Below are 230686 nucleotides of genomic sequence, written 5' to 3'. Positions count from 1 at the left end.
TGACATTAAGAGTGGGGAAGTTTCAATTCGCCTAGTGAAGCATTACCAAAAATATGATAGTGATCGATATGATTGGGATGAAAAATTAGACAACTTAAGAAAAGGTGCAATAATAGAAGTTCTAACATACAGTGAATCTTCGAAAATGACCTCGATAATAAAAGATCGGCTAGTAGTAATTGAATGTAACGGTGAAGAAATAGATACCAAAGTCACTTTATACATCAAGTTCGAAAAATTCTTCAGTGATCTATTAATGTTCTTTTGTAAAACAGGGATGTTGAAGTTAGGTTAAATGAGGCTATTAAAAATATAAATTACTTTGAAAGTTCACTTGCATTAACTTAATGCATATGGGCTTTTTTTAATAAATTTAGATGCTAGAATCAAAGATGTACATATTAAATAATTAATATGTACATCGATTTTTTATGTACATAGTGAATTATTTGATGATATATTTGGAAATAAAGGGTTTTGATAAAAATTTTAATTTTGTACACTTTTAATTATGTTGATATGATGGCGATACGATTCAGGCGACAATTAATGATGAGAAACGAAAAATTCGTCTATTAATGGTGGATACTCCTGAAATGAATTACAATAAAGGTGGCGCTCAGCCATATGCGGAAGAAGCAAAAGAGTATACGATCAATTTATTGGAAAAGGCTAAGAAAATTGAAGCGGTCTATGATGTTGGACCAGAAACAGACAATTATGATCGCCTTCTAGCCTACGTGTTTGTAGATAATGTCTTATTGCAGGAATCTTTATTAAACGAAGGGCTTGCAGTTGTACGTTATATTCATAAACCAAACAATACATTTGAAGATGCATTTAGAGCTATTCAACAAAAAGCTCAGGATGCAAAATTAAATATTTGGTCACATGAGGATTACTTCCAAAAAGATGGTTTTCACCCTGAAGTAGTTCAATAATCTATAAATCCATTACTATACGCTTTTAAGTTTAATTTTAGCTAGGAAGCTGCTTCCAGTATCTTACTGGTAGCAGCTTCCTATTTTAAATTCCCTTTGCAGAAGCTTTTGGCATGAGACGGTGTTTCCCTTTTCTAGGGTCGTCTCTCTGTATATAATGCACTCATGATATTGGTCGTAAAAATCTACTGTAGAGGTTCAGCACACGGTAGCGGAAAGCGATCGCACAAAGGAAAGCAAGATGCCAGCAACGTTTTGTTTTCCTAACAGTGGAAGACGGCTACTGATAAATGAAAAAATCATTTTTATTAATGTTGACAATCAATATGATAATGATTATCATTATCATATAAAGAATATTCCTTGTTCTACAATACAGTGTAGAGAGGATGAACTTTAGCTACTTTTCTCCAGAAGTTTGCTAGTTCATGATTACGCTCCTGAAACCCCCCTCATTTTTGGGAACGTTAAAAATTGTAGACGGCTCATTCTATTATAGAATGAGCCGTCTACAGTCTGAATCTATTTACTAATGAGTAGTAAATGGGTTCTCTTTTTATGCTTGTACATCTTTCGTCCATTCGGCTACTTTATCTTGATTATTGGCAATCCATTTTTTCGCAGCATCTGTGGCACTCATGCCTTCCATTATATCAAACATTACACTTTCTATATCTTCAGCACTCCAGTTGAAACGGTCAAGGACGCTATAGGCTTCAGGGGCATCCTCTTTTAAACCATTCCGCGCAAAAGTGCCAATATATTCTTCGTCTCCATATAAACCTTTGGGGTCATCTAAGTACTTTAAATCATAGGCATTAAAGATCCAGTGTGGTGACCAGCCTGTGATGATGATTTCTTCATTATTAGAGATAGCTTGACTGAGGGCTGCGGTCATTGCACCAGCAGACGAGGTCAATACATTCCAACCTTCCAGATTCTTATATTCCTTGTAGGCATTTTCTGTGGTAGCCATCATATTAGCTCCTGGTTCAATGCCTGTAATGGTTTGATTAGCTTGGTTTGTTAAATCTTCAATAGAATCGACATCCATATAACTTGGTACAACCAAACCAATCTTAGCACCAGATAGGTTTTCTCCTAAGTTCTCTATCTTATTGTTGTATTTTTCTACTTGTGGAGCATGTGTTTGTGGCAACCAAGCAGATACCATACCATCGACCTCTCCGTTTGCAAGTGCTTCCCACATGATCCCATTGTCTAAAGGTGTCAGTGTTACCTTATATCCTAAATCTTCTAGTACTTGTCCTACTACATGTGTAGATGCAACTTCAGTATCCCACTCAACATATGCTAAATTGATTTCACCTTTATCAGTATTCTTTGTGTCCTCATTTTCTGAACCACATGCAGTTAACACAATAATGCATATAAATGCTATTCCTATTTTCAATAACTTGATGAGTTTCATATGACATCTCCTTTCTATTATTTCTTACATAAAAATAAAAATATTAACAAGTAACAACTTAATTTTATAAACAAGTTGTTACTTTTGTCAAATTGATGGTTTAGTCACACCGTGCTAAAAAGATGAAACATAATCAACTAACTTCGTTGTGCCCATTTATTTTTTTATTGTTGACATACGATAGGTGAAAATGGAGACGGAGATTTGAGGATGCTTAGTATGCATTGGATTACAATTATTCTAATAGGAATTGCTGCGAATTTAGATAACTTGGGGATTGGTCTAGCCTATGGAGTTAAACAAGTTAAAATTCCAATTTTATCAAATGCTGTGATTGCTGTTATGTCGATGATTGTCACATATGTCGCAGTAACAGCTGGTAGCACAGTTGTTGAGTATATTTCACCGCATACTGCCAATTTACTAGGGAGTTTACTACTGTGTGTGATTGGTATATGGACTTTGATGTCCAATAATTTTTCTAATCAGCGGATAGCAGGAAATCCCGAATTATTTGATGAAGATAAAAATCTAGTAATCTCAACAAGAGAAGCAATGGCACTTGGCTTTGTCTTGTCAGCAAACTGTTTAGCAGGGGGGATTGCAATAGGCGCAAATGGCATCTCAGCCCTTTGGACAGTCATTTCCATCGGCGTATTTTCCTTTATCACAGTTGGAGTAGGAAGTAGATGTGGCTCTTTACTAGCAAAAACGTTTATTGGCAAGCATTCTACAGCAATCTCAGGATGGCTACTTATCATGATTGGTATTTTTGAGGTTTTTGCAAAATAATATATTGCTGCGGCTAAATATCACCAAATATTGGTGATATTCTTTTTATTACATAGAGAGGGATGTACCGATGACTCGACTTTTTTTATGTTCTAAAAATTTATTTTTAATTACTTGACGTAACTAAATTATTAATATATAGTAGGTTACAGAAAGTAATTAAAAACTTTTCATAAGCTAAGATGTAAACAAATAAGTAACTACAAATGTTTATCCTATCCAATTTTGGGTAACATAAAAGATGTAGTTGCTTCATATTTTAAAATATATCTCGAAATCGAGATAAAATCAACCAATTGGAGGAATTTATAATGGCAAAATGGAACATTGATTTAGGACACTCAGCAATTAACTTTCAAGTAAAACACATGATGGTATCAAAAGTTAAGGGTGTATTTGACAGTTACTCAGCTGATATTGAGGCAGCAGATCTTGCAGATTTAACAACTGCTAACATTAGTTTTACAATCGATCCAGCAAGTATTAATACACGTAGCGAAGATCGCGATAATCATTTAAAAGCAGCAGATTTCTTTGATGCCGAAAAATATCCAACGATTACGTTTAAATCTACAAATATTGCTAAAAAAGCAGGCGATGAATATGCAGTAACTGGTGATTTAACAATCAAAGACGTTACAAAATCAGTAACATTTGATACAGAATTTAATGGAAAAGGCACAAATCCATGGGGTCAAGAAGTATACGGCTTTGAAGCTGAAACAACAATTAATCGTGAAGACTTTGGTCTAACTTGGAATGCGGCATTAGAAACTGGTGGGGTCCTTGTTGGGAAAGATATTAAAGTAACGGTTGAATTAGAAATTAATCCAGCTTAAAAATAGATAGCTAGGGCATGTTTGAAGTAATCTTCAAACATGCTTTTTATATAGCTCAAAATAGATACTTGTGAATGAAGAAATCTAGTAAAAAGAATTTGAGAAAAATTTCCAGTAAATAAGTTTCTTGCATATTTTTAGTAATTACTGCATATAAATCATCATATTGTTTTTGGGGGCGATAGGATGAATGTATTAGTGACAGGTGGCTATGGTTTTATTGGCAGTGCAGTAGGTAGACGCTTTTTTGAAGAAGGCGCAACGGTTTATATTAATGATAATTTAAGTACGGGGCATTTACGGAATGTTGACTTCGAGCATAAATCCTATCTTTTAAATGTTGAGGATGAGGTTTGCGAGCATCTCTTTAAGGAAATAAACTTTGATGTGGTCGTCCATTGTGCAGCGCAAACGAGCGTGCAGCAATCTATCCAGGAGCCAGTAAAGGATATTTTGACAAATATAGTTGGGCTTAGCCAAATGCTTTTTTTATCATCCAAGTATAAGGTACAGCACTTTGTCTTTGCCTCCTCAGCAGCTGTTTACGGGGATAGTCACTATCCTCCATTAGAGGAATCAGATGTCTGTGAACCAATATCTATGTACGGATTAAACAAGAGCATTGGCGAAACCTACTGTGAGAAATGGCAAAAAGATTATCGTTTGCCCGTTCTTATCTATAGATTTGCCAATGTTTTCGGGCCAAGACAGCAAATGCAAGGTGAAGCAGCTGTGATTCCAAGTATGTTAAAAAGCAGTATGGCAGGTAAACCATTTACAATTTATGGTGATGGTGAACAAACACGTGATTTTATTTATGTAGACGATATTGCTGATGCTATTTACGCAGGTGTATCTGCACGTTTACAAGGCACGTATAATGTATCCACTAATGAGGCTTGGTCAATCCACCAGGTCATCTTACTGCTCCAACACTTAAACCATCCACTTGAAATTCAATATGCCCCAGCACGAGAAGGAGATATTGAGCATTCATTTTTAAATAATGATAAATTAGCCAATGCAATTGGTTGGAAGCCTAAAATTTCTTTTGCAGAAGGCATTGAACGTACATTGCATGCGCTACAAAATGAATCATTGGCAGAAATTCAACAAAAAAGTGGATAAAGTAAAAAGACATATTWCATTGAGTAATATGTCTTTTTCTATGTCTATAGTATAATAATTCATTAAAGAAATGGTTGTGGACGGAGGCTTACATATGCTTGTAGATTTTAGAGTAAAGAATTGTTTAAGTTATAAAGATGATACGTTGTTTTCAATGGTAGCTGGAAGTCGCCTACGAAAATGGAAGGATACCCATACAATTCAGTTTGATACACTTCGTCTTGTAAAAAGCGCATTTATTTTTGGTCCAAATGGAAGCGGAAAATCTAATCTGTTTACGGCTATTAAAGTATTACGTTCCTTGCTTTTTAATTTTRAAAAMTTAAATAATGTAAAGCAGTTACGTCTACCCTATCAACCGTTTAAGTTAGGAAGTCAGCAAGACAAACCAACAGAGTTTATGATATCGCTTTTTTTGGACGGAGCTTTATATGATTATGAAATTCAGTATAATGCTTCTCAAGTTCTCTATGAACGTCTTGTGAAAACGAACAAGTCACTGAAGGAAGAATTATTTGTCAGACAATGGGATGGTACAGAATATTCTTATGAGACATTTCAAACAGCTTCACAGGAATTGACAAAATATACACGTAATAATACAGCCTTTCTATCCGTATTACATGTTTTTAATGATCCAGACGCTTTAAAGATATTCGATTGGTTTTTACATAAAATTCTTTTCCTAGATGAAGCAAATCGGTTATCAAGTCATCCTCTTATTCGTAAACTTGAAGAGGAGCCCTTTAAAAAGGAAGTGATCAAACTGCTAAAAATTGCAGACCTCTCCATTCAAGATGTCACGGCTAGACGTGTGGAACGTAGAGAGAAAAATACAATTGGCTATGAGTTTGATTCGCCTGAGGTGATTCAAGAAGTAGATATTGATCTACATTATTTATCATTTGATGAAGCAGGTGCACCGATAGGGACAAAAACAATTAATTGGACAATGGATTCTAAGGGCACAGTGCGAATGCTACATTTAGCCTGTGTGATGGTGGATGCTTATAATAAAGGAAAAACCATTTTTATAGACGAATTCGACACAGCCTTCCATGTATCGATTTGTGAGTTTTTAATGGCTATTATGAATAGAAAACGCAATAGCAGTAATCAATTTGTCGTGACAAGTCATGAAATAGAATTACTTGATCAGCCACTACGCGCCGATCAAATTTGGTTTGTTAATAAAAGCTTTAAAAATGAATCGGAACTATACTCCTTATTTGATTTTGCAGATTTACAAAGGAAACGTGGAGATCTTTCTTATGCGAAACGCTATATGAAAGGGGAATTTGGTGCAACGCCTGTCATTAATGAGTATTTATCTGAACAATACTTAGAAGAAGCGGAGGTATCTGAGCAGTGAGAGTACGTCAACAAGGGAGCCGAACACTGCGTAAAACTATTTTAATTTATTGTGAAGGTGAAACAGAACGCATCTATTTTGAACAAATGCGTATTTTAAAGCGCTCTAAGATGGTTAGCGTCAAAATAAAAAACGTTAAACGTTCAGCGATTAAGCTTGCCCAACATGCTTATCGAGATTCCAGCTACCAATACTTTGATGAAGTTTGGATTGTTTTTGATAAGGATGATCTAACCGAAAAGCAACTAGAGGAAGTAAATCAATTTTGTGAGGAAAAAAATATTCATATTGCCTATACAAATGAAGCATTTGAATTGTGGTTACTCTTGCATTTTGAGGAAGTTGATAGTACAGAAAAGTACCCTCGTGCTGTCCTTAATGACAAAATGGAACAGCACCTTGGTGTGAGTCGTTATTTCCGGCATAAGGCTGATGAATCCCTCATAGCCCCCATTGCATTACGACATGAGTTAGCGATTAAAAATTGCACAGATATGATGGCACTTCGAGAGACAGAGAGCCGTGACAACCCATACTGTAACATACATGAAATGATACGATACATATTTTAAGAATTAGCAGGTTTTCTATTAACAAATAGAAGCCTGTTTTTTATCTTTGCATAATGCTTTGTCGGAATGAAGGTATGTTTCTTTTTCCGAAACATATAGTGTATATGGAGCGAAATTAGTACATGTATGAAAGGGGATTGTGTGGATAACTCAAAGTCGAATCAATCCAAAAATGGAGAAGGAAACCCAAAAGATCATCAATTAGAGCCGTTTCGTGTCGAGAATGAGGGTACGAAAATGACAACGAATCAGGGACTAAGGGTGTCCAATGATGAGGATTCGTTAAAGGCAGGTGTTCGTGGTCCGACAATTATGGAGGATTTTCATCTTAGAGAAAAAATTACCCATTTTGATCATGAACGTATTCCAGAGCGTGTTGTACATGCCAGAGGTTTTGCAGCACATGGCGAGTTTGAATTATATGAATCCATGTCGGAATATACGAAGGCAAAATTTTTGCAGGATCCGAAAAAGAAGACACCTGTTTTTGTCAGATTTTCGACAGTGGTAGGGAGCTTAGGTTCAATGGACACAGCTCGTGATGTACGTGGATTTGCAACAAAATTTTATACGGATGAGGGGAATTATGATTTAGTTGGTAATAATATCCCTGTCTTTTTTATTCAGGATGCTATTAAGTTTCCTGATTTAATTCATGCCGTAAAGCCTGAGCCTCATAATGAAATGCCACAAGCAGCCTCCGCACACGATACTTTTTGGGATTTTGTAGCCAGTAATCAGGAAATTGCACATATGGTAATGTGGGTAATGTCTGACCGTGCCATTCCGCGAAGCTTTCGTATGATGGAAGGTTTCGGTGTGCATACATTCCGTTTCGTCAATGACAAGGGAAGATCAAGATTTGTGAAATTCCACTGGAAGCCTGTGTTAGGAGTGCATTCTCTTGTTTGGGATGAAGCACAAATAATTGCAGGGAAGGATCCAGATTTTCAACGGAGAGATTTATGGGAAGCCATCGAAATTGGAGATTATCCAGAGTTTGAGTTAGGCATACAGATACTAGAACCTGAAGATGAATTTAAATTTGATTTTGATATTTTAGATGCGACAAAGCTTTGGCCAGAGGAATTAGTACCTGTGAAGAAAATTGGAAAGATGACCTTAAATCGCAATGTGGATAATGTCTTTGCTGAAACAGAGCAAGTTGCCTTTCATCCAGGTAATGTTGTACCTGGCATAGATTTTACGAATGATCCTCTACTACAAGGTCGATTGTTTTCCTATTTAGATACACAATTGATTCGATTAGGTGGACCAAATTTTGCAGAAATCCCTATTAATCGCCCGATTTGCCCAGTGCATAACAATCAACGTAATGGCTTTAGTCGACAGACCATTAATTTAGGCAGGGTAAGCTATCATAAAAATTCATTAGCAAATAATACACCAGCTACCTCTACTGCAAGAGAAGGTGGATATGTTCATTATGAAGAAAAGGTTGAAGGAAGAATCACGAGAGCGCGTAGTAAATCCTTTGACGATCACTTTTCACAAGCAAGGCTATTTTGGAACAGCATGTCTCCACCTGAAAAACAACACATTATCGATGCCTTTAGCTTTGAAGTAGGAAAAGTGAAAAGTAAATCTGTTCGACAGCAAGTAGTGGATATGTTTGTTCATGTGGATAAAGTAATGGCTACCACAGTGGCAGACAACGTTGGTGTTAATCGACCTAATGGCGAGCAGTCTAAAGTAACGGCCTCTTCACCTGCACTGAGTCAAGCCAATACCGTTAAATTACCTTATACGTTGAAAGTAGGCGTCTTAATTGGTGATGGCTTTGATGCAAATGAAGTAGGGGAAGTATTGAAATATTTAACAAGACAAGGTGTGCGCTATAGCATAATCTCTGATCGACTAGGTGTGGTAATAGGGAATAATGGTGTGCAATTAACGGCTACTGACACATTTATTACAACCGATGCTGTATTATTTGACTCATTATATGTTGTTGGAGTAAAGGCAAGTAATCAGGCGAAATTCAATACTTATATCGTCAATTATATAAATGAAGCATATCGTCACTTTAAGCCTATAGGATTTGCTGCAACTGGCACAACCTTCTTCAATATGTCGAATGCCAATGTAGGGCCAGGAATCGTTTTAGCTACAGGTAATAAAGATTTTCCGAAAAAGTTTGTAGCTGCCATTGCCCAGCAACGATTTTGGCAACGAAATATTTATTAAAAAGATCAATGAGCGTCGAATACTCATGAAAGAGAAGCAAATACCCGCGGAGAGAAAGCCTTATACCTGCGAAAGAGAAACGAATGCTCATAAACGTATATAAATAAGTCAAAAGGCCTTTCATTGTAATGAAAGGCTTTTACTATGTCTGTCATTGCATTCAAAATTTGCAAATGATATGGTGGTACATGAGGTGAAAATTATGGAAAATTTTGATATTGCTATTATTGGGGCGGGACCAGGTGGCTATGTGGCTGCCATACATGCAGCCAAGAATGGCAAAAAAGTAGCACTCATCGAACGAGATAAATTGGGAGGAGCCTGCTATAATGTTGGCTGCATTCCATCAAAGATTTTATTGGAGCATAGTAAACTTGTGCAGGAAATAAAAAGAGGGAATAGCTGGGGAATAGAAGTGCCTAAAGTGGAAATTAATTTTCCTCGACTAATGCAACGGAAAGATACAATTATTCATGAACTACTAACAAACATTGAGCAATATATTATCGATAATCATATAACTTTATATCGTGGTGAAGCTTCAATCGTAAAGGACTTAACGATAACTATCGGGAATGAGACGATAATGGCATCAGATATAATTTTAGCGACAGGTAGTAAACCCTTTGTTCCACGATTCGAAGGGTTAGAGACATCCACCTACTATACGACGGACACATTTTTTGAGATAGACAAGCTTCCAGCCCAGCTAACAATCATTGGCGGGGGCGTAATTGCCATTGAAATGGCGTTTAGTTTAGCACCACTTGGTACAAAGGTAACAGTGCTTAATCATAGCGAGGATATTTTACAAACGGAAGAGGCGGAAGCAAGACCGCTGATTCGAGAAAAGATGAAGAAATTTGGTATTGAACTTGTGACAGATTTTCATTTTGAAAAATTTGAAGGTAATATCATTCATACATCTAAAGGATCTTATACATATGAAAACCTTTTATTTGCTACTGGACGTCGTCCCAATATAGAAATTGCTGAGCAACTAGGATTAGCTTTTGATGGTCGATTAATCGCTGTTAATGAGCATTTTGAAACAAGCCTGCCGAATATTTATGCGATAGGTGACTTAGTGGGTGGTTATCAACTTGCACATTCTGCCAGTGCTGAAGGAATTTACGTTGTCGATTATATTGTAGGAAATCAACCAATACCAATTGATCAAACAAGCATTCCACGTTGTGTTTATACAAACCCTGAAATTGCTACATTTGGTTTACTAGAAGAGCAAGTCAAGGCACCGTACATTGTAACGAAAATGCCACTACAAACAAACCCAAAGGCATTAATGGAGGGGAATACTGAAGGCTTTGTCAAGCTAATTTCATCTAAGGATAATGGGCAAATTTTAGGGGCTTGTGTAGTAGCTGATGGTGCAACAGAAATACTTAATGCACTATTAGCAACAAAAAATGCTGGTGGTACAGCTCGAACACTTGCACATATGATTTTTCCACATCCTACTGTATCGGAGCATATTGGAGATGTGGCTAAAGCTGTGTTTGGGAAAGCAATACACCAATAAAAAGCTGTTGACATTCTAGAAATTTATGTTAAATTAATTTTATAAGAATACTAGGAATTTAAGTTAACTAGACATCTAGAGGCTTCTATTTTACAAAACGGTGTTTCATCGATTTGTAGAATAGGGGCCTTTTTTATAACATTGCTAAAAGGAGTGGGCAAGATGACAAAAGCAGTCATTATTAATGGAAGTAATTCGAAAAATTCTAGAGTTACCGCCATTCATGAAAAGGTGGAGAATCATTTTATTGCACAAGGAGTAGAGGTTCACTCAAATTATATACATGAGCTCCCAGCTACAGATTTATTAACAGCGAATTTTTCTAGTAAGCAAATACAGTCTGAAAATGAGCATGTTAAGGAAGCAGATTTTATTGTCATCCTTACACCAATTTATAAAGCATCCTATACAGGTATTTTGAAGACTTACTTGGATCTACTACCGCAAAAAGCCTTGCTCGATAAGGCTATACTCCCCATTGCTGTAGGAGGTTCGATTAGTCATCAGCTCTTATACCCATCTGCATTAAAGCCAGTATTAGCTGTACTAGGAGCCACTTCCATTACCAATTCTGTTTACATTGTAGATAAACAAATTATACGTTTGGAAGAGGGCGGCTTTGCGATAGAAGAAGAGGCTATCAGTAGACTTGAAGCACAATTAAATCAGTTGCAGCAAGCATTCATTGTTAATTAGAATAAATAAAAACGCATTATAGGGGCATCCTATAATGCGTTATTTTTTAATTTCCTTCTGGATTTTCTTCATTCTCCACAGGTATTGTAGAGAGATATAAGAAAGCCTCATCTTGCAATAGCAATATTTTTTCTTCACAAATTCCATGCGATAATGGTCCAGAAAAAATGGACTCCCACCATGTTCCTGTTGTTGTTGTCATTCATCTACGCCCCCGTTTCGGTTTTAATATGTAGTTGTATATTTCCCGAGATGAAAAAACTAAAACATTTCATTTCACATATTGCTATTTCACCCCCTCGATGTAGAAAGAGGATTTTTGCCTCTCGATGTTGTATCGTATAGACAAAGATAGTTTGTTTCAAAATGAAAAAACTATGTATGCCATTTTAAAAAAAGGGGTGCTTTCTTGATGAATTTTACGTAAAAAGATGTGGAAAATATGATTAAAGATCAAAGTCAATTTTATTTTTCACGTGCTACAAAAAGTGTGAAATTTAGAAAAGAGCAAGAGCCGATGTTAAAAAGGAGGGTGTCGTAATCGGAGATGGAAGTAGTAAAAGAAGGTTACTTAGACCTTCGTAAAAGTGAATTTGAAGCGTATGCAACAGAAATTGGCATTGTATTAGATAGTATTTCATATATGGTAAAACATGTAGAAGAATGGATGGAACCAGAAGCAGTCAAAACACCAATACAATATCAAATGGGCAAGAGCTTTATTGTTCGTGAGCCCTATGGCGTAACGTTAATTATTGGGCCATTTAATTATCCATTCCAACTTGTAATGGAGCCACTGATTGGCGCCATAGTTGGAGGAAACACAGCAATCGTCAAACCATCAGAAACCTCTGTACACACAGCAGTCATTGTGAAAAAAATCATTGAGGAAACATTCCCGTCTTCATATGTACGTGTCGTGGAAGGCGAAAAGGAAGAGGTTACGGCTCTTATTCATGCTTCCTTCGATTATATCTTTTTTACAGGTAGTGTAGCCGTTGGTAAAGTAGTAGCAAAAGCTGCTGCAGAACGTTTGACACCAGTTGCGTTAGAGCTTGGTGGCAAAAGTCCAGCAATTGTCGATCAAACAGCAAATCTAGAGGTAGCAGCAAAGCGGATTGTGTGGGGTAAATTTACTAATACTGGACAGACATGTGTGGCCCCTGATTATCTGCTTGTACACAAAGACGTTTATGACCGTTTTATGAAAATATTAAAAGAAACAATCCGTTCGTTTTATGGTAAAAATCCTTTAAAAAGCCCTGATTATGGACGTATCGTTAATTTAAAACAATTTGATCGTTTACAGCAAATAATTGTGGAGGAACGTGATGCCATTACATATGGTGGACGAATAGATCGGGATGATTTATATATTGAACCTACAATAGTTGAATATGTAAAATGGACAAGTCCATCCATGCAGGAAGAACTATTTGGTCCTATCTTACCTGTTATGATGTATAATGATTTGCCACTTGCCATTCATCAAATCCGGCAATTACCAAAGCCCTTAGCGGCATACTTCTTCTCAGAACATGAAAAAGCCATGCAATACTTTTTAGAAGAATTACCATTTGGTGGGGGATGTATTAACGACACCATCACACATGTTGGAAATTTACATTTACCATTTGGTGGTGTAGGTCCATCAGGTGTGAAAGCATACCATGGCAAAGCGAGCTTTGAAAACTTTACTCACCCGAAATCTATCTTGAAGAAATCTTCCAAGCTGGAGACAAATGTGTTGTTCCCGCCATATAAACAGAAAGTGAAAATTGTGCGCTCAATTATGAAATAGTTTAACAATGGAGGTATCTTCTTGATGCCTCCATTATAACTATAAGCTTACCATGCATAGACAAGTGTTCTCTAAATAACCTTTTCTCGTTATGTCGAAAAATGCCGATTGGTGATTATAAATGAAAATTTGAAGAAAACATGATTTTTTCCTCAAATGAAAGCGGTTTCGTTGAAAAAACACTAGAGAGGCATTTTATTTATCATGAAATAAGTAGTAAAATAAGTTCAATAGAACGTGGGGGATTTCATATTGTCGTTTTTTGTCGATTATTAAGAATGATGACATGAGTGTAGAGATTGATTGGAGGATTATGAAATGTATGCAGAGGAATTGTTAAGCGCATTACCTTTGAAAAAAATAATTGGCGTGCTGCCAGATCAGGTTAGCGATATCGTAGTAGATTCAAGAAGTGTGCAACCAAATAGCATGTTTGTTTGTATCAAAGGGTATACAGTAGATGGGCATGATTATGCGCAAAAGGCTGTAGATGGTGGCGCAACAATTGTTGTGACGGAGCGAGAATTACCGTTAGGAGAGACAATCGCACAAGTGATTGTGAAAGATACAGATCGTGCAGTAGGTTTACTAGCTGCAAAGTTCTTTGATTATCCTTCAAAGGACATAACGATGATTGGTGTAACGGGAACGAATGGTAAAACATCCGTAACAGGAATTATTCAAAATATAATGCATGGTATGGGCGAGAAATCGGCTTTATCAGGCACAATTGGCTTTAATTTAAATGGAATTTTATATGAATCAGCTAATACAACGAGTGATGCGTTATCGACACAACAAATGATTTTCCGTGCAAAAATGGAAGGCTGTCGATTAATGACAATGGAAGTTTCATCACACGGGTTAGCACTTGGACGTTTAGCAGGTGTTGATTATGATATCGCTATTTTTACGAATCTAACGCACGATCATCTTGATTTCCATGGTACGATGGAGGAATATGGCCATGCAAAAGGCTTATTATTTTCCCAACTTGGACAAGATTTAGAAAAAAATAAATTTGTTGTGTTGAATGCAGACGATGCTTGGTCAGAGAGATATGCTGCAATGACACCATTTCCAGTGTGGACATATGGTTTAAAAAATGAAAATGCTGATTTCCGCGCCATTAACTGTGAATATCACGACTATATGACATCATTTGACGTGGAAATGCCTGAAGGAATTTATCGTGTAAAAATGAATTTGCTTGGGGAATTTAATATTTATAATGTATTGGCAGCCATGATTGCGTTTTATGGTAGGGGCTATTCAATGGAGTCCATTATTGAACAAATCGAGCAACTACCGCCAGTCAAGGGTCGTATGGAGAAAGTATGTTCAGATCTACCTGTGCAAATTTTTATTGATTATGCCCATACTCCAGATGCAATTGAAAAGGCAATTCAAGCAGCGCAACCTTATAAAAAGGGCAAGTTGATTTTCTTAGTTGGAACAGGTGGCAATCGTGATAAATCAAAGCGTCCTGCCATGGCTGAAAAAGCGTCTGCTGCGGAATATGTTATTTTAACGACAGATGATCCACGCTATGAAGACTTCGATAGTATTACAGGCGATCTTGCTAAAGGTATGCTTCATGATAATTATGCTTGTATTGGAGATCGTGCAGAGGCAGTGCGCCATGCGATTGAAATTGCTGAACCGGGTGACATGATTATTTTTGCTGGTAAAGGCCATGAGGATTATCAAATTATCGAAAATACAAAATTTCCACATAGTGATGCAGAAATTGCGATAGAAGCAGGCCGATTAAAATTCGTGTGATGAAAGCTAAATTCTTAGGAAACCCTTTTAGTTGTAACTAAAGGGTTTTCTTTTTTGAGATTTCATGTAAAAAGGTTGTACGAAAGGCAAGTCTTCTTTTATTATTATTAAGTATGAAAAAAGGAGAATGACGAGATGAATTCAAATTTAGAACAAGATATACTATCGCGTCGTACTTTTGCCATTATCAGTCACCCTGATGCTGGGAAAACGACGATTACAGAAAAGCTTTTACTTTTTGGTGGTGCTATTCGTGATGCAGGTACAGTAAAAGGTAAAAAAACAGGTAAATTTGCAACATCGGACTGGATGGAGATCGAAAAACAACGTGGGATTTCGGTTACTTCATCTGTCATGCAATTCGATTATAACGGCTCTCGTGTGAATATCTTGGATACCCCTGGTCACCAAGATTTCTCGGAAGACACATATCGTACATTGATGGCTGTAGATAGTGCCGTCATGGTAGTGGATGCTGCCAAAGGGATCGAGGCACAGACTTTAAAGCTATTTAAGGTTTGTAAAATGCGTGGTATTCCTATTTTTACATTTATTAATAAGTTAGACCGTCAAGGGAAAGAGCCGCTTGAATTGATCGAAGAGCTTGAAGAGGTATTAGGTATCAATGCATATCCTATGAACTGGCCAATCGGTATGGGTAAAGAGTTCCTTGGTATTTATGATCGTTACAATAAACGCATTGAGCAATTCCGTACAGATGAAGCGGAACGTTTCTTACCAATTGACGACAATGGGGAGCTTGCTGTGGAGCATCCAATGAAGGTGACTTCTTATTATTCACAAGCAATGGACGATATTTTACTTTTAGATGAAGCGGGGAATGCGTATTCTGAGGAAAAAATTCGTCGTGGGGAATTAACACCTGTATTCTTTGGTTCAGCATTAACGAACTTTGGTGTTCAAACTTTCCTGGAAACCTATTTACAATTCGCACCGACGCCACAGCCAAGAATTACTGAAGATGAGCAGTTTATTGATCCTGTGGAGCATGATGAGTTTTCAGGTTTTATTTTCAAGATTCAGGCCAATATGAATCCAGCACACCGTGATCGTATTGCCTTTGTACGTATTGTTTCTGGTAAATTTGAACGTGGAATGAATATGACGTTATCTCGTACAGGGAAGTCATTTAAAGTCACACAATCTACACAGTTCCTTGCAGACGATCGTGAGACAGTAGATGAAGCAGTTGCTGGTGATATTATTGGTTTATACGATACAGGAACATACCAAATTGGAGACACTGTTGTAGGTGGCAAGAAAACATTCCAATTTGAAAAATTACCACAGTTTACACCAGAATTATTCGTCCGTGTAACGGCGAAGAACGTTATGAAATCAAAGCAATTCCATAAAGGGATTTTACAATTAGTGCAAGAGGGTGCTATTCAATACTATAAAACGCTGCATACAGAGGAAGTTATACTTGGAGCAGTTGGTCAATTACAATTTGAAGTATTTGAACATCGTATGAAAAATGAATACAATGTGGAAGTAAAAATGGAGCCAATTGGTTCGAAAATCGCACGCTGGATTGAAAATGAAGAGGATGTCAAAGAATCAATGTCATCAGGTCGATCAATGCTTGTAAAAGACCGTTTTGACAATCTTGTTTTCCTATTTGAAAATGAGTTCGCTATGCGTTGGTTTGCAGATAAAAACGAAAACATTAAACTTTATAGCCTTTTATAATTATAAAACACGAATCGACAATTTTGCGATTCGTGTTTTTTTGCAAGGAAAAATGACACTGTTTGTAGAATATATACATTATTAGGAAATATAAGTTTCCTTAGAGATAGTATCTCAATAACAGGAGCTTATTTATAAAATAATCTCCTTTTCGGCTATCATAGAAAGGAAGAGGTAGAAAAGGAGTTTGTTTATATGAATATTAGTCATTTTTCTATTAAAAGACCTGTCTTTACGATTGTTACTATGCTTTTTGTCATCATACTAGGCGGTGTATCTTTATTAAAAATACCGATTACGTTAATTCCAGAGTTAAATCCTCCTATTGGAGTGGTTGTCACCTCTTATCCTGGGGCAAGCCCGACGGAGGTAAATGAAAAGATAACGAAGCCATTAGAGGCTACACTTGCCACCTTACCTGGTATCAAAAAAATCCAGTCAACCTCACAGGAAGGCTCCAATTTAATTGTGCTTGAGTTCAACTGGTCCACAAATATGGATGTTGTCCAACTTGATATTTTACAGCGAATTGATATGACCCCATTGCCTAATGATGCTGGCAAGCCTAGTTTCCTAAAATTTGATCCGTCTCAATTTCCTATTATTCAGCTGTCTTTACGTGCGGAAAATAATCAAGTAGATGTACGTGTATTAGCAGAGCACTTAGAGAAGGAACTGCTACGGACAGAGGGTGTTGCCAGTGTGAATGTTTCTGGCAAATTGATTGATGAAATCCAAATAGTATTGGATGAAGCAAAGCTTGTTGAAAAAGGCTTGACTCAGACAGACGTGATGCAAATAGTTCAAGCGAATAATGTGTCTCTTCCTGGTGAGCCTGTTTCAACAGATGATGGCAAAATGCTAACAACACGTATAGTTAGCACATTATCTTCTCCGGAAAGCATTGCCAATTTAATTGTTTCGGTGGACCCTTTAACGGGCAAATCATTAACCATTGGTGATCTTGCAACCGTTGAGAGGACAGAACAACAATCTATTACCACAACACGAGCAAATGAGCATCCAGCAGTTCTTATGTCTGTATTACAGGAATCTGGTGCAAATACGGCAGAGGTTTCTAAGGATTTTCAGAAGGCCTTAGAGACATTACTAAAGAAAGATCAGTATAAAGGTATCACAGCAGATATTTTAATTGATCAAGGTAATTATGTGGATTTAGCGATTAGTAATATTGGCTCTTCCTTACTCTTAGGTGGATTATTTGCGATGTTCATCCTATTTGTTTTTTTACGTAGTGTAAAGAGTCCGATCATCATTGGTATTGCGATTCCTTACTCCGTTATTGTCACGTTTGTTTTGATGTTTTTTGCGGATTTTTCCCTCAATATTATGACATTAGGTGCTCTGGCACTTGGAATTGGTATGCTTGTGGATAATGCCATAGTCGTTATTGAGAATATAGAAAGACATCTAGGACTAGAAAAGGACCCGATAACTGCAGCAAAGGAAGGAACAAAGGAAGTAGCCCTTGCCATTACAGCTTCCACTTTAACCACAATAGCAGTATTCATTCCTGTTATGTTCATCGAAGGATTGATTGGTCAAATATTTACAGAGTTTGCCTTAACAATCTCATTCAGCTTAATTGCATCTTTAGTAGTTGCGCTTACAGTCGTTCCGATGCTAGCAAGTCGACTTTTAAAAATGAAAAACAATAATTTTTATGTACAACGCAGTAAATCACGTTTTTATAGGCATTACAAGGCATCAATTGTATGGGTACTAAAGCATCGAATGCTTATACTGCTTTTTACAGTGGTTTGCTTTAGTCTTTCTTTGTTTGGACTGACTAGAATAGGTACTGAATTTTTACCGCCTACAGATGAGGGATTCACCTCTATAAGTGTCAATCTTGAAAAAGGTGTCGCTGTATCAGAAACAGAAAAGATTGTTAAGCAAATTGAGGAACGTTTAAAGCAGGAAAAGGATGTAGATGTGTATGTTAGTTTAATTGGCGGTACACAACAATCCCAAGCACGTGGACAAACTAGCGCCAACCAAGCTGAGATATATGTAAAGCTTGTCCCATTAGCAGAAAGGCAACGTTCCATTTTTAAATTTGTAGAAGAGCTAGAACAAGATATACAGGGAGAGCTTGAAGAGCAAGCTGAAATTACATTTAATGTATCGACAGCTACAGGATCGTCACCACACACCTTAACATTCCGTTTAACAGATTCCGATGAACAGAGGCTACAGCAAACTGTTAAGAAAGTGCAGCAGGAACTACTAGCGATTCAGCAAGTGACAAATGTCTCTACGGATTTAGATAATACTGTTCAAGAGATTCAAATTGAGGTTAATCGTGAAAAAGCAAAAGACTATGGTTTTGCTCCAGCACAAATCGCTCAAACTGTAAATCAAATGACAAAAGGTCAATTAACGTCCCAATTGATTACTGATGACGGTGCAGTATTACCCGTTTATACAGGTTTTGGGCAGTCATTTAATACGAATATAGATGCTTTAAAAGCCATGCAGCTGCGTTCGCCAGCAGGATTATTTGTAAAATTAGAGGAAGTGGCTACCGTTTCTATACAAGAGGGGCCAGTATCCATTCGTCGTTCTGATCAAGCAGCAGCAGTGGCCTTTTTTGTAGATTATGAAACAAAGGAATCGTTGGGAGGAATCTCTGCAAAAGTAGATAAAGCATTAGAACAAGTTAATTTACCATCTACTACTCAAGTTGTGTTCAGTGGGGACAGAGAGCTCTATGATAGTGCAATTGATGATATGTTACTAGCTGTGATGCTAGCCATCGTGCTTGTATATATTGTGATGGCAGCTCAATTTGAGTCATTTAAATATCCGTTTGTTATCATGTTTACTGTTCCATTAATGATCATTGGTGTGGCGATAGCTATGTTCCTAACAAATACTTTAATTGGTGTAACCTCAGTTATCGGTATCCTAGTACTAGTAGGAATAGTCGTAAATAACGGTATTGTGCTGGTAGATTATATTAATCAGCAAAAGGCAATGGGCATGCCAGCTTATGAGGCAATTTTACTTGCTACCCAAGATCGGCTTCGTCCAATTTTAATGACAGCCTTAACAACTATTTTAGGGCTTTTACCACTCGCACTGGGCATTGGAGAAGGGACCGAGATGAATCAGCCAATGGGGATTGCTGTTATCGGAGGGCTTATGACCTCAACTTTACTGACGCTGTATATTGTACCGATCATTTACAGTTTAATGGATAAAGAAACAAGAAAGATGCACTAGGTTCAAGGGGGAATGGGAGATGAAGGTTCATTTTTTTACAGGTTTTCCTGGTTTCATTTCGAGTCAACTAATTCGAGCATTATTTCAAAAGAAACAAGCACAACAAGTAATTACCATCGTATTGGCAGGTGAAACCATAAAGGCACATAAAGAAAAAAACAAAATATTAGAGGATTTTCCTGACTGTTCGATTCGAATTGTAGAAGGCGATATTACACTACCAAACCTTGGATTAGAAAATCAAATCATCAAAGAAATTGTACCGCAAATTGAAGTGCTTTGGCATTTAGCTGCTATCTATGATTTAGCTGTACCACGTGATATTGCCTGGAAGGTAAATGTTCATGGTACAACAATGGTTAATGATTTTGTTCGCACCTTACCAAATTTACAGCGCTATATGTATTTCAGCACTGCCTATGTGGCTGGTACACGTGAGGGCATACTGCGTGAAAATGAATTAATTCGACCAAGAGCATTTAAAAACAACTATGAGGAAACAAAATATGAGGCTGAGCACCGAGTAGAAGATTTAAAATCGGAAATACCATTGACAATAATTAGACCTGGAATTGTTCGTGGTCATTCCCAAACTGGTGAAACCATTAAATTTGATGGTCCTTATTTCTTCTTAAACTTAGTTGAACGTTTAAAGGGTTTACCTTTTATTCCGTACATTGGTCAAACTTCATCGACAATTAATGTAGTGCCAGTTGATTATATTATAAATGCTTCTACTTTTCTGGTTAGTGAACAGAGTGCAGAAGGGAAGACACTTCATTTAACTGATCCTAATCCTCACCCTGTACAGGAGGTATACCGTACAATGGTGAAACTAGTTACAAATTCTTATCCAAAAGGACGTTTACCATTTACATTGGCTAAGCTTTCATTGCAGATTCCATTTATTCGAAAAAAATTAGGTGTCGAACAAGAAACATTAGATTATTTAACATGGAATGCTTCATTTGATACGACTGAAGCACATCATATCTTACAAAAAGGTGGTATTACATGTCCTGATTTTATACAGACGATGCCAAAAATGATTGAGTTTTATTTAGCACATAAGGAAGAGAAGAGCTATCAAATTCAGATTAAGTAACGAAAAAAACATATAGATATTTTTGTCAGTTGTAAATGATAGTGCTATAATATTTGAAAGAAGATACCTTCGACAATTTGTCAAAGGGGAGTAGCTAACAGGTAATTAACTTTCCCTGGTTTCACATTCGTCAAGACATGGTACAACCATCGGGTGTGATAGTGAATGGCTCTATACGTATGACGTGTAGATTGAAGTACCATAAATAGAAAGGGTACGAATTTACTTAGCGAGACCTTTGCCTGAATTAGGGCAGGGGTTTTTTTCTTTTATACTTGAATGACAGGGTCATTGAGGGTATAGAGAGCTTAGAGGAGGCACTAGAATGGAAGCGATTTTATTACAATATGGCTGGGTATTAATTGTCCTTGTTGTATTAGAGGGATTACTAGCAGCTGATAACGCGGTAGTAATGGCTGTTATGGTGAAGCATTTACCACAAGAGCAGCAAAAAAAGGCGTTATTTTATGGACTATTTGGAGCATTGATATTCCGATTCTCCGCATTATTTGTTATTACTGTTTTAGTGAATTATTGGCAAATACAAGCGGTCGGTGCAGCTTATCTATTATTTATGTCTGCGAAAAATATATATGATTTACGAAAACATAAAGATGAAGAAGAAGCAGCAACCGAAAATGGTGGAAAAAAGGGTTCGGGTTTCTGGTTAACAGTACTAAAAGTAGAGGCTGCCGATATAGCATTTGCTATTGATTCGATGCTAGCAGCCGTTGCAATTGCTGTAACTTTGCCACACTTAGGTGAATTTGATATTGGTGGCATCAATGGCGGTCAGTTCATTGTGATGCTCCTTGGTGGATTTATTGGTGTCATTATGATGCGGTTTGCTGCCCAATGGTTTGTAAAAATATTAAATGATTACCCTTCACTTGAAACAGCGGCATTTCTAATCGTTGGCTGGGTAGGTGTGAAGTTAGTTGTCTTAACATTGGCTCATGAGAAGGTGGGAATATTGCCTAAAGAATTTCCACATTCCACGGCATGGGAGTTAACATTCTGGATTGTCCTAATAGGTATTGCTTTTGTCGGCTATTTAGTCGGTGTAAGAAAGAAAAAATAAGTAGATGAACGTTGGAGGAATAGTTATCACTATTCCTCTTTCTTTTTTTATGTATTTTTTCTATACTATAATCTATCTAGTTGGGCATCATATGTGGGAGGAGTTGTTAAAGTGCCTTGGAAAAAATCATCAAATAAACTAGTCACACCATTTCAGGTACTTGTTTCTTATTATTTTATAGCGATAGCGATTTCCTTCCTGTTATTACGGCTTCCAGGCGTTCATCAAGAAGGTGTAAAAGTCTCTTTTTTAGATAGCTTGTTTACAGCAGTAAGTGCAGTAAGTGTTACTGGGTTAACAACCATTAATATTTCGGAAACCTATACTACCTTTGGGCTTGTAATGATTCTTGTTATTTTACAGTTAGGCGCCATTGGTATTATGTCACTTGGTACCTTTGTGTGGCTGCTTGTTGGGAAAAAAATAGGCATGCGTGAGCGACAGTTAATCATGATTGATCATAACCAGTACAGTGTCTCTGGTGTTGTTAAATTAATCCGCGAAATTTTAAAAATTTTATTTGGCATTGAATTAACGGGTACCATTATTTTAACGCTACATTTTACCAATTATTTTGATACATTAGAAGAAGCCTTTTTACATGGAATTTTTGCCTCTATTTCTGCTACGACAAATGGAGGATTCGATATAACGGGAATGAGCTTACTCCCATTCCATGATGATTATTTTGTACAGATGGTTACCATGGTACTGATTGTATTAGGTGCTATCGGATTTCCGGTATTAATTGAATTGAAGACTTTTTTGCTTAATCGACGCGAGAATTTCCGTTTTAGTTTATTTACTAAAATCACTACTTCAACATACGCTATTTTATTTATAGTTGGTGCACTTGTCATTTTACTCCTTGAATCATTCCATTCTTTTAAGGAAATGTCTTGGCATGAGGCATTATTTTCAGCAATGTTCCATTCTGTATCAACGAGATCAGCTGGACTGACTACTTACGATGTCACGACTTTTAGTGAAGCTACAGATATATTCATGAGCTTCCTGATGTTCATTGGCTCTTCCCCAAGCTCAGTTGGTGGAGGTATTCGCACCACAACTTTTGCCTTGGCCATTTTATTCTTAATTACCTTTGCTAGAGGAAGAGAGGATATCCAAGTATTTGGACGAGAAATTCATTTGATTGATGTCTTCCGATCATTTGTCGTAATTTTATTAGCCTTTTTCATGGTATTAGTTGCAACCCTTATCTTGCTTATAACAGAGCCACACGCATCTCTTATTCAAATTATTTTTGAAATTACTTCAGCGTTCGGTACATGTGGTATGTCGTTAGGCATAACATCTGATTTATCAGTGGTTGGTAAAATCATTATCATTATTTTAATGTTTATTGGTCGAGTTGGATTAATATCATTCCTTTATACTCTTGGGGGTGGCGGAAGAGGAAAGAAATCAGGCTTCCACTATCCGAAGGAACGAGTAATTATTGGTTAAATTTTTAAAGTATGTGAGGCATTAAGTAAGGAGTAATTCCATCGTAAACCTCATATAAAAGTAAAAAATATTATCTTGTCATAAAATATTCAAAAAATTTAAACTTTTATTTCCTGATTAGATAGATTGTTTTTTGGGCATTTTTTACAAAGTTTTATCAATCTTTATTTAAGGAATTTGACCTATATTGGTAAGGCTGGCTATGAGTACTTAACTAACCGAACAATGAAGCGCAGAAGGAATAAATTTAGCAGTCTTTATTGTTACTATGAGGATTTAAGAATCGTTTAAGTAATAAAAAAAGCTAGTCCTGATAGTTATGACAGGACTAGCGTTTCTTATTAGTTAGAGTAGATTGTTGCAAAGTAAGGTGCTTGACCATGTCGGAAATAGGTTAACAGATAGCCATTTTTTTGTACAATTTTGCCATTTGCAAACTCTTGGTAATCAAGAGCATGAGGGATAATCAAGGTATGCTTAAACAACTCTTTTTCAGTTAACTTAAAGTTAGCAAATTCCTCGCCTGCGATAGCTGGATCTTCTCGTAAAGCGTGATAAAGGGCTTTTTGTTGCTCTTCTGTAGGACGCTCATTCCACCATAGCTTCCGTGGTTGGAACTGCTGAGCCATTAAGTAATCAAACTGCATTAAACTCTGGACAATGTTTAAATTCACATCATCAATCGTTTCTAAAAACATTAATAAACGACGGAATAAATCCTCTAGCTGATGACCAATACGAGACCAACCTTTTGTTTCCCAATATGTTCCGAAGTTTTGGAAGAAATCAAATGGTGTATCAAAGACCTCTGTAACCAAGTATTCAATCGTATGATCCATACGGTGATCATTCCAATACTTTTCAAGAACATCCTCTGCATGCTTAATACGGACGATATCATCAAATGTTAGAACATTATTTGAAAAGATTTCGTAAGGAGATAGATCCACATAGGTATAGCCAAACTTCTCGGCTTCTAATCGAAGTCCTGTGCCGCGTAAAAGTTTCAAAAATCCAAGCTGTAATTCCTCTGGCCGCATTGCAAAGACATCATTAAATGTTTGACGAAAACTAGCGTAATCTTCCTCTGGTAAACCTGCAATTAAATCTAAATGTTGATCTATTTTTCCGCCATCTTTCACCATAGTAACTGTTCGCTTTAGTTTTTCAAAGTTTTGACGACGTTTTACAAGAGTATTTGTTAAATCGTTCGTAGATTGAACACCTATTTCGAATCGGAACAAACCTTTTGGTGCATTATCATTTAAGAATTGAATGACTTCAGGGCGCATTATATCAGCCGTGATTTCAAACTGGAATACAACACCTGGTTTGTGTTCATCAATTAAAAATTGGAACATTTCCATTGCGTAGCTACGACTGATGTTGAAGGTGCGATCTACAAATTTAATTGTTCGAGCTCCGTTATCCATTAAGAAACGAATATCCTCTTTTATTTTTTCACGGTTAAAGTATCGGACGCCAACTTCAATAGAAGATAAACAAAATTGGCAGCTAAATGGGCAGCCTCGGCTTGTTTCGATATATTGAATTCGCTTACCTAGATAGGGCAGATCCTCCTCAAAACGAAAAGGACTTGGTAATTCGCGCAAATCAATTTTAGGTGGCATAGCGTGAATCTTGACTTTCTCGTCCTCTAAATAACAAATACCAGGAACATCTTCTAACAATATTTCACCGTGGAAATAGCGCAGTAATTGTTTAAATGAAGTTTCTCCTTCACCCATCACAATGAAGTCTACCTCAGGTATTCGACGTAACCAATGGTGACAATCATAAGAAACCTCAGGTCCCCCGAGCAGAATTTTAACATTTGGACAGACAGTTTTTAACATCTTGATAACGTGAATTGTTTCTTCGATGTTCCAGATATAGCAACTAAATCCAACGATATCAGGTTTTTTTTGGAATAAATCTGATACAATATTAAAAGCAGGGTCTTTAATAGTATACTCTGCTATAATTGGATTAAACTCCGGTAAAGCTGCGCCTTTTAAATAGCGCAATGCTAAATTTGTGTGAATATACTTTGCATTCAAAGTAGTTAAAATAGTATTCATGCAATAATCTTCCTTTCAACATCCTATTGTATCAGTCAAGTATCTGACATACAATATAATTCTTTTTACCTATTTATTTTGTGAACGGTTCGTGAAATAATTTAAAATACTTAAATTTACTAAATTTTGTAATAATAGAATCGTGCTGTCATAAAGTATAGTAAAGGCTCAAAATTCGATTTTAGAGGTTTTTTACTCTTTTGAAAGGTTCGGTGAGAAAGTTGAAGCAAAATGATATTAATCAATGTTTTGGAAATCTTATGAAAAGTACTTCGTCACCAACACTTATACTCAATAAAGCAGGGAAAATTTTAAACGTCAATGAGGCTGCTATCAATCTTTTCAATCTTAATTTAACCTATATTGGCTATTTAGCTATGGACGAGCCATCTAATTTTAAATGGACTAAGTTCGTCAAACAGTTACAAAATGATTTACGTTCAGAGGAAATTTTCAATATTCGCACAGTTGGAAATGACTACGAAATGTTATCTTTCAAATGCTTTTATGATCCTAATACAGAGGAAATTGTTGCGCAAATTTCAACATTAAATGATGATGTTGCCCATAAATTATATGTTAGCCAAGCACATGAGAGAGCGCAATCTTTTAATGCCTACGATTACTTACCTTATGCTGTTATTGTTAGTGACGCTAGTGGTATTATTCTTGGGCTAAATAAATATGCGGAAATGTTTCTGAAAGTTGAAAATTCGCAGCTTCTTCATAAAGCGCATCAGCATATATTTGATTCATTTACATTGAAAAAAGGGCAAATTACAACCTACCTTTCTAAGTTAATGGGTGAAAAACATGCAAGCATTCATGTAGTCGATGAAACACAAGTAAGCAGAACTTGCTATTATGAAATTTCAAGTATTTTTGATGAATACAATAATATTATTGTCACTGTGATTAATGATGAAACAGAGAAAAAGCAACTTCAACATAAAGTTGAGCATCAGCAAGCATTAAACGTTGTGGGACAGATGGCAGCGAGTATTGCACATGAAATTCGTAACCCATTAACTTCTTTAAAGGGTTTTACTGAATTACTAAAATTAAATGCTGATGATGAATCACGCATGTATCTCTCTGTTATTGACAGTGAGCTTCAACGGATGGAACAAATCTTATCCGAATTATTAGTTTTGTCTAAGCCAACAACGATGAAAGTGGAATTATTAGAACTGGATCATATTGTAAAGCAAGTCATTGAGTTTATGCTACCAGATGCACTCATGAAAAATATTATGATTCAGTATATTTCAACCTCTAATCAAGTCTATATTGGCGGCAACGAGAATCGACTAAAGCAAGTGCTGATGAATTTAATTAAAAATGCAATGGAATCCATGAATAATGGTGGTACGATTACCGTCGAAATGGCAACAAATGACTGTGCGATTGTCGAACTTATGATAAAAGATGAAGGTGTTGGCATGGACAGCACGACACTTCAAAACCTATTCCAGCCTTTTTACACGACAAAATCAACAGGGACAGGACTGGGCCTTGCTTTCGTGAAAAAGGTGATTGAAGAACATGAAGGAGTAATTGGCGTTAGTAGTGAACTACAGAAGGGGACATGCTTCCATCTGCAGTTTCCAATTTACACATTCAATCAGATGGATACAATGGAAGTATCCACAAAAGATTCTGCTTATTTAGTAACATAAAGAAAGTAAAAATGGTTGCATAATGAACAACAAAACCTTCTAAATCATATATTGCTTTTGACAATGCTTTTCTAATGTCGCTATAATGTCATGTATAAAGAGCGAAGTGAGAGGAAAAGAATATGCCGTCAGAAGATCTAAAACAATCTTTAAAATTATATATTGTATTATCACGTGCACTAAAAGCAATTAATGAAACAACACATCAATTATTTCAGGATAATGGTTTAAACCCAACTGAATTTGCTGTTCTAGAACTTCTCTATCATAAAGGAAGACAGCCATTACAGCAAATTGGCAATAAAATTTTGTTAGCCAGTGGGTCTATTACGTATGTCATTGATAAGCTAGAGAAGAGAGGTTACTTATTACGAGTATCTTGTCCTGCTGATCGTCGTGTTACGTATGCAGAAATCACCCCTGAAGGTGAAGCTTTTATGGGAGAGCTGTTCCCAAAACACGAACAGCATTTGCATGAATTAATGAGTGTACTATCCCCAGAAGAAAAAGAACAAGCTATTACGTTATTGAAGAAAATTGGCCTTTCTATAAAGGACCTATCTTATTAAAAAAGTTGTCTCATTGATTTGAGACAACTTTTTTGTGATCAAATAGAAGGACGATAGACTATGTCTATCGTCCTTAGCATTTTATTATTTTTTAGATATAGTTGCTGCCATATTAAGCATAGCATCTGTTAAATCTTGTTCATCATTATCATGAATAGTTAATTTTGTAATGAGACCATCTTTCTCAAGGACAACCCCAATTACTTTCTCAGTGTCGAAGTCCACAACATAACCCTCGATATTTTGAACATCTTTAAATGCTGCTAATTCCTCAGCAGTTAGAGCTACTGTTTCACCAACTGCGTTCATATAATCTTGCATAGTTGTTTTTACTTCTTCAAAGCTCGATTGTGAAGCTTCAATTGTTTCAATACGCATAAACACTTCGTCATCATCATTGGACACTAACATGTCTTTACCAGGCTCTTCTTGTGTCAGTGTAAAACCAGGAAGCTGTTGTAGTTTATAGCTTTGATCAACACTTGCTGATTCAGTTGCCTTTTCAGTTTTATCTACACCATTTTGAACGTATTTTACATCTTGTTGAGGCTGTTTAGAAGCATCCTCTGTATTTGTATCATTTGATGCAGGTGTATCTTCTTCTTCCTCATTTGATTCACCTGCTGTATCATCTCCAGATGGTTTTTGATCGGCAGCAGTATTTGATGGCTCATTTTGTTGAGCATCTGAATCCCCTGTTTTATCAGATGTATTACAACCTACAACTAATACGGCTGTTAGTAATAATGCAAGAATAGAAACTAATTTTTTTTGCATAAAAAACCCTCCTTTTCTAAATTAAACGTTAGTAAAGATAAAATGTTTCCAAATATTAATGTTATGATGTTAACGGCAACACTAAAAATAATAATAGTACAAAAACGACATGAGCTACAATAACAAGTGGCATACTTTTACGCCATTCATATAAGAAGCCCCAAATAATGCTTGTTACCAATGCAGCAATGACACCAAGCATAAATCCGCTAAGGGCAATTGATACAGCACATAATACTGCGGTAACTATGACAGCCAGCGGTGGGCGCATAAAACGTTTTAACTGTTGTTGGATATAACCACGCCAAAATAATTCTTCACCTATGGCAACGATAAATACGAGTAAAACATAGTGCCAAATATTTTGTGGTCCGTAGCTTGCTAAAAATTTTTGAACGGATTGTACTAAGTTATTATTAATATATGGAGCGAGCCAGTAACCAAAGCGAATAATACCATATGTGATGGTACCGTATCCAATACCAAAGAGTAAAAATTGCCATGTAGGTAATTGATCTTCAATGGAGCCAGCTAAGATGGCAATGGCAATACATACTAGTAGAGTGAATGCATACATGTACCAAAATACAGCTTGGTTAGCAAAGGTAAAAGCAAGCATACCATAAACGAATAATAAAGAAAGGAGAAATAGTATTGTTTGTTTCGAATTTGTTAGCATATTCGACCTCCATACCTTAATCTTATCAAAAAAATAGTCCCTTATCATCTATTAAGACAAAAAGGGACTATTCAGACTATTAAGCTTCATTAGTATATAAAATTTTATATCGTTTATGATTGACGACCGTTTTTTCTTCAATTTCAAGGGAATCAAAATTCTCCATATATGTTAAATTAACGATCACCGAATTTTCATTTACCTTTTCTACAATACCTTGGAGACCATTTTTAAACTCGATAATATTTCCAACTTCAGCTATTTTCACAGACAGTCAGCTCCTTCATCGACTAATAATATACAGTTTGCATGAAAAATTGGTAAACGTAAAGCTTTTTTTAAATAATTCATAATTTATTACACAAATGAGGCAAAGAGAGGAATAAAGTTCATGGAAAAATACGAAAATATGCTTAAACAATTACAAAATGGGGAAAGAAAAAGTATTGAAATTCAAAAGGAAGAATTTTACGAATTTCGTGAAATTCTTGTAAAACACCCATTATTTAAACATTATAGAGGTGAGGCCAAGCAAAATGGGCGAATTATCTATACTTATACTGAAACACCTAGAAGTTAATTTGTCGAACATTGTCGTAAGTTAATGCTGTAAGAAATGAAATATAAATGTATAATAATGGTATGATTATTTGTGTGTGGAGGGTTGTATGAATGGTCAATCTACTCTTGAAACAAATGGAACAAACTCGTGAGATGATGATTCGCTCAGGTGTAGAAAACGGGTTACAAAATGCAAAAACCATTCAACTGAGTCGCAGATTAGATCAGTTAATGAATACTTATTATAGACAGATGGCATTTGAAGAAGAAAAAGATCAAGAAGACTAAAAAAGATTGTTCCAGTATTCAGAGTAAAAAACATTTTAACATATATGTTTAAAATGCATTTCAATGGGGAATAACTTACTATGAACACAGCAACATTCTCATTTCCCCCTTTAGAGCAGTGATCCCCCAATCACTTGCTCTCTTTTTTTTGCTTATTCGGTATATATGCCCTACATATAAATTTTAGTACAAGTTGTGGGAAGAGTTTGAATTATTTCATTCCTTCACCTAAACTGAAAAGATATAGAGTTGGACTCTCACGGAGAGTACAGAAATTCTAGAACAAAGGAGCATGTACATATGACAAAGAAACGTATTGCATTTATTGGAACTGGAGTAATGGGTGCTAGTATTATTAAGCATTTACTAAAAAATGGTCATGAAGTAACCGTCTATACCCGTACGCAAGAAAAAGCAGAGCCTCTTGTTGCCTTAGGGGCGTCATGGGCAAGCTCACCTGCTGAAGCATTTAAAAATCATGAAATTGCCTTTACAATGGTTGGCTATCCTTCAGATGTAGAGGAAGTATATTTTGGGGAAAATGGCCTCTTCCAAACAGCAGAACAAGGCAATATTGTCATTGATATGACGACTTCAGAGCCATCTTTAGCAAAGAAAATTTATATGTATTCTCAATCTATCGGTGTAGAGGCTTTAGATGCCCCTGTTTCAGGTGGGGATATTGGTGCTCAAAATGGCACTTTGTCTATCATGATTGGTGGCGATCAGGTCACATACGACAAGGTATTGCCAATTATGAAGCAATTTGGAGAAAATATAATTTATCAGGGTGAAGCAGGAGCTGGGCAGCATGCAAAGATGTGCAATCAAATTGTTATTGCCTCTGGTATGATTGGCGTGTGTGAATCACTAGCTTATGGACTAAAGGCAGGATTAGATTTACCTACCGTATTACAATCGATTTCTTCAGGTGCAGCAGGTTCATGGTCTTTAAGCAATTTAGCCCCACGTATGATAAAAGAAGATTTTGCACCAGGCTTTTATATTAAACATTTTGTAAAGGATATGAAAATAGCTTTAGACGAGTCAAACAAAATGGGCATAACATTACCAGGACTTGCATTAGCCTATGAAATGTATGAGAAATTAATCGCAGCAGGCTATGGTGATAATGGTACACAAGCACTCTTAAAGTATTATAAATAATTCGCGATGGGATTCTGAATAGGAAACCTGAAGGCTCCTTAAATGGGAGATCTTCAGGTTTTTTTGTTTTACTCTTTCCCGAAAAGTTGAGAATCCAGTGAGAAGCTGGATGCGCCTGCGAGAGTAAAGTAAAGAGCTATTGCACCTAAAGCTAAATCTAATTCATAACCAGCCAATCCATCTGCCCCGATAAAGCCGATGCTAAGTTTTGCTGTAAAGATCGCCACAATCATTGTAATGGTTAATAAAGCACCAAATATTCTTGTTGCTAAACCTAAAATAATTGCAATTCCACCAACTAATTCAATAATTGCCACGATATACGCCATAAATCCTGGTATACCTAGGCTATCAAAGAATTCAGCTGTATAGCTAATGCCACCTTGAAATTTTTGAAAACCATGCACTGCAAAAATAACGCCTAGAACGATACGTAAAATTGTTGAACCAATATTTTGCATAATAAAGTAACTCCTTATCTTTTTTTGCTTACAATTCGTAACTTAGTTTATTTTTAAAAACAACTTTTGTCAAGTAACTTAATGTATTTTTAGAACAAGTTTTTTTAAAAAGTGATATACTCTTAAATAGGAACTAATATACAAAGGGGGGAAGTCATTTGGATCAAAAAAATATTTGTCCGCGATTTGAAAAAGCACTCATGATATTAAATCATCGTTGGAATACGCTACTTATTTATCAGCTATTAGATGGTCCGCAAAGGTATTCGACCATTAAAAATCAGTTGAATATTAGTAGTCGTGTATTAACAGAACGTTTAAAGGAGTTAGAGACTGAGCAAATAGTGCTACGTACAGTAATTCCATCAACACCAGTTGTCATTGAGTATGAACTTACAGAAAAGGGTTATGCTATTGCACCTGTGCTAAAAGCGATTGAGCAATGGTCCTCTGAATGGGTAACCATAGATATAGAATGATAAAAAGGTATTCAAGCGAGGGGCTTGAATACCTTTTTTGGTTTTACACAGAAAATAAGCGTTCAATTATCGACCATTTGGCAGTTATTTTTCAGTGAATTTACTGTTATATTGTAAATAATATTAATTTTCTTTAAAAAAAGGTATTTTTTATTTCAGAGAGAAATTAATTGTTTATTATAGAGAATGGAGAGGAGGGTTTTATGAAGAAGAGTACAGCTATAGACGTACAACATCGAAGTCAATTAGCCATTTATTTATCATTACCGATACTTTCATGGGCATTTTATGATTTTGCGAATACAATTTTTTCTTCAAATATAAATACAATATTTTTTCCCTTTTACATGGATGAGGTTTTAGGAACAAATGAAGTCATGCAACAAGTTGCGAGCACCTTTATATCTTATGCAAATGCCATTGCAAGCTTGTTGCTCGTTATCTTTTCACCCCTTTTCGGTGTGTGGATTGATAACACAGGTTATAAAAAGAGATTTATTGTATGGTTTGCATCCATATCTATTCTATTTACATTTATGATGGGAATATTTGCTAATGTACAAACCACTGTCAATTACTCTGGTGTGCCTCTTAGTTTATTTTTGGTAGTTGCAAGTTTTGTCATAGCAAAATTTTTCTTTAATTCAAGTTTAGTATTTTACGATTCTATGATGGGTGATCTAGGGACAAAAGAAGAGATGCCACTCATTTCAGGGTATGGTGTTGCAATCGGGTATCTTGGTACACTTTTTGGATTACTTGTTTACTTGTATGTTGGTAACAGCGATTTTCATCGAGCGTTTATCCCAACAGCCATTCTGTATCTACTCTTTTCATTGCCATTATTCTTAATTAATAAAGATACACCGATCCCAAAGTCCCAACGAAAGTCCTTAAAGTTTTTAGATGGTTATAAAGAAATCATTCAAACATTTAAAGATATGAAGCAATATAAAGCAATCTTTACCTTTATGATTGCTTATTTCTTTCTAAATGATGCCATTGCTACAACGATTGCTATGATGGCTGTTTATGCGACAACGATTGTTGGCTTTAGTTCTGGACAATTTATCGTACTTTATTTGGTCTCTACTGTCTCAACAATCATTGGGTCACTTGCCTTTGGGTATATTACGAAATCAATAGGCGCTAAACGTGCCATTACAATTGTTGCACTTATTATGATTGTTGCTTTGGTATTCGCTGTTTTTGCTTCAGCACAATGGATGTTCTGGCTTGCTGGTAGTCTATTTGGTATATCACTTGGCTCAATGTGGGTGACATCTCGGACATATATTATTGAATTATCACCGAACGAAAAACGTGGACAATTTTTTGGGTTGTTTGCTTTTTCAGGTAAAGTATCCTCCATTATTGGTCCAGCTATATATGGAACTGTTACATTATGGATGAAGGATTATGGTACTATTGCTAGTCGTGTAGCATTATCAACGTTGATCGTTATGACTGTCGTTGGTCTATTGGTACATCTAAAAGTTAATGATAAAAATGGAAATAGCAAGTAGGAGAAATGTATTGCCTATGATACAATTGAATTATAAACAGATGTAGAGAAAGGAGCGGGGTTGCATTGGAACATAAAGGAATATTATTAGAAAGTGGCACAAATGAGCTAGAGATTGTTGAATTTGAAGTAGCAAACAATAAGTTTGGCATCAATGTTATTAAAGTAAAAGAAATTATTCAACCGATCCCAGTAACGTTTATCCCACACGCGCACCCGCATGTAGAAGGAATCATTCAATTAAGAGGTGAGGTATTACCTGTTGTAGATATGCTACGAGTATTAGGAATTCAAGGTGCTGAGCGTAATCCACAACAAAAATATATTGTCGCAGAATTTAATAAACAACGTGTCGTTTTCCATGTAGATAATGTAACACAAATTCATCGTATTTCTTGGAATCAAATCGAAAAGCCTTCAGATATGTATCAAGGGGGTACATCACAAGTAATTGGTGTGATTAAACAGAATGAGCAAATGATTCTATTACTAGATTTCGAAAGAATTATGGTGGATATCAATCCTGCATCAGGAATTAGTGTGGAATCTGTTAAAAAGCTCGGTAAACGTGAGCGATCTGGAAAGCGAATTTTAATTGCAGAAGATTCACCGTTATTACGTAAATTACTGTTTGATACTATGAGTGAAGCTGGTTATGACAATGTTGAATTCTTTGAAAATGGCCGCGATGCTTATGAATACTTAGAGGGAATTGCAAAGAGTGGTAGTGACATAGCAGAGCATATTCAATTGGTGGTAACGGATATTGAAATGCCACAAATGGATGGCCATCATTTAACACGAAAAATCAAAGAGCATCCCGATCTTCAAAAGCTTCCTGTTATCATTTTTTCAAGTCTAATTACAGATGACCTTCGTCATAAAGGTGATCAAGTAGGGGCTGAGGATCAAATAAGTAAGCCAGAAATTGCAGAGCTCATTTTACGTGTTGACCAACTTATTCTGTAATCACCATGGCTTACATGATACTTCTCAATTTTAATAATGGGTATCCTGCAAGTATAAATAAATGAAAGTAAAGTCGGATGCCTTAATTAAGAGGGTCCGATTTTTTTGTATATGTCCAAATATTATGAACAAAATAAATGGTAGATGCTTGAAGGATGTGATTATTTGAATGAATTAAAAACAGCTATTATTGATATCGGCTCCAATACTATACGATTAGTATTATATCAATATGATAATGAAGAGGGACTTCGTGAGCTTGGAAATATTAAGACGGTAGCACGTTTGCGTACATATTTACAGCCCTCAGGAGAGATGTCTGATGAAGGTATTCAAGTGTTATCAGAAACTTTATTAACATTTAAAGCCATGCTTGAGGATTTTGAAGTAACAGATGTAAAAGCTGCTGCGACTGCGGCTATTCGACAAGCCACTAATCGAGACAAAATTATAGAGGAAATGAAAGAACGGACTGGTATCCAAATAGAGCTTTTATCAGAAGAGGAAGAGGCCTATTTTGGCTACGTTGCTGTTGCTTATTCCATGGGTACGAAATCGGCCGTAACAATCGATATCGGTGGTGGTAGTACCGAAATTACGCTGTTTGAAAATAAAGAAATTCAGCAATCACATAGTTTCCCTTTTGGGACAGTTTCTTTAAAGCAACGTTTTGTTAAAGGTGACATTATCAATAGTAGTGAGAAAAAAGAGCTTCTTGCCTTTGTCAAAGAGCAGTTCCAAACACTCCCTTGGATAAAAAATGTTGCTCTACCTATTATCGCAATTGGTGGTAGTGCGCGTAATATTGCTCAAATACATCAACAAAAGCATGATTATCCTATTGCCAGCGTACATGGTTATGAAATGACAAAGGAAAATTTGGATGATTTAAGCTTATTTTTAGGGCAATTAAGCTTTCAGGAATTGAAACAATTGGATGGTCTCTCATCTGACCGTGCAGATATCATTGTACCTGCATTAGAGGTATTTAGAGTGTTGATGGAGGTAGTTGGTAGTGAGACCTTCCAACTGACAAAGCGAGGTTTACGTGAGGGACTCATTATTCAACGGATTTTGCAAACAGATACAAAGGCGTTTGATAAATATAATGTATTTGAAGGAAATGCTAGAAGATTAGCACGTCAGTATGGTCGGAGTGAAGTGGAAGTAGATTATTTAATGCATTTAGCAGACCAATTGTATCGTGAATGTTGTCATTTAGGCTACTTGCAATATCATCCAGAAGATTTGCATTTATTAGCAAAAGCGGCGAAGGTTTTTAATATAGGAGAGTATATCGAATTAAGCTCTTCAAGCCAACATACTTTTTATTTAATTGCGAATCAATCCATTGATGGTTTAAATCATTTAGAACGAGTAAAACTAGCACTTCTTGCCTCCTATAAAAATAAAGATTATTTCGAACGATTTGCTGCTCCATTTGCTACATGGATGAGTCGGGAGGAACATCGTAAAATAAGAGATTTCGGAGCGTTATTAAAATTTGTCTATGCATTAAATGTTTCAAAACGCAATATAGTACATGCTATTGAAATGCACACCGAAGAAGATCATGTTCAGCTTAATATTTATGTAAAAAAGAATGCTGCGGCTGAAAAGTATCAAGCCAATCGACATAGAAAGCATTTAGAACGTGCATTAAAAATCCCAATGAAGATCAATTTTATTGAAGAAGGGTGGAACAATGGATGACAACTGAAGTAACGAAAAACGAGCTACATGGGGAAGAGTTCTCCGAAAACTACAATCTATTGTTAGAGGAAATTGCAAAGCCTCAATATTATAATAATCGTGAGTTAAGCTGGCTTGCCTTTAATGAACGCGTGCTAGAGGAAGCAGAGGATATTAATAATCCTCTGCTCGAGCGTTTAAAATTTTTAGCTATATTTAGTTCCAATCTAGATGAATTTTTTATGGTTCGTGTTGCAGGCTTACAGGACCAGGTACGTGCTGGTTTTCATAAGCCCGAAAACAAATCTGGCTTAACGCCGAAGGAACAGTTGGCCAAAATAGCAGAACGCACACAAGCATTAGTGCGTCGACAAACTGAGGTGTATAGACATTTAATCTATGATTTACTACCTCAACATAATGTACATATTGCGGACATGAAAGATTTAAATAGCAAGCAAAAATCATTTATCAATGAAATGTTTGCAGAAACTATCTTCCCTGTTTTAACCCCTGTTGCAGTGGATGCATATCGTCCTTTCCCAACTTTGCTTGGTAAAACTTTGAATTTACTAGTGCTGTTAGAGCAGGATGAGTCAGATCTTGAAAGTCGTGAAAAAGTGGCGATTGTCCAAGTTCCATCTGTGTTAGATCGCTATATAAAAGTACCGTCCGAAGAAGGTAAGACAGTTGTAGTTTTATTGGAGGATGTGATAGTAGCGCATATTGAAAAGCTGTTTTATGGCTATAGCGTAAAATCAGCACAAGCCTTCCGCTTAACAAGAAATGCAGATTTAACTATCCATGAAGAAGGGGCTCGAGATCTTCTCGTGGAGATCGAAAAAGAGCTGAAAAAGCGAAAGTGGGGAGTAGGAAGCCGTTTAGAAGTTCGAGTTGGAGAAATGAACGAGGAAGTGCTGCAATACTTACTAGATGAATTCGAAATAGAAGAATCGGATGTATTCCATATTGATGGTCCTTTGGATTTAACGTTTATGTTCTCTTTTGTGAAAGGTATTTCAGTAGGTCGTGAGCATTTAGAATATGAAAGCTTTATCCCACAGCCACCTTTAGATTTACAGTCTGACGAAAATATTTTTGAAAAAGCACTTCAACAGGATATATTTTTCCATCATCCATATGAATCTTTTGCCCCTATTGTTGATTTTATTTCTGAGGCCGCTGTCAACCCAAATGTGTTGGCTATAAAACAGACATTATATCGAGTAAGCGGGAATTCACCGATTATTCAAGCGTTAAAGCTTGCCGCTGAAAACGGTAAACAAGTAACGGTATTAGTGGAGCTAAAGGCTCGCTTCGATGAAGAAAACAATGTGCACTGGGCAAAACAATTAGAACAAGCAGGTTGTCTTGTGATCTATGGGATGAATAATTTAAAAACGCACTCAAAAATCACGCTAGTCGTTAGTCGTCGTAACGGCAAAATTGAACGTTTTGTCCATTTGGGTACAGGAAATTATAATGATGCTACTGCAAAAATTTATACGGATATGGGCATAATAACGACAGATAAAGAGTTTGGCATTGATGCGACAAATTTCTTTAACTACTTAAGTGGCTATACAGAAAAGCCTACCTTTAATCATTTAGTCGTTGCACCATTTGATATACGCGATGAGTTTATTCGGTTAATGGATGAGGAAATTGCCTGTCATAAAAAATTTGGAAATGGTTTTATTCGTGCAAAAATGAATTCATTGACAGACAAAGATTTAATGATGAAGCTTTATGAGGCATCGATTGCGGGTGTAAAGGTCGAGCTTATTATTCGTGGTATATGCTGTATTAGACCAGGAATCCCAGGTATTAGTGAGAACATTACCGTAACAAGTATTGTTGGTCGTTTCCTTGAACATTCTCGTATTTATTGGTTCCATCATAATGGGGAAAATAAAGTATATTTATCCTCTGCAGATATGATGACACGCAATATGATTAAACGTGTGGAAATTTTATTCCCTGTATATGCAAGTGAAGCAAAAACTCGTATTATTGACATAATGAATGCACAATTAATGGATACTGCCAAAGCCCGTATTCAAGACTCTAATGGTAAGTATCATTATAAAGAGTTTGATCGTAGCGAAGATCCATTAAATAGCCAGGAAATTTTCTTGAAGGATGCATTAAAGCCTACGCTAGACGAAGAATAGAGCAAACACGCTACTTAGTGAGGGATAGAATGAAAAAATGTAGAGAAAATGTAGCGCCATTTGCAGAATATCAACAGCTCATGCAACTGAATCCATTTGATGCAATCATTTGTTTGAGACAAGTTGATAAGACAGTGTTTGAGGTCGTTGAATTTAATGAAAAGCTATCGTCAATGATTGAGCTGGAGGATATAACAGCCAAAAACGCTGAGAACTTTTTTACTAAGCAATGCTGGCTGCAATTGTCGGGATTTCTAATTGAAGAAATCAATAAACAGCATACTCTAAAATTAGGTAACGGTCATCAAGAGAAAACATTTATGCTTCATGTTCAGCACTTTTCTGAATCAATAGTTGCCATTATTCTTCGAGCGACACCATTTGAAGAAAATCCCTATTTACAGTTCATTGAACAACATATAAGTCCAGTGTTAACGACAGATTTACAAGGTCGAATAATTCATCAAAATATTGCTGCTACTGCTACACTATCGAGAGAGCAGCACAGTCTAATTGGACTAGATATTTTTTCATTACTCGAAAGTAAATATCTCAATGAGTTTAAACTATTATTTACCAAAACAATCGAAGGTTCAGCGTTTGGCATGCCTAAATGCTTATTGAAAGGTGATTTACTAAGCAAAGAGCCCTTTTATTTAAGAACGCATCCAACCTATTATAATGGTGAAGTTGTGGGTGTCCACCTATTTGTTAAAGATGCTAATTCATTTATGAATGATCATGAAGCATTCTATTACCTAGCACTAATGGATGAATTAACAGGTATTTGGAATCGAAAAGCTTTTAAGGAGCATTGGCTACAGCATTTAAATGATAAAAAGCAAGAGCATAAGCAAGCCGCTCTTATTTTAGTTGACATTGACCGTTTTAAAAAGTTTAATGAATCCCTTGGCGAGAGCAAGGGAGATGATTTGATGCGTATGTTTAGTCATAGGTTACGGGAGCTTTGCTACTCAAAGTGTTCGCTATATCGATATAATAGTGATGAGTTTATTTTTGTGCTAAAAGATGCAACCATCCAAAAAATTGAACGAACTGCAAACTTGATTATGGACGTATTAAAACAGCCATTTATGATAGATGGACAGGAATATTTTATTAGCGTATCGATTGGGATTTCACTTAGCCCAGCAGATGGTAAAGATATCGAGACACTTGTACGGAAAGCAGATAAAGCTTTATTTTCTGTTAAAGAACATGGTCGTTCACATTATCGCTACTACCGTGAAGATATGACGGCCATTTTTCCAAACGAAGCATTAATGGAGGCACATTTACGTCGAGCAATTGAATTTAATGAGCTAAGTCTTCATCTACAACCGCAAATGGATTTAGCAAATAATAGCATCAATAGCTTTGAAGCATTATTACGATGGAATAACCGTAAATTTGGTTTTGTATCACCAGCACAATTTATACCTATTGCGGAAGCCTCAGGGTTGATTATTGAAATTGGTGATTGGATTATTGATGAGGTATGTCGTTACCAAAAAGAATGGCAATCGAAAGGATATCGTCCTGTACGGATTGCAGTCAATATATCCCCAAAACAGTTTAGAAAAGAAAATTTTGCCCGAAAAATTAAAACAGCTTTAAAGAAATATGGTGTACCGCCTGAATTATTAGAAGTAGAAATTACTGAAAGTTCCATGACAAATGTACATGAAACATTTTCGATTCTTACAGAACTGAAGCAATTAGGTGTTTATGTGTCTGTGGATGACTTTGGGACAGGCTATTCCTCATTAAGTTATCTCAAGCGTTATCCGATTGATATTATTAAAATTGATCAGTCATTTATTGCAGATATAGCAAAGGATGACAAAAATGAAGCCATCATAAAAGCCATTATTTCGATGTCTCATAATTTAGGATTAGAGGTCATTGCTGAGGGAATTGAAGAACCAATACAAGTTGATTTTCTCAAACGCCATCGTTGTCAAAAAGGGCAAGGCTATTTGTATAATAAACCATTACCAGTTGAAACGATTGTACAACAATATTTTGTAAGCTAGAAAACGGGTAGCACTTTCATCACAAAATAGATGAAGTGCTACTTTTTTATTTGCCGTTTTTAAGACCGTTTAAGACAATTGCTGTGAATTGCGACATTTCAGAGGCTAGGTCAAAGTCTTCACTATGTATCAACCAATCATAGACATTCGCACGCATACAGCGCTGAATAAGTGTTTGTATGGTAGCAGCAGAAACATCTTGTCTAAATTCCCCATGTTGAATTCCTTCCTCGATATATGTATTCATTATCTGAAAAATCTTACGTTGTGGATTGATTAAATAATGATCCTGTTCTACTTGGTTTGTCATAGCAGCCGTATATACTGTACGTAATAAATCCTTTCCCACAATATTGGTTAAATATCTCATTTGCTCTTGATACACTAAGAGTATTTTTTCACTTGCTGGTAATGTGGGATCAATATTTTTTTCAACTGTACGATAAAAATTATCAAGCTCCTTAAATTTTTCTAAAATAACATCATATTTAGATGGGAAATGTGTATAAAATGTACCCTTTGAAACATTACATGCCTTTGTAATTTGTTCAACAGAAACATGTTCATAACCATGCTTGTTAAATAAATCTAAAGAAGTTTTCAATAATTTTTCACGTGTTTCTAATGCCTTTTTCTGTCTGCTTGTGAGTGTTTCCATTGGTAGCTAATACCTCCTATATTAAATATTGTAAAATATCTTTTGTAAAAAAGATTCTGAAAATATTAATTTTTTAATTGACGAGATGGATTTCGATTGATTATGATTTAAATGACCGAAGTCAATGACTGCGGTCAATGATGTTATCTCGTTACTAATGTTACTTTAAAAAATGAAAGTTGGCTAGTATATCATCAAGTTTTCTGTTGTATTTTCAAGGAATGGGGAGGTCACAATGAAGAAAAAATTGGGTTTTATTGGCTTAGGGAATATGGGTTTACCGATGGCTATTAACTTATTAAGAGCAGATTATCAGGTATATGGTTTCGATACGAATGCGGAAGCAATGGAACAATTCGCAGCAGCAGGTGGTTTCGGCCTTGAGACAGCTATGGATATTGCGAAAAAATGTGATGTTATTATGACAAGTTTGCCTACCCCTCAGGTTGTAGAATTGGTTTATCAATCAGAGCAAGGAATTTTACAACATGCAAAGAAAGGGTGCCTGCTGATTGATTTTAGTACTGTTAATCCCGAATTGAATGATACGTTACATACAGAAGCTATAGCTTTGGGATTACGTTATTTGGGAGCGCCTGTCAGTGGGGGTGTCATAGGGGCTATCAATGCTACATTAACTATTATGGTTGGTGGTGGCACAGATGATTATATAAGTGCTAGCAAAATATTCAGAATAGTCGGTAAAAATATTTATCATTTAGGCACATCTTCAAGTATAGGAACGCGAATTAAATTACTCAATAACTTAATGATTGGCTTTTACACAGAGGCAGTCGCTGAAACGATTGTACTTGGCGAAAAAATGGGTATTCAGGCAGACACGCTCTATGAAGTATTAAATAATAGTTATGGACAAAGCCGTATTTATGAACGTAATTATTTGGAATATATGAAAAATGATAATTATGAGCCGGGCTTTTCGACAAATCTACTATTAAAAGATTTGAAGTTAGCTAAGGAAATGGCGGATGAAGCAGGCGTATCGCTGCGAATCGGCGAAAAGTTAGTGGATCTTTATAGTGAAATTGCTCAGCAGGGCTATGGAGAAAAAGATATGTCTGCAGCTTATTTAAGTTTAAAAGAAAAATGTAAACTAGAACAATTTTAAGAGGAGGAAATGGATATGACAACGACACAAGAGGTTAAAACATTAACACATTTTATTGGTGGCAAATTGGTTGAAGGAAAAAGTGGCCGATTCGGTTCGGTATTTAACCCAACAACAGGTGAAGTCATTGCTAAGGTACCCCTTGCAACAGTAGAGGAAACACAAGATGCAATCGAGCAAGCTCAAGCAGCATTTCCGGCTTGGCGTGATACATCAGTGGCTAAGCGTGCAGAAATTGTATTAAAGTTCCGTAACCTTATCACTGAAAATATGGAAGAGCTATTACAAATCATTTGTACTGAAAGCGGTAAAACGATTGAAGATGCCAAAGGTGAGATTACACGAGGACTTGAATCTGTTGACTTAGCCATTGGTGCGCCACATTTAATGAAAGGAGAATACTCCGTAAATGTTGGAGGTCAAATAAATGCTTATTCTGCAAAATATCCATTAGGGGTTGTGGCAGCAATTTCTCCATTTAATTTCCCCATCATGGTGCCTCTAGCACAAACGAGTATGGCCATTGCTGTAGGAAATGCGGTTATTTTAAAGGCATCTGAGCGTGTGCCAATGACTTCATTATATGTTAGTGAGCTTTGGAAGAAGGCGGGATTGCCTGATGGTATTTGGACAGTAATCAATGGTGATAAAGATGCGGTCAATGAACTTTTAGAAAACCCAGCTGTGCAAGCGATTTCATTTGTTGGATCAACACCAGTAGCTAAATATATTTATGAAACAGGATCAAAGTACGGTAAACGTGTCACGGCTCTTGGTGGTGGTAAAAACAATATGGTCGTGATGCCAGATGCGGATCTTGAACAGGTTGCTAATGCCTTTATTGGTGCAGCTTATGGAGCAGCATCCCAACGTTGCATGGCAATATCTACTATCATGCCTGTAGGAAAGGATACTGCTGATCGCCTAGTGGATATTCTTAAGGAAAAAATTTCTAATCTGAAAGTAGGCCCATATACAAACCCTGATTCAGATTTTGGCCCTGTTATTTCTCAGCAATCAAAAGAAGCAATTCTTACTGCAATTAATCGAGGGGAAGCCGAAGGAGCTTCAGTAATTTGTGACGGACGAGAACTTGATATTGTCAAAGAGTCTAAAGGGTTCTATGTAGGGCCTACATTATTAGATCATGTAAAGCCAGGCATGGAAGTTTACGAGCAAGAAATATTTGGTCCAGCTCGCAATGTTGTTCGTGTAGATTCCTTAGAGGAAGCTATTACACTTATCAATAAGCATGAGCTAGGTAATGGTGTCACAATCTTTACGAATGATGGATTAGCAGCTCGAAAATTTACAACAGAAATTGATGTTGGCATGGTTGGTGTCAATGTACCAATTCCAATTCCTGTTGGCTACCATAACTTTGCAGGCTTTAAAGGATCTCGTTTTGGTGAGGGGCATATGTTTGGCCCAGATCAAGCACGATTCTTTACAAAAACTAAGACAATTTCAGAGCGTTGGATGGCTGGCAATGCCTCCTCAGCATCCACGTTTTCATTCCCAAGCAATAACGACTAATAAAACCTAGAGCTGTAGAGTTATACAGCTCTTTTTCTAAAAAAGGGGATGGGTGGGGTGTAAATGTTAGAGTATATTGGTCTTTTTGGTAGTTTAGCATTATTAGTTTATTTAACAATGAAGGGTGTAAATCTACTTATTTCAGCACCGTTAACTGCGCTGTTAGCAGCCTTAACAAACGGTCTTGCATTTTTTCCTCAAACAGCTGATAAAGATCAGGCCAACTTTCTAACGAGCTATATGGATGGATTCACCGGATTTGTTGGTTCATGGTATTTAATGTTCATGGCGGGCGCCATTTTCGGCAAAGTCATGGAGGACACAGGCGCTGCAGATAGTGTCTCTAAATGGATTGTAGAAAAAATAGGGGTGAAATATGCCACATATGCTGTAGTTTTAGCTGCAGCAGTACTCACATATGGTGGTGTTTCAGTTTTTATCGTAGCCTTTTCAGTTTATCCAATGGCTATTAGTTTATTTAAACAAGCAAACTTTCCACGACGTTTTATTCCTGCTGCACTGGGCCTAGGTTCTGTCACATTTACGATGACATCAGCAGGCTCACCTGAGATTCAAAATTGGATACCAATTCCATATCTTGGTACAACTCCATATGCAGGTTGGCAAGTTAGTATTGTCGTGGCTATTTTTATGGCCGTTGGTGGCTCGCTTTGGCTGAATTGGATGATTAAACGCGCTGTTAACAATGGGGAAATTTTCATTGAGCGCTCCACCGATCCAGTAGCTGATGAAACAAGAAAGCTTCCGAGTCCCCTTTTGAGTCTCATACCATTATTAGTTGTTTTAGTCATTTCTTATATTTTCCATGATTCACTTGGAACCTCTGCTTTAATTGTAGCCTTAACTAGTGGCTGTATCGTTGCTTATTTAGTGAGTTACAAATATGCAAAGTCAGTTGGCGCAACATTAGCAGCAGGTGCAATGGGTGCTATTATTGCCATTGCAAATACGGCGGCTGTTGTCGGCTTTGGCGGGGTAGTAAAAGCAACACCATCCTTTGTTGCAACTGTTGATGTAATGACCAATATCCCTGGCAGTCCGCTGATTGGAGGAGCCTTAGCAATTGCGGTTATTGCTGGTTTAACAGGTTCAGCATCAGGGGGACAAACAATTGCTATGCCCTTACTAGCACCGCATTATATCGAGATGGGTGTAGATACAGAGGCGTTGCATCGGACAATCGCTATAGCATCTGGTTCCCTAGATTCATTGCCGCACGGAGGATATGTTGTGACAACCATCAATTCAGTATGTAATGAAAAGCATAAGGATGCATATATGCCATTTGGAGCTTTGACGGTTATTATCCCTATCATAGGTACAATACTTGCAATCATATTATTCTCATTAGGGATGTAGGAGGGATGAAGTATGCAAGGAAAAACGGTTTTTATTACAGGGGCAGCTCGTGGTATTGGTCTTGCTATGGCACAAGCATTTGCTGAGCAAGGGGCTAATGTTGTGATATCAGATAAAAATGAACAGCTTCTTGAGGAAGCCGTCGCACAATACCCCTCTTTAACTTCCTATATATGTGATGTGACAGAAGAACAAGCCATAAGAGAAGCCATTGATTTTACGATTAATGAATTCTCAACATTAGATATTTTAATCAATAATGCAGGATTTCAACATGTGTCGCTTATTGAGGATTTTAAGACAGAAATTTTTGAGTCAATGCAAAAAGTGATGGTCGTTGCTCCCTTTGTGGCGATGAAGTATGCGTTACCACATATGAAGAAAAATCAATTTGGTCGTATTATCAATATGGCCTCCATCAATGGCGTCATTGGGTTTGCTGGGAAGGCGGGATATAATGCAGCAAAGCATGGTGTGATTGGGCTTACTAAGGTAACGGCACTAGAGGTGGCGACAGAGGGAATTACGGTAAATGCTATTTGTCCAGGGTATGTTGACACGGAATTAGTACGTAATCAGTTTATGGATTTAGCACAGACACGGGGTATTCAAGTGGAAGAAGTTCTTGAACAAGTGTTATATCCACTTGTACCGCAAAAACGTTTACTTGATGTCTCAGAAATTACAGGACTTGCATTATATTTAGCAAGTGATGTAGCAAAGGGGTTAACCGGCCAGGCCATACTATTAGATGGTGGCTATACAGCTCAATAGCTTAGGAGGGAAAATATGATTCAAACAAAAACCATCTTTACTGTTCATTCTCCAGGAACGATTGTATATGGTCGAGATTCATTTGAAGAAGTAGGAGAGTATGCGAAAAAACTAGGTTCAAAGGCATTAATTATTAGTGATCCAATTATGGACAGTTTAGGCTTTATCAAGAAATGCCATACACTGTTAAAGACCCAAGGGATAGACGTCGTTTCATATATAGGGGTGACAACTGAGCCAGATGATACGTATGTTGCAGAGGGATTGCAGCTTTTGCAGAAAGAAAACTGTGATGTCATTATTTCTGTTGGTGGTGGTAGCTGTATTGATACGGCGAAGGCGATTGCAGTAGTGGCTACAAATGGCGGCTACATAGGAGATTATATGAAAATGGCAAAGGTTGCAGCTGAAGCACCAATTCCACACATTGCGATACCAACAACAGCAGGTACAGGCTCTGAAGCAACAGATGCCACTGTTATTACCAATACAAAAAGTGATGTGAAAATGATGATTAAGCAACCAGCTTTTATGCCCACTATAGCGATTGTTGATCCTATTTTAACCATTACCTCACCTCCAGCAATTACCGCAGCAACTGGAATAGATGCATTGAGCCATGCCATTGAGAGCTATTTATCACGTTTAGCTCATCCTTATTCGAATGTGCTCGCCTTATCTGCTATGGAATTAATTGTGAATAACATCATAAGGGTTTATGAATATGGAGATGATGTTGATGCTAGGGAAGCGATGTCATTGGGTTCGATGCAGGCAGGGCTGTCATTTTCTAATGCTTCTGTTGCCCTTGTACATGGAATGTCTCGTCCGATTGGGGCACTTTTCCACGTACCGCATGGCATCTCCAATGCGATGCTTTTACCAGCTGTACTAGATTATTCAAAAGACGCTTGTATAAATCGATTGGCAGATTTAGGACAATTTTTTAATAAAACAAAAGAACGTCTATCGCAAGAGGAACTTGCTCAGCTTGCTATTACGTCCATTAAAGATATGTGTAAGTATATGAAAATTGGCAATTTAAAGCAGTGGGGAATCGAGGAGCATGCTTATTATCAGGCCATTCCTAAAATGGCTGAGGATGCACTTGCAAGTGGGAGTCCTGGTAACAATCCGAAGATACCAACTTTAGAAGAGTTAATGGAGCTATATAAAATTGCCTATACGTATGAGTTTTAATGATATTGGAGAGCTATTCATTGAATGAATGGCTCTTTTATATTTTTTCAGAAAATAAACTCGCATTCTATAGAATTAATATGACATATTCGAGAATATATAGTAAACTTTTAGTGAATCACCATTCATTTTTAACAAAGGGGGAAATGGAATGTTGCAAGGGAAAACGATTATTATTACGGGTGGATCAAGTGGTATGGGGCTGTATATGGCAAAGCAGTTCGTAACTGAGGGAGCTAATGTTGTCATAACAGGTCGTAACGAAGAACGATTAGCAGAGGCAAAGAAATTTATAGCTGAGGCTGGTCCCTCTATTGAGACATTCCAAATGGATGTACGTGTACCTGAGCATGCTGAGGCTATGCTCGCATTTGCTATTGAAAAATTTGGTCAAGTGGATGGGCTTGTGAATAATGCAGCAGGTAACTTTATTGTACGTGCAGAGGATTTATCACCGAATGGCTGGAAGGCTGTCGTAGATATTGTATTAAATGGTACATTCTATTGCTCTTCAGCAGTAGGCAAGTATTGGATTGAGAATAAGATCAAAGGGTCTATATTAAATATGGTAGCGACGTATGCTTGGAATGCAGGAGCAGGTGTGATCCATTCAGCTGCAGCAAAAGCAGGGGTACTATCATTGACGAGAACGCTAGCTGTTGAGTGGGGGAAACAGTATGGGATTCGGGTTAATGCTATTGCACCAGGTCCGATCGAGCGTACTGGTGGAGCCGATAAGCTTTGGGAATCAGAAGCAGCGGCAGCTCGTACACTAGATTCTGTTCCACTAGGCCGTATAGGAACACCAGAAGAAATTGCTGATTTAGCTACATTTATGATGTCTAATAAAGCAAGTTATATGAATGGAGAATGTGTAACTTTGGATGGTGGGCAGTGGCTCAATCAATATCCATTCTAAAAATCTTTGCATAACGAATAGCTGGGTTGACGCATACTAAGGGTAAAGAAAGGAGTTTTGCCGATGGGTATGTGGTTAATACCAGCAATTATTGCCATTGTGATCATTTCTGCTATTTCGTTTGTTTATACGTTAAAAATAGCTAAAATGACCTCTGAACGGAAATCTGAAAATGATACCCCTATTTCAGAAACAGTTGAAGAATATGCAACGATGTTGAACCCTATTGTTTGGGTCTATGCAATTTTTTTACTTTTTTTAGGGATCATGATTTTTTACTACTGGAGTAAGGCTGGCTATTAGTTAAGAACCATCTTCATTCGGTCACGAAAAACTTGACTGGATGAAGATATTCTAAGTTTTTGCTGTAAAGGCTAAAATAATTCATTGTTCATGAAAACTCTTCTCGGCCTGGTCATGGTCATACATAGAAAAGTTGTGATATGATGAAAGGGAAGGACTGTTCTACACAGTGAGGACAGAAAAGGAGAAGAAGTTCATGATTTCAACTAACAGCAAAGACTTATTAGCAATGCCAATTAGTGATTTTATCATTTCCTCTGAAAAAGTTGCGCATGTACAAAGTGGAAATAGTGCGGAACATGCACTCCTTGTACTAACACGTACAGGGTACTCGTCCATACCTGTATTAGATTTGAAATATCGACTTCAAGGTTTACTTAGCATGAAAATGATTACCGAATCGATTCTTGGACTTGAGCATATTGAATATGAAAAGCTACCTGATATTAAGGTTGACTCTATTATGGAAAAAGAGATCGCTGTATTGAAGCTGACGGATACTTTCCAGCGTGCTTTGGATTTAGTTATTAACCACGCCTTTTTATGTGTAGTGGACGAAGATGGTACATTCGCAGGGATATTAACAAGACGTGTTATTTTAAAGCAATTGAAAAAATATATTTATCAAAAAGAGTAGTAGCTTAAGAGGGAACTCAGATGAAAATCATGAGGCCCTCTTTGCTTGTATTGGAGGTTTACAGATTGATGGCAACAGAGGCAGAAATTTTAAAAATCTTAGCTGAAGAACGCAATATGCGGAAAGCAGCAGAACGTCTATTTTTATCCCAACCAGCCCTTTCACAACGATTGCAAACGATTGAGAAAGACTGGGGTGCACAATTATTTATTCGTTCACAAAAAGGTTTAACAGCAACACCTGCTGGTGAACAAGTTATTGCATATGCAAAGGAAATGCTAGCCAAAAAGGAAGAAATATTTGAAACGATTCAATCCTTAACGACAAAGGTAAACGGGACATTGAAAATAGCTTGTGCATCCATTGTTGGTCAGAACTGGCTACCAAAAATCTTGAAGGAGTTTGTGTCAAAATATCCAGAGGCTAAAATATCACTGATGACGGGCTGGAGTTCTGAAATTGTGAAGGCTCTTTACGAGGGCGAGGCCCATGTAGGCATTGTACGAGGCCAAGTTGACTGGAAAGGAGAAAAGATCCACCTTTTCAGAGATACTCTTTATTTAGTGGACAAAGAGGTTAAAACAATTGAAGATGTGTTAAAGACAGACCGTCCATTTATTCAATATAAGAGTGATTCCAACTATTATCAAGAAATTCAGCAATGGTGGCAGCAGCATTTTGCCTCGAATCCAAGAAAACAAATTTTAGTGGATCAAATTGAAATTTGCAAGCAAATGGCATTAAATGGTATCGGTTATGCGATCTTGCCTTCTATTACGTTAAATGACCACGATGCCATTCACAAAATCCCTCTATCAAATGATGAAAAAGAGTTTGGTCTTACACGCGATACTTGGTTAATTGGTTATGAATCCTCTTTTGAATTAAGACAAGTAGAGGCGTTTGTGGAAGTAGTGCAGGATCATGCACGGTGTTTGTTTGATTATACTAAATAGAAAATCAGGCAGCTCCAGGTTGTTTTGGAGTTGCCTTTTTGCATTGTAGAATTCTTAAGAGTTTATGAATATTAATGAAGATAACATAAGAAATGGAACAAAATGCAATATAAATCGTATAATTATGTAACCATCTATTTACATAAAAAGGGGTTGAGCTTTTGAAAAAGACAAAATGGACGGCACTGACCTTACTAGTCATGCTGGTAATGAGCTTTATCTTGCCTACAACTCAGGCAAGTGCTGCTGCTACGCTAGAGGTGAAAGCAACAGCGGGTGTTTCTGGTAAAGCGAAATATCAATCAGTAGTACCACTCCAAGTTACAGTGAAAAATAATGGAGCTGACTTCTCAGGAGATATGGCGATTAATTCATCAAATTCTTATGAGGCAGCTTCAGCACTTGTCGTTCAAATTGATATAGCAGCAGGAGAGGAAAAGACATTTACTTTCTATCTTGATGGTTTAGCTGACTATAGTTATTCGGACACCGATTTATTTGCTTTTTATGAGGGAAGCATTGAAAAAGGAAAAAAGATTGCCTATAAGGGAACTAAACGTCTGCAATCAAATTTTTTAGACCCCTCATCAACATTCATTTATACATTAACAGATAAAAGTGATCGTCTTTCTGCACTATTACGTTTATCAACATTTGTAGCTCAAAGTAATGTGGAAGTATTTAATATCAATCAATTAAAAGATTATACACTTCCAGAAGATTCGCAGGGACTTGCGATGGCCAATGTCATTGTTGTAGATGAAGTGGCTATTGCTGATTTAACACCGAAACAACAAGAAGCATTACTAAAATGGGTACAGGATGGTGGTACCTTACTTCTAGGTGCTGCTGACCAAATTAATGCTACAGCAGGGGTTTTTAAAGAGTATTTACCTTTGTCATTATCACAAGAAATGACTGCGATTTCTGCAGAAGCTTTAACTAAATTGTCAGGAGGCGGCATTTTTACACAGCCGATTTCAGTATACTCAGCTACTAGTAGTGAAGGAAGTTTACCTGTATTAACAGAAAATAATGAAGTGTTAGCAGCAAAGAAAAAAGTGGGTAGCGGGGAAGTGATTCAAACAACCTTCTCTTTAGGTGATCAACCACTTGCTTCTATGGACGGCTACGGAGCACTTTTAGCCAAAGTGATAAATATTCAAAGTATTTCACAGCAAGGAATGATGAGACAGGGACAATCTCCTCTCGATCAAATATCTTATGAACTTCGTAACATTAATGAACTATTTCCATCATTCGAAGTATCAGTGAGCTATATGCTAATTGTCATTATTCTTTATATTTTAATAATCGGGCCAATTCTTTATTTTGTCTTGAAAAAAGCGGACAAGCGTGAACATGCATGGTGGATAATACCGTCCATCTCTGTTGTTCTTTCCATTGTTCTCTTTATTGTCGGAGCGAAGGATCGTATTGTTCAGCCACAAGTTCAACAATCTGCATTCTATAAAGTAAATGAAGACAATAGTGTAAATGGCTATTATGTAGAGTCCATTCTAACGAATCGTAGTGGGGACTTTGTGGTCAATGCTGACCAAAATACAACTGCTGTTGCATTAAGAAATTATAATAACTTCACAGGCACGATGGGACCATTACATGAATCTTCTTATATAAAAGAAAATGCTAGCGGTTCAACACTAACATTACGTGATTTAAGCTACTGGTCTGTGCAATCCTTTGGTGGAAAAACATCAGCACAAAATATCGGGAAGATGGATATAGATATAACACTGAAAAATGAAAAACTAACAGGAACAGTTAAAAATAATTTCCCGTTTGCATTAAAAGATGTCACATTAATCTCTGGTGTGAAAGAAGTAAAACTAGGTGATATTGAAGCAAATGGAACATTACAGGTAAATAAGGAACTGAAAACAACGGTTCTTCAAAAACCATCTATTTTCAATAATTATAATTATAGTTACCCATCGAAAAAGGATGAGGTAAACCCAATGCGGATTGAACGAATGAAAACTTTAGCATTGCCGCTTGTCGAAAAGGATAACCAGCCAATACTTACAGCTTGGACAGATCAAGCTGTGGTAGGTGTTGAATTAGAAACAAGTGCCAATATGTCACCGATTACGATGCTTGTTCAACCATTTAAAGGAAAAGTTGAGCTAACAGGGCCATTTACAATGAAGCGTAATAACTTCTCGTATTCAGTAGAGCCACTATCAGCAAATGGCTATTATGAAAAGATCGAGGAAGAATTGAATAAATGGTACCTATCTGAAGGTTTGTACGAAGTAACGATGACCATGCCAGATCAATTCATGGATGCCGTTGAATCACTTAATGAGCTGACAATTTCTAATAAGGATGTCTCACGTATGCAGCTATCCATTTGGAATAATGAAACGAATATATATGAGCCTTTAGTCGATACAAAGCAAGTGTTTACAGACAAGATTTCCACATACTTTAATCAAGATGGAGAGCTTCGAATTGAAATCAAATATGGTCCCGATCCATCAGGAGAACAAACGAAGTTACCAGACATAGAGCTGAAAGGAGTGGCAAAATAATGATTGAAATTCGTGATTTAACAAAACGATACGGCTCCTTTACAGCATTAGATCATTTAAACTTATCTTTAGAAGAAGGCGTTGTATTTGGATTTGTTGGCGCAAATGGAGCAGGGAAATCAACGACATTCTCTATTTTAGCTACACTATTGTCACCGACTTCAGGAGATGCTCTGATAAATGGCAAAAGTGTTGTGAAGGAACCAAAAGAAGTTCGAAAGCAAATTGGTTATATGCCCGATTTCTTTGGTGTTTATGATCAGTTAAAAGTAGATGAATATTTAGATTTTTATGGAGCGAGCTACGGTATCCAATTAGCAGAGCGTCAAGTGTTAATTCCACAACTATTAGAACTAGTGAATTTAACAAGTAAACGCTATGAATATGTTGATTTATTATCACGTGGTATGAAGCAACGCTTATGTTTAGCTCGTGCACTCATCCATGATCCAAAGGTACTGATTCTAGATGAACCTGCATCAGGACTAGATCCGCGTGCTCGTGTGGAAATGCGAGATATTTTACGGAATTTAAAGTCTATGGGAAAAACAATTTTAATTTCGTCGCATATTTTACCTGAACTTGCTGAGATGTGTGATGAAATCGGTGTTATTGATAATGGTAAATTAATTGCACATGGAAATGTAGCCGCGATTCAGGCCCAGCTACAAGGAGAAAAGCGTATTGTGTTGAAAGTGACAGATCAATTGGATGCAGTACGAGCGTTTTTAGAGGAAGATCCTCATATTTCATCAATTGATGTCATTGAAAATCGTTTAGAAATAGCCTTTAACTATCGAGGAACAAATGCTGAGCAGGTGGCATTGCTAAAAAAAGCTATGCTTACAGATTTACCAATCTATGCATTAAGTGAAGAAGAGAAGGATTTAGAGGATGTCTTTATGGCGATTACGAAGGGAGCGGACAATCAATGATGGAAAGATTTGATAATCCAGTACTTGTTAAAGAATTGAAGTTACGCTTCCGTTCTTTTAAAAGCTTTTCAGGTTTAATGTTTTATTTAGCTGTACTGTGTATTTTCATTGCAGGGTTTTTATTGCTTACAACTGAATTTACTGGCAGAGGCTTCTTTAGACCAGAGACAAGCTTTATGATGTTTGCTGTGCTAACCATCTTGCAAATGGCATTAGTTCTTTTCATTACACCAAGTTTGACTGCTGGTGCTATCAGTAGTGAGCGCGAAAAGCAAACATTAAATATTTTATTAACAACGACACAAAGTTCTACACAAATTGTTATTGGAAAATTACTATCCTCCGTAGCATTTCTAGTATTGATGCTGGTAGCGGGATTACCACTTTACAGTCTAGTGTTTCTATTCGGTGGTGTGTCGCCTTCACAGCTTATTTCTATATTTTTATTTTATTTAGTCACTGTAGTAGCAATAGGTAGTATAGGCGTGATGTTTTCTACGATTACTAAGAGGACTATTGTTGCCATGATTGCCACATACGGCTCAATCATTTTCTTAGGAGGTATTACAGCATTCTTCTTCTTTTTAACAATGGCCTTTCATCAAATGGGCAATGCCATTGGAACAGGTGCCTCCTTTATGACCTATTTCTGGGCATCTATTAATCCAGGTGCCTTGATGCTGACACTTATTTCTCCAGAGATGGGGGATGCATTAGCAGAGCTTTCGGGTGTAGAACTACCTGTATGGATTACTTATTTAATTGCTTATGTATTCATCATTGTGCTTTGTTTAACGATTGCGATTAAAAAATTGCGTGCCAACATGAAAAGTAACCGATGAGGAGGAATTGGTATGGAGCGTCGTAAGCAATTACGAAAATATATTCAGCGTGCAAAATCGAGATTAACTCTTGAAAGGAGCATTCCCATTGCACAATACGGTTTGTTTTTGGCATTGCTTTCGAGTGCTTCTCTCGTACTTATTTCCCGACTATTTGTCTGGCCATATTATCGCCAAATAGCGTTAGGAGCCTTTATTACCGTTATTATTTCAACCATTGCTTATATTTGGTGGAAACGGGTCAAAGAGAAAGAGGCATTGCATAAACTGGATCATTATTTCTCACATAATGAATTAGTGACAGCTTTATCATTTAAAGATGATCAGGATCCTCTTGTTCAATCATTATTATCGAAAGCTATCCAAAATGCTGAAAAAGCTTTCGCAGACTTTAAGGCTCGAAAGAAAAATCTATTTCGTCCAAAGGCGTTTATCGGTTTATTTATTACAACAGTTGTACTAGCCATTCTTTATATGTTCCCAGCAGCTACGCAAATTGAAGCAATAGAGGTTGAAAAGGAGCAAGCAGTTATCGAAGATATGAAGAAGGAAGTTGCTGAATTAGAGAAGAAGGCGGAAACAAAAGAAGTAAAGGAGCAATTGCAAGAACTTCAAAATACTTTAAAAGAGGCTGAAACAGCAGAAGAAGCTTTACGAGAAGTTGTCAAAAAGCAAAAGGAGCTAGCATTAAAGGAGCAGCAATTAAAGGATAAACAAACGGCTAGTCAAGATGGCACAACAGAAGGCCAAGGATTATCGAAGGAAGAGGTTGAGCAGCTAAAAGAGCTTGCCCAAATGCAGCAAGGGCTCACAGAAAATGCAAATGCCACACAAACTGCTATGAGTAAACTTGGTAAACCAGCAAGTAACTCCTTACAAAATGCAATTGCGAGTGCCAATAATGCCAGCAGCCACAATCAAAACAGTCAACAGTCATCTGGTAATTCCCAACCTAGTAATCAACAAAGCCAGTCTAGTCAAAATAATGCTCAAAGTGGTTCTCAACAGCAAAATGGTAGTGGCCAGAGCAATGGTCAAGGACAAGGCCAAGGCCAGGGACAAGGCCAAGGCCAGGGACAAGGCCAGGGACAAGGACAAGGACAAGGACAGGGCCAAGGACAGGGACAAGGACAAGGACAGGGCCAAGGTCAAGGTCAGGGACAAGGTGGTCAAGGAGCAGGAAGTGGCCAAGGCGGTCGGAATTTGCTAACGACACCGAATCGAATAGGTGGGGCAAGTGAGACATCAGTAGATGGTGGCGCATTAGGAGATGGTTCCCATGTATCTGAGCAACAAGGAAATGGTCCGATAACAAAAGGTTCTATTCGACCTTATGAAGAAGTAATTGGCTCTTATAAAGACAGCTATTTAGAGAGTTCAGAGCGCTTACAATTACCGAAGGATTTACAAAATGTCGTGCAATCTTATTTCACGTCAATTGAGTCGCAGTAGGAGGAAAAGAAATGGCCTTTACAGAGCAACAGTATGTAGATATGAGTACGAAATTACAACAAGTTAAAGAAGAAATCCATCGCTTCATTGTTGGACAGGAAGAAGCAATTGATTATACCCTGTATGCAGTATTAGCGGATGGTCATGCATTGTTAGAAGGTTTACCTGGTTTAGGAAAAACGATGTTAATTCGTACCATTTCAGAGGTACTGGATCTGTCGTTTTCACGTATTCAATTTACACCAGATCTTATGCCAGCAGATATAACAGGTACGAGCATGATTGAACGTACACCCGATGGGAAGCAGCAATTTACCTTTCAACCTGGGCCAATCTTTAGTCAAATGGTATTGGCTGATGAGATAAATCGCGCAACACCCAAAACCCAAAGTGCCTTGTTGGAAGCAATGGGAGAAAAAACGGTAACCATATTAGGGGATACAAAAAAAATGGCGAGACCATTTTTCGTGCTGGCAACTCAAAACCCTATTGAAATGGAAGGAACATACCCATTACCAGAAGCACAGATGGACCGTTTCCTTTGTAAAATTCTTGTACCCTATCCAGAAAAAAGCGAACTTATGGAAATTATGAAGCGAACGACAGGTGCCCAGGAAATTGGTTTACAGAAACAGATGGATACGGATGCTCTCATTCAAGCTCAGCAAATGGTAAAGGAAGTGATGGTTGCTGATGAAATGCTAGAGTATGCAACTGATCTAGTAGTGGCTACGCATCCTGAGAGAACAGATGCGCTTGATGAGGTTAAACAATATGCAATGTATGGCAGTGGTCCACGTGGTTTGCAGAGCTTAATCAAATTGGCAAAGGCAAGAGCTTTAATGAATGGTCGTTTTCATGTTTCTGTAGCGGATATTAAATCTGTTGCTAAGCCTGTTTTACGTCATCGCATGCTGTTGAATTATGAAGGGGAGGCTTCAGGAAAAACAGCAGACGATGTGATTGATGTTATTTTAGAAAAAGTTCAGCAAGGTATTAGCAAGTGACAGCAAAATACTTATTGCCCGAAGACTGGTTAGCGAAAATCAGTCGCTTTCAAGTAGCGACGGCCTCCAAACTACGCGGGCAACATAAGGGCTCGCACCGTTCTCAACGCTTCGGGGCATCCCTTGATTTCTCGGATTTTCGAGAATACCATTTAGGAGATGATGTACGCCAAGTGGATTGGAACGTCTTTGCTCGTACAGATAAATACTTTATTAAAAGGTTTTTAGATGAGCAAGAGATGCGTGTACATATTCTACTAGATGCTACCAAATCAATGGGGCAACATGCTAAGTGGTTATTTGCTCGTCAAATTGTGGCCTCCCTCGGTCTGATGGTATTAGGTCGAGATGATCGTCTATCCTTTTCTTTTGTCCAAGATGAAGTGAAGCCACCATTTCGACGGAAGGGTACCATGTATCGCCGAGCTTTTTTACAGCTAGTAACAGATATAGAGGAAGCTAATTACTCTAATCGTTTTGCCAAGGATGCACTTAAAGCTTTACCTAAAGATAGTACCGTATTATTCATTGTTACAGATGGATTAGAGCCAATTGAGGAATGGGAACAGCTATTAAAAAGGATACCACGCTATGCTGGAGATGTTCGCATTTTGCAAATTGTAACGCAAGAAGAACTGTCACCAAATTATTCGGGTGATGTACGTCTCCTTGATCGTGAAACAGGTAATGATGTGAATGTGACGATGTCCTCTAAAGTATTAGAGTCCTACCATGCAAGACGCATACTACATGAAGAAGAATTTGAAGCCATTTGCCGTCGCTTTGGTGTTCGAAAATTACAATTGAAAGTGGAAGATGGATTGCAACATGCGATTTTCCAGCAATTATTAAAAGCACATTGGATTAGGTGAGGTGAGCCGTATTGGGCTTTAGTCAAATTATATTTAGCTGGACGGCCATCATCCCGGTCATTGTCCTACTTTATTATTTCTTTCGAAAAAAATATACAGATCAAACAGTTTCTTCGACGCTTTTTTGGTCGGAGATTATGCAGGAAACGCGAGTATCGCCTTATTTAAAGCATTTACAAAAAAATGCCCTACTATATTTACAGCTTCTTGCTTTACTGCTACTTGTTTTGGCATTGATGAATCCTTATATAAAAAAATCAACCATTGTTGGTGCACAAACCATATTTATTGTAGATACTTCAGCCACAATGCTGGCAGGTAAAGAGCAATCAACCTTTGACGCTCATAAACAGGAAATGCTGAACTTGATGAATGAATTGAATGGTCGACCTGTCACATTAATTACAACTGGTGCTGCACCAAAAGCTGTTTTACAGCAAGAAACAAACACGAGTGAAATAAAAAAAGCTATTCAAGATTTACAAGTAACCTATGAAACTGCTGAAATGAATAAGGCGCTGGATGTAGCACAGGCATTTGTGGGCGACACACCGACTTCTATCTATGTTTTTACAGATACACTTGATAAAAAGCAATTACCGATGGACAAGGATTCTGTGAAATGGCTAGTAAGAGGTGCTACAAAAGACTTAACAAATATCGCTATCACCCGCTTTGCTGCTACGACAGATGGGCAAGCTACGCTGGCACTTGTACAACTCCATAATGATACAAATACCGAGCAAAAGGTAACGCTCGCATTGAATAATGCAGAGGGTGAGGAGCTGGTAGCAGAAAGTGTCGTTGTGCCTCCAAATGAAGCCATTACGAAAACATTTAAAGATTTGCCTTTAGCAAAATCCATGACAGCTATTATTGATGCAAAAGATGATTATGACATAGACAATCAACAAACAGTTTTACTACAAACGACTACGTCAAAAATTATTGTTGATCAAGGCTTGCATCAACTGATACAAAAAGGTTTTCAAACAGTTAGTAGTGGCGTAAAAATCGTCCCTTCCTTGCAAGTCGCTGACAATCAAGATGCTACCATAATCACAAACCAATCAGCGTTATTGGAAAAGATGGACAATCCCCTCGTATTATTTGGTCGTGATGATGCAGAAAAAGTAGATGCGAATGGGACGGTAAGCACTAGCAGTGATGCATTATTTGCCTTTAGTGAACTAAAGGATGTTTATGTTAGTGCTGTTTATCCTGGTTTTGCGGACTATGAAACGATTGCTTCTGTTGGAGAAGAGCCGTTCATCCAACGCTCCCCAAAAGGAGATATCGTTGTTTTAGCCGATATTGCTGATACAGATTGGCCTTTACATCCATCATTCCCACTATTTCTATGGAGTACAGAGCAGCAGCTAACAGAATCAGTTGGGTCACTTGGGATTTTTTCACCCAATGAACAACGTGCAGTTGCTTTAGCGCAAGGAGACTGGAATGTTTATTCGCAAGAAGACGAGTTTCTTTCGTCTGTTACGAAGGGGATGCTAACTGCGCCCAAACAGCCAGGCATTTATATGGTACGCTCAAATAATGAGGAAAAACAATTGATTGTACAATTGCAAGCACAAGAACGTGTCATTGAACAAGGAACAAGTTTTACATTAGGTGATATTTCAGACAATGGAAAGGAAGAAGTGTCGATGACCTCTTTCGTGCCTTGGCTAATTGTAATTATTTTACTATTGCTTGTTTCAGAGTGGGAGGTGCAACGACGTCGTGGATTTACGAATTGATATGCCGTTAGTATTGTTGTTACTCCTTCCATTATTCTTGTATTTTGGATGGACATACTTTCATGAGCGGCAGCGACTTAAAAGAAGTCATATTGTTGTACTTACTATTCGCATAGCGGCAGCAGGCTGTTTAGTTTTTGCACTCGCAGGTCCATATCTATTATTACCAATAAAAGAAGAACAAATTGTTTATTTAGTAGACCGTTCTGCTTCTATGAATGGTACGGAAGATGAGATGGTTCAGTTTATACAGGAGAGCCTCCAATCAAAAAAAGAACCACAACTTGCGGGCATTTATTCATTTTCCTCTACTTTACAAACAGAAGCTATTTTATCTAAAACATTAAAGGAAGTACCGAAACTAACTGAAATTAAAGCTACCGATCAAACAAATATAGAACAAAGTCTACAGCTTGCTTCAGGGATTATAGATCCTAAAAAAGCAACTCGTCTTGTGCTACTAACAGATGGTAATGAGACAAAGGGCGATGCTTTAGAATTTGCTACGAAGTTGAAAGGCTCTAATATTAGTGTGGATATTAAGCCTTTTAGTCAACCAGTTGTCAATGATGTATCACTAAAAAGCTTTGTATCCCCTCAAGTTGCTTACGTTGGAGAGCAACAACAATTAGTGACAGACATACATGCAACATCAGCAGGTCAAGGCGAGCTATTACTATATGAAAATGATGAGCTTATTCATCGAGAGGCAGTTGAGCTGACTGAAGGCACGAATGTGTTTACCTATAAACATGCAGCAACAGCTGAAGGACTTGTAAAATATGAAGCCGTTGTTCAAGTTGGTCAGGATGCCATTTTTGAAAACAATAAGTTAACTAGTGTCACAATGGTTCAAAGTGAACCACATTTATTAATCGTTAATGGTTATGAAACAGCATCACCCATCGCAGCAGCACTTGGTAGTCAATCCATTGCCTATGATGTTGTAGCACCTAAAAGTTTACCAAATGAACTATCCAGCTATTTGCAATATAATGCTATCGTTTTCGACAATGTACCAGGTCATTTAGTGGGTGAAGCAAAAATGAGTGTTATTGAGCAAGCAGTCAAAAACTTTGGAGTTGGTTTTACAATGGTGGGTGGAGAAAATAGTTTTGGTCTAGGCGGCTATTTTAAAACACCGATTGAAACCTTATTGCCAGTGGAAATGGAAATTAAGGGCAAAGAGCAATTACCTTCCTTAGGATTAGTGATTGTACTTGACCGTTCTGGCAGTATGCAAGGCTCGAAGCTTGAGCTTGCTAAGGAAGCAGCGGCACGTTCTGTTGAGATGTTGCGAGATGAGGATACATTAGGATTCATCGCCTTTGATGATCGTCCTTGGGAGATTATAGAGACAGGGCCTCTTAACAGTAAAGAAGAGGCTGTGGATACTATTTTATCAGTAACACCTGGTGGGGGAACAGAAATCTATAGTTCATTAGCTAAAGCCTACGAGAACCTTGCTGATTTAAAGCTCCAACGTAAGCATATTATCCTCTTAACAGATGGGCAGTCACAGGCAGGGAACTATGAGGATTTAATTGGTGAAGGGAAAGAAGAGGGTATAACCTTATCGACAGTAGCGATTGGACAAGATGCCGATGCGAACTTATTAGAAGCGCTTAGTGACATGGGCAGTGGACGTTTCTATGATGTGATAGATGAGCAAACCATTCCTTCTATTTTATCTCGGGAAACAGCTATGATTTCCCGCACCTATATTGAGGACAATCCATTCTATCCGGCAATTTATAATGCAGCAGGATGGAACTCACTGTTTGCTAATGGTGTCCCACAAATGAATGCATATATTGGGACAACGGCAAAACAGGGGGCTACTGTTGTAGCAGAAAGCGAGAAAGAAGATCCTGTGTTAGCGCAGTGGCAATATGGTCTTGGTAAAACATTTGCCTTTACATCTGATTCAACGGGTAAATGGACTGGAGATTGGGCAAGATGGCAGAATTGGGGAGCATTTTGGCAAACACTTATTTCTCAAATGCTACCAAGCTACAATGATGTAGCCTATGATGTAAGATTGGAAGCAGATGGTTCCTTTATGATTACAGACCCTACAAATGAAGCCGCATTTTTAGATATTGTAGCGGTAAATGAAGCAGGGGAGGAGCTAGAAACACAACTTGAAACCATTTCCGCATCTCAAGTTCGAGCTGTAGTACAAGCTGAACCTGGATTAATTTTCTTCCGTATAGCAGATGAAAAGCAGGCCATTTATCAGGCAGGGCTAAGTGTTCCTTATAGTGCTGAATACGAACTACTCCCTGTAAATAACCAACTGATAGAAGAGTTAACTCAACGAACAGGAGGCACTGTTTTAAAGGAACCACAAGATGTCTTCCGTGACTTTACGACAAAAGGAGCAGATCGGCAAAATATTGCCACATGGCTACTCTTAGCGAGTATGCTTCTTTTCTTTATTGATATTACCATAAGACGTTTTGGTTGGAATTTCCTAACGAATGCGAAGAAAAAAGAGCCGCTGGTTGAGGAAAAAACTATAGCAGAAGACACAAATGTAGCACAGTTGTTAAAAGGCATGAAAAAACGATCTTAAAATAGAGGAAGCAGTGCAAACTCGAATAGTTTTGCACTGCTTTTTATATTGCATGAAATAAAGAGTTATCCCCTTTGTAAAGAGGGTAAATGAGAAGAAAAGCGATCCAAATTGGACTACCCCAGCTCAATGAATGCTCATAATTCAATCTCTCTCAATAAAGAGAAGAATTAAACCTCTTTACTAGCTCTGTTTTACGCAAGCTACTCGCAACCATTACACCTAAAATAGCACCGATCGTACTTGATGTTAAAAAGGCTGGTAGGAAGAAGAATGCTGCTACAGATGTTCCCATGAATAATTTTGCATAAGGGACGGCAATAAGTGAAGCCAGAATGCCCGTTCCGATAACTTCTCCGATACCAGCTAACCACATTTTATTGCTATATTTATAGGCAAGGGCAGCACAGAACGCACCGATGATACTACCAGGGATAGCTAGTAGAGAGCCTGTTCCAGTAAGGATACGAATGATGGCAGTGACAAAGGCAACTATAACTGTTGGTACGGGTCCAAGTATAATGGCTCCTATCACATTAATAGCATGCTGAACTGGGTAAGCACGTGCGATTCCTGTTGGGATGGATACGAAAGTAGAGCCTGCAACAGCAACGGCTACTAATAAAGCCATGACTGTTAATTTACGAATTGACATAAAGTTCACTCCTTTTGGTAAAGTTCGTGAGGAAAAATAAAAAGGCCACCCCCTTTAAACAATAGGAAGCGGCCTTGCGTGTATATAGTGACAACAGCAAGTAGCGCCACTTCCCTCCGCTAGTGTGAACTAGATCAGGTTCAAAGGGTCCGTATATTACCATATACGTCTCAGCCTTTTAAAGACTCCCCTAGTGGTTAAAATCATTCAATTTTGTGAATCAACAATAATGTAACATACTGCTAAAAATAGTCAATGATTTTTCAGACTATTTTGTATCGGGATGCATTAAATGAGGTGCTTTTTTCACTGTCCAGATGAGCGCAAGGAAGAAACAGGCTAATAATATGATAGAACCGAAAATATATGGGCTATTCATATTCCAGTCAAATAATAAACCTGCCAAAGCGGGTCCAATCATATTTCCGAGGCTCATATAGGCATTATTCAAGCCCGCAGCAAATCCCTGCTCTTTCTCTGCAAGCTTTGAGATGAGTGTATTAACAGCTGGACGAATTAATGTCGTTGCTGTAGAGAAAATTGTTGCTACAACTAAAATAAGGGCAAAGCCAGAAACAAATAATATTAAGAAAATAGCAACGGATGCAATAAATAAATTTACTAGTACTACTTTCATTTCACCATAACGATTGAACAGTGGTGTAATAATAAACATTTGTACTACTACTCCAAAAGCACCACCAACAACTAATATAATCGCTATATCTACAGGTGTGTAATTAAACTTTTCTGTCACAAATAATGACAATGTCGTTTGGAAATTTGCAATTCCAAACGAGAACACCAGCATAATTATGAGCATAACAAAATAAGGCATATGTATGGAACGAGCCATTTGCTTCGCCAGATTGTCTTGCTTTTGTTTCTGTTGAGCAGTGTTTGGTTTGGTAGAAGGTAATAAAAAGTAAGATAAAATAGATGCTACAATGGCTGCAGCTCCAGCTGTGAAAAATGGGAAATGTAAGCTTACCTTTGCTAAAAAGCCACCAATACCAGGTCCAATCATAAAGCCAAGAGACATAGCGGCACCCAACATCCCCATACCTTTCCCACGTTCTTCATAGGTTGTGACGTCAGCGACAAAAGCCATAATAGGAGGTGCAACAAATGCGGAACCTAGACCACCTAAAAATCGTGCTAAAAAGAGCATCCATACATCTGTAGCAAGGCCAAATCCGATTTGTGCAAGACCTGTTACGATAAGACCGAAAATAATTAAATTTTTTCGTCCGTACTGATCTGAAAGATTCCCAGCAATAGGAGAAAATACGAATTGAGCTAAGGCGAACGTTGCGATTAGCATACCTAGAACTTGTCCTGCTGCACCAAATATTTTTAAATACTCTGGCATGACAGGAATAATAATGCCAATACTCCCCATTGCGATAAACATATTAAACATTAAAATATACAAAGCCGCCTTATTGGACTTCTGCTGGGTCATCGAATGAACCCCCTTTTTGTAATCAAATATAGTACAGTCTATCATAAAGAATTATTGCTTGGCTAATAGTTAAGATTATAGTACTGGTTCTATATTTAGAATGGTTTTCCACAAAAGTTTTTATCCACGCACCTATGCATGATGAAATAATACATTTTAGTCATAAAAGTTGAGGGAAAAGAAGCTATGGGAGGATAAATTAGTAAAGCAACAACAATTGAGGGACTTCTCTTATAAAGGGAGAATTAAAAATTTGGAGAGTCTGTCTGTAATGGCATAAAGCATGGCTATAAATTGTAGCGATGTTGAGCGTTAGAAGTTATGGACTATCAAAAGTACACTAATGTGAGAATCTATTAAAATTTAGATAAAATATTTTATAAATATAATAATGCAAATAGTGATTGAAAATGTTCTTAGTTTAATAAACAGTTAGACAAGCAGAGAAAAAAACTAGCGAATTGGTGTGAAAACCAATTCGCTAGTTTAATTATCTGATACTCATTTTAAATTCTAAAAATAATTCGTTGTATTTCCCTAAATAATCAGGTCCTAAATTTTTGTAGACCTCTAATGTATCACGTTGTTCTTCAGAAGGATAGTAGCGTTCGTCAGAAACAACTTCTTCGTCCATTAAGTCCATAGCGGCAATATTAGGAGTAGAATAGCCTACAAAATCAGCATTTTGAGCACCTGATTCAGCACTTAGCATGAAGTTAATAAAGGTGTGGGCACCATCAATATTTTTCGATGTTTTTGGGATGACCATATTATCAAACCATAAGTTTGAGCCTTCCTCAGGTACAGCAAAGTCTAACTCTTCATTTTCATACATCATATCAGCTGCTTGGCCAGACCATGTAAGGGCAACAGTTGCCTCATTATTGATCATTAACGGTGTGATTTCATCTCCAATGATCGCTTTAACATTTGGTGCAAGTGTAATTAATTTGTCAGTAGCTTCACGAAGTTCCTGATCATCTAGTGAATTCAGAGAATAGCCAAGACTGTTTAAGCCCATCCCAATGACTTCACGCGCACCATCTACTAAAAAGACTTTTCGCTTTAAAGAAGGGTCCCATAAATCGTCCCAAGAGGAGAAGTCTAAGTCTCCAACAAGGCTTGGATTGTAGACAATACCTACTGTTCCCCAAAAATAAGGGACAGAATATTTATTGTTAGCATCGAATGGTAAATCTAAAAAGTAAGGGTCAATATTTTTTAAATTAGGGATTTTCGTTTTATCTAAAGGAATTAATAATTTTTCTTCCTTCATCTTCTCAATCATATATTCAGAAGGGACAGCAATATCGTAAGCTGTTCCGCCTTGCTGAATCTTTGTCATCATAGCTTCATTGGAATCGAATGTTTCATAGATGACATGAATGCCTGTTTCTTTTTCAAATTCTTTTAACAAATCAGGATCAATATATTCTCCCCAGTTAAAGATGGTTAACGTGTCTTTTCCACTTTTACCGCCTCCCGCACTTAAGGCATCAGCCGCATAGAATAAAAGGGCTGAAACGACAAGGATGGCGATGGTAGCTTGAATTAGTGACTTCATCGATGCCCCTCCATTCTTTTACTCGTACGACTTGTCATGAAATAATAACCAACAACAACTAAAACCGTAACAAAGAATACTAATCCAGAAATTGCATTCACCGTTAGAGAAATTCCTGCGCGGGCCATTGAATAAATTTCTACGGATAAAGTACTAAAGCCATTACCTGTTACAAAGAATGTCACGGCAAAATCATCTAATGAATACGTAAGGGCAAGGAAGAAGCCTGCAAAAATACCTGGCTGAATATAAGGAAGAATGACACGCATCATAACGTCCTTTTTCGTTGCCCCTAAATCTAATGCTGCATCGATTAATGAGTTATTCATTTCTAGTAGCTTTGGTAAAACCATTAATACAACAATCGGTACACTAAATGCAACATGGGCTAGTAAAACAGATGCAAAGCCCAGTTTAATGCCTACCATTGTAAATAAAATTAAGAAGCTAGCCCCGATAATTACGTCTGGGCTGACGATTAAGACATTGTTTAAGGATAATAAAGTATTACGCATTTTAGAATCCTTAACCGTCACAATTCCAATTGCTCCTAGCGTACCAATAATAGTAGAAATGAGAGCAGAAAGTAATGCCACGATGACCGTATTTATTAATATAACAAGAAGACGCGAATCTTCAAAAACAGCTTGATAATGCTCCAAAGTAAAGGATTCAAAATTATTCATGGAGCCGCCACTATTAAACGAGTAAAAGATTAAATAGAAAATTGGAGCATAGAGAACGATAAAAACAATTGTTAAATAGACTTTGGCTGAAGCAGATAGTTTGTTCATCGTACGCGACCTCCTTTATCCTTTTGTCCCGTAATTAGCATGATAATCACCATGAATAAAATTAAGAATACAGCAATAGTGGAACCCATACCCCAGTTTTGCGTCACAAGGAATTGCTGTTCAATCGCTGTGCCTAGAGTAATGACACGGTTCCCTGCAATTAAGCGAGTAATCATGAACAGGGATAGGGCAGGGATAAAGACAACTTGAATACCAGATTTAACGCCATCCATTGTCAATGGTAAAACAACACGACGGAAGGTTGTAAAAGCCGAAGCACCCAAATCCCGTGCTGCATAAATGAGCGTTGGGTTTAAACGATCTAAAGAATTGAAGATCGGTAAAATCATAAATGGAATAAAAATATAGACCGACACAAAGACAAAGCTAATATCGGTAAAGAGCATTTGCTTTGGATCGAAGCCAAATACTTCGATAAATGCATTAATAGGCCCGTATAACCCAAAGATGCCGATAAAGGCATATGTTTTTAACAAAAGATTAATCCATGAAGGAATAATAATAAGTAGAAGCCAAAGTTGTTTATGCTTAGTCTTCGTTAAAAAATAAGCAGTTGGGTATGAAATTAATAGTGTAAAGAATGTAATTAAAAATGCATACCAAAACGAGCTCAAAGTCATCTTTAAGTAAACAGAAGAAAAGAACGCTTTATAGTTATCGAGCGTAAAGTTGCCATGTAAATCAAGCAGGGAATAATAGACAACGAGTGCAATTGGCGCGATAACGAAAAAGGCAATCCATAACACATATGGAAATAACGCTGATTTTGATGTTTTAGTTTGCATCTTCATCGTCTCCATACGATTCTAATCGTTTATCAAACTCTTCCTCTGTTTCGTTTAAGCGCATTACGTGAATCGCCTCAGGATCAAAGTCTAAGCCAATCTCAGTCCCTACTTCTGCTTTCTTCAATGAATGGACTAGCCACTCATTACCATCTTTATCGTATGTGGATAATTCATAATGTACCCCTCGGAATAATTGTGTATCCACTTTTACCACAAGTTTGCCTTTATCGATCGTTGTCATTTCTAAATCTTCTGGTCGAATGACAATGTCTATTTTTTCATTTGGCTTCATCCCTTGGTCGACACATTCAAAAACTTTGCCAGCAAATTCAACCTTGAAATCCTCAATCATCACGCCGGGTACAATATTGGATTCACCAATAAAGTCAGCAACAAAGCGGTTAATCGGTTCATCATAAATATCCACTGGTGTACCTGACTGCTGAATTTGTCCTTCACTTAAGACAAAAATTTCATCACTCATGGCAAGTGCTTCTTCTTGATCATGTGTAACAAAGACAAATGTTTTACCAAGACGTTGCTGTAATTCACGTAGCTCATATTGCATTTCTGTACGTAGCTTTAAGTCTAAAGCTGAAAGTGGCTCATCCAGTAAAATTACTTCAGGGTCATTGACAATGGCACGTGCAATCGCGACTCGTTGTCGTTGTCCACCAGACATTTCAGATATTTCGCGGTTACCATAGCCTGCCAAATTGACAAACTTTAAGGCTTCAGCTACACGCTCTTTTATGTCCTTTTCAGGAAGCTTTTTAATACGTAGGCCAAATGCGACATTTTCAAACACATTTAAATGAGGGAACAGCGCATAATCCTGAAAAACAGTATTAACTTGACGTTCATTGGCAGGAACTGCATTAATCTTTTTATCATGGAAAAATATATTTCCTGTTGTAGGTTCCGTAAATCCTGCAATAATTCGTAAAATGGTTGTTTTACCACAACCTGATGGACCAAGCAGTGTATAAAATTTCCCTTTTTCAAGCTCCAAATTGATATTTTTTAAAACGACGGTACCGTCGCTATATGACTTTGAAACATTTTCAAAGCGGATAATTGAATTGGTTGTCATGGATGCGCCTCCTTAAGCTATAAATAAGAATCTGTTGCGACAAGTAAAATTTTTGTTTCATCATCATGTGCATTAAAAATCTGATGATGGTCTGTCGCGTCATAATAAAGTGCGTTACCTTCACTTGCGATATACTGTTCATTCCCTAAAACGAGACGAATACGCCCTTTAACAACATAAATAAATGTTTCAGAAAGCGAAGGCTCAAACTGTTTAAACTCGCCATCTGCTGCAAAGGTTAAGAAAATGGGTTCCATCTCTTTTTCATTCGAAGTAGGAATCAGCCATTGAATTTCATATTTTTTTTCTTCATCTGTATAGGTAGATTGGTCTTCCTCTGTATAAACAACCTTCTGTTCAGGTGATTCATCATCAAAAAAGTCTTTGGGTCTTGACCCTAATACTTCTAAGATTGAAAATAATGTTTCAATTGAAGGTGAGTTTAGATCACGTTCTAATTGGGAAATATAACCTTTGCTTAAATCTGTACGTTCTCCAAGTTCCTCTTGGGTAAGACCTTTTTTTAAACGAAGCGCTTTAATTTTTGCTCCTATTTGCATCTTTTCCCTCCTAAGAGAAGTTTAGCAATGATAAACTTTCGAAATATGAAGTTTACTTTAACGAAACTTTTAGTTTACTAAAACCATTACAATTATACATAATAATAAAAAATTTGCAATCGTTTTTCGTGAAAAAAATAGCTGTAAAAAGTTAAAAAATAGGGTATAAATGAAAGTGAGAAAAATTTTGAATAGAGTAGAATATTATTGTCAAAAATAGCTTGTAGATAGACAATAGCAATAATTCCAGTTATGGATTTGACGAATTTTTGTCAATCCATTTTAATCATCCAAACGGGCGGAGTTTACTTGTTTGAAAAACTGCGGTTACTCTGCTATCGTAGAAGACGAGTTCGCTAGTGCGAATGGAATATATAAACTACATATTTATTCGGAGGGATTTATTATGGCAGAACGCATGGTAGGTAAACAAGCACCTGACTTTACAATGGAAGCAGTACTTTCAGACAAATCGTTTGGTAAAGTATCATTAGAAGATATTAAAGCACAAGATAAATGGACAGTTCTTTTCTTCTATCCAATGGACTTTACATTTGTATGTCCAACTGAAATCACTGCAATGAGCGATCGTTATGACGAGTTCGAAGACTTAGATGCAGAAGTAATCGGTGTTTCTACTGACACAATCCACACACACTTAGCATGGATTAACACAGACCGTACGCAAAATGGTCTTGGTGAATTAAAATACCCATTAGCTGCTGATACAAACCATCAAGTATCTAAAGAATATGGTGTATTAATTGAAGAAGAAGGTATCGCATTACGTGGTTTATTCATCATCAACCCAGAAGGCGAATTAAAATACCAAACAGTGTTTGATAACAACATCGGCCGTGATGTTGATGAAACACTACGTGTACTTCAAGCACTACAAACTGGTGGTCTTTGCCCAGCTAACTGGCGTCCAGGCCAAGCAACTCTATAATCTAAATAGAGTCGAATCATTATGCGAAAAATTAAAAGTCCCCACGACAAGCTTGTGGGGACTTTTAACTGAATTTTTGTTTTGGAAAAGAGTTTTTATACCGTTATCTAAATATTTGAAGACAAACGATCTTTTAGAGGAGGATTTTTATGAAACTTCGTGAACAAATGCCTGAATTAGTTGGCGCAACGACTTGGTTAAATGGTGAAGTAACTAAAGCAGAATTAGTAGGCAAAAAACCAACATTAATCCACTTCTGGTCAGTAAGCTGTCATTTATGTAAAGAAGCAATGCCAGATGTGAACAATTTCCGCGATCAATATAAAGATGAATTAAACGTTGTAGCAGTACATATGCCACGTTCTGAGGCAGATACTGATTTAGACACAATTAAAGCAGTAGCAGCAGAGCATGATATTGTGCAACCAATCTTTGTAGATAGTGAAATGAAGCTAACAGATGCTTTTGAAAACCAATATGTTCCAGCATATTTTGTGTTCGATAAAGATGGTCAGCTGCGTCATATGCAAGCTGGTGGTAGTGGTATGAAAATGCTAGAAAAGCGTGTAAACCGCGTGCTAGATGAGATGCGTAACGCTGAATAATAACGATATGTTGAAGACGGGGATTAAGATCCTCGTCTTTTTTGTTGTCCACCATTGACGAATTGGCTCTTGTTTTGACAATACATATCGCAGAGAATAGGCTACAATGGTGGTATAGTAGTTTTCGGAGGGATTTTTATGATGAAAAAAGAGTTTGCAGTCATAGGGCTTGGACGTTTTGGAGGCAGTATTGTTCGTGAATTAATGAGTCAGGGCGCACAGGTAATGGCAATTGATCATTCTTCAGAGCGTGTAGATGAGTTTGCTTCCATTGCTACACAAGCTGTTATTGCAGATTCAACCGATGAATCGGTGTTGAATTCATTAGGTATTCGTAATTTTGAGCACGTGATTGTAGCAATTGGGGAAGATATTCAAGCAAGTATATTAACAACAATCATTTTAAAGGAAATTGGTGTTGAGCAAATTACAGTAAAAGCTCAAAACGATTACCATGAAAAGGTTTTACGTAAAATTGGCGCAGATTTTGTCGTCCATCCTGAGCGAGATATGGGTATTCGTATTGCTAATAATATGTTGTCGAATACTGTTCTAGATTATTTAGAGCTATCAGATGAACACTCCATTATGGAATTAAAGGCTAATGATGCGATTGCTGGCTATTCCATTATGGATTTAGATATTCGCGCTAAATATGGCATCAATATTGTAGGAATTAAGCGTGGGGCTGATATTATCGTATCTCCACAGGCGAGTGACAAGATTTTATTAGGAGATATTATGCTTGTTATAGGCGCTGATGTTGATATAAATCGCTTTGTTAAAAAGGCCTTGAATGGGTAAGAGCAAATGACGAAACGCAGATGGAGACTTGTTATATTCGCTGGTATTTTATTAGTCGGTGCTTTTATTATGCAAAACAGAGAAAAAAGTGAAGATGAAGCTATTTCTCTTGTTCTAGATCATGCCACAGAAATTGACGACATTGAATTATTCCAAGGAGATCAATCGCTATTTCATGCTACAGGCGATGAAGCACAAGACTTTATTGAGAAATATCCTTTAAGTCATGTAAGGAAGCTTTCCAAAAAGGAAAGAACTATTTTTGAAGAAAAGCCTGTATATCATATCGTTTATAAAATGAAGGATAAGCCTCTTTATGAGGTAGAAATATTAAAAGTGGCTATTAGTTCTGAACTTGATGAAGAGTTACAGCAAATGGTTTTTCGTGTGGATGATGCACAATATTTGGTTTATTGGGCAAAAGAGAAAAAGGTACTCGAACAATCGACCAACACGCAACGATTACTTGAACAATACGGGCAATAATGCAGGTAGTGATACAGCAATTCATGCTGGTCACTACTTTTTTATTCTATTTTTAAGAAAAAATTGGAAAAAATATTTGATTTCATCGAGAGAGTTAGATTAAACTTTGACATAAAGAAGGGGGCTAGATGTAATGAAAATCATGTCAACTAATTGTGTAATCGAACAATTACAACCAGAGCATTTTACAGATATACAAAAACTCTACTCTAATAAACAAGTTCGAACTTATCTCGGTGGTGTTCCATCAAACAGCTATATAGAAGCATCTTTTAAAGGCATGCTAGAAGCGCCATTCCCTAATACATATTTATATATTACTTTAAAGGAGACAGGTGAATTTATAGGTCTTGTCTCGATCGATGAATACCATGATCAGGAGTTATATGAGCTTTCCTATCAATTTTTACCTCAGTTTTGGGGGAAGGGGTTAGCTTTTGAAGTGCTAACGCAGGTAATTCAGGATGGTTTGAATTATCTGAATATAGAATCTATTGTGGCAGAAACACAAACAGCGAACAAGGCATCATGTCGCTTGCTCGAAAAATTAGGAATGAAGAATGTACAGATTTTAGAAAGATTTGGGCAGGAACAAGCTGTCTATGAATTAAGTAAAAATATTGAACCGATAAGACAAATCATCGCCCTATCAGGTGGTGGGTTTTCTCAGCAGAACCCTTCATTTATCGATGAGTACATTTTACGACAAACTCAGAAAAATGAACGAGTTAAAATTTGTTTTATTCCCACAGCAAGTAATGATGCACAAGGGTATATCGAGAAGTTTTATGCAGCATTCCATCATTGTGATGCAACCCATATCTTGCAAAAAGATATGCATGATAGAAGCATTCGAGAAAAAGTACTAGCGCAGCATATTATCTATGTGGGTGGAGGGAATACAGGTTATCTTCTTGAAAAGTGGCGAGAATATGGTTTTGATAAATTGTTAAAGGAAGCTTATCAAAAAGGGATTATATTAGCTGGCATCAGTGCTGGGGCAATGTGTTGGTTTGAAAAATGCTATAGTGAAAATACATATGATGATTTTGAGGAATGGAATGGCTTAGGACTATTATCAGGTACCTATTGTCCCCATTATAATGATCAAGAGAGAAGGAGGGCATTTGATCGCTGGATAGAAAATCATCCCACATTACAAGAATACACACTCATAGATACTGAGACACTCCATTTTAGGGATGAAAAGCTAGTAGCTAAAATTCAAACCTACTAGAAGGGACGAAGAAAAGTATGAGAATTCCAGCAAAACTAACACTGGGTGATGAGATACTTTGGTGGCAAGGTCCATATAAATACAAAAGAATTGAGGATTCAGGTGACTATATTTTAGAAGGAGAGCGTGTTTAACATGATCATACGAGAAGCAACCCGACATGACAGTGAACGAATTATAGCTGTTATGGCAAATGCAGAGGCATCAAATTTTATGTTATTTGGACCAGGTGAGCGCAATTTAGCACCTAAGCCATTTGGGGAGTATATAGATAAGCTATATCATAGTCACCACTCAGCTTTGTTCATTGCTGAAATGGATGAGCAGGTTGTGGCGTACTTAATTGTACAAGGCAATGAGCCGTCAAGAATTGCTCACCGTGCTTATCTTGTCATAGGCATACATAGTGACTATAGAGGAAGAAAAATTGGAACAGCTTTATTTCAACACGTAGAAAATTGGGCAATAGTGAATGGTGTACATCGTCTAGAATTAACCGTCATGGAAAATAATGAGGCTGGTGTTGCTTTGTATAAGAAAATGGGCTTTGATATCGAAGGAACGAAGCGGGCTTCGCTGTATGTAGATGGACAATATATTAATGAATACTACATGTCAAAACTATTGATTGGGAAAGGAACTACCTTATGACTTCAAAAATAAACATCGGCATTTATTCCCCGTCCTCCCCAGCAACGGTGACGGCTTTGGAACGATATGAACGTGCTAAAGCATTTCTCGAGAATAAAAATTTTCAAATCGTGACAGGTTCTCTAACTGGTAAAACTGATTATTATCGTTCAGGTTCGCCAAAAGAAAGAGCAGAAGAATTGAATGAGTTATTACGTAATCCAAATGTGGATATGATTATGTCTACGATAGGGGGCACCAATGCCAATAGTATGCTACCTTATATTGATTATGAGGCTTTTCGTCAACATCCCAAATTGGTCGTAGGTTATTCAGATGCAACGGCCGTTCTACTGGCACTTTATGCAAAGACGGGAATCTCAACTTTTTATGGTCCAGCCCTCGTACCTTCCTTTGGCGAGTTTGAACCATTGGTAAATGATACCTTCAAATTTTTTGAGCATTATTTCTTTAAGCCTCAAGCATTACCATACGAAATTCCAATGCCTTCTTATTGGTCGGATGAACCTGTTAATTGGCTAGAGAAGACAGTGGATAAAAAACTCAAGAAGAATGAATGGTTAGCGATTCAGGGTGGGGTTGTTGAAGGAAGGTTAATTGGCGGGAATGCCAATGCCATGTATGGATTTATTGGTACGCCGTATTTCCCTAAAATTGTGGAAGGTGATATTTTATTAGTGGAGGACTGCTTAAAAAATGCTGCTGTAGTTGAAAAGAATTTTGCAATGCTAAAATTGCATGGTGTCTTTAACAAAGTTAGTGGGATTATTTTGGGGAAACATGAATGCTACGATGATTTAGGAACGGGTCGACAGCCATATCATATTCTACTTGAACAGTTGGATGGAATAAAGATTCCTTTATTAGCAGAGGTGGATATTTGTCATACACATCCTATGCATCCAATTGCGATAGGCAAACGAGTAAGGATAGATGCCACAGCTAAGAAGATATACTGTTTGGAAAGATGGTTGTAATGATAAAGCCTTGCAAATCGTAGCAAGGCTTTATTTTCTAGAGGTTCCTATAATCATCATCAGTGATAGCGTACATTTTTACATTTTGGTATTGTCCCTTAACAAGCATACTTTTCCGTAATAACCCTTCAAATTGCATACCTGACTTCTCCATAACCTTTTGTGAGTCAATGTTTTCTTCAAAGCATCGTGCTTGGATACGTACTAAATCTAATTCATTAAAACCGAAGTCAATGAGTTTTTTTGTTGCTTCTGTTGTGTACCCCTTATTCCAAAAATCCTCAGAAAGCACATAGCCAATTTCCGCGTATTTATGGGTGTCATTAATCGTCACAAAATCAATCGTTCCAATAATTGTGCCTGCATATTCAATACCCCATAACATCAAATTGCCTTGCTGATAGCCATTAAAAATTAATGCCATAAAAGCCTTTGTATCCTCTAAGCTCGTGTGTGCTTGCCATGTCACATAACGCGCCACATTTTCACTGGAAGAGTAGTCATACATTGCTTCTAAATCCCCATGTGTAATTGGTCTTAATAGTAACCTTTCCGTTTTCATAATTGGTATTTTACTCATGATTTACCCCCTTTAACAAATAGTATATAAAAAAGTCGACCCATAATTATGAATTAGGTCGACTTTTTATATTTATTCATTTTTGCAGCGATCACATTAAGGATAGCGCTTATCTGTTGCAGAGGAATCCTTAGTTTTGGTTTTATGTTGTTCATCTTTCACTTTTTCATTCAATTCTTCGACAGGTATTGGATCTACTGTTTTCATGTCCTCGTGTTTATCAAAAATGCTTTCTTTATCTGTATCCAATACATCAGGGTTATTCGTATTACGTGTTTTTGCCTGTTTTTTATCATTCATTCACTATCACCTCTTACTATTAACTTTCACTTTTTTACTAGAGTGTAAACATTTTATTTTGGGTGATAGTGTAAGCTAATTGTTTGTTGTCAGCGTCAATCCATAAGGACATAGCTTTTACTCGAATGATAATGAGTATAGTGAAAAAGAGATGGCTATCATTTCTACCATTTTTGTTAGGAAGATATAGTGGTCTTTCCCTGAAGTGCACGTTCTTCCATAGCTGTGTCAAACTCTTTTTCAGATTTTGACACGACAACACAAGCTACGCCATTACCAATTAAATTTGTAACAGCTCGAGCCTCAGACATAAAGCGATCTACACCGATTAACAGCGCTATTCCTTCCACTGGTATCATTGGGAAGGCAGCCAAAGTTGCTGCTAATGTAATAAATCCTGAGCCTGTTACACCTGCTGCACCTTTAGAAGTAATCATTAAAATTCCGAGCAGTGTAATGATTTGAATCCAAGTTAGTTCCATTCCATATGCTTGTGCGATAAACAATGCAGCCATGGACAGGTAGATGGAAGTCCCATCTAGATTGAAGGAGTACCCTGTAGGAACGACTAAACCTACAACCTGCTTCGAGCAACCATAGTTCTCAAGCTTTCGCATCATAGATGGCAGAGCTGATTCAGAAGAGGAAGTCCCGATTACTAAGAAAATCTCATCTTTGATATAAGCGATAAATTTAAAGATGTTGAATCCAAAGAACTTTGCAATGGCACCTAAAATAAAGACAACAAATAAAAACATTGTTATATATACGGCAGCCATTAATAAACCTAGATTACCTAAAGATTTTAAACCAAAATTTCCAATTGTATAGGCCATTGCACCAAAAGCTCCGATTGGTGATATTTTCATAACCATACTTACAATCTTGAAGAATATCTCTGCTACTTGCTCAAAGAATGTGATGACTGGTTTTGCGGGTGCACCGATTGAGGCAGCTGCTAAGCCAAATAAAACAGCAGAGAATAGGACTGGTAATAATTGACCAGTTGCCAATGCACCAACTACATTTTCTGGAATAATACTAGAAATGAAGGCACCCAAGCCTTGCTCAGATTCAGCTGCAGCAGTTGTATATTTTGAAATATCAGCATCAGATGCACCTGATGTATCCAAGCCCGTACCAGGACTTACGATTAAAGCAACAGCAATTCCGATTGCTAATGCAATTGTGGAAACTATTTCGAAGTAAAGCAATGCCTTACCTCCGATTTTCCCGACCTTTTTCATATCTCCCATACTGCCGATTCCAATAACAACTGTTAGGAAAATAATAGGAGCAATTAACATTTTAATTAATTTGATGAATAAATCTGCTAAGATTTTCAAGCTGGCACCGAACTCGGGGAAAATGGCTCCGACAATAATCCCAAGTATGATAGCCACTATAACCTGAATAGTCAAATTTTTCAGTAACTTCATTTTTTGCTACCTCTTTTCTAAATTTTCTCTTTGATATCGCTTTCACTAAAAGTATCATAGCGAATATTTCTTTAAAAAAGAGATTTAGAAAATAAGAATCATATCGTTCATTAAGTACATTTACTTACATTTACATATAAATATAGTAATATCAATAACTATCTCTGTTATGGTACGCTATAGTTAATTAATTATTGTTATAATACAAAAACATAGAGTGATAATTAAGTTCTTTTTAAATTATCAGTTTATAATATTGTTCATTAAATTCAATATTTTCTGCTACTTATATCGACTAAATATGTTGTCAAAAGATTTTTTTGCAGATAATCTTAAAACTAAATATGTGTGCCACTGATTATGAGAATGCAAATTTGAAAGGAAGGAATTTTTTAATGATGAAAATGCCTGTGAACGGCAAAATACTGTTAGTGACATTTTTAATCATTGCACTCTCCTTTTTACTAGGTGGTATTTTTTTACTCGGTAACCTATTATCTGAACAGGAAAAAGATTTTGGACAGCGAGCAATGCTTGTGGCAAGAACTGTATCAAATGTACCAGAGCTTAGTGTACATCTGGAAAATGCCAATATAAAAGAATCTGCAAAAAATATTAATAAAATTGTAGATGGCATTAGAGTGATTCAKAAGGCCGAGTATATTGTTGTAATGAATATGGAGCGTATTAAACTATCACACCCAGTAAGTAAKGAAABAGGAAAACGCAGKGAGDCGMAGGATTTAAACGCCKCATKTAGTGAACATTATTATGTATCAAAGGCACGTGGAGAATCGGGTGTTATGATACGGGCTTTCGTGCCAATTATTAATGATAAAAGGGAACAAGTGGGCATTGTAGTCGTTGGCTATTCATTACCAGATTTTCTGGAAATGTTACAAAGTTATGAGCGAGAAATTATGATAACTATTGTTATATCACTGATTTTCAGTATTTTCGGTGCCTATACACTAGGACGACATATAAAAAAACAAATGTTTGGGCTTGAACCTCATGAAATTGCAAAAATGTATGTGGAAAGAACAGAAACCTTTAATGCCATGCATGAGGGAATAATAGCGGTAGATAAGGAAATGAATATCACTATTTTTAATGAAAAAGCGGCCGATATTTTAGGTGTTACTAGGAAAATAGAGGACTGTATTGGACAAAAGATTTATGACGTTTTGCCTGATACCCGTCTGCCTGAAATTGTTGAAACAGCAACACCTGTTTATGATCAAGAGCTTTACATTAATCATCATAGTATCTTAAGTAATCGTGTACCTATTATTGTGAATGGAGAGCTAGTTGGTGCAGTTGCTATGTTTAAAGATTTAACAGCTGTGAAAAAGCTTGCGGAGGAAGTAACAGGTGTAAAGGCCTTTGTTCAAGCATTACGTGTACAAACCCATGAGCATAAAAATAAGATTCATACGATTGCGGGACTACTGCAATTGGGACATACAAAGCAAGCACTTGAATATGTTACTGTTACTACTGAAAATGAAGCCTCATTGACGAAGTTTTTAAATGAACGCTTTCATAATGAAAATATTTCAGGTTTGTTATTAAGTAAAGTAAGTTATGGAAAAGAACTGGGTATCGAGGTTGAAATTGATCGGAAAAGTCATTTTAAACGCTTTCCACCTCTATTAGATCATCATGATTTTGTTGTGTTGTTTGGCAATTTAATTGAAAATGCTTTTGAGGCATTAAATGTACTTTCTAAGGAAGATAAATATGTAGCCATCTCTGTAGACGAGCATGATGGCGTCTTAGCGATTGCAGTTACCGATAACGGTATTGGCATGACCAAAGAGGTGCAGGATCGTATGTTTGAAAATGGATTTTCGTCAAAGGCTAGTGAAAATCGAGGCATTGGCTTGCATTTAGTCTATGAAATTGTTAGAAAAGGCAATGGAGATATTGAAGTAACAAGTGAATTTATGAAAGGAACAAGTTTCTTAATTTTATTTGAGTTAGGAGAAGTATAGATGGATGTAATAAATGTCTTATTGATTGAAGATGATCCAATGGTACGAGAAGTGAACAGACAATTTATTGAACAAATCAAAGGTTTTTCATTAGTTGGCTATGCTAGCAATGGAATTGAGGGAATTCAAAAAATTAAACAATTAACCCCAGAGCTTGTCTTTATGGACATTTTTATGCCAGAGCAGGATGGCATTATTACGTTAGGGAAAATACGAGAAGAGCATCTTCATGTTGATGTTATTGCTGTAACAGCTGCGAATGATATGCCCACTGTGCAGCGAATATTACACTTAGGTGTCTATGATTATATTATGAAGCCCTTTACGTTTGAGCGGATTGAGCAGACTTTAAAAAATTATCAAAGCTATAGAAGGAAAATAAGCGGTATGCAAGATTTAACTCAGCATGATGTCGATCATTTAATGCAACAGCGTCTTCCTGAACAAATTGTAGTAGAAACAACAGGAATGGATGCCATTCTTATAGAAGAACTCCCAAAAGGGTTTAATCGAGCTACCTTAGATAAGGTACTTGCATATATAAAAAAAAGTGGCGAGGCAGTATCAGCTGAGGAGGTATCAGCTTATATAGGTACAGCACGTGTTACAGCTAGACGCTATCTAGACTTTTTAGAAAAGCAGAAACTATTAAAAGTAGATATACAATATGGAAACGTAGGACGTCCTATTCATCGTTATTATATTTAGTTCAATTAGATTAAAGTCCGTATTTTAATAAGTTATGGTGAAAAATGTACAGATAAATTCTAAGCGTCCTATTTCCTAATACATATCTTTAAATTCCTTTAAGGACAACATCTAAATTTTTTGGATACCAAAGTTGTTGCGTATTGGAAGAGATCTTCATGACCATTTAAATTTTAAATAATTATAATTCAGATATTGTGGGAAGCAAGATGCTAAAGCACAAAAAATTATTCCCAAGACATAAATAAAGACGAAAAAAGCCCTGCATAAAGCAAGGCTTTTTTAGCGTCAACGTTGTTTGAGATTGTGTAGAGGCTAAATTTAAATGTTATTTTTTTTATTAACAATTTTCTTGAAATAAAATCTTCACTTTTTTTCTAGCGAGTCAACATGCTCAGCAGTAGGTTTACCAGCTTTTAATAAGACTTTACTGCCCAGAAGGAAAAATCCTTGGATGAAGAGTAATAATCCTGTACCGATGAGTAGCCACTCAATAGCAATAATATCAGCTATTGGCCCGAAAATTAGCATTCCTAAAGGCATCATAGAGGTAGATATCATACTAAGAATGCCAAATACTCTTCCCATATAGTCACTTTCCACTTTTTCTTGTAATAACACCGTTGCAGGTGTATTAAAGATTGGCATGGCTATGCCAGTAATGGCCATGATTCCGAGGTACAACCAAAAAATAGGAATGACGCCGAGAGCCATTGTACAAAGACCAAATAACAAAGCAGATAATGTCATCGTATGCACTTTATTTTTAAAGCCACCCCATGTTGCGATTGCGATACCACCGATTAACATCCCAATGGCAAAGGCCATTTCGATGGCAGTCAAACGCCATACATCATTGCCAAAAGTTCGTGTAACTTGTAAAGGCGTTAAAAAGGCAGCAGGTGCAGCAAGCAGCATGAAAAAGGCAAAGAACAAGAATAATTGTTTCAAGAAAGCATGCTCTTTAATATAGATGAAGCCTTGTTTCATATCACTAAAATAGCCTGTTGTTTGTGGCTGATTAGCTTTTGCATGTGCAGGGATATGCAGAAATAATAAGAAGATAGCGATGGCAATAGCCGCTGTTGTCACATCAATAAAGAAAATGGATTCAATAGAAGCCATCGTTAATAATGCACCACTTGCCATAGGTGCAAGAATCATGATGAAGGCTTGAATACTACTATTTGCACCATTGACCTTCATTAAATGCTCTTCAGGCACAAATTGTGGCAAAATTGCGCCCACTGCTGGTGTTTGAATACCTGCACCAACTGCGCGTACGGCTGATATAACAAATAGTAGCCAGAGCTCATCATAGCCGATTAAAAATAAAATAGCTAGAATTAGCGTAGATAAGGCAATCATTCCATCTGCTAAAATAATAAGCCATTTACGGTTATAGCGATCTGCCCAGACACCAGCAATAGGTGCTAAGAAGAAGGTTGGTAAAAAGCCGCAAATGATCGCGATGGTCATCATGCTGCCTGATTGTGTTGTAAGTGTGATATACCATGTAATGGCATATTGCACAAGAGCAGAACCAAAAAGTGAAATCGTTTGACTACTTAAAAAAAGTATTGTGTTACGTTTCCAATGTTCCAATTTCGTCATCCCTTTCTAACAGTAGTGCCTGTGTGGAAAGTAAAAGACAACACAAAAAAAGAGGGGAGTAGAAGTCCCCTCTTTTCCAGTATTCCTAAAACAGACTAGACCTAATTCCATTTCCCTTGCACAGCAGGCAAAGTGTACACATATTTAATTAATAAGGTGAAATCGTAGTCTAATTGAAGCTGTCATTTGGAATACCCTCCGTTCTATATAAGTTGTGTTGATTGTAGCATAAAGTTCATCGATGCGTAAAGAATGAATTAAGCAAAAACTAGGTTGAATTTAAAAATTTGGAAATTGTGAAATGAATCTCATAAAATGAAACGCCATGCATCTATATTTATCGATTTCTTTAAAGGAAAAGTACTATTCATTGTCTTTTCAGTAGTTTTTTTATACATATTTTGAAACTATCGGGAACGTTTGTTAGAGATGAAACTTATTATCTGCTTGCATTGATTCCAATAAAGTTGCTTCGGAGACGTGCATATAGCGAGTACTTGTCATATACTAAAATAGAAAAATAGCAAATGGAGGAAATATGAGAAAGAAAAATAGTAAATGGAAGATCTTAACTTTAGTCGCGATGATTTTTGTTCTATGCCTATCGACAATCCCTACAAAGACTGCCATGGCAAGCACGACACAGCCAAAAAGGGAGATGAGGGCTGTCTGGATTTCAACCGTTCTTAATCTTGATATGAAAGCAGGTATGACGAAGGAGCAGTACACGGCTTGGACACGCCAAACTTTGGATCAACTAAAAGCCAATAAATTCAATACTGTTATTTATCAAGTAAGACCAACAAATGATGCAATGTATGCCTCTGATCTAGCGCCATGGTCATCTTACATAACAGGCAAAAAGCAAGGCACGAATCCAGGCTACGATCCTCTTGCGATCATGATAGAGGAAAGTCATAAACGGGGTATGGAGCTGCATGCATGGATGAATCCTTATCGTGTAACAATGTCTGGACAAAAACTGACAGACCTTGCTGCTGATAATGTGGCTAGAACACATCCAAATTGGGTTATCAAATACGGTAAGCAATATTATTTAAATCCTGGTTTACCAGAAGTACAAGACTATTTAGTTGAAGTAGTAAGAGAGCTAGTAGCTAATTATGATATTGACGCAGTGCATATGGATGATTATTTTTATCCATATAAAGTTGCTAATGAAGTTTTTCCAGATCAAGCAGCTTTTAAATACTATGGTGCTTCCTTCAAAAAGGTGGAGGATTGGCGACGAGATAATGTCAACCGTCTTGTAGAAAATCTTTACACGGCCATTAAAGACACAAAGCCATATGTTCAATTTGGTATTTCACCATTTGGTGTATGGCGCAATAAATCGCTAGATAAAACAGGAAGCGATACAAGGGCTGGTGTTAATAATTACGATGATTTATATGCAGACGTCAGAACATGGATTCAAAATGGCACAATTGATTACATTACACCACAAATTTATTGGTCAAGAACATTATCTGTTGCGAAATATGGAACGCTGCTAGATTGGTGGAGCCATGAAGTGCAAACCTACGCAACAACACACCCTGTGCATCTATACATTGGGCTTGCTGATTACAAAGTTGGCAATGATAGTGATGCAGCATGGAAAAATAAAATGGAGCTACCTAGTCAAATACTAGCGAATCGTTCGGAAAAGGTAGCGGCTGAGGGGCAAATGCATTTCTCCTTAAGAAGCTTTCAAAACAATAAACTAGGCTATGCAACGATTGTTAGTCAACAATTATATAATTACACAGCACTGACACCAGAAACAACTTGGGATGATGACACAGTGCCGAACGTGCCGACTTTTGTGCAAGTGACAAAGGAAGCGGCAGGTCGTAAGATAGAGATTATAGACGAAAATGAAACACAACCACGCAAGTATGTCATTTATCGTTTTACAGGAAACAAAGAAGGCTCTTATGATGACCCTCGAAATATAGTGGATGTTGTTTATAATATGGATGGATTCACTAAATTTGTGGACAAGTCAGCTCTTGCTAAGCATAGCTATACATACGGCATTAAGGCTGTATCAAATACAGGTGTGGAAAGCAAGGAAGTTTTTGTAGTAATAGAAAATCAATAAAAAGCTTAGGATAAAAAATAACCACTCACGCAAAGATTGCATGAGTGGTTGTTTTTTTTTATTAATTTTCTTCAATATCTTTACGGTTTTTCTTTAACATTTTAGATAGCATTTCATAAACAATTGGTACAACAACGAGTGTTAATAGGGTAGAAGATAATAAACCGCCAATTACAGTAATAGCTAAGTCTTTGGAAATTAACCCACTACCGCCAGTACCAAGTGCCATTGGAATCATAGCACCAATTGTAGCGATGGCTGTCATCAGGATAGGACGTAAACGAGTTGCTCCTGCTTCAAGGATCGCTTCACGCATGGCAAGACCATCATGTTCCATATGAATGATACGGTCAACTAATACGATGGCATTTGTTACGACGATACCAATCAACATCAATAGACCCATCATGACAGATACAGAAATAGTCTGCCCTGTAACGAATAAACCAATAAATGCACCAATTACTGCGAATGGTAGTGAGAAAAGAATAGCGAATGGAGCTAAACCTTCTCCGAATGTTACCACTAGAATGAAGTAAACAATGGCAATGGCTGCTAACATCGCAATACCAAGCTTAGTGAATGTTTCTTGCATATCTGCAGCAACACCAGCAACACCAAGTGTTACACCTTTTTGTAAATCTAATTTATCAATTTTTTTATCAGCAGCAGTAGTGGCTTTTGAAATATCGTCACCGATAATCGTACCAGATACTGTTGCAAAATATTCACCTTTTGAACGAGATAATGAGTTAAGAGTTGTACCTTCCTCAACATCTACTAATTCTCCGATAGTCATTGTTGTACCTAATGCTGTTTTAATTTCAGTGGCTAAGACATCATCAAGTGAAGTCGCAGCTGCTTTAGCATCGCGTTGAACGATGACATCGATATCTTTACCATCGTTTTTCACGGTAGTTAATACTTCTTGTGATGTATTTGAATTTAATGCCATCACGATTTGAGCTGTCGTTAACCCGTATTGAAGGACATTTTTTTGTTCAACTTTTAGCACATGCTCTACGTATGGATCTTCATTATCAGATTTAATATCTTCTAAGCCATCCACTTCTTTTAGAGCACCCTCTACTTGTTTCACAGCATCTCGAAGTTTATCTAAATCATCACTATACAGTGTATAGCTGACTTCGTTTGATGACATCGACATAGAAGTGAAGTTTTGAGACTTCCATTCTCCTGATTGCCCGATGTTAAATACATAGTCTTCAACCTCATCACGAGCTTTAGGGAAGTCTTCCATATCGGGATCAAAGATAAGGTACATTAAGGCACCGCCAGCACCCCCACCCATCATCATTGCTGATGGATCGACATTCTTCGCATCTGTAATGGAAACTTGTAAAATATCAACATCTTTACGTTTCATTAATTCTTTTTCTACTTTTTCAACATTTGCTGCCGTTTCGTCAGCCAGCTCTCCCGTTGCAGGCGTATACGTTAAGTACATAACTTTTTCTTCTTGTGAGCCCATAAAACTAAAACCAATAAGTGGTGTTAATGCAAGAGAACCAACAAGTAAAAGAATCGCAAGGACAGATGTAATAATTTTGTGATTTAATACTTTTTCTAAGACACCTTTGTACCAGGTAGCAAGTTTACCAACTTCTTTATGTTGGCTTTCAGTCTTCTCACCGTATAACTTTTTACGGAATAAGAAGTGAGATAAAGCAGGTACGATTGTGATCGCAACTAATAACGATGCACCTAATGCAAATGTCATTGTAAGGGCAAATGGCATGAATAATTCGCCTACCATACCACCTACGAAAATAAGAGGAGCGAATACAGCGACCGTTACCAATGTTGAAGAAAGAATTGGTTTGAACATTTCAATTGTTGCTTCGCGAATTAGGGCACGACCTGTAAGTTTTTCTTGTTTTAAGTGAATTCGTCGGTAAATATTTTCTACAACTACGATTGAGTCATCGATAACACGACCGATTGCGACGGTAATCGCGCCGAGGGTCATGATGTTTAAAGTAATATCCATCCAGTTTAATAGGAGTAATGCCATGAAGATAGAAACTGGGATAGAAATAATTGAAATAATCGTTGATTTGAAATCACGTAAGAATAGTAAAATGATTAATACTGCAATTGCGCCGCCAAAGACTGCTTTTTCGATCATTGTAAATACAGAATCTTCAATTGGGGCACCTTGGTCAAGAGAGATCTCTACGTTTAAGCCGTCTAATCGTTTTTCCTCATCCTTCATAAGGTCTTTTACTGTATTAACAACTGTTACCGTATTCGCATCTTGGCCTTTTACGATTTGAATAGCAATGGCATCTTGACCATTTGTACGTGAAACAGATTGCACTTTACCTTCTACTTCAATTTTTGCAATATCACCTAGACGAACGAAAGGTGAAGGATTTGTAGCTGAAGGTGTAACTGGAATTAATAAGTCTTTCAGTTCCTCCACTGATTTTACCTTACCATCTACTGAAACGGCTTGTTCCCCGACAGTAAATTGATATAAACCAAGTGACAGTGACATATCACTTGCCTGAATCATTTGTTTAACAGTTTCCTCTGTTAAACCAAGTGCTGCCATTTTTTCTTCATCGTATTTAAACGATACTTGTTCAATATGCTGACCTGTGATGGTAGCAGATGCAACACCATCAATCTTTTCGATTTTAGGCAGTAAAACTTCTTCTACTGTTGAAGTTAAATCAACAATATCTTCCTTAGAGCTACTTACAGATAAAGCGACTACGGGCATCATGTTCATGCTGATTGCCATAATAGTAGGCTCTTGAGCACCTTCAGGTAGTTTAAGATTATCTAAAGCTGCTTCTAATTGACGTTTTTTCTCATCCATATCAATTCCATAGTCGTATTCCACTTGAACTTGTGCTACGTTGGAAGAGGAAGTTGAGTAAACAGCCTTCACATCTTCTAAACTTTCTATGGATTTTTCGAACGGAATGGAAAGTTCATTCATGACTTGTTCAGGCGTTGCGCCAGGATATACGCCCATGACAATTAAATACGGGATCGAAATATCAGGTATCGATTCCATTTTCATCCTTGTACCCGAATAAATACCAGAGACAGTGATGATAATTGTTAATAACCACACTGCCAATTTGTTCTTTAATACGAAATTAACTAAACCTTTCACCTTCACACCTACCCTTTATTGACTATCTAAATTCAATTATTTATACTAATGACTAATCGGTCATTTGTCAACGAAATGCATTAGGAGAGAGTTAAAAATATGTTAAAAAAGCAATTAATTATGGAGAAAGCGTTAGAACTGTTTTCTGAACAGGGTTTTGAAGCTACGTCAGTACAACAAATTACAGAACGCTGCGGGATTTCTAAAGGTGCATTTTATTTATCCTTCAAAACCAAAGATGAGCTTGTTATATCTATGGTTGATTACTATTTACAGCAGTTTATTACAGATGTTGACCAAGTAGTCAGAGGAACGTATAGCAAAGAAACTGTTTTGGTTGAATTTTATAAAAGTATTTTTCAAGCATTCAAAGACCATTCTGCATCTGCACGTGTATTCTTTAATGAAAAGGTCTTTTTAACAAAAAAAGAGCTATTTCATAAAATAACAGCGTATGAAGCAGAAATGTCGAAATCAATTCTCTATATGCTTWAGCAGCTTTATCAGGATCAATTAAAAGAAATGAAATATGATGTAATGTACTGCATAAAAGGATTTATGAAGAGCTATGCTGAGCTTTTTATTTTTTCAGATATGCCACTTGATTTAGAGCAATTAGCTAAATCTTTAGCAGAAAAGACAGATATTATTGCCCATCATACAACCATTCCATTTATTACAGCAGATCTTGTGCCGTTTATTGCAAAGCCGTGTGAGGAAGACGTGTCAAAAGATGCTTTACTACAATTATTGGAGCAAAATATAAATCATACTGAGGATTCTATAGAAAAAGAATCCATTGAGTTGTTAAAGCAAGAAATAGAAAATCCTACTTATGGTAAAGCAATCATTAAGGGGCTAATTGAAAATCTACGTTTAGACCCAGCGTATCATTGGATTGCATATGTAACTGCAAAATACTTTAAGATTTGAACTCTAGGATAGAATTGTTCACGTTTGGCGGTGAACAATTCTATTTTTAATGGTTTTTATCTATGAATGGGGGCATAGATTGCAAGGCCTCTAACGCACTTGCAAAGGGTTCTTGAATCCATAATAGGCGCTCAAGAAAATCTTGGACTTTGATTGGTAATTTTAATTCCTGCTGCCAAGCTTTCTCTTTTTTCTTGCTTGGCTTGTAGTCTGAGTATAGTAAAAATAATAAAAAATGGCCGACAAAATAAAGATCACTAATATGATTTTCGGCACGTTTTGGATTTTCAATCGTAGAGATATCGATTTGCTTTTGATAAGTGGTAGCTAGACCAAAGTCAATAATATGCAATTGCTGACCCACTAACAATATATTCGGAATCCGTAAATCGCGATGTACAATACCATAATTGTGTAACTGTACAATTTGCTCTAATAATTGCTTTGTAATAGCAAGGGATTGAGCAATTGTAAATTTGGCACCATTCTGAAAAATAAGCTCCTCAAAAGTTTGCCCATTGACATAGTCCATGATAAAAAATGGGCTGTCTGAAATTGTTCCTGCTGAATGGATGGTAGGAACATAGGGTAGTGAAAGTTGCTGGAGTATGTGAATTTCTTGTTGAAATTTATGAATGGTTTTCTGGTGGTGACGATGTTTGGGTCGCAAGCATTTTAAAACAAATAGACTTGCTGACGAGCAATCTTCAATTAAATACGTACGACCATATGACCCATAGCCAAGGAATTTTTTAAAAGAAAAATCGGGATGTTCGGCTATGTAAAGTTCTACAGCCTGGTCAAAACTTTTTTCGGAAATTCGTTTCCACCACATTAGCTACTAAAGAAACTCATAGAGCTGAAAAAACTGCGTGAGCTTTTACGAGAGCTACGCTTATAATGCTTGTGACCATAATAATTATGTCGCTTTGAATATCTACTACGGCTACTTGATGAAGAATAATGGCGTTTGGATTTACTATTGAGTAAGGAATGAAGAATTTTATCTAGCATAAAAACGCTCCTTTTTGATGTTGTTATTACTATATACGCAAAAATAAAAAGGAGGTTTCAAAAATAAAAAAGAAACTATGTAAATTTTACATAGTTTCTTTTTACGAGGTTAAACCTCCATAATAATCGGTAAGATCATTGGACGACGTTTTGTTTTTTCGAATAGATAAGGTCCCAATACGTCTGTAATTTCATTCTTCAATTCTGTCCATTGAGGAGTTTTGCTTTGAATTGTTTCATTCAGATGACGGTTTAGCATTTTTTGTGCCTCGTTGATCATCGTACCTGATTCACGCATATAGACAAATCCACGTGAGATGATGTCAGGGCCAGAAACAATTTTTTGGTTTTCCATATCAACACTTACAACTACAATCACTAAACCTTCTTCAGAAAGAATACGGCGATCACGTAACACGATATTACCGATATCGCCAATACCATTGCCATCAATGTAAACATCTCCTGAAGGAATACGGCCAGCTACATGTGCTTCATTGGCACTTAGTGCTAGAACATCACCATTTTCCATAACAAATGTATTGTCTAGTGGAACATCGCAATCTTCAGCTAAATGTGTATGCATTTTTAACATACGGAATTCACCATGGATAGGCATAAAGAACTTAGGCTTCATTAAACGAAGCATCAGTTTTTGTTCTTCTTGAGATCCGTGACCAGATGTATGAATGTTGTTTAATGCACCATGAATGACTTCTGCACCTGCACGGAACAATAAATTAATGATTTTATTAACACTCACGGTATTACCTGGTACTGGTGAAGAAGAAAAGATAACTGTATCGCCAGGCTGTATTTGAATCTGACGATGTGTCCCGTTGGCAATACGTGACAAGGCAGCCATTGGTTCACCTTGAGAGCCTGTACATAAAATCATCACTTCGTTTGCAGGAAGTCGATTGATGCTTTGAGCATCAATAAATGTATCCTTTGGAGCAGTAATGTAACCTAGCTCACGACCAATCGTAATAGCATTGTCCATTGAGCGACCAAAGACAGCAATCTTTCTTCCGTATTTTACGGCTGCGTCTGTGGCTTGCTGTAAACGGTGAATATTTGATGCAAAGGTAGCAAAAATAATACGGCTATCCACCTTACGGAAAATCTCGTCGATACTTTTTCCAACTGTGCGCTCTGACATTGTGAAATTAGGCTTTTCAGCGTTAGTACTATCAGATAGTAAGCAAAGCACGCCATCACGTCCGATTTCAGCCATCTTTGTTAGGTTGGCTGGTTCACCCACTGGTGTAAAGTCAAATTTAAAGTCACCTGTGTGAACGATATTACCAGGTGGTGTTTTAACAACAATTCCATAAGCATCAGGAATACTATGTGTTGTTCTAAAGAAGCTAACAGATGTTTTTCTGAATTTAATAACATCCTCTTCTTTAATTTCAATGAGTTTTGTTGTACGTAGCAAGCCATGTTCTTCTAATTTATTACGTAATAAGCCAAGTGCAAGCTTACCGCCATAGACAGGGATATTTACTTGACGTAAAAGGTATGGAATACCCCCTATATGATCCTCATGCCCATGGGTAATAAACAGTCCTTTGATTTTATCGACATTACGTACTAAGTACGTGTAATCAGGAATAACATAGTCAATGCCGAGTAAGTCGTCTTCTGGAAATTTTATACCGGCGTCAATTAAGATAATTTCATCTTGAAATTGAACGCCATAAGTGTTTTTGCCGATTTCGCCCAGTCCGCCGAGCGCGAAAACAGCTGCTTGGTCATTTTTAACAAACTTCATGTTTGTTAAATTTCCTCCAAGACGAAGTTCGGGCTTGCTTGTTCGTACTCTAAGTAGTTACCCTCAAGCAGTTGAATGAACTCGATGTTATAGTTTCGGTCTTTTAGCTTTTCACGTACTTCACGTTCTGAAGTAGCTTCTAGGTATAGACTTTTAGTATTTTCGCGAACTGGAATCTCATTTGCATTTTCTTGATAATAAACTTTGTAAATCATAGTTTGCTCTCCTTTAATTGCGTACAATTTTCTTGCACCTTTGACTACTACCACACACGTGCTACAAGAAAACAACGAATTTCTTTTATTGAAGAAATGTACGTTTGTAATACTTGTATCTCAATGCTTCAGATGTGCACTATGTTATAAAATTGTATAGGAAGTAGTGAGACAGTGGTTGCGTATAGCCAAATAAATGCATTTCCTTTATATTATCACGCACTTCCTCTAAAATAAAGAAAAGCCCTTCAAATAATGAAGGGCAAATGTTAGGCAATTGATTTTTTTCCGAGTACGCCGCGAAGTTGCTTCAATAATTTTCGTTTGAGTTTCTTCAGCATGGCACATCACTCCTTAGGATCATTATAATTAAAATTATTGTCTATGTAAAGTCATTTAGCTTGAAAGGATAATATTTATGGAAAGGGTTAATAGAATGAACAAAATTTTATTTTTTGATGTCGATGGTACTCTCTATAACAGTGAAAAAAAGTTACCTTCATCTGCAAAAGAGGCACTTTTGACAGCACGACGTAATGGTTATGAATTGGCGATTGCTACTGGTCGAGCACCATTTATGATTGAGTCATTGCTAGAAGAATTAGAGATCGATACGTATGTTACCTTCAATGGCCAATATGTTGTCTATAAAGGTGAGGTTGTCTATACAAATGGGATTGCGAAAGATGAACTAGCTAAAATTATTGCCTTTGGTGAGGCGCGTAACGAACCGGTAGTGTTTTTAGATGATAAACGGATGATTGCCTCAGTTGGCGATCATCGTATGGTAGCTGAAAGCTTAGATACTCTTAAATATCCGTATCCAGDATTAGAYTCATCTTATTATATGCAGAACAATGTATATCAAACACTTATTTTTATGGAAGAAAAAGATGAACCTTTATATAATGAAACATTCCCAAATGTTCAATTTGTACGTTGGCATCGTTATTCTTGTGATATTTTGCCAAAGGGAGGTTCGAAGGCTGCTGGTATTGAAAAGGTGCTTGAAAAAATGGGCATCACTTTACAAGATGCCTTTGCTTTTGGCGATGGCATAAATGATATTGAGATGCTACAGGCAGTTGGGACAAGTGTTGCTATGGGGAATGGCCATGAGCGAGTGAAGGCAGTCGCTCATCATATTGCAGACCATGTAGACGAGGATGGTCTCTCAAAAATAATGCGTAAGCTCTCCATTATATAAAAATGAAAAACAACTAGTTGTGAAATTTACAACTAGTTGTTTTTTATTGATTAATGGTCTATGCCATATTGACGGTTTTTATTTGAACACCTTTTTCCGAAAAATGTTGAATCGTCTTTTTGGATAGTGCGTCATCTGTGATAATGACATCTACGTCATCCACTGGACAAACTTGAATCGCTACATCTTTATTAAATTTTGAGGAATCTGTAGCTACGTAGACTTTTTGAGAGATGGAAATAATTTGCTTTCTAGTAATCGCTTCATCCAAGCTAAAATCAGATATGCCTTTTTCAATTGAAACGCCACTAGCGCAAATAAAAGCTTTATTGATATTAAGATGCTCGAAGCGAAATAAAAATTCATTTGATGTCACTGATTTTTCAGAATGGCGTACTTTACCCCCAAGCAGTATAACCTCAATGTTAGAGCCGATTAGATCAAATGCTACAGGTAGTGAATTTGTCACCACTGTTAGTTTTTCCTTGTCCAATAAAAATGGTGTCATTTGATAGGTGGTTGTTCCACTATCAATAAAAATACATTCCCCATCTTGAACGAGCGAAGCACATGCTTTGGCAATGGCGATTTTCTCTGTTAACTGTTCGTGAAGTCGGTGATCAATTAGTCCTTCTACTGGCTCAATATATTTAACGCCCCCATAAAATTTTTCAATTTTTTTGTCTTGCATCAACTGTTGGACATCACGACGGATCGTTTCCATTGAAACGTTAAACTCTTTTGTAAGTGTTACTAATTTTACTACCTTATGTTGACGTATAAACTGCAAAATTTGGTGTTGCCTTTCTATCATATACATTTCATCACCTCTACTAGATATTTACTCAAAATAACCATAACTTTGTCAACAGTTGGTCAGAATTTACTCAACATTTACACAAATAAGCATTTTCCTTTACAAATAGTCTCTATACTGAAGCTAAGAACTGAGTGAGGTGACCCAATTTGTTAGAGCTAAAAAATATCTCAAAAAGCTATAAAAATAAAAAAGTTTTAGTAGATATCAATGTAACCGTCGAATCAGGTGAGATTATTTCTTTGCTAGGGCCGAGTGGCTGCGGTAAAACTACTTTGCTTAATATCATTTTAGGACTTGTAGATCCAACTGCTGGTCAGCTTGTCTACAATGGACAAGATATTTCCAAGCAATCAATGCAAGAAAGAGGATTTAATATAGTGTTTCAGGATTTTGCGTTATTTCCTCATTTAAATGCATACGACAATATCATTTATGGATTAAAAAATAAAAATGTGAAAATGTCCAAAGAGGAGATACAAGAATACATTGATTTTTTAGAGCTAGCTCCTCATTTGCATAAGAAGATTCATGAATTGTCTGGTGGGCAAAAACAACGCGTTTCCATTGCAAGAACACTCGTGATGCAACCTAAAATTCTATTATTAGACGAACCACTAAGTGCACTAGATGGCGTTATAAAGGAATCTATAAAGGAACGTATTAAATCCATCGCCCGTGAATTTAATTTGACGACGATTATCGTGACACATGATCCGGAAGAAGCCCTTACCTTATCGGATAAAGTCATCATTATTAATGAAGGTACAGTTGCTCAATTTGGCACACCTCATGAAATTGTTACAGCGCCAAAAAATCAATTTGTAGAAGATTTTATCTTAAGGCAGCTTCATATTAAGCGACATAACATCTATCAATTGTTTGGAGAAACATATGCTTAAAACGAATAAAATAATGAAATTAATTTTTCTACCGATTCTACTATTTTTTCTATTCTTTTTAATTGTGCCATTGCTTTATATGTTTTGGCAGTCATTCAAAATAGGCAATGTCGTTACCACTCAAAATTATATAGAAGCTTTACGGAATATCGAAATTCGTGAAGCTTTTACGAATAGTTTTAAAGTTTCTTTTGTAGCATCAGTGATTACAACCATTTTAGCCTTTTGGTTGGCCTATGCTGTTCATTTTACTACGATGCATCGCCATACAAAAAAGCTAGTTCAAATTGGAATTACCTTGCCGATGCTACTGCCAACCATCACCTATGGCTTTGTATTGATTTATACATTTGGGAATCAAGGAATTCTAACAAAATTAGTGGGGCAGCCTCTTTTTACAATCTATGGGTATAACGGCTTGGTGATCGGTTACGTCTTATACACATTACCAGTTGCCTTTATATTAATGCAAAACTCCATGCAATATATCGATAAACGTTTTTTACTTGTTTCAATATTAATGCATGATCAGCCAATGCGTCGTTTTTATCATACCGTATACCGTCCTATGGTTGGGACAATTGGCGGGGCATTTATTTTAACATTTRTKTTWRGCTYMACTGACTTTGGAATCCCTGCATCGGTTGGTGGCAATTACAGGGTAATAGCTACTGAACTCTACCAAGCTATGTTAGGTTCCATTGTGCATTTTGAACGTGGAGCAGTCATTTCAGTGTTAATGCTAATACCTGCTGTATTAGGTGTTGTCATGCTAACGATTTTAGAGCGCTTCAATTTTCAATATAAACAGGTTGGGCAAAGTGAACTTGTAAAGCATCGTTTACGAGACACGCTATTTACAATTTATTCAATTCTCTGTGTAACAGCTGTATGTATTATTTTTTTAACCATGTTTATTGTGCCTTTTACCAAAGGCTATCCGTACGATTTCAGCTTTACATTAGAGCATGTTCAAAATGTACTTGCAGAGAAAGATTTAACAAAGGTTTACATCAATTCTCTCATCGTAGCGGTTCTAACAGCAATATTAGGTGTGGGCATAACATTTATGTCGGCGCTTCTTAATACAAGGACACCATTAAAGGGAAGAAAAAGCTTAGATGTAACTTCTATGATGACAAATACAGTTCCAGGTATGGTACTTGGATTATCCTACTTATTTTTCTTTAATGGAAGTTCTTTAAAGGGTACTTTTCTTATCATTATCGCATGTAATATCGTGCATTTTTTTACGACACCTTATTTAATGGCGAAAAATTCATTGCAAAAAATGGATCCTACGTGGGAAGTGACAGCTGAGCTGTTAAAGGATTCGTGGTTAAAAACCGTGATACGAATTATTATACCGAATATTAGGCCAACGATTTATCAAATGTTTAGCTACTATTTTTTAAATGCGATGGTTACAGTCAGCGGTGTTATTTTTCTTGTCAGCACAAAGACAATGCTTGTATCGACAAGGATAAAAGAGCTACAGCATTTCGCAAAATACACCGATATTTTTGTTTTATCGATATTCATTTTATGTACAAACCTCATTGTGAAATTAGGTTGTGATTATATAGCAGCACATAAAGAAAAAACGGAGGAGATTACAAAATGAAGAAGTCAACAGGCATGATGTTAGGGACAGTAAGTGCAGCAGCAGTCGTTTTAGCTGCATGTGGAGGAGTAGCAGCAGATTCCAAAGAGCAAGTCATCATTTATTCAAATGCTGATGATGAAGCTATTGAAGTGATGGAAACTACATTAGATGATAAAGGCTATAAAGGTAAGTATTTAATCCAGTCGTTTGGTACTTCTGAGTTAGGTGGCAAAATGATGGCGGAAGGGACAGATATTGAAGCAGATGTTGTAACAATGGCTTCTTATTTTATAGAAAGTGCACAAACCTCAAAATCCATGTTTGTGGATATTTCTTCAGACTTAAAGCCTCTTGATGGGAGTGTTACGTATGCATTACCGATTTTAGGCAATGTAGGCTCTATCTTTATTAATACAGAGGTATTACAACAAAAGGGGCTATCTATTCCGAAATCCATTAAAGATTTGACAGACTCTGCTTATAAGGATTTAGTGTCATTCCCAAACATTATGGACTCCTCAACAGGGTGGCTTCTAGTACAAGCTATTATAAAGGAATATGGTGAAGAGGAAGGGAAAAAAGTTCTAGCAGAGTTAATTAAAAATGCAGGACCACATATTGAAAGTTCAGGCTCTGGCCCTATTAAAAAGGTGAAAACAGGAGAAGTTGCTGCAGGCTTTGGTTTACGTATCCAAGCTATTGATGCCAAAAACGAAGGGTTACCGATTGATTATATTGACCCGACAGAAGGAAATTTCACTTTAACGGAATCTGTAGCTGTTGTAGATAAAGAAGGTGAGGAAGCATTAGCAAAAGAAATTGCGAAGGTAATTGCAACAGAGGCTCGTGATGGTCTTCTAGAGCAATATCCTGTAGCTCTATACGAAGGAGAACAAGTAAAGGACGAGCACGTTCCTACCTATTTGAAAAAATGGGATAMTAMCTTAACMGTAGATTTATTAGAAAAACACCAAGCCTTCTTTAAAGAAGCAMAGCGATAAGGAGTTAKAGCAGATGAGTAACTATAAATTATTGACGCCAGGTCCATTGACAACAACTAAAGCAGTGAAACGAGAAATGTTAAAAGATCGTTGTACATGGGATGACGATTATAAAAATGTGACACAAGTGATTCGTAAGCAACTCTTAAAATTAGCAAAAGTTGATGAAGCTGATTACACTACGGTACTAATGCAAGGAAGTGGAAGCTTTGTAGTAGAGTCTGTACTAACAACTGCAATTGGTGAAAATGATAAGGTGCTGATACTAACAAATGGAGCTTATGGTGAAAGAATTGTTGAAATGGCCAAAGCCTTAAAGTTACAGCATGTTGTTTATAGTGCACCTTATGATGAACAGCCCTCCTTGTTAGAAGTTCAATCCTTCCTTGAAAGAGATAGGAGTATTACTCATGTAGCTCTCGTACATTGTGAGACGACTACTGGTATTTTAAATCCTATTAAAGAAATTGGGGAAGTTGTTCATTCGTTCAACAAAACGTTTATTGTGGACGCCATGAGTAGCTTTGGAGGCGTACCAATGGATTTATCAAGCTTGCATATTGATTTTTGTATTAGTAGTGCCAATAAATGTATTCAGGGTGTCCCAGGCTTTGGTTTTGTTATTGCGAATACAAGAGCACTGGAAAAATGTAAGGGACAAGCTCGAAGTGTTGCATTAGATTTGCATAGTCAGTGGGAAGTAATGAAGCAAGATGGGAAATGGCGTTTCACATCGCCTACACATGTAGTGGCAGCTTTTGCGAAGGCGCTTGAAGAGTTGAATGAAGAAGGCGGAATTCATGCCCGCTACAAACGCTATGCGTATAATAATCAACTACTTCGCTCTCGCTTGTCAGTGCTGGGATTTAAAGCGTATATTTCGGAGGAGCTTCAATCACCAATTATCACAACATTTTTATTCCCGTATAAAGAGTTTTCTTTTGAGCATTTTTATCAAGAAATAAAAAATGCAGGTTTTGTTATCTATCCAGGTAAGCTGACGGATGTCGATACATTCCGTATTGGCAATATTGGTGATATTCATGAGGAAGATATTCTTGCATTATGTGAAATCATTGAAAATTATATGGTGGTGAAAAACAATGAAAATTGAGACGGTTATTTTGGACTGGGCAGGCACAGCAGTTGACTTTGGTTGTTTTGCCCCTGTTAATGTTTTTTTAACAATTTTTGAGGATGCTGGTGTAATAGTTACACTGGAAGAGGCTCGTAAACCAATGGGGATGCTGAAAATTGATCATATCCGCACCATGCTAGAAATGCCAAGAATTAAAGAAGAATGGCATCGTGTACATGGACAATCCTTTAATGAAAAGGATGTACATGTATTGTATAATCATTTTGAAACAAAATTAATGGAGTCTTTGGCGACCTATACAGATCCTATCCAGCACGTGAAAACAACTGTACAGCAATTAAGAGATGCAGGTATTCGAATAGGCTCTACAACTGGCTATACAGATGCAATGATGGAAGTAGTGACAAAGCATGCTGCTGACAAGGGCTATCAACCTGATTTTCTTGTAACACCAACACAGGTTGGTGATAAAGGGCGACCATATCCATATATGATTTTTAAAAATATGGAGGCATTAGGTTCGCAAGCGACGAAGCAAGTTGTGAAGGTTGGCGATACAACATCAGATATAAAGGAAGCCTTGAATGCAGGTGTTTGGGCTGTTGGCGTTATTATTGGAAGCTCAGAAATGGGACTATCCGAAGAAGAATTCAATGCCYTATCTTCAGAAGAACAGCAACAAATCATAGAGAAAACAAAATGTGTTTTTGAAGAATCTGGCGCTCATTATACAATTGAAACAATGGCGGAGTTGCCAGCATTAATTGAAACGATCAATGCTCGGTTAAATATGGATAGACAATTAGAATATAAATAATAATTAACCTCGGCAGAAGTAATAAACTGCCGAGGTTGTTTTTAGTCGCGCTCATATGGGATTGAATCTGGTATTTCCGCAAATGGATTCTTTTCATTAATACGGTCATAAAACATAATGCCATTTAGATGATCTAATTCATGCTGAAAGGCAATAGCTGGCAAGCCCTTAAGGCGCATTTTTTTCTCTTCACCATCAATTGTTTTAAATTTTACTGTGATGCGTGCATGGCGAGGTACATACCCAGGAATATTACGGTCAACAGAAAGACATCCTTCTCCTGCTGATAGGTATGTGTTTTCAACAGAATGGCTAACGATCTTTGGATTTATGGCTACAAAGCTTAATTGTTCACCAGCCTCATCTTTTAAATGAAGAGCAAACATACGCTGTAAGCTATTTACCTGATTGGCAGCCAAACCAATGCCACTACGCAAATTATATTTTTCTGCCATTTCAGGATCTTGGCTGTTGATTAAATATTGAAGCATATCCTCAGCAAGCTTTCTTGTTTCTTCAGTTAAAGGGAATTTAACTTCCTCTGCTTTTGTGCGTAAAGTCGGATGACCTTCGCGGATAATATCATCCATTAAAATCATAATAGTAATCTTCCTTTCARCTKTRTWRWRMTWAMTMATAAGTATACATCACGTTTTCGTACAATCCCATGAAAAAAGTCCTTATTTGAATATACTCAAAAAATTTTTCTAATGCTATTAGATTTTCGAGAATGGGGTATTCTACTAGGGGAAAACCTGTTGGAAAACGTAAGAGTTGTATGGTGTGAGTAAGGTGTTGTAATACAGAATTTGAATATTAGTAATACAGTATAGGACAGCGGTGTTTGATTGTTATTCTAGAAAAAATCTTTGTATATAGCAGTAATAGATGATTGACCGACAGTATTTTATTCAGTATACTGAGTGTCAAGAATAAGTTGTACTAGTTAAAAAGGTGATTTATTTTAATACAGCTGAAAGGGAGATGTGACAAATGAGCAAGAAAAACAATAATATTTTTGATGCTAAACAAACGCTAACTGAAATCGAAGATAAGTTTGAAATGTTTCAAATTTTGAATGAAGAAGGCGAAATTATAAATAAAGAGGCAGATCCGAAATTATCAGATGAGGAACTAGTTGAGTTAATGACACGTATGGTTTACACACGTATTTTAGATCAACGTTCAATCTCATTAAATCGTCAAGGACGTTTAGGCTTCTATGCACCGACTGCTGGTCAAGAAGCTTCACAACTTGCTTCTCACTTTGCATTAGAACAAGAAGATTGGATTTTACCAGGTTACCGTGATGTACCTCAAATTGTATGGCATGGCTTACCTCTTGAAAAAGCATTTTTATTCTCACGTGGTCACTTCATGGGGAATCAGGTTCCTGAAGGTGTAAACGTTTTAGCTCCACAAATTATTATTGGAGCACAATATATTCAAGCTGCTGGGGTAGCACTTGGTATTAAAAAACGCGGGAAAAAAGCTGTTGCAGTAACTTATACTGGTGACGGTGGTTCTTCTCAGGGAGACTTCTATGAAGGCATTAACTTTGCAGGTGCATTTAAATCTCCAGCAATCTTCATCGTACAAAATAACCAATATGCAATCTCAACACCTCGTGAATTGCAAACAGCTGCTAAAACAATTGCACAAAAAGGTGTAGCAGCAGGATTACCAAGTATTTTAGTAGATGGAATGGATGCGCTTGCAGTTTATGTAGCAACTCGTGATGCTCGTGAGCGCGCGGTTAATGGTGAAGGCCCAACATTAATTGAAACAATGTGTTACCGTTATGGACCTCATACAATGGCTGGGGATGACCCAACTCGTTACCGTACTTCTGATACAGATAATGAATGGGCTCAAAAAGATCCTCTAGTTCGCTTCCGTAAATACCTAGAAGCAAAAGGTATATGGGATGAGAAAAAAGAAGAAGCAGTTATTGAGCGAGCAAAAGAAGAAATTAAAGAAGCAATCAAAAAAGCAGATGCTGCTCCAAAACAAAAAGTAACAGAATTAATGGAAAATATGTATAAAGGCGAAATGCCATCTAATCTAAAAGAACAGTATGAAATCTATAAAGAGAAGGAGTCGAAATAACCTATGGCACAAATGACGATGATTCAAGCAATTACAGATGCACTTCGCACAGAATTAAAGAATGATGAAAACGTTCTTGTATTCGGGGAAGATGTAGGTGTCAACGGTGGGGTATTCCGCGCGACAGAAGGCCTACAAAAAGAATTTGGGGTTGACCGCGTATTTGATACACCATTAGCAGAATCAGGTATTGGTGGCTTAGCAGTTGGCCTTTCTCTTCAAGGATTCCGTCCAGTTCCTGAAATTCAATTCTTTGGTTTCGTTTATGAAGTAATGGATTCAATTAGTGGCCAGCTAGCACGTATGAGCTACCGTAGTGGTGGCGTCTACAATGCTCCAGTAACAATCCGTTCACCATTTGGTGGTGGTGTGCACACACCTGAAATGCACTCAGATAGCTTAGAAAGCTTAATGACAGCACAACCAGGATTAACAGTTGTTGTTCCATCAACACCATATGATGCAAAAGGTTTACTTATTTCTTCTATTCGTAATGACAACCCAGTTATTTTCTTAGAGCATTTAAAACTATACCGTTCATTCCGTGAAGAAGTGCCTGAGGAAGCATACGAAATTCCACTAGGAAAAGCGGATGTAAAACGTGAAGGTACTGATTTAACAATTGTTGCTTACGGTTTAATGGTTCATGAAAGCTTAAAGGCTGCAGAAGAACTTGAAAAAGAAGGACATTCTGTAGAAGTAATTGACTTACGTACAATTCAACCAATCGATGTGGAAACAATTATCGCATCTGTTGAAAAAACAGGTCGTGCAATCGTTGTCCAAGAAGCTCAAAAACAAGCAGGTATCGCTGCGAACGTAGTAGCAGAAATTACAGAGCGTGCAATTCTAAGCTTAGAGGCTCCTGTTCTTCGTGTGGCTGCACCAGATACTGTGTACCCATTCCCACAAGCTGAAGGTGTTTGGTTACCAAACTACAAAGATGTAATGKAAACARCGAVARWMGTTTTAAMATTCTAATAAAGCTTCTAAACTTGAACAACAGTAAATAGAAAGGATGGGTACACATGGCATTTGAATTCAGATTACCGGATATTGGCGAGGGTATTCACGAAGGCGAGATTGTGAAATGGTTCGTTAAAGCTGGAGATACAGTAAAAGAAGACGATATTCTTTGTGAAGTACAAAATGATAAAGCAGTAGTAGAAATCCCTTCACCAGTTGAAGGAACAGTAGAGGAAGTTTTAGTAGGAGAAGGAACAGTTGCCGTAGTTGGCGATGTTTTAATCCGATTAGACGCACCTGGCTATGAAGACTTAAAGCTAAAAGGTGACGATCATGCCGAAGCAAAAACAGAGGCACAAGTTCAAGCAACTGCTGAATCTGGTCAGAACGTAGAAAAAGCTCCTACTAAAGAGGAAAAGGCACCAGAAAAAGCTCCCGAAAAAGCTCCCGAAAAAGCTCCAGAAAAAGTGGAGACAGTAGTTGATGAAACAAAACGTGTGATCGCAATGCCTTCTGTACGTAAATTTGCCCGTGATAACGATGTAAATATTCGTGAAGTGAAGGGTACAGGCAAAAACGGTCGAATCCTTAAAGAAGATATTGAAAACTTCTTAAAAGGTGGCGGMACTGTAGAGGCTGAAACTGCAWADATMGAAACATCAGAAGATACAGTTCAACAAGAAACGTCTACACCAGCAGCACCAGTAGTTCTTGAGGGGGATTTCCCAGAGACTCGTGAAAAAATGTCAGGTATTCGAAAAGCGATTGCAAAAGCAATGGTACACTCGAAACAAACGGCTCCTCATGTTACACTAATGGATGAAGTCGATGTAACAGCTCTTGTAGCACATCGTAAAAAATTCAAAGATATCGCTGCCGAAAAAGGTGTTAAATTAACATACTTACCATATGTAGTGAAAGCACTTATTTCAACTTTACGCGAGTTCCCAGAATTTAATCGCTCTTTAGATGATGCAACACAAGAAATTATCCAAAAGCATTACTATAACATTGGTATTGCAGCAGATACTGAAAGAGGCTTACTAGTACCAGTTATTAAGCATGCAGATCGTAAATCTGTATTTGCAGTGTCTAATGAAATTAATGAATTAGCGACAAAAGCCCGTGAAGGTAAGCTAGCACCACATGAAATGAAAGGTGCTTCCATGTCCATTACGAATATTGGCTCTGCAGGAGGACAATGGTTTACACCAGTTATTAACCATCCTGAAGTAGCAATTCTAGGTATTGGTCGAATTTCAGAAAAACCTGTAATAAAAAATGGTGAAATTGTAGCCGCACCTGTGTTAGCATTATCATTGAGCTTTGATCATCGTATGATCGATGGAGCCACTGCGCAAAATGCTTTAAATCATTTAAAGCGTTTGTTAAGTGAGCCAGAATTATTATTAATGGAGGCGTAACAAAAATGGTAGTAGGAGATTTCCCAATCGAAACAGATACTCTTGTCATTGGTTCAGGTCCTGGAGGATATGTAGCAGCAATTCGTGCAGCTCAAACTGGCCAAAAAGTAACAATCGTTGAAAAAAATGTACTTGGTGGAGTGTGCTTAAACGTAGGTTGTATCCCATCAAAAGCATTAATTTCAGTAGGTCACCGTTTTGAGCAAGCTAAACATTCAGATGACATGGGAATCATCGCTTCTGATGTGAAATTAGACTTCTCAAAAGCACAAGCATTTAAAGACAGCGTTGTTAAGAAATTAACTGGCGGTGTTGAAGGCTTACTTAAAGGTAACAAAGTTGAAATTGTACAAGGTGAAGCTTATTTCGTTGACGCTCATTCAGTGCGTATCATCAATGGTGAATCTGCTCAAACTTACACATTTAACAATGTCATTATTGCAACAGGTTCTCGTCCAGTTGAAATTCCAACATTCAAATTCACTGATCGTGTATTAAATTCTACTGGTGCACTTTCTCTACAAGAAGTACCTGGTAAATTAGTTGTTATCGGTGGCGGTTATATTGGTACTGAGCTTGGATCAGCTTATGCGAACCTTGGCTCTCAAGTAACAATTATTGAAGGCGGAAAAGATATTTTAGCTGGCTTCGAAAAGCAAATGACGCAAATCGTGAAAAAAGGCCTTAAAAAGAAAGGCGTTGAAATTGAAGTTAACGCATCTGCAAAAGGCGTAGAAGAAACTGAAAACGGCGTAGTAGTAACTTATGAAGTAGGCGGAGAAGAGAAAAAAGTTGAAGCTGATTACGTATTAGTTACTGTAGGACGTCGTCCAAATACAGATGAAATGGGCCTTGCTGAAATCGGAGTTGAATTCGGTGAACGTGGTCTAATCAATGTTGACAAACAATGTCGTACAAATATTCCAAATATCTATGCAATCGGTGATATCGTAGCAGGTCCACAACTTGCACATAAAGCATCTTACGAAGGTAAAGTTGCTGCTGAAGCAATTGCGGGTGAAAAATCAGTAGTTGATTATCTTGCTGTGCCAGCTGTATGTTTCACAGATCCAGAAATGGCGACAGTTGGTTACAACGAAGAACAAGCAAAAGCTGAAGGCATTGAATACACTGCAGCGAAATTCCCATTCGCAGCAAATGGTCGTGCTCTTGCATTAAACCAATCAGAAGGTTTCGTGAAACTTGTTGCTCGTAAAGAGGACGGCTTATTAATTGGTGCTCAAATCGTAGGTGCTGGTGCATCTGATATGATCGCTGAAATGGGCTTAGCAATTGAAGGCGGCATGACTGCTGAGGATATCGCATTAACAATTCACGCTMACCCAACATTAGGTGAAATTACAATGGAAACTGCTGAAGTATTACTTGGCAACCCAATCCACATTGTAGCGAAAAAATAATTTGAATAAAGGAGTGTAGATAAAGCGAGACATTCGCTTATCTACACTCTTTTTTTAGCCAATGTTTTATATGAACAATTAATTTTTCTATTAGCTTTTTCCCGTAACAGGCTTGAATGATAATGATAAGTAATAAGTAGCTCCTCATGGAAAATATTCAATTATTATAGCTTTTAAATCGTATTTCTACCTTTTACAAGCTCCTTTGATTATTCTGAATAATCGATAAATGCTATAATGATAGCATTGTAGAAAGTAAGGAGGATTTAATAATGGAGCTTAATTTAACGGGGAAAGTAGCAATTATAACAGGATCGAGTAAAGGAATTGGCTATTATACAGCCATGCAGCTTGTTAAAGAGGGTGCACAGGTTGTACTTTGCGCTCGTGGTGAAAAACAACTGCAAGTGGCTGCAGGATGCATAAAAAATGAAACAGGCGTAGATGTATTAATTGTTCCAACTGACATTACAAAAGAAAAAGATTGTAAGTATCTCATTGAGCGTACTGTAGAGCATTTTGGACGTGTGGATATTCTTATTAATAATGCTGGTACAGCTTCAGCGAATTCCTTTGAAACGGTGAGTAGTGAGCTGTGGCAGGCAGATTTAGATTTAAAGGTATTTGGAGCTATTCATTGTTCAAAATATGCTGCTCCATATATGCGAAAGGCTGGGGGCGGTGCAATCGTTAATGTGACTGCCGTGATGGCTAAAACTCCACCTGCAAGTTCACTTCCAACTACTGTAAGCCGTGCTGCGGGGCTTGCCTTGACAAAAGCGATGAGCAAGGATTTAGGGAAGGATAATATTCGAGTAAATTCTGTATGTATAGGACTTATTCGTAGTGATCAAATCGAAAAGAAATGGAAAAAGGAAGAACCAAATTTATCGTGGGAAGAATATTCTCGTAAAGTGGGGCAAGCAATTCCGCTGGGTCGTGTAGGTGATACGCAAGAAGCAGCAAACGTTATCACTTTTTTAGTATCTGATGCGGCGAGCTATGTTACAGGTACAGCTGTTAATATTGATGGTGGCTCTGGTCACGCATTATAGAATAGTAAAAATCCACTATACTAATAGAAGTATAGTGGATTTTTAAGAATATTTATCCTTCTTCATTAATAAGTACATTTTTACCACGTATTTTCATAAACAGTGGTATAAGTAACCAAGAAATGGCAACCACTAAAAATAGTAATGATAAAGGCTTTGTTATAAAAATAGAAAAGTCTCCATTCGAAATGGTTAATGCACGGCGCATATTATTTTCAATCATCGGCCCTAGTACTAATGCAAGTACTAATGGAGCTACTGGGTAATCATTTTTAGCAAATAGCTAACCAAGTACACCACAAGCTACTAATAAAAATAAATCAAACGTGGCGAATTGTACGGCATAAACTCCAAAAATTGAAATTGCAATAATAATAGGCAATAAATATTTTTTAGGTGTTTAGATGATTTTGGCAAAAATGCAGACCAAAGGCAGATTTAATGMTAATAAMATTAAATTWCCAATAAACATACTGGCAATTAATCMCCAAGCAACTTGAGGATGTTCATCAAATAATAATGGACMTGGCTGAATATTATACATAATAAGTGCACCCATTAAAATAGCAGTAGTACCTGAGCCGGGAATTCCTAAAGTTAGTAATGGGATCATTGCACCGCCTGATGCAGCATTGTTCGCTGATTCAGGTCCAGCTACACCCGCAATATGACCTTTTCCAAATTGCTCGGGTGTTTTACTGAATTTTTTCTCGGTAATATAAGAAAAGAATGAGGCAAGTGTTGCGCCTGCGCCGGGTAAGACGCCGATGAAAAAGCCTAATAAGGAGCCGCGAGCAATAGGAACAGCACTATCCTTTAAATCTTGCTTTGTTGGTAATACACGATTAATTTTGGCTAATTGACCATCCTCTTCTTCTTTTTCAAGAATGGTTTTAAATACTTCGCCTAATGCAAATAAACCAACAGCGATAGTTAAAAATTCAATGCCAGAGAACAGCATTGGCTGACCAAATGTAAAACGTTCTATACCTGATACGGCATCAATACCAACTGTTCCGAGCATAAGCCCTAAAACAGTCATAATYAAAGCTTTGGTAATAGAACGTCCTGCTAGGCCACTTACTGCTGCAAGTCCTAATAACATCAAAGAAAAGTATTCTGCGGGTCCAAATTTAAGTGCTAATTTTGACAATGGATTAGCTAATAATATCAGACCTAGTAGAGCTACAACGCCTGCACAAAATGAGCCAATGGCCGCGATAGAAAGAGCACTTCCAGCACGACCTTGTTTAGCCATTTGATAGCCATCCAATGTTGTCACAACTGATGAGGATTCACCAGGCGTGTTTAATAGAATGGAAGTTGTTGATCCACCATACATGGCCCCATAGTATACCCCTGCAAGTAAAATAATTGAGCTGGTAGCGGCAGCCTCAGTAGGTAGTCCAGCTGTAATGGTTGCTGTAACGGGGATTAATAATGCAACTCCACTCATGGGACCTATACCTGGAAGTACACCAACTGCTGTACCAATTATGACACCAACAAGAGCGAATAAAAGGTTTTGCCATTGAAGGGCAACTGCAAATCCATCAGCTAAAAATTGCAATGTCGACATATGTTCACTCCTGTACTAAAAAATTGGGAAACTAGGCAATGCCCCTCCTAGTRAAYTTGNNAATRTWKRAWWKWCRMCYRGWSRARAWCCWGYTGCAATAATAATTGAATAAATAAGTTTAGTACGTTCCATTGTTTGGAAACTAATACACAAAAATAAAAATGTTGTTATCATATAGCCAATTTTTTCAAGGAAAAATACATACGCAAGAGCGCTACCTAAAATAATTAAGAACTTTTTGAGCTCTGTTGAAGATATTTTAGAAGAAGTAGTTGGTCCTCCTGTGACTCGCTCTCTCACAGCTTTTTTCCATGATTCATAAAATAATTGAAGACTTAATAAACCTAAAATAATACCTAAACCTAATGGAAAAATTTTGGGACCAACTGTAGACCCATAAGCACTATCAGAAATCTGTGTTGCTTGAAAAATAAACAAAATACTAAGTGCTAAGAGGGTAATGCTAAATGTTTTATCAAATGTATAGCTCAACCGTTTTACACCTCCATTGAMAATAGATAAAGTTACACAAGTAGTTCTWTATTTAATGGAAATACTTGTGCCTTTTTTAAAAAAACGATTCGTTATTTTTGCATACCAAGAGCTGTTAGTAGTTCAATGATTATTTTATTTTGACTGTCTAGATAAGCTGTAAATTCTTCCGCATTACGGTATTCTGCTTGCCAGCCATTACGTGTCACCTCAGCTTGCCATTCTTTTGATTCAGACATTGCCTGTAATTTTTCAGACCAATAGGCAATCGCATCTTCACTCATATTTTTTGGACCAAAGATACCACGCCAAATTGTAAACTCCTCATCAATACCGGCTTCTTTAAAAGTAGGAACCTCTGCTAGCTCACCTTCTAAGCGTTCAGAGGAACTGACAGCTAATACACGAACATCTCCGGATTTAACATAAGTAGCAATTGTGGAGGCATCTGTTGCAATTACATCCGCATTGCCACCTAATAATGCTGTAACTGCCTCACCGCCACCGTCATAAGAAACATATTTAATTGTTTTTAAGTCAATCCCCGCTTTATAAGCCGGGATAATTCCTACTAGATGATCCATCGAACCTGGTGCAGACCCACCTGCTAATGTGACATCTTTTGGTGAAGTTTTCATGGCATTTAAAACATCTGCAAGCGTTTGGAAAGGAGAATCCTTTTTAACAACGATTGCGCCATAGTCACGTGTTAATTGTGCTAAAGGTGTAGTATCCTTATAGCCAAATTTACTATTTCCTTCAGCCTTTTCATGATTTATAAGGATCGGTGGTGATTTAACCATTAATATATAATCATTATTGGCTTCCTTTGTAGCAAATGTTGCCATGAAGGCAGCACCACCACCACCTGGCTTATTCTCAACTTGAATCGCCTTATCAATCAACCCAGTATCACTCATTGTTTTTGCTACTGCACGAGCTGTTAAATCCCAGCCACCACCAGCACCTGATGGAGCAACAATGGTAATATTACTTTTTGGATAATCACTGGCATTCTTTCCCTCTGTTTTTTCTCCATTTGATGCTGAACAGCCAACCAAACTAGTAAATAGTAAGCCAGCTACCATTATTTTAGAAATGTTCCTCCACATAAAAATCCCCCTTAAAAATAAAATGGTAGCGCTATCAATTTAGCGCTACCCATACTATAACTTACTTCTCAATTTTGGAAATATTGTGATAATAATGTGGATTAACATCATTTTGTTCATAAAGTTTATGTGGAAATAAAGTATCGTCGTTCAGGACGCCCAACTGTACCATAAGTCAGTTCGGTATAGACCTGCTTTTGTGTAACTAAAAATTCTAAATAACGACGAGCGGTGGAACGGCTGACACCTATATTCTTTCCCAACAGCTCAGCTGTACTACCATTCTCCATTATACTTAAATGGTTGATAWCATGATTMWTTGTTGTTGGATCTATCCCTTTTGGTAATAATAACGGTGTTTCTTGAAGGGGGGATGAACCTGCTTTTGGCCAAAGGTATTGAATTTTTTCATGTGTAAATTTCTCATTATTTTTCAGCAATAGATACTTGTAACGGAATTTTTCTATACTCTCTTTTAGCTGTTCGAATGTAAATGGCTTTAAAATGTAATCAGTAACATTTTTCTGATAAGCTTTCTGTACTATATGTGCCTCTGTAGCTGCGGTAATCAAAATAATACTACTTGTTGGGCTCACTTCTTGGATTTTATCAATTAAATCTACTCCCAGTATATCTGGCAAAAAGACATCGAGTAATATAAGGTGTGGTGAAAATGATTGAAGCCAATCTAAAGCTTCTTCTCCCGTACTTGCCCGTGCAATTACTGTAAAGCCTTCAATTTTTTCTAAAAAACGACAATGTACATCTGCTACACGTACATCATCTTCAATTACTAGCACTTCAATATTGTTCATGGATCATAGTCCCCCTTTTGCTAATAGATACGATAAATAGGGCACCTCCTAAATCTCCTTCTTCAAGAGCAAGAGTACCGTTTAAATCATGGATACTGGAAATGACTTTCCTTAATCCATAGCCTCGATGCTTACTATCTTTCGTAGAAATATTTTCTGAAAATAGCACGTCTAGTTTTTCTTGTGCAAAACCTTGTCCCGAGTCCTCGACCTCAAAGATGATTTCCTCTCCATTATCAAATATAAAAAGCCTAATAATTGGTTGTCGCTCTTTGTTTTTTTCAACCTCTTCAAAAGCATTGGTTAATAAATTTCCAATAATAGAAATAATTAGGCTTTTTTCGATGCTTTCAGGGAATGTTTCTAAATAACTATCCTCATCAAAAATCAACTTGATTTTTAATTCACGTGCACGATTAAAAAATCCGATAATTAAACCATTTAAAAATGGGTCCTTTACACGCTTTGTTATAAATTGGGTTAGAGAAGAATGTCCTTGTACCTCTTTATGAATAATAGATAGTGCTTCATCAGATGCATTTAATTGAATAAGGCCTGATATTGTGTAAAGGACATTATTAAACTCATGTGTTTGAGCACGTAAAGCTTCCGTATATTGCTTTACTTGTGATAATTCGATAGCCATTTGTTCTATTTCTGATTGTAATCGGAAACTTGCAACTGCGCCGACAACTTTATCATTCACCTTCATAGGTACACGGTTAACAATAATTTCATGACCATTAACAATCATCAATTTATCAAGTTGTTTTTCACCCTTCATTAATACGTTTAGCAGATGTGTGTTTGGTATATGCTCTTCTATATTATCGCCCATGATAGAAGCTGAATCCGTTAAATGTAAGATTTTCGCGGCAGCATTGTTTAGGGTCGTAATTTCACCTTTCTGATTTACCGTAATAATAGCTTCACGGACTGATTCAATTAAAGTATTTTTTTCTGTTAATAGACTGGCAATTTCACTTGGCTCCAGATTAAAAATTTGCTTTTTAATGTTTCGGGWTWAAWAAATAGAGACGATAATACCAATGCCTAGTGCAATAAAAATCGTATAAAAAATATTATCAAGGTATAAAAAATATAAGCGATCTAATTCACTTGTTAAGTAACCAATTGAAACAACACCAATAATCGATCCATTTGAGTCTAAGATAGGTGCTTTCCCACGAATGGATTGTCCCATTGAACCATTTGCAATGGAAATATAAGACTCACCGTTGATTAATGCTCGGTCATTATCATCTCCGACCATCGATTTACCAATACGGTCTGCGATAGGATGGGTGTAGCGTATGCCATTTTTATCTCCAATTACAACATAAGTAGCTTTTGCAGCAAGCATAATCTCTTTGCTAATTTTTTGCAGGCTTTCGGAAGGGTTATTTGTATGAAACGCTTCAATTACATCACCCCTGCTAGCCGTTGTTTCCGCCAAATATAGTGCCCGGTTTCCAATTTGTGTTTGCAATGCATCAGATATGGTCATATAAAAGAGGATGCCTGCTAAAATAACAATAATAAAAATTAAAAAACTGCTGTAATAGGCAAAGCGGGCTTGGAGTGTTAATGTTTTAAAGAAAATAGTGAATCCCACCTTTGTGTTTATTCTAGAAATTTTAGTCATTGATAATACTAGTAATCTTTTGTAATTTTCGATTATATAAAAAAATTTCGAAATTTGCTAGATGATCATTAAAAAAGTGATTTGAAGTGGATAGGCACAATATAAAAAAGTTGATAAGTCATAATGATAAAAAGTGAAGTTCTTGTAGAATAGGACTTTTAATACTGTTTCATAGAATTGCTTGGATATTTCGGTATTTGATTATTATTTTTCTAAAATCACAATAGACAGAAAATTCCTATAGATGTAGAATGAACGATATAGGGGGTGAAAAGTGGCGAAATGTTGAACGAAAATTTTGCTACGTTGTTGTTACGAGCTGTTCGGATTATTGTGCAAATCGGTATACTTACTATTTTCTATTACATGGGGGTTGGCATTGTTTCTTATCTGCACATACCTCTTCCAGGAAGCGTCATTGGCTTACTTTTATTAGCACTTTCACTCAATTTTAAAATTATTAAGGTCGAATATATACAAGATGGAGCAGGTTTTTTAATTGGCATCTTAACGTTGTTTTTCATTCCAGCAACTGTAGGTGTTATTGATTATCCAGAGCTCATGACATTCACTGGTCTGCTCATCATTTTAGCAGTTATTGCTAGTACATTAATCTCTATTTATGTAACAGGATTGCTGACACAACTCATTGAAAAAAGAGAACTGGCCAAAAAAGAAAGCTCAAAGCCTAATGTGGAAGAAGGAAAGGGGGAATTAACTGTTGATTGAAGTAACGGTTGTCCTTAGCACCATCATCATGTTTATTTTATTTACAAAGCTCTATCAACGATTTCCCCATCCTATCATGATTCCCCTGGTCACGACTACGATTGTCAGTGCAGTGATTTTACTTGTATTTGATATTCCATATTCAACTTATATGCAAGGTGGGGAATGGCTTCAGAAAATGCTTGGGCCAGCTGTTGTGGCACTTGCATATCCTCTTTATAATCAACGAGCAATTATTATGGTATGTCGGCAGTCAGTTTTATCAAGACTACTAATCGGCATGATAACAGGCTTAGTGACAATTTTTGTGTTACTAAAATGGATCGGTGTAGAACCTAGCTGGATGCTGACAGCCTTACCTAAATCGTTAACAACGCCTGTTGGAATGCAGGTGAGCGAAACGATTGGGGGCATTCCTCCTTTAACGGCTGTTTTCGTCATGATTGCAGGGTTTGTAGGGGCCATTATCGGACCATTAGTCATTAAGTATGGCAAAATTGACTCTGCCGTGAGTAGGGGAGTGGCAGTAGGAAGTGCCTCACATGGGGTAGGTCTTKTGAAATTAAGAGAATATGGGGAACAGGAATTATCAGTTGGTTCCTTATCAATGGGCTTAACGGCTGTTATCGGAGCCTTCTTCTGCCCTTTATTTGTGTATTTATTTTTATAATAGAATGGTGCTTTATAGAAAAAGGAGCTGTCTCAAAAAAGATAGGAAACAACCCTTTTGTTTTAAATAAATGGTTATTTCTAGAAGCAATTATTCATTGTGAAAATGAAATGAAAAAAACTTCAGATAATATTCTATTATAKCTATTTTGTAATGAAGAGAATGTTTTCTGGTTGTGTTCAACAAGAAGAATATACTCACATCTGTATTTATAAATATAAAAGCTAGCCCTTCATATTGAAGAGCTAGCTTATATTTTTTAGAAAATTGGCTTACGTTCTTTGATAACACGAATTGTTTTTAATGTYGTATCCTCTGGTCCTTGAACGGGTAAACCTGCTTCAATATTCATTTGAATATAATGAATATTTTCTTGAGTAATTATTTCCCCGGGAATAAAAATAGGAATCCCGGGAGGATACACCATAATAAATTCTGCACAAATACAGTTATCTGCTTCTGCAAGGGGAACGACTTCTGTATCTGCATAAAAAGCATCACGTGGAGACATGGCGAGAGCTGGAATTTCTGGCACGTTTACCAAAGCCTCTGTTATAGCCGCTTCAGAATCAAATGCTTTTGACATACSAGTTRMYSSRWKWRKTRWAWRAKKAAYWKCCTKTTTTGTATCTCCTAAAGTCACTAAACATAAGATATTATAAAGGTCAGACAATTCGACTTCAATATTGGCATTATAACGCAACCATTCCTCAGCTCGATGACCAGAAATACCTAAATCTTTCACACTAATCAGAAGTTTTAATGGATCCATATCATAAGTTGCAGAAGAATGTAACTTTTCCTTACCTGCGCACTTTAAATGTGGTATTTGATTGATGCGTTTACGAGCATCCTTTGCTAAACGTAATGCATCGTCAATTAAATCGTATCCATGAATGGCTAACTGACGTCGAGCTGTGTCAAGTGAAGCAAGTAATGGATAGGATGTCGATGTAGTTGTTAACATAGAAAATACAGCTTGTACACGTTTTGCAGAAACAAGACCCTCACGTACATTTAAAATAGACGTTTGTGTCATGGAGCCACCAAGCTTATGAACGCTTGTTGCTGCCATGTCAGCACCTGCTTCCATAGCTGAATATGGAAGGTCATCATGGAATTTTATGTGTACACCATGCGCTTCATCTACTACTACCGGAATATTACGGTCATGAGCAATCTCCACAATACGCTTTAAATCAGCTGTAAAGCCAAAATATGTTGGATTAATAACAAGTACTGCCTTTGTATCCGGGTAAGCATTTAATGCTTTTTCAACAGCTTCAGGGGATATGCCATGAGAAATCCCATATTCGCTGTCAACTTCAGGATGAATAAAAATTGGAATGGCACCAGCGAATACAATCGCCGACATAATAGATTTATGAACATTCCGTGGCACTAGAATTTTATCACCTGGACCGACGACGGTCAGAATCATCGTCATGATGGCGCCACTAGTACCTTGAACGGAAAAGAATGTATGATCAGCACCAAAGGCTTCAGCTGCTAAGTTTTGCGCTTCTTTTATAGCACCCTTTGGTGAATGTAAATCGTCTAGTGGAGCAATATTAATWADDTSRATTSATHAWDVGTTGTCGCCGACGAATTCTCGGAAAGCAGKATCCATTCCTTGCCCTTTCTTATGGCCTGGAATATGGNACTGAATGGGATGTCTGTTCCGATGTTTTAATAATACGTCGAACAATGGABTCTCTAATTGTGACAACGCAGGTACCACCTCACTTTATAATATCTAAGAAAACAAATGAATTATAGCACCTAACGACACGAAAAAATAGGCTTTTCCTAAAAAATAAAAGGATTTTTTTCAGGATACCGAGAAAATAGTATTGAACGAAAGGGGAGGTACTATGAATTGGAATACACGTGTGACGGATCTTTTACAGGTTAAATATCCAATTATTCAAGGGGGATTAGCCTATTTAGCATATGCTGATTTAGCCGCAGCTGTGTCGAATGCTGGTGGTTTAGGGCAAATAACGGCTATGAGTTTACGTGATCCTGAATTATTACGAGCAGAGATCCATAAGGTACGAACATTAACAGATAAACCATTTGGCGTAAATTTTGCGATTGGCATGCATGGTACAGGCTATGAGGATATGGTGCGCGTTGCAATCGAAGAAGAAGTTCCAGTTGTTACAATGACAGGGGGAAATCCAGCGCCTATATTTAATTTACTGGCAGGCACAGCTATAAAAAAATTAGTCCTTGTAGCTGCTCGTAGASAAGCTSAAAAGGCTGAACAGCTTGGAGCAGATGCTGTAATGGYTGTGGGTCAAGAGGGTGGCGGTCATCYTGKGCGTGATGATGTCRGTACAWTGGTTCTTGTTCCYCAGGTGGTTGATAGTGTWAGTMTKCCTGTCATTRCWKHAKRTGGRATKGGTGATKGACGCGGCTGGATGGCTGCTSAWRCATTGGGAGCTGAAGGCATTGAAATGGGCACTCGTTTTATAGCAACACGAGAGTGTGTTGATGCTTCTGAGGCTTATAAAGAGGCACTAGTTGCAAGTACTGAAGCAGATACAACCATTATTAAGCGCTCAATTGGTGCGCCGGCTCGTGCATTACGCAATGACTTTACTACAAAGATTTTGGAAATTGAGGAAAAAACACCAACATATGAGGCGTTGAAAGAATATATAAGTGGTTCAGCAAATAAACGCTTTATTTATGATGGTGATAAGGAACAGGGTTTTGGCTGGGCTGGACAAGTGACCGGAATGATTCACGATATCCCAACCGTTGATGACCTTATTAAGCGAATGGTTGCAGAAGCTGAAAGTATACGGTTAAAATGGGGGCAATAACGTAAAGGTGGTTTTGTCGAATGGAATACTCTTATCCGTTTTCAACTGATTGGTCCACAGAGGAGATTGTGGATGTTGTTCAATTCTTTGAGGGAATTGAGAAAGCTTATGAAAAAGGCATCAAGCGTGAAGTTATGCTAGCTAAATATCGACGCTTTAAAGAGATTGTTCCTTCCCAAGCAGAGGAAAAATCAATTTTTCGCGAATTTGAAGAGGCGAGTGGCTACATTAGCTATCCAGTTGTAAAACAAACAAAGGAAGCCGAAGATGGGATGATTATAAAAGTTACCCCAAGAAATGGCCATTAAAAAAGTGGATGTGAGATCAACTCACATCCACTCTTTATTTTTTTGTGTTAAAAAACGACATATTGCATAAACTACATCAATAAAAAAACTTTATAAGGTTAGCTTATTTTCCAACAATAATGTTGTAAAGAGGAAGTAAGCTGTTAAATGTGTCTTCTGTTAWTTGATGTAATTCGCTTGCTGTTAGTTTGGTTGCTTGTTCTTTTGGAATATGACGGCCAATTAAAAACTCACCCTTTTTGACATCTCGTAGGCGAATAAGCATTTCTTCAAGCTTGTCTTCTTTTGCCACTTCGAGAGAAACGGCCTCAGGTGACATATGMTCTCCTGACACGATAAAATCAKMTGGAAKCTGCTCAATTAMAGATTTATGAGCTAGTAAACGCTCAGCCATAACATTTTTTTGAGGCGCTTCATAAATAATAGCTAAGACGATGAATAAATGTGTGTGCCATAGACCAATCTGAAAGTGAGGCAATGATTTATAACCTCTTTTATAAGGGGCGAAGGCAACCCAACTATCTTTTGGAGGGTTAACAGTTCTTCGAGCATGTTTAGCCACATGCGGGAAGAATTCTTCACCTAATTGGCTAGAGAAAAATGCAGAAAAATCTTCACCTAGCTGATTGAATTTTGGACGTACATGTAAATTTAAAGCATCCATTCTTTGTTCTAAACCGTCTATTGTAAAAACCTTAAAGTCTTTGTTTGTCCACTTTATTTTTGGCAATTTTATTTTACTCCTTTCGTTTTATAAGGTTTATTTTACGCTGAATTTGGGAAAAAATCTTATAACAAGAACTTTATCAAATGAGTAAAGTTTTTGTGAAAAAATTAAAAAAAGGAAGTGTTTTTTATGAAACCATTCGTAAAAATTATACGTAAAGTTAACATTGAAAAGCAATATGAGCACATTTTACAATTAGAATTAGATTATGAATTAGCTTCACTTTTTGCAGCAATGAATGAAAAAAATGACATGGAAATTGAAAAAAGTAAAAAACGTCTGGCAGAAATTCAGATGGAACTTGAAAGTTTGCACGCCTATGCGTAATCAAAATCTAATACCCATTTAAAAAATCACTTGCTGAATATTCCGACAGCAGGTGATTTTTATTGTGACAAAGGGTAAAATAGAAATTATATCATAAGGTAGTACTAGGTTTTATATAGCAAAAGTTGTGAAGTAGTGGGAAAAGGTATCATAAACATACGAGAGCGATTAATATAGAAGGCCTTTTCTTATATTCGAAGGGTGGGTTATGAGTGGATTTACAACAAATTGATAAATTTGCAAAAGATATTATTTTTGAAGCTGGGCGACGTATTCGAGAGGCTTTTTCGTATAATCTAGTAATTGAGACAAAATCAGGTGCAAATGACCTCGTTACCAATATTGATCGAGAGACGGAGTTATTCTTTATTGAGCAAATTAAAGCCTTTGATCCAACCCACAAAATTCTAGGGGAAGAAGGAATGGGCGAACAGGTTAAATCACTAGATGGTGTAGTTTGGATTATTGATCCAATTGATGGAACGATGAATTTTGTTAAACAGCATCGCCATTTTATGATTTCAATCGGTATTTTTGTCAATGGCGTAGGAAAGTTAGGTTACATATTTGATGTCATGCGGGAGGATTTATTTAGTGCCATCAAGGGGCAAGGGGCATGGTATAATGATTCACCATTGCGTAAACTACAGTCTGTTACAATGGAGGAGTCTGTCATTGGCATAAATGCACATTGGGTCGCACCTAATCGACATATTCACCATGAAAAGGTGATAGATATGGTTCGTAAAGTTCGCGGTACACGGTCCTATGGCTCCGCAGCAATGGAAATTGCATTTGTTGTAAGTGGCAAATTAGATGCCTATGTCTCTATGCGTTTAGCACCATGGGATATTGCAGGAGGGACCATCATTGCTCAGGAAGTTGGAGCAGTTGCTACAAATCTACATGGTGAAGGCTTTGATTTCCTTCATCAGGATACATTTATTATTGCTAATCCCGCTATTCATAAAGAATTATTAGAAAAATATATAGTGCCATATGAATAAAAAGGAGCCGTCTATTTATTAGACAGCTCCTTTTTATGTTCTTTAAAGTAATCCTTSCGCACGTMGTTTACGCTTCATTTTAAAGGCTGTCATGAAAATGACACAAGTAGCCACAATACCAGCTATTACACCAAATACATTACTAGCTGCAACAGAGTAGCCGATAGAACACATTGCTAATACAGCTGCCAATGCATAGATGGCCATTACGATTTTTGCACGATTCATAGCCTAGCCTCCTATATAAAAAATTTGTCGATCAAATATATTTTTTAGAATGATGGAAATTCTAATAAGGACATTTCTATCCTTCTTGTGCTATAATATCACAGTTAAACATTCGAAAAAAGAATATGGAGTGGAATAATGACAAACTTACGTCAAGATCTTCGCAATATCGCAATTATCGCCCACGTTGACCATGGTAAAACTACTTTAGTCGACCAATTATTAAAACAATCAGGTACATTCCGTTCAAACGAACATGTTGAAGAACGTGCAATGGACTCTAATGATATTGAACGCGAACGTGGTATTACAATTTTAGCAAAAAATACTGCAGTAAACTATAACGGAACTCGTATTAACATCCTTGATACGCCTGGACACGCCGACTTCGGTGGTGAGGTAGAACGTATTTTAAAAATGGTAGATGGCGTTTTACTAGTTGTCGATGCGTATGAGGGTTGTATGCCGCAAACACGCTTTGTACTGAAAAAAGCGTTGGAACAAAAGTTAACACCGATTGTAGTTGTAAACAAAGTTGATAAAGATTCAGCTCGTCCTTTAGAAGTAGTAGATGAAGTATTAGAATTATTCATCGAGCTAGGCGCTGATGATGATCAATTAGATTTCCCAGTTGTGTATGCATCAGGTGTAAACGGTACAGCTTCTCTTGATGCTGATCCAGCAAAACAAGAAGAAAATATGCAATGTCTATTTGAAAAGGTAATTGAAGCAATTCCTGCACCAGTAGACAACTCAGCAGATCCATTACAATTCCAAGTGGCATTACTTGACTACAATGATTATGTTGGTCGTATTGGGATTGGACGCGTATTCCGCGGAACAATTGAAGTAGGGCAACAAGTTGCTTTAATGAAGTTAGATGGGACTGTGAAAMAATTCCGTGTAACGAAACTATTTGGTTTCTTTGGTTTAAAACGTGAAGAAATCCAATCAGCAAAAGCTGGTGACTTAATTGCTGTTTCAGGTATGGAAGACATCAACKTTGGGGAAACAGTATGTCCGGTGGAACATCAAGAAGCTTTAACACCATTACGTATAGACGAGCMAACATTACAAATGACTTYCTTAGTGAATAATTCACCGTTTGCAGGTCGTGAAGGGAAATGGGTAACTGCTCGTAAAGTAGAAGAGCGTTTACGTTCACAACTTCAAACGGACGTATCTCTACGTGTAGAAGATACAKATTCACCAGATGCATGGACGGTTTCTGGACGTGGTGAGCTACATTTATCAATTCTTATTGAAAATATGCGCCGTGAAGGCTTTGAACTACAAGTATCAAAACCTCAAGTTATCATTCGTGAAATTGATGGTGTAAAATGTGAACCATTTGAACGTGTACAAATCGATGTTCCAGAAGAAAAKGTAGGTTCGGTTATTGAATCGATTGGTACGCGTAAAGGTGAAATGTTGGATATGGTGAACAATGGCAATGGCCAAGTACGTTTAACATTCCTTGTTCCTGCCCGTGGTTTAATTGGATATACAACAGAATTCATGTCTATGACGAAAGGTTTTGGTATCATTAACCATACATTCGATTGTTACCAACCATATATTCCAGGCCGTATTGGTGGACGTCACCAAGGTGTTCTTGTATCAATGGAAACTGGTAAATCGACAACTTATGGTATGATGCAAGTAGAGGACCGTGGTACACTATTTGTTGAGCCAGGTACTGAAATTTATGAAGGTATGATTGTTGGTGAAAATACACGTGATAATGATATCACTGTAAACATAACAAAAATGAAGCAAAAAACGAATGTTCGTTCTGCGACAAAAGATGCAACAAACGTTATTAAAAAGCCGCGTCTATTAACACTAGAAGAAGCATTAGAGTTCTTAAATGATGATGAGTATTTAGAAATCACTCCAGAATCTATTCGCCTTCGTAAACAAATTCTAGATAAAAATGAACGTGAAAGAATAGCGAAAAAACTAAAAAACGCTGAACAATAATTTTTTGCTTCCACGAAAGGAAGAGGAGTCTTGGATCTGAAGTCCGCTTTATTGGGTGAACTAAATGTTATTCAAGTTGCTGCACAGACAGGTACAGATGAAACAACACGAGTTTATGGGAGAATGGCTGGTATCACTAGATTTTTATATGAAAATTTACCAAGCTATGAAATAGCAGGTTATGTTGTATTTCTTCTTGTATTTGTACTTTCTGCCATTGTCTATAAACTAGGCTTTGCCAAGAAATTAAAGTTATCTCAAAATATTATTATTTATGCGTTCCTATTTTTAGGTTGTATCATGCTTACATTCTTCGCCCTATTCTTACCAATGATTGAAGGTCTTATTGTAGCGGCCTTAATTCTAATTGTCTATAAAACAAGACTATGGCGTGAAAAAAGAGAAGAGCAACAAGCTACCAATCAATAACAATTACGTACTTTATAATAAGAACTTTTTATCTGTTATAAACAGTCTTAGCGGTTTTAATGCTAAGGCTGTTTTTTTGTATGTTTCCCCCTGTAGTCAAGCTGAGGAAAACACCCACACTCTACACAAATTAAAAAATGATAGGCACCGAAATCTTCTTATGTGAATAAGTTAATGTCGATAGGCTTATTTTCAACACATCAAGGAGGAAAGGGAATGCGTTGGCTTACAAAAGGTTTATTATTAGGTGTCATTGCTTTGTTACTCCTTTCTTTGACGGCATGTAATAAAGCAGAGCTAGAAAAAGTCAAAGTAGGAGAAGTAACTCGTTCGATTTTCTATGCGCCTCAATATGTAGCACTTGAGAAAGGTTTCTTCGAGGAGGAGGGTCTTTCTGTTGAGCTACAAACGATTGCAGGTGGCGATAAAACGATGACGGCGTTACTGTCAGATGGAATTGATATAGCTTTAGTTGGGTCTGAGACGTCTATTTATGTCACTTTACAAGGTGCAAATGATCCCATTCAAAATTTTGCACAGTTAACACAAACGGATGGTACCTTTTTAGTGGCAAGAGATAAGATAGATAATTTTTCGTGGGATCAATTGAAGGGCTCAACGTTTTTGGGGCAACGTAAAGGTGGAATGCCACAAATGGCAGGTGAATTCGTGCTGAAAAAACATGGCATCGACCCTGTAAATGATTTAACGCTCATTCAAAATATTGATTTTGCCAACATTGCTACTGCTTTTGCATCAGGTACTGGTGACTATGTTCAATTATTTGAACCTACTGCGAGTGTCTTTGAGAAAGAAGGAAAGGGTTATATTGTAGCTTCGTTTGGAACGGAGTCTGGTAATCTTCCTTACACGTCCTTTATGGCCAAAAGTAGTTATTTAAAGGATGAAGCTTCAACTGTTCAAGCCTTTACAAATGCATTGAAACGAGCACAGGATTTTGTGCAAAATGAGAGTGCTGCTGAAGTAGCAAAAATTATTCAACCGTATTTTGAAAATGTGGATATAGAGATAATTGAAACGGTAATTGAGCGATATAAAGCACAAGGCTCTTATGCTACTGACCCAATCCTTGATGAAGGAGAGTGGGATAACTTGCAAACAATTATGGAGGAAGCAGGTGAACTTCCTCAACGAGTGGAGTATGAAAAACTTGTGAACACTACTTTTGCCAAAAAGGCTGCTGAGTAATATGGAATTTTTACAGCTGGAGAATATTCACCATAGTTATTTTTCAAGTACACAGGCAAAGGAAGTATTACGTGATATCAGTTTAGCCATTCATGAAGGAGAGTTTGTTTCGTTTATTGGGCCGAGTGGCTGCGGTAAAACCACATTATTATCAATTATTGCAGGATTATTCCCTGCCACTGAAGGCAATGTTTATATAGATGGTGAAAAGCTATCAGCAAGTAATCAATCAAGCATTGGCTATATGCTTCAGCAGGACTATTTATTTCCTTGGAAGACCATTGAAGAAAACGTCACAATAGGATTGAAAATAATGGAAAAAAGTCATAAAACACATAAAGTAACGGCCAATGCGTTATTACAGGAAGTAGGATTACCGCATGTGGGGAACAATTACCCTCGAGAATTATCAGGAGGTATGCGGCAACGTGTGGCCCTTGCTCGTACCTTAGCTGTAAATCCTAAAATTTTATTATTAGATGAACCATTTTCAGCGTTAGATTATCAGTCGAAATTAAAGCTTGAGGATTTAGTGGTGGAAACATTAAAAACTTATAAAAAGACTGCTATTCTTGTGACACATGATATTGGTGAAGCAATCGCAATGAGTGAGCGCGTAGTTCTATTTTCTGCAAACCCAGGGGCAGTTCACAAAGTGTTTGAAATACCTGAAGCCCTTAATGAACTATCACCTTTTGATGTAAGACAGCATCCAGCCTATGCAGATATTTTCCAAACTATTTGGAAGGAGCTGGAGAGCCTTGGATAATACATTATTTAAGCAATATCAGCAATTGTTAAAAAAAGAAAAACGCTATGTTCGAATATATCAGCTTATTATTTTACTGCTATTCTTTGGTGGATGGGAGCTGCTTTCAAGATTAGAATGGATTGATCGGTTAATTTTTAGCTCGCCAACTCATGTATGGCATACATTTATTGAGAAAGTCATTGACGGTTCTTTAACATTGCATGTGAGTGTTACATTAATGGAGACCGTAATTGGCTTTTTAGCGGGGACTTTATTAGGAACATTGATAGCTGTTGTCTTGTGGTGGTCCCCGTTACTATCAAAAGTACTCGATCCCTATCTAGTAATTTTAAACGCGATGCCAAAAGTTGCACTTGGTCCGATTTTGATTGTTGCACTCGGCCCAGGTTATTTTTCTATCATAGCTATGGGTGCATTAATATCCATCATTATAACAACGATTGTTGTATATACGGCATTTAAAGGTGTCGATCCGAATTATAGTAAGGTTTTACAAACCTTTGGAGCGACAAGATGGCAAATCTTTCGTGAGGTCATTTTGCCAGCCTCATTTCCTACAATCATTTCGACCTTGAAAGTGAATGTTGGCTTATCATGGGTAGGGGTTATTGTAGGGGAATTTTTAGTAGCTTCAAAAGGACTTGGTTATTTAATTATCTATGGCTTCCAAGTATTTAATTTTAACCTTGTCCTTATGTCACTTCTGATCATTGCCTTTTTTGCTACCATTATGTATCAAGTTGTAGAATTAGTTGAAAAAACGATTATTAAAAATAATGGATAGTATAAAAAAGAGGTGTCTCAAAATAGAGGCACCTCTTTTTAATCTGTTCTTTAGTTAAAATTCTTTATCCATCTGGGGTGAAGTACGATAAAAACGGAAATTGCCTGTTTCCATTCGTGCTACAGTATTTTCCGAAATGCGATCATGACAAATATCGCACATATAAGTATGAATTGGTCGATTACGCAATTTTTTTGCTAAAGGTAAATTATCATCTAAATTATGAATCGTATCGCAAATAACGCATTTAACGCGCATTGCATTCCCTCCTATTCAGCGCGAATGGCTGATACGTTTTTAATAGGATTGTCAATATTTGAACCGTCTCTTAGTAATACATGGATGGGACCGTCTTCTAAAAGAGGCTTACCGTCTTGGCTATATTTTAAAATAAGTGTATAAGCTTCTTCAATTGTAAAAGGATATTCTTCGCCATCTTTGCAAGTTAAGACGATTTTTGTCGCTTCTGGTTTAATTTCAGCATTCTTCAAGAAGTGACTTAATTCGATACCAAATGTACCTGTCTCCATTCCTTTACGGTCAAATTTCCTTTCTGATTTTAATGTAGGTGGGAATGTTGCTCCTTCCATAATTTCACGTGACCAGTGTGCTCCTACTTCACGCATATATTTGACGTCAGCATCTTCCTCAACATTTTGAGTAGTGAAGTAAGTGTTTAAATCTAATTTACGATCATCGAAAATCCACACAGTAGGATCTAATGTTAGTTGGTATGTGACTGCACCTGTGATAGGAATTATTGTTTCCATAATAGAAATCCTCCTCAAATCTTGTATATCCATGACATAGTATAACGCTAATGCCTAGAGATAATAAAGAAATATAATTCGAATTCTCTATTTTCCAATGAAGACACTTGCATTTTTATCGACTAAAAGATAAACTTTATTAAGATAGAATCGAAGAAATATCAGATAATGGGGGCGTCCTCATGGATACGAAATCACAAACTTCTTTTCAAGAGAAGGCTTTGGAGCTATTAGTTGCTGATGCAGATAAGATTGCTCGCCTTATTCGAGTACAAATGGATCATTTAACAATGCCACAATGCCCTTTATATGAGGAAGTATTAGATACACAAATGTTCGGTCTATCACGTGAAATTGACTTTGCTGTGAAGCTTGGATTGATTGAACGTGAAAAAGGCAAAGAAATTCTCGATTCACTCGAGAAGGAACTTTCTGTACTACACGACGCGTATACAGACAAATAAAAAGAAAAACTCAAACGCTTCTTTGCGCTTTGAGTTTTTTTACTAGAACGAGGTTTTCCAATGAGACAATACTTAAAACGCTATGCACAAAATTTTGATTATCCCTTATTTTTTACGGTCCTATTATTAAGTTTATTTGGGTTAATAATGATTTACAGTTCAAGTATGATGGTTGCTATTGTTCAAAAAGGTCAAGCACCTGATTATTTTTATCAAAAGCAAGTGACCAATTTAATGGTGGCATTTCTTGGCTTTATCATTACAGCATTTTTCCCATATAAACATTATGCGAATAAGAATATTATGTTATTGCTAACTGTTGTATTGGTTGTGTTATTTACATGGGTAAAAGTAGCAGGGAATGGGGCAGAAGAAGTAGGCTCTCAAAGTTGGATTGCTATCCCTGGTTTAGGGAATTTTCAACCTTCAGAGTATGCGAAACTATTTATAATTTTATATTTTGCAGCTGCTTTTTATCGAAAAGCGCAAAAATATACGTTTGAAAAGCTACARCCGACTKAAATTTTTTAMSMAAWTTKTMTATGGATTTTAGTGGTTGCTGGKGTAGYCTTTGAAACAGACTWRGGARMAGTGATTATTCTATGTGGTATTGCCGTTTCAGTTGTAGCTTCAAGTGGTATTCCATTTAGAACATTTTGGAAATTTTTCGGTGTATTAGGTGCGTTTGGTACAGCAATTCTTGGTATTCTATGGATATTTAAGGGAGAGCTACTAACAGGAAATCGAAAAGGACGGATATTGTCTTACTTAAATCCATTTGAGTATGAGGATGGTAGTGGTCACCAAGTGGTGAATAGTTATTATGCCATTGGCGGAGGCGGCTTAGAAGGGCGGGGCCTTGGTCAATCCATTCAAAAATTAGGATACTTGCCTGAACCACAAACAGATTTTATTATGGCAATCATAATGGAAGAGTTAGGGATATGGGGCGTTTTGATTGTCTTATGTGGCTTGGGATTTATTGTATATAAAGGTTTTTCTATTGCATTGCGGACAAAAGATCCATTGGCACGCATGATTGCGGCTGGTATTGCGAGCTGGATAGGCTGGCAATCATTTATTAATCTTGGGGGTGTAACCGGGTTAATCYCGTTAACCKGTGTAACGTTACCTTTTATAAGCTATGGCGGTACATCTATAATCATTCTATCTTTAGCGATGGGAATATTGATCRATGTTTHTATGTTTGAAAAGGTAGAGAGGAAAAAAACACAATCATAAAGGGGGATACCTATGGAATCAATCAACAAAATTCTCGTAGCCAATCGAGGAGAAATTGCAATTCGTATTTTCCGTGCTTGTACGGAGCTGAATATCCAAACTGTTGCCATCTATTCAAGAGAAGATAGTGGTGCTTTTCATCGCTTTAAAGCAGATGAAGCTTATTTAGTGGGAGCTGGCAAGAAACCAATCGATGCTTATTTAGATATTGAAGGTATTATTGCCATCGCAAAAGATGCAGATGTTGATGCGATTCATCCAGGGTATGGTTTTTTATCAGAAAACGTGGAATTTGCACGTCGCTGTGAGGAAGAGGGCATTGTCTTTATCGGACCAACTTCTCAGCATTTAGATATGTTTGGAGATAAGGTCAAAGCACGTTCTCAAGCCATTGCGGCTGAGATTCCTGTTATTCCTGGTACAGATGGCCCAGTAGCCGATCTAGCAGAGGTAGAGACGTTTGCTAGCAATTATGGCTATCCAGTTATGATTAAGGCAGCACTTGGCGGTGGTGGTCGAGGGATGCGTCTAGTCCATACGCCAGAGGATCTTGCTTCCTCCTATGAAAGAGCAAAATCTGAGGCAAAGGCTGCTTTTGGTTCCGATGAAGTATATGTAGAAAAAGCAATCATAAAACCAAAACACATTGAAGTACAAATTATTGGCGATAAACATGGCAATATTGTGCACTTATATGAGCGTGATTGCTCAATTCAGCGTCGACATCAAAAAGTGGTAGAAATTGCGCCATCTCATTCGATTTCACAAGAGTTAAGAAATCGTATTTGCGATGCTGCTGTGAAATTAATGAAGAATGTCTCGTACATAAATGCAGGGACAGTGGAATTTTTAGTCGCAGGAGACGATTTTTATTTCATCGAGGTAAACCCTCGCATTCAAGTAGAACATACAATTACAGAAATGATTACAGGTGTTGATATCGTCCATGCCCAAATTAAGGTAGCGGCAGGCTATGGACTTCACAGTGAAGAAATTCATATGCCAAAGCAAGAAGATATGCCAATGATTGGCTATGCCATTCAAGCACGTGTGACAACAGAAGACCCTGCAAATGACTTTATGCCAGATACAGGAAAGTTAATGGTTTACCGTTCAAGTGGTGGTTTTGGCGTGCGATTAGATGCTGGGAATGGATTCCAGGGTGCTGTCGTTACACCATACTATGACTCTTTGTTGGTGAAAATTTCTACTTCGGGTATGAACTTTAAAGAAGCTGCTGCGAAAATGGATCGTAATTTAAAAGAATTCCGTATTCGTGGCGTTAAAACGAATATTCCGTTTTTAAATAATGTGGTGACTCATGAAAAGTTTTTATCAGGGGCCTTTGATACTAGCTTTATTGATACAACACCAGAGCTTTTCGAGTTCCCTGTGCGTAAAGACCGTGGAACAAAGCTGTTAAGCTATATTGGGAATGTGACCTTAAATGGCTTCCCTGGTGTAGAGAAGAAGTCAAAACCTATCTTTGTCCAGCCAAACCAACCTAAAATTGATCCTTTAATTGTACCACCAGCAGGTACAAAGCAGATTTTAGATACACAGGGAGCAGATGGCTTAGTGCAGTGGATTTTAGCACAGGAAGACGTACTACTAACAGATACTACATTCCGCGATGCTCACCAATCCCTGCTTGCAACACGTGTTCGTTCACAGGATATGTATCAAATTGCAGATGCAACAGCTCGCATGATGCATCAGTTATTCTCGCTGGMAATGTGGGGCGGTGCAACATTCGATGTMKSWYMYYKMTWCWYAWMMSMRRRYCCAYGRGAGCGGCTAGCGAAACTGCGTGAGCARGTGYCGAATGTGTTATTMMARMWRYWAMKRMRYRRASMYRAYRCWGTTGGTTATACAAACTATCCTGACAATCTAATCCGAGAATTTATCGCTGAATCGGCTTCATCAGGAATTGATGTATTCCGTATTTTCGATAGCTTAAATTGGATTAAAGGCATGGAAGTAGCGATAGATGCTGTGCGTCAATCAGGAAAAATTGCTGAAGCAGCCATCTGTTATACGGGGGATATCCTCGATGACAGTCGTGCGAAATATTCAGTGCAATACTATAAGGATATGGCGAAAGAGCTTGAAGCAGCCGGTGCCCATATTTTAGCGATTAAAGATATGGCTGGTTTATTGAAACCGGAAGCGGCGTACCGTTTAATTTCCGAGTTAAAAGAGACGACAAGTCTGCCAATCCACTTGCATACACATGATACTAGTGGCAATGGAATTTACTTATATGCTAAAGCGATAGAAGCAGGTGTTGATATTATTGATACAGCGCTTGGATCTATGGCAGGTCTAACATCTCAACCAAGTGCAAACTCCTTGTACTATGCAATGAAGGGCGGCAAACGTGAGGTACGAGCGGATATCGATGCATTAGAAAAATTATCGTACTACTGGGAAGATGTTCGTAAATACTATAAAGATTTTGAAAGTGGCATGATCAGCCCGCATTCTGAGATTTACGTACATGAGATGCCTGGTGGTCAGTATAGTAACTTACAGCAACAAGCAAAAGCTGTAGGGCTTGGTGATCGATGGGAAGAAGTGAAACGCATGTATTCCCGTGTAAATCTACTATTTGGTGATATTGTTAAAGTTACACCATCCTCCAAGGTAGTGGGTGATATGGCTTTATTTATGGTGCAAAATGATCTAGACGAAAATACAGTCTTAACAAGAGGGAAAACGATTGATTTCCCAGATTCTGTGATTGAATTCTTCCAAGGTTATCTTGGGCAGCCACATGGCGGGTTCCCAGAGGCATTACAACAAGTAGTGTTAAAAGATCGAGAAGCAATTACAGTTCGTCCAGGAGAATTATTAGAGCCTATTCAATTTGATCAATTAGAGGCTGTGCTAGAGGAAAAGTTAAATCGCCCAGTTACGAAAAAAGATGTACTGGCTTATGCACTTTATCCAAAAGTCTTTGAGGAATATGCGAAAACAGCAGAATCCTTTGGCAATATTTCAGTTCTTGACACACCGACATTCTTATATGGCTTAAAGCTTGGTGAAATTATTGAGGTCGAAATTGAAAAAGGTAAAACATTGATTATTAAACTCGTTTCAATCGGGGAACCACAACACAATGGAACACGTGTCCTTTACTTTRRKCTTAATGGYYAAKCGCGKGWATTGGTGATTMRAGATATGACTGTTGAGGTTGATGGCAATTTAGCATTAAAAGCCGATCCAAGCAATCCAAACCAAATCGGTGCTACAATGCCAGGTACTGTGTTGAAAGTTGTTGTTTCTAAAGGTAGTCCTGTTAAACGTGGTGATCATCTGTTAATTACAGAAGCCATGAAAATGGAAACAACTGTCCAAGCACCTAAAGACGGCATTGTAAAAGAGGTATATGCAAGTGCAGGAGATGCTATTTCAACAGGGGATCTATTAATTGAAATTGAATAAATGGTCATGAAAAAAAGGTTATTAGATGCTTTTATTAGTATCTACATAACCTTTTTTATTGTGTTTAAGCGATAAATCATATAAAATCTGATTACTTAATCAGAAAAATGTTTGGTTAATCAATCAGGAGAATTCTATGGATAACAATAAAAATACCTTTATTCAGGAAGCAAGAAAGCAGCAAATTATTGAAGCTACGATAGCGACACTTGATGATATAGGCTATGTAAAGGCAAGTTTAGCACAAATCGCTAAACGTGCTTCTATTAGCACAGCATTAATTTCTTATCACTTTGTAGATCGACAAGATTTAATCAACCAAAGTCTGCAAGCACTAATTGAGCAATCCACAACTTTCATTTTGACAAAAACATATACTGCCAGTGACCCTGTCACACAATTAGCAAACTTCATAGAGGCAAGCATTGCTTATCAAGCGACACACCCAAAAGAAAATGCTGCATTATTAGAAATTGTCTTCAACGCTCGGACTGCACATGACATCCCTTACTATAAACTGCCAAATGAAGAGGAAGACCCACTATTGACGGCATTATGTAATATTTTGGAAGATGGTAAAAAACAGGTGACTTTTAGTGTTCGCTCTGTCAATGTAATGGCAAAAGTAATTCAAGGAGCGATTGGTGAATATATGCTTATAGGGGGACCGCTTGCGATAGCGGCAGAGGATTACAGTCTCGAAGTAACAAATATTATATGGACAGCAATGAAAGTAGAGGGGCCAAAAAATGCTTAGAGCGCTATTTAACTGGATGTDAGTCATWGGTDTAATTTTATTAGGAGGCCGTCTCGTAACGCTAATTTGTCGATATTTCGACATTCCTTTTACAACATTTTTTAAAGATTATGCACTGGTATCCATGATTATTTTAATTGTTGGAATTATAGGGACTGAAGCTATGAAGAAACAAAAATAGTCATAGAAAAAAGATTCGACACATCTTTGGTGGCGAATCTTTTTTAATGGGCTATTTCTGGGCTATTTCTTTTTCTCATTATAATTACTTCGAGCAACTAGCATGATCATWTAGCATAATAAACCGAATAAAAGGGAAATAAATAATGAATGCAGTAAAGCTACCGTTAAATTCAGTTTAGTAAGAACTACTAACATACCTGCAATAACTTGTAAAACTACTATAGTAAAGGCAATTATCCATCCATAGTATATAACACGTTGATGTTTATATTCCTTTACAGCGTGCCAAGTTATGTATGCTATCCAAATGAAAATAATAAGAACAGCTAATCGATGTCCCATTTGCACCCATTCATACATATTATTCGGGGGTGCCAAAGGTGTTTCATTATAGCAAAATGGCCAATCGGGACAAATTAAGCTCGAATCTGTATGTCGAACTAGCGCCCCAGTATAAACGACTAAATAAGAATAAATTGTGACAGCAATTGTATGCCAACGTAACTTTTTACCGATAAATACGTTATCGGCATCAAATTTCCGATCGACTTCAAATACAATCATAGAGAGAAGAAGAACAGCGGCAAAGGAAATCAGAGATATCCCAAAATGAAGTGCTAAGATGAAATCACCTTGCCCCCATAATACTTGAGCTGCTCCAATAAGAGCTTGCGCAATTAAGAAAAACATTGCTAGGAAACCTAATAGTTTTACTTCGCGAATATGTCCGAGCTTACGCCATGTCCAAACGGTTAACACAAGAATTGAAATAGATACAACTCCTGTAACGAGACGGTGTGAGAATTCAATAAGGACTTCTGGTGTAATCTCCTTTGGAATAAGAGATCCATTACAATCAGGCCAGTTTCGACCACAGCCTAGGCCACTATCTGTTTTGGTAACGAGAGCCCCACCTAGTAATATAAGGAGCATCCCTACTGTAGCGGCAACAGCAAACCACTTCAAATACCTGTTGTGTTGCATAAAATGAGTCACCTACTTTATCTATCAACATTACAAGAACGTAATGTTTCTGCTACTAGATAATATCGAAAATACGTATAAAAAACAACTTGTAAAGAGAAGGGACTACTAGATGTCGATTCCATTTCACAAATTGTTCATAATTTCGTGCTTTAACCTTCACAATTCATTTTAGAAAATGTTTTACTATAGATATGTTGTTTTTAATTATATTTCTAGACAAAACTAATTTTTACAACTTCATCTAAATTTCACTTAATGTCTAGAAATCAATCGCAAATTTCGCTATAGTTATTGTTAGCGGAATATGCTTAMAAAAATGAAAGGAGAGGTATTATGTCAAACGGTCGTACACTGGCGGCTACTAGAAATCCTGGTCCAGAAACAACATCTGTTGTAAAAGATTTCTTAGCACTAATAAAAATTGGAATCGTTAACTCGAATCTTGTCACAACGTTTACAGGGATGTGGCTGGCTTTTCAGTTTACTAGTAGACATTTCTTGCAAGAGCTTGATGTCATATTTTACACCATGCTGGGTGCGGCATTAATCATTGGTGGCTCAGGTGCAATGAATAACTTCATTGATCAGGATATAGATCCCATCATGAAAAGAACTAAGGCAAGACCGACAGTGACAGGCAGATTTAAGCCAAACTTTGTGTTGACCATTGCCCTCTCATTTTTAATTGTAGGTGAAATTTTGTTATTTGCGGCATCGTTTGCAGCCGGCATGTGGGGACTAGTAGGAATATTTGCTTATGTCGTTCTGTATTCAATGTGGTCAAAGAGGAAGCATGTTAGTAACACGGTTGTAGGTAGTATTTCGGGGGCTATTCCTCCTGTTATTGGATTCGCAGCGATTGAGCCTGCCTTAGGTCCAGGAGCACTAGCCTTATTCCTTATCATGTTTGCATGGCAACCACCACATTTCTATGCGCTTGCAATGAAACGGACTGAGGAATATCGTGCAGCTAAAATACCAATGCTACCTGTTGTAAAGGGATTTAAACGTACAAAGTACTCAATGTTACTCTGGATTCTTTTATTATTACCGTTACCTTTCCTTTTAACAGAGCTTGGAATTGGCTTTTTAACTCTTGCTACTGCATTGAACTTGGGTTGGTTAATACTAGCTCTGAAAGGCTTTACAACAAAAGATGATATGAAATGGGCAAATAAAATGTTTATTTATTCGTTGAATCATATGACCATACTATTTGTAGCCATCATAATATTTGCGGTGTTTAGCTAAAGTTAGGGATTCTTTCTTTTTATAAGAATTCATATAGACAGAACTGATGTCCTAGGTACACATGAAAATACAACAAAGAAAGAGGGGTTTAATTAAGCTATGATGAAAGGGCTTAAAAAATGGCGTCTTTTTTCACTTCTAGCAGTGATGATGGTTTTCCTTTCAGGTTGTGGTGAAGATTATCTTTCTACACTAAAACCATCTGGAGAAGTAGGTAAACAACAATTAAATTTATTACTGTTAACTACTGTAATTATGACGCTAGTAGTAGTAATAGTATCTGTTATCTATTTACTTGCATTCCTAAAATACCGTCGTGCACGCGTAGGTGAAAATGTTATCCCTAAGCAAGTAGAGGGTAGTCATACTTTAGAAGTGATTTGGACAGTTATTCCGATTATTTTATTATTAATTATCGCTGTACCAGTTGTTACAACTACTTATAAATTTGCAGATGTTGCTGCAATGGATGAGGTAGATGAAGAAGGGAACAAAACAGCCCTAACAATCAATGTAACGGCAAAATTATACTGGTGGGAATTCGAATATCCTAACCAAGGTATCGTAACGGCTCAAGAGCTAGTGGTACCAACAGGTGAAAAAGTTTACTTTAATTTAAAAGCTGCCGATGTTAAGCACTCATTCTGGATTCCTGCTGTAGGCGGTAAAATGGATACAAACGTGGAAAACTTAAACAAATTCTACTTAGTATTCGATAAAGAATCAAAAGATCTTAAAGATGGCGTATTTTATGGAAAATGTGCTGAATTATGTGGACCTTCACATGCATTAATGGACTTTAAAGTAAAAACATTAAGCCCAGACGCATTTGATGCATGGGTTGATGCAATGAAAGCAACTGAAGGACAAACTGCTGACAAAGCTTCAACAGATCTTGGTGAAGCAACTTTTGCAAATAGCTGCTTAGGCTGTCATGCTATCTCTGGTTCAGGAGCAGGCGGTACACCAGGTCCAAACTTAACTACGTTTGGTGACCGTAACCGTGTTGCTGGTTTCTTAGAGCATAATGAAGAAAGTTTAAAAGCTTGGATTAAAAACCCTGAGGAATTTAAACCAGGTAACTTAATGATGAATGCTGATGGCACTGCGCCTATCTACGGTAATTTATCTGATGAAGAAATTGAAGCTCTTGCAACTTACATCATGGGCTTATCAGTAGAAAAATAATTTTCGTTCTATGTAACAAATTTTGAGGGAGGTAAAAGTTGTGAGCTCATACACACAGAAAAAGGGCTTTGGAGCAGCTGTCTGGGATTACATCACTACTGTTGACCATAAAAAGTTAGCAGTGATGTATTTATTAGCCGGTACATTGTTCTTCGCTATCGCTGGTTTTGAAGCATTATTAATGCGTATTCAATTAATGAAACCAAATAATGATTTCGTATCAGCTGGTTTTTTCAATGAATTATTAACAATGCATGGAACAACAATGTTATTCCTAGCTGCTACGCCACTACTATTCGCATTTATGAACATGCTTGTACCATTACAAATTGGTGCGCGTGACGTTGCATTCCCGTTCCTTAACTCATTAGGGTTCTGGTTATTCTTCCTAGGTGCAGTATTCCTTCACCTGTCATTCTTTATGGGTGGCGCTCCTGATGCGGGCTGGACTTCTTATGCATCATTATCTTTATACTCTCCAGGACATGGTATTGATTTCTATGTTCTTGGTTTACAAATTTCAGGGGCAGGTACATTAATTTCAGGTCTTAACTTTATCGTTACGATTATTACAATGCGTGCTCCAGGTATGACATTTATGCGTATGCCATTATTCACTTGGACTGCTCTTGTATCAAGTGCCTTAATCTTATTCGCATTCCCTCCATTAACAATTGGTTTATTAATGATGTTATTTGACCGTATGTTCGGTGGTAACTTCTTTGACCATACAATGGGTGGTAACACAGTAATTTGGGAACACTTATTCTGGATCTTCGGACACCCAGAGGTTTATATCTTAGTATTACCAGCATTCGGTTTATTCTCTGAGATTATTCCAGCGTTCTCTCGTAAACGTCTATTCGGATACTCTTCAATGGTATTCGCTACAATTTTAATTGGTTTCTTAGGGTTCATGGTTTGGGCTCACCATATGTTTACAGTTGGTCTTGGGCCAACAGCAAACGCAATCTTCGCTGTTGCAACAATGGCAATTGCGGTTCCAACAGGTATGAAAGTATTCAACTGGATCCTAACTATTTGGGGTGGATCTATTAAAGTTACAACACCAATGCTTTATGCACTTGGATTTATCCCGTCATTCGTTGCGGGTGGTGTTACAGGGGTCATGCAAGCATCTGCACCTCTTGACTATCAATTACATGATTCTTACTTTATCGTTGCTCACTTCCACTACGTAATCGTTGGTGGTATCGTTACAGCATTATTCGGTTCAGCGCACTTCTACTGGCCAATTTTCTTCAACCGTATGTTAAACGAAACGCTTGGTAAAATTACTTTCTGGGTATTCTTTATCGGATTCCATTTAACATTCTTCCTTCAACATTTCTTAGGTTTGATGGGTATGCCACGTCGTGTATTCACTTACATGGAAGGTCAAGGTTGGGATCAATTCAACTATATCTCTACAATCGGTGCATTAATGATGGGTGTAGGGGTTATCTTAATGGTAATCAACTGCTTAATGTCTATTAAGGGCAAACCAGCAGGACGCGACCCATGGGGCGATGGACGTACTTTAGAATGGTCAATTCCACAACCAATTCCATTCTATAATTTCCGTCAAACTCCACTTGTTCGTGGTTTAGATCCATGGTGGATTGAAAAACAAGAAGGTAATAAAGAAGTAACATTTGCTGAGCCACTAGGTGATATCCATATGCCAAATAACTCAGCGATTCCATTCGTTATTTCATTAGGTATGTTTATTGCAGCATTTGGTGCACTTTACAATCCAGACGCAGATAAGCCATGGTCTATTTATGTTTTAATCATTGGTTTAGCAATTACATTTGGTGCGATGATTGCTCGTTCTGTTAAAGACGATCATGGTTTCCATTTACACAAAGAAGAAATTCTTGAAATTGAAGAACATCTTTACGGCAAAGGAGGAAATAAATAATGGATTTCAATACTAAATTTACTCCTCATACTTGGCCAGATCATCCTGAACAAGCTACGATGGAAGGTAAAAATAAAGTCGTTGGTTTCTGGATTTTCCTTGCCTGTGAAGTTGTACTTTTCGCAAGTTTATTCGCTACTTATTTAGCGCTTAAGAACAAAGGGCYAGCTGGCATGGAGTTCACAACTCAAGGTTTATTTGAATTACCATTAGCATTTGCTATGACGATGTTATTATTAACATCATCACTAACATCTGTTTATGCAATTTACCATATGCGTAACTTTAACTTTAAAGGTATGCAAACTTGGTTAGCGATTACATTAGCTTTAGGTCTTGGATTCTTAGCACTTGAAATCTATGAGTTCAACCACTATGTGCACCTTGGTTTTACATTTAATCAATCTGCATTCGCAACAGCGTTTTATTCGTTAGTTGGTACACACGGTTTCCACGTAACTTTAGGTCTTGTATGGATTGGTACTTTAATGATCCGTAATGCTAAACGTGGATTAAACCTGTACAATGCACCTAAATTCTTCGTTGCTGCTTTATATTGGCACTTTAKCGACGTAGTTTGGGTATTTATCTTTACAGTAGTATACTTGATGGGAGTGATMGRMTWATGTCTBCRCACGATASACYTMTAGTTGSTAMGTCAYNRGHRCAGTATGAGTATGATCGTCATCATAATGCCGTTCATATGCGTAAACAAGTAATCAACTTTGCGATTATGATTTTCTTCACTTTTATCGCATTCGCAGTAGTTGCAGCTGATTTTTCTAAATACTTAATTATGCCATTCGTATTATTATTGGCTGGCGTTCAAGTTGTACTTCAACTTTATTCTTTCATGCACTTAGAAGATAAAAAAACTCACTTTGGTGGTGTTATTGGTTTCTTCATGTGGATGGGAATTTTAATCGCATTTACATTCTTCTTAGCATTTTTAACAATCATTTGGTGGTAATCACCAAAAAAGCACGTTCGTTATTTTGTACGAACGTGCTTTTCTTATGTTTTGAGGTTATTTAGGTATCCAAAGAGGCAAACACTGTTGAAACTTAACATTTGTTCACCTTTCGTTCATTGCAGTATAGCTGTAAGCGTTTTATAATAGGAGTACTGAAGTTTAAAGGAGTGCGTTCCATATGCCACTTAGTATATTTGGTTTCCAAGCATTGTGGAGCCCGTATTTAATAGGGGTTCTTGTTTTTATAACAATCATCTATTTTTTAGTCACAACAAAGTGGCGTAAAGATTTTAAAGTAAGTGAACCTTTGAAAAAAAGTGAAGCTATTTACTTTGTTTTAGCTATGATTACCATCTATATTATCAAAGGATCTCCGATTGATTTAATGGCTCATATTATGTTTACSATGCACATGGTGCAAATGGCTATTCTGTTATTGCTGGTCCCTATTTTCTTAATTAAAGGGATTCCCTGGTGGGTTTGGAAGGTGGCTATTGAGGCACCTGTMGTTAGAACTTTGTTTAAAGTGCTAACATTACCAGTTGTTGCTGTCTTTGTATTTATCGGTCTATTTTCTTTCTATCATTTACCGTCCATATTGGATTACATTAAATTAAATGAAACATTACATGGTACCTATACATTTGTATTATTTCTATCTGCAGTGTTTATGTACTGGCCTTTAATTCAAAATATGCCAAATAGTAATCAAATGAAGCCTTTGCATAAATTGGCGTATATTATTGCTAATGCTGTTTTAATTACACCTGCTTGTGGATTAATCATCTTTGCGCCAAATGCAATGTATGAGACATACACAAACGGTGATGCATGGTTAAAGGCAATGGAGCTTTGTGTACCAGCCTCTACATTGTCAGGATTATCTTTATCTGGACCAGAGCTATTTAMAGACATGAAACCAGTTGYAGATCAGCAATTAGGTGGCGTGTTAATGAAAATCCTACAAGAGCTTATTTTTGGTGTACTAATTGGTACGATCTTCACAAGATGGTATCGATCTGAGCAAAAAGATCCGGATAAAATCACTGCTGACGCTTTAGCTGCCCACCAAAAGAAGTGGGAAAGTCAACAGCAACATTAGTTGAAGAATAGAAATTTACTTTGTGTAAGGGGTTTTGACAATGGAATTGCAAATATTGCCTACTATTAGTACATCGTTTATCGTTATTAGTGCGGTACTTGTAGCGATAGGGTGGGGCTTAATTATAAAAAGAAATGTAGAGGGACATAAGAAAGTGATGCTTGCTGCAGGTGTTGCAGCACTTATTTTCTTTATCATCTATGCGTCCCGTACAATCTTTATTGGAAATACAGCTTTTGGCGGTGGAGAAGATTTAAAACCATACTATACGTTCTTCTTGATTTTCCATATTATTTTAGCGACATCTGGAGCTGTGTTTGGTATCGTTAGTATTATTTCAGGTTTGAAAATGAACATTAAATTACACAGACGAATTGGGCCAATTACAAGTATTATTTGGTTCTTTGTTGCCATAACTGGTGTATTAGTTTATTTATTATTGTATATTTTATTTGAGCCTGGTGAAACAACATCAGTAATGAAAGCCATTTTAGGATGTTAAAAATATCTCCCTCCTTATTTCTGTGCAGGAGGGAGATTTTTTATAGTTGGTTGGAATAGTGAAAGCACTACGACAACCAGTAATGGACCAATTAATATTCCAATAAATCCAAAGATTTTAAAACCAATAAACATGGCAATAAAGGTATTCAAGGAAGAAAGTCCAATTTTATCGCCAATAATTTTTGGCTCAATCATTCGTCGGACTAGAAATTGTCCAATGGTTAGTAAAATTAAGACAGCTGCATATAAATAATCGCCAGCAAAGACCTGATAGATTGCCCATGGGACTAATAAAATAAATGAATCAAGAAAAGGGATAAAGTCTAAAACAACAAGTAAAAGTGCTAACAATATAGGGAATGGTGTTTTTAAAAAATAAAATGCAGCGAATGATATAGCAAAGATCCCTATCCCTACAAGTAATTGAGCTTTCAGAAATCCAAATAAGGCTAGCTTAACACGTTGGCCAATAAAGATAATTTTTTGATGGTAATGAAAAGGAACGGGCGATAATAATTTACGATTAATTGTTGGTAATTCTAAAAGCAACATATACAACACAATCCAATAAACAAATATATCAAAAAGACGTGTGGGAATATATGTTAATAACGTTGACCAAACATTGACGTTCGTTAAGGATAAAGAAAATTTTTCGATGGATGCTAAAGCTTTTGCAATCATAAATTGAATTTGTGAAACTAGCTCTACCGGTAAATGATAGGTGTAATTGCTGAGCTTAGATTGCATTTGAATCCATAGGGCAGACAATTGATTAAGATAATCAGGTATATCAATAATAAAGGAAGAAAATTGTTTCCAGCTTATATTAAGGATAAGYGTACATAATAATAAAGATATACTTAGAAAAAACAAAAAAAAGAAGAAGACAACGATTTTCCGTTTTTTTCTAAACCGTTTGCTCATTCGAACGATGATTGGTTCTAACAATAACGCGGTTAAGTAGGCAAGTAAAATTGGTAATGATATGGAGATGGACCAAAGGATCAGTATACCCATTGCAATAACAATAATGGGATGACGAAAAAAAGGACGATTAAAAAATGATAACATTTTTCTCACCTACATCTTGTAATAGATATAGGTAGTATGAGAAAAAAATTTTTTTTTACTCAAAATAAAAAAAGACTGGACCACCAGTCTTTTTACAACCATGAAGCTATTTACGCTTACTTGCCGTCACTTCAATGTACGAAAGATTAGCGTGCGTTAACAGGTTCAAAGTTATTTTTATTTGTAGGCTCGATTGAGAATTGATCTAACTCTAATTTAACCTTTTTTAAGATTTCTTCACATTTTTTTACAAGGTGTGCTGGATAAACCTCGTCATCGCCATATTCAACACCATGCGGATAATAGTATTTACCAAGGACTGGTTTCATTAATGTAAGGATAGCATCGTGTGCACCTACGTCACCAGAAATAGCATATGCGAATACGCGTAGGTAATAACGACCTTCACGAGTATCGAATCGTTTATCAAATGTCATACGCTCGTAATCCCAGCCGCCATCACATTCTAAACCATGTTTTTTCATAATGCTGACAAGTAGCTCTTGATCAGCTGTTAAATTTTCAAGGTTAGTATTTTCAAAATACATGTATAGTCCTCCTTTAGGTTCTCGTACAAAGTATACGCTCATTTTTATAATAGAGCATATTCGACATTGTTGCAATGACAACATTGTGTCAACCCAATTACAATTGATATAATAACTTACAATAATGGTGATGAAAAGGAGTCCTGTATGAAAGCTTTATTCCGCATTTTAATGGTTTGTGGTGCAGTTGCATTAATTGGTTTTATGTTTTTTAATACCCCTAAGGAAAATGAGCCACTAGAAGGCCCAAATACCAATTCGAATATCATACCTCAAACACAGCTAAAGCAGGAACCTGCAATAGGAGCAATGACACGTCCACAAACGGGTATATCCACATTGATAGGAAAAGGCACACAAACTGTTTTAGAACAATATGGGGAGCCTGCAAGAAAAGAGCCGTCTTCATTCGGTTATCAATGGTGGGTCTACAATGAAGACGTTTCAACTTTTTTTATGATTGGTATTGATAATAATATTGTGACACAAATTTACATAGCAGGACAAGAAATTGATGCATTTCCTTTTAAAGTAGGCCAAAAACGTGATGAAATATACAGAATGACGATCATTGATTATGAGGTAGCCGCCACTGTAGGCGAAAATATTTTCATTTTCTCAATGAGTGAAGAAGATATGCAAACAAGGCTGCTTATCAAATTTGATGGTCTTTATGCACAGCTTTACATAGATAGGGAGACAAGTGAGTTGCAAGGGATACGATATACAGACAGTGAAACACTTGTCCTTCATCAGCCATATGAAATGAGCTATCAAGGGGAGCTTGTTAGACGTGCTCCACCTTCCTCTTTCTTACAGCAAGAAATTGATGTGGCTAGCGCTAAACAATTAGACGATTTGCTAAATGTAACAAGAGTCCACCATGATTTACTTCCTTTAGAAATGGATGAATCATTGGAGGAAGCAGCAAGAATGCATAGTGAGGACATGAAGGTGCAAAATTTTTTAGCGCATGAATCTCCAACCTATGGTGATCTAAAAAAACGATTACAGACGCAAAAAATCGAGTATAGTGAAGCGAACGAAAACCTGGCAACTGCTTATTTTGATGCGATTGAAGCCATGCATGGCTGGACAAATTCTCCTGAACATAGAAAAGTTCTTTTGAATGATCGATATACACGCGTTGGTTCTGGCGCCTTTGTAGATTATTATACGCAAATATATCTTGAACCTACTACACAAGAAGTGGGTAGAGAAGAGCAAGATAATGAAGAGACGAAAAATGAAAAACAAGATAGCGAAGAATCTACAGATAAATCAAATCAAACCTTACCATAACAGAAGAATATTCAGATGAAGACAAGCTTTCAACAAACGGGCTTGTCTTCATTTTTTATGTGGAGTTTCTCCTTCTTTTAGGCTTCTACATTTTTCGTCACACCGTTACACACGCCGTCATATGATAGAGAACTGAAAGGGTGAATGAGGTTTGCAATTAGCAGAGTTATTAAAAGACTGGCCAAGTAGCGTGACGGGAGGATCTATACGGACAGAAATTACTGGTGTAGAGGACTWTGMAMAGGCGGTACAACCTGGTGATATATTTATTGTACGAAAAGGTAAAAAAACATCGGGAAGTCGGTTTGTCAAAGAGGCATTGGCACGTGGAGCTGCTGCCATCGTTTCAGAAGAAAGTATCTCTTTGCCAATTATAGATAAAGAAATTCCTTTTGTATGGGTTCCAAATACAGCATTATTTTTATCGTATGCAAGTGCAAAGCTTGCTGCTTTTCCAGCAGAAGCTTTAACTGTTATCGCCATTACAGGTACAAATGGAAAGACGACAGTGAGCCATTTTGTTAGTCAGCTTCTAAATGCACTACATAAACATGCAGCAGTTATTGGAACGGTTGGCTTTTTCATCAATGGTGAGAAACAACAAACGGCTTATGAGCAATTAACAACATTGCAAGCTAAAGAATTACACCCCATTCTTAAGCAATGTGTGCGAAAAGGTGTGACCCATGTTGTATTARAAGCTTCTTCAATGGGGTTGCAGCAGCATAGGCTCGATCATTGTGACATTGACTGTGGTGTATTTTTAAATTTATCAGAAGATCATTTAGAAGATCATGGAGGTTTAGAAGCTTATAAACGTGCCAAGAAACGTTTAGCGGATTTATCAAAAAAGCTAGTATTAAATGGAGATGATAATTTTTGCCGTTCTGTTGGTATTTATGATAAGAAAAAATCTTGCTCATTTGGTTTTGATAATCACAATGATTTACATATTCAAATCGTCAGTGAATCAGTTGGAAAAACCGTACTTTGTTTACAGACTTCCGCGAGTGAGCATATTGTAGAAATTCCTTTTGTCGGTAAATACCATGTGCAAAATGCTGTTGCATCCTTAATGGCTGTATGGCGCTTAGGTGTCCCTATGGAAGATATAGTTGGACATATGTGGTCGTTAAGGCTACCAGAGGGCMGGCTAGAGAAGATTGAAAATCCATTAGGAATTGATGTTTATGTAGATTATGCCCATACAGCAGAAGCATTGCAAGCAGTATTGCAAACCTTTGATCGCTCTAAAACAATTTACCTTGTCTTCAGTTGTGGAGGAAATCGAGACAAGGCGAAACGCTTTGCAATGGGGGCAGTAGCAAGTAAATATGCTGATGTTATTTATTTAACAACAGATAATCCTCGTGATGAAGATCCTATTGTGATTAATGAAAGTATTATTGCTGGTTTTACAGAGCAACAATATTATGAAATTTATTTAGATCGCAAACTTGCTATCCATCAAGCATTAGCAAAGGCAGAAAAGGGAGACATTGTCCTTGTTGCCGGAAAAGGGCATGAACAAACACAGCAAATTAAAAATCAAAAGTTCCCTTTTTCCGATCAACAATGTATTAAAGACTATTTTGCGAGTTTAATTACGGACGACGCTGAATAACGAAGAAAGATCCTGTAGCAATGGCAAGCCTGCGACCAGTCTCATCTTCAATATCACATTCCATGACAAGCGTTTGGCGTCCCTTATGAACAAAACGACCACGTGCAATCAATTCTTTATTTGTAGTGGTAGCAATATACGATATATTCATGTTCGTAGTAACTACATTATAGCCCTCAGGCACAGAGCGCGAAGCAAGCCCTCCCATAGCGGCATCGGCAATCGTTGCAACAATACCTCCGTGTGGCACCTTTATCGTATTATGGATGACCGGTGTAATAGGGATACGGACCTCACTGACCTCAGGCTCAAATTTACCTACCATATGTAAAGTAGCATTAATATAACGACGGTGAATGCCTTGCTGTTTCTCCCGTAGGCCATTTAAAAGATGTAATAAAACTTCTTCATCTNCCTCGGTACTGTCTTGTAAAATCTCGGCCACTAACTGTTCAACCTGCTCCTTAGATGTTGTCATCATTTGGAAAACCTCTTTCATTAAAATTATCATTAATGTAAAATTACCATAAAATCTGTTATGATGGGAAAGAGATTGGGGGAATTAAAGATGATGATGACCTCTGACTGGGTAATCATTTTGGATGAGGCGGAAGCGCTTTGTGAGATGATTCTTTCCTCAGAACCTGCGATGGCGCTACAACAAGCGTATGAAGCTGTATATAGTGATGCACAAATTGTAGAGGCTATATATGCATTTAATCGCATGAAAGAGCAGTACGAAGATGTACAACGTTTCGGAAAATATCATCCGGACTACCATACAATTATGAAGTCGATTCGCCAACAGAAAAGGGCACTTGACTTAAATGAGAAAGTTTCAGCCTTGAAAATTGCTGAAAACGATTTTCAGGATTTACTGGATGAGATTAGCCTATTAATAGGAAAAACGGTCTCTGAAGCGGTAAAAGTTCCTGTTAGTAATCCATTCTTTGCATCTGGTTCATCTTGCGGAGGTGGATGTGGCTCGGGCGGTTCATGCTCTTGCTCAGCGTAATAGGATGTGTATATATCATATCTCTTCTAGACTGTAGACAACTCGAAGGCAACTGAGTTAGTTTACAGTCTTTTTTATAATTAAATTCAAGGAGGAAGCATTAATGAAAACTTATCGAATTGCCGTAATACCTGGGGATGGAATAGGAAAAGAGGTTGTGCCAGCTGCAATAAAAGTTCTTGATCAGGCAGCGTTGTTAGATGGACGCTTTCAATTTGAATGGACAATTTTTCCATGGGGCTGTGAATACTATTTAGAGACAGGAAAAATGATGCCTGATAATGGCATAGAGCTGTTAAAACAGTATGACCAAATATTTTTAGGTGCAGTTGGTATGCCTAACTTGGTTCCGGATCATGTATCATTATGGGGCCTTCTCATTAAAATTCGACGTGAGCTACAGCAATCTATTAATGTACGACCTGCAAAGCTACTTCAAGGGTTACCATCACCTTTACGACAACCAAATGATTTTGATTTTATTGTTGTAAGGGAAAATTCTGAAGGGGAGTATGCTGAAAGCGGAGGAAGAATACATAGTGGTCAAGAAGAGGTGGCAATCCAAAATGCTGTTTTTACAAGAAAGGGTACAGAACGGGCGATGCGCTATGCATTTGAATTAGCCAAAACACGTAATGGACATGTGACAAGTGCTACAAAATCAAATGGGATTACATATAGCATGCCTTTTTGGGATGAAGTGTTTACTCAAGTAGGAAAAGAATATGAAGAGGTAGGTCAAGCATCTAATCATATTGATGCACTAGCGGCATTTTTAGTGATGAAGCCAGAAAATTTTGATGTTATCGTAGCATCGAATTTATTTGGGGATATTTTGACAGATCTAGGCGGTGCCATTATGGGAAGCATTGGTATTGCACCTGCAGCAAATTTAAACATTGAAGGGCTATATCCATCAATGTTTGAACCTGTCCATGGTTCTGCACCAGATATAGCTGGTCAAGGAATTGCCAATCCTATTGGACAAATTTGGACAGGTAAGATGATGCTCGATTTTCTTGGTTATCAAGATGTGGGAACAAGGATATTGAATGCTATAGAGCAAACATTAGCGCGGGGTATAAAAACGCCTGATTTGGGTGGAGCTGCCACACTACAAGAAGTAACTGATGCAATCATAGATTATTTAACTTAAGTATTACTGTAATGGGAAGTAATAATGGATCTAACATTTACATGAAAGGGAAGCACATCAGTTCAGTGTGCTTCCCTTTCATTCCTGGTCTTATTTAGACTCTTGAGCTTGTAATAACTCAACTGCAATATCTGGACGATCTGTAATAATGCCCTTTGCCCCATTATTGAGTAATTTTTTCATCGTATCTAGTTCATTGATTGTCCAATAGTGTACAGGAATATTAAGGTTGTTTAAAAACTGAATAAATTTAGGAGAATCTAATGCAATAACCCCTGACTTTGGAGGAATTTGAAAAACATCCACTTTAGGGTGATATAAATGTCCAAACTGACTTGAGAAGGAAGCAAATGCTTTTCTGACATCTGATTCACCTGCACCAAGTGCTACTTGATTTTGAGCATATAAATTAAAACGATCTATTTGCTCACCATAAAAGCTTGTCACAACAACACGATGTTCAGCTTGAAGTTCTTCAATTAAGCRCCAAAGTTTAGAAGGCATHAGACTCCCTTCGTACGTATCAGGAGCATCTTTGATATCAATGTTGATTAACATATTTGGATAGGCTTCAAGCAACTCTCGTAAAGTTACGACTTTTAATTTATCCTCTCGATATGGGAAATTTCCTTCTAAATCTTCAAATTGGTAGCCGTGGTTCAAGGCATTGATTTCTGCCAACGTCATATCTGCAATGAGCCCATAGCCATCCGTTGTACGTTCAACTGTCTCGTCATGGAAAACAATAATTTCCTCATCTTTCGTTAGGCGAATGTCGATTTCAAAGCCATCGACACCTAGCTGTGCAGCTTTTTCAAATGCAACCATTGTATGTTCTGGTGCTAAAAGAGCTCCGCCACGATGTGCAAGAATTATGGGGCGTTCGAATTGTAATGCTTGTTTACCTTCGCGTTGCTGTGGTTTTGAAATAGCTTTACTGCCTGCCCAAGCCGCTGCACTTGCTGCTGCGATTGCAAGCGCAATTTTTGTTTTCTTACCCATATTCGTCCTCCTTAACAATTATSCTMAWATAAAAAGTMGTAGTKAATTMWTTGTTTAATSAATAGTAKKAAGTASAGKGCCTACTATTAAAATTAGTTATATAAGTGAATGATGATTTTTTTATGCCGATTTTTGCCATCCTATTTGAAAAACAATCATTATGGAGGTGCAAATGTCTTGTAAAGGGTTTATTTGAGGCATGATCATCTTTCAGCATTCTTCTGTTCCTGTAATGATGCTACAATTGAATTTAATTAAAACAACTGATTCATCTTCACGATGTTCAACGTCGTATGCTTTTCCATTATAACGGAAAATTGAGCGTTCTGTCAGCTAAACTCTGTTGCTATCATTTTCTGGTCTATGGTATTCTTTTATGTAAGAAATGAGGGAATCCACTATGAACGAACGACAAGGGCTAATCGTTTACGTCCATCAATTAAAACATGCGAAGTCACTTCGGAAATATGGTCATGTTCTTTATATTTCTAGAAGGCAAAAATACGTAGTGCTTTACTGCGATCGTGAGGATATTGACATGATGACAACAAAACTACAACGCCTTCCATTTGTGAAAGACGTTGTGGCGTCTTATCGTCCTTTTGTAAAAACTGAATATGAAAATGCAAAACCAGATAAAGCAAAGGAATATGACTACAAAGTAGGTCTATAAACTTATGTTAATGCAGGTATGTAGTTATTTAGTCTTAATATACCTATTAAGTATTGATAAAATAGTTTTGATTCCGAAAATATAGATGAGTGCTTTATTTCTACAACTACTGCTTTTCGACCGAGTTGTTCTATTTGTGCTTCAAACATTTTCTGTCGCTGTGTTGGCTGTTCTTCATTGTATGGGATGCCTTCTCGACAAATATAAATAGGCATGAACTTACTTTCGCCGACTGGTTTAAGGGCGACAGCTAAAGAAATCACCTTCTTGTCTTCTTTTGTAGATGTTAGTAAAAAGGCTTGATGAAAACGTTCCTGGTTGGTTTTAATAATTTCGAGTAGCTCGTAAACATCACCATAGCCTTCACCTAATTCTATAAATTGTTGTGGCATAATAATTGCACTTCCTTTCCAATATTCATAGTATCATGCTGCGGGAGGTCAAGCACATGAAATTTGCATTAAGCTTTTTTTCTATTTTAGCACTAATCATTACAGGAACGGTATTTTTCCAATACCATGCTTATTCATCTGATTTAGAAACAGGCATAGGGGATTTTCATTATTCTCAGGAAATAGAAATTGTCTATCGCGAAAATAGCTTAGATATTCGTCAACATTTTAAAAACCTACCAAATCAAAAGGTGAAAATTAAATGGCCTGAAAAAGCAACAAACGCTAGTTGCTTTATTGAAAATGAAAAAAGCTGTGATCGTTTATCAGATGAAGTTTCTTACTTTGCAAAAGGGGAGACAAAATCACAATCTGTGTCATACATAATTCCAATTGAGGGTGGCTTAAAAAATAAGATGCTCCTTCAAAATGTTTTTGCTACACTAATAAATGGTGAAGCATCGTATTCAATTGTTTCAATTTCTACAGACAGTAAGGTGAAAGGACAATGGGTTACGGGTTTGCCCCTAGTAGGTCAACAACAACTTGTACTTGTCAATTACACAATGTTTAGAGGAAACGGTACTGTTCAAGATTTATATTGGCAAGCCGGGGAGCTTAAAGCGCAAGAACAGACACCGGTGTTATCAATTTATGCCCAGCAAGAAGTCCCTAATGATTTTCTAAAGTCATTAAAAAATTTACAGCTTCTAAGTGATGAGCATATTGCAATTATTCAAGAAAAAAGTCCAGTAGCAGTTCATGACGAAAGATTGTTATTTTTACCAACACTTACTGCACAAGCTGTAGAGCAAGAAGTAATTTTATCACAAATCAAATCACAATATAATTTTGTAGATTCCCCAGAATGGTTGCCTGAGGTTGTGGCATCCTATTTAATAAGCGATCCAATTGGTGGAGAAAAAACAAAGAAAATCATCAAGACATTAAATGATTACATGACGGATGCTCAACAACAAGCTTGGCAGGAAACATTGAAAAAGCTTGGAGATGAATCGATTTCACCAGATACAATGGACAAGTACTTATCACAGGTATTAGATGCCAAGACATCTTATTTTACATTAAATGCAGCTCAGCAAAATGGAACCTATCCACTTTTATTTGAGGATGCACGTGATGTCTATGTGGATGATACATTGAAGGAAGATGTTCAAGTTATTCTCTATGAGGGACAGGTATTGTATACGGCAGATACATTATTGCCTTACCTCGGCTACTCAGCTGCGGAAGGAAAGAATGGCTATTATGTAAATAGTGAGCATCGTACATTCCGTTTCCCTAAAGAGCCTGGATTTTATGTATTCAACCAGCGTAGGTATTCGACTATCTCTGAACCAATCATTAAGATTGCTGATCATTATTATGTAGAAGAAGCTTGGTTACAGCGATTATTCCTAGTTGAACTACAAAAAAAGGATGAGCGTATTCAAGTATTAAAACAAGAGCAACAATAACTTTTGCAGCGGAGGGCCAACCTTTCGCTGCAAAATACTTTATATAGACGAAAGTACGGTGAGATGCTGATATGAGAGTTGTAGCAGGAGAGCGCAAAGGAATGCCGCTTAAAGCAATAGCAGGAAATACGACAAGGCCTACAACTGACAAAGTAAAGGAGTCCATTTTTAATATAATTGGTCCATTTTTTGATGGAGGTTTAGCGTTAGATCTGTTTGCTGGAAGCGGTGGCTTGGGGATTGAATCATTAAGTAGAGGAGCAGAACGTGCTATTTTTATTGAGAAAGATCCTAAAGCATTCCAGGTGCTACAAGAAAATATAAAAAAATGCCGTTATGAAGAATATACAGAGCTTTTTCGTATAGATGCAAAGCGCGCTGTGAAAGCGCTATTAAAGCGTGATATTACATTTAAACTCGTTTTTTTAGATCCACCTTACCATCAGCAGGAATATTATGACCTCGTACAGATTTTGGTCGATAACCGTAAAATACAACAAGATGGTATTATTTTATGTGAACATGCAAAAGAGATAGGATTACCTCAAAATTTTGGGGAGTTTGTTTTAACAAGACAAGAAACCTATGGCGGAACAATTATTTCTGTTTATCGCTGTACAGAGGAAGAGGGAGAATAAGTTGTCTGAAAAAATTGCKGTAGTTCMKRGWAGTTKTGRSCCTSTAASATTCGGCYATTTAGATATAATTAAACGTGCGGCTGATGTGTTTGATATCGTATATGTAGCAGTATTAAACAATTCAGCAAAGAATCCTTTGTTTTCTGTAGAGGAACGTATGGCTTTGATGGCTGAAGTGACAAAAACCTTACCTAATGTTCGTATAGAGAGTTCTTCAGGCTTATTGATTGATTATGCTAAGGAAAAAAAGGCGAAGGCAATTGTTCGTGGCTTACGGGCAGTTTCAGATTTTGAATATGAGATGCAAATTACATCTATGAACCGTTTCCTTGATGAAACAATCGAAACCTTTTTCATCATGACGAAAAATCAATATTCATTCCTTAGTTCTAGTATAGTAAAAGAGGTTGCGAAATACGGTAGTGATGTTAACGAGCTAGTCCCTACATGTGTCGTAAAGGCTTTAAAAGAAAAATATGGTTTTACACAATAAGGATGCAGAGGATGTCAAAAGAACGATGACATCCTCTTTTTTGATATTTAGAGCGATTGTTATTTTAGAAAAAATAGAGCATAAATAGTTGGTACAATGATTATGCTAAGGAGGCGGAATTTAATATAAGGTCGTACAGAAAGTTTTGCAGATTTGGCGATAACAAAAATTTGTAAKKGAATACTTATACTTTGCATCGTTAACAAAATCACAACAAGTAAATGGATATAGGGGAGATCTGGAAATGCTGTAACTGTCATTTTAAGACCGTTCGTTACCTCCAGAACAGCTGCTATGGAAAGCTCAATCGTATAGGGGAGCTTTGGTATCAGCTGATCTAAGCCCTGTTGTACAATGGTTTGAATCGTTGTGAAAAAGATGATGGTTGTACCAACTAGTAGAATGGTTGGGGCTGTTTCTTTAATACTTTCCGAAAATGGAGCACTATAGAGTGGTGTGTTGTGTACGGAGATATTAGGTGAATCAGTTTTGCGAAAGAAAAAGTAGCCAGTTACTAGGCAACAAATATTAAACGTATGTAGTAAACATAAAAACAACCATCCAAACGTATTACTGTGTAGTAAATCAAGGCTTACAAAACCTAATACAAAAAGTGGACTAGGTGCATGACAAACAGCTAGCAAGAAATTTGCCTCTTTAGGGTGTAATTGACCACTATTTTTCAAATAAACAATAGTGGTTGCGCCAGTTGGATAGCCTCCAAGAGCACTAATAATATAGGCTTGTACGTATAAAGAAGCCCTTTTTGTTTTGGTACGCATAGGGGCTGTTAAACGCAGAAGCCATTGTGTTAACACAAGATACGGCAATAAGTACGGAAAAAGTGCTTCCATGAAAAGATTTAAGCCTAAATCAGTACCACTGTGAGCGGTTTGTGGGAATAACAAGAGTAAGAGAATTAGAATTACGCAGAGCACTATTTGAATTGTAGCAAACATGTTATCATCTCGTTTCAACTTTTTGTCATTCACATAGGCAAATGCTAAAATCAATATATGTGAGAAAGGCAAAAACATGAACGTATGGTTTTGCAAGCGTCCTAGGAGGTGTTTTCAAGTGAAGAAAAAAATTAGTATTTATGCAGTGTTGATAGTCGTGATTTGTTTTATGATGTTATACCGACTAGACGCGTATATTATGAAACCTGGAAGTGCCTATGATGTCAGTAAATTTGTTACTGTGGATAGTAAAGAGGCAGATAGTGAGGGGTCTTTAAGTTTAATGACAGTTGCTATGCAGCAAGCCACACCTTTTTCGTATTTGTGGGCGAAAGTTCAAAAATATCAAAAGCTAATGGATATTGAACAAGTACGAAATCCTTTAGAGGATGATGAGGAATATAATATTCGACAATTAAAGTTAATGTCTGATTCACAATTTAATGCCAAATATGTAGCCTTCCAAAGAGCAGGGCTAGAGACAAAGGTTCTTTTTAATGGTGTATTCATATTAAACGTTTTAGATGGAGGAGCTTCGGACGGTATTTTAAAAGCTGGTGATGAAATTGTCGAGGTTGATGGACAAAGAATAACTAGCCAGCAAATGCTTGTGGATCTATTAAAACCTAAGCAGCTTGGCGATAAGGTAACCATTCAATTTATACGTAATGAAGAACAACACCAGGAGACTATTACACTACAGGAAATTCCCAACGCCCAAGAACATAGAGCGGGTTTAGGTATTTCTTATACTGAAAGCAAATCGATTGAAACTAATCCGAAAGTGACGATGAAAACAGAGGATATAGGGGGACCTTCTGCTGGACTGATGTTTACACTTGAAATATTAGACCAATTACTTGATGAAGATTTAACAAAAGGCTATGCAATTGCTGGAACAGGTGAAATGCTAATAGATGGATCTGTTGGAAGAATTGGTGCAATAGACTATAAGGTTATTGCCGCTGATCGTGACGGCATGGAAATCTTTTTTGCACCAGATGATGAAATCTCTCAAGAAATGAAAGCGAAGTATCCAGAGCTAGAATCGAATTATGCAACGGCTGTCAAAACGGCCAAAGAGATTAAAACAAAAATGAAAATCGTTCCAGTGAAGAGCGTTGACGATGCTATCAATTATTTAAAGCAACTTCAACCAAAATAATATAAAGGGATGCTAAAAGGACTTTAGCATCCCTTTTGATGTCTTTAGCAACGAATAGGTGGTGTTTGATAATCCTTCGGCAGCGTAAAATCCTTTGTTCCTTGCTCGATACTTAAATTATAAAGCTCTGCTGCATGTATATCGATAGCTAACATCGCATCATTTGTAGCTGCAACTCGACTGATTAAGGGTAATTCTATATTCTTTTTTTGCTGACCTAAATAAGCTTGTCCTATCGAACTCATACCCAATAACCGAATAAAAGAGGGCGCGTTAAAACTTTGAAGCTGCTTTTTGGTAAACCCTGTATAGATATGTGTTATCATCCGTTGAAGGCGGGTCCAAGTATAACGCTTAGATTTTATTTTTTCCATAAAGCTATAAAATGTAGAGCTGCTTTTGGCTGCCTTGACAATTGCGTTTTCTATGCCCTCTGTTAMTTCTGCATAACGAGTAAGTTCTGAAGGGGTATGTCTTATAATGGTGAACTGTAATAACGGCCAAAATGTTTCCCAGCTTGCAAATTGGTTATACTTTGTATGCCAGTCTGTTAAATAATCAAAAGTAGCTGTAGGAACAACATTTTGTACACTTTGTAAAGAATTTGTAGAGGCAAGGGCTTTACGTATGCCAGTGGCACTGGCGATCGATGCATCTTCCTTTAATGCATCATGATATCCTGCTGTAACGCGAGGAATTGTTAATGGTTTAATGTTGCTGTTAAGTGCCCTCGCTGCTTCAAGATAATGAAAGCCCAATATATTATTTGGTTGTGCAAGATCGATGTATGGAGCAGGGTACATCTGAGAAAGCTGTTCATAGGCGTAATRTAGGYTTTTTGGGTAGCTGGCACCTGTTTTAAGGCTGTCTTTAATGAACAGGTCATATTCTGCACGGTGGCTGTCAATCAGCTCGAAAGTGTTTAGAAAGGGCTGTATAGAGCCGTCTTCACTTCCAAAGGCAAAAGAGTTGCAACCAATAGCACTTAATAAGGAAATGGCACCTTTTGCGAAATCTGTAGCAGGTGCTGTACTATAGACATAAGGCAGTTCAAWAACAATATCTACACCGCCAGAAAKCGCCATTTTAGTACGTGTCCATTTATCTACCATGGCAGGTTCTCCACGTTGTMAAAATGTGCCGCWCATAACAGMGWYTACGAGATCTGCCTGTGCTGCTTTTTTAGCCTGTTCTAAATGATAAGCATGTCCGTTGTGAAAAGGATTATATTCAACAAYAATTCBRACTGCTTGCADGCTTCTCCCCCTTATAATTTGTGTCTTTATTTTAAACTGTTAGGAGTAAATACACTTCTCATAGTATATAATTATAGGTGGGTTTTAAAGTGGTGACAAGAAATTATCTTGACATCTATTTTTACACATTATATAATCAACAGTGTTGTCTCGAGGTGATTAAACGAATGAAATGGTCAATTCATCAATTATCTAAATACCGCCAAAACGGGATGCCAATCGATGCCTTTGTCCAGCTGGATGAAGTGATGGAGCGAAACCAGGATATTCGAGCAATTTCGCCCGTTCATGTAAAAGGGCTATGTACTTTTGGTGCATCGCAAATGACATGTCAGTTAACTGTGACAGCAACGTTAACACTACCATGTGCTCGCACATGGGAGGATGTTGAGTTTCCAATTGAAGTTGAGACAGTTGAAATTTTTAGCTGGATTGACGAAGATAAACGAGGAGACGATGACGGAGACATTCACTATATTGACGGTGAAGTCATCGACATGAAACCGGTTCTTGAGGAATTAGTTTTGCTTGAGGTACCAATGCAAGTGTTCAAGGAAGATTCTGAAGGACAAGTGCATGGTGGTAAAAATTGGTCTTATGCAACAGATGAAGACGTAGAGCTACACAAAAAAGCTGACGAACAAAAAGTGGATCCAAGACTAGCTGCTTTAGCTAAGTATTTTGATCAAACAGACGAATAGACGATCTGTAAGGAGGTGCCATCAATGGCTGTACCATTTAGAAGAACTTCTAAAACTGCAAAAAGAAAGCGTCGTACGCATTTCAAATTATCTGTACCTGGTATGGTAACTTGCCCTAACTGTGGTGAGGCTAAATTATCACACCGTGTTTGCAAAGCTTGCGGACAATACAAAGGTAAAGAAGTAGTAAGCAAATAATACAGTGTTTGCTCACTTAAAAGGCTAGTAGAGAGACCATGGCTCTTTACTAGCCTTTTTGTTTGCTTAAAAAGACGGAATATTTCGTTGATTATGAAATTCTTTACAATAGTGAAATAATTGTGTGATACAATTTATTCATTGTGACAAAGGGGGTAGTAATATGTCTTATACGATTGGCAATCATGATGGCATTATGACGTTTACCATTAACCGTGAAGAGAAACGGAATGCTGTCAATGATGAGGTGATGAACGGTCTTCAAGAAGTCATTACATATATTCGTGGGCATGAAGATGTGCGTTTCTTAGTAGTGACTGGTGCTGGCGATAAATCGTTTTGCTCAGGAGGGGATTTATCTGAGTTTCATTCTTTGGAAACAGAGGATGAGGCATTTGGTATGTTAAGTAAGATGGGGAAAATATTATATGACCTTGCTACGCTTCCTGTACCAACTATAGCACTTATAAATGGTACTGCTGTTGGAGGGGGCTGTGAGATTGCAACAGCTTGTGATTTTCGTTTAGTGGCTAGCCATGCGAAATGTGGATTTATCCAAGGAACACTAGCCATTACAAGTGGCTGGGGTGGTGGTACATATTTATTTGAACGAGGTTTGCGTCATGATCGTGCGATGAAGATGCTCGTGGATGCGAAGCCTTACCCTGCGCAATTATTATATGAGATAGGATGGGCTATGCGTGTTTTTGAAGGCTCAAAAGAAGATGCCTTGAACGATTTTATTGAACATATGCGAAAAATTCATCCTTCTGTTCATAAAGCTTATAAGGAGATTGAGCTTAGAAAGTGGCGTGAACGAAATATGTATGAGCGTGTGATGGAAGAAGTTCGTACCTGTGCAAAGTTGTGGGAAAGTGAAGCGCACCATCAAGCGGTTAATAATTTCTTGACAAAGAAGAATAATAAGTAATGTATAAAGACAGTGTTGAGAGTAAAAACATCATCACTGTCTTTTTTCATGCAATGATTCTATTTTGCTTGCTTTTGCATATAGTAGTAAAAAATGCGAGGGTGATAGATTATGGAATTGAAAAAAAGAAAAGATCAATGGACAAAGGAAGATGATGAAAGACTAGCAGAAATCGTATTGCATAATGTGCAAAATGGCAAAACACAGCTAGAGGCCTTTGAAATGGCGGCCATAGAACTAGGTCGTACAAAACAAGCGTGTGGCTTCCGATGGAATAAAACATTGCGTGGTCAATATAGTCAGTCACTACTAGCTGTGCGAAATCAGCCCCAACAATCTATGCGAAGTCATTTGAAATTAGCGTTGACAAGTTTTGACGAATTAACGGAGGCTTATCAAACGCTTGAAATGAAGCATCGGGAATTGCAAAATGAGCATGAGAAGCTAGTGAAATGGCTTCAGCAAGGTTATTCATTAATGAAAGATTAAAATTATGATTACGTGGTTTTTGGAACATGAATTACATTGCTTTTCTTTTATGGACATAAAACCCTTTCTGTATATCGTCAATAATCAGTCTATCCTGTATAATAAAAGAACCTGCGTAAAAGGTGCCTTAGATGTATTCTAAGGCACCTTATTCTTATAGTTTTATGAAAGTATACTATTCAGAGGTGAAGCATCAGATGGGGGTTTTAAAGTCTGCTGTTATAGGAGGCACGCCAAAAAGTGCTCACCCTTTTTGATGGTGTGAATAGTATTGTGTTGCTTCAAAGTATCACAGAGTGTTTTGAGTATTTTGGAATAATATGGATGTGGTGACATCGAGGAACATTGATCAGTAAAGATGGAAAGGGTGTAGACAATGAAAGTAGCGATAATTGGAGCAGGGGCAGTTGGTCAATTAACAGCAAGTTTTTTAGCGGAGTCTGGTGTACCAGTAACGTTGGTTGCCAGAAGGCAGGAACAAGTAATTGAACTAAATGCCAAGAAGTTAACACGTATCAACGTTGATGGGACTAAAACTGTGCAAAGGATTGTTGCTACTACAGATTTGGCTAATCTACCAAAGCAAGATTTACTAGTGATTGCTGTTAAATACGGACATTTGCAAAAGCTCTACAATCAATTAGCCTTATTCTCAAGTGAAATGCCGTTGCTTTTTATGCAAAACGGCTTAGCGCATTTTGAGGAGGCACTACTCTTGCCACAAAAAAATATCGCCTTTGGTTCAGTGACCTTTGGAGCTCAATTGTTGGACCATTCAACGGTTCAACATAGAGGAGTAGGGCTATTTAAAATAGCAATAGAACGAGGAGAACACCAGGCTTTTCAACAGCTACTGCAATTACAACGTTCCTTATTTCCTATTGAATTGGCTAGTAATGCAGAGCAAATGCTTTTTGCAAAAGCGGTACTTAATAGCTTAATTAATCCATTGACAGCTGTATTGCAAGTAAAGAACGGAGAGTTAGTGACTAATCAACAAGCATTTTTACTGCTAGAAAATATTTATCGAGAGCTTACGGAAGCTTTTGAAGATATTGAACACACCATATCTTTTATTGATGTGATAGACTTATGTAGGAAAACAGCCAACAATACTTCATCTATGCTAGCGGATCGTCTGCAGGGGAGAAAAAGTGAAATCGAAACAATTGTTGGTGTCATTCTAAATAAAGCTTTAGCAAACGGTCATAATTTACCTACTTTGCGTACTTTATATCATCAAGTGCTTGCAATAGAGGAGAGCGGTGAAAGAAGTTGAAAGACCTTTTACATATAGTTATTAGTATCATTATTTTTTGTCCAATTGTTCTTTTCGTAATTGTTTATCTGGTTGGCAGGAAAGTTAAAATTCGAGGCACACATGCTTTTGGAGCAGCCTCTGATGTTACAACATTGTGCTTGTTTTTTTCTGTTCCGTTAGCTATCGGTGTGCTTTGGCGTGTGAATGTTGGGGCGCTTTTAGTGATCCTCGCGATAATGATGGCCATGATTTTTACATATATTGATTGGCGGACTAAAAAGGAAATAGAAGTAAAGCCGTTATTAAAGAAAATTTGGCGTTTTTTATTCTTAATACTTAGTACAGCTTATCTAGTGATATGTATCGTGGGTGTTATCCAATCCATTATGGAATATTTACAGGTTGTCTAAGCATTTTCTTTTCATGTTGAAGCTTTAAGCGTTAAAATAATAGCATTAAAATAGTTATAAAAATCATTCTATGGGGATGAGAATATGGATTGCATTCATAAACCTTCGTAACTAGAAGCGTAGTTCAGTGATATGAGGAAGTGAACCAGCGCATGTTTTTTTGTACCGAAAGCAAAGTTAGGTATAGAAAATCCTTCTCGAGGAAGAACGATGGCTTTAAATCGAAATGACTGCTGCAACATTGTTGCCTAAAAGCCGCTAATAGATGCCGCGGATTTTTTTGAGCAATTTGAATGTGAAGGCAACATTGAAAGCCTCATGTGCATAGTATGAATGAAATTCAATTTCTTGTTATGAGTAAGGAAATGATTTAGTGAGTAGAGGAGTTTATGTTAAATGAAACTGGAGTCAATCCAAGTACCTATAAAAAATCATGTACTAGCAGATTACTGGTCGCCAAATACTGCCATTCATCAATTTTTTGAGTATGAATACAATGATCAAGCTTTTGAGAAAAGAGCGGAGCATTTAGCGCGAAATTCCCGTGATCAAAAAGAGTTAACAACAATCATCCGTCAATTTATGGAGCCGCTGGGGTTATCCAAAAAAGCGAATGAACATTTAGAACAACTAGAGCAAGGAGCTATGGTAATAGTTGGTGGACAACAAGCAGGTATCTTAACAGGCCCTCTTTACTCCGTTCATAAAGCTATTTCAGTTATTGCATTAGCGAAAGAGCAAAGTACGAAGCTTCAACAGCCTGTTATTCCTGTTTTCTGGATAGCTGGAGAAGATCATGACTTAGAAGAAATCAATCACACCTATACGGTACATGGGGAATTGCTGAAAAAAAGAGCTTATGGGGAGCGCTCTAGACGTAAAACGATGGCTTCTGCAACAGCCCTCAACAAAGAGTCGATGACGCAATTAATTAATACTATTATTCGTGATATTGGAGAAACAGAGTATACAGAAACACTGATTAAGCAATTAATTGACGCATTGAACAATAGTGAAACATTTACAGATTTCTTTGCCTGTCTAATGAATCAATTATTCAAAGAGGAAGGCTTATTATTAATCGATGCCGCTAACTTTGAATTCCGTCAATTTGAACATAAATATTTTGCTCAAATCATTCAATCCAATGAAGAAATTGCTAGAGTAGTAACGGAAAAGGAGCAAGAGCTTGAACGTGCTGGCTATGGTAAGCCTATTTTAGCAACATATGAAGCAGCCAATTTATTTTACGTAGAAGATGGGGAGCGACATCTTTTAGAAAGAAAAAATGATCTGTTTGTTAATTTAGCGGCAAACCTTAAATTTACACAAGAAGAGCTATTAGAAGTGGCGCATAATCATCCTGAACGTTTAAGTAATAACGTAGTAACTCGCCCGTTGATGCAGGAGATGACATTGCCAGTATTAGCGTTTGTTGGAGGTCCAGGAGAGCTAGCTTATTGGGCGACACTGAAAAATGCATTTTCAGTGTTAGATTTACAAATGCCGATTTTTGCTCCGCGCCTACATATAACTATTGTCACTCGTCATGTAGAGCAATTATTACGCGAGCATCAACTAACTGTTACTGACGTATGGGAAGGGAAAGCATTACACCTGAAAGAACGTTTTATTGCAGATGTACAGGACAGTGAAGCCAAACGCCAAATTCAAGCTATGCAGCAGTTGTTAGTAGAAAAATATGAAGAGCTAGCCTCCTATTTAGAGAAACAGCATCTGCAATTAGATAAGATTCTTGAGAAAAATCAAGAAAATCATGCGAAGCAATTTGACTATCTACAGCAAAAAATTGAACAAACTGTATTAGGTAAGCATGAAACGACGATTCGTAAATTTATGACATTGCAAAATGAATTATATCCGAATGATGGTTTCCAAGAGAGATCCTTTAATCCGTATCAATATTTCAATGAGTTTGGACCTATGTTAATTACTGAAATGCTAAAGCAAAATTATAGCATCGGTAAACACCACTATTTACTTTATTTATAAAATTAATAAACAGATACTTTTTACCTAAGTAGTAATTTGATATCCTGTGAATTTGATGAATAATGTCGAGATAAATAGTATTTAAAGAGCTATCCTACCAGGGGTGGCTCTTTTTTTGTATCATTTAGCACATGTCAAAAAAATTCCTAAAGGTCTAATTGCATATTAAGTGATAAAATGTCAAGTTTTTTTTAAAAAAAGTGGAGGAAAGTGGGGGGATGTGGTACATTATTTAATAAAGTGGGGTGAGTAGTATGTTCATGGGAGAATATCAACACTCCGTTGATGCGAAAGGGCGATTAATCGTACCGGCAAAATTTCGTGAAGCTTTAGGCGAAACGTTTGTTGTCACAAGAGGTCTCGATAACTGTCTATTTGGCTATCCTATGAATGAATGGCGAAAACTCGAAGAGAAATTAAAAGGTTTACCAATGACCAAAAAAGATACACGAGCATTTGCGAGGTTTTTCTTTTCTGGAGCAACAGAGGTAGAGATAGACAAGCAGGGGCGTATCAACATCCCAGCTACCCTTATGCAGCATGCGCATCTAGTAAAAGAATGTGTGGTGTTGGGTGTTTCAAATCGAATCGAGATTTGGGCCAAGGATGCTTGGGAAGCTTACTTTAGTGAATCTGAACAATCTTTTAATGAAATTGCAGAAAATATGATTGGCTTTGATTTTTAACTTGTAATAGGCATTACAACGTGATAGTTGAATGAGGTTAAGGCCTGAGAGGAGCGAGTGGTATGTTCGATCATACAACCGTGTTATTAAAAGAAACTGTTGATGGGTTGAACATAGATCCTGATGGTGTATATGTGGACTGTACACTAGGTGGTGCGGGACACAGTGAATATCTAGTACAACAATTATCAGATAAAGGCCGCTTAATTTGTTTTGATCAAGATATGACGGCTATTGAAAATGCGAAAATTCGATTAGCACCTTATATAGAGCGTGTTACATTTATACATTCGAATTTCCGTTACTTAAAAGAAGAACTATTAGCTCATGGCATTAAGCAGGTTGATGGTATTTTATATGACTTAGGCGTATCTTCTCCACAATTAGATACACCTGAGAGAGGCTTTAGTTATCACCACGATGCACCACTTGATATGCGTATGGATCAAACTGCAACACTGACAGCATCAGATGTTGTTAATCAATGGGCATACGAAGATCTTGTTCGTATATTTTTCCGTTATGGAGAAGAAAAGTTTTCTAAACAAGTTGCCCGTAAAATTGAAGAGGCTCGAAAAACAGCACCGATTGAAACAACTGGTCAACTTGTAGAATTAATTAAAGAGGGTATTCCAGCAGCGGCACGCCGAAAAGGTGGACATCCGGCAAAGCGCATTTTCCAAGCAATAAGAATTGCTGTTAATGATGAGCTAGGCGCAGCAGAGGATTCATTAGTCGATGCGATTGATATGATTAACGTAGGGGKGSGSATTAGTGTCATTACGTTCCATTCATTGGAGGACCGCCTATGCAAGACAATCTTTAAGGAAGCGTCATCATTACCGGAATTACCGCCAAATTTACCTGTAATTCCTGATGACATGAAGCCAACTTTAAAGCTTATTACACGAAAGCCTATTATTCCTTCTGATGAAGAATTGGCAGTTAATAATCGTGCGCGTTCAGCGAAGCTTAGAGTGGTGGAGAAAATTAACGACAAAGGGCGTGAGTAAATGGCAGCAGTTCGTGTAAGGCAACAGCACCAACATCAACAAGTGCAACAACCGATAACACCACCTAGHCCACAACCCACTATMAWWCGTCGTAAAAAAACGAACCAGAAGTTTGAAAAGACAATGCTAATTGTTTTAATTGGCATTATTGCTGTACTAGGAATTCTTGTATTAAATAAACAAGCAGCGATTCAAACAACAAGTATAGACATTCAAAAAATCGAATCAGAAGCAGAAGAGATTGCGAAACAGAATGTTGACTTAACGGTTCGTGTAAGTGAACTTTCTACATACGAAAACATATGGAAAAAAGCCAAAGAACTCGGTTTAACTCAAAATGAGAAAAATGTAAAGGTAGTGCCGGGAGAATGAAAAAAAAGAGATTTCGATTCCAATGGGGAGCCTTTCTATTATTAATTTTTTATGGAGGGCTCTTTTTTCTATTATTCACAAGAATGGTGACATTACAGGCTACAGGTGAAGTGGAAGGACAAGAGCTTGCAGCGAGAGCAGCAGCTAAGTATGGTAAGGAAAGTGTAATTACAGCTAATCGTGGGAAGATTTATGATCAAAATGGACAAGTAATTGCAGAGGATACATTGAGTTATCGAATGATTGCCATTGTAAGCGAAAAGGCTACAACAGATCCAAAGAATCCTCGACATGTAGTGGATTCGGAGAAAACGGCAAAAGTACTAGCGAAATATATTCCAGCGATGAAGGAAAAGGAAGACGAGATTGTTAAAAAATTGAACAATCGATATAGAAGTGATGGTGAACCTTTATATCAAGTTGAGTTTGGTAGCGCAGGCCGTGGCATTAGTCACGAGGTCATGAGTAAAATAAAGGAAGAAAAATTACCAGGAATTCTCTTTGTGAGTGACTTAAAACGGTATTATCCAAATGGTGTATTTGCCTCTCATTTAATTGGCTATGCTCTCAAAAAAGATAATGAAGATGGCACGGTTACAACCAAGGGAGAAATGGGTCTAGAATATACGTATGATAAAGAATTAACAGGCGTTAATGGCAAAGTGGAATATGAGACAGATGCTTTCCGCTATTTGCTTCCAAACAGTGAGAAAATGATTACACCTGCAAAAAATGGGGACGACATTTATTTAACACTTGATAAAACAATCCAAAGCTTCTTAGAGGAAGCAATGACAAAGGTTGAACAGGAATATAATCCTGAGTCCATGACCGCGGTAGTAGCAGATCCGAAGACTGGAAAGATTTTAGCAATGTCACAGCGTCCTACATTTAACCCAGAAACACGTGAAAGTCAAAACATGAAGTGGCTGAATGAGGTGATTGAGGAGACAATTGAGCCTGGCTCGACGATGAAAACTTTCACGCTTGCTTCAGCTATCGATACGGGAAAATGGACACCGAATGATTCATTTATGTCAGGTTCATATACAGTATTTGACCGTACGATTCGAGATCACAATARATATGGTTGGGGTCCAATTACTTATTTAGAAGGTTTTCAACGCTCTGCCAATACTGGTATGGCCCATTTATTAACTAAGATTGGCGATGACGTATTTATTGATTATCTGSATCGCTTTGGTTTTGKGCACAAAACGGGAATTGATTTACCGAMTGAAGCAGCGGGTACTATTTTATCGAAGTACCCTATTCAACGMGTWACAACAACTTWCSGCCAAGGTTCAACAGTAACAYCTATTCAGTTAATCCAAGCGATGACTGCTATTGCGAATGATGGCAAGATGATSCAACCSTATGTTATCGACCGTATTGTTGATTCTTCTAYAGGGAAAATTATTCAAAATCATSAACCAGTTGAAAAAGGACAGCCGATTAAAGCTGATACAGCGAAACAAGTACGAGAAATCCTAGCTTCAACATTAACATCAAAACATGGGACAGCGAAGGATTTTATATTGGAGGATTATGAGGTTGCAGGGAAAACGGGGACTGCCCAAATTCCGAAAGCTAGTGGTGGATATCTTTCAAACCAATACCTTTATTCATTTTTAGGCTTGGCTCCTGTAGATGATCCACAGCTAATTGTATATGTCTCAGTGAAAAAACCTAAGCTGAACAATGAGCTTGGATCTGTTCCAGTATCAAAAGTCTTTAATCCAGTTATGTTAAATAGCTTAAAGCACCTTAATATCAACCCAGACGATGTTCAACATGTCAATAAAGTCAGCATTCAGGACTTTACAGGTCAAAGTGCTGAAGCGGTTGAAGTAGAATTAGCCAATGATGGTTTACAACCAATTGTTGTTGGTAGTGGTGGTAAAATTATTGAACAATATCCATCGAACACTCAAAAACTGGTAAAAGGTAGTTTTATATTTTTAAAGACAGATGGCGAGGTAACATTGCCAGACTTTACGAATTGGTCATTACGTAATTTACTAGTCTTCAAATCTATGACTGGACTAGAGATGGAAATATTCGGCGAAGGTTTTGTAGCAAGTCAAAGCGTTTCAGCTGGAACCGTCATCACTGATAGTTCCCCGATTGTTGTTAAGCTCAAAACACCTGCTGAAAGCTTTGTACAAGACGTTGAAGCTGCCTCTGAGGGTGAAGTTGAAGAAGTAGAGGATGAATAATACTGAATAGAAGTCCACTTTATTTCATACGTTGTAAAAAACAAGGTGTGATGTCGAATGAAGTGGATTTCTATCCATTCTAAAAAGCGTTTACGTATTTTATATGTGTTGTTTATGTGTGTAGCAGTGGCAATTGTTGTTAGGTTGTTCTTTTTGCAAGTGTTAGATCAAAAAGAATTGACTACTAAGGCAGATGAGAACTGGGACAGGGAAATTCCATTTGCGAATGAACGAGGGCATATAACAGATCGAGATGGAGAGAGTATTGTAACTAATAAGCTAGCGCCTACTTTATATTTCATGCCTTCACAAAGTGATGATATTGAAGGAGCTGCTGAAAAAATTGCCCAGGTTCTAGAAGTGGATAAAGCGAAGCTATTAGAGAAAATGCAAAAAAAAGCGTACTTAGTGAAACTAGCACCTGAAGGCAAAAATATACCTTATGAAAAAGCAGTAGAATTACAAGGTATGCAAATTGAAGGATTGTATAGTGGTGTTGATTATTCTAGGGATTATCCTTATGGCACGCTATTATCTCGATTTTTAGGTTTTACGGGGTATGATGCCCAAGGATTAGCTGGGATTGAATATGAATATGATAAATTTCTGCAGGCTAATTCTTCTGCTATCCGTCTCTTTACAGATGCCAAWGGTAATAATTTACCTAATGTTTCAAGTGCTTGGAAAGCAGGAGAAGATGGTGCTACGATCGAGCTAACAATTGACGTTGATGTACAGCAAGTCGTAGAGCGCGAAATATCGCAAGCAATGAAGCGCTATGAAGCTGACCAAGCACTAGCGATTGCGATGAATCCAAACACTGGCKAAATTTTGGCATTAGCCTCTTATCCTACTTTCCACCCAKCGGAATATCAATTAGTAGAGCCAGCCATCTACAATCGAAATTTACCTGTATGGATGACGTATGAGCCCGGTTCTACTTTTAAAATTATTACCCTTAGTGCTGCGTTGGAAGAAAACTTAGTGGATTTGGAGCATGAAACCTTTTATGATCCAGGTTATACGATGGTGGCGGGAGCAAAGCTTCGCTGTTGGAAACGTGAAGGACATGGGCATGAAACCTTTTTAGAGGTGGTTGAGAACTCCTGTAACCCAGGCTTTATAGAATTAGGTCAGCGTCTAGGCAATGAGCGATTACTACAATATATTAAAGACTTTGGTTTTGGAAAAAAGACAGGGTCTAATATAGCTGGTGAAGCATCGGGTATTTTATTTTCTAAGGATGCCTTTGGTCCTGTTGAGCAGGCCACCACTTCATTTGGGCAAGGGGTAGCCGTGACACCTATTCAACAAGTTCAAGCAGTAGCTGCTGCCATAAATGGAGGCAAGCTTTATACGCCATATGTTGTGAARAAGGTATTTAATCCAAATACAGGTGAAGTCATACAAGAAACGCAACCAGWTGTTAAAAATCAGGTAATTCGTGAAGAAACCTCTGCTAAGGTTCGAGGTGCTTTGGAATCAGTAGTAGCGAATGGTTCAGGTCGACAAGCCTTTCGAGATGGACTGCGAATTGGTGGTAAAACTGGAACAGCGCAAAAAGTTGAAAATGGCCGTTATAAAAGTGGAGAATACATCGTATCCTTTATTGGCTTTGCACCAGCAGACAATCCGCAAATTGTTGTCTATGTAGCTGTTGACAATCCGAAAAAGACAACCCAGTTTGGTGGTGTTGTAGCAGCACCTATAGTGGGGCAAATTATTGAGGATGTTGCGCCTTTTGTAGGTATTGAAAAATCGAAGGAACAACTGGAAAAGGATTATCGTTATGGTGACCCAATTACTGTGAAGGTACCGAATTTTATTGGTCAAACAAAGGATGMTATTGCCAAGCAATTTTATCCATTCCGTATTGAATGGCATGGAGAAGGGACTAAAATTGGTAATCAATTACCTGAAGTGGATAGTGTTATCAAACAAGATGGTACCATTCATTTATATTTGGAGAACTAAAATAACTTTACCTTTAAAAAATGGGAAAGAACCMYTATTATTATGAAGGGTAGTAATAATAAAATGAAAGTTAATGCTTTTTTCTTAAAGAAGAAAGTGAAACAAGATTTAAAGGAGATTTTTCAATGAAACTCGCAACAACACTTACCATTTTAGCTCTTGCTTTTATAGTAACAGTTATCCTGGCACCAATTAGTATTCCACTTCTTCGTCGTCTAAAGTTTGGGCAAAGTATTCGAGAAGAGGGACCAAAATCACATATGAAAAAAGCTGGTACACCAACAATGGGGGGAATCATTTTCTTAATATCCATCCTCGTAACAACTGTTGGTGTAGGTAGCTTTTTAGATTTATTAACGACACAGACCGTAGTACTTTTATTAGTATTAGCAGGATTCGGCTTAATAGGTTTATTAGATGATGGTTTAAAGGTTGTATTTAAAAGAAATTTAGGTTTAACCTCTCTTCAAAAATTGATTGGTCAAATTGTTATTGCTATTCTTGCGTATTTCCTTCTACATGTAGGATCGTTTGATACAACGTTAGCTATTCCATTTACGGAGTGGACTATTGATCTAGATGTATTCTATGTAGCCTTTTTAATTTTTTGGTTAGTAGGCTTCTCCAATGCAGTGAATTTGACAGATGGACTAGACGGGCTAGTGGCAGGTACTGCCTCCATTGCCTTTGCAGCATTTGGTGTTATTGCGCTATTCCAAAGTCAGGCAGATATTGCACTATTTTCGTTTGCTGTAACAGGTGCTTTATTAGGCTTTTTATTATTTAATGCAAATCCTGCAAAGGTATTTATGGGGGATACGGGGTCATTAGCATTAGGTGGAGCATTAGCTATGGTATCTGTCTTAGTAAAAGAAGAATTCTTGCTTTTACTAGTTGGCTTAGTGTTTGTGATCGAAACACTTTCCGTTATTTTGCAGGTAGGTAGCTTTAAGCTTCGAAAAAAGCGTATTTTTAAAATGAGCCCTATTCATCATCATTTTGAATTATCGGGTTGGTCAGAATGGAAAGTAGTGCTTGTCTTCTGGTCAACTGCCTTAGCAGTAGCATTAATTGCAGTCTTATCGGAGGCGTTCTAATGAAAAACTATACAGATTTACAACATAAAAAAGTACTTGTGTTAGGTCTAGCAAAAAGTGGTGTGGCCGCTGCTGAAATTTTACATGAGCTTGGTGCATTTGTAACAGTAAATGATTCAAAACCATTTGATGAAAGTCCAGATGCACAAGGGCTCTTACAGAAGGGGATTACAGTTATCTGTGGTCGCCATCCTGAAGATTTACTTGATGAAGGCTTTGAGTTAGTGGTAAAAAATCCAGGTATACCTTATAGCAATCGAATTGTGGCTGATGCCCTTAGTCGAGAGATTCCAGTCTGGACAGAGATTGAGCTAGCTTTTTTAATTAGTGATGCACCATTTATTGGTATAACAGGCTCAAATGGCAAAACAACGACAACAACKTTAAKAKTCGACATGTTAAGTAACGGAAGTAAAAATCCTTTAATTGCTGGAAATATTGGGACAGTTGCTTGTGGCGTCGCAAAAGAAGCTAATCAAGATGACATCATTGTAACAGAATTGTCTTCTTTCCAATTGATGGGGATTAAAACGTTTAAGCCTAAAATTGCTATTTTGACGAATCTTTATGATGCGCATCTAGACTATCATGGAACATTTAATAACTATGCTGAAGCGAAGTTTGGCGTAACTCGTAATCAAGATGACAGTGATTATTTTATTTATAATGCCGACCAACCGATAGTGGTTGGATATGCAGCACAATCTCATGCACAGAAGATTCCATTCAGTTCGAAGGGGCGTACTGCAAATGGAATTAGTGCAGATGATACAACAATTTATTGGCAAGGTGAACCATACATGGATCGTGCGAACATTGCCTTGCCTGGTAAGCATAATTTAGAAAATATCCTAGCAGCCGTGGCAGCCTGTATTTTAGTTGGCTGTGACAAAGAGAAGATGGAAGAGGTTTTAGCGACATTTGGTGGAGTTAGACACCGTACACAATTCGTACGTGAATGGAACGGTCGTAAGATTTACAACGACTCTAAGGCAACAAATTGCTTAGCGACAAAGAGTGCTTTAGATGCTTTCCAAGCTCCTGTTATTTTACTCGCAGGTGGCTTAGATCGTGGACATTCTTTCGAAGAGCTTCGCCCTTGTATGAGTCATGTAAAGGGTGTTGTTGCGTTTGGAGAAACTGGCTTACGATTTGTAGAATTTGCAAAATCGTGTGGTGTCCAACATACCGTCATTGCTCAAAATGTAGAAGACGCTGTTCAATATGCAGCACCGATGTCTGCAGAAGGAGATGTTATTTTACTATCTCCAGCATGTGCAAGTTGGGATCAATATGACAGCTTTGAAATACGTGGAGATGTTTTTATTGATGCTGTAATGAAGCTGTAATGAGCCTGTAACTATTTTAGAATATACTTGACTTGGAAGGATGGCATTACTGAGAKGTAAAGAAAGCTACTTATTGCTCGTCACAACTTTGATGCTATCAATAATCGGCATTATTTTCGTCTATTCTGCAGGTACCTATTGGAGTGCCGTTCATTATAGTGGAAAAATGCMGTTTTATATKAAGCAAAGCGTATACTTTGTGGTAGCCATTGTCGTATTTTTAATCACGATTCGATTAAATATTTTGAGAGAGCAGTCCTTTTGGAAAATGGCCTATATATTTTCGTTAATTTTACTCGTTCTCGTCCTGATTCCTGGTATAGGATTAGTGCGAAATGGTTCGCAAAGCTGGATTGGTGTAGGTCCATTAACAATACAGCCGGCAGAGCTAACGAAAATTACCGTCATTGTGTACTTGAGCCATATATTAGCCCAACATAAAACGGGCACTCCTGTTGTTAACTGGCGACATGGTTTTATCCTGTTACTTCCTGTTGTTCTTATCATGTTGCAGCCGGATTTTGGCTCAGTATTTATTCTCGTTGTATCTGTGTTTTTATTGTTTTTTGTCGCTGGCTATCCTCTAAAATTATACGCCATGATTATGCTAGCTGGTGTCGCTGGATTAGTAGGTCTCATAGCGACAGCGCCATATCGTCTAAAGCGTATAGAAGCATTTCTTGATCCATGGGCTGATCCCTTGGTTAGTGGGTTCCAAGCGGTGCAATCTTTAATGGCTATCGGTCCAGCAGGGATTTTTGGGCATGGCTTTGGACAAAGCCGACAAAAGTTTCTGTATTTACCAGAGCCTCAAAATGATTTTATTTACGCCATTATTTTAGAAGAAGTCGGATTGATTGGTGGCCTCGTTATTTTAGTGCTTTTTGTACTAACGATCTATGCAGGCTATAGATTTGCTGTACAGGCTAAAAACCGAACGTCCTATTATGCGATTATCGGGCTAGTCACAATGCTTATGGTGCAGGCTTTTCTAAATATAGCCGTAGTAATAGGTTTAGTGCCAGTAACGGGTGTCACATTACCTTTTATTAGCTATGGTGGAACATCTTTAGTAACAATGTGGTTAATAATAGGTATTATTTATCAATTAGCGAAATAAATATAAAGGAGGAGTACTTTTATGGAGAAAGTAATTGATATAGAAGAACGCATACCTACGCTAAAAAAGCGACGAAAAAAGCGTACAAACCGGAAATTTATAGTGCTAATATTACTTTTCTTTATTGTGTTAGCAGTACTCCTTTATTTTCAATCTCCATACAGTAACATCAATAAAATCACTGTCAATGGTGCGAAGCTAGCGAATGACCAATATTATTTGGAGGCAAGTACTCTTGCGCCAGGAAAATCAATGTGGAGTTTCAAAGTGGAAGATATTGAACAGATTTTATTAAAGGATAAATGGGTAAAAGAAGTACAGGTTAACCGTAACTGGTTACAAGGCGTAACAATTGATATTAAAGAATGGAAAAAAGTTGCGTACTTAGCTGGGGATGGGACTTATTATCCTTTGCTAGAAAACGGCAAGCGCTTTGAACAAACGGGAAATGATACACCCATTGATGCACCTGTTTTTATCGGGATAACTGGTGAAAAGACAATTAATAAGCTTGTTGAACAGCTAGCACAATTAAAGCCCGAAGTATTAGCTTTAATTTCTCAGGTTAACACAAATAGTAATGAAGCAAATCCAAATGCAGTCAAGCTTTATATGAATGATGGCTACGAAGTACGTGCTGTTATTCAGACACTAGCGGAAAAGTTAAATTACTACCCCTCTATCGTCGCACAAATTGCTAACTTAGAAAAAGGTGTGATTGATTTAGAGGTCGGTTCATACTATCGTCCTTTTAACGAGGAATACAACAAGATTAGTATTGACATGGAAGTAAATGCAGATGGTGAAATGGTTAACCAGGAAGTGACAGAAGATGAACAACAAGAAGACGAATAGCAAAGGTAGTTTTTTTACTAGAAAACAATTCGAATTACTAATTGTTTGTGTAACAACAGGATTTATCATCGGCTATTCATACAACCAGGCGAAAGATAATCGAGAAGCAGGCACTATTAATTCTGAGCTTTTTGAGCAAGAAGATTCTTATCGTGAGGAGCTAATCACTCAACAAGAGCGCAATAAAGAACTTACGGAAGAACTAAATCATTTACAAGAACAAATTCGGAAGTATGAAAAATCCTTTGCTTCAAACGAAAAGGACTACAAGAAGCTTGTTGAGCAAGCAGAAGATTTACGGCTTTTACTCGGTGAACTAAAGAGTGAGGGGAAGGGCATACGCATAACCCTTCAAGATGGAGACTATGATCCAAAATCCTTAAATCCAAATGACTATATTGTCCATGAAAGTCATGTATTTAAATTGTTAAATGAACTAAAAATTTCAGGCGCGCAAGCTATTGCTATTAATGGACAACGTGTATTAGCGAGTTCTTATATTCGCTGTAATGGCCCAGTAATAACAATTGATGGTACACAACATCCAGCTCCGTTTGTAATCGAAGCGGTTGGTGATTCAGATACATTAATAGCTTCTTTAAACTTAAACGGGGGCGTGGTGGATCAATTATTAAATGACAATATTGTGGTGTCACTTGAAGAAAATCAGAAGCTTACCATGCCAAAAGTAAAAATAGAAAGTTAGGACAAGTTCTATACTTTAAACTTCATGTTTAATTTAGCCTTCAGTTATATAGTCGATTGTAGAAAATTATACAATTCAAAGTCGTATTCTGAGGGGCATACGATACGTCTAGGAGGGGCTATTTTGAAAAGAAATATGTACACCCGAATAACGATCGTGCTATTTATTATCGGTTTGATGATAGCGGTACAATACAATACCATACAAAAACCAGCTGAGCGAGATACACGAGATATTTGGGCAATAAGAGAGGAATTAGCACAAGAAAAACAAAGACATTCCGCACTACTGGCAGAAATTCGCTCACTTCATGAAGTAGTGGATCGCTATGAGCAATCTGAAAAAGTAAATCAGCAAGCAGCTTTAAATGAAACATTAAATCGTTTAAAGCTACAAGCAGGATTAACAGAAGTTATAGGGCCAGGTGTTGTACTTCGAGTTGAACCTGCACCTGAACTGATAGAAATGGGCTATGAAATTAAAGAGATTTCACCCGATTTGTTAACTCAATTATTGAATACCCTTTTTAAGAACAATGCTACTAATGTCTCAATTGATGGTAATCGGGTAGTACAAACAACAGCCATACGGGATATTAATGGTAAGACAACAGTAAACAGTATACCACTGTCTTCGCCTTCATTTGAGATATTTGTTGGGACAAGCGATTATAAAGCAGCACAAAAAATGTATAATTCCTTGCAGGCCTCAACATTTATAGACTCATTTTATTTAGACAATTTTAATTTAGTAATTGAAGAACCAATTGAACAGTTACAAATTCCAGCATTTGATCAGCCGTTGACAAATGATTATTTAGCAGAGGTGAAAAAAGGAGATTAATATATGTGGCTACCATTTTTAGGTTTGGTATTTGGACTTGCCCTTGGCTTGTTAACAAATATACAAATCCCCTCTATGTATGAAAATTATCTGTCAATAGCTGTTTTAGCAGCTTTAGATACATTATTTGGAGGTATTCGTGCTCAATTACAGCAAGTTTACGATGATAAAGTTTTTGTATCAGGATTCTTTTTTAATATAGTTCTAGCAGCAGGATTAGCTTTTATAGGAGTGAATTTGGGGATAGATTTGTATTTAGCAGCGATTTTCGCTTTTGGAGTACGTTTATTCCAAAATATAGCAATTATTAGGCGTATATTACTAACTCGGTTAGATGAGAAACGTCACAAGCGGAAAAAAACTTCCATAGAATGAGAGAAAAATTGACCAAAATACTCGATTTGCTTAGACATTATGCCAAATTTACAATAGAATGAAAACAAGAGCATTTTTCAAGGAGGTGCAGCGAATTGAATCAGCAAGATTTATACATTTCCCTTGATATTGGGTCCTCCTCTGTCAAGGTATTAATAGGTGAAATGAGTGACGGGCAATTACATGTAATTGGCGTCGGAAATGTAAAGTCGAATGGAGTTCGAAAAGGTGCAATTGTTGATATTGATGCAACAGTACAATCTATTCGAAAAGCAATAGAACAGGCCGAACGAATGACTGGTTATCAAATCCATGAAGTCGTTTTAGGCGTTCCAGCTAACCAGACGATGTTACAGCTAGTTAAAGGTGTTGTYGCTGTAAATAGTGAMAAYAKAKAMAKYWCRGATGWTGAYTKWKACAGAGTGGTAGAATCTGCACAAGTCATGTCAATACMTCCTGAACGTGAATTAGTTAACATCATTCCAAGACAGTTTATTGTGGACAACCTTGATGAAATTAAAGATCCTCGTGGTATGATTGGCATCCGTCTTGAAATGGATGCAACAATGATAACGACATCCAAAACGCTTTTACACAATGTTCTTCGCTGTGTTGAGCGAGCGGGTTTAAGTATACGAGAAATATATTTGCAGCCATTAGCATCAGGCTACTTTGCATTAACAGAAGATGAAAAAAACCAAGGAACTGCCTTTATTGACTTAGGTGGCGGATCTACAACAATTGCAGTTTTTGAAGAGGGATTATTAACGCATACGGGTGTCATACCAGTTGGTGGTGATCATATAACGAAAGATATTTCAATCGTTTTAAAAACACCAACAGAACAAGCAGAACAAATTAAACACCAGTTTGGACATGCCTTTTATGATGACGCATCAGATGACGAACTCTTTGAAGTGCCTGTCGTGGGTACAGATTCTACTGATCAGTACAGCCAACGTTATATATCGGAGATTATTGGTGCTAGATTAGAAGAATTACTAGAGTTAGTTATAGATGAATTAGCACGTTTAGGTGTTAGAGATTTACCAGGCGGTGTAGTTTTAACTGGTGGTGTTGCAAAGCTTGAGGGGATTGCCCAATTAGCACGTCAAATTCTACAAACGCGTGTTAGAATCTATACACCCGATTATATCGGTGTTAGAGAGCCTTCATTTGCGACGGCAGTTGGACTTATTCGTTACGCCTATTTAGAAGATGATTTTTACGGTAAAAGTACGAATACGCAGCCTGTTGAATATGCAGTTGTAGGGGCTCAACCAGCTATAAGCAAAAAGCAAGAGTATTCTGMAMCTTCAGAACCAAAAGAAAGCGTAATTGGGAGAGCAAAAAAATTATTTGATAAGTTTTTTGATTAACTAGAATGCGTAATGAATGATACAGAGTCGAGTTACCGTGGGAGGAAAAAGAGATGTTAGAATTTGATACAAGTGTTGATGAACTTGCAGTAATAAAGGTCATAGGTGTTGGTGGMGGCGGTAACAACGBTGTCAATCGAATGATAGAMCATGGTGTACAAGGTGTTGACTTTATCGCAGTTAACACGGATGCTCAGGCATTAAATTTATCCAAAGCGGAAGTAAGGCTACAAATTGGTGCTAAATTAACGCGTGGATTAGGTGCAGGTGCAAATCCAGAAGTAGGAAAAAAAGCTGCTGAAGAGAGCAGAGAACAGCTAGAAGAGGTTTTAAGAGGCGCCGATATGGTATTCGTGACTGCTGGTATGGGCGGCGGAACGGGTACTGGGGCAGCTCCAGTGATTGCACAAATTGCACGTGAATTGGGAGCCCTAACAGTAGGTGTTGTCACACGTCCATTTACTTTTGAAGGTCGTAAACGTCAAACACAAGCAATCGKTGGAATTGGCGGTATGAAAGAAGCAGTAGATACACTGATTGTGATACCAAACGACAAGCTACTACAAATAGTTGATAAATCAACACCAATGTTAGAAGCCTTTAGAGAAGCCGATAATGTATTACGTCAAGGTGTACAAGGTATTTCAGATTTAATTGCTACACCTGGTCTTATTAACTTAGACTTTGCAGACGTGAAAACGATTATGTCCAACAAAGGTTCAGCTTTAATGGGAATTGGTATTGCAACAGGTGAAAACAGAGCTTCTGAGGCTGCAAAGAAAGCTATTTCAAGTCCATTGCTTGAATCATCCATTGATGGTGCTAAAGGTGTCCTTATGAACATTACAGGTGGTTCAAATCTTAGCTTATTTGAAGTACAAGAAGCAGCAGATATCGTAGCTTCTGCATCAGATGAAGAGGTAAATATGATTTTCGGTTCTKTAATTAATGAAAATCTTAAAGATGAAATCATTGTTACAGTKRTTKSKWYWKRMYYCACWKARKWAKYTTKWSWSCMACAACGACCTACATCAAAACCGACACTTAATATGAACAGACAATCTGCTCCACAGCAACAAGCACMTAKTCGTGAACAACGACAAGAAATGCATGTTCAAMATGAGCAGCCACGTCAAAATCAGCAAAAWKATGCACAGGATGACATGCTTGAGGTTCCGGCAKTTTTACRTAAKCGCAAAAATCGTGGTTAATTAACTTCTAAAAAGCTCGTATTTWACATATGTAAAATACGAGCTTTTTATATTGTCTGCCATGATGTTCAAATGTGTAAGGAAACCATGTTTTTTGTCAAAACATTTTTAGGAAATGATGCGATTGTTTGACAATATTTGTGGGAGTAACGTGCTAACTTTGTAAGTAGGAGGCGGCTGTTATGTATGGAGAATGGCTGGTGCTCATTAATACGCTTTTTAATCTAGCGATACTCACGTTTACGGCAAGAGTAACAGGAGTCCTTGTAAAAAATTCAAGATTATTAATGAGTTCTATTTGTAGTAGTTTTGTAGCTGTCATTGGCGGTCAAGTGCTGTGGACGACAATTCTTAGTTTTATATTGTTAATTGGTATAGCGTTTCACTTTAAGATTCGAAGCTTTCAGAAGCAAGGACCTATTGTGTTAACAGCAACGATCGTTATTGGCGGATTGTTAACAGCACTACAACCTTTTTTAAAAAATCTTTCTTCCACCCGTTTCATTATGATTTGCTTTTTGCTTGCAGTTTTAAATCTTATTGCATTTTATAAGCAATGGGGTTTTGTAAAGTTAGAACGCTTAAGTGGTCAATTTGTATTTGATACAACTTTAACAATCTTTGGGGCAAAGATACCACTTTCTGCCTTTGTAGATACAGGAAATCAAGCCATTGAGCCATTATCAGGAAAGCCGGTTCATTTTGTTTCCTATACTGCTTTGAGACCACATTTACCTTCAGCGTTCCGGGAATCATTAATGGAATGGCAAGAAACAGATCCGTACAATBTATCTATGTTTYCWGARSWYTAWCAGSGTTATAWRCGAYWKATTMATGTCAATACAGTACAGCAGCAAACCGTTGTCCTTGGTTTTCGCTTTGATGAATGGCATATAAAGGGGGAGCCTTCGCAAGTGAAAATGAATGAATATATCGTATTAACCAAAAAAGCTAAAAATTTTCCACATAGCACAGCAGCAATTTTACATTTTTCAGCGCTTTCAAATAACTCATAGAGGGGGAGAACTATTGCTTCTTAGGCTACTTGCTAGCTTGAAAAAATTATGGAGTAAGTTTCGGAGTCGTGAAACGTACTATATAGGGGGAAATGATTCATTGCCAGTGCCATTAAGTCGAGAAGAAGAAGTTACAGTCATTGCATCCTTTATGAATGGTGATTTACGAGCTAGAGACACACTAATTGAACGTAATTTACGTCTTGTTGTTTATATTGCTAGACGTTTTGATAATACGGGAACGCCAATCGAAGACTTAATCAGTATTGGCTCCATTGGTTTAATAAAAGCAATTGAGACGTTCAATACGGATAAAAATATTAAGCTTGCAACATACGCATCACGCTGTATTGAAAATGAAATTTTAATGCATTTACGAAAAACAAGTCGTATGAAGGGTGAAGTATCCTTAGATGAGCCACTAAATTCTGATGCAGATGGAAATGAATTATTACTGTCAGATATTTTAGGAACAGAAGAGCATATTATGTCAGATATTGTGGAGAAAAAAATTGAACGTCAGCATATGTTCCACGCTATTAATTTACTAGGTGCGCGTGAACGTTATATTATGGAATGTCGCTTTGGTCTCAATGGAAAAGTTGAAATGACACAAAAAGAAGTTGCAGATCATTTAGGCATATCGCAATCATATATTTCCCGTTTAGAAAAGAAAATTATTCAAGATTTACGTGAAAATTTAAATCAACCAATTTCTTAGAAAGGGAAATTTATCCTACCTAAAATTGGTCGCAGCTTTTGTGCATATTCTTGTTTCTCTCGGACAAACTGATGTCACGGTTTAGTCAGAGAATAACATCCGGAGGAATCGAATATGCGAACAAAAGTAGATCTTTGCGGCTTAGATACATCGACTTTGCCAATTCTAAAGCACGAGGAAATGAAGGAACTCTTTATCCGATTACAAGCTGGAGAAACAGAGATTAGAGAAGAGCTTGTGATGTGCAATTTAAGGTTAGTGCTTAGTATTGTCGGTAGATTTGCCTATAGAGGTGAACAGGCAGATGATTTATTTCAAGTAGGCTGTATTGGCCTCATGAAAGCCATTGATCATTTTGATTTAAAGCATAATGTACGATTTTCGACATATGCTGTACCAATGATTATTGGTGAAATTCGTCGCCATCTGCGTGATCATCATGCATTACGTGTATCTCGCTCTCTAAGAGATATAGCTTATAAGGCAATGCAGGCAAAAGAGCAATGGATAACCGATAATTTGCGAGAACCAACGATTGAAGAAATTGCCGAGATGATTGACATGAAAAAGGAAGACGTTTTATTTGCTTTAGATGCCATTCAAGATCCAGTTTCATTACAGGAACCCATTTATTCAGATGGCGGAGATGCTGTTTATATGATGGACCAATTACGTGATGATGATGTATCAGAAGATCAATGGGTTGCCTATGTGTCGGTAAAGGAAAGCTTGCAAAAGCTAGATGAACGTCAGCAAATGATCGTTGCCAAACGATTTTATTATGGAGAGACCCAAACTGAGATTGCCAAAGAACTTGGGATTTCTCAAGCACAAATTTCACGTCTTGAAAAAAATGCAATTGAAACAATGCAAAAAGATTACAAATAAAAAAATGCGCATCGTATAATTCGGTGCGCATTTTATCTTCATTCAATGAACAAATGATACATAAATATAAAGTAACAGCAAAGTTTGATGGTAGTAGAAATGTTTATACGAAAGTAAACAATAGAGGAGGTATGTCATTGCGTTTTTCGATGTTACAACAAAAAGAAGTCATTGAAGCAGGAAATGGACGATTTATAGGCTTTGTCATAGATGCTGAAGTATCAAAAGAAACAGGCTATGTGACAGCATTTTTGATTGCAGAGCCTCGCAAATATCTTGGTTTTTTTAAAGGTGAAGAGTCTGTGAGAAAAGTGTATATGAAGGATGTGCTTGTTGTTGGTAAGGATGTCATTTTAGTCAAAGCCCTTTCCTAAGACATAGGCACATTAAAATTGTGAGAATTGTATGCTGACATAGGTCAGGCTATTCATTGATAAATCAAGCATTGCTTGTTACAATAAAAGAAACTATTGTTGTAAAGTTGGGAAAAACAGTGACAAAAATCTTAACAAATTTAAACAAACTAAATGATTTAATAACAGCAGCAGAAAAAAAAGGGAATCGTGAGGGCGAAAAAGTCCAAATAATTGCCGTGACGAAGGAAGTTTCTGTTGAAAGAACACAAGAAGCAATTGAAGCAGGGCTCACTCATTTAGGAGAAAACAGACCAGAGGGCTTACATCGTAAAATTACTGAGATACATGCTGATGTTCATTGGCATTACATTGGGTCGCTTCAAACACGTAAAGTAAAACAAGTGATTAACAGCATTGATTATTTACACTCCTTAGATCGTTTGAGTTTGGCAGAAGAAATTGAAAAAAGAGCCGAACAACCTGTTAAATGTTTTGTACAAGTAAATATTTCTGGTGAAGAATCAAAACATGGTTTAACTATCGAAGAAGTTTTGCCTTTTGTAGAAGCATTAAAAGGTTTTACTAAGATTCAAGTTGTAGGTTTAATGACTATGGCACCAAACACCGAAAMCGAAGCAATTATTCGCTCTGTTTTCAAGCAATTAAAACAATGTCAACAGCAAATAGCCGAGCAAGGATTCGCACACGCACCTTGTACCGAGTTATCAAYGGGCATGTCTAATGACTTTGAAATTGCGGTAGAGGAAGGGGCTACTTTTGTTCGAGTCGGAACGGCTCTTGTTGGAAATGAAAGAGGGGAACAGGATGAGCATGAAAAATAAGATTAAAAACTTCTTTTACCTTGAAGAAGAATTAGAAGAAGAAATCACGCAAGCTCCTATTCAGCAACAACAACCCATACAACAACAGCAACCGATTCATTCAGTTAAGCCAAAAAAAATGATGAAAGAACGCAAAGCACCTATTCATGAAATCATGCCACAAAGCACAGCAACTCCTAATAACATTGTCAGTTTGCAGGCAGCTATGAGTTCTAAGGGAGCAAAAGTTGTTTTAATAGAACCGAGAGTTTATGCAGAAGCACAAGATATCGCAGAGCATTTAAAAAATAAACGTGCAACAATTGTCAATTTGCAACGTATCGAAAGAGAACAAGGTAAACGCATTATTGATTTTTTAAGTGGCACAGTCTATGCTCTTGCTGGAGATATTCAACGTATCGGTAAAGATATCTTCCTTTGTACGCCAGATAATGTAGAAGTGACTGGTGAAATTACAAACTTTATTTTAGACGATAATTAATAGCGAGGATTGTAGTTTATATGACTTTTTTTATTATACTTGGTTATGTATCATTAGCATTTAAGATTTACTCATTCATGCTAATTGCATATATCTTAATGTCTTGGGTGCCTGCCGCTCAAAATTCAGCAATTGGTCGCATGCTTGAAAAAGTTTGTGAGCCATATTTAGGGATTTTTAGGAAATTCATTCCGCCTCTTGGTATGATTGATATTTCGCCAATTGTGGCCATCTTTATGCTGAATTTTATAGAAAGAGGGCTTTATATAGTCATTCAGAAAATATATTTTATGTTCGCTTAGAAGTAAATCCTCACGTTTTGGTGGGGATTTTTTATTTATTTTAATTTTCTATGCTACTAAAGCGACTAATAAAAAATTTTAAAACAATGACGTCCAAACGTCATTAATTGGGAATACTAAGTTTCCAACTAACAAAGMAAAATGGAACTARTRAAAGAGGAGACAACAAGATGGAACACTTAATCCAGCATTTTCGAAAAGATGAACAGCCCTTTATTGAACAGGTAATAAGCTGGCAGCGTGAGGTTGAAGATCGTTATGCGCCTAAGCTGACAGATTTTCTTGATCCAAGACAACGTTTTATTGTGACATCGATTATCGGGCAAAATGATACCCTAAAAACTGCATGCACAGGTTTATTTGAAGAGGCGGAGAGGCAGCGTATGCTTATTTTTCCTACTTACTATGAAGCAATAGAAGAAGACTTTCAGTTAGTGGCCTTTACGATTCAATATCCAGTGAAATTTGTCCAATTACGACATCCTGATGTTTTAGGTGCGTTGCTTTCATTAGGTTTAAACCGTGGCAAATTTGGTGATATTCGTGTAAATGATCAGCAGGTGCAATTCGTTGTAGCTCAAGAGGTAGCAGAATATGTTCGGTTACATTTAACAGGTATTGGTAAAGTTAAGGTGCATATTGAGTCTTTAAAAGAAGCGGATTCCCTTATTGTAAATGAGGAAGAATGGTTGGAGGAATCTCATACAGTATCTTCCATGCGCTTAGATGTAATTATTGCGACTGTATTAAATGTATCACGCCAAAAAGCTCAAGCTTTAATTACTGGGAAAAAAGTTCGTGTAAATTGGACAGAAAGAGATACAGTTGCTTTTGAATTACAAGAGGGAGATATTTTATCGATACGTGGAAGTGGTAGGGTGAAAATTATTATGACTGAAGGYCGAACAAAAAAAGATAAAATCCGTCTTCAAGTCGGTCGATTGGCCCAAAAAAGCTGAAAGTGAAGTAAATTTCATTAATTTTTACTGCTAAGTTGTCGGAACAATTGTATAATAGGAATTACGAATGTACATGTAAAGGAGAGAAGGATTGTATGCCATTATCACCTATTGATATACATAATAAGGAGTTTACAAAAGCCTTCAGAGGTTATGCTGAAGWTGAAGTAAATGAATTTTTAGATCAGATTATTAAAGACTATGAAATTCTGCTTCGTGAAAAAAAAGAGGTTGATAAGCAATTAGAGATGGCTTTAGAACAAGCGAGACATTTCAACACCTTAGAAGAAACTTTGCAGAAGTCTATTGTCGTTGCACAAGAAGCGGCTGATGAAGTGAGAAGAAATTCTCAAAAAGAGGCAAAGCTCATTGTAAAAGAAGCTGAAAAAAATGCTGATCGAATTGTCAATGAAGCTTTGACGAAGGCTCGTAAGGTGACGATTGAAATTGATGAGCTTAAAAAGCAATCTAAGGTATTTCGTAATCGTTTCAAGATGCTTGTAGAAGCACAGCTGGATTTACTTAATGCAGATGACTGGGATCATTTGCTGCAATATGATATCGATTTAACAGAAATTCAAGCATCTGTTGAAGAAGCACAGGATTCTGAGGATATTTAACTTTTCTTTTTAATTGCTGTAATTGACAAATGAAACTTGACGCGATTGTTTGAATTTCATATACTTTGTAATAGTAATTATTTTGAACAGATATGCATAAAAGCAGAGACGAAGACAGTATTTGTTAGGCGTTGTTRAGCGATTTGGGGACAGTGAGAGCCCAAACATACAACTAGCATTGAACATCACTTCTGAGCTAAATAACTGAAAAAAGTAGGTTATTTCGTGATGCACGACGTTAAACGTGCTTTTAAGAGGTAGTGCAAATTTTTGTACTACAATTAGGGTGGTACCGCGAGTAGAAGCTTCTCGTCCCTTAGTGGGATTGAGGGCTTTTTTTGTTTGTTTCCGAATCGTTTTAGATAATTTTGCCAATAACTGTCTTATGAGAAAAATGTCTACCTGTTTGTGTAAAATAAAGGAGGAATTTTAATGGTTGAATACAAAGATACTTTATTAATGCCAAAAACAGATTTCCCAATGCGTGGAAATTTACCGGCAAATGAGCCAAAAATGCAAGAAAAATGGAATGGCATGGATATTAACAAATTACAGATGGAGCGTACGGAAGGTCGACCAGAATTTGTTCTACATGATGGTCCTCCCTATGCAAATGGTGATATCCATATAGGCCATGCTCTAAATAAAGTATTGAAGGATATGATTACACGTCATCGCTCCATGACTGGCTACCATGTCAATTATATTCCAGGTTGGGATACACATGGTTTACCAATTGAGCAAGCATTGACTAACAAAGGTGTAAAACGTAAARAAATGTCAGTAGMAGCATTCCGCCAACTTTGTGAAGAGTATGCTTATGRGCAAAKTKAMAATCAACGTGCMCWATTCCGCMGTCTAGGCATTCGAGGTGATTGGGAAAATCCATATATTACATTAAAGCCTGAGTTTGAAGCTCGTCAAATTGAAGTATTCGGTAAAATGGCGGAAAAAGGTTATATCTATAAAGGGTTAAAGCCGGTTTATTGGTCTCCTTCTTCTGAATCTGCTTTGGCGGAAGCTGAAATTGAATATAAGGACATCAAATCTCCATCCATTTATGTAAGCTTTGCAATTAAGGATGCGAAGGGTGTTGTTCCAGCAGATGCTAAATTTATCATTTGGACAACAACACCATGGACATTACCAGCAAACTTAGGGATTTCTTTGAATCCTGAATBTATCTATGTAGTAGTTGCAGTGGCTAATAAAAAATTCATCATTGCCAAAGAGTTATTAGAGTCAGTGGCAACTACGCTTGGATGGGTAGACTATGAGGTTGTACAAGAAGTAAAAGGAGAGGCATTAGATCGTATTGTAGCACAACATCCATTCTACGATCGTGAATCGCTTATTATGGTAGGTGAACACGTAACTGCTGAAGCGGGTACAGGTTGTGTTCATACAGCCCCAGGGCATGGTGAAGACGATTATCATATTGGTAAACAGTACGGTTTAGGTATTCTTAGCCCTCTTGATAATAGTGGCTGTTATACAGATGAAGCACCTGGCTTTGAAGGCGTGTTTTATAATGATGCGAATAAACTCGTCACAGAAAAACTAAAAGAAGTAGGAGCGTTAGAAAAGCTTGATTTCTTTACGCACTCCTATCCACATGACTGGCGTACGAAAAAGCCTGTTATTTATCGTGCGACACCACAATGGTTTGCATCTGTTGAAGCATTCCGTGGGGAGTTATTAGAGGCTGTAAAAGCAACAGCATTTACACCAGCTTGGGGAGAAACTCGTCTTTATAATATGATTCGTGATCGTGGAGACTGGGTAATTTCACGTCAACGTGCGTGGGGTGTGCCGATTCCGATTTTCTATGCTGAAAATGGTGAACCTATTATTACACCTGAAACAATTAGTCATGTCTCAGCATTATTCCGTGAGAATGGATCAAATATTTGGTTCCAAAAAACAGCAAAAGAGTTATTACCAGAAGGCTTTACACATCCAGGTAGCCCGAACGGCGAATTTACAAAAGAAAATGATATTATGGATGTATGGTTTGATTCCGGTTCATCACACCAAGGTGTACTAGTAGAACGTGGTATGAAATATCCAGCTGATCTCTATTTAGAGGGCTCTGACCAACATCGTGGTTGGTTTAATTCCTCTCTTATTACATCTGTAGCTATTAACGGCTATGCACCATACAAAGGACTTTTAACACATGGTTTTGTACTTGATGGTGAAGGACGTAAAATGAGTAAATCTTTAGGGAATGTGATTATTCCGCAAAAAGTAATGGATCAGTATGGAGCAGACATACTTCGTTTATGGGTTGCTTCTGTTGACTATACAGCAGATGTCCGCATCTCTATGGATATGTTAAAGCAAGTATCTGAAGTGTATCGTAAAATTCGTAATACTTTCCGTTTCTTACACGGCAATATTGCTGATTTCGATCCTACGAAAGATCGTGTAAGTTATGCTGAGCTTCGTGAAATGGATCAATATGTGTATATGCGCTTACAGGATGTCTTAAAAACTGTGCGTGCTGCCTATGATCGCTATGATTTTGCTGCTGTCTATCATGTAGTCAATAATTTCGTTGCTGTAGAGTTATCTTCATTCTATCTTGATATTGCCAAAGACGTAGTCTATATCGAGGGTCATGACAATAAGGATCGTCGTGCGATGCAAACAGTTATTTATGATACATTGATGACATTAGTAAAAATCATGACACCAATTATCCCACATACAACAGATGAAATGTGGTCTTATCTACATGCTCAAGGTATTGTAGAAGAAGTTTCTGTTCAATTAACAGATTTCCCAGAGGTAGATGTTCAAGCGAATTTTGACAGCATACGTACAAAATGGGAAAAAATTATTGATGTACGCGATGATATTTTAAAAGCATTAGAGGAAGCACGTAATGCGAAAACAATTGGTAAATCACTTGAAGCAAAAGTCACTGTCTACGCGAAAGAAGATGTTGTCGCATTATTGAACGATGCCAACATTGACTTTGCACAACTTTCCATCGTTTCAGCTTTTGAGGTAGCTGCCATCGAAGAGGCACCTGCTGAAGCTTTAACACTTGAGCATGTTTCCATTGTTGTTGAGAAGGCTACAGGTGAGAAATGCGAGCGTTGCTGGTCAATTTCTGAAACAGTTGGTTCAAATGAAGCACAACCTACAGTATGTGCTCGCTGTGCAGAAGTTGTAGAAAAGTATTACGTTTAATCTATAAATAACAAGAATCTGCATTTAAATGTAGAGGATGTGCAAGTCTCCTTGATGGAGGCTTGCTTTTTTCATGGAAGTTTTGCAGATTCTTTTCCATTATTTAAATAAAATTTCTGTCGTATTGCGATAGTCTGTTGGAGAGATCCCTACATATTTTTTAAAAGTTAAACTATAGTAATTTGGTGTATTGAAGCCACAGGTGGAGGAGATTTTTTCTATGGTGTAGTCGTACTTGCGTAAAAAAGGTAAGGTTTTGATAATGCGTGTATAAGCAACATAGTCAACAAAATTACGACCTGTTTCTTTTTTAAATAGTCTACTAAAATGAGTTGGGCTAAAGTTAATATATTTTGCAACATCACGAATGGTCAGTTGTTCGTCGTAATGTTCTTCAATATACTGAATAGCTTTTTGCAGCTGCTCATGCTTTGTTAAATCTTCGTAATATCGGATGTGTATATTATGGATAGGTGGTTTTCTACGTGCTTTTCTAGCCTGGCTATAGGATTCCTTCACTTGCATAGCAYCCTDAAATMCACCTCCAMCCCCCATAAAAAVATGAATAGAACAATCCCTTTTTAGGGTCTCGATAACCTCTAATAAACAGGCTTCACCCTCAGTCCAATGTTTGAAAGAGTTGTAGTCAGTAGGAATTCGCATGAGAAGTAATAAATAGCGTTCAAAATGTAAAAAGGATAATGAGGCCTTCTCAGCMAMGTGCTGACGAAAAACAGWTGTAATACTACTACTTGCATCGTGTGAGACAGCTCTCTTATTAGCCCCATCAATATAGCCTTGAATTAAAAATACAATATTAGGAATACAGCTTGTCGATAAAAATGAAGCAGATTGTATTATTTCTTGTTCATTGTCAATTTCTCCACGGATCAGGCGTTTTAAAAATGCCTCCCTAAATGGAGAGGTATGTTGTTGGGATACTTGTTGTGATAGCTCAAGCATTGTAAGTGTACTTGCCTTTTTTTCCTGATAGGACGTATACAGCTTTTTTACGATTCGTAAAAATTTTGATTTTTGTAATGGTTTTATGAGAAGTGCAGGTAAAGCTAATTCAATTGCTATACCAGTCGAGTAGGTAAGGTGTTCTGTAACAAACGGGACAATAATACTATTAGGATAATTTCTTTTTAATCGATTAATCTTTACCCAATCAAATAACCGATTGACTTCATAGACAATAATGACCTCATCTTCTGGCTTTGGCACTTTACATTCCTCTAAAGCGTTTGGTAAAACCTCTTTTAACCATTCACTCATTTGCTGCTTGTCAAATGAGCTTTCCATATACCATACCACCTTTAAAATGCTACCAGCCCCCTACGAATAAAAAGATAAAAATATTTTAACTTAAAATAGCAATTTTTTGTACTAATACAGCAATATTTTATATCTATATTGAAGTTGAAATAGAATAGAATAATTGTAGWAAAKAATAATTTKAAATTTCAGACAATTATTCACTTACCATAAAAGGGGGAGTTGGCTTATGGCGGAAGTAGGCAGTCATGATTATGACTATGTAGAAGCAGGAACAATTGATGTGAAAGATCTACCACCTTTAGATGCAACAACAAACAAAATTATGAAAGATGAATTTACAACAGGTTTTGGTTTATCGATATTTTACTTTATTTTGATTTTTAGTATCCCTGTTATGAATTGGTTTGCGCCAGCATTTGCGTTTAAGAAGATCTGGGGTGGTATGACAGTCACATGGTTTGTGACAACGATTGTAATGATGGCTATGGCATTTATTATTGCATATGTTCACACAGCCATGTACGAGAAACGTCTAAAGCAATATGATATAGCAAATAAGTAGTTGGAACAAAGGGGGAAATGTTGAATGATGGAAGCTCTATTAGAACCAAAGATGTTAATGACCATTGCTTTAATGGGAACAATTGTATACATTACGTATTTAACAAAAAGAAATGCAACAGCTTCGGATYWCKKYGKRGGKGRSSKMWKCTKYGGAYRGTTTACAAATGGGTCTGCCATTGGTGGGGATTACTTAAGTGCAGCAACATTCCTGGGTATCGCAGGGTTAACATTTCAACTTGGATATGATGGTGCTTATTATGCTTTTTGCTTCTCCATTGGGTTAACATTATTAGCGATTTTTGTGGCAGGTCCTTTAAGACGTTTTGGTGCATTTACCGTTGCAGATTTTTTAGGCTATCGTTTTCATAGTAGACGAGCACGGCTTGTAGCTGTGGCAGTGGTGTTAGCTATTTCAGGCTTTTATGCAGCTCCCCAMTTATTAGGTGCTGCACAGATTTTAAGTATGTTTTTCGGAACTTCTTATGAATTCGGCATTATATTTACTTGTGTTGTTATGATTTTTTATGTAGGTATTGGTGGTATGAAAGGAACAACCATCAACCAAGCATTAGAGTTGTGGATTCGTCTTGGTGCGTTTATTGTGATGTTAATTGCAGCAGTTTATGGCGGTTTACATTATGATAAAATTTTAGCAGCCATTCATTCATTTAGCGGTCCAATTACAGGCACTTCACCGTATGCCTTAGATGGCAATGATATCAATTTTGATGGTGCTGCTTGGACAGGCACGGGCTTTTATTTCCCCACGTTCTGGCAAACAATTAGTATGACGATAGGATTAGCGCTAGGAACAATTGGTCTTCCTCATATTTTATTGCGCTTTTATACAAACCCARGTGCTWWAGCDKHYCRWAAATCTGCACTCATGGCCATTGGAATTGCAAGCGCGTTCTTCTTGTTAGCTGTTTATTTAGGTGTTGTAGGTCGATCTATTTTCATTTCTGGGACAGCTAGTGAGGAAGTCATGCGTGATTTAGTGCTGGGTGGGAATAATATGGTCATTCCTACTACAGCCCTTGCACTAGGTGGCAAATGGCTACTTGGATTAGTTATAGCAGGAGCATTTGCAGCTATTTTCTCCAATCTTTCAGGATTGTTTATTACAAGCTCAGGTGCACTAGCTCATGATTTATATGCCAATATCATGAAAAAGGMTATTACACAAAAACAACGHGTTATTGCTGGGAAAGTGGCTATTGWATTATTAGGTATTTTATATGGAGCATTGGGTTTACTTGTAAAGGATGCATCCATTGGCCATTTAGTGGCGCTCGCTTTTACTGTCGCTGCAAGTACATTTACCCCAATATTCATTTTAGGTATTTGGTGGAGAGGCATGACAGAAAAAGGAGCCATTGCAGGATTATTAATAGGACTTGGCGTGTCTATGTGGATGATCTTTTTACCAGGAACGTTACCAAGCTTCTTGCAGTTTAAAATTCCAGGTATTGTGACAGTACCTGTGGGCTTCTTATCTGTTATCATCGTGTCATTAATAGATCGCAAAGTTCCTGCTGATGTTAATGACTTCATGAAGCGAGTACATTCAAAAGAATCTGAAACTGTCTAACCAATAAGTTATGGCTATTTCTATTGCTTAAACGTAATAGGGGTAGCCTTTTTATATTTCTTGAAGAGATTTAGAATCAGCCATATTTAGATATGATATTAGTTATTGTGAATGGTACTGTTATGGTAGAATAGGTAAGATGTTGAGTGAACGGAGGAATGTCTGTGTATAAATATTATGGATTAGCTGCTTTTGTCGTTTTACTGGATCAATGGACAAAATGGCTGATTGTGAAAAATATGGAATATGCTGAACGCATTGCTGWATGGGACCCATGGTTTGGTATTTTGTCTCATCGAAATAGAGGGGCAGCATGGGGGATGCTAGAGGGGCAAATGTGGTTGTTTAGTATTGTCACAGTTGCTGTTATCTGTGCGATTGTCTATTTTTATCATAAAGAAGCAAAGGGAAAGCCTGTTTTTCAAGTCGGCTTAATGYTCTTGCTTGGTGGTGCAGTAGGAAACTTTATAGACCGTCTATTTAGAGGAGAAGTGGTCGATTTTGTAGATGTTTTAATTCCAATTATTAATTATGATTTTCCTATTTTTAATGTGGCAGATGCTGCATTAACAATAGCGGTTGTCGTGCTGATGATTGGCTTAATTATGGAAGAAAAAAAAGAGAAGAAACAGGTGAAACAATGACGCAAGTAACATATACAATCGAAGAACAGCAGCAAGGAGAGCGCATTGATAAAGCACTTTCTAGCTTACAATCTGAGTGGTCACGCACGCAAATTGGGAACTGGATTAGTGAGGGAGTCATTAAAGTAAACGGTGATGCTGTAAAGGCAAAATATAAGGTTAAAGCTGGTGACATCATCGCTATTGATGTACCAGAAGTGGAAGAATTGGATGTTGTCGCAGAAAATTTAGATTTAGATATTGTTTATGAGGATGCAGATGTTCTTGTTGTAAATAAACCAAAGGGTATGGTGGTACATCCAGCACCGGGCCATATGGGAGGTACACTGGTAAATGGCTTAATGTATCATTGTAAAGACTTATCAGGGATTAATGGTGTACTACGACCAGGGATTGTCCATCGTATCGACAAAGATACATCGGGCTTATTGATGGTTGCTAAAAACGATACGGCTCATGAATCATTAGTCAATCAATTAGTGAATAAAACAGTTACTCGTAAATATATTGCTCTTGTCCACGGGCATATTGCACATGATAAGGGGACAATTGATGCACCAATTGGACGTGACCAAAAAGATCGCCAAAAACAGGCAGTTGTCGATAATGGTAAACATGCTGTCACACATTTCCAAGTTGTTGAACGTTTTGGTGACTATACGCTTGTGGAATGTCGTTTAGAAACGGGACGTACACACCAAATTCGTGTGCATATGAATTATATTGGCTTCCCACTTGTTGGAGATCCAAAATATGGTCCGAAAAAGACAATCGACTTTGGGGGACAAGTTTTACATGCAGCGACTTTAGGATTCGATCATCCTTCATCTGGAGAATACTTGGAGTTTGAAACACCACTTCCAGCTGATTATGAACAATTATTAAATGATTTACGAAATAGGCATTGACGTATACGAAAAGAAAGTCTATACTAACGACAGTGAATGAACAACATAACTAAATATTCACCTTTAATGGCAGTCCAGAGAGGCTGAGAAGGGACATGTGATWGTGTTGTKGAAATTTGTGCTGCAAATTTTTCCAACATRMTTTTTCAACACGTATACAACCCTCTCAGGCTATTCGCCTCGAGAGGTTTTTTTGTATATTTTGAAAACCCCTTGCTATGCGAGGGGTTCCAAAGAGCTTCTAGCTATGGACAAGAAAAAAACCCCAGCCGTACAATGAAATCAGGTCTGGTCAACCGACTTCGTACGAAAGGGGCTCCAAATGGATAATAAAAGTTTAGCACACACGACATGGAATTGTAAGTATCACATCGTCTTTGCGCCAAAATATAGAAGGCAGATTATTTATGGACAAATCAAAGCAGATATAGGTAGAATTCTTCGCCAGTTATGTGAAAGAAAAGGAGTAGAAATCATTGAAGCCACAGCCTGTCCTGATCACATTCATATGTTGGTGAGTATTCCACCAAAAATAAGTGTTTCATCGTTTGTGGGTTATTTGAAAGGGAAGAGTAGTTTAATGATATTCGATCGGCATGCGAACCTGAAATACAAATATGGAAATAGGAAGTTTTGGTGTCGCGGATATTATGTAGATACAGTAGGACGAAACAGAAAAATCATACAGGAATATATAAAAAATCAATTGCAAGAGGATATTCTTGAGGATCAAATGACCATGAAAGAATTCATTGATCCATTTACAGGAGAAGAAATACAAGCAAAAAAGCGAAAATAATAAAACCACTTTAGTGGTAGCGTGAAAACGGAGTGCGGTTGGCGGACCTTTCAGTGTGTCTTTAGACATGGGCCAGTACCCCAGCGTTTCACGCGTAGAGCAAACCACCAGTTAGACTGGTGGTTCTGATTATGGACACATGGCCGATAATAGATTGAAGAGAGGAGGATACGAATATGGCACAAAATGAATTATTAGATGGCCCATCAATGACACGAGCATTAACACGTATTGCCCATGAAATAATTGAACGTAATAAAGGAATCGATGAATGTATTTTAGTTGGCATTAAAACACGAGGTGCCTTTCTAGCCAGACGTTTGGCGCAGCGAATTGAAAAAATTGAAGGTAAACCGATTCGTACAGGGGAACTTGATATTACACTTTACCGAGATGATTTAACAACGAAACATGAAAACGAACAAGCACATGTAGAACAAGTTGATATCGAGTATCAAGTGAAAAATCAAAAAATCATCTTAGTAGATGATGTACTTTATACAGGTCGGACAGTACGTGCAGCTCTAGATGCTGTAATGGATTTAGGAAGACCTGCACAAATTCAACTAGCTGTTCTAGTAGATAGAGGACATCGAGAGCTACCAATTAGAGCAGACTATGTGGGAAAAAACGTTCCAACTTCTGGCTCTGAGCGCATTGTTGTCAATTTACAAGAAGTAGACGGAGAAGATTGCGTCATTATTTACAAAGAAGACGAACAATAAAGTGAGGAAACAGTATGTCAAATGCAGTTTTAGATATTAAGGATAAACCGACYYCGCTCCAGCTAGTGACATTAAGTTTCMAGCATATGTTTGCGATGTTTGGTTCAAYGATTTTAGTACCGMAGTTAGTAGGTCTTAGTCCAGCGATTGCCCTTTTAACAAGCGGAATTGCTACATTATTCTTCCTATTARTTACGAAATTCCAGGTACCAGCTTATTTAGGCTCATCCTTCGCCTTTATTGCACCAATCCTACTTGCTGCAGGTGGTTTAAATGAAGACGGTTCGAGTGTAAACCCAGGCAATGCCATGATCGGTGCTATGGCTGTCGGCATTACGTACGGAATTGTATCCTTAAWYWTTTGKAAAAGTGGTTATAAGTGGATTATGAAAATCTTGCCACCGATTGTGGTAGGTCCAGTAATTATGGTAATTGGGCTTGGACTTTCTGGTACAGCTGTGAATATGGCAATGAACGTTAATGGAGAGTATAGCTTTTTACACTTCTCAGCTGCTTTAGTTACGGTCTTTACAGCTATCATCTTTACGATTTTCTTTAAAGGAATTTTAAGCACTATGCCAATTTTGATGGGCCTAATTGTAGGTTACATTTACTCCATGATAATTGACATAGTAGACTATACACCGATTGCCAAAGCAAAATTCTTCGCTATGCCTGATTTCTTAATACCGGGTGTGCATTATGAGTTTGAAATAACAACAAAAATTCTACTTATCATGGTACCAATCGTTATTGTAACAATTTCAGAACATATTGRTCATMAACTGGTATTAGGAAAAGTAGTAGATCGGGATTATATTAAAGAGCCAGGACTACACCGTTCGCTACTAGGTGACGGACTTGGCACATTTGTGAGTGCTTTAATCGGAGGCCCTCCGAAAACAACGTATGGTGAGAATATTGGTGTACTAGCCATTACTCGAGTATACAGTATCTACGTTATTGCAGGTGCAGCAGTGGTTGCTATCTTACTATCATTCTTCGGGAAAGCAATGGCCGTAATTGCAACGATTCCAACCGCAGTACTTGGTGGGGTTTCCATCTTACTCTTCGGAATTATCGCAGCAAGTGGCTTACGTATGCTAGTAGATAATCATATTGATTTCGGTAACAGTCGTAACCTAGTAATTGCTTCAGTGATTTTAGTCATTGGTATTGGCGGTGCCAAGTTTGTTATCTCAGAATCATTGAGTGTTGAAGGAATGGCCCTAGCAGCGATTATTGGTGTGCTATTGAATGCGATTCTACCAGGTAAAAAAGAAGCTGATATACCCGTACAATACAATCAAAATAAAGATTCATAGTAGTACCTTTTAATGAATTGTCCAGAGAGGCAAAAAAAGGGAAGTTGTGGACAGGCTGAAGTAGGATGTATGTCTTGCTGTAGTTTGTCACGCCTCCTCATGCCTCGTTGATGACATCAACGGGGCTTTTACTTTATATACAGAGAACGTCAGACAAAGACGTTCACGATTCACAACCTAATGGAGGTCACATGATGAAGAACTTATTATCGATGGAACATTTAACAACAGAAGAGATTAACCAAATCCTAGATCTTGCGCAAGCATTTGAAAATGGTGAAACATCATCGTTATCTCGCACACACAAAGTGGCTAACCTATTCTTTGAACCAAGTACTCGTACAAAAACAAGCTTTGAAATGGCAGAATACAAAATTGGCTGTCATGTTATCCCTTTTGATGCAGGGTTTTCGAGTGTTACAAAAGGGGAAACGATGTACGATACTGTCAAAACATTGGAAATGATTGGTTTAGATGCTGTCATCATTCGAGCGTCAGAAGATGAGTATTACAATGAGCTGCTGAATGGTATCAACGTAGCGATTATTAATGCAGGAGATGGTGCTGGGCAACACCCTTCACAATCCTTATTGGATCTTTATACCATCAAAAAAGAGTTTGGCTATTTCGAAGGGTTGAATGTCACAATTGCAGGAGATATCTCTCATAGTCGAGTAGCGAAATCAAATGCAACAGCATTACAAAATTTAGGGGCAAATGTTCATTTCCTTTGCCCAGAAGAATGGTCTGGCGGTYTTGAAGCGCACCATTCATGGSWTRATCTRAYMRAAWWMASWGMWRWCMWWATGTTACTACGTGTRCAACATGAACGTCATAARGTAAATAAAAGCTTCTCAAAGGAAGGTTACCATCAAGAGTTTGGTTTAACAATTGAACGAGAAAAGCAAATGAAAGAATCGGCCATTATTATGCATCCAGCACCCGTCAATCGTGATGTCGAAATTGCTTCTGAGTTAGTCGAGTGTGATCGCTCTCGAATTTTTGAACAGGTGCGGAACGGTGTTTACACACGGATGGCTATTATGGAAACCATTTTAAAGGGGAGAGAATAACATGACAAAGGTACTTCAAAATGTACAAATGCTAGATGAACAAGGTGAATTGAAGACAGTCAATATTGCAATGGCAGACGGAAAAATTACGGCTATTGGTCAAGATGTGACTGTAGCAGGTGCAGAACTGATTGAAGGACAAGGTTTAATCGTAGCACCAGGCTTTATCGATGTTCATACACATTTACGAGAGCCAGGATTTGAGCATAAGGAAACCATTGCAACAGGTTCAGCATCAGCAGCAAAAGGCGGCTTTACGACAATTTGCGCAATGCCTAATACTAAGCCAGTACCTGATTCGGTTGAAAACATGCAACTTATCAATGGGCTCATTAAGGACAGTGCGGTTATTCGAGTACTCCCATACGGTTCCCTAACAAAGGATATATCGGGTGAGGTTCGAACAAATATTGAAGAATTAAAAGCACATGGAGCAGTGGCATTCTCAGATGATGGTGTTGGTATCCAGCTAGCCTCAACGATGTATGAGCAAATGAAAGATGCGGCCCAGCACGATATGGTCGTTGTAGCACATTGTGAGGACAACTCATTAATCTATGATGGTGTGATGCATGAAGGAAAGCGTAATAAAGAGCTAGGCCTCCCAGGAATACCTTCCATTTGTGAATCCGTACAAATTGCACGAGATGTACTACTTGCAGAAGCAGCAGGCGCTCGTTACCATGTTTGTCACGTATCGACGAAGGAATCAGTGCGTGCGGTAAGAGATGCAAAGGCTGCAGGAATCCGTGTCACAGCAGAAGTTTGTCCACATCATTTATTACTAGAAGAGATGGATATTCCATCTGATGATGCTAATTGGAAAATGAATCCACCATTACGCGCAGCGGATGATAAAGATTCTCTACTTGCAGCACTACTTGATGGCACAATCGACTGCATTGCAACAGATCATGCGCCACACACAGTAGAAGAAAAATGCTGCGGTATGGTTGGCGCACCATTTGGTATTGTAGGTTTCGAAACAGCTTTCCCACTACTTTATACACAGTTTGTAGAAACAGGAAAGTGGACGTTAAAACAATTAGTTGATTGGATGACAGTGAAAGCAGCTGAGATTTTTGATCTGCCATATGGCACATTAGAAGTGGGTGCTTCAGCGGATATGATTTTAATTGATATTAAAAAAGAACAAACGATTGATGCAGAAGGCTTTGTATCAAAAGGTCGTAATACACCATTCAACGGCTGGGTGGCAAAGGGTTGGCCAGTACTAACTATTTTTGAAGGCAATATCGTATATCAGGAGGCAGAGTAATGAAAAAACGTTTACTAGTTTTAGAAGATGGCACAGTATTTACAGGTACAGCATTTGGTAGCGAGCGCGCTTCACAAGGTGAGGTTGTATTCACAACAGGGATGACGGGTTATCAGGAAACGATTTCAGATCCCTCATTCTATGGACAAATTGTCACTTTAACTTATCCTTTAGTTGGTAATTACGGCATTAACCGTGATGACTTTGAATCGATTACGCCAGCCATTCGTGGATTTGTTGTGCGTGAATTAGCTAAAAATCCTTCAAATTTCCGCTGTGATTTAACTTTAGATGATTATTTGACATCAAAGGATATCCCAGGAATTGAAGGAATTGATACACGAAAATTAACACGTATTATTCGTAGTAAAGGTTCCGTAAAAGCGATTTTGACAGCTGCTGATGAAGAAGTAAATGTGGATGAAATAGTAGCACAATTACAAGCAACGCCAGCCATTACGCACCATGTTCGTGAAGTATCACCAAAAGCGGCCTATCCATCTCCAGGGCGTGGTAAACGAGTTGTCCTAATTGATTATGGAATGAAGCATGGGATTTTACGAGAATTAAACAAACGTGATTGTGATGTGCTAGTAGTACCTTATAATACGTCAGCTGAGGAAATTTTAGCTTGGCATCCAGATGGCATCATGCTGTCAAATGGACCAGGAAATCCTGAAGATGTTCAAGAAGGCATTGAAACAGTACGTAACTTAATTGGAAAAGTGCCAATGTTCGGTATTTGTTTAGGCCATCAAATCTTTTCTTTAGCAAGTGGTGCAAAAGCCTTTAAATTACCGTTTGGACACCGTGGTGGTAACCATCCAGTAAAAGATTTACGTACAGGTCGTACAGATTTAACATCTCAGAACCATGGCTATGCCATCGATATCGAATCATTAAAAGATACAGATTTAGAATTAACACATATCGCGTTAAATGATGGAACATGTGAAGGTGTGCGTCATAAAAAATATCCAATTTTCACAGTGCAATATCACCCAGAAGCATCACCAGGTCCAGAAGATTCAAACCACTTATTTGATGAATTCATCGAAATGATGGAAGTAGAAGCAGGGAAGGGGAAACAACATGCCTAAACGTACAGATATTGAAACTATTTTAGTAATCGGCTCAGGCCCAATTGTTATCGGACAAGCAGCAGAATTTGACTATGCAGGAACACAAGCATGTCTTTCATTAAAAGAAGAGGGCTACCGCGTTATTTTAATCAATTCAAACCCTGCTACAATCATGACAGATACAGAAATTGCAGACAAAGTCTATATTGAGCCAATTTCTCTTGATTTTGTATCGCGTATATTACGTAAAGAACGTCCAGACGCGATTTTACCAACACTTGGTGGTCAAACGGGCCTAAATATGGCGATCGAATTAGACAAATCAGGTATTCTAGATGAGCTTGGGATTGAAATTCTTGGTACTAAATTAGATGCCATCCATAAAGCAGAGGACCGTGATTTATTCCGTAATTTAATGTATGAGCTAGGAGCTCCAGTTCCTGAATCTGATATTATTCATAACTTAGATGAAGCGAAAAGATTTGTTGCGAAAATTGGCTATCCTGTCATTGTTCGACCTGCCTTTACACTTGGCGGTACAGGGGGCGGTATTTGCTACAACGATCAAGACTTAGAAGAAATTGTGACATCGGGTTTAAAATATTCACCTGTAACGCAATGTCTATTAGAGAAATCAATCGCAGGCTATAAAGAAATTGAATACGAAGTAATGCGTGATGCAGCTGACAATGCCATCGTTGTATGTAACATGGAAAACGTTGACCCAGTAGGGATTCATACAGGTGACTCAATCGTTGTTGCACCAACGCAAACATTATCTGATCGCGAAAACCAAATGCTACGTAATMTTTCACTCGATATTATTCGCGCATTAAAAATTGAAGGTGGCTGTAACGTACAGCTTGCACTTGATCCATATAGCTTTAATTACTATGTGATTGAAKTAAATCCACGTGTCTCTCGATCATCTGCATTAGCATCAAAAGCAACAGGTTATCCAATTGCTAAGCTAGCCGCTAAAATTGCAGTAGGCTTAACGTTAGATGAAATTAAAAATCCTGTGACAGGCTCAACATATGCTTGTTTTGAGCCTGCACTGGACTATATCGTAGCAAAAATTCCTCGCTGGCCATTCGATAAATTCGAATCTGCTAAACGTAATCTTGGTACGCAAATGAAAGCTACTGGTGAAGTAATGGCGTTAGGTCGTACTTTTGAGGAAGCTATGCTAAAAGCGGTTCGTTCTCTTGAGACAGGTCAAGTACACTTAGAGTTAAAACATGCTGAAGAAAATTCAGATTCTTGGATTGAAAAACGTATTCGCAAGGCDGGGGATGAGCGTCTATTCTTCATCDRTGAAGCWTDAHGTCGAGGTGKAAYAATTGAACAAATTCATGAATGGTCGGCAATCGATCTATTCTTCTTAAATAAATTTAAAAATATTGTGAATATGGAACAAACGCTTGMTGACAATAAGAATGATAAAGACGTACTACGAACAGCTAAACGTTTAGGCTTTGCAGATAAGAAAATTGCTGAGCTTTGGGAAACAACACCAGAAGAATTGTATGCTTATCGTAAAGAGCATGGTATTATGCCAGTCTATAAAATGGTGGATACATGTGCAGCAGAATTTGAATCAGAAACACCATATTTCTATGGCACATATGAAGACGAAAATGAATCGATTAAGTCAGAAAAACCTTCTGTGGTGGTACTCTGTTCTTCACCACTCCGCATTGGCCAAGGCGTAGACTCTGACTACGCTATGSYACACTCAGTATGGGCGATTCAAGAAGCAGGTTATGAAGCGATCATCATTAACTCAAATCCAGAAACAGTGTCAACAGATTTCTCAATTTCTGATAAATTATATTTTGAACCATTAACAATTGAGGATGTTATGCATATTATCGACTTAGAACAACCAATTGGTGTTGTTGTTCAATTCGGTGGTCAAACGGCTATTAACCTTGCTGATAAATTAGCTGCTAATGGTGTGAAAATCTTAGGTACGTCKCTTGAGGATATTGACCGTGCAGAAAACCGCGATAAATTTGAGCAGGCGCTACGTGAATTAGATATTCCACAACCTCAAGGAGAAACAGCGGTTTCTACAGAGGAAGCTCTTGCCATTGGTGAGCGTCTAGGCTTCCCAGTGCTTGTCCGCCCTTCTTATGTACTTGGTGGACGTGCAATGGAAATTGTTTATAACCAAGMAGAATTACAGCACTATATGGAAAACGCGGTAGAGGCATCTCCAGATCATCCAGTATTAGTAGACCGTTACTTAACAGGACAGGAAATTGAAGTAGATGCTATCTGTGACGGTGAGAATGTGTTAATACCAGGAATTATGGAGCATATCGAGCGTGCAGGAGTTCACTCTGGTGACTCAATCTCTGTTTACCCACCGCAAAAATTAACACAGGCACAAAAAGATACATTAGTTGACTATACAACTCGTCTTGCGAAGGGGCTAGGCATCATCGGCTTAATGAACATCCAATATGTCATTTCTCAAAACGAAGTATTTGTTATCGAGGTGAACCCACGTTCATCACGTACAGTACCGTTCCTAAGTAAGATTACAAATATCCCAATGGCTAATATTGCAACAAAAGCAATCCTTGGCAAATCCATTGTAGAGCAAGGCTATCCAACAGGCCTAGCAGCTGAGCAAAGAGGCGTATTTGTAAAAGTACCAGTGTTCTCATTCGCTAAATTACGACGTGTAGACATTACATTAGGACCTGAAATGAAATCTACTGGTGAAGTAATGGGTAAAGATGCAACATTAGAAAAAGCTCTTTATAAAGGCTTAGTTGCAGCAGGTATGGAAATACGAACAGAAGGTACAGTATTATTCACTGTGTCTGATAAAGATAAGGAAGAAGCGATTGCATTAGCAAAACGCTTCTCAACAGTAGGCTATCGCATTGTAGCAACTGAAGGTACAGCAAAAGCATTTGAAGCAGCAGGCGTACGAACTGATGTAGTAGGCAAGATTGGGGCGAAAGGACAAACATTGATTGATCTTATCCAAAATGGGGAAGCTCAGCTTGTTGTCAACACTTTAACAAAAGGCAAGCAACCAGCTCGTGACGGCTTCCGAATTCGTCGTGAGTCTGTAGAAAATGGTGTTCCTTGTCTAACATCTTTAGATACAGCAGAAGCAATGGTACGTGTTATCGAATCTATGACATTTACAGCAGAACAAATGCCAAAAGCGGAGGTAGTACACTAATATGATACGTCAAGAGAAAATGACGGTCGTCTCTCAAAAGCAAATTGCGACAAACATTTTCGAACTGACACTTCATGGTGAACTGGTTCAGGAGATGACTCCTGGCCAGTTTGTCCATGTAAAGGTGTCGGATTCACTGGAGCCGCTTTTACGTCGACCAATTAGTATTGCAAATATTGATAAAGACAACAATGAGTTTACAATGATCTATCGTGCTGAGGGGCGTGGTACGAAAGTTCTGGCAACAAATCGAGAAGGTCAGCTGGTCAACGTACTTGGACCAATTGGGAATGGTTTCCCAGTAGAAGCGGTGCAAAAGGGAGGTACTGCACTACTAGTTGGTGGTGGCATTGGTGTCCCTCCATTACATGAGCTAGCCAAGCAATTGAATGCTCGTGGTGTGAAAACAATCCACGTCTTAGGCTTCCAAACAAAAGATGTCTGCTTTTATGAGGATGAATTTAGTGCACTTGGTGAAACGCATTATGTTACGGTGGATGGCTCGAAAGGTACAAAAGGCTTTGTAACAACGGTTTTAGAGTCGCATGCTCCTGAATTTGATGTTTTTTATTCCTGTGGACCCTTACCAATGTTAAGAGCATTAGAAGGCTTTTATCCTGAAAAAGAAGGCTATTTATCATTTGAAGAACGTATGGGCTGTGGTATTGGAGCTTGCTTTGMATGTGTATGCAAAACAACTGATCAGGTTGAAAAAGACTATGTTAAAGTTTGCTCTGATGGTCCAGTTTTCCCGAAAGGAACGGTGGCACTATGAGTCGTTTAACAATTCAAATACCAGGCTTAGATTTAAAAAACCCTATTATGCCAGCCTCAGGTTGCTTTGGCTTTGGTCGTGAATATGCACAGCTTTATGATTTATCTAAACTAGGGGCTATCATGATTAAGGCAACAACGGTCGAAACGCGTGCAGGTAACCCTACGCCACGTGTTGCCGAAACAGCAGCGGGGATGTTAAATGCCATTGGTCTACAAAATCCGGGCATTGAAAAAGTGATGAATGAGGAATTAAAATTTTTAGAGGATTATAATGTGCCCATCATCGCCAATGTTGCTGGAACAGAGACATCAGACTATGTAGAAGTAGCACGCCGTATTTCAACAGCTTCAAATGTTAAAGCGTTGGAGCTGAATATTTCGTGCCCTAATGTGAAATGTGGTGGTATTCAATTTGGAACAGATCCTGCTACTGCACGTGAGCTTGTCAAGGCTGTCAAGGCTGTGTCAGAAGTGCCAGTCTATGTGAAGTTATCACCAAACGTGACGAACATCGTTGATATTGCCCTAGCTGTTGAAGCAGGTGGAGCAGATGGTATTACCATGATTAATACATTGGTTGGTAGGCGTTTAGATGAGCGTACAGGTAAGCCAGTCATAGCTAATGGCACAGGTGGACTATCTGGTCCTGCTGTAAAACCTGTAGCAATACGAATGGTTTATGAGGTGTACAAGGCTGTCAATATTCCGATAATTGGTATGGGCGGTGTAACGGAAGCACAGGATGTCATTGATTTTATGTCCGCAGGTGCTTCAGCTGTAGCAGTAGGAACAGCTAACTTTGTTGACCATTTCGTTTGCCCGAACATTATTGAAGAATTACCAGCAAAGCTGGATGCATTAGGTGTAGAACATATAACAGAGATTATTGGAAGGAGCCATCGTTGATGAATACGAAACCTATACTAGCTCTAGATTTTCCAGGAGAAAAAGAAGTATTCGATTTTCTAAAAAAATTCGATGAGCCTCTTTTCGTGAAAATTGGAATGGAATTATATATGCAAGAGGGACCTGATATCGTACGCAAAGTAAAGGATTTAGGTCATGATATTTTCCTTGATTTAAAATTACATGATATCCCAAATACAGTAGGCTCTGCGATGAAGGGGCTAGCAAAATTAGGGGTAGATTTAGTCAATGTCCATGCTGCAGGCGGACGTGCTATGATGGAAGCAGCTCTAGAAGGACTTGAAGCAGGAACACCAACAGGCAAAGAACGTCCTGCACTAATAGCTGTTACTCAATTAACATCCACAACAGAAGAACAAATGCAAGCAGAACAAAAGATTGCTCTTTCATTGCAAGAGTCTGTCCTACACTACGCAGGGCTGACAAAGGAAGCAGGCTTACAAGGTGTTGTTTGCTCTGTCCATGAGGCTAAGGCGATTGCTGAGGTGTGTGGAGATGAATTTCTACGTGTCACACCTGGGATTCGTTTAGCTGGAGGTGCTGCACACGATCAAAAACGTATAGCAACACCTGATGGGGCAAAGCGTGATGGTTCATCACTCATCGTTGTTGGCCGTGCTGTAACAGGTGCACAGGATCCAGTAGCAGCATATAAAATCGTAAGTGAATTATGGGAGGCATAAATTATGACATTACAAAATGAAATTGCACACGCTATGTTAAAAGTTGGAGCAGTAGAATTAAATCCTACAGAGCTATTTACATGGGCATCTGGTATTAAATCACCTATTTACTGTGATACACGTTTAACAATTTCCGATCCAGTTATTCGTAAACAATTAGCAAATGGTTTAGCCTCTGTCATCAAAGAAAATTTCGGAGCGACAGAAATTGTAGCAGGAACAGCTACAGCAGGTATCCCACATGCGGCATGGGTAAGTGATATTTTAGAATTACCAATGGTTTATGTACGCTCTAAAGCGAAGGAGCATGGCCGTGGTAATCAAATTGAAGGAAAATACGTAGCAGGACAAAAAGTAGTGGTTGTGGAGGATATCGTTTCTACAGGTGGTTCTTCCATTACAGCAGTAGAAGCATTGCGTGCAGCAGGCTGTGAGGTGCTTGGAGTTGTTTGTGTTTACACATATAATCTTCCACGCGCTGAACAAGCATTTGATGAGGCTGGCATTCAATACGTATCATTAACAAATTTTGATTATCTGATTGAAGCAGCAAATGAATCCGGCGCTATTAAAGAAGAAGATATTCCATTCTTAAAAGAGTGGCATGGAAAATTAAAAGCTGGAGAGCTATAATTAGAAATCTTGTAAAAGTAGTAGTGAAACATAGAGTTACTGGAATATAAAAGAGAGCAAATGCATAGAAACAACTATCGATACTTTTGTTGATAGTTGTTTTTTTGTGTTTTTTCGATGTAGTCAAAGGAAAATAAACTTTATTAACTTTTAAGAGAAGTATGGCCTATAGATTAAAGAAATTATAAAAATAATTTATTTTTTTAATGTAATATAAAACACTTCATTTGTTTAGTGCTTTAGTAAATAAAATTATTCGTTAATAATAATTAGGAAAATTTAGTATCATTCTCTGAATTAAATAAACAATAAAAATCCTTTTATAATCATGTTTTCCAAATAAAAGTAAATTTTGACGTAGTATGTGTGGATCAATTGAGTAGGTTATTATTATTTTAATAAAATAAAAAAATGATACTTTAGGCAAATAAAGTTGAAAATGAACTAATATTCAGTATGCTTAAACCTAAAGTGTCCAATTTGAAATGGTATAGTTGTATGGATTATTTTGTATGTAATATTATGAGAATTGTAAAAATTCACTTGATTAAATGTATTATTTCCAGATAAAATAGCATTACGCCTAATTGTCAGAATATTATATACTGATCCAGTTACTATTACATTTGGAAAATAGGATCAATTTATGTAATGAAGATGTTCTTTTTAAAATTTGATGTTTTTTTTAGCTAATATAATTTTGAAATAGGTTTAACATCTTAGGATCTAATTTTTCGGAATATTGAATCTTATGAAGGAAGTCAAAAGCTAATTTCTTTTTACATCTTTTACTTAAAGAATACATTTTAGACATATGTTTCTGTTGCTTACATAAAGGATGTAGTGATTTTTAGTAAAAAAATTAAAGGTGGTACACAAAATGGGAATCATGTGTGAATTAAATGAGCTTAAAACTGGTTTCGAGATAGATGGGGATATCTATCATGCTGTTGATGATGTTTCTTTTTCAGTCAAATCAGGTCAAATTATTGGGGTAGTTGGAGAATCTGGATGTGGAAAAAGTGTCATGTCACTTTCAGTTATGCAGCTTCTTCCAAAAGGGATTGGCAAAATTACAGGCGGAGAAATTAAGTTTGAAGGAAAAAACATCGAAAATTATTCTAGCGATGACATGAATAAGATTAGAGGAAAAGATATCAGTATGATTTTCCAAGAACCCATGACATCATTAAATCCCGTTTTTACAATTGGTTCACAAATACAAGAGATTATCTTAAATCACTCTAAAATCTCAAAGGCTGAGGCTAAAAGTAAAGCAATAGACTTATTAAAGCAAGTCGGCATACCCAGAGCGGATCAAATTGTAGATGAGTATCCTCACCAATTATCTGGTGGTATGAGACAAAGGGTTATGATTGCCATTGCCATTGCATGTCAACCTAAACTATTAATTGCAGATGAGCCTACTACGGCACTTGATGTGACGGTGCAAGCTCAAATCTTAGAGCTATTAAAGACAATTCAAGCAAAAAATGATATGTCCATCGTACTTATTACACATGATTTAGGCGTCGTAGCCGAAATGTGTGATGAAGTAATTATCATGTACGCGGGGAAAATTGTAGAAAAAACAAATGTAGATAATTTGTTCCACAATCCGCAGCATCCTTATACAAAGCTATTAATGGCTTCTATACCAAGAATCGATGAGGAAGTTGAAAAGTTAACGACCATTCAAGGGATTGTACCTTCGTTGAAAAATATGCCCCAAATAGGTTGCCGTTTTGTGGATAGATGTCCTTCAGCTATGCCTGATTGTAGCAAGGTTACGCCGCAACTTTCCTTTATAGATGATGGACATGAGGTATCTTGTTTACTTTATGAAAGTTGCGATACTAGAAAGGGTGTGAGCTGACAACATGAATGAAACAATCGTAAAACAAAAAAAGGATAACTTATTAGAAATAATTGATTTGAAAACATATTACCCAATCAAAGGTGGCTTCTTAAGGCATACTGTTGGTCATGTAAAAGCAGTGGATAACATTTCTTTTTCTATTAAAAATGGCGAGACATTAGGGTTAGTTGGAGAATCGGGTTGCGGAAAATCGACAACTGGACGGACAATTTTAAGATTATTAGACTCGACGGATGGAAAAATTATCTTTGATGGTAAAGATATTACAAACTTGAGAGGGAAATCTTTAAGAGATATACGAAAAGATATTCAAATGGTATTTCAGGATCCATACGCATCTTTAAATCCTATGCAAATGGTAGGAAGCATTGTTGCAGAGCCAATTATGAATTTCAGTAACAAATCATTGAAATCATTAAAAGGCGAGGTAATGGAGCTATTAAGAAAAGTCGGCTTACCTGAAGATGCCTATTATAAATATGCTCATGAGTTCTCAGGTGGTCAGCGCCAGCGTATTGGTATTGCTCGGGCACTAGCACTTAGACCAAAGCTTATTATTGCAGACGAGCCTGTTTCAGCCTTAGATGTATCAGTACAATCACAAGTTCTTAATCTATTAAAAGAACTTCAGGATGAGTTTGATTTAACATTCCTGTTTATCGCACATGATTTAAGTGTGGTCAAGCATATGAGCGATCGAATTGGCGTGATGTATCTAGGAAATATTGTAGAAATAGCTGATAAGGAACATATTTACGATGAGCCATTACATCCTTATACACAAGCATTGATCTCTGCAATACCTGTGCCAGATCCGAGAAAGAAAAATAGTCGTATTGTTTTAGAGGGAGATATACCGAGTCCTGCTAATCCACCATCAGGCTGTCCATTCCATCCAAGGTGTCCAAAGGCAATGGCAGAATGTTCATTATCTAAGCCAGCTTTAAAGGAGGTGAAGTCGGGGCATAGTGTTGCTTGTCATTTATATTAAAAACTAAAAACGGAAAATAGTTATTGACAAAAATAAAATTACGGGGGGAAAAAAATGAAAAAATCAGCATTATGGTCATTTATGCTATTGCTAGTTATGGCATTATTTTTAGCTGCATGTAATAATGACTCATCAAAAACAGAGAAGGAAAATGAAAAGGATACAAGCGGGGATACAACGACAACAACAGATGAACCTTCTACAGAGGGTGGCATCGTAACATATGGTACGGATGTTGCACCTGAAGGCGTATATGATCCTGCTTATTCAGGTAGTATTGTAGACAGCTATATTCAAAATTTCACAATGGAAGGTATTTATGATGTAAATGATGACTTAGAATATGTTCCAAACTTAGCTTCATGGGAAATTAGTGAGGATAAATTAACGTATACGTTTACATTCCAGAAGGGTGTAAAATGGCATAATGGTGAGGAATTAACAGCTGATGACTGGGTTTTTGCTTTAGAAACTCTTGCGCATCCTGATTATGCTGGACCTCGCTACAATTATGTTGAGGGAATTAAAGGTGCCAAAGCTAAAAAAGAAGGTAAGGCTGACAAAATCGAAGGTATTGAAGTAGTAGATCCATACACTGTAAAAATCACTTTTGAACAAGTGAAAATTAATAATTTAGAAAATCTATGGTCAAATCCAATGCCGAAGAAACATTATGAAGGTATTGCTGTTAAGGATTTAGAGGAGTCAAAGCAAGTTCGTGAAAATCCTGTTGGCTTAGGGCCATTTAAGGTGAAAAAAGTTGTAGATGGAGAATATTCTGAATTAGAGCGTTTTGATGATTACTGGAAGGGCAAACCACAGCTTGATGGTGTTATTGTAAAAGTAATTGACCCATCATTAGCAACTGGTGCATTCCAAAATGGAGAAATTGACATTATGGATATTAGACCACAATCCGTAAAAGAATTAGAAGCATTAGGCAATGTACGTATTGAAGAAACTAATGGTGTGGGCTATTCATACATCGGACTTCGTTTTGGTCATCGTGATAAAGCTACATTAAAAAATGTGGCAGATTTTGATAAATTTAATGCAAAAGAATTACGTCAAGCATTATTATATGCAATTAACCGTCCAGCAATGATCGATGCTTTCTTAGAAGGAAAAGCAACAGTTGCCAACACTGTGATTCCAACTACTTTCTGGACTGCTGCACCAGAGTCAGAACTAAACCAATATGAATTCAACCCAGAAAAAGCAAAAGAGCTATTAGCATCTGCAGGTTATGTAGATAAAGATGGTGATGGTTTCGTAGAAGATCCAAAGGGACAACCATTTAAAATTTCATTTGGTCACTATGCAGGTTCAGCAGCATTTGAAGGACGTGCACAAGCAATTGTTCAATCTTGGAATGATATTGGTGTAAAAACAGAATTAGCGACAGGTAGTTTAATTGAGTTTAACTTATATAATGATATGAAAGATAATGATGATGCAGCTTTAGAAGCATTCTTCGGTGCGTGGAGTACAGGTGCTGATCCAGATCCATCAGGATTATGGGGTAATGACGCTGAGTGGAACTATGGTCGTTGGGTAGATCCTAAAAACCAAGAATTATTGGATAAAGGCTTAAGTGAAGAAGCATTTGACAAAGAAAAACGTATGGCAACATATGTTGAATGGCAAAAATACTTCAACGAAGAATTACCTGCACTTCCTTTATGGGAAAACTTAGATTTATATGGTATTAATAACCGTTTACAAGGTGTTCATGTCAACGCTGTTGGCTTCCAAACGGATGTTTATAAATGGCATATTAAAGAATAAGCTATTGTGTACTTTAATTCTTGCTAACTAAGTCCTTGAACAGAGGACTTAGTTAGTAAATTTATAGATAAGGAGACGTTACATGCTTCAATATACACTTCGACGACTACTTGGCATGATCCCATTGTTACTCCTTATTTCGTTGGTGGTATTCTTTTTAGCGAAAATGATGCCAGGAGATGCATTTGCTGGTGAAATTGATCCTTCTAATACGAATCCACAATATATCGAAGAAATGAGAGAAAAATTAGGCTATAACGATCCTATTATCCAGCAATACGGTAGATGGATTGTTAATTTTATGCAAGGGGATTTTGGTAAATCAACTGTTTATAAGAAACCAGCAGTAGAAATTATTGCGCAGCGTATACCTAATACCATATTTTTAGCTCTAACATCGTTAATTTTTACCTACATATTTGCATTTATCATGGGCATGTATGCTGGTAGAAAACCCTATACACTTGGGGATAATTTGATTGCAACGTATAATTATCTAGCTTTAGCCATTCCGTCATTTGTTGCGGGAATTGTAGCCATTTACTTTTTCTCGTTCAAATTAGGTTGGTTCCCATTTAACGGATCTGTTGGTGTCGGGCTAGAGCCTGGAAATTTGGACTACTATATAAGTAGATTCCACCATGTTTTACTACCTGCGCTTATATTAGGATTGATGGGAACAGCATCCTATACACAATTTTTGCGGAATGACATTATTGAAAATAGTAGAAAAGATTTTGTAAGAACTGCGAGAGCAAAGGGAACAAAAGAATCGAAAATTTATAACAAACATATTTTACGAAATTCTATTATTCCTCTTATTACGTTCCTTGGGTTTGATATCGCAACATTAATTAGCGGTGCAGTAATAACAGAAACAATCTTTACGTATCCTGGAATAGGTGCTCTCTTCCTTGAATCTGTTGGAAGAAGGGATTATGCAGTCATGATGTCGATCACAATGTTACTTTCGTTTTTAACACTTTTTGGAAATTTAATAGCGGATTTATTATATGGTGTAGTAGATCCACGTATTAGATTGGATTAAGGAGGGGGAAATATGACATTGGTAACGGATCAAGAAGTTTTAACGCCAAAATCGCCAAAGAAAAGCCCCTCGCCATGGGTAATTGCGAGACGAAAGTTCTTTAAAAATAAACTAGCCTTGATTAGCCTTATATTTCTACTGATCGTTATTATCTTATCGTTTCTAGCACCATATATTACAACTAAAGATATTGTCCGGGTTGATTTTACCCAAATAAGTAAACCACCCTCTAGTGAAAATTGGTTAGGAACAGATACAAATGGACGAGATGTGTTTACAAGAATGCTCTATGCTGGTAGATCCTCCTTAACAGTAGGATTAAGCTGTATGTTCTTTATTGTTTTAATTGGAACTACTGTCGGCGCCATTTCAGGGTACTTTGGTGGAAAAATAGATCAAATACTCATGAGATTTACAGATTTTATCTTAATGTTTCCATTTATGATTTTTGTAATTGTTTTAAATCAAATTCTAATTGGAAAAGTATCTGGTCTATGGACTTTGATTTTTGTTATCTCACTGTTAATGTGGGGATCAGTTGCAAGGATTGTACGAAGTAGGGTGCTTGCTGAAAAGGAAAATGAGTATATATTAGCAGCTCAATCAATAGGATGTAAATCATCAAAGATTATTATGAAGCATTTACTACCTAATGTTGCTTCGACGATTATTGTACAAGCAACATTGCTGATGGCTGTAACAATCGTCGCTGAATCTGGTTTAAGCTTTTTAGGGTTGGGCGTACCAGCAGATACACCAAGTTGGGGGAATATGCTGTCCGAAGCTAGAAACTCAGAGGTATTAAAGGAGAAGCTTTGGATGTGGGTGCCTCCTGCAACAGCTATTACGCTAGTAATTTTGTCCATTAATTTTATCGGAGAAGGGTTAAAGGATGCATTAAATCCAAAATCTAGAAGGTAATTAAAAAATGGATATTAAATAAGTGACAAGAAAATAGGGCACCTTTAAATGTAAAAGTAATCACATTTAAAGGTGCCGAATTTTATAAAGGATAATAGTTTAATACATAGTAATATTGATTGTCCTTACAGAGACCATAGAGACCTGGAAATAATGTTTTGAGACCAACTATTATGGTCTAATCACACAAGGCTTTGGACTGTGGCATGGACCTGGATAGGCAGATGCTGTGGTAGAACCAACACTAATTAATACGATTGTAAAACAACATGTAGCAAGAAGAAGTTTCATACTTTTTTTCATTGAATACACCCCTTTATTCGTATTAACTCTATYATAATATATTCCTTAAAACATTTAAACTAATTTTACATAAATGGTATTTATTAACTAATTATTTTATGTAAAATAAAAGAATGAAGGGAATTATAGTCTACTAAAAGGTAGTAAGTTTATTTAGGTTTAGTCTGATGGGGATATGGGGTAATAAAAGAAGTAAATTAAAAAAACTCCCATCACAGTTTTTATACTGTCGATAGGAGTTATAGCTTTTAGCGATTACCAACCCAAGTTTTTACTAGATCAGCAGTACCATAAACATAATGCTGGTCACCTACTTCATGGTAGGTTGCACTTTCGTCAACCTCTGTATGCTTGTACTGAATACGTTGACGGCGCTTCTCTGACATTGGATCAGGAAGTGGGATAGCTGATAATAAAGATTTTGTATACGGATGAACAGGGTGATTGTAGATATCATCTGCTTTACCGATTTCCATGATTTTACCACGGTACATTACAGCAATACGGTCACTGATGTATTTTACCATAGATAAGTCATGGGCAATGAAAAGATATGTTAAGCCACGTTCTTTTTGTAGTTGTTTTAGTAAGTTAACAACTTGCGCTTGGATAGATACGTCTAGCGCAGAGATTGGCTCATCCGCAATGATAAACTTAGGATCTAAACTTAGTGCACGGGCAATCCCAATACGTTGACGTTGACCACCAGAGAATTCGTGTGCGTAACGATTCGCGTGCTCTTTGTTTAAACCAACAGCTTCAAGTAGCTCTTGAATTTTTGCACGACGTTCTTTTTTGTCCTTGTAAAGGYCATGAATATCAAAGGCTTCACCAATGATCTCACCAGCCGTCATACGAGGGTTTAAAGAAGCATAAGGATCTTGGAAAATCATTTGCATTTGACGGTTAAATTTCTCTAACTCATTTTTAGATTTTTTTCCATGGACATTTTCACCATCGAAAACAATCTCGCMACCTGTAATATCATATAAACGAATAATTGAACGACCAGTTGTTGACTTACCACAACCTGATTCACCCACAAGACCAAGTGTTTCACCTTCGTAAACATCGAAGCTGATACCAKCTACAGCTTTGATAGGATTACTTGGCGAACCAAAATGCTGCTGTAAATTTTTGATTTCAAGAATTTTTTTCGCACCAGTTTTAGTCATTTTCTTGTGCCTCCTTTGCTAAATACCCTKCAATACGKTTAGCAACCGCATCTGGAAGAGGAATCTTTGGTGCATCAGGATGCAACAACCAAGTCTTTGCAAAATGTGTTTCACTTACTTGGAACAYTGGTGGCTCTTGTTCATAATCAATGGCCATAGCATACTCGTTACGAGCTKCAAWTGCATCACCCTTAGGTGGATTCGTCAGAWCTGGTGGTGAGCCTGGAATCGTACGTAATAGCTCATCAGTATCATTATCTAAATCTGGCATTGAACCAAGTAGACCCCATGTGTAAGGATGCTTTGGATTATAGAAAATATCATTTACAGTACCATATTCAACGATTTGTCCAGCGTACATTACAGCTACACGGTCAGCGATATTCGCCACTACACCTAAATCGTGTGTAATGAAAATGATAGATGTTTGCGAGTTTTTCTGAATTTCTTTCATTAATTCTAAAATTTGCGCTTGAATTGTTACGTCTAGAGCTGTTGTCGGCTCATCTGCAATTAATAGCTTAGGATCAGCTGCAAGGGCAATGGCAATAACAACACGTTGACGCATACCACCTGAAAATTCATGTGGGTATTGGTTATAGCGTTTTTCAGGGAAGGGGATACCTACCTGTGTTAAAAGCTCAATTGCACGTTTTTTCGCTTCGTCTTTAGAAACTTTTTTGTGTTGCAAMATTACTTCAGTTATTTGACGTCCGACCTTCATTGTTGGGTTCAAACTTGTCATAGGATCTTGGAAAATCATTGCAATTTCATTTCCGCGTACTTTAGACATTTCTTTATCAGTTAATGGAACTAAATCACGGCCATTAAATAAAATTTGTCCTGACTCATAAATACCAGGTGGCTGGGGAATTAGTTTCATTAATGCATTACTCGTAACACTTTTACCAGAGCCTGATTCACCTACTATAGCGAGTGTTTCACCCTCCTTTAAATCAAAGTTAACACCACGTACAGCATGGACAAGCCCTGCATAAGTTTTAAAGTTAATTCTTAAATCTTTTACTTCTAGAATTGTTTTACTCATTTCGGCCACCTCCTTATTTACGTAGTTTTGGATCTAGAGCGTCACGTAAGCCGTCACCAACTGCGTTAAACGCAAAGATTGTCAGTGAGATAAATACTGCTGGGAAAATCAAGCGCCATGGAGCATTTGCAATAGCTTTATTACCATCAGAGGCCATTGTACCCCAAGAAGCTGTTGGAGCAGGCACCCCAAGACCAAGGTAGCTTAGGAATGATTCGGTGAAAATAGCAGATGGAATTGTTAGCGTCATCGTTACTAAGATTGCACCAAGAGCATTCGGCACTAAGTGTTTAATAATTAAATGGCCTGTACTAGCACCTAATGTACGAGCAGCAAGAACATATTCTTGATTTTTAATAGATAATACTTCACCACGAACGATACGAGCCATGTTAATCCATCCAGTGATGGACAGGGCAATAATCATAGGAATTAAACCAGGTTGCATAACAACTAAAAGTACGATTACTACTAGAAGGTATGGCACAGCTGTTAAAACGTCGGCAATACGCATCATGATGTTATCAACACGACCGCCTGCTAAGCCTGAAATACTTCCCCATAAAACACCGATAATTAAATCAATAATCGCTGCAGCAATACCGATAAATAGGGAAATACGAGCGCCTTCCCAAATACGAACGAAAATATCACGACCAAGGTCATCCGTTCCAAACCAAAATTGTGCAGATGGTGGTGCGTTGTAAACACCTAGCTGATCACTTGCTTTATATTGAGAAAACATTGGTACGAATGTAGCCATTAAAATAACAATGATTAAAATGATTATCCCAATGATGGCTAATTTGTTATGAGAGAAACGGAGAAATACTTCTTTCCAAAAGGAGACTGATTTATCAGCTAATTTTTCCGTTGCTTCATGATTTCCACCAACAATTTTAAACTTATCTTTTTCAATTTGTTGCTGTGTCATTATTTTTTCGCTCCTTTCAGTTTAATACGCGGATCAATCAMAMKATATAGAAYATCAAHGATTAATACCGCAAATAAAAGGATGATGGAATAGAACACCGTCGTACCCATAATTACTGTATAGTCACGGTTTGTAATACTTTGAACAAAGTGCTTACCAAGTCCAGGAATAGCGAAAATTTGCTCAACAATGAAACTACCTGTTACAACACCAGCTGTTAATGGACCAAGGTATGTTACGACTGGCAGAAGGGCATTTCGTAATGTATGACGGAATACGATTGTCCATTTACCAATACCTTTTGCACGAGCCATTTTTACATAATCACTATTGTTTTGTTCAAGCATACTTGAACGTGTTAATTTTGCGATAAAGCCCATATGAKAGAAAGCGATTGCAAGGGCTGGTAAAATACTATAAATAAAGCCCTTCCACCCACTAATAGGGAACCAGCCTAGCTTAAAGGCTAAGAAATACTGCATTAAACCTGCTAATATAAATGAAGGTACTGATATACCGAGCACCGCAAAGGACGTTGCCAAATAATCCGGGAACCTATTATGATATAGCGCGGAAACTACGCCAATTAATACACCGAATCCAACTGCTAATAGCATAGCTTCAATCCCTAATGTTAATGAAACAGGGAAACTTTCAGAAATCATATCATTTGTAGAACGCGCTTTATATTTCATTGACTCACCGAAATTGAATGTGGCCGTATCGATTAAATAATCTTTATMTTGAATATACCAAGGGTTATTTAATCCATACGTTTCGTTTAACTTCTCCKCAATTTGAGGTGGGAAATTACGTTCACTCGCGAAAGGACTACCAGGAGCGAGACGCATTAAGAAAAACGTAACCGTTACGATGACGAAAAGCGCGAGAAGTATATACATCAGCCTTTTCAAAATATATTTAATCACATAAAACTCCTCCTTCTATTTGTCAATTTTCAGACAAATATATGCCTTCGTATTTTAAAAAGAGCTGACTCGCGCCGAAGTGGCTACGAGGCAGCTCTTCGCTGTAGAGCTAAATTAAGCAATAGGATTATTTCTCTACTTTAACCTCTTTAAGTAGAATGTTACCAAGGATGTCTGCCTTCATGTTTTTCACTTTATAATCTTTAACAGATAGGTTCGTGTAGTAGTAGATTGGAATAACTGGGAAATCATTTACAGCAACTTTTTCAGCTTGTTTTAAAAGCTCAAGACGTTTAGCAGGATCTGCTTCAACGTTAGATTGATCTAATAATTTTTTGTATTCTGCACTTTCCCAACCAGTATCGTTGTTACCGTTTGCAGCAGTGTCATACATTTCTAAGAATGTATAAGCATCGTTGTAGTCACCAACCCAGCCCATACGGCCAACTTGGTAATCTAATTGGTTAAGTTTTTCTAAATATACTTGCCATTCAGAGTTATCTAGACCTACAGTGATACCTAGGTTTTTAGTCCAGCCCTCTTGAACGTATTGAGCGATAGCAGCGTGTGCTTCACTTGTGTTGTAAGAAAGGTTAATTTTGATATCTGCTGGGTTTGTAATTCCAAGTTCTTTCATACCAGCTTCAAGTGCTGCTTTAGCACCTTCGATATCGTTATCTTTGAAGTAACCACGGTCTTCTTCAAAGCCATGAACTGCAGATGGAACCATGCCTAATGCAGGTTTTTGCTCACCTTTAGTAATGTTGTCAATTAAACCTTGACGATCAACTGCTAAAGCTAACGCTTTACGGATGTTAGCGTTTCCAGTGATTTTATCTTTTGTATTTAGCTTGTACCAGTAAACAGAAGCTTGGTCATTAATATTTAATGAACCATCAGCTTTAAATGCGTCGATTGAATCAAGTGCCACAGATTGGAATGGTGCACCTAAGTAGTCAATTTCTCCAGCTTTGAAGCTTGTTGCTGCAGTTGCTTCAGACTCAACCATACCGATATTAACAGTTTCAAAGTAAACTTTAKCAGCATCCCAGTACTCTGGGTTTTTCTTTAATACGATTGTATCATTGTGTCTCCATTCAGCTAATGTGAAAGGACCGTTTGTTACATAGTTTTCACCAGCATCTGCATACCACTCATCATTACCTTCAACTACTTTTTGGTTTAATGGTGCATATGTTTTGAATGCTGTTAATTCTAAGAAGTAAGGTGTTGGGTTTTCTAAAGTTACTACTAATGTTTTTTCGTCTTGTGCTTTAACGCCTACATCATCAGCAGAACCTTCACCATTGTTGTATGCTGCAGCACCTTTAATTGGGTAAAGGATTRAAGCATATTCAGAAAGATTGTCTGGGTTTAATGCCCATTTCCAAGCGTATTCGAAGTCACCAGCTACTACTGGATCTCCGTTTGACCATTTAGCATCACGTAATTTGAACGTGTATGTTTTTAAATCTTCACTAACTTCCCAGCTTTCAGCAGCAGCTGCAACTGGACGAGCGTCTGCATCAGTAGTTGTTAATCCTTCAAAAGTATTTGTTAATAACACGCTAGAAGTTGTATCTGTTGCTAATGCAGGATGAAGAGATGGCGGCTCAGAAGCTACTACTACATTTAATTCGCCACCTGATGAAGTTGTTTCTGAAGAGCCAGAATCTTTTCCTTCGTCTTTAGATTTGTCAGACGAATCTCCACCGAAGCCACATGCAGCAAGTACTAAAGAAAATACTGCAAGGACTGTTAGTAATAAAAACTTTTTGTTTTTATTCATGTGAATCCCCCTTATACAATTTTTAAGCCTTTTGTGAAGCTCCTATTTAATATACCAAAAAAATCATTGTGTACTAAATAAAAAATATTCGAATTTATATAGTATTATCTGACATTTAGGAGAATAATAAATTTTTCCGATTTATCACGCTAAAGAGGCGAAGTGTATATATATTAAAAATTTGATATTTACTTATTCTGAATATCAAAAATAAAGTAAAAATAAAAAAATGATTTACTATACGGAAAATTCCTATTTTTTTGATAATATTATCGATATTTGAAAAATGAATCAAAAGWCATAGATGTAATACCTTGAGGAATTTGTWTRGATTTGTRGWAAATCTATGTWAAACTCAGTGMATTAGATTCTTTTACAGGTAATTTCTTGTAWTTTATTATCGCAWAAMATGAATATTTTTATCTATTAATGWTATATAAGAAACTTGTTTTGTATTTTTCTAGGATTATCCATTTGTGGGGAAGAAAAAGAAAAAAATGAGCATTTGTATGAAAAAAGGTACCCATACTAAGAAAAATTTGGATTTAGTGACAAGCTAGTTTACGAGATTAAGTTTTTTTGAAATAATTTTGGAGCTAGTTGTATATACATGCATATATGCAGTTGGTTACTGTTTTATTCATCCGTTAAAAAATAAAAGGAATGCTTCATTTCGCCTTGTATTCTTCCAAAGAGAACTGTTTAAATCTTATTGTTTTTTTGAGGATGTCATTTGTCTTACTGAAGAGGATTGATAATTCAAATAATTACTAAAAATCTGTTTATTCATCGAATGAAAACGTTAACAATAGCTATTCAGAAGGATATTCTTCCACTTTTTAAGTGGTATACCATGAAAAAATATAAAAAACAGTGCATCCCATTTATAAAATGCACTGTTTTTTATTTAAAGTTTAAATTGATTGATCTGATTCTGTAAATCTAAGGACTTTTCGCTTAGATCTGAGGCAACTTGGTTTACTTGTTGTACTGTTATAGATTGTTCTCTAGTTGCTGAAGCTACAATTTTTGTATTATCCGCGCTAGTTGAAGCACCATGGGCGATTTCTGCAACGGACGCTGCAACCTGTTCAGCGCTAGCTGARATTTCTTCAGAGGTAGCTGATATATCTTCTATTTGATCTGTCATCGTATTAATTGCTTTCWCAATTCCTTCAAAGGCTTGTCCTGCATGTCCGATGATTTTAACGCCCTCTGTGACAGAATGAAGTCCATCAAAGACTGCTTTTTCTACATTATGTGTATCCTGTTGAATTTCTAGCGTTAAGGCAACGATTKGGTTGGCTGATTGTTTGKATTCCTCASCTAACYTACGAACCTCATCTGCTACTACCGCAAATCCTTTACCATGCTCTCCAGCTCTAGCCGCTTCAATTGCTGCATTGAGTGCCAATAAATTTGTTTGATCTGTAATAGCTGTAATAACAGCTGTGATCTGACTAATCTCATCTGATTGCTTACTCAATTTTTGAACAAGATTATTAATCGTTTGTGTTGATTCATGGATGACATTCATTTGTTGCTGAGCTTCTTCTACCGTCTCATTTCCATTTGTTGCTAATTCTGAAGTTGTTATAGCATTCTGATGTAGTTGTTGAGTTGCCTCAGCTATTCGTTGAACACCTACAGCCGTTTCATCCATTGCGTGTGCGCTTTCGTTAGCTGCAACTGTAGCTGTCACTGCAGCCTCAGCTGTTTCGTTAATCCGTATTGTAATTTCATCAGCNGTGGCASTAATTWCYTCAGTYGMKKCMGAMMRTTCYTCTWYTKAWSCTGTTRMAYSCYCYGCWTYRYCCTSTATATGCGTTAATAAATTTTTCAAATTACCCTTCATGGCATTAAAAGCTGCTGAAAGCTGACCAATTTCATCTTTTGATTGATGGGTAATATCTGGATGAATTAATTCTCCATTAGCTACATGGTTTGCAGCCAGAACGACAGATTTTAAAGGGCGTGAGATTGTCCGTTGTATATAGAAAATAAGGAAAATACCTAGAGCGATACCAATAATGATTGCGATAATGGAAATAATTTGTGAATTAAACACGGCCTGTTTAGATTCTTTTGTCACAATATCTAGTTGTTCCTTTTGATAGTTTCCAATTTGATCGGATACATCTTGTATACCTTTATTAGCTTGTTGGACTTCACCATTTACCTTCTGCAAAGCACCTTCTAGATTACCAGCTTCAAATAAAGCTATTGCTTCAGTTGCTGCCTTGTTAAAAGAATCATTATGAACTTTTAATTCCTGTGCATATGTTTCCATTTCAGCTGWATTCGATTTTTCAGTGATTTCWTCTACATGTGTGTCGAGCATACTTGCATATTTTGAGAAACTCTCTTTGTTAGCAGGTTTGTCTTCGATGATGATGGCACGAATGAAAAGACCTTGCATAGCCATTTCGTATTGAATATCATCTGCTAATTCTACAAGGGCAACATGTCCTTCTAATGCATTTTCAATCTTTTTTTCAATGTTTGAAAATAACAGGAACATAATGAACAAAGAAATGATTAATGTGAGAATAATTGCAAAGAAACCAAAGCTTAATTTTTTACYTACAGTCATATAGATACGCCCTTTCCTGAATGCTCTATAAAAATTTTTATACTTTAATTTAGCGTTTCTCAGTAGTAGAAGTCAATATACGTTGAAGGAAACAGTGCAGATTAGACATATGATACGCCCTTGTCCTGAATGTAAGGAAGATTGTCTGTAAAAMWMAATCAAGATAAGGTTGTTTTCATCGTTTTATAGTACGGATTACGTGTACTCGTTATAAGAAGGAAGAAACCGATACAATTTGTATCGGTTTCTTCCTTTATGACTGTTTCTTTAACTGTAAAATGACTGCCTCATCCGGGTCAATATACAGTGTCTTTTGTTCAAAATAGATGACGAAACCAGGTTTGGCACCATTTGGTTTTTTGACCTGTCGTATTTCGGTATAATCTACAGGCACAGAAGAGGATTCTCTGGCCTTAGAAAAATAGGCGGCTAGTGTGGCAGCTTCTCGCAATGTCGTTTCATCGGGTTCACTTGAATGAATGACAACATGAGATCCAGGAATATCTTTTGTGTGTAACCAAATATCAGTCCGCTTTGCTAGTTTAAATGTCAGCATATCATTTTGTTTATTGTTTTTTCCAACAGAGATTGTTACACCTGTAGAAGAAACATAGCGTTCTGGTTCAGGTTTCGCTTGTTTTTTCTTTTTCTTCGCATGACGTAGTTTTAAGTAACCTTGCTCTGCTAGCTCTTCACGAATTTCCTCAATATCTCCAGGAGAAGCCTGCTGAACTTGCTGTGCAAGCATTTCGAAGTAAGAAATTTCATCAGTAGTTTTTTCTAGCTGCTCTTGAACCATGACCAAGGCATTTTTTGCCTTTGTATATTTTGTGTAATAACTTTGGGCATTTTCAATAGGTGTTTTACGTTCGCTTACTGGAATCGTTATTTCTTCGCCAGTTTCACTATAGTAATTTGTGACAGTAACTTCCTTAACTCCTTTTTCAAAGGCATAGATATTAGCCATTAATAGCTCACCATATAGTTGGAATTGATCGAGCTTGGAGGCACGTTCATAATCCTTTGTTAACTTTTTTGTTTTTAAAGCTAATTTGTCAATCTCATTTTGTAGCCAGCGCTCTAAATCGCCTGCTTGTTGTTTTACACGATCTCGCTCTGCACGGGCAAAGAATACACGATCAAGAAGCTCATGGACATTAGGATAGATTGTTATATCCCCATCATGCAAATGCGTTAATTCGATAGGGGAAAAGTATACTTTCTGATTGAAGAGTACGTACATAGGCTTCATTCCACCGTTCGCAAAGGAGGCCATAAAATCCTTGAAACATACTAGTGTATTTGAAGTCGTCTTCATTCGATACAATAATTCTTCCGCGTGAAGAGGTGAAAAACCAGCTAATTGTTGCACGATCTCTTTAGAGGTTTTTGCTTCAGCGAAAAATGCTGTTAGCTCTTCATCTGTCACTGTTAAAGGATTCCATTTGTTTTGTGTGGGTGGCGCAAAATACGGTTGCCCTGGTAGTACAGTACGGAAGCTATTGACTGAAGGCGGTAGATGTTTTAGGCTGTCAATAATTTTTCCCTGCTCTTGATCAATCAACAGTAGATTACTATGTCTACCCATAATTTCAGCATGTATTTCTCTTACAATTGGATCTCCAATTTCATTTTTACTTTCAATTTCTACTATTATAATGCGATCAAAATCACGCTGTTTTATAGAAGCAATAAAACCACCCTCTATATGCTTACGCAAAAGCATACAAAACATTGGCGGCTCTGCTGGATTTTCAATCACCTGTTCAGTAAGGTGTACACGTGCATAAGAAGAGTGGATGGAAAACAGTAATTTATGATTCTTTCCGTTCGCTCGCACATGTAAAATAACTTCTTGTGCATTGGGTTGATGTATTTTGGTAATCCGACCAGTGACTAGCTGTTGTAGGTCGGCAGTTATTGAATAAGTAAATAAGCCATCAAATGCCATATGAATTCCTCTTTCCAACGATATCAAGCATCTTGGTACTTTCGTATTTTTTTCTTTATGTATCTGCATGCACTATTTTTAAGCTCGCAAATACTCTTTTGGTATGTTTATCATAGCATTTTTTAGGTGAATATTAAAATATAGCTTCAATTGTGGTAGAATTAGCTTTTACTTTAACCAAATTTTTTTGGAGAGTCGTCATAATCGACAAAGCTTATGTTATAATAATCCCAGTATGCAAAGAAAGGTGTGACGAACCTTGGTGCGTAGTATGACTGGTTTTGGCAGAGGTGTCACAACAACTAGAGACTTTCAATTAACCGTGGAAATGCGCTCGGTCAACCATCGTTTTTTAGAAATTAATGCAAAATTTCCGAAAGAATGGCTTGAAGCTGAAATTTTTGCAAAGAAACTAATTTCTCAAGCTTTGTCACGCGGCAAAATTGATGTGATGGTATATGTGAAGGACTTAGAGAACGTAGAGCAATCTATTGAGATTAATTGGTCATTAATTGAAGCGTATCGTAAGGCAAAAGAGCAATTAGCAAGTAAAGTACCACTTGAAGAAAAATGGACGATGCAAGAGCTTTTATCGTTAGAGCAGGCCCTTGTGCAGCAAAAGCCTCAGCTTACACCAGAGGATTTACTCAGCGCTGTTGAACAAGCAATTTCACAAGCGATTGAACAGCTCGTACAAATGCGTGAGCGTGAAGGGCAAGAATTACAAGAGGTTGTTGTACAATATAAAGAACAGTTAATGGAGCAAGTCAATCAGATTCGTTTGTGTTCTTCACTTGCTGTTGAAAAATATCGTACACGATTAATAGAGCGAATTAATGAAGTTGCAAACGGCACATTGCTAGAAGATCGTTTACTAGCGGAAGTAGCGATTTTTGCAGAACGAGTAGACATCTCCGAAGAATTAGACAGATTAGATAGTCACTTCAACCAGCTGGAGGAAACATTACTTGAAAAGATTTCGGTTGGGCGTAAATTGGACTTTTTAATGCAGGAAATACATCGCGAGATTAATACGATTGGTTCAAAAAATCAATCTACAGAAGCAGCGGTTGCTGTTGTTCAGGCGAAAACAATTTTAGAAAAGATGCGTGAGCAAGTGCAAAACATCGAATAACTTGCACGTGTCTGTTATAAATTAAGGGAGATATAGAGAATAAATGATAAAAGAACGTGGATTATTAATTGTTCTGTCTGGCCCCTCTGGTGTAGGTAAAGGGACAGTGCGAAAAGAATTATTTTCTCAGCCGAATACGAATTATGAGTATTCCATCTCGATGACAACACGAAATCCTCGCGAAGGTGAAGTAGATGGTGTAGACTATTTTTTCAAGACACGTCATGAATTTGAAGTGTTAATTGAACAAGGTGGCTTATTAGAGCACGCTGAATTTGTCGGTAACTATTATGGAACACCATTAGCTTATGTAAATGAAACACTTGATGCAGGTCGTGATGTATTTTTAGAAATCGAAGTGCAGGGTGCAGCACAAATTCGTAAAAAAGCACCAGATGCCTTATTTATTTTCTTAGCCCCTCCAAGTTTAACGGAATTAAAAGATCGTTTAGTTGGACGTGGGACAGAAACGGAGGATATCATTGCCAAACGAATCGCTACTGCAAGTGAAGAGCTTGAAATGATGAGCTTATATGATTATGTTGTGGAAAATGATGAAGTGACGAATGCCTGTGATCGTATAAATGCGATTATTAAAGCCGAGCATTGTCGTAGAGAACGTGTTGAAAAAAGATATTTGTCAATGTTGAGAGGAGAATAAAACAATGCTATACCCATCAGTAGACGCTTTAAAAAAGGAAATCGATTCAAAATATTCATTAGTGAGCCTTGCTTCTAAACGTGCTCGCCAAATGCAAGAAGAGCAAGACACAGAACGCTTACACAAGTATGTTTCCCATAAATATGTTGGGAAAGCACTTGAAGAAGTAGCGGCAGGTGTACTTACGAAAGTATCACAGGATGAGTCAACTGTGTATGAGGACGAAATCTAACATCATGTAAAGAGCTTTACTATGTTTACATGCATGCTAGTCTAGTTAGCAGTAGATTTTGATTATACAGAATGCCGAAAGCTCCCAGGGAATCCTTCTTTGGGAGCTTATCATTTGAAAGGACGACACCTAGCATGAATAAAAATATTTTACTTTGTGTTTCAGGCGGGATTGCCGTATATAAAGCTGTGGCACTCGTAAGCAAGCTATCACAAGCAGGAGCCAATGTAAAAGTCATCATGACAGCCTCTGCTAGACAGTTTGTGAATCCATTAAGTTTTCAAGTGATGTCCAAAAATGATGTTTATTTTGACACGTTTGATGAAAAAGATTCAAGTGTGATTGCTCATATAGACTTAGCAGACTGGGCTGATTTAATTTTAGTAGCGCCCGCTACAGCAAATATAATAGGAAAAATGGCCAATGGTATAGCAGATGATATGATCACAACAACCCTGCTTGCTACGACAGCACCTGTATGGATTGCACCAGCCATGAATGTACACATGTACGACCATCCAGCGGTAAAACGTAATTTGGATAGGCTATCAGCTGATGGCTACAAATTTATTGAGCCTTCCGAAGGCTTTTTAGCATGTGGCTATGTCGGGAAGGGCCGTCTAGAGGAGCCAGAAAAAATCACTGCACTTGTTCAAGATTTTTTTTCGGGAAAAACTACACCACTAACAGGTAAAACAATTATAGTGACTGCAGGTGCCCTACATGTACCATTGGCTGAACAGCATGTAATTAGTCCACAGGCAACTGGAGCCATAGGCCGAGCTTTAGCACATGAAGCAAGAATGTTAGGCGCACATGTAATTGAAATAGAAAATTCTAATTTGTTTGATGCTATACAGCAACTGGAGGCTTATAAAATCCAATATCCTCAGGCAATATTGATCCATGCAGCAAATGTGCCGACTATAAAGGAAACGCCGATCATTTCGGTAGAAGGCATAAAAGCGATCACTTTCGGACAAAAAGTGCAAGGAACTCCAATGCTTAATATACTTTCTGAGAGATGGATTGATTTTAGTGAAAAAGCGCAGCTTAACGGACAGTTTTTGGCTACAATTAACCCACAACTTTTTGCTCAGACATTATGGTCATATATTATAAAGGGTGAGGAACAATGAGCTTCTTGATAGCAGAGGTCATTGTAGATGTCTCTACTTACCATGTAGACCGTCCATTTGATTATCAAGTACCTGTAGAATGGATTAGTGTTATCGAGTTAGGAAGTCGTGTTAAAGTGCCATTTGGTCCAAGGAATGTCCTGGGTTTTGTTGTTGGATTGAAGAAAGAAACAGATGTACCGTTAAATAAACTAAAGGCAATCAATCAAATTTTAGATATGGAGCCAGTCCTGACAGAAGAGATGTTGCGAATGGCGAAGTGGTTGAAGAACGATACGATTTGCTATGAAATAGATGCCTTGCAAGTGATGTTACCATCTGCACTTCGAGCCAAGTATGAAAAAATGATTAAGCTACAACAAGGTCAACAATTACCACTAGAGGTACAGGCTATATTCGGGAAGCGTCAACGAGCAAATTTTAAAGAATTTGAGCGAGCAGGTTTACTACCCCTTTTGAAGCAATTGGTTGCAGAAAACATTGTTTCAATCGAAAATGTTGTGAAGCAACAGGGAAATGTGAAAGAAATTCGAATGGTTCAAATAACAGCAGACCAACAACTTATTGAACGTGCTTTAGAGCAATCATCCAGAGCAGCTAAACAACGGCTATTACTGCAATGGATGTGCCAACACTTAGGAGAGATTTTTACTCCCCAACAAATTTGTGACGAAGCAAGGGTCTCTATTTCAGTTTTAGAGGCAGTAATTGATAAAGGAGCTGCTCAATTTATTCAAGAGGAAGTATTTCGTGATCCATTTACGAAGGAAGTTTCACGTACACATGCCTTACAATTAACGAGTGAGCAGCAGGTTGCTCTCCAAGCTATTACTACAGCTATGGACCAGCAAATAGCGCAAACCTTTTTATTACATGGTGTAACAGGAAGTGGTAAAACAGAGGTTTATTTGCAGGCTATTCAAAAGGTATTAGAAGAAGGAAAAGAAGCCATTATGTTGGTACCTGAAATCTCTTTAACTCCACAAATGACCGAACGATTCCGCAGTCGCTTTGGTGAGATGGTTGCTGTGATGCATAGTGGATTATCTGTAGGGGAGAAATATGATGAATGGCGTAAAATCCAACAAGGCAAAGTGAAGGTCGTAGTTGGAGCTCGTTCAGCTATTTTTGCTCCTTTTACGAATATAGGGCTTATTATATTGGATGAGGAACATGAATCAACTTATAAGCAAGAAGATTCACCGCGTTATCATGCAAGAGATGTAGCCATCTGGCGTAGCGAATTTTATAACTGTCCTATTATTTTAGGGAGTGCAACACCAGCATTAGAATCATTTGCAAGAGCTAAAAAGGGAGTATATAAGCTACTCTCCTTAAAACACCGTGCTTTACATCAGGCTTTGCCGACTGTTTTTATTGCAGATATGCGTGAAGAGCTGAGACAAGGTAATCGTTCGATGTTTTCCCAATCACTGATAGAAGCAATCCGTTTAAGACTTGAGAAAAAAGAACAAATGGTGCTGTTTTTAAACCGTCGTGGCTATTCATCATTTGTACTTTGTCGAGATTGTGGAACAGTTGTCCAATGTCCAAATTGTGATATTTCATTAACCTATCATCGAACAACTGAAAAATTGAAATGTCATTATTGTGGTTACGAGGAACATGTTCCACAAATATGTCCACAATGTCAAAGTGATCATATTCGTTATTTTGGTACAGGTACACAAAAGGTGGAAGAGGAGCTGTATAAGTTGTTTCCTGAGGCAAGAGTATTACGTATGGATGTAGATACTACGAAGCATAAAGGGGCACATGAAGAAATATTAGAGACATTTGGGGCAGGGCATGCAGATATTTTGCTGGGTACTCAAATGATCGCAAAGGGTCTGGATTTTCCAAATATTACGCTAGTCGGTGTACTTAGTGCTGATACATCCTTACATTTACCTGATTACCGCGCAGCAGAGCGAACATTTCAGCTATTAACACAGGTAAGTGGCCGAGCTGGGAGACATGACAAGCTAGGGGAAGTCATCATTCAAACGTATACACCTGAGCATTACGCAATTGATTTAGCTAAAACACAAGAGTATGAACCATTTTATGAACGTGAGATGTTTTTACGTCGCAGATCAAACTATCCACCTTATTATTTTGTAGCTCTTATTCAATTATCCCATGAAGATGTCATGATGGCTGCTGAATATGCTGGTCGAGTGGCTGATTGGTTACGAGGGAACTTATCGAATCAAGTAGCAATAATAGGACCAACAACTGCGAGTATTGCTCGTCTCCAAAATARAYATCKWWAKMWMYRYWKGATAAAATATAWRWTTRMACCAAATCTAATTCCCGTGTTACAACGTTTACTTGCTATGTATAGAGCAGAGTGGATTAAACAAGGAATATTAATGACGGTAGATTTAGATCCGTCTACTATATAGTTAGCGTGTAATAATAGCACGATTTTTAATAAAAGTATCAATTAGCTAGTGCACTAGCTTTAAAGCAGAAATGAGGAAATAATAATGGCTATAAAAAAAGTAATTGAAAATCCTGCAAAAGTACTATCCACACCGTGTCCTGAWGTGWYAGAAAYTWATGATGAAATTATTACAWTACTTGATGATTTATATGACACTATGGTGGAATATGATGGCGTTGGAATTGCGGCACCACAAATAGACGTAGGGTTACGGGTAGCAATTGTTGAACTAGGTGAAGAACGTGATATTTTAGAAATGATTAATCCAACTGTCGTTGAAACGGACGGAGCAGAAGTAGATATTGAAGGATGCTTGAGCTTTCCAGGGTTATATGGAGAAGTGGAACGTCCTAGTTATGTCAAAATTGAAGCATGTGATCGTGAAGGACGTGTTTATGAATTAGAGGCAGGTGGCTTTGATGCCCGTGCGATTTTACATGAAATTGATCATTTAGATGGTGTGCTTTTCGATTCAAAAATCAAGCGTATTGTCACAGCAGAAGAACTAGAAGAAATGTACGCTGAAGAGGAGGAATAAAATGACATCTATCGTTTTTATGGGGACACCTGACTTCTCCGCACCTATTTTGCGTATGCTACATGATGAAGGATATACTATTAAAGCAGTTGTAACACAACCAGATCGTCCAGTTGGGCGTAAGCGAGTATTAACACCGCCGCCAGTAAAGGCAACGGCTTTGGAACTTGGCTTGCCAATTATTCAACCTGAAAAATTGCGTGGCTCCGAGGAGTTACAGCAGATTCTTGCTTTACAGCCTGACCTAGTAATAACAGCAGCATTTGGACAGATACTACCAAAAGAATTATTAGATGCACCGGCTCTAGGCTGCATTAATGTCCATGCCTCCCTATTACCAAAATATCGTGGAGGGGCTCCGATTCACCAAGCCGTCATGGATGGTGAAAAAGAAACAGGAKTAACAATCATGTATATGGCAGAAAAGCTTGATGCGGGAGATATTATCTCTCAAAAAGCGATCCCTATTGAAGAAGATGATCATACTGGTGGACTTTTTGATAAGCTAAGTATGGTTGGCTGTGAATTACTTAAGGAAACACTTCCTTCTATTATAAATGGTACAAATAACCGTACAGTTCAAGATGAAGCACAAGTTACCTTTGCAAGTAATATTTCAAGGGAACAAGAACGGATTGATTGGACCAACGATGCTATTACTTTATACAATCAAGTGCGCGGTCTTCATCCATGGCCTGTTGCTTATACTACTTTTGAGGATGGTAATTTTAAAATTTGGTGGGCAACGATTGGCAAAAGTAAGCATGAGGCTAATCCAGGTACAGTGGTTGCCATTGATAAAGATCACTTTGAGGTAGCAGCTGGCAACGGGACAACTTTAGCATTATATGATGTGCAACCAGCTGGTAAAAAGCGCATGACCGCAGAGGAATATTTACGTGGGACAGGTTCTAAATTACAGATTGGGGACCAATTTAAATGAGTAAAAAAAGTGTAGTGATTTGGGATGGCAATGTACGAGATGCCGCATTGTCAATTCTATTAGCAGTTGATAAAAATCAGGCTTATAGCAACTTATTGCTAAATGAAACAATTAAACGGCATAAAATTGAAGCAAAAGATCGTGCTTTATTGACTGAAATAACGTATGGAACTTTACAGCATAAAATGACACTTGATTATTACTTAGAGCCATTTATTCGTGGTTCAATTGATCATTGGGTTCGCTGGTTATTAAGAATTTCGTTGTATCAAATCCATTATTTAACACGTATCCCTCCACACGCTGCAGTAAACGAAGCAGTAGAAATTGCCAAGCGTCGAGGGCATCGTGGAATCGCTTCTATGGTCAATGGCATATTAAGATCCGTGTTACGCAGTGGAGTCCCTTCAACAGATGACATAGCAGATCCAATTGAGCGCCTTTCAATAGAAACAAGTCATCCAATGTGGTTAGTTCAAAGATTTGTTGATAACTACGGTCTTGAAGTAGCGACTGAAATGTTGCATGAAAATAATAGACCGCCTGTGCAGACTGTGCGTGTTAATACGACAAAAGCAACTGTTCAGCAAGCAATTGCCAAGTTAGAGGCAGAAGGATTAACGGCTAATCAAAGCGACGTTATACCAGAGTGCTTATACATTACAAACGGTCAACCAGCTCGTACAAAAGCCTTCAAAGAAGGTATGATTACTATTCAGGATGAAAGTTCAATGATACCTGCTAATGTGCTAAATCCATCTCCAGGTATGCGTGTCTTGGATATGTGTGCGGCACCTGGTGGAAAAACAACACATATTGCCGAAHTAATGAARRAKRMWSKGTCTATTTTAGCAACAGACCTTCATCCACATAAATTAGATTTAATCGACCATAATACAGAGCGTCTAGGGCTTGATATTGTTGAAACAGCCCCAATAGACGGACGGAAAGCACCAGAATTTTTACAAGCAGCGTCTTTTGATGCTATCTTAGTCGATGCACCATGTAGTGGACTAGGAGTTATGCGACGTAAACCAGATATTAAATATACAAAGCGAGAAGAAGATTTAGAAAGTCTTCAAAAAATCCAATTAGCTTTACTTGATGCAGCAACGAAAGTTTTGAAAACAAATGGTAAGCTTGTATACAGTACGTGTACAGTAGACATACAAGAAAACGAAGGCACTGTGAAAGCCTTTTTAACAGCACATCCAGAAATGGAAGCTATACAACTAGAATCTTTACCAACAAAATTAGCGGAAAAGCAAGCTAATGGCATGCTTCAAGTCTTTCCACAAGACTTTGGTAGTGACGGTTTCTTTGTCGCCGCCTTTCGTAAAAAAGGAGAATCCAACTAATGGTGGATCAAGAGAAATTTAATGAACGTATTAACGATTTAGTCGAAGAAGCAGAAGAAAAGCCCGTTCGACGTGTAAAAAAAGAAAAGCCAAATTTAAAAGAATCCATTTATTCGTTACAACCTCATCAATTAGAAGAATGGCTAAAGGAAAATGGCGAAAAGCCTTTCCGTGCTGCTCAAATTTTTGACTGGCTGTATAATAAACGTGTAAAGACATTTGAAGAAATGTCAAACCTTTCAAAGGGATTACGCGAAAAACTAACTGCAAATTTTGCATTATCCACACTATCAACCATTATTAAACAAGAATCTAAAGATGGTACCATTAAATTTTTATTCMAATTACAAGATGGCTATTCAATAGAAACTGTTTTAATGCGCCATGAATATGGAAATTCTGTCTGTGTAACAACACAAGTAGGCTGCCGAATTGGCTGTACGTTTTGTGCATCCACTTTAGGTGGTTTGAAGCGACATTTATTAGCAGGGGAAATTGTGGAGCAAGTTGTCAAAGTGCAGCAAACATTAGATGAATTGGGCGAGCGAGTATCTCATATTGTCATTATGGGTATTGGTGAACCTTTCGATAACTATGATGCAATGATGAACTTCTTAAAAGTGATCAATCATGAAAAAGGTTTAAATATCGGAGCACGTCATATCACAGTTTCAACATCGGGTATTGTCCCTAAAATTTACCAGTTTGCGGATGAACAATTACAAATTAACTTTGCCGTTTCTCTGCATGCGCCAAACCAAGAAGCACGTCAAAAGCTAATGCCAATTGCCCGTGCTTATHAATTGGAAGAATTAATGGAAGCTGTGCGATACTATACAAAAAAAACAGGTCGACGAGTGAGTTTCGAGTATGGGCTGATGTCTGGTGAAAATGATTCAGTAGAAATAGCAGAGGAACTATCTGCTTTAATTAAAGGAATTAAATGTCATGTCAACTTAATTCCTGTAAACTATGTACCAGAACGTGATTATGTTCGTACATCTCGTAGTCAAATTTTTGCTTTTGAAAAAACATTAAAGAAAAATGGTATTAACGTAACGATCCGCCGAGAGCAAGGTTCAGATATCGCTGCTGCGTGTGGTCAATTACGTGCACAAGAGAGATCTGAAGAAACGAGGTGACCAGTATTGGAATACACAGTCGAAAGTGATATTGGTTTAAAACGATCCATTAATGAGGACCGTGCTGCATTCTTTAAACGTCCAGATGGGCTTGCACTAGCACTTGTAGCGGATGGCATGGGTGGTCATAATGCTGGTGATGTAGCAAGTGATATGGCAATTAAACAAATGGAATCCTTTTTTTTACAGGCAGACACACATCATTTTGTATCCACAACATCAAAAAAAGAATGGTTATTACAAACAGTTAAGCAATTGAATAAAACAATATATGACTATTCTTTATCACATGAAGACTGTAAAGGAATGGGCACGACATTTATTGCAGTGTTAATCGAAGAACAACATTGCTTCATTGCACATGTGGGAGACAGTCGTGTGTATTATTTCTTTGAAGATGGTGCACAACAAATAACAAGAGATCATTCATATGTGAACGTCTTGGTCGAAAATGGTGAGATAAGCGAAGAAGAGGCTTTGACACATCCAAAGAAAAATTTCATCTTAAAAGCGGTTGGGACAGAGGACACAATCGAACCAGACTTTTATGAAGTAGATTTAGCATCAGAATCGTATTTACTCATTTGTTCAGATGGATTAAGCAATAAACTAACTGTTTATGAAATGGCATCGATAATTACGTATCCAGACTCCATTAAGGAAAAGGGACGTAAACTTGTAGAATTAGCAAATGCCAGCGGGGGAGAAGACAATATCTCCCTCGTGCTATTAACAAAAAAGGATGAGGAGGTGTAAGAATGCTTGTAGGTAAAAGAATTAGTGACCGTTATAAAATTTTAGAACTCATTGGTGGCGGAGGTATGTCCAATGTTTATTTAGCACACGATATGATTTTAAATCGTGATGTAGCCATTAAAATATTACGCTATGATTTTTCCAATGAGGATGAATTACATCGACGTTTCCAACGTGAGGCACTGTCTGCTACAAGTCTTACACATCCAAATATTGTTAGTGTTTATGATGTAGGTGACGATGGAGATCTACACTATATTGTGATGGAATATGTTCAAGGAAAAACATTAAAGCAGTACATACAAGAATTTGCACCAATTTCTCCTGCTAGAAGTGTGCATATTATGAAGCAATTAACGTCTGCCATTGCTAATGCCCACGAAAACCATATTATCCACCGTGATATTAAACCGCAAAATATATTAATGGATGCGGAAGGTAATGTGAAAATTACGGATTTTGGTATTGCCATGACGTTAADTGCTACATCATWTDCWCAMWYMAAKYMKGWGMTTGGTACAGTCCATTATTTATCACCAGWKCAAGCTCGCGSCKGTACAKCTWCAAACAAAWYAKAKATTTACGCACTCGGTATTGTGTTATATGAATTATTAACAGGTGAACTTCCATTTTCTGGTGAATCTGCTGTTTCAATAGCACTTAAGCATTTACAAGCCGAAACGCCTTCTGTCCGTGCTTTTGATGCAACGATTCCCMAAAGCTTGGAAAATGTAGTATTAAAGGCTACTGCCAAAGATTCATCCCATCGTTATACTACAGTGGAAGAAATGTATGAAGATTTGGAAACCGTACTAACACCATCTAGAATCAACGATCCMAAWTTTGTSATACMWRTKGMTAATGWTGWRACGAAAKSTATTCCCATCATTAAAGAGCAGATGCATAAAAAAGACGAAGATCTAACTAAAACAAGAGTTATTGAACCGATTATGGAAGCTAAAGCACCTTCTCAACCACAACCTAAAAAGCCTGTAGAAAAGCCAGTTCCTGTAAAGGGAAAGAAGAAAAATTGGCCCAAATATGTTGCAGGACTATTCATTGCAGCGGTTGTCATTTTCTTATTCTTTATTTTTGCAAAAGATTTATTTAGCCCGAAAAAAGTGGCTATACCAGATGTAGCAAATTTAACAATAGAGGAAGCGACAAAAAAATTAGAAGCAGATGGATTTGTTGTTGGTGAAGAGCATCAGGAGCGAAATCATGAGGAAATAGAGAAGGGGAAAGTTATAGAAACGGACCCATCAAAAAATTCATTACGTGAAAAAGGTTCAGAGGTAGAATTAATCGTTAGTTTAGGTGTAGAGATGACGACTGTTGATAATTATGTTGGACAAAATTATAGTCAAGTTGAAGCTTTAATAAAAGGAAAGTATAAAGACGTAATAAAAGAGGATGTCCCTTCTAATGAGCCAGAAGGAAGAATTATTGAACAAAGCATACCACCAAATTCTGAGGTAGTAGCGAAAGAAGAAACAATCACGTTTAAAGTTAGCCAAGGAGTTAGAATGGTAAGGGTTGAAAATGTTGTAAATTATACGAAAGCTGATATGGATGACTATGTGAAAAGAGCAGGTCTCAATTGGCGTATATCTCGTGAAGAACATCATGAAACCATCCCAGCTGGCAGTGTAATTTCGCAATTGACAAAAGCGGGTACTATGGTAGAAGAAGGTTCTATGATATCGGTTGTAATAAGTAAAGGGCCAGCAAAACAGCCCGATAAACTACGTGTCATACCTGTAGTCATTGAGTATAAACCTACAGAAGAGGGAATAGCTCAAAATATTCGAATTGAAATTCAAGATAAAAATCATACATTGTCTGAACCTGTTGAAGTATTTGAAATTTTAAGTGATACGCCATACAACATTCAGCTTACAATTGAAGATGGCAAAGATGCGAGTTATAGAATAATTCGTGACTCAGAAATAATTTTAGAAGGCAAAGTTAATTATAATGATGTCGATTAAGGAGGAATTGGATGGCGCAAGGCCAAATAAGAAAAGCATTAAGTGGTTATTATTATGTATTTGATGGACATCAACTGATTCAATGCCGAGGACGTGGGGTATTTCGTAATCGTGGCGAATCCCCACTCGTAGGCGATATTGTAGAGTATACAATGGAAACTGAAGGCTCTGATGGGACAATACAAAAGATTTTTGAGCGCCAAAATGAATTAGTACGTCCGCCAATTGCGAATATTGATCAAGGTATTTTGGTGTTTTCTGTAAAGGAACCGAATTTCAATACCATCTTACTGGATCGTTTTTTAGTTGTGTTAGAATCCTTCCATGTACATCCTATTATTTGTTTAACAAAAATGGATTTGCTAGAAAATGATGAACGTGATGAATTACAAAATTATATAGCAGATTATGAAAGCATGGGCTATACAGTCTT

199 protein-coding genes, 13 pseudogenes, 1 riboswitch and 1 other annotated feature (1 of these 214 running past the window's edge) are annotated in these 230686 nt (G+C 37.3%); of the genes and pseudogenes, 161 read left to right on the top strand and 51 right to left on the bottom strand.

Translation table 11 applies throughout. The annotated features are described in order from the left end of the window. Positions 1-295, top strand: partial view of a hypothetical protein gene (locus ACHZEU_RS09860; RefSeq protein WP_279494020.1) — the 3' portion only. The gene continues 143 nt to the left of window position 1, outside the view; only the last 295 of its 438 coding nucleotides appear in the window; the start codon falls outside the window, past its left edge; it ends in the stop codon at positions 293-295. A 301-nt stretch (positions 296-596) separates the two neighbouring features. Then, on the top strand, positions 597-941 hold the full coding sequence (locus tag ACHZEU_RS09855) for a thermonuclease family protein (RefSeq protein WP_404804444.1): 345 nt from the start codon (positions 597-599) through the stop codon (positions 939-941). Between the two features lie 556 nt (positions 942-1497). On the opposite strand, the gene ACHZEU_RS09850 is transcribed toward ACHZEU_RS09855, so the two are convergent. Further along, positions 1498-2373 carry a glycine betaine ABC transporter substrate-binding protein gene (locus ACHZEU_RS09850; RefSeq protein ID WP_404804443.1) on the bottom strand — a complete coding sequence of 292 codons (876 nt, stop codon included), beginning with the start codon at positions 2371-2373 and terminating at the stop codon, positions 1498-1500. A gap of 219 nt (positions 2374-2592) precedes the next feature. On the opposite strand from ACHZEU_RS09850, the gene ACHZEU_RS09845 reads away from it, so the two are divergent. The 8 genes from ACHZEU_RS09845 to ssuE all read left to right on the top strand — a co-directional run bounded on the left by ACHZEU_RS09845 (position 2593) and on the right by ssuE (position 11520). Continuing rightward, positions 2593-3165, top strand: coding sequence for a manganese efflux pump (locus ACHZEU_RS09845; protein WP_048392011.1), 573 nt, complete (start codon positions 2593-2595; stop codon positions 3163-3165). Positions 3166-3476: 311 nt separating this feature from the next. After that, positions 3477-4004, top strand: a complete 528-nt coding sequence (locus ACHZEU_RS09840; RefSeq protein ID WP_004224534.1) for a YceI family protein — start codon at positions 3477-3479, stop codon at positions 4002-4004. Between the two features lie 186 nt (positions 4005-4190). After that, positions 4191-5132 carry an NAD-dependent epimerase/dehydratase family protein gene (locus ACHZEU_RS09835; protein ID WP_404804442.1) on the top strand — a complete coding sequence of 314 codons (942 nt, stop codon included), beginning with the start codon at positions 4191-4193 and terminating at the stop codon, positions 5130-5132. 94 nt (positions 5133-5226) lie between these two features. After that, entirely contained in the window at positions 5227-6504 is a 1278-nt protein-coding gene (locus tag ACHZEU_RS09830) for an ATP/GTP-binding protein (RefSeq protein WP_404804441.1), read from the top strand. Next, on the top strand, positions 6501-7076 hold the full coding sequence (locus tag ACHZEU_RS09825; protein WP_048392008.1) for an RloB family protein: 576 nt from the start codon (positions 6501-6503) through the stop codon (positions 7074-7076). Before ACHZEU_RS09830 ends, ACHZEU_RS09825 begins: the two co-directional genes overlap by 4 nt. A gap of 126 nt (positions 7077-7202) precedes the next feature. Continuing rightward, complete coding sequence (locus tag ACHZEU_RS09820; RefSeq protein ID WP_048392007.1) at positions 7203-9284, top strand: catalase; 2082 nt, start codon at positions 7203-7205, stop codon at positions 9282-9284. Between the two features lie 202 nt (positions 9285-9486). Then, positions 9487-10824 (top strand): dihydrolipoyl dehydrogenase, encoded by a 1338-nt coding sequence (gene lpdA / locus ACHZEU_RS09815; protein WP_103117505.1) that lies wholly within the window; start codon positions 9487-9489, stop codon positions 10822-10824. A 162-nt stretch (positions 10825-10986) separates the two neighbouring features. Then, complete coding sequence (gene ssuE, locus ACHZEU_RS09810) at positions 10987-11520, top strand: NADPH-dependent FMN reductase (RefSeq protein WP_404804440.1); 534 nt, start codon at positions 10987-10989, stop codon at positions 11518-11520. Between the two features lie 46 nt (positions 11521-11566). Here the strand turns inward: ssuE and ACHZEU_RS09805 are convergent, their stop codons facing one another. Further along, the gene (locus ACHZEU_RS09805; protein ID WP_004224556.1) at positions 11567-11722 is read right to left on the bottom strand and encodes a hypothetical protein; all 156 of its coding nucleotides are present in this window, start codon (positions 11720-11722) and stop codon (positions 11567-11569) included. A 240-nt stretch (positions 11723-11962) separates the two neighbouring features. Here ACHZEU_RS09805 and ACHZEU_RS09800 point away from each other — a divergent pair. From ACHZEU_RS09800 to ACHZEU_RS09770, 7 genes and pseudogenes are all read left to right on the top strand, one after another. Further along, positions 11963-13321, top strand: a pseudogene (locus ACHZEU_RS09800) (aldehyde dehydrogenase). 318 nt (positions 13322-13639) lie between these two features. Then, positions 13640-15106, top strand: coding sequence for a UDP-N-acetylmuramoyl-L-alanyl-D-glutamate--2,6-diaminopimelate ligase (locus ACHZEU_RS09795; RefSeq protein ID WP_054549802.1), 1467 nt, complete (start codon positions 13640-13642; stop codon positions 15104-15106). A 135-nt stretch (positions 15107-15241) separates the two neighbouring features. Continuing rightward, positions 15242-16819 (top strand): peptide chain release factor 3, encoded by a 1578-nt coding sequence (locus ACHZEU_RS09790; RefSeq protein WP_048392002.1) that lies wholly within the window; start codon positions 15242-15244, stop codon positions 16817-16819. A 195-nt stretch (positions 16820-17014) separates the two neighbouring features. Then, entirely contained in the window at positions 17015-20068 is a 3054-nt protein-coding gene (locus ACHZEU_RS09785) for an efflux RND transporter permease subunit (protein ID WP_259951161.1), read from the top strand. 19 nt (positions 20069-20087) lie between these two features. After that, positions 20088-21173 carry an SDR family oxidoreductase gene (locus ACHZEU_RS09780; protein ID WP_048392000.1) on the top strand — a complete coding sequence of 362 codons (1086 nt, stop codon included), beginning with the start codon at positions 20088-20090 and terminating at the stop codon, positions 21171-21173. A gap of 325 nt (positions 21174-21498) precedes the next feature. Continuing rightward, a complete protein-coding gene (locus tag ACHZEU_RS09775) occupies positions 21499-22254 on the top strand; it encodes a TerC family protein (RefSeq protein ID WP_048391999.1) in 756 nt (251 codons plus the stop codon). Between the two features lie 111 nt (positions 22255-22365). Next, the gene (locus ACHZEU_RS09770; RefSeq protein ID WP_054549806.1) at positions 22366-23721 is read left to right on the top strand and encodes a TrkH family potassium uptake protein; all 1356 of its coding nucleotides are present in this window, start codon (positions 22366-22368) and stop codon (positions 23719-23721) included. 341 nt (positions 23722-24062) lie between these two features. Here the strand turns inward: ACHZEU_RS09770 and ACHZEU_RS09765 are convergent, their stop codons facing one another. After that, positions 24063-25802: a B12-binding domain-containing radical SAM protein gene (locus ACHZEU_RS09765; RefSeq protein ID WP_404804439.1), complete on the bottom strand. Its 1740-nt coding sequence runs from the start codon at positions 25800-25802 to the stop codon at positions 24063-24065. A gap of 260 nt (positions 25803-26062) precedes the next feature. Here ACHZEU_RS09765 and ACHZEU_RS09760 point away from each other — a divergent pair, with 260 nt between their 5' ends. Then, on the top strand, positions 26063-27481 hold the full coding sequence (locus ACHZEU_RS09760; protein WP_231595608.1) for an ATP-binding protein: 1419 nt from the start codon (positions 26063-26065) through the stop codon (positions 27479-27481). A gap of 122 nt (positions 27482-27603) precedes the next feature. Further along, positions 27604-28050 (top strand): MarR family winged helix-turn-helix transcriptional regulator, encoded by a 447-nt coding sequence (locus ACHZEU_RS09755; protein ID WP_004224579.1) that lies wholly within the window; start codon positions 27604-27606, stop codon positions 28048-28050. 84 nt (positions 28051-28134) lie between these two features. Here ACHZEU_RS09755 and ACHZEU_RS09750 read toward each other — a convergent pair whose 3' ends face one another. The 3 genes from ACHZEU_RS09750 to ACHZEU_RS09740 form a co-directional block, all read right to left on the bottom strand. Further along, positions 28135-28827 carry a hypothetical protein gene (locus tag ACHZEU_RS09750; protein WP_048391996.1) on the bottom strand — a complete coding sequence of 231 codons (693 nt, stop codon included), beginning with the start codon at positions 28825-28827 and terminating at the stop codon, positions 28135-28137. A gap of 61 nt (positions 28828-28888) precedes the next feature. Then, positions 28889-29506, bottom strand: a complete 618-nt coding sequence (locus ACHZEU_RS09745; RefSeq protein WP_004224581.1) for a CPBP family intramembrane glutamic endopeptidase — start codon at positions 29504-29506, stop codon at positions 28889-28891. Positions 29507-29585: 79 nt separating this feature from the next. After that, positions 29586-29774 (bottom strand): DUF2187 family protein, encoded by a 189-nt coding sequence (locus ACHZEU_RS09740; protein WP_004224583.1) that lies wholly within the window; start codon positions 29772-29774, stop codon positions 29586-29588. A gap of 123 nt (positions 29775-29897) precedes the next feature. Between ACHZEU_RS09740 and ACHZEU_RS09735 the strand changes: the two genes are divergently transcribed. The 3 genes from ACHZEU_RS09735 (at position 29898) to ACHZEU_RS09725 (ending at position 31522) form a co-directional block, all read left to right on the top strand. Next, entirely contained in the window at positions 29898-30086 is a 189-nt protein-coding gene (locus tag ACHZEU_RS09735; protein WP_259951163.1) for a hypothetical protein, read from the top strand. A 92-nt stretch (positions 30087-30178) separates the two neighbouring features. Next, positions 30179-30355, top strand: coding sequence for an aspartyl-phosphate phosphatase Spo0E family protein (locus tag ACHZEU_RS09730; protein ID WP_004224595.1), 177 nt, complete (start codon positions 30179-30181; stop codon positions 30353-30355). Positions 30356-30655: 300 nt separating this feature from the next. Then, positions 30656-31522, top strand: a complete 867-nt coding sequence (locus ACHZEU_RS09725; protein WP_259951164.1) for an NAD(P)-dependent oxidoreductase — start codon at positions 30656-30658, stop codon at positions 31520-31522. A gap of 68 nt (positions 31523-31590) precedes the next feature. Here ACHZEU_RS09725 and ACHZEU_RS09720 read toward each other — a convergent pair whose 3' ends face one another. After that, a complete protein-coding gene (locus ACHZEU_RS09720; protein ID WP_259951165.1) occupies positions 31591-31983 on the bottom strand; it encodes a DoxX family protein in 393 nt (130 codons plus the stop codon). Positions 31984-32141: 158 nt separating this feature from the next. On the opposite strand from ACHZEU_RS09720, the gene ACHZEU_RS09715 reads away from it, so the two are divergent. The 6 genes from ACHZEU_RS09715 to ACHZEU_RS09690 all read left to right on the top strand — a co-directional run bounded on the left by ACHZEU_RS09715 (position 32142) and on the right by ACHZEU_RS09690 (position 40858). After that, positions 32142-32462 carry a helix-turn-helix domain-containing protein gene (locus tag ACHZEU_RS09715; RefSeq protein ID WP_016992449.1) on the top strand — a complete coding sequence of 107 codons (321 nt, stop codon included), beginning with the start codon at positions 32142-32144 and terminating at the stop codon, positions 32460-32462. A 203-nt stretch (positions 32463-32665) separates the two neighbouring features. Beyond that, positions 32666-33988 (top strand): MFS transporter, encoded by a 1323-nt coding sequence (locus ACHZEU_RS09710; protein WP_054549808.1) that lies wholly within the window; start codon positions 32666-32668, stop codon positions 33986-33988. Positions 33989-34053: 65 nt separating this feature from the next. Next, entirely contained in the window at positions 34054-34956 is a 903-nt protein-coding gene (locus ACHZEU_RS09705; protein WP_048391990.1) for a chemotaxis protein, read from the top strand. 165 nt (positions 34957-35121) lie between these two features. Next, complete coding sequence (locus tag ACHZEU_RS09700; RefSeq protein ID WP_048391989.1) at positions 35122-36669, top strand: Ppx/GppA family phosphatase; 1548 nt, start codon at positions 35122-35124, stop codon at positions 36667-36669. Then, positions 36666-38822 (top strand): RNA degradosome polyphosphate kinase, encoded by a 2157-nt coding sequence (locus ACHZEU_RS09695; protein ID WP_404804438.1) that lies wholly within the window; start codon positions 36666-36668, stop codon positions 38820-38822. Before ACHZEU_RS09700 ends, ACHZEU_RS09695 begins: the two co-directional genes overlap by 4 nt. 29 nt (positions 38823-38851) lie before the next feature. Continuing rightward, positions 38852-40858 carry an EAL domain-containing protein gene (locus ACHZEU_RS09690; protein ID WP_404804437.1) on the top strand — a complete coding sequence of 669 codons (2007 nt, stop codon included), beginning with the start codon at positions 38852-38854 and terminating at the stop codon, positions 40856-40858. A 46-nt stretch (positions 40859-40904) separates the two neighbouring features. Here ACHZEU_RS09690 and ACHZEU_RS09685 read toward each other — a convergent pair whose 3' ends face one another. Further along, positions 40905-41516: a TetR/AcrR family transcriptional regulator gene (locus tag ACHZEU_RS09685; RefSeq protein WP_237899430.1), complete on the bottom strand. Its 612-nt coding sequence runs from the start codon at positions 41514-41516 to the stop codon at positions 40905-40907. Positions 41517-41751: 235 nt separating this feature from the next. Here ACHZEU_RS09685 and ACHZEU_RS09680 point away from each other — a divergent pair, with 235 nt between their 5' ends. The 17 genes from ACHZEU_RS09680 (at position 41752) to ACHZEU_RS09600 (ending at position 62348) form a co-directional block, all read left to right on the top strand. After that, entirely contained in the window at positions 41752-42645 is an 894-nt protein-coding gene (locus tag ACHZEU_RS09680; protein ID WP_048391985.1) for an NAD(P)-dependent oxidoreductase, read from the top strand. 15 nt (positions 42646-42660) lie between these two features. Further along, positions 42661-44181 (top strand): CoA-acylating methylmalonate-semialdehyde dehydrogenase, encoded by a 1521-nt coding sequence (locus ACHZEU_RS09675; protein WP_048391984.1) that lies wholly within the window; start codon positions 42661-42663, stop codon positions 44179-44181. A 63-nt stretch (positions 44182-44244) separates the two neighbouring features. Continuing rightward, complete coding sequence (locus tag ACHZEU_RS09670) at positions 44245-45561, top strand: GntP family permease (protein ID WP_054549811.1); 1317 nt, start codon at positions 44245-44247, stop codon at positions 45559-45561. 12 nt (positions 45562-45573) lie between these two features. Continuing rightward, a complete protein-coding gene (locus tag ACHZEU_RS09665; protein WP_048391982.1) occupies positions 45574-46335 on the top strand; it encodes a 3-hydroxybutyrate dehydrogenase in 762 nt (253 codons plus the stop codon). Between the two features lie 15 nt (positions 46336-46350). Next, positions 46351-47535, top strand: coding sequence for an iron-containing alcohol dehydrogenase (locus tag ACHZEU_RS09660; RefSeq protein ID WP_048391981.1), 1185 nt, complete (start codon positions 46351-46353; stop codon positions 47533-47535). Between the two features lie 151 nt (positions 47536-47686). Further along, positions 47687-48454, top strand: a complete 768-nt coding sequence (gene fadH, locus ACHZEU_RS09655) for a 2,4-dienoyl-CoA reductase (protein WP_048391980.1) — start codon at positions 47687-47689, stop codon at positions 48452-48454. Positions 48455-48517: 63 nt separating this feature from the next. Further along, positions 48518-48757 carry a hypothetical protein gene (locus ACHZEU_RS09650; RefSeq protein ID WP_048391979.1) on the top strand — a complete coding sequence of 80 codons (240 nt, stop codon included), beginning with the start codon at positions 48518-48520 and terminating at the stop codon, positions 48755-48757. A 196-nt stretch (positions 48758-48953) separates the two neighbouring features. Further along, positions 48954-49394 carry a cyclic-di-AMP-binding protein CbpB gene (cbpB, locus tag ACHZEU_RS09645; protein WP_004224640.1) on the top strand — a complete coding sequence of 147 codons (441 nt, stop codon included), beginning with the start codon at positions 48954-48956 and terminating at the stop codon, positions 49392-49394. Between the two features lie 68 nt (positions 49395-49462). Further along, positions 49463-50350: a LysR family transcriptional regulator gene (locus ACHZEU_RS09640; RefSeq protein WP_048391978.1), complete on the top strand. Its 888-nt coding sequence runs from the start codon at positions 49463-49465 to the stop codon at positions 50348-50350. Positions 50351-50511: 161 nt separating this feature from the next. Then, a complete protein-coding gene (locus ACHZEU_RS09635) occupies positions 50512-52905 on the top strand; it encodes a hypothetical protein (RefSeq protein ID WP_404804436.1) in 2394 nt (797 codons plus the stop codon). Next, complete coding sequence (locus tag ACHZEU_RS09630; RefSeq protein WP_048391976.1) at positions 52905-53840, top strand: ABC transporter ATP-binding protein; 936 nt, start codon at positions 52905-52907, stop codon at positions 53838-53840. The genes ACHZEU_RS09635 and ACHZEU_RS09630 overlap by 1 nt, the downstream gene beginning before the upstream one ends. Further along, positions 53837-54682 (top strand): ABC transporter permease, encoded by an 846-nt coding sequence (locus ACHZEU_RS09625; protein WP_048391975.1) that lies wholly within the window; start codon positions 53837-53839, stop codon positions 54680-54682. Before ACHZEU_RS09630 ends, ACHZEU_RS09625 begins: the two co-directional genes overlap by 4 nt. Positions 54683-54694: 12 nt before the next feature. Further along, positions 54695-56134, top strand: a complete 1440-nt coding sequence (locus ACHZEU_RS09620; RefSeq protein WP_048391974.1) for a hypothetical protein — start codon at positions 54695-54697, stop codon at positions 56132-56134. An 11-nt stretch (positions 56135-56145) separates the two neighbouring features. After that, a complete protein-coding gene (locus ACHZEU_RS09615) occupies positions 56146-57141 on the top strand; it encodes a MoxR family ATPase (RefSeq protein ID WP_048391973.1) in 996 nt (331 codons plus the stop codon). Then, positions 57138-58013 (top strand): DUF58 domain-containing protein, encoded by an 876-nt coding sequence (locus ACHZEU_RS09610; RefSeq protein ID WP_048391972.1) that lies wholly within the window; start codon positions 57138-57140, stop codon positions 58011-58013. Before ACHZEU_RS09615 ends, ACHZEU_RS09610 begins: the two co-directional genes overlap by 4 nt. Before the next feature lie 11 nt (positions 58014-58024). Next, positions 58025-59770, top strand: coding sequence for a BatA and WFA domain-containing protein (locus ACHZEU_RS09605; protein ID WP_048391971.1), 1746 nt, complete (start codon positions 58025-58027; stop codon positions 59768-59770). After that, positions 59754-62348, top strand: a complete 2595-nt coding sequence (locus ACHZEU_RS09600; RefSeq protein ID WP_404804435.1) for a VWA domain-containing protein — start codon at positions 59754-59756, stop codon at positions 62346-62348. The genes ACHZEU_RS09605 and ACHZEU_RS09600 overlap by 17 nt, the downstream gene beginning before the upstream one ends. Before the next feature lie 154 nt (positions 62349-62502). Here the strand turns inward: ACHZEU_RS09600 and thiW are convergent, their stop codons facing one another. From thiW to ACHZEU_RS09565, 7 genes are all read right to left on the bottom strand, one after another. Next, positions 62503-63003 (bottom strand): energy coupling factor transporter S component ThiW, encoded by a 501-nt coding sequence (gene thiW / locus ACHZEU_RS09595; RefSeq protein WP_054549817.1) that lies wholly within the window; start codon positions 63001-63003, stop codon positions 62503-62505. A 94-nt stretch (positions 63004-63097) separates the two neighbouring features. Next, positions 63098-63205: riboswitch (TPP riboswitch) on the bottom strand. Between the two features lie 66 nt (positions 63206-63271). Next, the gene (locus ACHZEU_RS09590; RefSeq protein WP_048391968.1) at positions 63272-64468 is read right to left on the bottom strand and encodes an MFS transporter; all 1197 of its coding nucleotides are present in this window, start codon (positions 64466-64468) and stop codon (positions 63272-63274) included. Positions 64469-64958: 490 nt separating this feature from the next. Next, positions 64959-66032, bottom strand: a complete 1074-nt coding sequence (locus ACHZEU_RS09585; RefSeq protein ID WP_048391967.1) for a PotD/PotF family extracellular solute-binding protein — start codon at positions 66030-66032, stop codon at positions 64959-64961. Then, positions 66029-66826 carry an ABC transporter permease gene (locus tag ACHZEU_RS09580; RefSeq protein ID WP_048391966.1) on the bottom strand — a complete coding sequence of 266 codons (798 nt, stop codon included), beginning with the start codon at positions 66824-66826 and terminating at the stop codon, positions 66029-66031. The genes ACHZEU_RS09585 and ACHZEU_RS09580 overlap by 4 nt, the downstream gene beginning before the upstream one ends. Continuing rightward, on the bottom strand, positions 66823-67632 hold the full coding sequence (locus tag ACHZEU_RS09575; RefSeq protein WP_048391965.1) for an ABC transporter permease: 810 nt from the start codon (positions 67630-67632) through the stop codon (positions 66823-66825). Before ACHZEU_RS09575 ends, ACHZEU_RS09580 begins: the two co-directional genes overlap by 4 nt. Beyond that, a complete protein-coding gene (locus ACHZEU_RS09570) occupies positions 67622-68728 on the bottom strand; it encodes an ABC transporter ATP-binding protein (RefSeq protein ID WP_048391964.1) in 1107 nt (368 codons plus the stop codon). The genes ACHZEU_RS09575 and ACHZEU_RS09570 overlap by 11 nt, the downstream gene beginning before the upstream one ends. A 17-nt stretch (positions 68729-68745) precedes the next feature. Further along, the gene (locus ACHZEU_RS09565; RefSeq protein ID WP_004224674.1) at positions 68746-69288 is read right to left on the bottom strand and encodes a helix-turn-helix domain-containing protein; all 543 of its coding nucleotides are present in this window, start codon (positions 69286-69288) and stop codon (positions 68746-68748) included. A 406-nt stretch (positions 69289-69694) separates the two neighbouring features. Here ACHZEU_RS09565 and ACHZEU_RS09560 point away from each other — a divergent pair, with 406 nt between their 5' ends. The 7 genes from ACHZEU_RS09560 (at position 69695) to ACHZEU_RS09530 (ending at position 74997) form a co-directional block, all read left to right on the top strand. Further along, on the top strand, positions 69695-70237 hold the full coding sequence (locus tag ACHZEU_RS09560) for a peroxiredoxin (protein WP_004224676.1): 543 nt from the start codon (positions 69695-69697) through the stop codon (positions 70235-70237). A gap of 149 nt (positions 70238-70386) precedes the next feature. Next, positions 70387-70842 (top strand): redoxin domain-containing protein, encoded by a 456-nt coding sequence (locus tag ACHZEU_RS09555; protein WP_004224678.1) that lies wholly within the window; start codon positions 70387-70389, stop codon positions 70840-70842. A gap of 141 nt (positions 70843-70983) precedes the next feature. Then, positions 70984-71646, top strand: coding sequence for a TrkA family potassium uptake protein (locus ACHZEU_RS09550; RefSeq protein WP_004224679.1), 663 nt, complete (start codon positions 70984-70986; stop codon positions 71644-71646). A gap of 6 nt (positions 71647-71652) precedes the next feature. Next, the gene (locus ACHZEU_RS09545) at positions 71653-72132 is read left to right on the top strand and encodes a hypothetical protein (protein WP_048391963.1); all 480 of its coding nucleotides are present in this window, start codon (positions 71653-71655) and stop codon (positions 72130-72132) included. Between the two features lie 133 nt (positions 72133-72265). Next, a complete protein-coding gene (locus tag ACHZEU_RS09540) occupies positions 72266-73369 on the top strand; it encodes a GNAT family N-acetyltransferase (protein WP_048391962.1) in 1104 nt (367 codons plus the stop codon). 135 nt (positions 73370-73504) lie between these two features. Beyond that, positions 73505-74020, top strand: a complete 516-nt coding sequence (locus tag ACHZEU_RS09535; RefSeq protein WP_103117523.1) for a GNAT family N-acetyltransferase — start codon at positions 73505-73507, stop codon at positions 74018-74020. Further along, on the top strand, positions 74017-74997 hold the full coding sequence (locus ACHZEU_RS09530) for a S66 peptidase family protein (protein ID WP_048391961.1): 981 nt from the start codon (positions 74017-74019) through the stop codon (positions 74995-74997). The genes ACHZEU_RS09535 and ACHZEU_RS09530 overlap by 4 nt, the downstream gene beginning before the upstream one ends. A 37-nt stretch (positions 74998-75034) precedes the next feature. Here the strand turns inward: ACHZEU_RS09530 and ACHZEU_RS09525 are convergent, their stop codons facing one another. From ACHZEU_RS09525 to ACHZEU_RS09515, 3 genes are all read right to left on the bottom strand, one after another. Then, positions 75035-75577 (bottom strand): GNAT family N-acetyltransferase, encoded by a 543-nt coding sequence (locus tag ACHZEU_RS09525; RefSeq protein ID WP_404804434.1) that lies wholly within the window; start codon positions 75575-75577, stop codon positions 75035-75037. A gap of 96 nt (positions 75578-75673) precedes the next feature. Further along, the gene (locus tag ACHZEU_RS09520) at positions 75674-75877 is read right to left on the bottom strand and encodes a hypothetical protein (protein ID WP_004224696.1); all 204 of its coding nucleotides are present in this window, start codon (positions 75875-75877) and stop codon (positions 75674-75676) included. Between the two features lie 176 nt (positions 75878-76053). Then, positions 76054-77316 (bottom strand): dicarboxylate/amino acid:cation symporter, encoded by a 1263-nt coding sequence (locus ACHZEU_RS09515; RefSeq protein WP_054549825.1) that lies wholly within the window; start codon positions 77314-77316, stop codon positions 76054-76056. A 395-nt stretch (positions 77317-77711) separates the two neighbouring features. Here ACHZEU_RS09515 and ACHZEU_RS09510 point away from each other — a divergent pair, with 395 nt between their 5' ends. Then, the gene (locus tag ACHZEU_RS09510) at positions 77712-79313 is read left to right on the top strand and encodes an ATP-binding protein (RefSeq protein WP_404804433.1); all 1602 of its coding nucleotides are present in this window, start codon (positions 77712-77714) and stop codon (positions 79311-79313) included. Then, positions 79314-80021 carry a response regulator gene (locus ACHZEU_RS09505; RefSeq protein WP_048391959.1) on the top strand — a complete coding sequence of 236 codons (708 nt, stop codon included), beginning with the start codon at positions 79314-79316 and terminating at the stop codon, positions 80019-80021. Positions 80022-80387: 366 nt separating this feature from the next. Here the strand turns inward: ACHZEU_RS09505 and ACHZEU_RS09500 are convergent, their stop codons facing one another. Then, on the bottom strand, positions 80388-81635 hold the full coding sequence (locus ACHZEU_RS09500; RefSeq protein WP_048391958.1) for an MFS transporter: 1248 nt from the start codon (positions 81633-81635) through the stop codon (positions 80388-80390). Positions 81636-82173: 538 nt separating this feature from the next. On the opposite strand from ACHZEU_RS09500, the gene ACHZEU_RS09495 reads away from it, so the two are divergent. After that, positions 82174-83742 carry a family 10 glycosylhydrolase gene (locus tag ACHZEU_RS09495; protein WP_328023719.1) on the top strand — a complete coding sequence of 523 codons (1569 nt, stop codon included), beginning with the start codon at positions 82174-82176 and terminating at the stop codon, positions 83740-83742. A gap of 61 nt (positions 83743-83803) precedes the next feature. Here the strand turns inward: ACHZEU_RS09495 and ACHZEU_RS09490 are convergent, their stop codons facing one another. Continuing rightward, positions 83804-86893 carry an efflux RND transporter permease subunit gene (locus ACHZEU_RS09490; protein WP_404804432.1) on the bottom strand — a complete coding sequence of 1030 codons (3090 nt, stop codon included), beginning with the start codon at positions 86891-86893 and terminating at the stop codon, positions 83804-83806. 99 nt (positions 86894-86992) lie between these two features. Here ACHZEU_RS09490 and ACHZEU_RS09485 point away from each other — a divergent pair, with 99 nt between their 5' ends. After that, the gene (locus ACHZEU_RS09485; protein ID WP_404804431.1) at positions 86993-87826 is read left to right on the top strand and encodes a TetR/AcrR family transcriptional regulator; all 834 of its coding nucleotides are present in this window, start codon (positions 86993-86995) and stop codon (positions 87824-87826) included. 46 nt (positions 87827-87872) lie between these two features. Here the strand turns inward: ACHZEU_RS09485 and ACHZEU_RS09480 are convergent, their stop codons facing one another. From ACHZEU_RS09480 to ACHZEU_RS09470, 3 genes are all read right to left on the bottom strand, one after another. Further along, entirely contained in the window at positions 87873-88661 is a 789-nt protein-coding gene (locus ACHZEU_RS09480) for a protein kinase domain-containing protein (protein WP_404804429.1), read from the bottom strand. Between the two features lie 288 nt (positions 88662-88949). Then, complete coding sequence (rnjA, locus tag ACHZEU_RS09475) at positions 88950-90617, bottom strand: ribonuclease J1 (protein ID WP_004224711.1); 1668 nt, start codon at positions 90615-90617, stop codon at positions 88950-88952. 5 nt (positions 90618-90622) lie between these two features. Next, the gene (locus ACHZEU_RS09470; RefSeq protein ID WP_004224712.1) at positions 90623-90832 is read right to left on the bottom strand and encodes a DNA-dependent RNA polymerase subunit epsilon; all 210 of its coding nucleotides are present in this window, start codon (positions 90830-90832) and stop codon (positions 90623-90625) included. A 436-nt stretch (positions 90833-91268) separates the two neighbouring features. Here ACHZEU_RS09470 and ACHZEU_RS09465 point away from each other — a divergent pair, with 436 nt between their 5' ends. After that, a complete protein-coding gene (locus ACHZEU_RS09465) occupies positions 91269-92039 on the top strand; it encodes a Cof-type HAD-IIB family hydrolase (protein WP_404804428.1) in 771 nt (256 codons plus the stop codon). A 58-nt stretch (positions 92040-92097) separates the two neighbouring features. Here ACHZEU_RS09465 and ACHZEU_RS09460 read toward each other — a convergent pair whose 3' ends face one another. Further along, the gene (locus ACHZEU_RS09460; protein WP_053075690.1) at positions 92098-92853 is read right to left on the bottom strand and encodes a DeoR/GlpR family DNA-binding transcription regulator; all 756 of its coding nucleotides are present in this window, start codon (positions 92851-92853) and stop codon (positions 92098-92100) included. Between the two features lie 152 nt (positions 92854-93005). Between ACHZEU_RS09460 and ACHZEU_RS09455 the strand changes: the two genes are divergently transcribed. The 5 genes and pseudogenes from ACHZEU_RS09455 to phnX all read left to right on the top strand — a co-directional run bounded on the left by ACHZEU_RS09455 (position 93006) and on the right by phnX (position 98281). Next, entirely contained in the window at positions 93006-93758 is a 753-nt protein-coding gene (locus ACHZEU_RS09455) for an ABC transporter ATP-binding protein (RefSeq protein WP_048391952.1), read from the top strand. Then, positions 93751-95382 (top strand): annotated as a pseudogene (locus tag ACHZEU_RS09450) (ABC transporter permease subunit). The gene ACHZEU_RS09455 and the pseudogene ACHZEU_RS09450 overlap by 8 nt, the downstream one beginning before the upstream one ends. Continuing rightward, complete coding sequence (locus tag ACHZEU_RS09445) at positions 95379-96365, top strand: extracellular solute-binding protein (RefSeq protein WP_404804427.1); 987 nt, start codon at positions 95379-95381, stop codon at positions 96363-96365. The pseudogene ACHZEU_RS09450 and the gene ACHZEU_RS09445 overlap by 4 nt, the downstream one beginning before the upstream one ends. A gap of 13 nt (positions 96366-96378) precedes the next feature. Then, on the top strand, positions 96379-97479 hold the full coding sequence (gene phnW, locus ACHZEU_RS09440; RefSeq protein ID WP_288581876.1) for a 2-aminoethylphosphonate--pyruvate transaminase: 1101 nt from the start codon (positions 96379-96381) through the stop codon (positions 97477-97479). Then, positions 97469-98281, top strand: coding sequence for a phosphonoacetaldehyde hydrolase (gene phnX, locus ACHZEU_RS09435; RefSeq protein ID WP_288581879.1), 813 nt, complete (start codon positions 97469-97471; stop codon positions 98279-98281). The genes phnW and phnX overlap by 11 nt, the downstream gene beginning before the upstream one ends. Positions 98282-98322: 41 nt before the next feature. On the opposite strand, the gene def (ACHZEU_RS09430) is transcribed toward phnX, so the two are convergent. After that, positions 98323-98880: a peptide deformylase gene (gene def / locus ACHZEU_RS09430; RefSeq protein WP_048391947.1), complete on the bottom strand. Its 558-nt coding sequence runs from the start codon at positions 98878-98880 to the stop codon at positions 98323-98325. A gap of 394 nt (positions 98881-99274) precedes the next feature. Here def (ACHZEU_RS09430) and pdhA point away from each other — a divergent pair, with 394 nt between their 5' ends. From pdhA to ACHZEU_RS09405, 5 genes are all read left to right on the top strand, one after another. After that, entirely contained in the window at positions 99275-100390 is a 1116-nt protein-coding gene (pdhA, locus tag ACHZEU_RS09425) for a pyruvate dehydrogenase (acetyl-transferring) E1 component subunit alpha (protein WP_004224731.1), read from the top strand. Between the two features lie 3 nt (positions 100391-100393). Beyond that, complete coding sequence (locus tag ACHZEU_RS09420) at positions 100394-101371, top strand: alpha-ketoacid dehydrogenase subunit beta (protein WP_404804426.1); 978 nt, start codon at positions 100394-100396, stop codon at positions 101369-101371. A gap of 47 nt (positions 101372-101418) precedes the next feature. Beyond that, positions 101419-102780, top strand: coding sequence for a dihydrolipoamide acetyltransferase family protein (locus tag ACHZEU_RS09415; RefSeq protein ID WP_404804425.1), 1362 nt, complete (start codon positions 101419-101421; stop codon positions 102778-102780). A gap of 5 nt (positions 102781-102785) precedes the next feature. Then, the gene (lpdA, locus tag ACHZEU_RS09410) at positions 102786-104201 is read left to right on the top strand and encodes a dihydrolipoyl dehydrogenase (protein WP_404804424.1); all 1416 of its coding nucleotides are present in this window, start codon (positions 102786-102788) and stop codon (positions 104199-104201) included. Positions 104202-104473: 272 nt separating this feature from the next. Further along, positions 104474-105256: an SDR family NAD(P)-dependent oxidoreductase gene (locus ACHZEU_RS09405; protein ID WP_048391943.1), complete on the top strand. Its 783-nt coding sequence runs from the start codon at positions 104474-104476 to the stop codon at positions 105254-105256. 52 nt (positions 105257-105308) lie between these two features. Here the strand turns inward: ACHZEU_RS09405 and ACHZEU_RS09400 are convergent. The 5 genes and pseudogenes from ACHZEU_RS09400 to ACHZEU_RS09380 form a co-directional block, all read right to left on the bottom strand. Continuing rightward, a pseudogene (locus tag ACHZEU_RS09400) lies at positions 105309-106835 on the bottom strand (tripartite tricarboxylate transporter permease). A 15-nt stretch (positions 106836-106850) separates the two neighbouring features. After that, positions 106851-107273, bottom strand: a pseudogene (locus tag ACHZEU_RS09395) (tripartite tricarboxylate transporter TctB family protein). Between the two features lie 146 nt (positions 107274-107419). Then, positions 107420-108439: a tripartite tricarboxylate transporter substrate binding protein gene (locus tag ACHZEU_RS09390; protein WP_279494073.1), complete on the bottom strand. Its 1020-nt coding sequence runs from the start codon at positions 108437-108439 to the stop codon at positions 107420-107422. 125 nt (positions 108440-108564) lie between these two features. Next, complete coding sequence (locus tag ACHZEU_RS09385; RefSeq protein WP_404804423.1) at positions 108565-109254, bottom strand: response regulator; 690 nt, start codon at positions 109252-109254, stop codon at positions 108565-108567. Continuing rightward, positions 109241-110899, bottom strand: coding sequence for an ATP-binding protein (locus tag ACHZEU_RS09380; RefSeq protein WP_404804422.1), 1659 nt, complete (start codon positions 110897-110899; stop codon positions 109241-109243). Before ACHZEU_RS09380 ends, ACHZEU_RS09385 begins: the two co-directional genes overlap by 14 nt. Positions 110900-111181: 282 nt before the next feature. Between ACHZEU_RS09380 and ACHZEU_RS09375 the strand changes: the two genes are divergently transcribed. Both ACHZEU_RS09375 and ACHZEU_RS09370 read left to right on the top strand, forming a co-directional pair. Next, entirely contained in the window at positions 111182-111628 is a 447-nt protein-coding gene (locus ACHZEU_RS09375; protein ID WP_048391938.1) for a CidA/LrgA family protein, read from the top strand. Further along, positions 111621-112298: an LrgB family protein gene (locus ACHZEU_RS09370; RefSeq protein ID WP_404804421.1), complete on the top strand. Its 678-nt coding sequence runs from the start codon at positions 111621-111623 to the stop codon at positions 112296-112298. The genes ACHZEU_RS09375 and ACHZEU_RS09370 overlap by 8 nt, the downstream gene beginning before the upstream one ends. Positions 112299-112557: 259 nt before the next feature. Here the strand turns inward: ACHZEU_RS09370 and ACHZEU_RS09365 are convergent. Further along, positions 112558-114027, bottom strand: a pseudogene (locus ACHZEU_RS09365) (aminotransferase class I/II-fold pyridoxal phosphate-dependent enzyme). A 145-nt stretch (positions 114028-114172) separates the two neighbouring features. On the opposite strand from ACHZEU_RS09365, the gene ACHZEU_RS09360 reads away from it, so the two are divergent. Continuing rightward, entirely contained in the window at positions 114173-115132 is a 960-nt protein-coding gene (locus ACHZEU_RS09360; protein ID WP_404804420.1) for an NAD(P)H-dependent flavin oxidoreductase, read from the top strand. A 20-nt stretch (positions 115133-115152) separates the two neighbouring features. After that, positions 115153-115440: a UPF0223 family protein gene (locus ACHZEU_RS09355; protein WP_054549842.1), complete on the top strand. Its 288-nt coding sequence runs from the start codon at positions 115153-115155 to the stop codon at positions 115438-115440. 103 nt (positions 115441-115543) lie between these two features. Here ACHZEU_RS09355 and ACHZEU_RS09350 read toward each other — a convergent pair whose 3' ends face one another. Next, positions 115544-116170: a YktB family protein gene (locus ACHZEU_RS09350; protein ID WP_404804419.1), complete on the bottom strand. Its 627-nt coding sequence runs from the start codon at positions 116168-116170 to the stop codon at positions 115544-115546. 126 nt (positions 116171-116296) lie between these two features. On the opposite strand from ACHZEU_RS09350, the gene ACHZEU_RS09345 reads away from it, so the two are divergent. Beyond that, the gene (locus ACHZEU_RS09345) at positions 116297-116494 is read left to right on the top strand and encodes a hypothetical protein (RefSeq protein ID WP_404804418.1); all 198 of its coding nucleotides are present in this window, start codon (positions 116297-116299) and stop codon (positions 116492-116494) included. Between the two features lie 212 nt (positions 116495-116706). Then, positions 116707-117501: an inositol monophosphatase family protein gene (locus tag ACHZEU_RS09340; protein WP_054549844.1), complete on the top strand. Its 795-nt coding sequence runs from the start codon at positions 116707-116709 to the stop codon at positions 117499-117501. Positions 117502-117543: 42 nt separating this feature from the next. Here ACHZEU_RS09340 and ACHZEU_RS09335 read toward each other — a convergent pair whose 3' ends face one another. Continuing rightward, complete coding sequence (locus ACHZEU_RS09335) at positions 117544-117729, bottom strand: DUF5325 family protein (RefSeq protein ID WP_404804417.1); 186 nt, start codon at positions 117727-117729, stop codon at positions 117544-117546. 138 nt (positions 117730-117867) lie between these two features. Here ACHZEU_RS09335 and typA point away from each other — a divergent pair, with 138 nt between their 5' ends. The 5 genes from typA to ACHZEU_RS09310 all read left to right on the top strand — a co-directional run bounded on the left by typA (position 117868) and on the right by ACHZEU_RS09310 (position 122906). After that, complete coding sequence (typA, locus tag ACHZEU_RS09330; protein WP_404804416.1) at positions 117868-119712, top strand: translational GTPase TypA; 1845 nt, start codon at positions 117868-117870, stop codon at positions 119710-119712. A 30-nt stretch (positions 119713-119742) separates the two neighbouring features. Beyond that, a complete protein-coding gene (locus tag ACHZEU_RS09325; protein WP_004224772.1) occupies positions 119743-120141 on the top strand; it encodes a YlaH-like family protein in 399 nt (132 codons plus the stop codon). A gap of 216 nt (positions 120142-120357) precedes the next feature. Beyond that, a complete protein-coding gene (locus tag ACHZEU_RS09320) occupies positions 120358-121350 on the top strand; it encodes an ABC transporter substrate-binding protein (protein ID WP_004224773.1) in 993 nt (330 codons plus the stop codon). 1 nt (position 121351) lies between these two features. Further along, positions 121352-122119: an ABC transporter ATP-binding protein gene (locus ACHZEU_RS09315; RefSeq protein ID WP_279494079.1), complete on the top strand. Its 768-nt coding sequence runs from the start codon at positions 121352-121354 to the stop codon at positions 122117-122119. Further along, positions 122112-122906, top strand: a complete 795-nt coding sequence (locus tag ACHZEU_RS09310) for an ABC transporter permease (protein WP_081010995.1) — start codon at positions 122112-122114, stop codon at positions 122904-122906. Before ACHZEU_RS09315 ends, ACHZEU_RS09310 begins: the two co-directional genes overlap by 8 nt. A gap of 54 nt (positions 122907-122960) precedes the next feature. Here ACHZEU_RS09310 and ACHZEU_RS09305 read toward each other — a convergent pair whose 3' ends face one another. Together ACHZEU_RS09305 and ACHZEU_RS09300 are read right to left on the bottom strand one after the other, a co-directional pair. Continuing rightward, positions 122961-123164 (bottom strand): YlaI family protein, encoded by a 204-nt coding sequence (locus tag ACHZEU_RS09305; protein WP_048394712.1) that lies wholly within the window; start codon positions 123162-123164, stop codon positions 122961-122963. An 11-nt stretch (positions 123165-123175) separates the two neighbouring features. After that, positions 123176-123676, bottom strand: coding sequence for a hypothetical protein (locus ACHZEU_RS09300; protein ID WP_048394710.1), 501 nt, complete (start codon positions 123674-123676; stop codon positions 123176-123178). Between the two features lie 182 nt (positions 123677-123858). Between ACHZEU_RS09300 and ACHZEU_RS09295 the strand changes: the two genes are divergently transcribed. From ACHZEU_RS09295 to ACHZEU_RS09280, 4 genes and pseudogenes are all read left to right on the top strand, one after another. Next, positions 123859-124140, top strand: coding sequence for a YlaN family protein (locus tag ACHZEU_RS09295; RefSeq protein ID WP_004224778.1), 282 nt, complete (start codon positions 123859-123861; stop codon positions 124138-124140). 60 nt (positions 124141-124200) lie between these two features. After that, positions 124201-125382: pseudogene (locus tag ACHZEU_RS09290) on the top strand (FtsW/RodA/SpoVE family cell cycle protein). 12 nt (positions 125383-125394) lie between these two features. Beyond that, positions 125395-128829 (top strand): annotated as a pseudogene (gene pyc / locus ACHZEU_RS09285) (pyruvate carboxylase). Between the two features lie 136 nt (positions 128830-128965). Continuing rightward, positions 128966-129586 carry a TetR family transcriptional regulator gene (locus ACHZEU_RS09280; protein WP_404804415.1) on the top strand — a complete coding sequence of 207 codons (621 nt, stop codon included), beginning with the start codon at positions 128966-128968 and terminating at the stop codon, positions 129584-129586. 243 nt (positions 129587-129829) lie between these two features. Here ACHZEU_RS09280 and ACHZEU_RS09275 read toward each other — a convergent pair whose 3' ends face one another. After that, positions 129830-130753, bottom strand: coding sequence for a heme A synthase (locus ACHZEU_RS09275; protein WP_404804414.1), 924 nt, complete (start codon positions 130751-130753; stop codon positions 129830-129832). 336 nt (positions 130754-131089) lie between these two features. On the opposite strand from ACHZEU_RS09275, the gene cyoE reads away from it, so the two are divergent. The 7 genes from cyoE to ACHZEU_RS09240 all read left to right on the top strand — a co-directional run bounded on the left by cyoE (position 131090) and on the right by ACHZEU_RS09240 (position 137696). Further along, on the top strand, positions 131090-132007 hold the full coding sequence (cyoE, locus tag ACHZEU_RS09270; RefSeq protein WP_404804413.1) for a heme o synthase: 918 nt from the start codon (positions 131090-131092) through the stop codon (positions 132005-132007). 99 nt (positions 132008-132106) lie between these two features. Continuing rightward, positions 132107-133195 (top strand): cytochrome c oxidase subunit II, encoded by a 1089-nt coding sequence (gene coxB / locus ACHZEU_RS09265; RefSeq protein WP_048394696.1) that lies wholly within the window; start codon positions 132107-132109, stop codon positions 133193-133195. Between the two features lie 40 nt (positions 133196-133235). Further along, positions 133236-135119, top strand: coding sequence for a cytochrome c oxidase subunit I (gene ctaD, locus ACHZEU_RS09260; RefSeq protein WP_004224787.1), 1884 nt, complete (start codon positions 133236-133238; stop codon positions 135117-135119). After that, the gene (locus ACHZEU_RS09255) at positions 135119-135769 is read left to right on the top strand and encodes a cytochrome c oxidase subunit 3 (RefSeq protein ID WP_404804412.1); all 651 of its coding nucleotides are present in this window, start codon (positions 135119-135121) and stop codon (positions 135767-135769) included. Before ctaD ends, ACHZEU_RS09255 begins: the two co-directional genes overlap by 1 nt. Next, positions 135745-136089 (top strand): cytochrome C oxidase subunit IV family protein, encoded by a 345-nt coding sequence (locus tag ACHZEU_RS09250; RefSeq protein ID WP_404804410.1) that lies wholly within the window; start codon positions 135745-135747, stop codon positions 136087-136089. Before ACHZEU_RS09255 ends, ACHZEU_RS09250 begins: the two co-directional genes overlap by 25 nt. A 181-nt stretch (positions 136090-136270) precedes the next feature. Continuing rightward, positions 136271-137194, top strand: coding sequence for a cytochrome c oxidase assembly factor CtaG (ctaG, locus tag ACHZEU_RS09245; protein ID WP_404804409.1), 924 nt, complete (start codon positions 136271-136273; stop codon positions 137192-137194). A 40-nt stretch (positions 137195-137234) separates the two neighbouring features. Continuing rightward, entirely contained in the window at positions 137235-137696 is a 462-nt protein-coding gene (locus ACHZEU_RS09240; RefSeq protein ID WP_404804408.1) for a DUF420 domain-containing protein, read from the top strand. A 14-nt stretch (positions 137697-137710) separates the two neighbouring features. Here the strand turns inward: ACHZEU_RS09240 and ytvI are convergent, their stop codons facing one another. Further along, positions 137711-138772 (bottom strand): sporulation integral membrane protein YtvI, encoded by a 1062-nt coding sequence (gene ytvI / locus ACHZEU_RS09235; RefSeq protein WP_404804407.1) that lies wholly within the window; start codon positions 138770-138772, stop codon positions 137711-137713. Positions 138773-138918: 146 nt separating this feature from the next. Beyond that, positions 138919-139320: a YugN family protein gene (locus ACHZEU_RS09230; protein ID WP_004224795.1), complete on the bottom strand. Its 402-nt coding sequence runs from the start codon at positions 139318-139320 to the stop codon at positions 138919-138921. Positions 139321-139467: 147 nt separating this feature from the next. Between ACHZEU_RS09230 and ACHZEU_RS09225 the strand changes: the two genes are divergently transcribed. Both ACHZEU_RS09225 and ACHZEU_RS09220 read left to right on the top strand, forming a co-directional pair. Continuing rightward, complete coding sequence (locus ACHZEU_RS09225; protein ID WP_048394693.1) at positions 139468-140622, top strand: CAP domain-containing protein; 1155 nt, start codon at positions 139468-139470, stop codon at positions 140620-140622. 151 nt (positions 140623-140773) lie between these two features. After that, positions 140774-142246 (top strand): UDP-N-acetylmuramoyl-L-alanyl-D-glutamate--2,6-diaminopimelate ligase, encoded by a 1473-nt coding sequence (locus ACHZEU_RS09220; RefSeq protein WP_404804406.1) that lies wholly within the window; start codon positions 140774-140776, stop codon positions 142244-142246. Here the strand turns inward: ACHZEU_RS09220 and ACHZEU_RS09215 are convergent. Next, positions 142227-142727 carry a PaaI family thioesterase gene (locus ACHZEU_RS09215; RefSeq protein WP_404804405.1) on the bottom strand — a complete coding sequence of 167 codons (501 nt, stop codon included), beginning with the start codon at positions 142725-142727 and terminating at the stop codon, positions 142227-142229. The two genes, ACHZEU_RS09220 and ACHZEU_RS09215, sit on opposite strands and share 20 nt — an antisense overlap. Positions 142728-142814: 87 nt before the next feature. On the opposite strand from ACHZEU_RS09215, the gene ACHZEU_RS09210 reads away from it, so the two are divergent. Together ACHZEU_RS09210 and ACHZEU_RS09205 are read left to right on the top strand one after the other, a co-directional pair. Then, on the top strand, positions 142815-143261 hold the full coding sequence (locus ACHZEU_RS09210) for a YlbF family regulator (RefSeq protein WP_004224800.1): 447 nt from the start codon (positions 142815-142817) through the stop codon (positions 143259-143261). A 103-nt stretch (positions 143262-143364) separates the two neighbouring features. Further along, positions 143365-144417 carry a tartrate dehydrogenase gene (locus tag ACHZEU_RS09205; protein WP_048394686.1) on the top strand — a complete coding sequence of 351 codons (1053 nt, stop codon included), beginning with the start codon at positions 143365-143367 and terminating at the stop codon, positions 144415-144417. A 90-nt stretch (positions 144418-144507) separates the two neighbouring features. Here the strand turns inward: ACHZEU_RS09205 and ACHZEU_RS09200 are convergent, their stop codons facing one another. Continuing rightward, positions 144508-145419: a glycerophosphodiester phosphodiesterase gene (locus tag ACHZEU_RS09200; protein WP_404804404.1), complete on the bottom strand. Its 912-nt coding sequence runs from the start codon at positions 145417-145419 to the stop codon at positions 144508-144510. A 400-nt stretch (positions 145420-145819) separates the two neighbouring features. Between ACHZEU_RS09200 and ACHZEU_RS09195 the strand changes: the two genes are divergently transcribed. Next, positions 145820-146092, top strand: a complete 273-nt coding sequence (locus ACHZEU_RS09195; RefSeq protein WP_004224806.1) for a YlbG family protein — start codon at positions 145820-145822, stop codon at positions 146090-146092. Between the two features lie 2 nt (positions 146093-146094). On the opposite strand, the gene ACHZEU_RS09190 is transcribed toward ACHZEU_RS09195, so the two are convergent. Further along, positions 146095-146484 carry a hypothetical protein gene (locus ACHZEU_RS09190; protein WP_036077099.1) on the bottom strand — a complete coding sequence of 130 codons (390 nt, stop codon included), beginning with the start codon at positions 146482-146484 and terminating at the stop codon, positions 146095-146097. Positions 146485-146540: 56 nt separating this feature from the next. On the opposite strand from ACHZEU_RS09190, the gene ACHZEU_RS09185 reads away from it, so the two are divergent. The 3 genes from ACHZEU_RS09185 (at position 146541) to coaD (ending at position 149093) form a co-directional block, all read left to right on the top strand. Continuing rightward, positions 146541-147962 (top strand): RNA polymerase II, encoded by a 1422-nt coding sequence (locus ACHZEU_RS09185; RefSeq protein WP_404804403.1) that lies wholly within the window; start codon positions 146541-146543, stop codon positions 147960-147962. A gap of 71 nt (positions 147963-148033) precedes the next feature. Further along, positions 148034-148600 (top strand): 16S rRNA (guanine(966)-N(2))-methyltransferase RsmD, encoded by a 567-nt coding sequence (gene rsmD, locus ACHZEU_RS09180; protein ID WP_048394681.1) that lies wholly within the window; start codon positions 148034-148036, stop codon positions 148598-148600. 1 nt (position 148601) lies between these two features. Further along, the gene (gene coaD, locus ACHZEU_RS09175) at positions 148602-149093 is read left to right on the top strand and encodes a pantetheine-phosphate adenylyltransferase (RefSeq protein ID WP_404804402.1); all 492 of its coding nucleotides are present in this window, start codon (positions 148602-148604) and stop codon (positions 149091-149093) included. Positions 149094-149152: 59 nt separating this feature from the next. On the opposite strand, the gene ACHZEU_RS09170 is transcribed toward coaD, so the two are convergent. Continuing rightward, positions 149153-150106, bottom strand: a complete 954-nt coding sequence (locus ACHZEU_RS09170; protein ID WP_404804401.1) for a hypothetical protein — start codon at positions 150104-150106, stop codon at positions 149153-149155. A 64-nt stretch (positions 150107-150170) separates the two neighbouring features. Here ACHZEU_RS09170 and ACHZEU_RS09165 point away from each other — a divergent pair, with 64 nt between their 5' ends. Further along, positions 150171-151217: a SepM family pheromone-processing serine protease gene (locus ACHZEU_RS09165; protein ID WP_404804400.1), complete on the top strand. Its 1047-nt coding sequence runs from the start codon at positions 150171-150173 to the stop codon at positions 151215-151217. 44 nt (positions 151218-151261) lie between these two features. Here ACHZEU_RS09165 and ACHZEU_RS09160 read toward each other — a convergent pair whose 3' ends face one another. Further along, positions 151262-152473, bottom strand: coding sequence for a nucleotidyltransferase (locus ACHZEU_RS09160; protein ID WP_404804590.1), 1212 nt, complete (start codon positions 152471-152473; stop codon positions 151262-151264). A gap of 167 nt (positions 152474-152640) precedes the next feature. On the opposite strand from ACHZEU_RS09160, the gene ACHZEU_RS09155 reads away from it, so the two are divergent. The 31 genes and pseudogenes from ACHZEU_RS09155 (at position 152641) to ileS (ending at position 183061) form a co-directional block, all read left to right on the top strand. Beyond that, complete coding sequence (locus tag ACHZEU_RS09155; RefSeq protein WP_004224818.1) at positions 152641-153174, top strand: DUF177 domain-containing protein; 534 nt, start codon at positions 152641-152643, stop codon at positions 153172-153174. A 24-nt stretch (positions 153175-153198) separates the two neighbouring features. Then, entirely contained in the window at positions 153199-153372 is a 174-nt protein-coding gene (gene rpmF / locus ACHZEU_RS09150; protein WP_004224819.1) for a 50S ribosomal protein L32, read from the top strand. 163 nt (positions 153373-153535) lie between these two features. After that, complete coding sequence (locus ACHZEU_RS09145) at positions 153536-154303, top strand: enoyl-CoA hydratase/isomerase family protein (RefSeq protein ID WP_221679716.1); 768 nt, start codon at positions 153536-153538, stop codon at positions 154301-154303. 111 nt (positions 154304-154414) lie between these two features. Further along, positions 154415-154792, top strand: a complete 378-nt coding sequence (locus tag ACHZEU_RS09140) for a transcriptional regulator (protein WP_004224822.1) — start codon at positions 154415-154417, stop codon at positions 154790-154792. Positions 154793-155168: 376 nt separating this feature from the next. Next, the gene (locus ACHZEU_RS09135) at positions 155169-156071 is read left to right on the top strand and encodes a 2-dehydropantoate 2-reductase (RefSeq protein ID WP_279494091.1); all 903 of its coding nucleotides are present in this window, start codon (positions 155169-155171) and stop codon (positions 156069-156071) included. Continuing rightward, a complete protein-coding gene (locus ACHZEU_RS09130; RefSeq protein WP_048394673.1) occupies positions 156068-156463 on the top strand; it encodes a DUF3397 domain-containing protein in 396 nt (131 codons plus the stop codon). The genes ACHZEU_RS09135 and ACHZEU_RS09130 overlap by 4 nt, the downstream gene beginning before the upstream one ends. A gap of 396 nt (positions 156464-156859) precedes the next feature. Further along, the gene (bshC, locus tag ACHZEU_RS09125; RefSeq protein ID WP_054549857.1) at positions 156860-158476 is read left to right on the top strand and encodes a bacillithiol biosynthesis cysteine-adding enzyme BshC; all 1617 of its coding nucleotides are present in this window, start codon (positions 156860-156862) and stop codon (positions 158474-158476) included. A gap of 254 nt (positions 158477-158730) precedes the next feature. Beyond that, the gene (gene mraZ, locus ACHZEU_RS09120) at positions 158731-159162 is read left to right on the top strand and encodes a division/cell wall cluster transcriptional repressor MraZ (RefSeq protein WP_004224832.1); all 432 of its coding nucleotides are present in this window, start codon (positions 158731-158733) and stop codon (positions 159160-159162) included. A gap of 62 nt (positions 159163-159224) precedes the next feature. Further along, on the top strand, positions 159225-160175 hold the full coding sequence (rsmH, locus tag ACHZEU_RS09115; RefSeq protein WP_404804399.1) for a 16S rRNA (cytosine(1402)-N(4))-methyltransferase RsmH: 951 nt from the start codon (positions 159225-159227) through the stop codon (positions 160173-160175). Beyond that, positions 160176-160547 (top strand): cell division protein FtsL, encoded by a 372-nt coding sequence (gene ftsL / locus ACHZEU_RS09110; RefSeq protein ID WP_404804398.1) that lies wholly within the window; start codon positions 160176-160178, stop codon positions 160545-160547. Then, positions 160544-162766: a penicillin-binding protein gene (locus tag ACHZEU_RS09105; RefSeq protein WP_404804397.1), complete on the top strand. Its 2223-nt coding sequence runs from the start codon at positions 160544-160546 to the stop codon at positions 162764-162766. The genes ftsL and ACHZEU_RS09105 overlap by 4 nt, the downstream gene beginning before the upstream one ends. Before the next feature lie 57 nt (positions 162767-162823). Then, positions 162824-164740: a stage V sporulation protein D gene (locus ACHZEU_RS09100; protein ID WP_404804396.1), complete on the top strand. Its 1917-nt coding sequence runs from the start codon at positions 162824-162826 to the stop codon at positions 164738-164740. Positions 164741-164865: 125 nt separating this feature from the next. After that, complete coding sequence (gene mraY, locus ACHZEU_RS09095) at positions 164866-165837, top strand: phospho-N-acetylmuramoyl-pentapeptide-transferase (RefSeq protein WP_048394663.1); 972 nt, start codon at positions 164866-164868, stop codon at positions 165835-165837. Further along, the gene (gene murD, locus ACHZEU_RS09090) at positions 165837-167186 is read left to right on the top strand and encodes a UDP-N-acetylmuramoyl-L-alanine--D-glutamate ligase (RefSeq protein WP_404804395.1); all 1350 of its coding nucleotides are present in this window, start codon (positions 165837-165839) and stop codon (positions 167184-167186) included. Before mraY ends, murD begins: the two co-directional genes overlap by 1 nt. Before the next feature lie 40 nt (positions 167187-167226). Next, entirely contained in the window at positions 167227-168306 is a 1080-nt protein-coding gene (gene ftsW, locus ACHZEU_RS09085; protein WP_404804394.1) for a putative lipid II flippase FtsW, read from the top strand. A 21-nt stretch (positions 168307-168327) separates the two neighbouring features. After that, positions 168328-169161, top strand: a complete 834-nt coding sequence (locus ACHZEU_RS09080) for a cell division protein FtsQ/DivIB (protein ID WP_048394656.1) — start codon at positions 168328-168330, stop codon at positions 169159-169161. After that, entirely contained in the window at positions 169139-169867 is a 729-nt protein-coding gene (locus tag ACHZEU_RS09075) for a DUF881 domain-containing protein (protein ID WP_048394654.1), read from the top strand. The genes ACHZEU_RS09080 and ACHZEU_RS09075 overlap by 23 nt, the downstream gene beginning before the upstream one ends. A gap of 123 nt (positions 169868-169990) precedes the next feature. Then, positions 169991-170710, top strand: a complete 720-nt coding sequence (locus ACHZEU_RS09070; protein WP_036077135.1) for a DUF881 domain-containing protein — start codon at positions 169991-169993, stop codon at positions 170708-170710. 3 nt (positions 170711-170713) lie between these two features. Then, complete coding sequence (locus ACHZEU_RS09065) at positions 170714-171085, top strand: small basic family protein (protein WP_048394651.1); 372 nt, start codon at positions 170714-170716, stop codon at positions 171083-171085. A gap of 95 nt (positions 171086-171180) precedes the next feature. Beyond that, positions 171181-172464, top strand: a pseudogene (gene ftsA, locus ACHZEU_RS09060) (cell division protein FtsA). Positions 172465-172517: 53 nt separating this feature from the next. Beyond that, positions 172518-173675 (top strand): annotated as a pseudogene (gene ftsZ / locus ACHZEU_RS09055) (cell division protein FtsZ). Between the two features lie 182 nt (positions 173676-173857). Continuing rightward, entirely contained in the window at positions 173858-174691 is an 834-nt protein-coding gene (locus tag ACHZEU_RS09050) for a sigma-E processing peptidase SpoIIGA (protein ID WP_404804393.1), read from the top strand. 37 nt (positions 174692-174728) lie between these two features. Further along, positions 174729-175412: an RNA polymerase sporulation sigma factor SigE gene (gene sigE / locus ACHZEU_RS09045; protein ID WP_404804392.1), complete on the top strand. Its 684-nt coding sequence runs from the start codon at positions 174729-174731 to the stop codon at positions 175410-175412. Positions 175413-175526: 114 nt separating this feature from the next. Continuing rightward, entirely contained in the window at positions 175527-176300 is a 774-nt protein-coding gene (sigG, locus tag ACHZEU_RS09040; protein ID WP_004227313.1) for an RNA polymerase sporulation sigma factor SigG, read from the top strand. Positions 176301-176431: 131 nt separating this feature from the next. Continuing rightward, complete coding sequence (locus ACHZEU_RS09035; RefSeq protein WP_225340754.1) at positions 176432-176674, top strand: PRC-barrel domain-containing protein; 243 nt, start codon at positions 176432-176434, stop codon at positions 176672-176674. Between the two features lie 119 nt (positions 176675-176793). After that, a complete protein-coding gene (locus ACHZEU_RS09030; protein WP_404804391.1) occupies positions 176794-177498 on the top strand; it encodes a YggS family pyridoxal phosphate-dependent enzyme in 705 nt (234 codons plus the stop codon). Beyond that, entirely contained in the window at positions 177482-177979 is a 498-nt protein-coding gene (locus ACHZEU_RS09025; RefSeq protein ID WP_004227319.1) for a cell division protein SepF, read from the top strand. Before ACHZEU_RS09030 ends, ACHZEU_RS09025 begins: the two co-directional genes overlap by 17 nt. A 20-nt stretch (positions 177980-177999) precedes the next feature. Next, the gene (locus ACHZEU_RS09020) at positions 178000-178281 is read left to right on the top strand and encodes a YggT family protein (protein WP_004227322.1); all 282 of its coding nucleotides are present in this window, start codon (positions 178000-178002) and stop codon (positions 178279-178281) included. Positions 178282-178451: 170 nt separating this feature from the next. Further along, positions 178452-179240 (top strand): RNA-binding protein, encoded by a 789-nt coding sequence (locus ACHZEU_RS09015; RefSeq protein WP_004227327.1) that lies wholly within the window; start codon positions 178452-178454, stop codon positions 179238-179240. A 95-nt stretch (positions 179241-179335) separates the two neighbouring features. Then, positions 179336-179860: a DivIVA domain-containing protein gene (locus ACHZEU_RS09010; protein WP_404804389.1), complete on the top strand. Its 525-nt coding sequence runs from the start codon at positions 179336-179338 to the stop codon at positions 179858-179860. 96 nt (positions 179861-179956) lie between these two features. Next, positions 179957-180180, top strand: a binding site (T-box leader). 112 nt (positions 180181-180292) lie between these two features. Further along, positions 180293-183061 carry an isoleucine--tRNA ligase gene (ileS, locus tag ACHZEU_RS09005; protein ID WP_404804388.1) on the top strand — a complete coding sequence of 923 codons (2769 nt, stop codon included), beginning with the start codon at positions 180293-180295 and terminating at the stop codon, positions 183059-183061. Positions 183062-183160: 99 nt separating this feature from the next. Here ileS and ACHZEU_RS09000 read toward each other — a convergent pair whose 3' ends face one another. Beyond that, positions 183161-184366 (bottom strand): AraC family transcriptional regulator, encoded by a 1206-nt coding sequence (locus ACHZEU_RS09000; RefSeq protein WP_404804387.1) that lies wholly within the window; start codon positions 184364-184366, stop codon positions 183161-183163. A gap of 202 nt (positions 184367-184568) precedes the next feature. Here ACHZEU_RS09000 and ACHZEU_RS08995 point away from each other — a divergent pair, with 202 nt between their 5' ends. From ACHZEU_RS08995 to opp4C, 20 genes and pseudogenes are all read left to right on the top strand, one after another. Beyond that, positions 184569-184904 carry a hypothetical protein gene (locus tag ACHZEU_RS08995; RefSeq protein ID WP_404804386.1) on the top strand — a complete coding sequence of 112 codons (336 nt, stop codon included), beginning with the start codon at positions 184569-184571 and terminating at the stop codon, positions 184902-184904. 24 nt (positions 184905-184928) lie between these two features. Next, a pseudogene (locus tag ACHZEU_RS08990) lies at positions 184929-186497 on the top strand (cation acetate symporter). A 164-nt stretch (positions 186498-186661) separates the two neighbouring features. Further along, a complete protein-coding gene (gene lspA, locus ACHZEU_RS08985) occupies positions 186662-187141 on the top strand; it encodes a signal peptidase II (protein ID WP_404804385.1) in 480 nt (159 codons plus the stop codon). After that, positions 187138-188049 carry an RluA family pseudouridine synthase gene (locus ACHZEU_RS08980; protein WP_054549866.1) on the top strand — a complete coding sequence of 304 codons (912 nt, stop codon included), beginning with the start codon at positions 187138-187140 and terminating at the stop codon, positions 188047-188049. The genes lspA and ACHZEU_RS08980 overlap by 4 nt, the downstream gene beginning before the upstream one ends. Before the next feature lie 322 nt (positions 188050-188371). Further along, positions 188372-188848 carry an IS200/IS605 family transposase gene (tnpA, locus tag ACHZEU_RS08975; protein WP_115673398.1) on the top strand — a complete coding sequence of 159 codons (477 nt, stop codon included), beginning with the start codon at positions 188372-188374 and terminating at the stop codon, positions 188846-188848. 176 nt (positions 188849-189024) lie between these two features. Next, positions 189025-189573, top strand: a complete 549-nt coding sequence (gene pyrR, locus ACHZEU_RS08970) for a bifunctional pyr operon transcriptional regulator/uracil phosphoribosyltransferase PyrR (protein WP_004227349.1) — start codon at positions 189025-189027, stop codon at positions 189571-189573. 14 nt (positions 189574-189587) lie between these two features. Continuing rightward, complete coding sequence (locus ACHZEU_RS08965) at positions 189588-190898, top strand: uracil-xanthine permease family protein (protein WP_404804384.1); 1311 nt, start codon at positions 189588-189590, stop codon at positions 190896-190898. A 194-nt stretch (positions 190899-191092) separates the two neighbouring features. After that, positions 191093-191971: pseudogene (locus ACHZEU_RS08960) on the top strand (aspartate carbamoyltransferase catalytic subunit). A 1-nt stretch (position 191972) separates the two neighbouring features. Further along, positions 191973-193250, top strand: a complete 1278-nt coding sequence (locus ACHZEU_RS08955; protein ID WP_404804383.1) for a dihydroorotase — start codon at positions 191973-191975, stop codon at positions 193248-193250. Next, positions 193250-194350 (top strand): glutamine-hydrolyzing carbamoyl-phosphate synthase small subunit, encoded by a 1101-nt coding sequence (carA, locus tag ACHZEU_RS08950; protein ID WP_016994256.1) that lies wholly within the window; start codon positions 193250-193252, stop codon positions 194348-194350. Before ACHZEU_RS08955 ends, carA begins: the two co-directional genes overlap by 1 nt. Next, complete coding sequence (gene carB, locus ACHZEU_RS08945; RefSeq protein ID WP_404804382.1) at positions 194343-197540, top strand: carbamoyl-phosphate synthase large subunit; 3198 nt, start codon at positions 194343-194345, stop codon at positions 197538-197540. Before carA ends, carB begins: the two co-directional genes overlap by 8 nt. Before the next feature lies 1 nt (position 197541). Beyond that, a complete protein-coding gene (locus ACHZEU_RS08940; protein ID WP_404804380.1) occupies positions 197542-198315 on the top strand; it encodes a dihydroorotate dehydrogenase electron transfer subunit in 774 nt (257 codons plus the stop codon). Beyond that, a complete protein-coding gene (locus ACHZEU_RS08935) occupies positions 198312-199223 on the top strand; it encodes a dihydroorotate dehydrogenase (RefSeq protein ID WP_404804379.1) in 912 nt (303 codons plus the stop codon). The genes ACHZEU_RS08940 and ACHZEU_RS08935 overlap by 4 nt, the downstream gene beginning before the upstream one ends. Then, positions 199223-199927: an orotidine-5'-phosphate decarboxylase gene (gene pyrF, locus ACHZEU_RS08930; protein WP_054549870.1), complete on the top strand. Its 705-nt coding sequence runs from the start codon at positions 199223-199225 to the stop codon at positions 199925-199927. Before ACHZEU_RS08935 ends, pyrF begins: the two co-directional genes overlap by 1 nt. 3 nt (positions 199928-199930) lie before the next feature. Further along, entirely contained in the window at positions 199931-200560 is a 630-nt protein-coding gene (gene pyrE, locus ACHZEU_RS08925) for an orotate phosphoribosyltransferase (protein ID WP_048394623.1), read from the top strand. Between the two features lie 880 nt (positions 200561-201440). Then, the gene (locus ACHZEU_RS08920; protein ID WP_404804378.1) at positions 201441-202436 is read left to right on the top strand and encodes an ABC transporter ATP-binding protein; all 996 of its coding nucleotides are present in this window, start codon (positions 201441-201443) and stop codon (positions 202434-202436) included. A 4-nt stretch (positions 202437-202440) separates the two neighbouring features. After that, complete coding sequence (locus tag ACHZEU_RS08915; protein WP_048395393.1) at positions 202441-203430, top strand: ABC transporter ATP-binding protein; 990 nt, start codon at positions 202441-202443, stop codon at positions 203428-203430. Between the two features lie 54 nt (positions 203431-203484). Beyond that, the gene (gene opp4A, locus ACHZEU_RS08910) at positions 203485-205218 is read left to right on the top strand and encodes an oligopeptide ABC transporter substrate-binding protein (protein WP_048395392.1); all 1734 of its coding nucleotides are present in this window, start codon (positions 203485-203487) and stop codon (positions 205216-205218) included. A gap of 82 nt (positions 205219-205300) precedes the next feature. Next, on the top strand, positions 205301-206266 hold the full coding sequence (gene opp4B, locus ACHZEU_RS08905; protein ID WP_016994271.1) for an oligopeptide ABC transporter permease: 966 nt from the start codon (positions 205301-205303) through the stop codon (positions 206264-206266). Positions 206267-206278: 12 nt separating this feature from the next. After that, entirely contained in the window at positions 206279-207187 is a 909-nt protein-coding gene (gene opp4C / locus ACHZEU_RS08900) for an oligopeptide ABC transporter permease (protein WP_048395389.1), read from the top strand. A gap of 551 nt (positions 207188-207738) precedes the next feature. Here opp4C and ACHZEU_RS08895 read toward each other — a convergent pair. The 7 genes from ACHZEU_RS08895 to ACHZEU_RS08865 all read right to left on the bottom strand — a co-directional run bounded on the left by ACHZEU_RS08895 (position 207739) and on the right by ACHZEU_RS08865 (position 217909). Then, positions 207739-208665: an ABC transporter ATP-binding protein gene (locus ACHZEU_RS08895; RefSeq protein ID WP_404804377.1), complete on the bottom strand. Its 927-nt coding sequence runs from the start codon at positions 208663-208665 to the stop codon at positions 207739-207741. After that, entirely contained in the window at positions 208658-209713 is a 1056-nt protein-coding gene (locus ACHZEU_RS08890; RefSeq protein ID WP_404804376.1) for an ABC transporter ATP-binding protein, read from the bottom strand. The genes ACHZEU_RS08895 and ACHZEU_RS08890 overlap by 8 nt, the downstream gene beginning before the upstream one ends. Before the next feature lie 13 nt (positions 209714-209726). Next, the gene (locus ACHZEU_RS08885) at positions 209727-210647 is read right to left on the bottom strand and encodes an ABC transporter permease (protein WP_048395384.1); all 921 of its coding nucleotides are present in this window, start codon (positions 210645-210647) and stop codon (positions 209727-209729) included. Next, positions 210647-211576 (bottom strand): ABC transporter permease, encoded by a 930-nt coding sequence (locus ACHZEU_RS08880; protein ID WP_404804375.1) that lies wholly within the window; start codon positions 211574-211576, stop codon positions 210647-210649. The genes ACHZEU_RS08885 and ACHZEU_RS08880 overlap by 1 nt, the downstream gene beginning before the upstream one ends. A gap of 127 nt (positions 211577-211703) precedes the next feature. Further along, on the bottom strand, positions 211704-213365 hold the full coding sequence (locus ACHZEU_RS08875; RefSeq protein ID WP_404804374.1) for a peptide ABC transporter substrate-binding protein: 1662 nt from the start codon (positions 213363-213365) through the stop codon (positions 211704-211706). A 907-nt stretch (positions 213366-214272) separates the two neighbouring features. Further along, complete coding sequence (locus ACHZEU_RS08870; RefSeq protein WP_404804373.1) at positions 214273-215958, bottom strand: methyl-accepting chemotaxis protein; 1686 nt, start codon at positions 215956-215958, stop codon at positions 214273-214275. 253 nt (positions 215959-216211) lie between these two features. Further along, positions 216212-217909 carry an NFACT family protein gene (locus ACHZEU_RS08865; protein WP_103117561.1) on the bottom strand — a complete coding sequence of 566 codons (1698 nt, stop codon included), beginning with the start codon at positions 217907-217909 and terminating at the stop codon, positions 216212-216214. Between the two features lie 259 nt (positions 217910-218168). Here ACHZEU_RS08865 and ACHZEU_RS08860 point away from each other — a divergent pair, with 259 nt between their 5' ends. The 12 genes and pseudogenes from ACHZEU_RS08860 to rsgA all read left to right on the top strand — a co-directional run. Then, positions 218169-219044, top strand: coding sequence for a YicC/YloC family endoribonuclease (locus tag ACHZEU_RS08860; protein WP_103117562.1), 876 nt, complete (start codon positions 218169-218171; stop codon positions 219042-219044). A 43-nt stretch (positions 219045-219087) separates the two neighbouring features. After that, positions 219088-219705 carry a guanylate kinase gene (gene gmk / locus ACHZEU_RS08855; RefSeq protein WP_004227379.1) on the top strand — a complete coding sequence of 206 codons (618 nt, stop codon included), beginning with the start codon at positions 219088-219090 and terminating at the stop codon, positions 219703-219705. A 4-nt stretch (positions 219706-219709) separates the two neighbouring features. Further along, a complete protein-coding gene (gene rpoZ / locus ACHZEU_RS08850) occupies positions 219710-219937 on the top strand; it encodes a DNA-directed RNA polymerase subunit omega (protein ID WP_004227380.1) in 228 nt (75 codons plus the stop codon). 134 nt (positions 219938-220071) lie between these two features. Continuing rightward, entirely contained in the window at positions 220072-221076 is a 1005-nt protein-coding gene (coaBC, locus tag ACHZEU_RS08845) for a bifunctional phosphopantothenoylcysteine decarboxylase/phosphopantothenate--cysteine ligase CoaBC (protein WP_404804372.1), read from the top strand. Beyond that, positions 221073-223484 (top strand): annotated as a pseudogene (priA, locus tag ACHZEU_RS08840) (primosomal protein N'). The gene coaBC and the pseudogene priA overlap by 4 nt, the downstream one beginning before the upstream one ends. An 84-nt stretch (positions 223485-223568) precedes the next feature. Beyond that, positions 223569-224063, top strand: a complete 495-nt coding sequence (def, locus tag ACHZEU_RS08835) for a peptide deformylase (protein ID WP_404804371.1) — start codon at positions 223569-223571, stop codon at positions 224061-224063. 1 nt (position 224064) lies between these two features. Then, positions 224065-225006, top strand: a complete 942-nt coding sequence (gene fmt / locus ACHZEU_RS08830; RefSeq protein ID WP_404804370.1) for a methionyl-tRNA formyltransferase — start codon at positions 224065-224067, stop codon at positions 225004-225006. Next, positions 225003-226364, top strand: coding sequence for a 16S rRNA (cytosine(967)-C(5))-methyltransferase RsmB (gene rsmB, locus ACHZEU_RS08825; protein WP_404804369.1), 1362 nt, complete (start codon positions 225003-225005; stop codon positions 226362-226364). The genes fmt and rsmB overlap by 4 nt, the downstream gene beginning before the upstream one ends. Further along, the gene (gene rlmN / locus ACHZEU_RS08820; protein WP_404804367.1) at positions 226364-227506 is read left to right on the top strand and encodes a 23S rRNA (adenine(2503)-C(2))-methyltransferase RlmN; all 1143 of its coding nucleotides are present in this window, start codon (positions 226364-226366) and stop codon (positions 227504-227506) included. Before rsmB ends, rlmN begins: the two co-directional genes overlap by 1 nt. Before the next feature lie 6 nt (positions 227507-227512). Then, entirely contained in the window at positions 227513-228262 is a 750-nt protein-coding gene (locus ACHZEU_RS08815; RefSeq protein ID WP_054549883.1) for a Stp1/IreP family PP2C-type Ser/Thr phosphatase, read from the top strand. Between the two features lie 2 nt (positions 228263-228264). Then, positions 228265-230253: pseudogene (pknB, locus tag ACHZEU_RS08810) on the top strand (Stk1 family PASTA domain-containing Ser/Thr kinase). Positions 230254-230264: 11 nt separating this feature from the next. After that, the coding region (gene rsgA / locus ACHZEU_RS08805) for a GTPase RsgA (protein WP_404804366.1) at positions 230265-230686 on the top strand (422 nt) is incomplete at its 3' end.

Source organism: Lysinibacillus sp. S1 (assembly GCF_044986265.1).
GTDB lineage: Bacteria > Bacillota > Bacilli > Bacillales_A > Planococcaceae > Lysinibacillus > Lysinibacillus capsici.
The sequence above is the reverse complement of the archived record's forward strand: the minus strand, read 5'-3'. Positions and strand labels throughout refer to the sequence as shown.

Coding starts and splice junctions, on each gene's coding strand:
- ACHZEU_RS09855 (WP_404804444.1), top strand. CDS start 597: ATGAATTACAATAAAGGTGGCGCTCAGCCATATGCGGAAGAAGCAAAA.
- ACHZEU_RS09850 (WP_404804443.1), bottom strand. CDS start 2,373: ATGAAACTCATCAAGTTATTGAAAATAGGAATAGCATTTATATGCATT.
- ACHZEU_RS09845 (WP_048392011.1), top strand. CDS start 2,593: ATGCATTGGATTACAATTATTCTAATAGGAATTGCTGCGAATTTAGAT.
- ACHZEU_RS09840 (WP_004224534.1), top strand. CDS start 3,477: ATGGCAAAATGGAACATTGATTTAGGACACTCAGCAATTAACTTTCAA.
- ACHZEU_RS09835 (WP_404804442.1), top strand. CDS start 4,191: ATGAATGTATTAGTGACAGGTGGCTATGGTTTTATTGGCAGTGCAGTA.
- ACHZEU_RS09820 (WP_048392007.1), top strand. CDS start 7,203: ATGAAAGGGGATTGTGTGGATAACTCAAAGTCGAATCAATCCAAAAAT.
- lpdA (WP_103117505.1), top strand. CDS start 9,487: ATGGAAAATTTTGATATTGCTATTATTGGGGCGGGACCAGGTGGCTAT.
- ssuE (WP_404804440.1), top strand. CDS start 10,987: ATGACAAAAGCAGTCATTATTAATGGAAGTAATTCGAAAAATTCTAGA.
- ACHZEU_RS09805 (WP_004224556.1), bottom strand. CDS start 11,722: ATGACAACAACAACAGGAACATGGTGGGAGTCCATTTTTTCTGGACCA.
- ACHZEU_RS09795 (WP_054549802.1), top strand. CDS start 13,640: ATGTATGCAGAGGAATTGTTAAGCGCATTACCTTTGAAAAAAATAATT.
- ACHZEU_RS09790 (WP_048392002.1), top strand. CDS start 15,242: ATGAATTCAAATTTAGAACAAGATATACTATCGCGTCGTACTTTTGCC.
- ACHZEU_RS09785 (WP_259951161.1), top strand. CDS start 17,015: ATGAATATTAGTCATTTTTCTATTAAAAGACCTGTCTTTACGATTGTT.
- ACHZEU_RS09780 (WP_048392000.1), top strand. CDS start 20,088: ATGAAGGTTCATTTTTTTACAGGTTTTCCTGGTTTCATTTCGAGTCAA.
- ACHZEU_RS09775 (WP_048391999.1), top strand. CDS start 21,499: ATGGAAGCGATTTTATTACAATATGGCTGGGTATTAATTGTCCTTGTT.
- ACHZEU_RS09765 (WP_404804439.1), bottom strand. CDS start 25,802: ATGAATACTATTTTAACTACTTTGAATGCAAAGTATATTCACACAAAT.
- ACHZEU_RS09760 (WP_231595608.1), top strand. CDS start 26,063: ATGAAAAGTACTTCGTCACCAACACTTATACTCAATAAAGCAGGGAAA.
- ACHZEU_RS09755 (WP_004224579.1), top strand. CDS start 27,604: ATGCCGTCAGAAGATCTAAAACAATCTTTAAAATTATATATTGTATTA.
- ACHZEU_RS09750 (WP_048391996.1), bottom strand. CDS start 28,827: ATGCAAAAAAAATTAGTTTCTATTCTTGCATTATTACTAACAGCCGTA.
- ACHZEU_RS09745 (WP_004224581.1), bottom strand. CDS start 29,506: ATGCTAACAAATTCGAAACAAACAATACTATTTCTCCTTTCTTTATTA.
- ACHZEU_RS09735 (WP_259951163.1), top strand. CDS start 29,898: ATGGAAAAATACGAAAATATGCTTAAACAATTACAAAATGGGGAAAGA.
- ACHZEU_RS09730 (WP_004224595.1), top strand. CDS start 30,179: ATGGTCAATCTACTCTTGAAACAAATGGAACAAACTCGTGAGATGATG.
- ACHZEU_RS09725 (WP_259951164.1), top strand. CDS start 30,656: ATGACAAAGAAACGTATTGCATTTATTGGAACTGGAGTAATGGGTGCT.
- ACHZEU_RS09720 (WP_259951165.1), bottom strand. CDS start 31,983: ATGCAAAATATTGGTTCAACAATTTTACGTATCGTTCTAGGCGTTATT.
- ACHZEU_RS09710 (WP_054549808.1), top strand. CDS start 32,666: ATGAAGAAGAGTACAGCTATAGACGTACAACATCGAAGTCAATTAGCC.
- ACHZEU_RS09695 (WP_404804438.1), top strand. CDS start 36,666: ATGACAACTGAAGTAACGAAAAACGAGCTACATGGGGAAGAGTTCTCC.
- ACHZEU_RS09690 (WP_404804437.1), top strand. CDS start 38,852: ATGAAAAAATGTAGAGAAAATGTAGCGCCATTTGCAGAATATCAACAG.
- ACHZEU_RS09685 (WP_237899430.1), bottom strand. CDS start 41,516: ATGGAAACACTCACAAGCAGACAGAAAAAGGCATTAGAAACACGTGAA.
- ACHZEU_RS09680 (WP_048391985.1), top strand. CDS start 41,752: ATGAAGAAAAAATTGGGTTTTATTGGCTTAGGGAATATGGGTTTACCG.
- ACHZEU_RS09675 (WP_048391984.1), top strand. CDS start 42,661: ATGACAACGACACAAGAGGTTAAAACATTAACACATTTTATTGGTGGC.
- ACHZEU_RS09670 (WP_054549811.1), top strand. CDS start 44,245: ATGTTAGAGTATATTGGTCTTTTTGGTAGTTTAGCATTATTAGTTTAT.
- ACHZEU_RS09665 (WP_048391982.1), top strand. CDS start 45,574: ATGCAAGGAAAAACGGTTTTTATTACAGGGGCAGCTCGTGGTATTGGT.
- ACHZEU_RS09660 (WP_048391981.1), top strand. CDS start 46,351: ATGATTCAAACAAAAACCATCTTTACTGTTCATTCTCCAGGAACGATT.
- fadH (WP_048391980.1), top strand. CDS start 47,687: ATGTTGCAAGGGAAAACGATTATTATTACGGGTGGATCAAGTGGTATG.
- ACHZEU_RS09650 (WP_048391979.1), top strand. CDS start 48,518: ATGGGTATGTGGTTAATACCAGCAATTATTGCCATTGTGATCATTTCT.
- cbpB (WP_004224640.1), top strand. CDS start 48,954: ATGATTTCAACTAACAGCAAAGACTTATTAGCAATGCCAATTAGTGAT.
- ACHZEU_RS09640 (WP_048391978.1), top strand. CDS start 49,463: ATGGCAACAGAGGCAGAAATTTTAAAAATCTTAGCTGAAGAACGCAAT.
- ACHZEU_RS09630 (WP_048391976.1), top strand. CDS start 52,905: ATGATTGAAATTCGTGATTTAACAAAACGATACGGCTCCTTTACAGCA.
- ACHZEU_RS09625 (WP_048391975.1), top strand. CDS start 53,837: ATGATGGAAAGATTTGATAATCCAGTACTTGTTAAAGAATTGAAGTTA.
- ACHZEU_RS09620 (WP_048391974.1), top strand. CDS start 54,695: ATGGAGCGTCGTAAGCAATTACGAAAATATATTCAGCGTGCAAAATCG.
- ACHZEU_RS09615 (WP_048391973.1), top strand. CDS start 56,146: ATGGCCTTTACAGAGCAACAGTATGTAGATATGAGTACGAAATTACAA.
- thiW (WP_054549817.1), bottom strand. CDS start 63,003: ATGTCAATTCGTAAATTAACAGTCATGGCTTTATTAGTAGCCGTTGCT.
- ACHZEU_RS09590 (WP_048391968.1), bottom strand. CDS start 64,468: ATGACCCAGCAGAAGTCCAATAAGGCGGCTTTGTATATTTTAATGTTT.
- ACHZEU_RS09585 (WP_048391967.1), bottom strand. CDS start 66,032: ATGAAGTCACTAATTCAAGCTACCATCGCCATCCTTGTCGTTTCAGCC.
- ACHZEU_RS09580 (WP_048391966.1), bottom strand. CDS start 66,826: ATGAACAAACTATCTGCTTCAGCCAAAGTCTATTTAACAATTGTTTTT.
- ACHZEU_RS09575 (WP_048391965.1), bottom strand. CDS start 67,632: ATGCAAACTAAAACATCAAAATCAGCGTTATTTCCATATGTGTTATGG.
- ACHZEU_RS09570 (WP_048391964.1), bottom strand. CDS start 68,728: ATGACAACCAATTCAATTATCCGCTTTGAAAATGTTTCAAAGTCATAT.
- ACHZEU_RS09565 (WP_004224674.1), bottom strand. CDS start 69,288: ATGCAAATAGGAGCAAAAATTAAAGCGCTTCGTTTAAAAAAAGGTCTT.
- ACHZEU_RS09560 (WP_004224676.1), top strand. CDS start 69,695: ATGGCAGAACGCATGGTAGGTAAACAAGCACCTGACTTTACAATGGAA.
- ACHZEU_RS09555 (WP_004224678.1), top strand. CDS start 70,387: ATGAAACTTCGTGAACAAATGCCTGAATTAGTTGGCGCAACGACTTGG.
- ACHZEU_RS09550 (WP_004224679.1), top strand. CDS start 70,984: ATGAAAAAAGAGTTTGCAGTCATAGGGCTTGGACGTTTTGGAGGCAGT.
- ACHZEU_RS09545 (WP_048391963.1), top strand. CDS start 71,653: ATGACGAAACGCAGATGGAGACTTGTTATATTCGCTGGTATTTTATTA.
- ACHZEU_RS09540 (WP_048391962.1), top strand. CDS start 72,266: ATGAAAATCATGTCAACTAATTGTGTAATCGAACAATTACAACCAGAG.
- ACHZEU_RS09535 (WP_103117523.1), top strand. CDS start 73,505: ATGATCATACGAGAAGCAACCCGACATGACAGTGAACGAATTATAGCT.
- ACHZEU_RS09530 (WP_048391961.1), top strand. CDS start 74,017: ATGACTTCAAAAATAAACATCGGCATTTATTCCCCGTCCTCCCCAGCA.
- ACHZEU_RS09525 (WP_404804434.1), bottom strand. CDS start 75,577: ATGAGTAAAATACCAATTATGAAAACGGAAAGGTTACTATTAAGACCA.
- ACHZEU_RS09520 (WP_004224696.1), bottom strand. CDS start 75,877: ATGAATGATAAAAAACAGGCAAAAACACGTAATACGAATAACCCTGAT.
- ACHZEU_RS09515 (WP_054549825.1), bottom strand. CDS start 77,316: ATGAAGTTACTGAAAAATTTGACTATTCAGGTTATAGTGGCTATCATA.
- ACHZEU_RS09505 (WP_048391959.1), top strand. CDS start 79,314: ATGGATGTAATAAATGTCTTATTGATTGAAGATGATCCAATGGTACGA.
- ACHZEU_RS09500 (WP_048391958.1), bottom strand. CDS start 81,635: ATGACGAAATTGGAACATTGGAAACGTAACACAATACTTTTTTTAAGT.
- ACHZEU_RS09495 (WP_328023719.1), top strand. CDS start 82,174: ATGAGAAAGAAAAATAGTAAATGGAAGATCTTAACTTTAGTCGCGATG.
- ACHZEU_RS09480 (WP_404804429.1), bottom strand. CDS start 88,661: ATGTGGTGGAAACGAATTTCCGAAAAAAGTTTTGACCAGGCTGTAGAA.
- rnjA (WP_004224711.1), bottom strand. CDS start 90,617: ATGAAGTTTGTTAAAAATGACCAAGCAGCTGTTTTCGCGCTCGGCGGA.
- ACHZEU_RS09470 (WP_004224712.1), bottom strand. CDS start 90,832: ATGATTTACAAAGTTTATTATCAAGAAAATGCAAATGAGATTCCAGTT.
- ACHZEU_RS09460 (WP_053075690.1), bottom strand. CDS start 92,853: ATGATAGAAAGGCAACACCAAATTTTGCAGTTTATACGTCAACATAAG.
- phnW (WP_288581876.1), top strand. CDS start 96,379: ATGAGTAACTATAAATTATTGACGCCAGGTCCATTGACAACAACTAAA.
- def (WP_048391947.1), bottom strand. CDS start 98,880: ATGATTTTAATGGATGATATTATCCGCGAAGGTCATCCGACTTTACGC.
- pdhA (WP_004224731.1), top strand. CDS start 99,275: ATGAGCAAGAAAAACAATAATATTTTTGATGCTAAACAAACGCTAACT.
- ACHZEU_RS09405 (WP_048391943.1), top strand. CDS start 104,474: ATGGAGCTTAATTTAACGGGGAAAGTAGCAATTATAACAGGATCGAGT.
- ACHZEU_RS09390 (WP_279494073.1), bottom strand. CDS start 108,439: ATGTGGAGGAACATTTCTAAAATAATGGTAGCTGGCTTACTATTTACT.
- ACHZEU_RS09375 (WP_048391938.1), top strand. CDS start 111,182: ATGTTGAACGAAAATTTTGCTACGTTGTTGTTACGAGCTGTTCGGATT.
- ACHZEU_RS09355 (WP_054549842.1), top strand. CDS start 115,153: ATGGAATACTCTTATCCGTTTTCAACTGATTGGTCCACAGAGGAGATT.
- ACHZEU_RS09345 (WP_404804418.1), top strand. CDS start 116,297: ATGAAACCATTCGTAAAAATTATACGTAAAGTTAACATTGAAAAGCAA.
- ACHZEU_RS09320 (WP_004224773.1), top strand. CDS start 120,358: ATGCGTTGGCTTACAAAAGGTTTATTATTAGGTGTCATTGCTTTGTTA.
- ACHZEU_RS09315 (WP_279494079.1), top strand. CDS start 121,352: ATGGAATTTTTACAGCTGGAGAATATTCACCATAGTTATTTTTCAAGT.
- ACHZEU_RS09305 (WP_048394712.1), bottom strand. CDS start 123,164: ATGCGCGTTAAATGCGTTATTTGCGATACGATTCATAATTTAGATGAT.
- ACHZEU_RS09300 (WP_048394710.1), bottom strand. CDS start 123,676: ATGGAAACAATAATTCCTATCACAGGTGCAGTCACATACCAACTAACA.
- ACHZEU_RS09295 (WP_004224778.1), top strand. CDS start 123,859: ATGGATACGAAATCACAAACTTCTTTTCAAGAGAAGGCTTTGGAGCTA.
- ACHZEU_RS09280 (WP_404804415.1), top strand. CDS start 128,966: ATGGATAACAATAAAAATACCTTTATTCAGGAAGCAAGAAAGCAGCAA.
- cyoE (WP_404804413.1), top strand. CDS start 131,090: ATGTCAAACGGTCGTACACTGGCGGCTACTAGAAATCCTGGTCCAGAA.
- coxB (WP_048394696.1), top strand. CDS start 132,107: ATGATGAAAGGGCTTAAAAAATGGCGTCTTTTTTCACTTCTAGCAGTG.
- ACHZEU_RS09240 (WP_404804408.1), top strand. CDS start 137,235: ATGGAATTGCAAATATTGCCTACTATTAGTACATCGTTTATCGTTATT.
- ACHZEU_RS09230 (WP_004224795.1), bottom strand. CDS start 139,320: ATGTATTTTGAAAATACTAACCTTGAAAATTTAACAGCTGATCAAGAG.
- ACHZEU_RS09225 (WP_048394693.1), top strand. CDS start 139,468: ATGAAAGCTTTATTCCGCATTTTAATGGTTTGTGGTGCAGTTGCATTA.
- ACHZEU_RS09210 (WP_004224800.1), top strand. CDS start 142,815: ATGATGATGACCTCTGACTGGGTAATCATTTTGGATGAGGCGGAAGCG.
- ACHZEU_RS09205 (WP_048394686.1), top strand. CDS start 143,365: ATGAAAACTTATCGAATTGCCGTAATACCTGGGGATGGAATAGGAAAA.
- ACHZEU_RS09195 (WP_004224806.1), top strand. CDS start 145,820: ATGAACGAACGACAAGGGCTAATCGTTTACGTCCATCAATTAAAACAT.
- ACHZEU_RS09190 (WP_036077099.1), bottom strand. CDS start 146,484: ATGCCACAACAATTTATAGAATTAGGTGAAGGCTATGGTGATGTTTAC.
- ACHZEU_RS09185 (WP_404804403.1), top strand. CDS start 146,541: ATGAAATTTGCATTAAGCTTTTTTTCTATTTTAGCACTAATCATTACA.
- rsmD (WP_048394681.1), top strand. CDS start 148,034: ATGAGAGTTGTAGCAGGAGAGCGCAAAGGAATGCCGCTTAAAGCAATA.
- ACHZEU_RS09155 (WP_004224818.1), top strand. CDS start 152,641: ATGAAATGGTCAATTCATCAATTATCTAAATACCGCCAAAACGGGATG.
- rpmF (WP_004224819.1), top strand. CDS start 153,199: ATGGCTGTACCATTTAGAAGAACTTCTAAAACTGCAAAAAGAAAGCGT.
- ACHZEU_RS09145 (WP_221679716.1), top strand. CDS start 153,536: ATGTCTTATACGATTGGCAATCATGATGGCATTATGACGTTTACCATT.
- ACHZEU_RS09140 (WP_004224822.1), top strand. CDS start 154,415: ATGGAATTGAAAAAAAGAAAAGATCAATGGACAAAGGAAGATGATGAA.
- ACHZEU_RS09135 (WP_279494091.1), top strand. CDS start 155,169: ATGAAAGTAGCGATAATTGGAGCAGGGGCAGTTGGTCAATTAACAGCA.
- bshC (WP_054549857.1), top strand. CDS start 156,860: ATGAAACTGGAGTCAATCCAAGTACCTATAAAAAATCATGTACTAGCA.
- mraZ (WP_004224832.1), top strand. CDS start 158,731: ATGTTCATGGGAGAATATCAACACTCCGTTGATGCGAAAGGGCGATTA.
- mraY (WP_048394663.1), top strand. CDS start 164,866: ATGAAACTCGCAACAACACTTACCATTTTAGCTCTTGCTTTTATAGTA.
- ACHZEU_RS09080 (WP_048394656.1), top strand. CDS start 168,328: ATGGAGAAAGTAATTGATATAGAAGAACGCATACCTACGCTAAAAAAG.
- ACHZEU_RS09075 (WP_048394654.1), top strand. CDS start 169,139: ATGAACAACAAGAAGACGAATAGCAAAGGTAGTTTTTTTACTAGAAAA.
- ACHZEU_RS09065 (WP_048394651.1), top strand. CDS start 170,714: ATGTGGCTACCATTTTTAGGTTTGGTATTTGGACTTGCCCTTGGCTTG.
- sigG (WP_004227313.1), top strand. CDS start 175,527: ATGCGAACAAAAGTAGATCTTTGCGGCTTAGATACATCGACTTTGCCA.
- ACHZEU_RS09035 (WP_225340754.1), top strand. CDS start 176,432: ATGTCATTGCGTTTTTCGATGTTACAACAAAAAGAAGTCATTGAAGCA.
- ACHZEU_RS09025 (WP_004227319.1), top strand. CDS start 177,482: ATGAGCATGAAAAATAAGATTAAAAACTTCTTTTACCTTGAAGAAGAA.
- ACHZEU_RS09020 (WP_004227322.1), top strand. CDS start 178,000: ATGACTTTTTTTATTATACTTGGTTATGTATCATTAGCATTTAAGATT.
- ACHZEU_RS08995 (WP_404804386.1), top strand. CDS start 184,569: ATGGCGGAAGTAGGCAGTCATGATTATGACTATGTAGAAGCAGGAACA.
- ACHZEU_RS08980 (WP_054549866.1), top strand. CDS start 187,138: ATGACGCAAGTAACATATACAATCGAAGAACAGCAGCAAGGAGAGCGC.
- tnpA (WP_115673398.1), top strand. CDS start 188,372: ATGGATAATAAAAGTTTAGCACACACGACATGGAATTGTAAGTATCAC.
- pyrR (WP_004227349.1), top strand. CDS start 189,025: ATGGCACAAAATGAATTATTAGATGGCCCATCAATGACACGAGCATTA.
- ACHZEU_RS08955 (WP_404804383.1), top strand. CDS start 191,973: ATGACAAAGGTACTTCAAAATGTACAAATGCTAGATGAACAAGGTGAA.
- carA (WP_016994256.1), top strand. CDS start 193,250: ATGAAAAAACGTTTACTAGTTTTAGAAGATGGCACAGTATTTACAGGT.
- ACHZEU_RS08935 (WP_404804379.1), top strand. CDS start 198,312: ATGAGTCGTTTAACAATTCAAATACCAGGCTTAGATTTAAAAAACCCT.
- pyrF (WP_054549870.1), top strand. CDS start 199,223: ATGAATACGAAACCTATACTAGCTCTAGATTTTCCAGGAGAAAAAGAA.
- pyrE (WP_048394623.1), top strand. CDS start 199,931: ATGACATTACAAAATGAAATTGCACACGCTATGTTAAAAGTTGGAGCA.
- ACHZEU_RS08920 (WP_404804378.1), top strand. CDS start 201,441: ATGGGAATCATGTGTGAATTAAATGAGCTTAAAACTGGTTTCGAGATA.
- ACHZEU_RS08915 (WP_048395393.1), top strand. CDS start 202,441: ATGAATGAAACAATCGTAAAACAAAAAAAGGATAACTTATTAGAAATA.
- opp4A (WP_048395392.1), top strand. CDS start 203,485: ATGAAAAAATCAGCATTATGGTCATTTATGCTATTGCTAGTTATGGCA.
- opp4B (WP_016994271.1), top strand. CDS start 205,301: ATGCTTCAATATACACTTCGACGACTACTTGGCATGATCCCATTGTTA.
- opp4C (WP_048395389.1), top strand. CDS start 206,279: ATGACATTGGTAACGGATCAAGAAGTTTTAACGCCAAAATCGCCAAAG.
- ACHZEU_RS08885 (WP_048395384.1), bottom strand. CDS start 210,647: ATGACACAGCAACAAATTGAAAAAGATAAGTTTAAAATTGTTGGTGGA.
- ACHZEU_RS08865 (WP_103117561.1), bottom strand. CDS start 217,909: ATGGCATTTGATGGCTTATTTACTTATTCAATAACTGCCGACCTACAA.
- gmk (WP_004227379.1), top strand. CDS start 219,088: ATGATAAAAGAACGTGGATTATTAATTGTTCTGTCTGGCCCCTCTGGT.
- rpoZ (WP_004227380.1), top strand. CDS start 219,710: ATGCTATACCCATCAGTAGACGCTTTAAAAAAGGAAATCGATTCAAAA.
- coaBC (WP_404804372.1), top strand. CDS start 220,072: ATGAATAAAAATATTTTACTTTGTGTTTCAGGCGGGATTGCCGTATAT.